Here is a 230,686-nt window from a genome sequence, read left to right on the forward strand (position 1 = left end):
GGAGATCTCTCCCCATAGCACGCCATGTCAAGGGATGGTAAGGTTCTGCGCGTTGCTTCGAATTAAACCACATGCTCCACCGCTTGTGCGGGCCCCCGTCAATTCCTTTGAGTTTTAATCTTGCGACCGTACTCCCCAGGCGGAATGCTTAATGCGTTAGCGGCGCCACTGAGGTGCATGCACCCCAACGGCTAGCATTCATCGTTTACAGCGTGGACTACCAGGGTATCTAATCCTGTTTGCTCCCCACGCTTTCGCGCCTCAGCGTCAGAACCGGACCAGACAGCCGCCTTCGCCACTGGTGTTCTTGCGAATATCTACGAATTTCACCTCTACACTCGCAGTTCCGCTGTCCTCTTCCGGTCTCAAGCCTGCCAGTATCGAAGGCCATTCCGTGGTTGAGCCACGGGCTTTCACCCCCGACTTGGCAAGCCGCCTACGCGCCCTTTACGCCCAGTGATTCCGAGCAACGCTAGCCCCCTTCGTATTACCGCGGCTGCTGGCACGAAGTTAGCCGGGGCTTATTCCTCCGGTACCGTCATTATCGTCCCGGATAAAAGAGCTTTACAACCCTAAGGCCGTCATCACTCACGCGGCATGGCTGGATCAGGCTTGCGCCCATTGTCCAATATTCCCCACTGCTGCCTCCCGTAGGAGTCTGGGCCGTGTCTCAGTCCCAGTGTGGCTGATCATCCTCTCAGACCAGCTACTGATCGTCGCCTTGGTGAGCCGTTACCTCACCAACAAGCTAATCAGACGCGGGCCGATCCTTCGGCAGATAAACCTTTCCCCAAAAGGGCGTATCCGGTATTAGCTCAAGTTTCCCTGAGTTATTCCGAACCAAAGGGTACGTTCCCACGTGTTACTCACCCGTCTGCCGCTGACCCCGAAGGGCCCGCTCGACTTGCATGTGTTAAGCCTGCCGCCAGCGTTCGCTCTGAGCCAGGATCAAACTCTCAAGTTGAAGAGCTGATCAGGCACTCGATCACAACATTGACAGGGCACACTCAGATCAGGTTTCCCCGACCCGGTGAGCTCCTGAGAAACGTCAGACCAAGCGCTATCCTTCTCCGCCAGGGCTCAAAGCCCCAGCCGCAAGGACTGCGCCGTCCACGCTTCTCTTTCTCCGATCAACTTGTCAAAGAGCAGATCCGGTCTTCACCGGAAGTTCCCGTCTTCAGAACTTGCCGTCTTCTATACCGAAGCACCGGAAGCTGGCAAGTTCATTTTTTCTAACCTTTTTTCGTCTTCGGCTTTAGGTCCGCATTGCTGTGGCCCCGCCGAAGGAGGCGCCCGTATAGGCGGCTCACCAAACCCTGTCAACCGCCCCGAACCGCACGACGCGCGATCGTCCCCGGCTGGGGCATGCGCTTCCGGTCGCGGCGGGGGAGGGGAGGGCCCGGCCATGGCCGCGGCGCCCGACCTCAGATGGGGGCGAGGGCGGGGGCTTTCAAGGCGTGCCGGCCGGCTCCGCGGCCTCAGCCGTGGAAGACGACCGTGCGCTCGCCGTTGATCAGCACCCGGTCCTGGAGGAACAGGCGCACCGCGCGCGACAGCACGCGCCGCTCGATGTCGCGGCCCTTGCGGACGAGGTCGTCGGGCGTGTCGCGGTGCGAGACGCGCTCCACGTCCTGTTCGATGATCGGGCCCTCGTCGAGATCCGCGGTCACGAAATGCGCGGTCGCGCCGATCAGCTTCACGCCCCGCGCATGCGCCTGATGGTAGGGCTTGGCGCCCTTGAACCCGGGCAGGAAGCTGTGGTGGATGTTGATGCACCGCCCGGACAGCGCCGCCGCGAGGGCGTTCGAGAGGATCTGCATGTAGCGCGCGAGCACCACGAGATCGGCCCCCGTCCCGGCGATGAGGCCGCGGATCCGCGCCTCCTGCTCGGCCTTCGTGTCCCGCGTGATCGGCAGATGATGGTAGGGGACGCCGTCCGGCAGCGTGATGCTGAGCGCCTCGCGCGGATGGTTGCCGATGATCCCGACCACCTCCATGTCGAGTTCGCCGATGCGCTGCTGATAGAGCAGGTCGGCGAGGCAGTGGTCGAACTTCGAGACGAGCAGCAGGACCTTCTTGCGCAGGGCGCGGTCGCGCAGGAGCCACGTCATCGAGAACCGCTCCGCCACCGGGGCGAAGGCCTCCCGCAGCGCCTCGACCGCGGCCGCTGCCGTGAACTCGACGCGCATGAAGAACCGGCCGCTCGCCTCGTCCTCGAATTGCCCGGCCTCGACGATGTTGCCACCCTTCTCGAAGATGAACGAGGAGACCTGCAGCACGATCCCCGCCACGTCCGGACAGGAGAGCAACAGGATGTAGCGGTGCGCGGTCGTGTCCGGTCGGCTCTGCAACGGGATCTCCTCTTGCCCATCGATGGGCGCATGGCGGCCGGGCCGGCTGCGCCGGGGGCCTCTGCGTCAGCGTCGTGGCTGCTCACTAGCCGCTGCCACGGTCCGTTGTACATCTGCGCGGGTGCCGCGGCGGGATGCCGGATCTGTCCGGAGCGCGAGGCGGTGCCCCTGACGCTCCCCCGGACCGCTGCGATCCGGCGATCCCGGTCAGGCGGCGTCCTGGGTTCCGTCCCCGCGCGGCGAAGGGGGACTCGTCTCGACGCGGTTGCGGCCGTTGCGCTTGCTCCGGTAGAGCGCCGTGTCGGCCCGCGTCACGAGCGCGTCGGCGCCCTCGCCCTCCTGCCACGCGGCGACGCCGAAGGAGCAGGTCCGCATGCCGACGATCGGCAGCGCCGTCGTCTCGATGCGCCGGCGCAGCCCCTCCGCCAGACCCGCCGCGGTGGCGAGATCGGTGCCCGGGCAGATCAGCATGAATTCCTCGCCGCCCCAGCGCCCCAGGGTGTCGCCGGGCCGCCCGCCCGCGCGCAGGACCTCCGCGAAGGCCACCAGCACGGCGTCGCCGGCCTTGTGGCCGTGGCGGTCGTTGATCGACTTGAAGTGGTCCACGTCGCCGACGATGACGGACACCGTGCTCCGCTCCCGGCAGGACCGCGCGATCTCCGCGTCGAGCGCCTCGTCGAGCTTGCGGCGGTTGAACAGGCCCGTCAGCAGATCGGTCTTGGCCAGCACCTCCAGCTCCCGCGTCCGCTCGCTCACCCGGCTCTGCAGCGTCGCGTTCATCTCGCGCAGGTCGTTGAGCAGGGCCGCGTTGTCCTCGAAGGCGCGGCGCAGGCGGTGGACCATGGTGTTGAGGGTGGTGGCGAGCGCGTGCAGCTCGTGACGGCCCTCCGCCTCGATCACCAGCGGCTGCGTGCCGAGATTCTCCGCATCGAGCTCGCGCATGAAGGTGCTGATCCGCGCCAGCGGCCGACCGATCATCCGGCCGATCACGAACGAGAAGATCAGCCACAGCATCAGCGACTTGATCGTGGAGTTGATCAGGATGATGATGAGGGTGTTCTTGACCTGATTGATGGCGATGCTGTCGTTCGAGTAGACCGTCCAGGAGCCGACCGGGTAGCGGACGCCGTTCTGGTCGACATGCACGAGATCGAAGGTGCGGCTGAAGGGCGTGCCGAAATCGTGCGTGGCCGCGGTGAGATCTCCCCTGGCGCCGACATGCCACGCCTGCCCGGCCGCGTCGCTGATGGTCCCGATCGCCTGCACGCGGGTCCCGCGTTCGTTGCGGATCTCGACGCCGACGACGACCGGGATCTCCTTCATGCCGGTCAGGATCCCGGTCAGCACCTCGGTGTTGAAGCGCCACATGGCGTCCTCGATGCCGGGGCTGAAGGTGCGCTGGAGCGCCGCCACGTCGTCGGTCAGGCGCTGGCTCGCGAAGCGGTACTCGACCGCCATCTGGACGGCGGTGAGCGCGACGGCGACCACCAGATAGCAGCCGAACATCACCCGCATCAGCCGCACGGCCAGCACACGGCCGCGCGCACGCTCGGACCCGCCGTGATCCTGGGCGTGGTCGGCCGTCGGGGATGAGCTGGGCCGCGGCGGCATCCGGGGTCACTCGCTCGTCAGGAAGACGCCGTCGTAGACCGCCTGGATCTTCGTCAGATCCTCCGGACCCGACCATGCGCCGACGATGCGCCGGTATTCGGGCGTGGACCGCTCGACGCGCAGGATGGCGTCGACCCGTTCCACCAGCGCCCGGCCCCAGGGGGTCCGGGCGCACATCACGCGGGAGAAGACGGGCTCCGGGCTCTCCGCGAAGGGCAGCCCGACGAACGCCTCCTCGCTGCCGAATTCCCGGGCGTAGTAGGCGCCGATATTGGCGTAATCCACCAGGTAGTCGAGGCGGTCGCTCTGCAGCATCAGGAAGGCTTCGCGGAAGTCCGAATGCACCTGCCGGGCCGGGTGCTGATGGAACAGGGCATCCAGCGCCGGGGTCAGGGCCCGGTTGCGCAGGGTGCTGGTGCGCAATTCGGGATGCTCTACCAGCAGGTCGCGCAGGGACAGCGGGCCGAGCGCGTCGAACCGCGCCCGCCGATCGGCCCGCACGATGATCCGCAGCGGGTAGAACATCGCCACCGGCAGCGAGAAATAGGCGAAGGATTCCCGCTCGAGCGTCCTGACGCCGCCGATGAAGCACCAGGGCGCCCCGTCCTTGAGCGCGCTCACGATGCGCGGGAACGGAGCCGAGACGGTGCGGTAGGTGATGCCCTTCAGCCGTGCGTCGAGGAAGTGGCGGATCTGGTCGAACACACCCTGCTCGCGGTCGGGTCCCGCCGTGATCATGAAGGGCGCCGCGTCGTAGACCGCCCAGGTCACGTCCTTGCTCGCCGCCGCGTCGACGTCCTGGCCGCCATCCCCCGCGGTCGCCTGGCCCTGCGCGCGGGCCACCGGGGCGGCGGCGAGCGCCGCGAGGACGAGGATGCGCAGCCCGCGCCCGCCGCGCCGCCGGACAGGTCGGATCCACCGCATGGCGCTACTCGGCCGCGCTCGACAGGTCCGAGAGCGGAATGCTCTGCGGGAAGCGGAACAGGTTGTCCGGATCGTACTTGCGCTTGACGGCGCAGAGGCGCGGCAGGTTCTCGCCGTAATAGGCGAGCTTCCAGTTCGGCAGGTCGCGGCTCGGGAAGTTCACGTAGGATTGCGGGATCACGAAGCGCTGCATGGCCTCGAAATATTCCGCCAGCCAAGCGAGCTGGCGGGCGACGACCTCCGGCGTGTCGATGGCGCCCCAGGCGGTCTCCATCTCGAAGATGAAATCCGCCTGCCGGTGGACGTAGGCGGTGTCGGTCGGCCGCTTCTCCTTCACCTTGCCGCCGATGGCGAACAGGATGCCCATGTTGTCCTGGCGCACCGATCCGCCCGGCCAGCGCGTCATCCAGGTCAGCATGGTCTCCAGGGCCTCGCCGCTGAGGCCCCGCTCCACGTAGCGCGAGCGGATGTCGTACATGCCCAGCGGATCGTCGGTGACGAGGTAGTCGCGGGCGGCCCAGTAGCTCATCCCGGTGATCTCGGCGACCCCCGGCGCGGCGAGGGTGAAGGCCGGCGCCATCACCTCCCGCAACGCGGCGGGCGATCCCCAGTAGAGGCCGTAGGTCTGCACCTTGAGGTCGCCCCGCGTCGGCACGCCCGCCCGGGCCGGCGCCACCTTGGTGCGGGTCGAGAGGGTGGTGGGGTTGCCGAGCTGGATCGCCTGCAGCGCGAGCATCAGCTCGACCTGCCGCTCCGCCGGCCAGACGATGTTGAAGGTGGTGACGTCGCTCACCTCGTGCAGCCGGAAGGTGAAGGCGGTGTGGACGCCGAAATTCCCGCCGCCGCCGCCCCGCGCCGCCCAGAACAGGTCGTCGGTGCCTCCCGGCCCGTCCTGCGCCACCCGCGTCCGGGCATCGGCGGTCACCACCGCGGTCGAGACGAGGCTGTCGCAGGTGAGGCCGGCCTTGGTCGCCGCGAAGCCCCAGCCGCCGCCGAGAACGAGGCCGCTCGTCCCCACCGTCGGGCAGCGCCCGCTCGGAACCGCGAAGCCGGTGCCCCGCAGGGCATCGGCCATGTCCTGGTTGCTGGTGCCGGCGGCGGCGGTGACGAGGCCGTTCTTCGCGTCGATGGTGACGCCGTTCATCGCCTTCACGTCGATGAGCAGCCCGTCCGTGGTCGAGAAGCCCGCGTAGTTGTGGCCGCCGGAGCGGATCGCGAAGGGAATCCCGGTCTCGCGCGCCAGCGTGATGCAGGCGCGCACGTCGCTCTCGCTGGCGCACATCACGATCGCCCGCGGATGGACATCCGCCCAGCGGGCGTTGTTGGGCCAGGCCGCATAGGCGTAGCCGGGATCGCCCGGGAGGACGATCCGGCCGCGCAGGTCGCTCGCCAGGGCCTTCAGGTCCCGGTCGAACGAGCCCGACCGGCCGGAGGCGGCCGCGAGGCCCGGGAGCGGATCGCCGGCTCCCACGGCTGCCGCTGCACCGACCTGCAAGAGGCGCCGTCGACTCAGACCCATCGTTCCGCTCCCAACCAACATGAGCGCGGACAAGTTGGGGCGGGGTGTTCAAGATTACGTTAAGCCATGCGCCCGAGGACGGCGACGACGAGCCACCTAAGCCGGGTTCGTCTCGTCGATCGGGAGGATGCCGCGCATGATTGCTGGAGAAAGGTGCGACGGCTGCCGAACCGGAGCGCGCTGATCCGAGAATATCGGCCGAGCGGCTCGGTTCAGGCCGCGACGCCCAGTCCAGCCCGATCGAGCGGCAAGGCATTCGGACCTCTTGCCCGGGTGGCGACGCACGGCGAACCGGCTTCTGAATTGCCGCGATCTCGTCATCGTCGGCAATGCTGGAAATTGTTCAGCCTGAAGTTCTGCTTGAATATTGTCGATCGCCGGCGCTCACGCGCTCGGGCCCGCGGTCCCGGTCTGCGGCCGGAACTCGGATGGTCTGCGGGCGGAGCCCTCCGACTTCGCCGTGCGCAGGCGGCTGTCGAGCAGGTCGCCGCTGCTGCGCAGGATCGGGTAGGCGGCGGCGGCCACGATGTGGTCGTTGATCCGCTTGCAGTCGCGCAGGAGATCGAGGTCGATCCCCCGCGAGGCGGCGTCGGCCGGTCCGCCGCGCAGGGAGGCGACGTGGGCGGCGATGCGCTCGTCCTCCAGGGCCCGGAAGCGGCGCTTCTCGCTGGCGAGAAGCCGGGCGGCGGGGCCGTCCTCGGTCACGAGGAGGGCGGCGGCCGTGCGCAGGTTGGCCGTCAGCCGGCCGAGGAGGTCGTGGAGATCGACCGTGCCCTCCCCCTCCGCCGCGAGCTTGCGCCGCCGGACGATCTGCGGGGCGAGGGTGCGGGCGAGCACGTCGCCCGCATGCCCGATCTGGATCGTGAAGCTCACCAGGGTGGCGTGGCGCCGCTCCTCGGCCTCGGCCAGGGCCCCGGGATCGAGCCCGGCGAGGAAGCGCTGCACCTGCCCGCCCGTCTGCTCCAGGCTGCGCTCCCCGAGGCGGATCCGCTCCTGGGTCTCCTCGCCGCGGAGCAGGCGCGCGGCGTCGCGCAGCATCGTCTCCAGGTCGTCGGCCATGCGCAGGGCGTGGCGGGAGGCGAGGCCCAGCGCGACGGCCGGCGCCGCGGCGAGGCCGGCCTCGAAGGTCAGGGCCGGGACGGCGCCGGGCTCCTCCCGGTCCGGCAGCAGCCGGTGCAGCAGCCGGGCCAGCGGGTGCAGCAGGGGCAGGCCGGCGAGGGCGAGGACGAGGTTGAACAGCACGTGGAGATCGGCCACGGCCTCGCGCGGGGTCTGCGCCACCAGGGACAGGCCGGAGGCGGCCGGGGCGAGCCAGGGCAGGGCGAGGGCGCAGCCCGCGAGCCGCAGCAGGAGGTTGCCGAGGGCGACGCGCCGGCCCGCCGTCTCCCGGCAGGCCACCAGCGGGTTGACCGCGCTGCCGAGATTGGCGCCGAGCACGAGGGCGAGCGCGGTGGCGAGCGGCACGATGCCCTGCTGGGCGAGCGCGGCGACCACGAGCACCACCGCGACGCTCGAATGCGCGGCCCAGGCGAAGAGCGCGGCGAGCAGCAGGGCGATCACCGGATCGGCGGAGAGCGCGCCGAGCAGGACCTGCATCCCCGGCGCGTCGCCGAGGGGCGCCAGCGTCTCCACGAGGTGGAACAGGGCGAGGAGGACGAGGCCGAGCCCGATGGCGATGCGCCCGAGGGCCCGGCCCTTGGCCCCCCCGGCCCGCCCGAAGGCGACGGCGCCCACCAGGATCAGCACCGGCGCGGCCTTGGCGACGTCGAAGGACAGGGCCTTGACGATGAGCGCCGTGCCGACATTGGCGCCGAGCATCACGGCCAGCGCCGGCACCAGGGCGATCAGCCCGCCCGACACGAAGGCGGTCGCCATCATGCCGGTGGCGGTGCTGCTCTGGAGGAGCAGGGTCACGCCGAGCCCGGCCAGGAAGGCCTTGAGCGGGTGGTGCAGGTTCTCCCCGAGCCAGCGGCGCAGATCCGCTCCCCAGGCGCGCTGGACGCCGGTGCGGATCATGTGGATGCCCCAGAGCAGCAGCGCGACGAAGCCGGCGAGGTCGAGAAGAACGATCGTCCCAGTCATGGATCCCGCGCCGCGCCCGCCTCCGCGATGGCCCCCGCGAGGACAACCAGCGCCGCGTCCATCTGCTCCCGGGTGACGATGAGCGGGGGCGTCAGGGTCAGCACGTTGCCCATGGTGGTCTTGAACGAGAGCCCCGCATCGAGGGCCCGGTAGAGCACCGCCTCGGCGAGGTCGGGATCGGGCTCGCGGGAGTCGCGGTCGCGCACGAGTTCGATGCCGAGCAGGCAGCCGCGCCCGCGCACGTCGCCGATGGCGGGCAGCCGCGCCTTCATGTCCTCCAGCCGCTCCAGGGCGTAGGCGCCGACCGCCGCCGCGTTCTCGACGAGGCCCTCCTCCTCGATGATCGCGATCGTCTCCAGGGCGGCGCGGGCGGTGACCGGGTTCTTCTCGTGCGTGTAGTGGCCGAAGGCCCAGTCGCCGCCGACGTCGAGGCGCGGATCCGCCACCACGGCGGCGATGGGCAGGATGCCCCCGCCGAGCCCCTTGCCGAGCACCAGGATGTCGGGCGCGACGCCGTCATGCTCGCAGGAGAACATCCGGCCGGTCTTGCCGAGCCCGGTCGGGATCTCGTCGAAGATCAGGAGCACGCCGTGGCGGTCGCAGATCGCCCGCACCTCGGCCCAGAAGCCCGGCGGCGGCAGGTAGGGCACCGCCCGGGTCGGCTCGGCCACGAGGGCGGCGACGTCCCGGTCGCGGGTCAGCACGTAGTCGATCATCCGGGCGCAGGCCCGGCCGCTCGCCGCCGCGCTGTCGGTGCCGTAGGGGCAGCGATAGCCGCCGAAGGGCGCCACGTGCAGGGCGCCGGCCACCAGCGGACCGGCGGGGCCGGAGCGGAACAGCATCTCGCCCGACAGCGCGGAGGCGCCGGTGCCCGCGCCGTGGAAGGCGTCCCAGAACGACAGGGTCTTGTGGCGGCCGGTGGCCGCGCGGGCGACCTTCACGGCGACCTCGATCGCGTCCGAGCCGCCGGTGGTGAACAGCACCTTGGCAAGGGGGCCCGGCGTGATCCGCCCCAGCGTCTCGGCGAGCGCCAGCGCCGTCTCGCAGGCGTAGCGGCGCGGCGCGAAGGGCAGGGCATCCATCTGCGCGGCGATGGCCCGCTTGAGGCGCGGATGCCCGTAGCCGACGTGGTGGACGTTGTTGCCGTGGAAATCCATGGTGCGTCGCCCGGCCGTGTCCTCGATCCAGATGCCCTCGGCGCGGACGATGCCGTTGAGGCAGGGGGTCGAGACCGACTGGTGCAGGAAGGCCGCCGCGTCGCGGGCGAGGAGGTCGCGGGTCGGGCCGTCGAGCCGGCGCGCCTGCCAGGCGGCGCGCCGGTCGGTGCGGTTGGTGTCGCCCTCGGATTCGGCGATGCCCGTCATGCGAGGGTCTCCCGGCGGCGCCAGCCCTGCAGGCGGGTGACGAGCAGGCGGTTGGCGAGGGCGAGGCACAGGCGGGCGCCGAGCGCGGTCGCCATGATCACGCTCGCCATGGCGGCGGCGGAGGCGGTGGTGCCGGCCTCGTCCATGTGCACGATGGCGACGGAGGCGAGCTTGGTGTCGGGGCCGTACAGGAAGATCACCGCCGAGACCGTCGTCATGGCGTTGACGAACAGGTAGACGGCGAGTTCGAGCACGGTCGGCAGGCAGATCGGCAGGGTGACCCGCCGCAGGGTCTGCCAGAACGGCACCTGGAGCGAGGCCGAGACCGCCTCGAATTCGGGGTCGATCTGCTTGATGGCGGTGGTCGCGGTGACGTGGGCGACCGTGTAGTAATGGGCGAGCGTGTTGACGGCGAGCAGCGCGAGGCTGCCGTAGAGGGCGTTCAGCGGGTTCCAGGGCGCGTTGAAGAAGAACACGTAGCCGAGGCCGAGCACGAGGCCCGGCACCGCCAGCGGCAGCATGGCGAGGAGCTGCGCCAGCCCCCGCCCGAGGCGAAACGCCTTCAGCCGCTCGATCAGGTAGGCGCCGGTGAACACCACGACCGTGCCGACGACCGCCACCGCGAGCGCCATCGCCAGGGAGTTCCGGTAGGGGGCCCAGCCATCCGCGTCGGTGGCGGCGAAATCGTAGTGGTCGAGGGTCAGGGCGAGGTTGTAGGGCCAGTAGCGGATGAAGGAGGCCCAGACCGCAACCCCGTAGGCCGCCACGATGAGGCCGGCGAGGAGGCCCGCATAGGCGAGCGCCAGCCGGTCGCGGGCGGGGCGCTCTGCCGGCGCGTACGGGACCGAGCGGGCCGAGAGCAGCGCGGATTGGCGCCGCTGCACCAGCCGGTCGACCCCGAAGGCGAGGATCGCCGGCACTAGCATCAGGAGGCCGACCACCGCGCCCATCGGGAAGTTCTGCTGGCCCACCACCTGCCGGTAGGCATCGGTGGCGAGCACGGAATATTGCCCGCCGATCACCTTCGGGATGCCGAAATCCGTGACGACGAGGGTGAAGACCACGAAGGCGGCGCTGACGATGCCGTAGCGGGCGCCCGGCAGGGTCACGGTGGCGAAGACGCGCCAGCGGGGGGTGCCCATGGCGGCGGCGGCCTCGTAGAGGCGCCCGTCCGCCAGGGACAGGGCCGTCACCAGGATGATGAGCGCGTGCGGGAAGGCGTAGAGGCATTCGGCAACGACGATGCCGATCGGCCCGTAGACCGAGTGGCCGAGGAGGAGCCCGCGCAGGAGGCCCTGGTTGCCCAGGATGTAGGTGAGCGCGATGCCCGACAGGAGCGAGGGGGCGAAGATCGGCAGCAGCGCCGCGGCGAGGAGCAGGCCCTTGCCCGCCACGCGGGTGCGGGTGAGCGCGTAAGCGTAGCCGAAGGCGAGGGGCACCACGACGAGCACCGTCAGCCCAGCGATGGTCAGGCTGTTGAGGAGCGCGCCGACGAGGGTCGGCGTGCCGAAATAGGTGCGGAAGTTGTCGAGGCCCGCGAAGCCGCCCGCGGGTGCCTCCAGGCTCTTGAGCAGCAGCGTGCCGAGGGGGAGCGCGATGATCAGGAGGAGGAGGCCGCAGAGGCCCGCGACCAGAGCCGCGGCGATGGCGGCCTCCGGCACGCGGCGGGCGGGACGGGCGGCGTCCCGCGGCAGGGGCAGGGGCAGGGTCGCGGTCTCGGTCATGGCCATCCTCCGGGCCCTCAGGCGGCGGGCGCGACCGGGAAGGCCTTCAGGGCCCCCGGCGGCAGGCTGACATGCAGGTATTGCCCCTCGGCGAGGCCGAGATCGCCGCGCAGGTTCGCCGAGACGTCGGCGACGAGCGGCCCGCCGAGGTCGCGGCTCGGCTCCAGCCGGGCCCGGTAGAAGGAGCCGAGGAATTCGAGGCTGCGCACCCTGACCTCGACGGCGTTGACGTCGGTGGGCGCGACGTTGCCGACGCGGATCTCCTCCGGCCGGAAGCCGAGGCGGACCGGGCTCCCGGGCACGAAGCCGCGCCCGCCCTCGCAGACGAGATCGACCGCGCCGACCCGCAGGGCGCCCTCCGCCGAGACGGTGGCGTCGAGGAAGGTCATCGCCCCGATGAAATCGGCGACGAAGGCGGTGGCGGGCGCCCGGTAGATCTCCTGGGGCGTGCCGACCTGCTCGATGCCGCCGCTCCTCATCACCACGACCCGGTCGGCCATGGCGAGGGCCTCCTCCTGGTCGTGGGTGACCATGATGGTGGTGATGCCGAGCCGCTTCTGGAGCTGGCGGATCTCCTCGCGCAGGCGGACGCGCACCTTGGCGTCGAGGGCCGAAAGGGGCTCGTCGAGGAGGAGGAGCGAGGGCGAGGTGGCGAGCGCGCGGGCGAGCGCCACCCGCTGCTGCTGGCCGCCCGAGAGCTGCACCGGATATTTGCGCGCCTGGTCGTCGAGGCCGACGAGGGCGAGGAGCTCGGCCGCCCGCGCCCGGATCCGGTCCCGCTTCATGCGCCGGTTGACGAGGCCGTAGGCCACGTTCTCGGCCACCGTGAGGTTCGGGAACAGGGCGTAGGACTGGAACACGATGCCGAAGTCGCGCTCGGCGGGCGGCGCGGTCGAGACGTCGACGCCGCCGAGCCGGATGCGGCCGGTATCCTGCCGGTCGAGCCCGGCGATCATCCGCAGCAGGGTGGTCTTGCCGCAGCCCGAGGGGCCGAGGAAGCAGACGAACTCGCCCCTGGCGATGGCGAGGTCGATTCCCGCCAGGGCCTGGAACGGGCCGAAGCGCTTCGACAGGCCTTCGATCGCCAGGAAGGTGTTGGGGGAATTCGCGCCCGTCATGGTGGCGTCCTCGTCAGTCCGGGGAAGCGGAAGCCAGTCCCGCGCCAGTTCTTTCGCGGCCTTCGTGCTGGACGGGCGCGTGGAGGTGGCGCGCGGGATCCCCTCGCCCGGGTGGGAGAAGGGAAATGCGCTCAAGTTCCAAGCCCGCCCTACTTCTTGGCGGCCTTGGCCTCGTAGCGGCGCGACCATTCGGCGAGGATGCGTTCGCGGTTCTCGGCCATCCAGGCGAGGTCGTTCTTGATCATCCCGGCCTCGGCATTGGCCGGATAGTTCGGCGGCGTGCTGGCGACGCCCGGATAGGCAACGATGGCGTAGCTCTTCGCGTAGATCTCGTTCGCGGCCCTGCTGGCGCCCCAGTCGGCGACCTTGCGGGCGAGGTCCTGGTGCTTGGAGGCGGCGACCACCGCGAAGGCCTCCTCCTCCCAGCCGGTGCCGTCCGCCGGCACGATCACCGCGATCGGCGCGCCCTTGGTCTTCTCGGAGGCGCCGCGCATGTCGAGGGCGAGCCCCGCCACCCGCTCGCCGCGGGCCGCCTGCACGCAGGGCGCCGAGCCCGAATGCAGATAGGCGGCGATGTTCTCGTGCAGCTTGTCCATGAAGGCCCAGCCCGCCTCCTCGCCCATGCTCTGGAGCCAGCCCGCCACCATCAGGTAGCCGGTGCCCGAGGAGGCCGGGTGGGGCATCACGACCTTGCCCTTGAGGGCCGGGTCGGTGAGGTCGGCCCAGCGCGCGGGCGTCCTGATCCCGTCGCGGCCGGCCTCGGCGGTGTTGAAGCAGACGACCCCGAGATAGGCGTCCATGCCGGTCCAGCTATAGGGCGCGGTCGGATCGCGGAAGGCGGGCTTCAGGGCCTCGATGCCCTTCGGCGTGTAGGCGGCGAGGAGGCCGGCCTTCTCGAACATCAGCAGGCTCGAGGCCGCGAGCCCGATCACGAGGTCGGCGCGCGGATTGTCCTTCTCGGCGAGGAAGCGGGCGGTGATGACGCCCGTCGAGTCGCGCACCCAGACCACCTCGGCCTCGGGCACCGCCTTCTCGATGCCGGCCTTGAAGGGGGCGAGCTGGTCGTTCTCCAGGGCGGTGTAGATGGTGAGCTTGGTGCGCTCCGCCGCCTCAGCCGCCGATCCCGCGAGCATCAGAGCAGCCGCAAGGATACCGAGAAACTTCATGTCCGGGACTCCGCATTCGTTCTGGAATGGATTCGTTAAAAGCTTGTATCAAGACAGTAGAATGACAATCCGATCGCGGGGCAAGAAACTTGTTTTCGCAGAGAGTGCTTATTTGTTGGGCGTAATATACTGATCAATACGCGCGCGTCCGCGACCGCCCGCCAGGTTCGATCTGTCGGGACGATCGCGGTGCGGGTCCCGGCCGGCCCGCGACGGCCGGCCGCGATCAGCAGGATTGCGGCATGCGGCCGGCGGCGAGCAGGCCCTCGATGTCCTCGATGACGGCGGGGAGGTCGGCGATGGTGTCGATGAGGAAGTGCGGGCGGCTGTCGGCGAAGAGCGCGCCGATGCGCGCCCGCTCCGCGGTGAGACGCTCGGGCGGCAGGGCCCGGAACGCCGCGTGGGTGAGGCCGAGCGCGTTGCCCGAGCAGGTCAGCGCCACGGTCCACATCCCGGCCCGGCGCCCTTCGAGGATGCCCGGCACGGTATCGTCCACCTTCACGCAGGCGGCGACGTCGTCGATGCCGAGCGCGATCACGTTGGCGAGCGCCTGGGCGGGCCAGGGCCGGCCGTTCGGCACCTCGTCGGTGGCGACGACGTGGTCGACCACGTAGCCGTTCCGGCGGGCGAGCGCCACCACCCGCTCCATCACCCGGGCCGGGTAGCCCGAGCAGGAGCCGATCTTCATCCCGCGCGCCCGCAGGGCCGCGATGGCGTCGAGCGCGCCGGGGATCAGGGCCGAGTGCGCGCCGATCTTCTCGATCTGGAGCGGCATGAAGCGCTCGTAGATCGCGGTGACGTCGGCATCCGTGGGCGCGCGCCCGAACCGCTCCGCGAAGCGCGCCGCGATGCCGGGATCGTTGCAGAGGGTGCGGATGTGGTCCCACTTGCCCATGCCCATCGGGCCGCGGGCTTCCGCGAGACTCACCGCCACGCCGAACTCGGCGAAGGCCTCGACGAAGATCTGGGTCGGGGCGAAGGAGCCGAAATCGACCACCGTCCCGGCCCAGTCCAGGATCGCCGCCTGGAGCTTGCGGGGTGTCTCGTAGGGCATGGGATTCGTCCTCGGCGGCGGGTCAGAGGGTCTCGATGCGCAATTCGCGGAACGTCTCGGCCACCGCCGCGACGGCGCGCTCCATGTCGGCGGGCGTCACCGCGCCGATGCAGCCGACCCGGAAGGTCTCGAGCTTGGTGAGCTTGCCCGGGTAGAGGATGAAGCCCTTGGCCCGCACCGCCCGGTAGAAGTCGGGGAAGCGGTAGCGGCCGTCGCGCGGGGCGTGGAAGGTGACGATGATCGGCGCCTGGATCTCGGGCGCCAGGAAGGAGCGCAGGCCGAGCCCGGTCATGCCGCCGATCAGGGCCTCGCAATTCGCCGCGTAGCGGGCGTGGCGGGCGGGCAGGCCGCCCTCCTCGTCGTACTGCGCCAACGCCGCGTCGAGGGCCGCCACCACGTGGGTCGGCGGGGTGAAGCGCCACTGCCCGGTGCGCTGCATGTAGAGGTGCTGGTCGCGCAGATCGAGGGCGAGCGAGGCGGTGTTGCCCTCGGCGGCGAGGAGCGCCTCGGTGCGGGCGATCACGAAGCCCATCCCCGGCACCCCCTCCAGGCACTTGCCGGAGGCCGCGATCAGCGCCTCGAAGGGCACCCGCGCCGCGTCGATCGGCAGCGCGCCGAAGGAACTCATCGCGTCCACGATCAGGCGCCGGCCGCGGGCGGCCACCACGGCGGCGATCGCCTCCAGCGGATTGAGGATGCCCGTCGAGGTCTCGCAGTGGATCAGCCCCACATGGGTGATGGCCGGATCCGCGGCGAGGAGCCCGTCCACCGCCTCCGGCGTCGTCGGGACGTCGTCGTCGGTCTCGTAGACCGTGAAGGCGCGCCCGAGCCGCTCGCAGATCGTCGCCAGGCGCTTGCCGTAGGCGCCGTTGACGAGGACCAGCACCTTGCCGGTGCGGGGCACGAAGCTGCCGACCGCCGCCTCGACCGCGAAGGTGCCGCTGCCCTGGAGCGGCACGCAGCTGTGGCTGCCGGTGCCCCCCGCGATGCCGACGAGCGCGTCGCAGACCCGGGCGGTGAGCGCGTTGAAGCTCCCGTCCCAGGAGCCCCAGTCGGTGAGCATCGCGGCGCGGGTGCGCGCGGAGGTGGTCAGCGGGCCGGGCGTCAGGAGGATCGGAGCGGATGCGGTCATGGTCGTCTCGGCCGGGGGCGGAGCGCCGGGGCGCTGCGGGATGGGCGGATCTTGCGTTCGGCCGAGCCATCAGATCAAATCGGTTGTCATGATGCTCGCCATCAGCCGGACCTATGGGACGCCATGAACCTGTTCCAGCTCCGCGCCTTCGACGCGGTCTCGCGGGAGGGCAGCTTCACCCGGGCGGCCAAGCGCCTGTGCATCACCCAGCCGGCGGTGACCGGGCACATCAAGGCGCTGGAGGAGCGCTACGACCTCGTGCTGTTCCGCCGCACGCCGCGCAGCGCCGAGCTGACGCCGGAGGGCGAGGCGCTGGCCGCCCTGACGCGCCCCCTGTTCGGCCTCGTGGAGCAGGCCGAGGACCTGCTGCTGGCCAACCGTGCCCTCCTCAGCGGCCGGATCGAGATCGCGGTGGATTCGCCCCACATCGTGATGCCGCTCCTGGCGCGCCTGCGCGCGCGCTACCCGGGCATCACCGTGAGCCTGAGCCTCGGCAACGCCGCCGAGACCCGGGAGGCGCTGCTCGCCGAGCGGGCGAGCATCGGCGTCATCACCGAGGCCGAGCCGCATCCCGACCTGTTCGTGACCGACATCGCCACCTCGCGCCTCTGCGCGGTGATGGCCCGCGACCACGCCCTCGCGGCCGGGCCGGCGATCGCGCTTCCCGCTCTGGAGGGCGCCGCGATGGTGCTGCGCGAGCCGACCTCGGTGACCCGCAGGACCTTCGACGCCGCCTGTCGCCGGGGCGGGGTGAGGCCCTCGGTGCTGATGGAACTCGACAGCCGCGAGGCGGTGATCGAGGCCGCCGCGGCGGGCCTCGGCATCGGCATCGTCTCCTCGCTCGAATGCGGGGCGGACGCGCGCATCCGCGCGCTGCCGATCGAGGGGCCGGACCTCGTCAACCGGCATTCCATCGCCTGCCTCGCCCGGCGGCGCCAGCTGCGGCTGATCCGGGCGGTGTTCGATCTCGCGGCGGCTGACGCGGTGGCGGCCGACGCCGTCATGGCCGACGCGGCGCCGGGCCGGCCATGACGGCCCGCGAGCCCCGCGCGCTGGCGGCGCGCCGCCACGACGAGATCCTGCGCCAGCTCGCCGCCGACGGCACGGTGAGCGTCGAGGCGATGGCCCGGCACTTCGCCGTCTCGCGCGAGACGATCCGGCGCGACCTCAAGCTCCTCGCCGAGCGCGGCCATCTCGCCATCGTGCATGGCGGCGCCACGCGCCGGGCCGACGAGCCGGCGCTCGCCGTGCGCCGGGGCGACAACCCGCGGGGCAAGGCGGCGATCGGCCGGGCGGCCGCCCGCCTCGTCGAGGACGGGATGGTGGTGCTGCTCGATTCGGGCGCCACCACGCTCGCCATCGCGACGGCGCTCGCGGGCGCCGACCCGCTCGCCCCGGAGCGCCGCGCCTTCACCGGGCTCACGGTCTGCACCAACAGCCTGCCGGTGGCGGTGGCGCTCTGCCGGGTGCCCGGCATCCGCCTCCACCTGCTCGGCGGCGAGGTGAACGCGGCCGACGAGGCCGCCTTCGGGACCGAGGCCGTCGAGGCCTTGGCGCGCTTCCGGGCCGACCTCGCCTTCGTGGGGGCCGGGGGGCTCTCGCCCACGGGCGACGTCACCGATTTCGCGCTGCTGCCCACCGCCCTGCGCGTGCGCATGCTGGCCCTGGCCTCGCGGGCCTACATCGTGGCCGATCGCAGCAAGTTCGGCCGCCTCACCCCGATCCGCCTGCAGCCGATCCCGCCCGGGACCGGCCTGATCGTCGACGCGGCCCCGCCCGCGCCGATGGCGGAGGCGCTGGCCCGCCGCGGGCTTGAGGTGATCGTCGCCGGGTGATGTGGCTTTTTGTGGTTTTTTGTTGCGACTTCCGGCGATTCTCCGCTAAGGCCCTGAGGGTCGCGGGAGACCCCATCCGATGGCCGGTTCAGACTTTCCCACCCAGGCGCGCATCGTGATCATCGGCGGCGGGATCGTCGGCACGTCGATCGCCTATCACCTCGCCGGCCTGGGCGAGCGGGACGTGGTGCTCGTGGAGCAGGACCGCCTGTCGAGCGGCACCACATGGCACGCCGCCGGCCTCGTCGGGCAGCTGCGCCAGCAGGCGGGCCTGACGCGGATGATCCGCTACTCGACGGAACTCTACGCCCGGCTCGAAGCCGAGACCGGGCAGGCCACCGGCTGGAAACGCTGCGGCTCGCTCACCGTGGCGCGCACGCCCGAGCGGATGACGGTGCTCGCCCGCAACATCGCCCTCGCGCGCGGGCAGGGGGTCGAGATCGAGCCCCTGTCCCCGGAGGAGGCCGGGCGGCTCTGGGCGCCGATGCGTCGCGACGACCTCCTCGGCGCGGTCTGGCTGCCGGGGGACGGCAAGGCCAACCCCTCCGACGTCACCGCGGCGCTCGCCCGCGGGGCGCGGGCCGGCGGGGCGCGCCTGTTCGAGCGGACCCGGCTGCGCGCCATCGAGACCGTGTCCGGCCGGGCCGCCGCGGTGGTGACGGATCGCGGCCGGATCGCCTGCGAGACCGTGGTGATCGCCGCCGGGCAATGGTCGCGGCAGGTGGGCGCCCTGTGCGGCGTGACCGTGCCGCTGCATTCCGCCGAGCACATGTACGTCGTCACCGAGGCGATCCCCGGCGTCACCCCGGACCTGCCGGTGATGCGCGACCCGGACGGCTACATCTACTTCAAGGAGGAGGTGGGCGGCCTCGTCATGGGCGGGTTCGAGCCGCAGGCCAAGCCCTGGGGCATGGACGGCATCCCGGAGGATTTCGCCTTCCAACTCCTGCCCGACGACTGGGAGCAGTTCGAGATCCTGATGGAGAACGCGATCCGGCGGGTGCCGGCCCTGGAGCGCGCGCCGGTCAAGCTGTTCCTCAACGGCCCGGAGAGCTTCACGCCGGACAACAACTGCCTGCTCGGGCCGGCGCCCGACTGCGCGGGCGTCTACGTGGCGGCGGGCTTCAACTCGGCGGGCATCGCGCTCGGCGGCGGCGCGGGCCGGGCGCTGGCGGAATGGATCGTCGCGGGCGAGCCCACCGACGACCTCTGGGCGGTGGACATCCGCCGCTTCGGCCGCTTCCACGCCAATCCGGCCTTCCTGCACGACCGGGTGAAGGAGGTGCTGGGCCTGCACTACGCCATGCCCTGGCCGAACCGGGAGCTCGAATCCGCCCGCTTCCTGCGCCGCTCGCCCCTGCACGACCGCCTCGCCGCCAAGGGCGCGGTGTTCGGCGCCAAGATGGGCTGGGAGCGCCCGAACCTGTTCGACGCGCGGCTCGCCCGGGAGGGGCTGAGCCCCGGCTTCGGCCGCGGCGCGTGGTCCGAGGCGGTCGCGGCCGAGCAGCGGGCCCTGCGCGAGGGGGTCGGGCTCGTCGACATGACGAGCCTCGGCAAGCTCCTCGTCCAGGGGCGCGACGCCCTCGCGGTGCTGCAGGCGGCCTGCGCGGCCGACCTCGCGCTGCCCGTCGGCCAGACCCGCTACAGCCCGATCCTCAACGCCCGCGGCGGGATCGCGAGCGAGGTGACGGTGGCGCGCCTCGCCGCGGACGCCTTCCTGATCGTCACCGGCTCGGGCCAGACCGTCCGCGACCTGCATCTCCTGCGCGGGCGCATCCCGGCCGAGGCCCATGCGGTGATCACCGACGTGACCTCGGCCTTCGCGGTGCTGGCGCTGGCGGGGCCGCGGGCGCCGGATCTGCTCGCCCGGGTGAGCCGCGCCCCGGTCGCGGACCTCGCTCTGGAGGCGATGCGCGAGATCGATGTCGGTCCCGCGACGCTCCAGGCGGTGCGGCGGGCCTATGCGGGCACGGACGGCTACGAACTCCTCGTGCCCACCGAATTCGCGGCGGGGGTCTACGACACGCTCCAGGCGGCGGGCGCGCCGTTCGGCCTGCGCGATGTCGGGCTCTACGCGGTCGAAGCGGCCCGCATCGCCCTCGGGCATCCGGCCTGGGGGCGCGACACCGGTCCCGACCTGACCCCGGCGGAGGCCGGGCTCGGGCACGCGGTCGCTCTCTCCAAGCCCGCCTTCGTCGGCCGCGAGGCGCTGTGCGATGCAGCGCCCGGGCGCCGGCTGGTGACCCTCCTCGCCGACCTGCCGGACGACCTGATGGCCTGGGGCGGCGAGCTGATCCTGGCGGAGGGGCGCCCGGTCGGCACCGTCACCTCGGCGGCCCTCGCCGAGCCCTACGGCGACCTCGTGGCCATCGGCCGGCTCTCCGAGCCCGCGACCCCGGCCCTCCTCGCCGGACGCATCGCCATCGAGGTGGCGGGGCGCCGCGTGCCGGCCCGGCTCGGCCTCGCGCCCTTCGGCGCCGCGGATCGCCCGGGACGCGCCGCATGAGCCTGCCGGTCTTCGCGGCGGTGCTCGCCGCCGCCTTCATGCACGCGGCCTGGAACGCGCTGGTGAAGCTGCGCCTCGAACCGATCCTGACCATGGCGCTGATCACCGCCTCGGCGGGCGTGATCGCCCTGCCGGCCCTGGCGCTCACCGGGCTGCCGCCCGTCGCGGCCTGGCCCTGGCTCCTCGGCTCGATCCTGCTGCATCTCGGCTATTACATCGCCCTGACCGATGCCTACCGGCACGCCGATATGGGGCAGGTCTATCCGATCGCTCGCGGCAGCGCCCCGCTCCTCACCACGATCGTCACGGTCGCGGTGCTGCGCGAGCCGGTGGCGCCGCAGGCCATCGCCGGAATCGGAATCCTGTGCGGCGGCATCGCGCTCATGGCCTTCAGCCGCGGGCGGGCGGGCGGGCCGCAGCCGCGGGCGCTGGCCTCGGCGGCGGTCACGGCAGCGCTGATCAGCGGCTACACCCTGGTCGACGGCATCGGCGCCCGCGTGGCGGGGAGCGCCCACGCCTATTCGGCGGCCCTGTTCGTGGTGGATGGCGTCCCGCTCCTCGCCTTCGTGCTCTGGCGCCGCGGCCGTGCCGCGCTGGCGCCCATGCGCGCGGCGGCGGGGCCGGGCCTCCTCGGCGGCCTGTTCTCCCTCGGCTCCTACTGGATCGCGATCTGGGCGATGACCGTGGCGCCGATCCCGCTCGTGGCCGCGACGCGCGAGAGCAGCGTCCTCTTCGCCACGCTGATCGCCGTCACGGTGCTGAAGGAGCCGCTGCTCCCCGCCCGCGCCGCCGCCGCGCTGGTGATCATCGCCGGCATCGCGGCCATGCGGCTGACCTGACCGAAAGAATGCGGTAGCCCGGCCGCCTAGCCTTTTCGGATGAGGCCGGGCCCCGATCCCGCGCCGCCCGGACGACCGGCCGGTCGCGCTGAACGCACGAGGATCCGGGTCGGCAAGCCCGGCCGTCATGGATATGCGCCGGCTCATCGCCCGTTCAGTCCCGGCCACGGGTCACGGCGAGCCCTGTCGACGCCCCTTGCGGGGCGCGTCCGCGCGCAGGTCAGGCTTCGTTTCGGTTGTGTGACCCGACGTGTGGCGATCCGGAAATCAGCTCAAATCCCCACGTGGCTGACGAACGCCGTCTTACTGCGCTCTTTTATGATTTTTCGCGACAATCAGCTTGTGAATAATCTTTGCAATATGGTCCCGGATCTTTTCATTCTGCTCGGGAGGCTCTTCTCGATCGCGATCAATCTGAATTCTTGAAAACACAAGCATGGCTCCGGCCTCCAAGATCGAGTGCGGTTGCTCTCGTCAGATCATCGGACTACGCCATATCGGTGATGCGTGTCGGTGCGGTTTCGCATATCGCGACCTACCTACTAGTAGGCTACCACCCATCCAAAAGAACAACAACTGGGCGCCAACCGCTGTGCTAGGGCTGATTGCGCACAAAGAAAGTAAGTCGCGTTTGACGTAAGTCAGGGAGGGCCTGTGGTTGACTACGTAGGGAGACCGCTCCAGGCTAGCCCCGTGATCCGTACCGTGAGGGGCTACGTGGCACAACGCTTCTACTTCGACCTCACTGATGGATTCACCACCATCCGCGACGAGGAAGGCGTTGAGGCCGAGGATCTGGCCGACGCGTTGGAGCAAGCCGAAGCCGCGTTGGACGAGATGGGCGTTGCCGGCGAACTCGCCGGGCTCGAAGAGGGGTGGCGGCTCGTCATCCGCATGGATACCGAGACGGTGCTGGCGACCATTCCGGTCGGCTGATCGGGCGGGCGCGGCCTGCGCCCGCTCAAGGCAGGGTTCGGACCGGTGCCGCCCGGTCCTCCGCCAAGACGCAGGGATTCATCGACGAGCGAGACGGGTGCGGCGTTGGCCTGCCACCGCGACCCGGCTCAGCGTGTTCCGTGCCGAGATGGAGGCTGGTTCGGCGTCAGAGCGCGCGGGATCGGACCTGAGAGCCGCCCCCGTTTCGACCGAGGCGGGCGCGGCGCCGGGCTGGATTCGTCGTGGCACGCCAAAGCCTCACCGGCCGAGATCCCGATCGACGCAGGCTCGGCCGGACCGGCAGGGCGCTCGTTCGAAGCCTGCTCGCGCGCGGGGAGGGACCGCGATGATCGTCCTCTTGCTGCGATGGTTGCGGGCCGGCTCGCGCGTCCACTGATCGCGGCGCGGGGCTGACGCCCGGCCCGATGTCCACGCATCGCGGCGTGCGCATCTCCAAGCGGGGCGAGGACGACGCCGCGCCTCGTCCGGCGGCGCGTTCATGTCGGAGCCCGTCGAGGCAGGGCCCGCATCCGCCTCGGGCGGCGTCGTTCCGGATCACCGACATCAGAGGGGAGGGAGTCCGCCGCCGGCGGAGCGCATGCCGGGCGTCGGGCGCGCGAATCCGCGCCCCGCTGTCGCGCGCGGAGGTTCAGGAGATCCGGGTCAGCAGGCTTCGGGACGCGCAGGCGGCTTCGCCATGGAAGCCTGCGACGGAAGCGAGGAGCCGAGCGCGCGCGGCCGCGGGCGCGGCCTTGGTCGCGGTCCTGGCCCGCCGCGCAGAACCGCTCACGGCTGGCGGGCGTAGGCGGCGAGCCAGGCGGGGGTCAGAATGAGCCCGTCCGAGGTCGTGATCCAGGGCGCCAAGCCCGGCATCGTGAGGACTTTTTGCGCCTCGCTGAGCGCTGCTCTCAATGTTGTGAATGCGACGGGCTCAACAGCTTTGGATGATCGCGGCCCGACGCACCACACGGTCAAGTCAGCAGGCGCATCAAGATTGGCAATCTGCACACTCTCCCTCCCTATCGGGTCGCCTGAGATTGGTCATTCTCCCGACAAAAAGGACTCTGCTGGGGATCGCCTTCAATCGTCATTAACTTTTGTCGAGGCCGGGCGGTCCACTCCACGGATTCGCCGGCCCGATCGCGCCACATCCCGCACCGAGGGCGCAGTGCGGGGGGCCGGCCCTCAGAGGGCGAGGCCGAGAACCATCATGGTGACGCGCAGCAGGGCCTCGCCGGCCGCTCTCAGGCCCGGGAGGCCGGTGGCCGGCAGGCGGTTATCGTTGGCCGGCACCGGCAGGCGCTGCGGCCAGCGGCGCCACTTCCACACCGCGGACGGGACCGAGAGGATCTGGGCGTCGGAGACGGCGGCGGAATGGTGGCGGCACGACATCAGCGGCCTCGCGGGCAGGGCACCCAAGGGAAGATAGGGCGCGCCCGCGGCCGGCGGCAACATGGTTGCGGCACGCGCCGCGTGGCTCCGACGGAGTATCGGGCAAGATGCCGTCCGCGCTTCTCCGGCGGGCGGCGGCGCGATGCCTGGCCGGATTGTCTCGCCAACCGGATCGGCCATGCCGGAAGATCGTGCGGATCTCGCAGGCACCGCCCCAGGGCCGGTCGACAAGCTTGGCCGCAACGAGCCCGCGGCGGGGGATGAGGACCCGATGCCGCACAGAAAAAAGGCCGCCCTTGCGGAGCGGCCCGAAGTCTAGGGAGGAAACGCCCATAGAGGGCAGGCACTGCCGCGACGCCATCGCGGCGGTGCACGGCGGTGTCTTCCCACGCTGCAGCGCACAATTCAACAGACTTGAGCGTAGGGCAGCTATGCGCCCGAAGCTTGTCTGGCGTGCCACCGGATCCGTGCGGCCCGTCCGCTCTGCGGCCCTGGCGGGCGTTTCCGCCTGCGGGCCCGCCTGGATCAGCGGATCAGCTTGGTCAGGGCGCGGCCGACCGGCGTCGACAGCTCCTTGGCGTCGATCGTCCCGTCCTTGTCCGGGTTGGCCGCATTGAAATACGCCTCCACCAGGGCGAGGTACTCGTCCTCGTCGAGGGTGCCGTCGTTGTCCGGATCGGCCGCCTTGAGCTGCTCGAGCGAGACGCGGCCCTTGAGTTCCTTGGCGTCGAGGGTGCCGTCCTTGTCGGGATCGAGCGAGTTGAACACCGCCTTCGCGGCAGCCTTCACTTCGGCGAGATCGAGGGTGCCGTCGTTGTCCGGATCCAGCGCCTTGATCACGGCGGCCGGCTTGGCCGCGAGGGCCGGACCGGCGGACAGGGTGCCCATCAGGGCGGCGAGAACGGCGGCTTTCCGCAGAACGGGGGTCATCGACATCTCCAATCGCTGGGGCGCGCAGTGCGTCCCGGAGGAAAAACGACCGGCGAGCCCGGGTCCGCCGGCCTCGGCCCGAAGGGCCTCGCGCGACGGCGAAAGTACTGGCGCGGTCTGACCCTGATGACGTCACGGCCTCGCTTGAGCAAGCGCATTGATGCGTCCGGCGCATACGATGCGGGGATGACCGACATGCTGCGCTGCGGTGGCATCCGCCGGCAGAGAGGCGCGGCGCGGGCGCATCGGCGTTCCGGAAAGCCCGGTGGCCGGCCTGCGTCCGCGCCTGCACGCCCTGGTCTCGTGCCCCGCATGCGCTAAGACGGCCTGCGTGACCATGCACCCCACCACGTCCGGCCGTCCCGGCTTCGACCCGCACGATCCGCACCGCCTCGCGGCCCTCCGGTCCTACGGGATTCTCGGGACGCCGCCGGAGCGCGCCTTCGACGACATTGCGGAGATGGCCGCGCAGGCCTGCGGCACGCCGATGGCGCAGATCGCCTTCGCGGATGCCGGGCGGCAATGGATCAAGGCCGCCTTCGGGCACGAGATCCGGGAGATGCCCCTGCGCAGGGAGATCTGCGCCAGGGCCGCCGCCGGGGACGGCCTCGTCGTCCTGCCCGACCTCGCGGCCGAGCCGGAACTGGCCGACAGTCCCCTCGTGACCGGGGCGCCGCATCTGCGCTTCTTCGCCGGCGTCCCGCTGGTGACGCCGGAGGGGCACATCATCGGCGCCCTTGGCGTTCTCGACCGCGCGCCGCGCACGCTGACCGAGCCGCAGGCCTGCATCCTGAAGGCGCTCGCGCGCACCGTGATGGCGCAGCTCGAGAGCCGCCGGTCGGCGGCGGCGCTGCGGGCGCGCGAGGCCGAGCTGCGCCTGGTGGCGGACGCGATGCCGGTGCTGATCGGCTTCATCGATCGCAGCCTGATCTACCGCTTCGCCAACGCGGCCTACCGGAGCTGGATGGGGCTGACGCCCGAGGAGGTCGTCGGCCGGAGCGTGCTCGCCGTCACCGGCCCCGAGGCCTTCGCGGCGCCATCGAGCGGGCGCTCGCCGGGGAGGAGGTCCATTTCGAGCAGGACTGGACCTGTCCGGATGGTCAGCAGCGCATCGCCGACACCCGCTACCTGCCGCGCCTGACGCTCGGCGGGGCTCCCGACGGCTTCTACGTCTTCGTGCACGACGTGACCGACCGCAAACGCGTCGAGGAGCTGCTGCAGTCGCGGGCCGAGCGCCTGGAGGCGCAGGTCGCCCTGCAGGCGCGCGACCGCGACCGCGTCTGGGCCCTGTCCCCGGTGCTCAAGATCGTCGTCACGCCTGCGGGTGCGATCCAGGCGGTGAATCCATCCTGGGAGCGGCTGCTGGGCTGGCCGCAGGAGCGCATGGTGGGCGGCCTCCTCCTCGATTTCATCGTCCCGGAGGAGCACGGGATCGCCGCGGCGACGCTGGAGCGGCTCGGCGCGGGCGCCGTGGTGGACGCTGTGGAGATGACTTGCAGGACCCCGGAGGACGGCCGGCGCCGCATCCTGTGGACCATCGTGCCGGAGAACGGGCTGTTCTACGGCTTCGGCCGCGACGTCACCGAGCAGCGTCAGGCCGAGGAGGCTCTGCGCCAGTCGCAGAAGCTGGAGGCCATCGGCCAGCTCACCGGGGGCGTGGCGCACGATTTCAACAACCTGCTCACCATCATCCGCTCCTCGGTGGAGTTCCTGCGCCGGCCCGATCTCGCGGAGGAGCGGCGGCGGCGCTACCTCGACGCGGTGTCGGACACCGTGGACCGCGCGGCCAAGCTCACCGGCCAGCTCCTCGCCTTCGCGCGGCGCCAGGCGCTCAACCCGGAGGTCTTCGATGTCGGCCTCCGCCTGCGCGCGATCGCGGACATGCTCGATTCGGTCACCGGCGCGCGCATCAGCGTCGTCACCGAGCTGCCGGAGGCTCCCTGCCACGTGCGGGCGGATGCGAGCCAGTTCGAGACGGCGCTCGTGAACATGGCGGTCAACGCCCGCGACGCGATGCAGGGGGAGGGCACGCTGACGCTCCGCCTCGCGGGGGGCTGCCCGATGCCGCCGATCCGCGGGCATGCCGGCGCGCAGGGGCCCTTCATTGCGGTCTCCGTCCGGGATACCGGCTCGGGCATCGCGCCGGACGCGATCGGGCGCATCTTCGAGCCGTTCTTCACCACCAAGGAGGTGGGCAAGGGGACCGGCCTCGGCCTCAGCCAGGTCATCGGCTTCGCCAAGCAGTCGGGCGGCGACGTCGCCGTGCGCAGCCTGCCGGGCGAGGGCACCACCTTCACCCTCTACCTGCCGCAGGTGGAGGCGCCCGCCGCGGGCGCGGACGATGACGGGGAGGCCGCGCCCGCGGAGCCCGAGGGCGGTCTCTGCATCCTCGTCGTCGAGGACAACCTCGAGGTCGGCCGGTTCTGCACGCAGATCCTGGAGGATCTCGGCCACGGGGCGGTCTGGGCGGAGAACGCGGAACTCGCCCTCGCCGAGATCGAGCGCGGGCCGATGCGCTTCGACGCGGTGTTCTCGGACGTGGTCATGCCCGGCATGGGCGGCATCGCCCTGGCCCAGCACCTGCGCGAGGCCCATCCCGGCTTGCCGGTCGTCCTCACCTCCGGCTACAGCCACGTCCTCGCTCAGGACGACGCCCACGGCTTCGAGGTGCTGCGCAAGCCCTACTCGACCGAAGAGCTGGCCCGCGTGCTCCGCGATGCGGTGCGGCGGGGGCGTCACGGGATGCCGCTGCGCTGACCGCCGCGGCGGCGTCACGGGCTGTATCAGATAGGACTGACCGAAGCGCTGGTGTATGATCCGGCCCAACGATTATATCCCGACCCTCGTCATGGACGCCCTCGGTCTATCCTTCTCCTCCAGCGAATTCCTGCGGATGATCGAGAGCCATGGTCTGACCGGCTCTTGGGCATGGGCGTTCAGGGCAGACGAGCATTACTGGTCGCCGGGATTCTTCCGGCTGCTCGGGCTGGAAGCGCTCGGCGTCGCACCGAGCTACGCGCTGTTCTACAGCCTGGTCCACCCGGAGGATCAGGGCCGGATGGCCACCACCGCGCAGATGATGCAGGGCGGCATCCTGGCCGACTACACCTTCCGGGTGATTCGCCCCGACCGGACGATCCGCATCCTGCTCAGCCGCAACGAGATGCATCTCGCGCCGGACGGCCGGCCCCGCGGCGCCTCCGGCGTCGTGCTCGACGTGACCGATCGCGAGCGGCTGGTCCAGGCGCGCAAGGAGGAGCAGCGGCAGCGGCGGCTGGTGTTCGAGGAGACCCTGTCCTTCACCTGGGCGATCCCGCGGATCCCGGTCACCAACCATCCGGTCGAGCTGTCGCACCTCACCGGCCTGCCCCTCGAGGAACTCAACGCCGGCGACTACTCGTTCAAGCCGCCCGAGGAGCGGGCGGGCTGGACCGAGCTGTTCCAGGCCCGGGCCCTGGAGCGCAAGCCCTTCGACATCCGGCCCACGCTCATCCTGGCGGACCGCTCGCGCCTGCGGTTCCGGGTGAACTTCGTGCCGCTCTTCGACGACGCGGCCCTGGTCGGCTGGGCCGGGATGACGACGCCCGCGGAGGCGGGGCTTCAGCCCGCCTCCCTCCTGATGCGCCAGGGCCTGCGTCAGGCGGTCCTCGGCCATCACCTGCGCGCCGCCCGCGGTCTCCTCGACTGGTCGATGACCGACCTCGCTCAGGCGAGCGGCCTGTCCCTCTCGACGATCCGGCGGCTGGAGCAGGAAGCCGAATCGCCCGCAGCCCCCTCCCGCCAGCGGGTGATCGAGGCCCTGCGCCGGGCCGGCATCCGCTTCTGCCTGCTCGACGACGGCGTCATCGCGGTGGCGCGGGCCTGAGAGCCGGGTGCGCGGCCCCGGATCCGGCCGGGGCCGAGGTCAGGCCTCTTGCGCACGCATCTTGCCTTCGGCGATCCTTGTGCACCGCAACAGGGACCGCCGGGCCACCATGACAGCCTCACGCCTCACCGGACCGATCCGCCGCCATGTCCGAGCGCTCCTCTTGGGGGCGCTCGCCGCCGGCCTCCTCGGGACCGGCCCGGCCGCCGCCGCCGAGAAGGAGCTGACCTTCGCGCATCAGGACATGGTGGTGCCCCTGCGCCTGCTGATGGCGGACGGCGAGATCGAGAAGGCGACCGGCTACAAGATCAACTGGCGCAAGTTCGGCGGCGGTGGCGACGTCGTGCGCGCCATGGCCTCGGGCAACGTCCAGATGGGCGAGGCCGGATCGAGCGCGATCGCCACCGCGGCCTCGCAAGGGCTCGACATCCAGCTCGTCTGGATCCTCGACGACATCGCCGATGCCGAGCAACTCGTCGCCCGCACCGGCAGCGGCGTGAAGACCATCGCCGACCTGAAGGGCAGGACCGTCGCAGTCCCCTTCGTCTCGACCTCGCACTACCAGCTCATCGCGGCCCTCGCCGAGGCGGGCCTGACCCAGAAGGACGTCAAGATCCTCAACATGCGCCCGCCCGAGATCGCGGCGGCCTGGGAGCGTGGCGACATCGACGCCACCTTCGTCTGGGACCCGGTTCTCGCCCGGATCAAGCCGACCGGCACCGTGATCACGTCGGCGGGCGAGATCTCGAAGAAGGGGCACGCCACCTTCGACGGCATCGTGGTCTCGCGCGAATGGGCGGCGGCCAACAAGCCCTTCCTCGTGCAGTTCGTGAAGATGCTCGCCGCCAAGGATGCCGAGTACAAGGCCAAGGCCGCCGCCTGGGGCCCGGCCTCGCCCGAGGCCAAGGCGATCGGCAAGATCAGCGGCTCGGCGCCCGAGGACGTCCCGGCGAGCCTCGCCGCCTACCGCTTCCTGACCCTGGAGGAGCAGGCCTCCGCCGCGTGGCTCGGCGGGACCGCCGCCAAGGCGCTCGCCGCCACGGCGGCCTTCCTGAAGGAGCAGGGCCGGGTCCAGGCCGTGGCGCCGGATTACGCCCCCTTCGTCACCAAGGACTACGTCGAGGCCGCGACGAGATAGGCCCGGACCGGAGATCCCGTCCATGCTCGCGATCAACGACCTCAGCGTGCATTACGGCGAGGGGGAGGCGGGCGTGATCGCCCTCTCCCACGTCGACCTGACGATCCGGCCCGGCGAGTTCGTGGTGGCGCTCGGCGCCTCGGGCTGCGGCAAGACCACCCTGCTCTCGGCGATCGCGGGCTTCCTGCGGCCGACCACGGGCGAGATCCTGCTCGACGGGGAGCCGGTGACCGGCCCGGGGGCCGACCGGGGCGTGGTCTTCCAGCGCCACGCGCTGATGCCCTGGCTCGATGTCGCCGAGAACGTCGCCTTCGGCCTCAAGATGCGCGGGGTGCCCCGCGCCGAGCGCCGCCGCCTCGCCCTCGAGACCCTGCGCCTCGTCGGCCTCGCGGATTTCGCCGGCCGCAAGACCTACGAGCTCTCGGGCGGGATGCAGCAGCGGGTCGGCCTCGCCCGGGCGCTCGCCAGCGACCCGCGCGCCCTCCTGATGGACGAGCCCCTCGGGGCGCTGGACGCCTTCACGCGCGAGCAGGTGCAGGAGCTGATCCTCGACGTCTGGGACCGCACCGGCAAGATGGCCTTCTTCATCACCCACGACGTCGAGGAGGCGGTCTTCCTCGCCACCAAGCTCGTGATCATGAGCCCGCGCCCGGGCCGGATCGTCGAGACGATCGACCTGCCCTTCGCGCGCGCCTTCCTGGCGGGCCGCGATGCCCGGGCGGTGAAGTCGCATCCGGATTTCATCGCCATGCGCGAGCGGGTGCTCGCGACGATCCATCACCGCACCGCGCCGGCCGGAGACTGACCGCCATGGACGCCGCTTCCCCGCTCGCCGCCGCTCCGGTCCGCCGCGCGCTCCGTGCCCTGCCGAGGGCGGGCGCGGCGCGCCCGATGCTGATTCCCGTGGTGAGCGCCGCCACCGTGCTCGGGCTGCTCATCCTGTGGGCGCTCGCCACCCATCTCGGCCTGATCAAGCCGCTGTTCCTGCCGCCACCCGAGGCGATCCTCGCCGCCCTCGGCCAAGCCTGGAACGGCGATCTCGACGGGGCCACGCTCGGCACCCACGTGCGCGACAGCCTCGGGCGGGTGATGAGCGCCTTCGGGCTCGCGGCGCTGCTCGGCATCCCGGCGGGCCTCGCCATGGGCACGAACCGGATCGCGCGGGGCATGCTCGATCCGGTGATCGAGTTCTACCGGCCCCTGCCGCCGCTCGCCTACCTGCCGCTGATGATCATCTGGTTCGGCATCGGCGAACTCTCGAAGGTGCTGCTGATCTTCCTCGCCTGCTTCGCGCCGGTGGCGCTCGCCACGCGCTCGGGCGTGCTCTCGGCCTCGCAGGACCAGATCAACGCGGCCCGCTCGCTCGGGGCGAGCCGCTGGCAGGTGATCCGCCACGTGATCCTGCCGGCCTCCCTGCCGGAGATCCTGATCGGGCTGCGCATCGGCATGGGGGTGGGCTGGACCACCCTCGTGGCCGCCGAGATGGTGGCGGCGACCGCGGGGCTGGGCCAGCTCGTCCTCAACGCCTCGAACTTCCTGCGCACCGACGTGGTGATCATGGGCATCCTCCTGATCGGGCTGTTCGCGAGCCTGTTCGAGATCGCCATGCGCTGGATCGAGCGGACGCTGGTGCCCTGGAAGGGGAAGGCCTGAGCCCGCGAGGTTCTCATACGGCTTCCGGATGATCGCTTCGCGATGCGGAAACCGGCCTCGCTCAGGCGCCTCGCGGGCTCGTGATACGGTTTCCGAAAGTGATCTTCCGGAAACCGTATCAGCGGATGCCGGCGCGCATGAAGGATTGCACGAACTGCCGTTGGAACAGCAGGAAGGCGAGGAGCAGGGGGGCGGCGGTGAGGAGCGTCGCGGCGCTGATGATCGCCCAGTCGATGCCCTGATCGGCGGAGGAGAACACCGCGAGGCCGACGGTCAGGGGCCGGGTCTCGACGGAGTTGGTGACCACCAGCGGCCACAGGAAGTTGTTCCAGTGGTAGGAGACCGAGGTGAGGCCGTAGGCGAGGTAGGTCGGCCGCGCCAGCGGCACGTAGACCCGCCACAGGATCCCGAGGGTGCCGCAGCCCTCGACCCGCGCCGCCTCCTCCAGCTCCCGCGGGACCTGCATGAAGGTCTGGCGCAGGAGGAAGATGCCGAAGCCGGAGGCCACGTAGGGCAGGCCGATGCCGAGGATCGTGTCCACCAGCCCGAGCTGGCGCATGCTGCGGTAGTTCTCGACGATCAGCATGTCCGGCATGATCATCAACTGCACCAGCACCAGGGCGAAGAGCAGCCCCATCCCGCGCGCGGTGCTGCGGGCGAACACGAAGGCGGCGAGCGTGCACAGCACGAATTGCGCGCCGGTGACGAAGGTCACCAGCAGGACGGTGTTGAGGAGGTAGCGCGGGAAGGGCGCGGCCCGCCACGCCGTGACGAAGTTGTCGAGGGTCAGCGGCGCGAGCGGATCGAAGCGCGTGGCGTAGCCGGTGGGGTGGAAGGCCGCCCAGAGCGCGTAGAGCACCGGGGCGGCCCAGATCACGGCGAGGAGCCACGCCGCCGCCCGTTCCAGCGACAGGGCGAGGCGGCCGGGCAGGCCGGTGGGGTCGCTCGGGCTCACCGGTAGTGGGTCCTGCGGCCCATCAGGAGGAATTGCACGGCCGCGATCAGGCTGAGGATCCCGAGCAGCACGGCGGTGAGGGCGCTCGCCTGTCCGGTGTCCCAGAACTTGAAGCCGAGGTCGTAGATGGCGGTGAGGAGCAGCGCGGTGGCGTTGTCCGGCCCGCCCTGCGTCATCACGATGATGTGGTCCACCAGCCGGAAGCTGTTGATGACCGCGTTCACGGCGATGAACAGCGTGGTCGGCCCGAGGAGCGGCAGCGTCACGCGCCGGAAGGTGGTGGCGCGGGAAGCGCCCTCCACGGCGGCGGCCTCGTAGAGCACCGGCGGGATCGCCTGGAGCGCGGCGAGGTAGAAGATCATGAAGAAGCCCGCCTCCTTCCAGACCGCGATCGCCATCATGGCGCCGAGCGCGGTCTCGCGCGAGCCGATCCAGTTGGTCGGCCCCCAGCCGAGGAGCGCGTGGGTGATGCGGTCGAGGAGGCCGTAATCCGGCGTGTAGAAGAACAGCCAGAGATTGGCGACGGCGATCATCGGCAGCACGGTCGGGGTGAAGTAGGCCACCCGCAGGGCGGCGGTGCCGCGCAGGCGCCCGTTCACCCACAGGGCCATGAGGAGCGCGAGGCCGATCGAGAGCGGCACCGTGCCGAGCGCGTAGATCAGGTTGTTGGCGAGCGCCCGCAGCACGATCGGGTCGGCGGCGAGCGCGGCGTAGTTGTCGAGGCCCACGAAGCGCGCGGGGCGCGCGCCCCGCGGCGTCGAGAACAGGGACGACCACAGGGTCGCCAGCGCCGGATAATGGGTGAAGGCGGCGAGCAGGATCACCGCCGGGCCCAGCATCAGCGCGGCCGTGAGGGCCGCGCGGGTGCGGCCGGACCCGGCGGGCGTCATCAGCCGCGGTAGCCGCGCAGGATGCGCTCGGCATCCGCCTGCGCGGCCGCGAGGGCGGGGGCCGGCTGGCTGCGGCCGGTGAGCACCGCCTGCAGGGCGTCGTTCAGGGCCTTGGTGACGCGCTGGTTCTCGTGCGTCGACAGCTCGGCCACCGAATCCGGCAGCTGGTCGCGGGCGATCGCGGCCGCCGGGAAGCCCGCCACGTAGGCCTTCATCTTCGCCGTGTCCCAGGCGGCGGGGCCGGTGGCCACGTAGCCGGTGTCGATGCCCCACTGCGCGGCGCGCTCCGGCTCGGTGAGGAAGCGGGCGAATTTCACCGCCGCCTCCTGCTGCGCCGGGCTCGCGGACTTGAAGACGTAGAGGTTGCCGCCCCCGGTCGGGCTGCCGCGGCGGCGGCCGGCCGGCAGCTTCGCGACGCCGAAGGGGAAGCGGGCATTGTCCTTCACGTTGGTGAGGTTGCCGGTGGTGGTCCAGATCATCGCCACCTTGCGCTCGAAGAAGTCGCGCGGGGTGGTCCCCCACTCGACCACGCCGGCCGGGTGGACCTTGTGCGTCCGCGACAGGTCCAGCCAGTATTGCAGCGCCTCGGCCACCTTGGGGTCGTCGAAGGCGGTGCGGTCGCCGGCCTCGTTCATCAGGCGCACGTCGTTCTGCGTCGTGAGCGCCTGGAACAGCCAGTAGGGGAAGCCCGAGGAGGGGATCTGGATGCCCCACTGGCTCACGGCGTCGCCCTGGCGCCTCGTCAGTTTCTCGGCGAAGGCGGCCTGCTCGGCCCAGCTCCGCGGCGGGGTCTCGGGATCGAGGCCCGCCTCCTTGAAGGCGTCCTTGTTGTAGTAGAGCACGATGGTCGAGCGCTGGAACGGGATGCCCCAGGTCCTGCCCCCCGTACGGCTGTTCTCCATGAAGGCCGGGTAGAAGCCGTCCGTCCAGCTCGGCTCGACGCCGGGCAGCCCGTCCCAGGGTAGGATCACGCCCTCGTCGATCAGCGTGAACATGTCGGTGGAGAGCAGGCAGGCCACCTGCGGAGCGTCGCCGCCGCGCGCCGCGGTGAGCGCCTTGGTGATCGAGTCCTGATAGGTGCCCGTATAGACGGGGCGGACGCGGATGCCCGGATGGGCGCGCTCGAAATCGGCGCAGTAGCCGTCGATCACCGTGGTGATCGGACCGCCGACCGCGACCGGGTAGTTGAAGGTGAGCTGCACGGGCGCTTGCGCCCGCACCGCGGGAGCGGCGAGGAGCGGCGCGGCGGCGAACGCCCCGAGGGCGCCGCGGCGGGTGATCGACGGGGTGATCGGCATGGGCTGGTCCTCGGTGTTCAGGCCGGACGCGGCAGGCGCCGGCCGGTCGCGGGATCGAAGAGATGGACGGGGGGCGGCAGGCGCAGCCGGATCGGGCTGCCGGCCGCGAGCGCGTGGTGGCCGGGCACGCGGGCCTGGAGCGTCTCGCCGCCCGTGCCGACCGCGCAGGCCAGCACGGTCTCGGCTCCCAGGAACTCCACTCCGGTGATGCGGGCGGGCAAGCCCTCGCCCTCGGTGGGCGCCACCTGCTCCGGGCGCAGCCCGAGCAGGGCGCCCGCCGCGGCGGGGGCGGCGACCGGGTGCTCGGGCGCCCCGGCGATCACGGCCCCGCCGGGCCCGGCCTCCAGCCGCAGCAGCGCCATCGGCGGCGTGCCGATGAAGCCCGCCGCGAAGGTGCTGGCGGGCTCCGCGTAGAGGGCGGCGGGCGTCGCGTCCTGCTCGATGCGCCCCTCGCGCATCAGCACCACCTGATCGGCCATGCTCATGGCCTCGACCTGATCGTGCGTGACGTAGACCATGGTCAGGCCGAGCCGCTGCTGCAGGGCGCGGATCTCGCGGCGCATCTCGGCGCGCAGCTTGGCATCGAGGTTGGAGAGCGGCTCGTCCATCAGGCAGATCGGGGCCTCGGCCACCACCGCGCGGGCGAGGGCCACGCGCTGCTGCTGCCCGCCGGAGAGCTGGGCCGGGCGCCGGTCGAGGAGCTTGGCGAGACCGAGCATCCCGGCGGCCCGCTCCAGCCGCGCCGCCCGCTCGGCCCGCTCCACCCGGCGGGCGCGCAGGCCGAACAGGATGTTCTCGGCCACCGTGAGATGGGGGAACAGGGCGTAGGACTGGAACACCATCGAGAGGCCGCGCGCACCCGGCGGCAGTCCCGTGACGTCGCGCCCGTTCAGGCGGACGTGGCCGCCGCTTGCCGGCTCCAGCCCGGCGAGCACGCGCAGCAGCGTGGACTTGCCGCAGCCGGAGGGGCCGAGCAGCACCACGAGCGATCCGGGCGCGGCCGTGAGGCTGATGTCGTCGAGGGCCCGCGTCTCGCCGAACTGCTTGCGCACGGCGTCGAGCTGGATGGCGGCCTGCGGTCCGGAGGCAGAGGGCATGAGCGGGGCTGTTAGGAGCCCTCTGCTGCCGCCGAATGACGACGGGATGACGGTTCGATGACGGACTGACAGGGGGGAAGCGGGCTGCCCCTTGGTCCTCCGTCACGCGATCATCGCTTATTTTCTTGGGATGGTGCCGAGGCCGGGATGGTGCCGAGGCCGCGCATGATCGTCCCCGTGTTCGCCGAGGGTGGGACCGTGCCGGTCTGGGCTTTGAGGCAGGCGAAGCCCCCGCTCAGCCCGTGCCGCAGCCGGAGCCCGCGTGGGGATGATGCTCCGGCAGCGTCAGCCCGAAATGCGTGACCAGATCCGCCACCTGGGCCGGCGTCAGCTGGCGCGGGTTGAGGTTGCGCAGGAGCAGGTACAGCTTGGCGGTCTCCTCCAGCTCCTCCGTCGCGAACACCGCCGCCTCCAGGGTGTCGCCGGCCACCACCGGGCCGTGATTGGCGAGCAGCACCGAGGAATAGGCTCCCGCGAGGCCCCGGATCGCGTCCGCGACGGCCGGGTCGCCGGGGCGGTAATAGGGCACCAGCGCCACCGCCCCTGCCCGCATCACGCCGTAGGCGGTGAGCGGCGGCAGCACCGCGCGGGGGTCGATCTCCGGCAGCATCGAGACCGCGACCGCGTGCGTCGAGTGCAGGTGCACGATGGCGCGGGCGGTATTCCGCGAATCGTAGAGCGCCCCATGCAACGGGATCTCCTTGGTCGGCGGATCGCCCGAGAGGAGGCGGCCGTCCCGGTCGAGGCGGGAGATCCGGGCCGGGTCGAGGAAGCCGAGGGAGGCGTTCGTCGGCGTCACCAGCCAGCCGCCGTCGTCGAGCCGCACCGAGATGTTGCCCGAGGAGCCGGGCGTCAGCCCGCGCTCGAACAGCGAGCGCCCGAACCGGCAGATCGCCTCGCGCAGGTCGCTCTCGCTCATCGGCCGTCCTCCCTCACGCCGTCGCGCCGGTGATCAGCTCGAAGCCGAGATCCACCACCGTGGCGGGGGCGTCGTTGCACAGGAGCCTTGCTGCCGTCGCCCCCGCCTCCACCCGCGGCGTGCGGATGGTGGTGAGCGGCTGCGGCGTCAGCCGGCCCACGTCGAGGCCGTTATAGCCGAACAGGGCCAGCCGGTCCGGCACCGTGAGGCCGCGCGACAGGCAGTGGAAATAGCCGCCGAGCGCCATGTCGTCGTTGGAGAAGTAGACCGCGTCGCAATCCGGCGAGCGGGCGAGCAGGGCCGCGAGCCCGTCGCGGCCCGCCTCCACCGAGGACGGGGTCGCGATGCGCTCCTCGTCGTGGAGGGGCCGGCCGGCCTCGGCGAGGGCCGCCCGGAACCCCGCGTAGCGCTTGCCCGCGCGCCGGTCCCGCGTGAGGTCGTGGCCCAGATAGGCGATGCGCCGGTAGCCCCGGCCGATCAGGTAGCGGGCGCTCGTCTCGCCGGCCGACCGGTTGGAATAGCCGACCACGATGTCGAGGCCCGGCCCGTCCACGTCGAGGAGTTCGGCCACGCGCACCCCGCTCGCGGTGAGCCGCCGCACGGCGCCCGGCGTGTGTTCGAGGCCGGTGACGAGGAGCCCGGCCGGCCGCCAGCTCAGGAGCGAGGCGACGAGCGCCTCCTCCCGCTCCTCGTCGTAATCCGTCACCGCGATGACCGACTGGAACCCCTCCGCGTCGAGCGCCCCCGTGGCCCCGCGCAGCAGGTCCGGGAACACGATGTTCGAGAGGGACGGGATGACGATGCCGATCAGCCGCGACCCCGTGGAGGCGAGGGTTCCGGCGATGCGGTTGGGCACGTAGCCGAGCCGCGCCACCGCCGCCTCGACCTGCGCCCGGGTCCGTTCCGAGAAGGAGCCGTGGCTGCGCAGCACCCGCGAGACCGTGCTCTCGCCGACGCGCGCCTCCCGCGCCACGTCCGCGAGCGTCACGGGACGGCGCGCCGCGCTCTCGCGGCCCAGCGGCGACCCCTCCGCGGAGCCGCTCCGCCCCTCGTGGTCCTCCATGCATCCTCCCGTCCGGATCGGCCCCGCCAGGGCGCCATTCTCCGGCCGCCCACGATGTCACGTCTACCGGCCCCGCTCAACGCACCCGAGAGGCGAAGATCCTGGAGATTGGCAGCGCTGCCAAAGCTTGTTAGACCAGGGATACGGCCGGACGTCGCCGTCTTGAGACTGGTCAGGCGCCGGAGCCGTGTCACAGTGCAGGGACGCGCCGCAGCCCGGACGGGCCAAGACGACGCGCCAGGGAGGAGAAGCATCGCCATGACCGCAGGGTCCGCGCGTGCGGCCGTGATCGGCCTCGGCTCCATGGGCTACGGGATGGCGCAGTCGCTGCGCCGCGCCGGGCTCGACGTGGTGGGATTCGACCTCGACCCGGCGGTGATGGCACGCCTCGCGGGCGAGGGGGCCGGGCAGGCCGAGAGCCCGGCCGCCGCGGCGGCGGGGGCCGACATCGTCGTCTGCGTCGTCGTGAACGCGGCCCAGACCGAGGGCGTGCTGTTCGGCCGCGACGGCGCGGCCGGCGTCGCGGAGGCCATGCCGGAGGGTGCGGTGTTCGTGTCCTGCGCCACCATGGATCCGGACATCGCCCGCAGGCTCGCCGCCCGGCTCGAAGGGCAGGGCCGGCACTACCTCGACGCGCCGATCAGCGGCGGGGCGCAGCGCGCCGCCGAGGGGGCGCTGACCATCCTGGCCTCCGGCAGCGCGGAGGCCTTCGCGCGGGCCAAGCCCGCCCTCGACGCCATGGCGGCGACGGTCTACGCGCTCGGCGACGCGCCCGGCCAGGGCGCCGCCTTCAAGATGATCAACCAGCTGCTCGCGGGCGTGCACATCGCGGCGGCGAGCGAGGCGATGGCCTTCGCGGCCCGCCAGGGCCTCGACCTCGCCAAGGTCTACGAGGTCATCACCGCCTCGGCGGGCAATTCGTGGATGTTCGAGAACCGCATGCCGCGGGTTCTGACCGGCGACTACGCTGCCCGCAGCGCCGTCGACATCTTCGTCAAGGATCTCGGCATCGTGCAGGACATGGCCCGCGCCCAGCGCTTCCCGGTGCCCGTGGCGGCCGCCGCCCTGCAGATGTTCCTGATGGCCTCCGCCGCCGGCATGGGACGCGACGACGATTCCTCCGTCGCCCGGCTCTACGCGCAGGTCACCGGCACGACGCTGCCCTGAGATCGCACGACAGGAGGGAAGGAGCCATGCCGCGCTTCGCCGCCAACCTCACGCTGATGTTCACCGAGCGCCCGTTCCTCGACCGCTTCGCGGCGGCAGCAGGGGCCGGCTTCACCGCGGTGGAGTTCCTGTTTCCCTACGAGCATCCGCCCGCTGCCATCGGCGAGCGCCTGCGCCGCCACGGCCTGACCCAGGCCCTGTTCAACCTGCCGCCGGGCGACTGGGCGGCGGGGGAGCGGGGCCTCGCGGCGCTGCCCGAGCGCTTCGACGAGCTGACGGCGGGGGTCGAGACCGCGCTCGCCTACGCGGCCGAGACCGGCGTGCGGCGCCTCCACCTGATGGCCGGCATGGCCGACCGGGCGGACCCGCGGGCGCGGGACGCCTATCGCCGCGCGGTCGCCTGGACCGCCGAACGCCTCGGCCGCGAGGGACTCGACCTCGTGCTGGAGCCGATCAACGCCCGCAACATGCCGGGCTACTTCCTCAACGATTTCGGCGCCGCCGCCGATCTCATCCGCGACCTCGCCCTGCCGAACCTGAAGCTGCAGTTCGACCTCTACCATTGCCAGATCCTGCACGGCGACGTGACCATGCGGCTGCGGGCGCTGATGCCGATGATCGGCCACGTCCAGACCGCGAGCGTGCCCGACCGCCACGAGCCCGGCACCGGCGAGATGAACGACGCCTTCCTGTTCGCGGAACTCGACCGGCTCGGCTACGACGGCTTCGTCGGCTGCGAGTACAACCCGAAGGCCGGGACCGAGGCCGGCCTCGGCTGGTTCGCACCCTACCGGGGAGCGCGCGCATGACCCTCGCCCTTGGCTGCATCGCCGACGACTACACGGGCGCCTCCGACCTCGCCAACACCCTGACCCGGGCGGGCCTGCGCACGGTCCAGACCATCGGGGTGCCGGGGCCCGACCTCGCCCTGCCGGACATCGACGCCGTGGTGGTGTCGCTGAAGAGCCGCTCGATCCCCGCCGCCGACGCGGTGACCCGGTCCCGCGAGGCGGAGGCGTGGCTGCGCGCCCGGGGCGCCGGCCACGTGATGTTCAAGGTCTGCTCGACCTTCGATTCCACCGATGCGGGCAATATCGGCCCGGTCACGGACGCCCTGCGACGGGATGCGGGAGCCGGGATCGCCCTCGTGACCCCGGCCTTCCCGGAGACCGGGCGCACCGTCTATCAGGGCCATCTCTTCGTCGGCTCCGTCCCGCTGAACGAGAGCCCGCTCAAGGACCATCCCCTCAACCCGATGCGGGATTCGAACCTCGTGCGGGTGCTGGGCCGCCAGAGCCGGCACCCCGTCGGGCTGATCGACCTCGCTACGGTGGCGAAGGGCCCGCAGGCCGTCCGCGCCCGCCTCGACGCGCTCGCGGCCGAGGGCAAGGGCGCGGCCATCGCCGATGCGGTCTTCGATGCCGATCTCGCCGTGCTCGGGGCGGCCTGCCTGACCGATCCGGTCTCGACGGGGGCCTCGGGCCTCGGCCTCGGCCTCGCCCAGGCGCTGGTGGCGAGCGGTCGCGTGCGGGCGGCCTCCGCGGCGGAGGGGCTCGGCGGCCCGGTGGGCGGGCCGGCGGCCTGCCTCGCGGGCAGCTGCTCGCAGGCGACTCTCGGGCAGGTCGCGGCCGCCGAGGCGGTGATGCCAGTGTGCCGCCTCGACCCCGAGCGGCTGCTCGCCGGCCCGGAGGAAGCGGAGGCCGCCCTCGCCTGGGCGGCGGAGCGCATCGGGGCGGGGCCGGTGCTGATCGCGTCGAGCGCGAGCCCGGATTCCGTCGCCGCCCTCCAGGCCCGCCACGGCCGCGAGGCGGCGGGCCACGCCATCGAGGCGGCTCTCGCCGCGATCGCCGCGGGTCTGGTCGCCCGTGGGGTGCGCCGGCTCGTCGTCGCGGGGGGCGAGACCTCGGGGGCCGTGGTCGATGCGCTTCGGCTGCGGGCCTTCCGGGTCGGACCCGAGATCGCGCCCGGCGTGCCCGTGCTCGGCACGGTCGACGGCGCCATGCGGCTCGCGCTCAAGTCCGGGAATTTCGGCGGGCGGGACTTCTTCGCCGACGCGCTCGCCTTGATGCCCTGAGCGGGCCCGCGCCGGCCCGCAGCGGGCCGACGCCGAGGGGGCGGGCTGCGGCGTGGCCGACGGGGCGGCTCTCACCCCGGGGCCGCGACCGGCCTCTCCCATCCCGCAGGACTGCGAGCCTCCCGAGGACCTGCGTCGAGGCTTGGGAACCGGGAGCTCGGTGCCTGTCGCTGACGAAGCGACGAACGCCGGACAGGCACAATCGCTGCCATTCTCGAGTATCAACATTTGTTTATTTCAGATAAATTTCCGTAAAACGATAGGAATATTTTGTTATCTGTCACGTTTCCTGATCGAAGTTTCGAGACAATCGCGATGCATGGTTTGAATATTTCCAGTTGATTGCATGGTGCAAAATCGCCACGCTGCGGTTCTTTGTCAATTTCAGCCGGCCGTTGGAGCCGGCATTTCTTGAGTTCAGCTTGCCGTCTCGCGTTGCGTCAGGCCAGACAGAGGGCTGCCGCGCGCGAGAGACGAAGTGATTCGCCCGCGCGCCGATGGTCGGGGGCTGGTGCTGATGCTGAACGGGCGAGTGGGTGCAGGGCACGGCGTGTCCCCGCGCGGCGAGGCGACGCGTCAGCGCTCCGGCTGGACCCTCGCGCTCCTCGCCTCCACGGCGCTCGTGGCCGTGCCGCTGCCGCTCATCGGCTCGCGCGCCTCCGCGCAGGCCCCGACGCCGATCGACAGCCTGGCAGGCGGCCAGGGCGGCTACGGCAACTCGAGCATCAACTACAATGCCTCGGGCGGCGGCGGTGGCGGCGGGGCCGGCGGCGGCGGCGGCGCCGCGGGCGGCAACAAGTACCAGGAAATCGGCACCGGCGGCAGCGCCGGGTACGGCGGCACGTCGGTCAGGGGGCAGCCCGGCACCCGCTTCAATGGCCAGGGCGGCATGGGTGGCGGCACCAGTGCCACCGGCGGCGTCGGCTCCGGCGGCAACGGGAGCGGCGGGGCCGGCGGCATCACGCCGGGCGGGGCCGGCGCGGCCGGCGGGGATGGAGCGTCCGTCACCATGGGCGGCGGCGGCGGCGGCGGCGGCGGTCACGGCTACATGGGAACCGTCCTCCCGACCGGCCCGGCGACGGGCGGCGCGGGCGGCGCCGGTGGCGCGGGCATCGGCATCGCGGACCAAGCCGGATCGGGCGGCGGCGGCGGCGGCGGCGGCTTCGGTGCCGTCGTCAGGGCCGACGGAACGCTCGGGACGCTCTCGGCGACGCTCCAGGGCGGCAAGGGCGGCAACGGCGGAGCCAGCAGCCAGAAGTCGGGGCGGGGCGGCAGCGGCGGCGGCGGGCTGTATCTCGGGAGTTCGGCCACGACCGACCTGATCATCGCCGGGGCCGTGTCCGGCGGCGATGGCGGCCGGGGACCCGTCGCGAGCGGCAGCGGCGGCAGCGGCGTCTTCGCCGTCAACACCGGGGGCACCACCACCCTGACCCTGGCCAATACGGCCGTCGTGAAGGGCGGCGTGGGCGGGGCCATCTCCGGCGGGTCCGGCTGGGGGGAGGGCGGCATCGGGATCGGCGGGTCGAACCTCTCCGTCATCCTTCAGCCCGGCGCCTCGGTGACCGGCAACACGTCGAGCAACGGCTATCGCTCGTTCGGGATCCAGTTCACCGGCGGCACCAACGTGCTGGAGCTGGTCGGCAATGGCGGCAGCTCGGGGCAGACCTACGCCACCATCCTCGGCAGCGTGGTGGGGGCGACCGGGGCGGGGACCTCCAACACGCTGAAGCTCAGCGGCGCGGGCGGCGTCTTCGACGCGTCCATGCTCATCAACACGACTCAGTCCAGCACGGCGCAGCAATACAGGAACATCACCGCCCTCGACGTGAACACCTCGGGCACGTGGATCGTGAGCGGCACGGCGTCCGCGACCAACGCCGCGACGACGGTGAGGGCCGGCACGCTCCAGCTCGGCCTCACGAACGGCCCGGGCAAGCTGCCCGGAGGGGCGACGGTGAAGGCCGGCGCCGTCCTGACCAGCGGGACGTTCAGCGCAGCGAGCGGCGGTGCCGTCACGGTGGAGAGCGGGGGTGTGCTCCGGCTGACGCCGCGGACGGGGATGGCGATCTTCAGCGCCGGCGGCGACCTGAACGTGCAGACGGGCGCGACGCTCGATCTCACCTTGCGCGCGCCGACGACCACCGGGGTCATCAGCGTCGCGGGCAACGCGTCCCTCGCCGGCACGCTGCGCATCACCGATGGCGGCATGGCGGAGGGGACCTACCGGCTCGTCGACGTGACCGGCAGCGCCACCTCCAGCCTCACCATCGGCCCGGCCCCATCGGCCTACGAATACGCGATCGACACCAGCACGGCGCGGCAGGTGAACCTCCTCGTCACCGAGGTCGGCCTCTCGTGGAACGGTGCGACGACGGCCAGCCCGGGTCCGGCGACGGGCGGCAGCGGCACGTGGACCGCGGCGGCCGGCGGCGTGAGGAACTGGATCGATTCGGACGGGATCACCAACGTGGTCTCGGATGGCGGCCGGATCGCCCTCTTCGGGGGGACGGCCGGCACCGTCACGGTCGATAACGGCAGCGGCGCCGTCCAGGCCAAGGGATTGCGGTTCCTGACCTCCGACTACGCGATCACCGGCGGCACGCTGACCCTGGCGACGCCCTCGGGGGCGCCGAAGGTCAGCGTGGACGGGGCCGCGACGGTCGCGACGATCGCGTCCGTGGTGGCCGGCACGCAGGGCCTGACCAAGACCGGCGCCGGCACGCTGGTGCTCGCGGGCGAGAACAGCTACGCGGGCGCCACGGTGGTCTCGGCCGGCACGCTGCAGATCGGCGGCGGCGGCTCCTCGGGGTCGGTCGCGGGGGTGATCGCCAACAGCGGCGCGCTGGTCTTCGACCGCTCCGACACCGTGACCTACGGGGGCATCGTCTCCGGCTCCGGCACGCTGGAGAAGCGGGGAGCGGGCACGCTCATCCTCACCGGCGCCAATACCTACACGGGCACCACCACGATCTCGGCCGGCACGCTGCAGATCGGGGCCGGCGGGACGACCGGCGTGCTGCCCGGTGCCGTGACCAACAACGCGGCGCTGGTCTTCAACCGCTCCGACGTCACGGCCTACAACCGCGTGATCGCGGGCACGGGCACGCTGGAGCAGGCGGGCGGCAGCGCCAGCCGGCTGACCTTGACCGGCGCCAACACCTACACGGGTGCCACGACGGTCTCCTCGGGCATCCTGGAGATCACGAACATCGCGGCGCTCGGCGCCGATTCCGCCGGCACGACCGTCGCGTCCGGGGCGGCGCTGAGGATCGGTGCGGCCGGGACCCTGACCGAGCCGCTCACGCTGTCGGGGAGCGGAACGGGCAGTGGGTTCGGGGCCGGCGCGCTCGTCACGGGCGCCGTCACGCTGGCGGGACCGATCACCCTGGCCTCCGACGCGACGGTCGCCGGCGGCTCGATCACGATCACGGGCCCGGTCACCGGCGCGGGCGGGACGCTGACGCTCCTCAGCGGGAGCGGCACGATCTCGGGCGCCATCGCCACCGGCGCGGGCGGGCTCGTCAAGGCAGGGACCGGCATCTGGACGCTGAGCGGCGCCAACACCTATGACGGCCCGACCACCGTCTCGGCCGGCACCCTCGTGGCGAGATCCGCCTTTGCCCTCGGCAGCATCGCGGCGGGCACGACCGTCGCCGCGGGCGCGAGCCTTCAGCTGGCGAACGGCGTCCAGATCGGCGCCGAGGCCCTGACGCTGTCCGGGACGGGGGCCGGCGGCGCCGGCGCCCTGCGCGACGACGGCACGCCGACCGCCTTCGCCGGCCCGATCACCCTGGCGGCGGACAGCCTCGTCACGCTCAGCGGCTCCGCCATCCTGTCCGGCGGGATCACCGGATCGGACCGGAGCCTGACGCTCAATGCCACGGGCGTCACGATGATCCCGGGCGTGATCGCCCTCGGCGCGGGCGGGCTGACCAAGACCGGGACCGGCACGCTGATCCTGAGCGGCGCGAACACCTACCAGGGTGCGACGACGGTCTCCGGCGGCACCCTCGTCGCCGCCCACGACGCCGCGCTCGGCGGCGCGGCCGGCGCCACCACGGTGGCGGCGGGGGCGGCCCTCCAGCTCGCGGGGAACGTCGCGATCGGTCCCGAGGCGCTCACGCTCTCGGGCGCCGGGCCCTCGAATCTCGGCGCGCTGCAGACCGCCTCCGGCACCGGCAGCCTCGCGGGGGCCGTCACGCTCGCGGCCGACAGCGTCATCGCCTCCGACGGGACCCTCTACCTGCTCGGCGGCATCGGCGGCACCAACACCAACCTGACGCTGAAGGGCGGCGGGAGCGGCATCGTCGTCGGCGCGATCAATCTCGGCTCGGGCGGGATCACCAAGAGCGGCGCCGGCGAGTGGTCGCTGGGCGCCGCCAACGCCTATGACGGGGCGACGACGATCGCGGGCGGCACGCTCGCGATCAGCAACGCCGCTTCCCTCGGCAGCACGGCCGGCGGCACCACGGTCTCCCCGGGGGGGAGCCTCCGGCTCTCCGGCGGCATCGCGGTCGGGGCCGAGGCCCTGACGCTCGCCGGCACCGGCGCGGGCGGCCGGGGCGCGCTGGACAACGACGGCGTGACCAGCTTCGCCGGCCCGATCACCCTGTCGGCCGACGCCGTGATCGGCTCGACGGCCGGTACGCTCACCCTGTCGGGCGACATCGGGGGCGCCTACAACCTGACGCTCGGCGGCGCGGGCAACGGCACGATCCGGGGCGCGATCACCGCCAATTCCCTGACCAAGGCCGACGCCGGCACCTGGACCCTGGCGGGTGCGGGCGCCTATGCGGGCAGCGCCACGATCTCGGCGGGCACGCTCCAGATCGGCGACGGCGGCACCGCCGGGGCGGTGACCGGCCCCATCGTCAACGACGGCACCCTCGCCTTCAACCGCTCCGACAGCGTGACCCATGCCGGCGTCATCTCCGGCCTCGGCGCGCTGGAACAGCGGGGCGCGGGCACCCTCATCCTCACCGGGACCAACACCTACGCGGGCGCCACCACGGTCTCGGCCGGCACGCTCCAGATCGGCGATGCGAGCACCGCCGGCGTGATTTCCGGCTCCGCCACGGTCCAGCCGGGCGCCGTCCTCGGCAGCGGGGCGGCCGGCGGCACGATCAACGGCACCCTGACGGTGAACGGCGGCACCCTGCAACTCGCCGCCCGCCCGAACAATCCGGCCCTCGCCGCCGGCGCCCTGGTCCTGCAGGGCGGCGCCACCCTCGCCGTCACGCTGGGCGCGCCCACCGCCACGCCGCTCATCGCGGTGACGACCAGCGCCACCCTCGCCGGCACGCTGACCATCGCCAATGGCGGCGGCCTGGCGGAGGGCACCTACCGGCTGGTCGACCTGAACGGCACGGCCAGCGCGGCCGGCCTCGTCGTCGGCGCAGGACCGTCGGACTACGAATACACCCTCGATGTGAGCACCGCGAACCAAGTGAACCTCTCGGTTCTCTCGGGCGCACTCTACTGGAACGGCACCACGACGACGGGCAATACCGGTCCGATCGTCGGCGGCGGCGGCACCTGGACGGCTTCGGCCAGCGCGCTCAACTGGACCAACTCGGCCGGAACCAGCCGTGTGGCCTCCTCCGGCAGCAAGGCGGTGGCCTTCGCCGGCGCGGCCGGCACCGTCACGGTGGATGCCGTCACCGCGGGCGCGGTCGAGGCCAAGAGCCTGAAATTCGTCACCTCCGGCTACACGATCGCCGGCGATCCGCTGGTCCTCGCGGCGACGTCCGGCGCGCCCCGGATCGACGTGGTCGGGGCCGCGACGCAGGCCACCATCGCCGCCCCGCTCGCCGGCACGCAGGGCCTGGAGAAGGTGGGCGCCGGCACCCTGGTCCTCTCCGCCGACAACACCTACACGGGCGGCACCACGATCGCGGCCGGCACGCTCCAGATCGGCAGCGGCGGCGCCGCCGGCTCGGTCCCGGGCGACATCGTCAACGGCGGCGCGCTGGTGATCGACCGGGCGGGCGCGCTGACCTACGCGGGGGTGATCTCCGGCGCGGGCACCCTGGAAAAGCGGGGGGCGGGCACCCTCACCCTGACCGGTGCCAGCACCCTCACGGGCGGCACCACGGTCACCGCCGGCACGCTCGCGATCGGCGATGGCGGCACCGGCGGCGCGCTCGCGGGCGCCATCGTCAACGACGCGGCGCTGGTCTTCGACCGTGCGGATTCCGTGACGGTCTCCGGCGTCGTGTCCGGTTCCGGCACGGTCGAGCAGAGGGGCGGCGGCACGCTGACGCTCGCGGGCGCGAACACCCACACGGGCGCGACGACGGTGACCTCGGGCATCCTCGAGGTGACGAACCAGTCGGCGCTCGGCGCGGCTGCCGCGGGCACCACGGTCGCGTCCGGGGCGACCCTGCGGCTGCTCGCGGGCGGGGTCCTGGCCGAGCCGCTGACCCTGTCGGGGGCGGGGGCCGGCGGCGCTTCCGGAACGGGCGCCCTGGTTGCCGGGATCGCGGCGACCACCCTGTCGGGACCGCTCACCCTCGCGGCCGACGCGACGATCGACGGCGGCAACGTGCTGATCGTCGCGGGCGAGATCGGCGGCGCCGGCCGGACGCTGACCCTGACGGGAGCGGGCGGCAGCATCGCGGGGCGCGTCGCCACCGGGAGCGGCGGGCTCGTCGTGGCGGGCGGCGATTGGGAGATCGCGGGGAGCAACACCTACACGGGCGGGACGCTGATCCAGGGGGGCCGCCTGCTCGCCAGGAGCGCGGGCGCGCTCGGCGGCACGGCCGGCGGCACCACGGTCGCCTCCGGCGCGGCGCTCCACCTGGTCGGCAGCCCCGCCGGGGTGGCGATCGGGGCGGAGCCCCTGACCCTGTCCGGCGCCGGGGTGGGCTCCTCCGGCGCCCTCGCCAGCTCGCTGGGCGCCAACAGCTACGCGGGCGCCATCACCCTGGCGGCGGACAGCACGATCGGCGTCGCGGACGGCTCCCTGGACCTGACGGGCAATGTCTCGGGATCGGGCCGGACCCTGACCCTGCGGGGCGGCGGCGCGGGCACGCTCTCCGGCGTGATCGCCACCGGGAGCGGCGGCCTCGTCAAGGACGATGTCGGTTTGTGGACGCTGAGCGGCGCCAACACCTATGACGGCCCGACCTCGGTGTTCGGCACGCTCGTGATCACCGACGCCGCGGCGCTCGGCTCCGCGGCCGGGGGCACCACGATCCTCTCGGGCGGCACCCTCCAGCTCTCGGGTGGGATCGCAGTCGGCGCCGAGGCGCTGACGCTCTCCGGCAGCGGCTGGCTCGGCGCGGGAGCACTGCGCGGCACCGGCGGCGCGAACAGCCTCGCCGGGCCGGTCACGCTGGCGGACCGCAGCAGCATCGTCTCCGCGAGCGGCACGCTCACGCTCACCGGCCGCGTCGATGGAAGGGACGTCTTCCTCGATCTCCAGGGCGCGGGCGACGGCGCGGTCACGGGCCCGATCGCCCTGCAGGCGGGGGGCATCACCAAGACCGGCAGCGGCACCTGGACGCTCGGCGGCGCCAACACCTATGCGGGCATCACCACCATCTCGGCCGGCACCCTCGCGATCACCAACGCGGCGGCGCTCGGCACGACGGCGGGCGGCACCCGGGTCGCCGCGGGGGCGGCCCTCCAGCTCTCCGGCGGGATCGCGGTCGGCGCCGAGGCGCTGACGCTCTCCGGCAGCGGTGCGAACGGCACCGGCGCGCTGCGCAGCCTCGGCGCGAACAGCCTCGCCGGCCCGGTCACGCTGACCGGCGACACGAGGATCACGGCGGAGGCCGGGTCGCTCACGCTGTCGGGGGGCATCGGCGGCACCAATACGGCGCTCGTCCTGGGGGGCGCCGCCGGCGGCACGATCGCGGGCGCGATCGCCACCGGGACCGGGTCGCTGGTCAAGGACGATGCCGGCACCTGGACCCTGACGGGGGCGAACACCTACACGGGCGGCACCACGGTCGCGGCCGGCACCCTGCGGATCGGCGACGGCGGCACGGCGGGCGCGATCCAGGGCGCCGTGTCGGCGCAGGCAGGGGGGACGCTCGCCTTCGACCGCGCCGACGATCTCGCCTTCGGCGGCACGATCACCGGCGCCGGCACGCTGGTGAAGCAGGGTGCCGGCACGCTCACCCTGTCGGCGGGGAGCAGCACGGTCTCGACCGTCTCGGTCCTCGGCGGGACGCTGGCGCTCGCCGGCAATGCCAGCCTCGCCTCGACGGTCACGGTCGCCCCGGGCGCCACGCTGCGGGGGCCGACCGACGGCGTGGGCATCGCCGTGGCCGGCGGGGCGAATACCAGCCTGACGGTGCAGGGCGGCGGCCGGATCGTCGCCGCGCCGAGCAACCTCACCGACGGCCTCTCCGCCGACACGCTGGTGATGCAGCCGGGCGCCGCGATGACGGTGGTGCTCGACGGCCTCAAGGCGAATGCCGCGCTCTCCGCCAACAATGCGACGCTCAACGGCGTCCTCGACGTGACCGATGCCGGCGGCCTGGCGAGCGGCACCTACCGGATCATCCAGTACCGCGGCACCGCGTCGGGCAGCGGCCTGACCCTGGGGAGCGTGCCGGTCGGCTCCGAGTTCACCCTCGGCACGACGGCCGTATCGCCGGCCTCGAACGCGCTGGTTCTGTCCGTCACGGCCGGCCAGTGGTGGAACGGCGCCACGAGCACGGGCAGCGCCGGCCCCGTCCAGGGCGGGGGCGGCACCTGGGCTCTCGGCGCCACCAACTGGACCAACACGGCGGGAACCGCGCGCCGCGGCTGGAGCAACGGCGGCCTCGCGGTGTTCGGCGGCAGCGGCGGCACGGTCGCGGTCGATGCGACGGGCGGCGCTCCCTCCGTGAGCGGGATGCAGTTCCTCGTCGACGGCTATCAGCTGGACGGGGGCTCGCTCGTCCTGGCGGCCTCCTCCGGTCGGGCCCGGATCCGGGTCGGGGACGACGGCCCGGGCGCGAGCGCGACGGTCACGACCATCGGTTCGGGCCTCGTCGGCGTCCGCGGCCTGGAGAAGACCGGCACCGGCACGCTGATCCTGACGGGGGCGAACACCTATACGGGCGGCACCGCGATCACGGCCGGCACGCTGCGGATCGGCAGCGGCGGCAGCATCGCCGGCGCCATCGTCAACAACGCCGCCCTCGTCTTCGCGCCCGGGCCGGCCGCCGCCTTCAACGGCGCCATCTCGGGCACCGGCACCCTGGAGAAGGCGGGTCCCGGCCAGCTCACCCTGGCCGGCACCAACACCTATACGGGGGCCACCACCGTCTCGGGCGGGCGGCTCACCGTCTCGGGCGAGCTTGCCAGCAGCACGATCGCCGTCGCGGCGGGTGCCGAGTTCGAACTCGCCCGCTCCAGCAGCGCGACCTTCGCGGGCACGATCGCCGGCGCCGGCACGCTGATCAAGTCCGGCCCCGATACGCTGACCCTGACGGGCAGCGCGGCGCCCGGCGGCACCAGCATCACCCGCGGCACGCTGGCGGTCGGCAACGGCGGCAGCGCCGGCGCGCTCACCGGCAATGTGGTGATCGGCCCGGACGGCACCCTGTCCTTCAACCGCTCGGCCGCCACGACCTTTGCCGGCACCATCACCGGCAGCGGCGCCCTGGCGCAGCGCGGCACCGGCACGCTGATCCTCACCGGCACCAACACCCGCACCGGCTCCACCTCCATCGCGGCGGGCGCGGTGCTCCAGATCGGCGATGGCGGCGCCACCGGCTCCTTCGGCAGCGGCGATGTCGCCAATGGCGGCACGCTGGTCTTCAACCGCACCGGCACGACGAACTATGCCGGCTTCATCTCGGGCGGCAAGCTGCGGGTCGAGGGCGGCGGCACGCTCGAACTCTCCGGCACCAGCACCCTCCGGGGCGCTCCCGACACCGTCACCGTCGCGGCGGGCAGCACCCTCGCGCTGGTCGGCTGGGGCGCGATCAACGGCAGCGAGATCGGCGTCGTCAACGACGGCACCGTCACCTTCGCCATCGGCGGCTCGCCCAGCTTCGGCTACACCGATGCCAGCTCCTATTCCGGCGCGGGCAAGCTCGTGAACGCCGGCACCGGCAACTTCGTGGTGCTGACCGGCGACGTGAACCTCGCCGGCGGCATCGTGGTCGATGCCGGCTCGCTGATCATCGCCAACGGGCCGAGCGGCTCGCTGACCGGCAACGTGCTGATCAACGGCGGCAGCTTCTCGATCGCGCGCAGCAACGCCTACACCTATGCCGGCGACGTGAGCCATACGGGCGCGGGCGGCCTCATGGGCGTCGGCACGACGGGCGGCTCCATCGCCACCGTCACCACCGTGCTGGGCCACCTCGATCCCGGCCAGGGGACGGTGATCTCGGGCGGCACGCTGCAACTCGGCGACGGCACCTCCATGGCCGGCAGCCTCGCCGGGCCGGTGATCACCTCGCTCGCCGGGAACGGCGCGGGCCAGCTCGCCTTCCGCCACGCGACCGACGAGACCTTCGCGGGCGTCATCTCGGGCAGCGGCTTCGTCCGCCAGATGGGCGGCACGGGGCAGCACCCGGTGACGGTGACGCTGACGGGCGCCAACACGTGGTCGGGCGGGACGCTGATCGACGCGGGCGCGGTGCTGCGAATCGGCGACGGGACGGTCAACGGCGCGGTGGACGGCGTCGGCGCGCTCGGGGCGGTGACGAACGAGGGAGCGCTGGTCTTCGACCAGCCGGGCGCCTTCACGCTGGACGGGGCGGTGAGCGGCGCGGGCCGCCTGACGAAGCAGGGAGCCGGCACGCTGACGCTGACCGGGGCCAGCACCTATACGGGCGGCACCACGATCGCGGCGGGCACGCTGCGGATCGGCGACGGCGTCTCGACGGTGGCCGGGATCACCGGCGACATCGTGGACGATGCGGCGCTGGTCTACGACCTCGTCGGCGCCTCGACGCTGGCGGGCAGCATCTCCGGCAGCGGCACGGTGACCAAGCGCGGCGCCGGGACGCTGACCGTGACCGGCGATGTCGGCACGCTGGGCACCAAGATCGTGCAGGCGGGCACGCTCCAGGTCGGCGACGGCGTGACGGCGGGCAGGGGCTCGGTGACGGGCAACATCGCCGTCGCCGCCGACGCCACCCTGGCCTTCGACCGGCCGGACGCGGTCTACCGATACGGCGACGTGATCTCCGGCGCCGGCGGCGTGGCGCTGCTCGGCGGCGGTACGGTGACCTTCACCAACGCCAACACCTATACGGGCGCGACCACGCTCGCGGAGGGCGGCACGCTGGTGATCGGCGGCGCCGCGGGATCCCTGGCGAGCGACGTCGCGACCGGCGGCGGCGCCACCGCCGGCACGCTGGTCTTCGACCGCGCGGGTTCCGCGACCTACGCGGGCGCGCTCTCGGGCGGCGGCCGCCTGGAGCAGCGGGGTGCGGGCACCCTCGTCCTCGCCGGCGCCAACAGCTGGACCGGCGGCACCGCGATCGCGGCCGGGAGCACGCTCCAGGTCGGCACCGGCACGGCGAACGGCGCCGCGCCGTCCGCCCCCGGCGTGATGGGCGACATCGCCGATGCCGGCGCGCTGATCGTCAACCAGCCGGGCGACCTCGCCCTGGCGGGCGTGATCTCCGGCGCGGGCACGCTGACCAAGGCCGGCACGGGCACGCTGACCCTGTCGGGCACCAACACCTTCACGGGCCCGACACTCGTGAGCGGCGGCACCCTGTCCCTGGTCGGCGGCCGGGCGATCGGCGACCTGAACGCGGTGACGGTGGCGGCCGGGGCGGCCCTGGCCGTGGCGAATCCGGCCGGGGGCGAGGCGATCGGCTCCCTCTCGGGCGCCGGCACGGTGACGCTCGCCCTGTCCGGCGGCAGCCTGTCGGTCGGCGGCAACAACGCGTCGACGACCTATGCGGGCGCCATCGGCGGGACCGGCGGCCTCACCAAGGCCGGCACGGGCGACCTGACGCTGAGCGGCGCCAACACCTATGCGGGGACGACCACGGTCGAGGCCGGGCGACTGCGCCTCGCCGGCGGGGCCGCCCTGCCGGATGCCTCGAGCCTGATCCTGTCCGGCACCCTGGTGCTGACGAATGCGGATGAGACCATCGGGGGCCTCACCAGCAGCGGCGCCGGCGCGCGGGTCGAACTCGGCAGCCACGTCCTCACGGTCGGCGGCGCCTCGTCCGCGGGGAGCTTCCGCGGCGAGATCACCGGCACCGGCGGCCTGACCAAGATCGGCACCGGGACGCAGCAGCTGACGGATACGGGCGGCTTCACCGGCCCGGTGCGGGTGGTGGGCGGCACCCTCGATCTCGCCGGAGGCCGCGCCCTGGCGGACGGCGTCGCGGTGACGGTGGAGGCTGCCGGCACCCTGCGTCTGTCCAGCTCGGAGACGATCGGCTCCCTGGCCGGCAGCGGCGGCGTGACCACGGCCGGCTCGGGGAGGGTGACGCTGACCACCGGCGGCAGCAATGCCAGCACGGCGATGGCGGGCACGCTCGGCGAGGGGGCGGGCACGCAGCTCGCCCTCGTGAAGGCGGGGACGGGCACGCTGACCCTGTCGGGGGCGAACACCTATACGGGCGGCACCACGATCGCGGCGGGCACCCTCCAGATCGGCAATGGCGGCACCGCCGGGTCGATCGCCGGATCGGTCGCCAATGCCGGCATCCTCGCCTTCAACCGCTCGAACGCCGCGAGCTTCGGGGGCGCGATCTCGGGCAACGGCGCGCTCATGCAGCGCGGCAGCGGCACGCTGACCCTGACCGGGGCGAACACCTATACGGGCGGCACCACGATCGCGGCGGGCACCCTCCAGATCGGCAGCGGCGGCACCGCCGGGTCGATCACCGGCGACGTGGTGAATGCCGGCACCCTCGCCTTCAACCGTTCGAACGCGGTGAGCTTCGCGGGCGCGATCGCGGGCACGGGTGCGCTTGCGCAGCGCGGCACCGGCACGCTGACCCTGACGGGGGCCAGTACCTTCACGGGCGGCACCACGATCTCCGCGGGCACGCTTCAGATCGGCAGCGGCGGCATCGCCGGGTCGATCACCGGACCGGTCGCCAACAGCGGCACGCTCGCCTTCAACCGCAGCGACGCGATCACCGCCCCGGGCGCCATCACCGGCACCGGCGCCCTCGTCCAGCGCGGCACCGGCACCCTGACCCTGGTCGGCGCCAACAGCGCCGCGGCGGGCACCACCGTCGAGACCGGCACGCTCGCGATCCTCAGCGGCGTCCAGCTCGCCAGCGACGTCACCGTGCGCGCGGGCGCCACCCTCAGGGGCGAGACCAGCGGCACCGCCGCGGCCGTGCTGGACGGTGGGGTCACGGTGCAGAACGGCGGCACGCTCCTCGCCGCGCCCACCGCCACCGCCGGCAGCTACGGCCTGTCGATGACCCGGCTCACGCTGGCCAACGACGCCAATCTCTCGGTCGTGCTCGGCTCCAACACCGGCAACGCCGCGGTCTCGGCCGGCACCCTGGCGCTCGGCGGCGTGCTGAACGTCACCGATGCGGGCGGCATGGCGCTCGGCGTCTACCGCATCCTCGACTACACCACCCTCGCCGCCGATGGCGGGCTGCGGCTCGGCACGACGCCGCTGGCCCATGCGTACGAGATCCAGCGGCAGCCGGGGCAGGTGAACCTCGCCGTGATCGACGGCGACATCCTGTTCTGGAACGGCACGCGCACCGCGCCGGACGGCCGGGTGCATGGCGGCTCCGGCACCTGGAGCAGCGATCCGGCCCGGATGAACTGGACCACGACGCCCGCCAACCAGTCGCGGGCCTGGAACGGCAGCTTCGCGGTGTTCGGCGGCAGCGCGGGCACGGTGACGATCGACGGCCCGGTCGCGGCGACCGGCCTGCAATTCATGGTCGACGGCTACACCCTGGGTGGCGATTCCCTCGCACTCGCCGCATCCGGCGGGCGCACGCCCGTGCGCGTGGGCGACGGCACGCCGTCCGGCGCCGCCTTCCGGGCGACCATCGCCTCGGCCCTGACCGGCGGCACCGGCCTGGAGAAGACCGATCTCGGCACGCTGGTCCTGACCGGGGCCAACACCTATGCGGGCGGGACCGTCATCCGCCAGGGCACGCTGCAACTGGGCGATGGCGGGCGCTCGGGGGCGATCCCGGGGGATGTCCTCAACGAGGGCACGCTGGCCTTCGACCGCGGCGACGACATCCGGTTCGACGGCGTGATCGCGGGCACGGGCGCGCTGATCAAGGCGGGCGCGGGCACGCTGACCCTGACCGGGCGCAACGGCTTCAGCGGCATCACGACGGTGAGCCAGGGGCGCCTGCTGATCGCGGGCGGGGCCTCGCTCTCGGACACGGCCGCCACGATCGTGGCCGGCGGGGCGAGCCTCGCCCTGACGGATGCCGACGAGCTGATCGGCGGCATCGACGGGGCGGGCGCGGTGGCGCTGAACGGCCACTGCCTGACGGTGGCGGGCGGCGGGTCCTTCGCCGGCAGCCTCGGCGGCGGCTGCCTGGTGAAGACCGGCGCGGGCACGCTGACGCTCACCGGCAGCAACACCCACACGGCCACCACCGTGGCGGAGGGCACGATCCAGGTCGCGGCGGCCGCGGCGCTCGGCAGCGGCCCGCTCGCGCTCCAGGGCGCCGGTACGCTCCAGGCGAGCGCCAGCTTCACGGATGGCCGCGCGGTCTCGCTGACGCCGGTGGCCGGCAGCGGCGGCGGCATCGTCTCGGTCGACGACGCGCAGACCCTCACCCTGACGGGCGCGATCACGGGCGCGGGCGGCCTTGCCAAGGCGGGCAGCGGCACCCTGGTGCTCGGCGGCGCCAACAGCTTCGACGGGCCCACCATGGTGACGGCCGGGACGCTGGTGGCGGCGGGCGGCCAGGCGCTCAGTGACGCGAGCGCGGTGAACGTGGCGGGCGGGGCGCAGCTCGTGCTCCGCGCCAGCGAGACCGTGGGCTCCATCGCCGGGGCGGGCGGTGTGGTTCTGGACGGGGCGAGCCTGACCGCGGGCGGGGACGATGCCAGCACCACCCTCGCGGGGGCGGTCAGCGGCACGGGCGGCCTGATCAAGGCCGGCCGCGGCACCCTGACCCTCACCGGCGCCAACACCTATACGGGGGACACGCGGGTGACGGGCGGCGGCCTCGTCGTGGCCGGCCGCGTCGGCGGTGCCATCTCCGTCGAGAGCCGCGCCGCGCTCTCGGGCGGCGGCAGCGTCGCCGGGATCGTGCGCGTGCGCGACGGCGGCACGCTCGCCGGAAGCCAGGCCACCGGCCTGACCATGGGCGGGCTCGACCTCGCGCCCGCCGCCACACTGGCGGTGACGCTGGGCGCGCCGAGCAGCGCGGCGGTCTTCCAGGTCAACGGCAACGTGACGCTCGGCGGCACGCTCGCCGTCGCGCCGACGCCCGGCTTCGGCCTCGGAATCTACCGGGTCCTGTCCTACACCGGCACGCTGACCGATCCGGGCATGGGCGTCAGCGGCCTGCCGGGCGGGCTCGTGGGCGGGGTGCAGTCCTCGATCCCGAACCAAGTCAACCTGTTCGTGGAAGATCCCAACAGCCCGGTCGCCTTCTGGAACGGGTCGCACACGGCACCGACGCAGGCGGTGCTCGGCGGCAGCGGGGCGTGGTCGGCGGATGGGCGCAGCAACTGGATCAACGCCAACGGCACCATCGTCCGGCCCTGGAGCGGCGGCTTCGCGGTGTTCCAGAGCGCGCCGGGCACGGTGACGCTGGACGGTCCGGTGGCGGCCGCGGGCCTGCAATTCGCGGTGAGCGGCTACGTGGTGAACGGCGGAGAGCTCACCCTGACGGGGAGCGCGCCGACGATCCGGGTGGGCGACGGCACGGCGGCGGGCGCCGGCACGGTGGCGACGATCGGGGCGGTGCTGGCGGGCGGCGCCGGGCTGGCGAAGGGCGATCTCGGCACGCTGGTCCTGACGGGGGCCAACACATACGCGGGCGGCACCACCATCGCGGCAGGGACGCTGCAACTCGGCAATGGCGGCACTTCCGGCGCGGTCGCGGGCGACATCGTCAACGACGGCACGCTGGTGGTGAACCGCTCCGACAGCCTGACGCTGTCAGGCGCGATCGCGGGTCGCGGCAGGCTCGTTCAGGCCGGCTCCGGCACGACCGTGCTCACCGGGGCCAACACCCACGCGGGCGGCACCACGATCGCGGCGGGCACGCTCCAGATCGGCGACGGCGGCACTGCGGGCTCGCTCGGGGGCGACATCGTCAACGACGCCACCCTGGCGTTCAACCGCAGCGATGTGCTGACCGTGGCGGGCACGATCTCGGGCAGCGGCAGGCTCATCCAGGCCGGCCGCGGCACGACCGTGCTCACCGGCACCAACACCTATGGCGGCGGCACGACGATCGCGGCGGGTACGCTTCAGCTCGGCACCGGCGGCACCTCCGGCGCAATCATGGGCGACGTCGCCACCAACGGCACATTGGTGGTGAACCGCTCCGACAGCGTGACGCTGTCGGGGGCGATCGCGGGCAGCGGCACGCTGGTGCAGGCCGGTTCCGGCACCACGATGCTCACCGGGGCCAACACCTACACCGGGGGCACGACCATCGCGGCGGGCACGCTGCAACTCGGCAATGGCGGCACTTCCGGCGCGATCACGGGCGACGTCGCCAACGGCGGCACCCTGGTGGTGAACCGCTCCGACAGCCTGACGCTGTCGGGGGCGATCGCGGGCCGCGGCAAGCTGGTGCAGGCCGGCTCCGGCACCACGGTGCTGACCGGAGCCAACACCCACACGGGCGGCACCACGATCGCGGCGGGCACCCTCCAGATCGGCACCGGTGGCACCTCCGGCGCGATCTCGGGCGATATCGTCAACGACGCCACCCTGGCGCTCAATCGCAGCGACGCGCTGACCGTGGCAGGCGCGATCTCGGGTCGCGGCAGGCTCGTCCAGGCCGGGACCGGCACCACCATCCTGACCGGGACCAACAGCTACGCGGGCGGCACCACGATCGCGGCGGGCACGCTCCAAGTTGGCAGCGGCGGCACCTCCGGCGCGATCGCCGGCGACGTGATCAACAACGGCACGCTGGCCTTCAACCGCAGCGATGCGGTGACCTTCGGGGGCGTGGTCTCGGGCCGCGGCAAGCTGGTGCAGGCCGGCTCCGGCACCACGGTCCTGACTGGCGCGAACACCTATACGGGCGGCACCACGATCGCGGCGGGCACCCTCCAGATCGGCAACGGCGGCACCTCCGGCGCGATCTCGGGCGAGGTCGTCAACGACGCCACCCTGGCGTTCAACCGGAGCGACGCGCTGACCGTAGCGGGGGCGATCTCGGGCCGCGGCAAGCTGGTCCAGGCCGGCTCCGGCACCACGGTGCTGACCGGGGCGAACACCTACACGGGCGGCACCACCATCGCGGCGGGCGCGCTCCAGATCGGCAATGGCGGCACCTCCGGAGCGATCGCCGGACCCGTCCTGAACAACGCGGCGCTGGTGATCGACCGCCTCGACGATCTCACCCTCGCGGGAGCGATCGCGGGCAACGGCGCCCTGCGCCAGCAAGGGGCGGGCACGCTCGCCCTGCGCGGCGCCAACACCTATGCGGGCGGCACCACCGTCGCGGCCGGCACCCTCGATGTCGCCGCCCGCGCCCATCTCGGCACCGGCGGCCTGACTTTGGCCGGCGGCACTCTGCGCAGCAGCGGCGCTTTCACCTATGACGGCCCGGTGAGCCTCGCGGCCACCGCCGCCATCGATACCCGCCAGGACCTCACCCTGTCGGGCGTCGTCTCGGGGCCGGGCGGGCTGCTCAAGCAGGGCGCGGGCCTGTTGAGCCTGACCGGGGACAACACCTACGCGGGCGGCACCCGCATCCAGGGCGGCCTGCTGCGGGTGGGCGGCGATCAGACCCTCGGCGCCGCCGCCTCGGGCGTGACCCTCGACGGCGGCGGCCTGTCCGCCGCGGCGAGCTTCACCACCGGCCGCGCCATGGCGCTGGGCGCCGCCGGCGGCACGTTCGACGTCACCGCGGCCGCCGACACGCTCACCCTCGCGGGCGCGGTCACGGGCGCGGGCGGCCTCACCAAGACCGGGGCCGGCACCCTCCTGATGCTCGCCGACAACACCTATGCGGGCCTCACCACCGTCGATGCCGGGACGCTCCAGATCGGCAACGGCGGCACCGCGGGCTCGATCACCGGCAACGTGATCAACAACGCCAAGCTGGTCTTCAACCGCTCCGACACTTACGCCTTCCAGGGCAACATCACCGGCCCGGGCGACGTGACCTTCGTGGGCGGCGGCCGGGTGCTGTTCACCGGCACCGACGCCTATACGGGGCGCGTCACCGTGGACGAGACGGTGGTGCGGCTCGATCCGGGCTCGGCCACCTCCTCGCCCTTCACGGTCAACGCGGGCGGCACCATCGGCGGCACCGCCAGCATCGGCGGGCTCACCGTGAACGGCGGCGGCACGGCGGCGCCCGGCTACTCGCCCGGCACGCTGACGGTGACCGGCCCGGTGGCCTTCAACGCCGGCTCGCTCTACGCGGTCGACGTGACACCCACCGGCGAGCACGACCTGATCGTGGCGAGCGGCCCGGTGACGCTCTCGCCCGATGCGCGCGTGCAGGTGGCGGCGGTGCCCGGCCGCTACAGCCCGACCGCGAAATACGCGATCCTGACCACGTCGGACGCGATCAGCGGCCGCTTCGGCACGGTCTCGTCGAACTTCGCCTTCCTGAACCCGGAGCTGAGCTACGACGCGCAGAACGTCTATCTGGGCCTGACCTATACGGGGAAGGAATTCGCGGACTTCGCGCGGACCCGCAACCAGATCGCGGTGGCGGGCGCCGCGCAGCGGCTCCAGGCGGGCAGCCCGGTCTACGATGCGCTGGTGGTGCTGTCCGACAATCAGGTCGCGCCGGCCTTCGACCAGCTCGGCGGCGAGGCCTACGCCTCGACGCGGACCGTGATCCAGCAGCAGGCGGGCTACCTGCGCGACGCGGTCGGGGCGCGGCTGCGGCAGGCCACCGGCGCGGCGGGCGATCCGCTCGCCGTCGCCGCCCAGGCGGCCGGCCCCGCCACGCTGAACTTCGCGGCGGACGTGATGCCGACCGTGTGGATGCAGGCCTTCGGCGGCTTCGGCCACACGCTGGGCAACGGCAACGCGGCCTCCATCTCCAACACGGATGCGGGCCTGTTCGCCGGCCTCGACGTGAAGCCCCTCGACACGCTGCGGGTCGGCGTGGTGGCGGGCTTCAGCCGCTCCACCTTCGACGTGAACGCCCGCTCCTCGACCGGGGTGATGAGCAACTACGACATCGGGCTCTATGCCGGGTGGTCGCTCGGAGGCTTCAGCCTGCGGGGCGGGGTGGCGCAGAGCTGGCACGAGATCACGGCCTCGCGCCGGGTGGCGTTCGCGGGCTTCTCCGGCTCGAACAGCGAGCGGTTGACCACGGGCGTGACGCAGGTGTTCGGCGAGGCGGGCTACGACCTGACCCTCGGGGACACCACGGTCCAGCCCTTCGCGGGGCTGGCCTACGTGGCGGCGGGCGGCAACACGATCCGCGAACTCGGGAGCGCCTCGGCGCTGACGGGCCGGATCCGCGGCCAGGAGGTGACCTACGCGACGCTGGGCGTGCGGGCGGCGACGAGCATCATGCTGGGCGACCGGCTGGTGACGCCGAGCCTGACGCTGGGCTGGCAGCACGCCTTCGGGGATCTGACGCCGACCGCGCGCCTGCTGTTCCCGGGCGGGACGCTGCCCTTCCTGAGCGCCGGGGTGCCGGTGGTGAAGGACATGGCGGTGGTGGGCCTGGGCCTCGCCTACGAGGTGTCGGAGCGGGAGCGGATCCAGGTCACCTATACGGGCCAGGTGGGCGTGCGGGCGATGCAGAACGCCTTCACGGCCCAGTACTCGCTGCGGTTCTGACCGCGGCCCGGGCTCGTCCCGGCGGCGATACCGCGCGGACCGGCCCCGGCCCGCGCGCTCCGGATGCTCCGGCCGGCTCCCGGGCCGCCGGACTCCTTCCTTTCGGTTCAGGTGGTTGAGAGACATGACGACAGACGGCTCGAAGCGCGGCGTCACCCGGATCGGCGCGGCTTGGTGCGGCACGCTGATCGCGGCGCTCGTCGCGGGCGGGGCTGCCGGTGCGGCGCGGGCCGAGGCGCAGAAGGCCGTGGCGCAGGCCACCCCCGCGCCGGGCAAGGCCGCTCCGGCGGCGGCCGCCCCGCAGGGCGGGGCCGGCTCCGCCGCGGCGGAGCCCGAGGTGACCACGGCGACCTATCAGGATTGGCTGGTGCGCTGCGTGACGCCGCCCTCGGCGGCGAAGCTCTGCGAGGCGACGCAGACGATCCAGGTGCAGGGGCAGGCCGGCCCGATCGCCATGATCGCGGTGGGCAGGCTCGCCGCGGACGGCCCGCTGCGGGTGGCGGTGCAACTGCCGGCCGGGATCTGGCTGCCGGCGGGGGCGAAGCTCCAGGCGGGCGAGAAGGCGGCGCCGGTGGCCTTGGAGTTCAAGCGCTGCCTGCAGGGCTGCTTCGCCGAGGCGGAGGTGGACAAGGCCCTGGAGCAGACGCTGCGGACGGCGTCGGGCTCCGGCAGCCTGGCCTTCGAGGACGGCGCGCGCCGGCCCGTGACGGTGCCGTTCTCCTTCCGCGGCTTCGTCCCCGCCCTCGACGCCGCGGTGAAGGCGCGCTGACGCGCGCCGCACCCCGGCGCGCGCCTCCGTCATCGGCCCGCGCCAGCGCCCGGGCGAGAAGATGGACCGCGATATAGGCGGCCTCCGTATCGGCGGAGGGTGTCGGCCCCTCGGGGAAGCGCGTCGCATAGGCCGCCGTGAAGGCCCGGTTGCGGGGGCTGTCGATGGACGAGAAGTAGACGCTGGAGCTGATGTGTCCGTCGACCGCCTCCGGCCCGATCGCCTCCAGCTCGGGCTCGGCCAGGCTGCAGCTCGCCACTGGGATCTCTCGCGGTTGATCGATGCCGCGCTCCCGGCAGGCGCGGCGGAACGCCCGGAAGAACGCGTAGGCCGAGACGCCGATCAGTGTATTGAAGACGAAATCCGGCCGCACGGCCAGGATCGCTGCGATCACTTGGCCGAACTCGGTCTCGCCGACCGCGAAGTAGCGCTCCGCCGCGACGCGCCCGCCCGCGAGCGCGAGGGCTTCACGGAGGATGCGGTTGTTCTCCCAGGCCCAGATGTAGTTGGCCCCGACGCAGAACGCCGTCCGGCCGCCGCGGGCGAGCAGGTGCTGCACCAGGGGCACGATGTGCTGGTTCGGGGAGGCGCCGGTATAGACGACGTTCTCGGATGTCTCGAAGACCTCATAATGCGACGGATACCAGAGAAGGCCATCCATCTTCTCGAAGATCGGGATGATCTCCTTGCGGCTCGACGATGTGTAGCAGCCGACGACGTGGCGGTGGCCGGTGCGCAGCAGCCGGTCCGCACCTGCGGCATAGCCGGCGATCTCCCCTTCAGGATCGACGATCGTGGGGACGAGCGCGACGCCGGCGGCCGTCTCGTTCACCTCCTCCACGGCAAGACGGGCGCCGTTCTGCATGGCGCGCCCGACGAGCCCGTAGGGGCCGGCGGTGGAGAACAGGAAGCCGATACAGTGGCGCTGCTGGGTCATGAGCCTTTGAACGCAAATAGCCCGCCAGCGCGGTAAGCGCTGCGGGCTGCATTGCCGAAAGAGGTTTGACCGGATTGGCGCGAGCCTGGGCATCTTTGCCCCGCGCCTGAAAATCAGGCTCCTCGGTTACGGCAGCAATGTCAAGCCCGATCTGCTGCGCTGTCGCGAGCAGGCCGGCCCCCAGCCGAGCCGAGCCGTCCCAAGCGGGCCGGCATCCGGACAGCAGGGCGTTCGGCAGCCCGCAAATCTCATCTCCAGCCTTCCTCTCCTTGGCGGACGGGCAAAGTGCTGATCGAGACTGGCTCCTTCGGCAGGATCGGGTGGGTAACGCGAGTGGAACAACAGAGATCGTGCCAATAAAATTGACAGTCTGCATTTCATGATACTAGGATTGCGGCTCGGGCGCCCTATCGCCTGCCGCGATGACCGGGGCATTGCGGAGACTGGCGCCGTCAAAACAGCTCCGGCGCCGATGGCTGAGAGGTCGTTGAATCCACTCCAAGTTAATGCGGGACCCGATCCTGGGGGATAGGAGGGATGATCGGTCGGGGAGATGGGCCGGATCTGGCCGAGGCTGGATCAAGGCGGAAGAGCCGTGAGTTCCGCCCGCGAGCGTCGTCCCCCCTCGACAACCTCGTGCATGGCGGAGGAACCGCCTGCATGCCGATCCAACGCAGGAGCAACGGGCCCGTCTCAGCATCCTTCGCCGAAGCGGCCGTCGGTTCGGTGGCGGAAACGATGCGACAGCAAGGACTTCAACGGAATGGCGTCGGGCAGTTCCGTTGAGGCCGAATCGACGCGAGGGAGACTCCGGATGGCGATGGACCAGGTTCAAGGGCCGCTCCCCTCCTCGACGCCGATCGAGCGCGACGCCCGCCTGGTGTCCACGGATCACAGGGTCGCCCCGAGCGAGATCGCCATCGGCGTCATCATCGGCCGCGCCGCCGAATACTTCGACTTCTTCGTCTTCGCCATCGCCTCGGTGGTGGTGTTCCCGAAGGTGTTCTTCCCCTTCGCGGAGCCGGTGACGGCGACGCTCTACGCCTTCGCCATGTTCTCGCTGGCCTTCATCGCTCGGCCGATCGGCTCGGTGGTGTTCACCGCGATCGACCGCCGGCACGGCCGCGGCGTCAAGCTGTCGATCGCGATGTTCCTGCTCGGCTTCTCCACCATGGCGATCTCGTTCCTGCCGAGCTACGCGCAGATCGGTGCCTGGTCGCTCTCCCTTCTGGGTGTTCTGCGGATCGGACAGGGCCTGGCCCTGGGCGGCGCCTGGGATGGGCTCGCCTCGCTCCTCGCGCTCAACGCGCCGATCGAGCGCCGGGGCTTCTACGCGGCCCTTCCGCAACTCGGAGCGCCGTTCGGCTTCATCGTGGCCGGCACCCTGTTCTCGTTCTTCCTCCTCAACCTGTCCGAGGCCGACTTCCTGGACTGGGGCTGGCGCTTTCCGTTCTTCTGTGCCTTCGCCATCAACGTCGTGGCCACGTTCGCGCGCCTGCGCCTCGTCGCAACCGAGGAATTCGCCAACCTGCTCGAACGGCGGCGGCTCGAGCCCTCACCGATCATCCCGCTGATCCGGGATCATGCGCGCGAACTCATCATCGGCGCGCTGATCCCGCTTGCGAGCTTCGCGCTGTTCCACCTCGTGACCGTGTTTCCCATCAGCTGGATCACGCTGTTCACCCACCGCTCGGCGGGTGAGTTCCTGATGGTGCAGTGTTCCGGCGCCTTCATCTGTGCGGGCGCGATCCTGGCATCGGGCCTGATCGCCGACCAGATCGGCCGCCGCATGCTCCTCCTGATCGCGGCGGGCCTGATCGCGGTCTTCGCGGTCGGCAGCATCATCGCCCCCCTCCTCTTCGAGGAGAACGCGATCGGCCAGACCATCTACGTCAATGCTGGCTTTGCGCTGCTCGGCCTCTCCTACGGGCAATCATCCGGCGCCGTGACGTCCCGGCTCGAACAGCGCTACCGCTACACCGGCGCGGCACTCACCAACGATCTTGCCTGGCTGCTCGGCGCGGGCTTCGCACCGCTGATCGTCCTGTTCCTCTCGGCCCGCTACGGACTGGCCTGCGTCGGTCTCTACCTGCTGTCGGGGGCGGTCACGACCTTGGTGGTGCTCGGCATGTCCCGCTCGGAGATCCGCCAGGTTTGAGCCGCGCGGACATCGCCGTGTCCGCTCCACCCATTCGCACCTCGCTGCCCGCGGCGGTGCGGGATCACGGAGTGACTGCCCTGGCCATGGTCCTCACCCGCCCGCCCGCCCACCGCCCGCGCGGATCCTGGCCCCGCCGAGCCCTGCGCGGCGGCGCGCCGCTCGCCGCCACGGGGCTGCTCGCCGGCTGCAACCTGGTGGTGCTCAATCCCGCGGGCGACGTCGCGGTTCAGCAGCGCAATCTCCTCGTCGCCTCGACCGCGCTGATGCTGCTCGTCATCGTGCCGGTGATCGCGCTCACGTTCCTGTTCGCATGGCGCTACCGGGCAACGAACCGGGAGGCGACCTACGATCCCGACTGGCACCACTCGACACAGCTCGAAGTGGTGATCTGGACGGTGCCGCTGCTCATCATCATCGCGCTCGGCGCCATGACCTGGATCAGCACGCATACGCTCGACCCCTACCGGCCCCTCACCCGGATCGGCCCCAACAAGCCCGTGCCCGCGGACACGAAACCCCTGACCGTCCAGGTCGTCGCACTCGACTGGAAGTGGCTGTTCATCTACCCCGAGCACGGCGTCGCGAGCCTGAACGAGATGGCCGCGCCGATCGACGTGCCGATCTCCTTCAAGATCACGTCCTCCTCGGTTTGGAACACGTTCTACGTGCCAGCACTCGCCGGCATGGTCTACGCCATGCCGGGCATGCAGACTCAGCTTCACGCCGTGATGAACAAGGAAGGAACATTCACCGGCCAGTCGGCGCATTACAGCGGCTCGGGGTTCTCGCGAATGATCTTCGACTTCCGCGGCCTGTCCCGGCAGGGCTTCGACGAATGGGTGGCTCAGGCCAAGGGGTCGGGAACGCGTCTCGACCGCGAGGGCTATCTGAAACTCGAGAAGCCGAGTGAAGCCCTGCCGGTCGCGTATTACGGCACGGTCGAGAGCGGCCTCTTCGACGCGATTCTCGGCCTGTGCGTCGAGCCGGGCCAGATGTGCGTCGCGCAGATGCATCACATCGACAAGGCGGGTGGCGCGGGCAAGGAGGCCGAGGCGAACCGGGAGCGGCTCGAATATGACAGCCGCCGTGCCAGGAGCGGCGACGAATCGCCGGCCGCCACCTTCCCGGCATCGGGCCGCCCACCCCAGGGCTCCGTCCAGCCCGAGGGCATGATGCCCCGCGACCAGTCCCTGAGCCGCGGCGGCGTCAACGAGCGCGAGTCCGAGCCGGATCGGGGTCAGGGCAACGCGCTGCCCGGCGCCGGCCGGGGGACCGCGCCGGCTCAGTTGAACAACCGTCCCGTCGACCGCCACCAGCACTGACCCAAGCGAGTTTCGCATGTTCTCGAATCTCGAACTCAGGCAACTCGTCTTCGGAAGACTGACACTCGAAGCCATTCCCTACCACGAGCCCATCCTCGTCGGGACGTTCATCGTCGTGGCGATCGGCGGGGCGGCGCTTCTGGGCGCCGTCACATGGTACCGGCAGTGGGGTTATCTCTGGCGGGAGTGGTTCACCAGCGTCGATCACAAGAAGATCGGCATCATGTACGTCGTGCTGGCGATCGTGATGTTGCTGCGGGGCTTCGCCGACGCGGTCATGATGATCACGCAGAAGGCGCTCTCGGTCGGCGCGTCCGAGGGCTACCTGCCCCCGCATCATTACGATCAGGTCTTCACCGCCCACGGCATGATCATGATCTTCTTCATGGCGATGCCGTTCGTGACCGGCCTGATGAACTACGTCATGCCGTTGCAGATCGGCGCTCGCGACGTGGCCTTCCCCTTCCTGAACAACTTCAGCTTCTGGATGACGGCGGGCGGCGCCGCGCTCACCATGCTGTCCTTGTTCGTCGGCGAGTTCTCGCGGGCGACCTGGCTGGCCTACGCGCCGTTGTCGGGGGCGGCCTACAGTCCGGGCGTTGGCGTCGACTACTACATCTGGGGGCTCCAGATCGCGGGTGTCGGCACGACGCTGTCGGGCATCAATCTGATCGCCACGATCGCCAAGATGCGTGCCCCGGGCATGACGCTGATGAAGATGCCCGTCTTCTGCTGGACGACGCTCGCCAGCAACGCCCTCATCGTCACGATCTTCCCGGTTCTGACGGCGACCTTGGCGCTCCTGTCGCTCGACCGGTACGTGGGAACGCATTTCTTCACGAACGACTTCGGCGGCAATTCGATGCTGTACATGAACCTGATCTGGATCTGGGGGCATCCGGAGGTTTATGTCCTGATCCTGCCCGCCTTCGGCATCTATTCGGAGGTGACCTCGACCTTTTGCGGCAAGCGGCTGTTTGGCTACACGTCGATGGTCTATGCCACGATGGTGATCGCCGTGATCTCCTGGCTGGTTTGGCTGCACCACTTCTTCACCATGGGGGCCGGGCCCACCGTCAACGCCTTCTTCGGCATCGCGAGCATGATCATCTCGATTCCGACCGGCGCAAAGGTGTTCAACTGGCTGTTCACCATGTACCGGGGGCACATCCGCTTCGACGTGCCCTTCATCTGGGTGATGGGCTTCATCCCGACCTTCGTGATCGGAGGGCTGACGGGCGTTCTGCTCGCGGTGCCGCCTGCCGACTTCGTGGTGCACAACAGCCTGTTCCTGGTCGCCCACTTCCACAACGTCATCATCGGAGGCGTCGTATTCGGAGTGCTGGCCGGGCTTCAATACTGGTTTCCCAAGGCGTTCGGCTATAAACTCGACCCGTTCTGGGGCAAGGCCTCGTTCTGGTGCTGGCTGATCGGCTTCTGGACCGTATTCACGCCGCTTTACATCCTCGGCCTGATGGGCGTGACGCGCCGCACGCAGCACTTCAACGACCCGGACGTGCAGCCCTACCTGACGGTCGCGGCGATCGGCGTGCTCATCATCATGGCCGGTATCCTGGCGTTGCTGGTCCAGCTCGTGGTCAGCTACTTCCGGCGCGAGCGGTTGCGCGACCTGACGGGCGACCCTTGGGGCGGGCGGACGCTGGAATGGTCCACCTCCTCGCCTCCTCCGCCGTACAACTTCGCCTTCACGCCCGTCATCCATGATCTCGACGCGTGGTGGGACATGAAGAAGCGCGGCTACGATCGCCCGCTGGAGGATTTCGAACCCATCCACATGCCGAAGAACACCGGCGCGGGCGTGATCCTGGCCGGCCTCAGCACGGCCCTCGGCTTCGCCATGGTCTGGTACATCTGGTGGCTGGCTGCCGTGTCTTTCGCCGGCCTGATCGCGGCGGCCATCATCCACACCTTCAACTACAACCGCGACTATTATGTCCCGGCCGAATCCGTCTTGCGACTCGAAACGCAGAGAACGGCGCAGCTGGCGGGAGGGGTCTGAGCCGATGCACGAGGTGACTGCTCCGCCCGGCGCCACGGCCCCGGTCTTCTACGAACGTGAAGCGCACGCCCACGGCGACGGCGGCACTCTGATCGGCTTCTGGATCTACCTGATGGGGGACAGCCTCATCTTCGCGATCCTGTTCGCCACCTATGGCGTGCTCGGCCGCAACTATGCGGCGGGCCCGTCCGGGGCGGAGCTGTTCGATCTGCGGCTGGTCGCGGTCAACACGAGCCTCCTGCTCCTGTCGTCCATCACCTACGGCTTCGCCATGCTGGCGATGGACCGGGAGCGGCAGGCGACGACGCTCGGCTGGCTCGCCGTGACCGGCCTGTTCGGTGCGGCCTTTCTCGGGATCGAACTCTACGAGTTCACGCATCTGATCCGCGAGGGTGCCACGCCCCAGCGCAGCGCCTTCCTCTCCGCCTTCTTCACCCTGGTCGGCACGCACGGCCTGCACGTCACGGTCGGCATCATCTGGCTCGTCGTGCTGATGGTGCAGGTGCGTCAGCGCGGGTTGATCGCCGCGAACCAGAGGCGGCTGACGTGCCTGTCGATGTTCTGGCACTTCCTCGATGTGGTCTGGATCGGCGTCTTCACCTTCGTCTACCTGATGGGAGCCATGCGATGAGTGCGCTGACCGGGGCCGGCTTCGTGCGGAAGTCGCAGGACGATGGCGCCGGGCACGGGGCGCACGGCACGTTCCGAGGCTATATGACCGGCTTCGTGCTGTCGGCCATCCTCACCGCCGTGCCGTTCTGGCTGGTGATGGGAGACGTCCTGCAGGACACCTTCAAGACAAGCATCATCATCATGGCGTTCGCGGCCGTGCAGATCGTCGTTCACATGATCTACTTCCTGCACATGAATACAAAATCCGAAGGGGGCTGGACGTTCATGGCCCTGGCCTTCACTCTGACGCTGGTCGTCATTACGCTGGTCGGATCGATCTGGGTGATGTACCATCTGGATCAGAACATGATGCCGATGTCGCCTCATGAAGCGCTTCAGAAGCCCTGAGGCGGCCTTCCGGTTCCGCCGCACGCGCGGACGGCCGGGATAGCCCTGCAAGCGGAGATGCGCATCGGCCCATCATCGGAAGCGCGACGATCATCGGCCCTGCGACCGTCGGAGAGGCTGGCAGTCGATGAACTGGGTGAACTGCTTCACCTTCGCCTTTCTCGCCCCCGTCCCGCCGGACTGGTCGGGGCAGGACCGGCCTGATCCGCCAAGGGTGAACTGGTGGATCATCGCCCTGACGGGCTGGTTCCTGCTGGCGGTCTCGCTCACGCCGCTGAGCCTCGCCCTGGCCGAGCATTGGGCCGTCCAGCGCTTCGCATCGCGTTGCAAGATGTCCGGAGGCCACTTCACCCACATCGTCGGCGGTGGCAGGCACCCCTATCGCTGCGATCCCGTCCCTGTCGCGGCGAGGACCTCTCCCTGAGCGATGCGCGAGAGGGCGCGCAGGAGGCGTCGAGGGGTGGCGTGTCGGGACTGAGGGCCGAGCCTGCCAGAATCCCTCCAGCCAGGAGCGGGACACGGCATGATACGGTTTCCGGAAGATCACTTTCGGAAGCCGTATCACGAGCCCGCGCGGCGCCTGAGCGAGGCCGGTTTCCGCATCGCGAAGCGATCATCCGGAAACCGTATGACGCCGCCGATGCCCTGACGGATGGCGGCCTTGCCCACGGGCTGATGATCAAACCACGTCGATCGTCGCTGGATATGGGTGCCGTTTCGAAGGACGTGCCGATGATGTTGCCTGGATGGCGACCCGACTTGGAGCATTCTCCGGCGGAGTGGATCCCGGTTCGTCGCAGACAAGGCCGTACAATCGAAACCCTAGAGCGGCGCCCGATGGCCGCGTGATCGGGCGCCGCTCTTAGTTGCGGGTTTCCGCCGACGTCTCGGCAGCGTTCGTCTGCGCGATCGCCGTGCGCCCGGCTTGCCGCTCCGCCTTCAGCTCCCGCTCCGCCAGCAGCCACAACTCGATCTCGTGACCTTCCGGGCGGTGCAAGCGCTCCCACAGATCGTAGGCGCGTGCCCTGATGTCCTCGGGGGTGATTTCGATCTCGGCCTTCACCTGTCTGCTCCTGCCTCGCTGTTGCGGTGAGCCCTCGGACAATCTGGCCGCCCGGCCTGCTGGCCGCCGGGCGGGTTTGCAGGCGAGATGGTGGTCGGCGTCGACCGGGGCGCGTGCTCGTCGCCTCCTACCGGCCGCCCACCGCATGTTCAAGAACGATGAGCGCGGCAGCGCTGACGGCGCTGCAATCTATAATTCATGTTATAGACCTCCGGTTTCATCGATATTTTGCTGACGCCATGAGCAAAATCATCGCCTTACATCCGACCTTTGTCGGTCAGGCCGGCACGTTTGATCGTGACGGCTGCCTGGTTCTCGTGAATGAATCTCTTGTGTGCGTCCTGCTGCGGATGACGCGCAAGCGCAGCGAGCCCGAGCTGTGGCACAAGTGGTTCCTGGAGACCGGCTATGGTCCCTGCCGGCACTTGCCTCAGGAGCGGGTGTTCGAGAGCATCGACGCGGCCGCCGGCTGGGTCGCGACCCGGGTCGGCGGGAATCCTCGCGTGCAGGTCGATCCGCAGCTCTTGCGATGACGGCGACTTGCCGCGCCGTCTCGGCGGGCCGCGATCATGGCTCTTTGCGCACGATGGTGATGCCGCCCGTGTGCTCGATGATCGCCGATTGGACCTCGCTGAGATGCCGGATGCCGTTCTGGCGCATCTCGGCGACCACGTCGCGCTCATCGACCCGCAGGCGCCGCATCTGCTTCCGGTCCCATATGCCGTTCGCGTAGATCACCACGGGCGTGCCCTCGGCCACCATCCCGACCGCCGGCCACCATAGCTTCAGGCGCGACACCGCGAGGTGCATGCCGGCCACCGTGCAGATGGCGAGCAGCGCGCCCGTCACGGAACGGTCCTGACCAAGGATCGGCTGCACCGCCAATCCGCCGAACAGGAACACCACCGCCATGTCGAGCGGGGTGGCCGACCGCATGATGCGGCGCGTGGTCACCCGCAGCAGGACGAGCACGAGGCCGTACATCAGGGCTGCGGTCAGGACGGTGCTCATGGCCGGGCGCGGATCATGGATAGATCAGGAGGTGGAGCGTCGCACGGCCACCAAGGCTCGACACCACGGCGTCGACGGAGCCGTACCCGCGGGGCGAGAGCATGAAAGCGATACCGCCCTGGCGTTCGGGACCGAGCCGGAAGCGATAGGTGACGCCGGCGGGCGTGGCATCCACCGCCTCGGCGCGGGGCTGGGTCGCATCGACGGAGACGTGCTCCAGGAAGTCGGCATCGAGCCCGACCTCGACCTGATCCTGTGCCAGCGGCTGGGTCAGCACGACGGTCAGCCTTGCCGGTGCACCGGCCCGCATGAAACGCTCGTAGCGCAGCACGAGCGGCGTGCCCGGGACCGGCTGTCGGGCATGGGCGAGCGGGCCATCGCCGAACATCCCAGCCAAGCCGGCGGCGATCGCGAGGCCGATCAGGCCCTGGATGATGGCTTGCAGCCAGTTCCACTTCTCCTCGAAGCCGCGATGCGTCGTGATCTCGGTCGCGGCATCGTTCGCCCCGCTCATCATGGGCCGGCGCTCCTCACTGCGTGGTGATCGGCGGAGCAGGAGCCCGGGCTCGCCGTCCGGAATTGCGTCATCCTTCGCCCGCCCCCGGCGCGCACGCCCTCGTGCGAGAGGCGTGGCGCCGCTCCGACCCGGGCGCCGCGACCGGATGTTGCAGACGCCGGCCGCGGCGATCCATGGGTCCTCCCGATCCGGCTGCGTGAGCCGGCCTCGCGAACCACACCCCGACGCCATACTCAGTATGGGTATATGGCTTCCCGGCTCCAACGTTCGGGCCGCGATCTGGTTCGGATCGCGATCTGGTTCGGATCGACGGTGCGCCTGTGCGACCGAGGCCGGCCCAGACGCGCCGGCGGCCAAGCAAGGCGGAGTTCGCCGCTCGCATCCGGCCCGGCGGCGGCCCGGCCCGTGCGAGGGCTGCGCCGCGCGGCAGGGATCTCCTCGCGGATTGGCCGGTTGAGAGCGACGCGCCGGTGGCACCGATCCGCGGGACCTCGGCCGTGGAACGGGACTGCCTGAACCGATGGGGCCGCGCGTGGTCGCCTCTCACAAACCCGCCACCTGGTTCCGCGCCCGGCCTGATCCGACCCGCGGGCGAGTGGCCGCCTGCATCGCGGCCGTTGCTCTCGTCCTGGCGGCGGCCCGAACGCGGCGGATGGCCCGCGAGGCGGAGGAGGAGAATCCGCCGCTCGGGCGCTTCATCGAGGTCGACGGCGTGCGGCTGCACGTCATCGAACGCGGGCAGGGAACCCCTCTGGTCGTGCTGCATGGGAACGGCAGCCTCGCGCAGGAATTCCTGCTCGGAGGCTTCGTCGCTCTGGCGAGCCGGACGTACCGGGTCATCATCTTCGATCGCCCCGGCTACGGCTACAGCGCTCGTCCGCGCGGAAGGATCTTCTCACCCGGCGACCAGGCCCGTCTCTTCGCCCAGGCGCTCGAAACGCTCGGCGTGACGCGGCCCATCCTGCTCGGCCATTCCTGGGGCGCGTCCGTCGCAACCGCATGGGCCTTGCAGCGGCCGGGGGACGTGCGCGGGCTCGTGCTGGAAAGCGGCTACTACCATCCATCCCCGCGGCTCGATGTCTGGATGGCGGCCGCTCTCGGGCTTCCGGTCCTTGGCGACATCGTCCGGCAGACGGTTGCGGCATCGGTCGCCCGGTTGATGTGGCCGCGCATGCGGCGGAAGCTGTTCTGGCCCGCCCGCGTCCCGGACGCGTTCCTGAGCTTCCCGCTGTCGATGGCCCTGCGCCCCTCGCAGATCCGCGCGAGCGCAGCCGAGTCGGCCCTCATGATCCCGAGCGCGTTCGTCCTGAATCGGCGCTATGCCCGGCTGAGGGTTCCGGTCGCGCTGGTTGCGGGGGCCGGAGATCAGATGGTCGAGCCTCAGGCGCAATCGGTCATGCTCCACCGCCGCATCCCGCACAGCCTCCTCTGCGTGGTGCCCGGATGCGGTCACATGGTTCACCAGACCGCGCCATCGACCCTGCTTCGGGTGGTGGCCGAGCTTCATCGCCGCTCGGATTCCTGATCAGAATTGATCGTTCCCACGCCGTTCGGGCGGGACCGAGCGGGGAGAGGAGCGGCCGTGGCGCGCGCAACCGGCCGGCCCCCATCCACAGACGTCTGTCGGAAGCCGGCGCACTCCGGCCCTTGCCCGCGAACCCGGGCCCTGCTCAGGCGTTAGCGAGCCGCAAGGTACTGGCGCAGAGTATCAAAAGATACCGGTGCAGAGCATCAAAGAGACGGGAGATGTCCGGATCGCACCCAGGCGATCCCACCGGCCCACATCCGCCGTGCGACGAAGTCTCCCGGTGGGCCGTCCACGAACTCCGCACCGCCGTCGCGCATCGCGCGGCACCCGAAGAGAGGCCGCCCCATCGATGACGACGCCCCCAAGTCCAACCCTCGGGCTGAGCCCTGACAGGGATGCAGCGCTGCTCGACTTGATCGAGGCTGTTCGGGACACCGGCTATTCCTTCACCACCGTGACGCCGGCCACGCATGAGCGGGTCAACCGGCGGCCGGGCAATGCCGTCGCGCGCGATCTGCGCGACATATTCGGCTGGAGCCGGCCCTTCCCGGCCGAGATCCTGTCGCCGAGGCTGCTCGATTTGGTGCAGGCCGCCGGAGCCGCCGTCCCGGATGGCGGGCGATGGCGCCCGACGATCCGCCTGTCCAGTCTCGACGGCGAGGTGTTCGTGCATTCCGCATTCCCGCCGCTCGCGGCCGATGCGGTCTTCTTCGGCCCGGACACCGTCCGGTTCGTCCGCGCCGTCATGGCCCATCTCGCAACCCGCACCGCGCCGGTGCAGCGGGTCGTCGACATCGGATGCGGCACGGGGGCCGCCGGCATCCTTGTGGCCAAGCGCATCCCCGGCGCGGAAGTCGCGCTGGTCGACATCAACGAGGCCGCGCTCCGTGCGGCCTCCCTCAACGCCCGCTCGGCCGGCGTGGACACGGTCACCCCCCTCAAGAGCAACCTGCTCACCGCGGTGGATGGCAGCTTCGATCTGATCATCTCGAACCCCCCGTTCATGATCGATGCCGCCGGACGCGCCTACCGGGATGGCGGCGGCGTGCGCGGTTCGGGGCTGCCCCTCGCCGTCGTCGAGACGGCGACGCGTCGGCTCGCCCCTGGCGGCTCGCTGGTGCTCTTCACCGGGAGCGTGATCGTGGAGGGCGAGGACGAATTCCGCTCCGCAGCGGGGGAACTGTGCGCCGCCGCCGGGCTTCACTGGACCTATGACGAGGTGGATCCCGATGCCTACGGCGAGGAACTCGACGGTTGCGCCTATGCTGAGGCCGATCGCATCGCGCTCTCGGTCCTGACCGCAACGAGACCCGGGCGTTCCGCCAGATGAGCAGCACGACAGCCCCACCGCGCGAGCCGAGCGAAGCCGCCGCGTTCCTGCGCGACGCGCTGGCCTCCCTGTCGGCCGAGCCGAGAGCCCTGCCGGGCAAGTACCTGTGGGACGTGAAGGGCTCGACGCTCTTCGACCGGATCTGCGGCAGTCGTGACTATTATCCCACCGGCCGCGAGATGGCCCTGCTGCCCGCCGTCGCCACCGCCGTCGCCGCGCGCATCGGCGCGAACGCGACCGTGGTCGAGTACGGCAGCGGCGCGAGCCGCAAGATCCGGGTGCTTCTCGACGCGCTTCGCCAGCCCAAACGCTACATCGCGCTCGACATCTCCTGGGAGTTCCTCCTCGGCGCGATCAACCATCTGGCGCAGGATTATCCGAGCGTCGAGATGATCCCGGTTCATGCCGATTACTCGCAGCCGATCACGCTGCCGGTCGATCTCGCAGGCGATCGGGTGCTCGGCTTCTTTCCCGGCACCAGTATCAGCAACTTCTCGCCCGATCAGGCGATCGGCTTCATGGAGCGCGTGCGCGCGACCCTCGGGCCGAGCTGGTTCCTGATCGGCGTCGACCCGACCCGCGACGAGGACAGGCTCCTGCGCGCCTATGGCGGCAGCGACGGATTGATGGCCGCCCTCCACCTGAATCTGCTCGCGCGGGCCAACCGCGAGATCGGGGCCACCTTCGACCTCGATGCCTTCCGGCACGAGGCCCGCGTGCGCTCCGATCCGTTCCGGGTCGAAGCCCATCTGGTTGCGACGCGCGCGACCGAGTGCCGCCTGGGAGGCCGGATCTTCCGGTTCGAACCCGGCGGCAGCATTCATACCGACAATTCCTACAAGTACAAACCTGAGGAATTTCAGGAGATCGCCCGCCGAAGCGGATGGATTCCCCATGACGTCTGGCTCGATGAACACGGCGTGTTCAGCCTGCATCTCCTGCGCAGCGCATGAGCGCGATGAGGTCCGTCCAGGACGAGGTCCGCGGGTGCCGTTTGCCGTTACGGCTCGGCACCTGCTGCGAAGGCCGCCCGTAGTTTCCGCTGACTTGGTGCCGAGTGGTGATGCAACTGCCCAGAGACGACCGAGACCACCCGCGAGCCGCGGCCTTGCGCGCCTTCATCCGGGAGAGGGGATTTCCCTGCGTGGGGGCCAAATCGGCTCTGTCCAAGGGGCAGATGCGGATCGTGGTGGCGCGCGACATCACCTCGGCCTGGGACGACATGCGGATCTACCCCGCCCTGCTCGCCGTCGCGGCGCGCTATCGATGGCGGCCGGATCTGTTTCAGAGCTTCGCCGTCGTCTTCGAGGGGCCGGATCACCTGAGCGAGCTGGATTTCGAGCGCCATCTCTGGGACCGGATGCAGTCCTTGGCCGACAAGGATGCCTGGCTCGGGCACCCCTGGGACGCACGCGTCGCCGATGACCCCGACAACCCGCACTTCTCGCTGAGCTTCGCCGGCGAAGCCTTCTTCGTCGTCGGCTTGCATCCCGGTGCCAGCCGGCCGGCCCGGCGGTTCTCGTCGCCGGCTCTGGTGTTCAACCTCCATGCACAGTTCGAGCAGCTGCGCGAGGCGGGCCGCTACGAGACGCTGCGCTCGTCGATCCTGCGGCGCGACGAGGCGCTCGCCGGCTCGATCAACCCGATGCTGGCGCGGCACGGCGAGATCTCGGAGGCCCGTCAGTACAGCGGCCGGATCGTCGACGAGGGCTGGCGCTGTCCGTTCCAGGCCCGGCATTCGAGGGGCAGGCTCACCGATGTGCGCTGACGGTCCTCCCCACGAGATCGCGCCACGCTCCGGCGTCGCCTTCACGCTCGACAAGGGCGATCGCCTGATCGTCATCGATCCCTGCGGCGAGCAGGTGGCCGATCTCCTCGCCTTCAACCGCCACGACGTCGACGAGGTGATCTCGTCGGGGCGCACGCTCGATTACGCGAGCCGGATCTACCTGACGACGGGCGACCCGCTCTACTCGAACCGCTCCAACGTGCTGCTGCGCATCGTGGGGGACACGGTCGGGCGCCACGACTTCCTCCTGACGCCCTGCTCGTCCGACACCTTCCGCATCATCTATGGGGACGAGCACCCGCATCACGGCTGCTTCGGCAACCTGGCGGCGGCGCTCGCCCCGTACGGGATCGCGCCGGATCGCATCCCGGTGGCCTTCAACTGCTTCATGAACGTGACCGTCGATGGGGAGACGGGGATCCTCAGCGTGGAGCCGCCGCGCAGCCGAGCCGGTGACACGATCACCTTCGAGGCCGAGACGGACTTGATCATCGGCCTGACCGCCTGCTCGGCGCTGCAGTCGAACAACGGCAGCTTCAAGCCGATCCGCTACCGCATCGCGCGGGCGGAGTGACCGGTGATCGGGGGTTCCGGGTGGACGCCGCCCGTCATGGTCTTCATCGCGGTCCGGTGGTGCCGAACGGAGACCGGGCGTCGGCGGCCCGCCGATCGACGGCCGGGCGGGAGATCGCTGGCCCGGATCGAGCATCCGCACCGGACGCCATGGGCTCCCTGGGTATCGTTCACGTGTTGACATCGGACGGATCAGCAGCATCTCACCCGCGCATGCGTCAGACCATCCCCACGACCGCGTCGCTTGGCCCCGAGCTGCGCCCCTTCGTTGCCGAGCGGATCGCTTCAGGCCGGTTTGGCAGCGCCGGCGAGGTCGTGCGAGCCTCCCTTCGCCTTCTCCAGGAGGGGAGCGGACGAGACATGGCCGGGCTGCACGCTCACCCATGAGGATCGGACGGTGCCTCTCTCCTTCTTCTCGGGAGGTGGCGAGACTGGGGATCTGGTCCGCTCCTACGACTGGACCTCGACCTCGCTCGGCGCCGCCGAAAGCTGGCCTCAGAGCCTGAGGACCACCGTCAGCACCCTGCTGCTCTCGCCCGTGCCGATCGTGCTGCTCTGGGGCGAGGACGGCATCATGATCTACAACGACGCCTACTCGGTCTTCGCCGGCGGCAGGCACCCACGGCTTCTGGGCTCCAAGGTGCGCGAGGGCTGGCCCGAGGTCGCCGACTTCAACGACAACGTCATGCGGGTCGGGCTCGCCGGCGGGACGTTGGCCTACAAGGACCAGGAGCTCACCCTCTACCGGCACGGCAGGCCCGAGCAGGTCTGGATGAACCTCGACTACTCGCCCGTGCTCGACGAGGAGGGCGAACCCGCGGGCGTGCTGTGCATCCTGGCCGAGACGACGGAACGGGTGGCTGCCGAGCGCCGGCGGGCCGAAGCCGAGGCGGCGGTGCGCGAAAGCGAAGGCCGCTTCCGCGCTCTGGTCAACGCCAGCTCCGATGTCGTCTACCGGATGAGCCCGGACTGGACCGAGATGCGCCGGCTCGACGGCCGCGGTTTCCTCGCCGATACCGAGGAGCCGTCCGTCCTCTGGATCGAGCGATACATCTTCCCCGAGGATCGGCCGCGCGTCAGGGCGGCCATCGACGAGGCGGTCGGGACTCGTCGCGCGTTCGAACTCGAGCATCGGGTCCGGCGGATGGACGGCTCGGCCGGGTGGACGTTCTCGCGCGCCATCCCGGTGCTGGATGGCGGCGGACGCGTCGTCGAATGGTTCGGCGCGGCCAGCGACATCACCGAGCGGCGCAACGCCGAGGCGGCCCTGGCGGAGTTGAACGCCACTCTGGAAGTGCGCGTCGCCGAGCGCACCGCCGAGTTGCAGCGGGCCGAAGAGGCGCTGCGCCAATCGCAGAAGCTGGAGGCGATCGGGCAGCTCACCGGCGGCGTGGCGCACGACTTCAACAACCTGCTGACCGTCATCAAGTCCTCCACCGACCTGCTCAAGCGGCCCGATCTCGCGCCTGAGCGGCGGGAGCGCTACGTCGCGGCGATTTCCGACACGGTGGACCGCGCCGCCCGGCTCACGGGCCAACTGCTCGCCTTCGCGCGGCGGCAGGCCCTCAAGCCGGAGGTGTTCGCCGTCTGCGACAGCGTGCGGGCGCTGTTCGACATGATCGGCACGCTGACCGGCTCGCGGATCAGGATCATGACGCGACTGCCGCCGGCACCCTGCTTCGTGAGCGCCGATCCGAGCCAGTTCGACACCGCCCTCGTCAACATGGCGGTCAACGCGCGCGATGCCATGGACGGCGAGGGCGAGCTGACGATCAGCGTGGGGGCCGTCGATCAGATCCCCGCGCTGCGGGCTCATCCCGCCGTGCCGGGAGCCTTCGTGGCGGTGTCGATCGCGGATACCGGCAGCGGCATCCCGCGGGACCGGCTGGAGCAGATCTTCGAGCCGTTCTTCACCACCAAGGGCGTGGGCCAGGGGACCGGGCTCGGCTTGAGCCAGGTAATCGGCTTTGCCAAGCAGTCGGGGGGTGAGGTGATGGTGGAGAGCGAGGTCGGGCGCGGAACCACCTTCACGCTCTATCTTCCGCGCGTGGTCGACGGCGTGCGCCCCTCGGACGACAGCGCGCATGAGCCGTTGATGGATGGCCACGGCATGTGCGTGCTGGTGGTCGAGGACAACCCCGATGTGGGTACCTTCGCGGTTCAGACGTTGTCCGACCTCGGATATCGGACGGTGCTGGCGGCGACCGCGGAGGAGGCGCTCACCGAACTGGCGACAGATGCAGCCCGGTTCGACGTGGTGTTCTCGGACGTGGTGATGCCGGGCATGAACGGCATCGATCTCGCGCGGGAGATCCGCCGCCAGCACCACGACCTGCCGGTGCTGCTGGCATCCGGCTACAGTCACGTGCTGGCCCAGAACGGCACTTGCGGGTTCGAGCTGTTGCAGAAGCCGTACTCGGTCGAGCAGCTTTCGCGTCTGTTGCGCAAGGTGGCCACGTGGCAGCGGCGGGCACGCATCATGAGCCAATAAGCGCTCGATCGCGGCAGTGCCGGCGCCCGCCGGACACGACGTCGGCGCCAGAGCGGCTTGCGGCCCGAGGTTCCCCGCCACGCACGCATATTCACGCCTTCCACACCAGTTTCGAACAGATCTTTTTATGGACCCGCGGCATGGCTGGCACGTTCTCATGGACGAGCCGGCGCGCCTTCGCGATCGGCGAGCGGATTATGTGCAATCCAGGGGATTCCGTACATGGCGACGAAGCCGAAAACCTTGCAGGATGCATTTTACGAGACTCTCAAGGACGTGTATTACGCCGAAAGGCAGTCCGTGCGCGCGTTGAAGAAGTCGGCCAAGGCTGCCGAGCACGAGGAGCTGCGCCAAGCCTTCGAGACCCATGCCGAGGAGAGCGCCAACCAAGTCGAGCGCCTTCAGCAGGTGTTCGAGATCATCGGCAAGCCGGCGCGGGGGAAGACCTGCGAGGCGATGCAGGGTCTGACCGCCGAGATGGAGGAGGACCTGGAGGACTTCGGTGACAGTCCGGCGGCCGACGCCGTGCTGGCCGCCTGCGCCCAGGCTGTCGAGCATTACGAGATCGCGCGCTACGGCACGCTGAAGACCTGGGCGACCCAGCTCGGCTACACGGATGCCGCCAAGCTGCTCGACGAAACGCTGCAGGAGGAGAAGAAGACCGACGCGCTTCTCACCCGGCTCGCCGAGCAGATCAACGTCGAGGGCTCGGAAGAGGACGCCGAGGACGGCTCCGCCAAGGGCAAGGGCCCTCGCAAGGCGGCCTGAACTGCCAGCCGACGAGGGGCGCCACCCGGTGCCCCTTGTATCCTGCACCCGACGCCGGAGCGATGTCAGAGTCTGTTCGACGGCTCTCAACGAAGCTGTCGTCCCACCCTCGCTCTTCCGAACTGGACGGCCCGTCGAACAGGCCTCCGTCAGCCATGCTTGGACCGGAGCGGCAGAGCCTGACCGGACGGCTGCAGGGTCAGCGCCAGCGCACGGGCGAGATCCGCCTGTTCGAAGGGCTTGCCGAGGCGCACGAGGCCGGCGAGCCTGTCCTCGGGCAGCTCGGCATAGCCGCTGACCAGAATGACCGGTTGCTCGGCCTGCATCGTCCGGAGCGCTTCGATCAGCTGAAGACCGGTCATGCCCGGCATGATCTGGTCCGTGATCACCAGCTCGATGCTGCCCGCCGAGCGCCGCAGAACGCGCAGGGCCTGCTCGCCCGAGATTGCCTCCAGCACCGTGTGGCCGAGGTCCTCCAGCATCGCTGCCGTGTTCATCAGCACCAGCGGGTCATCATCCACCACCAGCACCGTCATGGGCTTCAGCGCCGGGAGGTCCGGTGCCGACGCCTCGGGCTGCGCACCGAGGAGACCCGTCTCCGCCACCGGCAGCCACAGCTCCGCGGTCGTCCCTTGGCCGAGGGTGCTCTTGAGCACCAGCCGTCCACCGGATTGCGCGGCGAAGCCGTGGATCATCGACAGGCCGAGACCCGTGCCCTTGCCGACGCCCTTGGTCGTGAAGAACGGCTCGGTCGCCCTGGCGAGCGTCTCTTCGTCCATGCCCACGCCCGTATCGCTCACCGAGAGGCAGACGTAATGGCCCGCAGCCAGCCCGGGGAACTCGTCGGCTCCGATTCGCGCCTCTCGGGCCACGATCGCGATCGTGCCGCCGTCGGGCATCGCGTCGCGGGCGTTGACGGTCAGGTTGAGCAGCGCCAGTTCCAGCTGTGTGGCATCGGCGAAAGCCGGGGGCAGCTGCAGCGGAAACTGCGTGCTGACCGGGATGTTCGAGCTGATCGAGCGTTGCAGCAGGTCGGCCATGCCTCGGACGAGTTCGGGCACGTCCACGGGACCGGTGGTCAGCTCCTGGCGGCGCGCGAAGGCGAGCATGCGCTTGGTCAGCGTTGCGCCGCGCTCGGCGGCCTGGATCGAGTTCTCGATCAGCTGCTGTAGTTTGCGATCGTTCGGCAGGCGCTTGCGGGCGAGTCCGAGGTTGCCGAGTACGACTGCCAGCAGGTTGTTGAAATCGTGGGCGACTCCGCCGGTGAGCTGGCCGATGGCCTCCATCTTCTGGGACTGGATGAAGCGGGCGCGGGTGGCCTCGAGTTCCTGCTGGGCGTTGCGGCGCTCGGTGATGTCGCGGGTGATCTTGGCAAAGCCCACCAGCTCGTCATGGTCGCCGCGGATCGGGTCGATGATGACGTGCGCCCAGAACCGCGTGCCGTCCTTGCGCACGCGCCAGCCTTCGGCCTCGAAGCGGCTTTCCGTGGCCGCGGTCCGCAAGGCCCGGGCCGGGAGCCCTGACGCGCGGTCCTCGTCGGTGTAGAACCGCGAGAAGTGCTGGCCGATGATCTCCTCGTCGGTGTAGCCCTTGAAGCGTTGCGCGCCCTTGTTCCAGCTCGTCACGTGGCCCTGCGGGTCGAGCATGTAGATGGCGTAGTCCTGAACGCCCTGGACGAGCAGGCGGAAGCGCTGCTCGCTCTGCCGGAGAGCGTCCTGAACGGCCTTTCGTTCACTCAGGTCACGGGTGATCTTGGCGTATCCGACCAGCGTTCCGTCGTCATTCCGGATCGGATCGATCAGCACATGCGCCCACATCAGGGAGCCGTCCTTGCGCACGCGCCAGCCCTCCTGCTCGAAGCGCCCCTCGGTCGCGGCGATGTGCAGCGCTCGGGCCGGGAGCCCTGACGCGCGGTCCTCGTCGGTGTAGAACCGCGAGAAGTGCTGGCCGATGATCTCCGCGTCGGTGTAGCCCTTGAAGCGTTGCGCGCCCTTGTTCCAGCTGATCACATTGCCGTGCAAGTCGATCATGTAGATCGCGTAATCAACAATCGAATCGACAAGTATCCGATAGCGATCGTCGACAATCGGCGTTGCCTCGATGTTTTTGGTTGCCGCCATGAGTTTGTCTTGTTGGTTTCTGGATCTGGATTGTTGAAGAAGCCTGCGAGGCAGCTTACCACGCATGATGCAGCGCGTCGGCCAGTTTGCAACTTGGCGCTGTGCCCCGGGGCTCCGGCTGCGCCATGCCGGCACACCGATGGAGGCCGCGCGGCGCGCAAGGCTCCCGCGGACGCGCCCTGCGCGTAGCGGCGGATGTCAGGCGATCGTGTCCGGGAATCGAAGGGCCGGCCTCTCACGCGCGGATCGTTCCCGCGCGTTGCGCGATGGGCCGCTTGGGGCCACCCGCTTCCCCGCGGCGCAACAGGTCGCGGGCCCGCGACGGCTGGCATTCCCCGTGGCGGCGGTCTCCGGAGAGCCGGCTCCCCCGATCGTGTCTGCGCCCGGACTGCCGGGCAGACCGGCCTCACCCTGGAAGGGACCTGAGATATGGGAAGGGCTCTGGGAGCGGTCCGCGCTCGACGGCCAGGCGCCGCGCGGATGCGCAGGGGGGCGAGGCTCGTCGATGCGCGTCGCGTGCTCCGGCGGTGTCCGGCGTCACGCCGCCGCATGCCGCTGATCCCGCATCAGCGAGGCGTTCCGCCGGAGCCCGCACGCGGCCGTGATGCGGGCGAAGGCGCCGGACACCGCCGGCGCTCGCAGGTCGATGCAAGCCGCCCCGGCGCTGAACGCGGTGCTTCCGGCGAAGTGGCTGTTCCGGGGCGCGCGATCCCGCCCCGGGACTTTGCCGATGCACGGGGCGGCAGCGAGCACGCCACCTTTCGGCCTACGGCATCACCGGTGGGACGTAGGTGAAGGTGGACATCAGATAGGACGCCAGGATCAGCACGATCGGAAAGTGGATGAAGAACTGCATCGATGTGTAGCCGATCAGATCTTTCGACTTGAGGCCGAGCACGCCGAGGAGCGGCAGCATCCAGAATGGATTGATGAAGTTCGGCAGCGTCTCGGCGATGTTGTAGACCATCACGGTCCAGCCGAGATGGGCGCCGATCTCGTTGGCAGCCTTCATGACATAGGGAGCCTCGATCACCCATTTGCCGCCGGCCGAGGGAATGAAGAAGCCGAGCGTCGCCGAGTACAGGCCGACGATCAGCGAGAAGGCGCCGGAATCGTGCGCGAGGCTCACGAACCAATGCGCGATCGTGTCCGACAGGGTGGCGCCGGCGCCGTTCTTCACCCGCGTCAGCATGTAGGCGATCCCGCCGTAGAACGGGAATTGCAGCAGGACGCCGGCAACGCTCGGCATCGCGTGCGAGAAGCTCGTCAGGAAGCTCCGCGGCCGCCAGTGCAGCAGCGCCCCAAGCAGCAGGAACACGAAGTTGTAGGTGTTGAGCCCCGACAGGGTGATGAGCGGGTTGCCCGCCTTGAAGGTCTCGAACAGCCATCCGGCAGCCAGCACCACCGTTAGGATCGTCAGGATGGGGCTGAACTCGAGATAGTCGCCGGGGCGCGTCGGACGCTGGTTCTCGGTCTTGGCGTCCACGAGGCTCACGCCCAGCTCGGCGGCGGTGACAGCGTTGGGGTCGGAGGGCGTGGTCGCGTAGCAGATGGCGGCCGACAGCAGCGTCCCGGTGACGAGCACCACCAGGTTCTGCCAGGTCAGGATCGTCTCGTAGAAGCTGATCACGCCGGTGATCGGCATGAGCGAGGCCGGGATGCTGGCGGGGGTGGCCTGGAGCTGGGCGGCGGACGAACTGATGCCGAGCGTGAACCCGAAGCCGAGGCCGAGATAGCCGGCCGCACCGGCCGCGCGGTAGTCGAGCCGGATGTCGCTGCGGCGCGCGATCTCGCGGACCAGCAGCCCTGAGAAGATCAGGCTCACGCCCCAGTTCACGAGCGACAGCAGGATGCTGACCACGCCCACGAAGACGACGGCCCCGCGGCCCGTCCGGGGGACGGCCGCCGCCCGTCGCATGAGCCGCGCCACCGGGGGCGATACCGCAACGACGTAACCGCCGACCGCCACGAGCGCCATCTGCATCGTGAACGGGATCAGGCTCCAGAAGCCGTCCCCGAAGGCCCGGCTGACGCCCGTGGCATCGCCCCCGTGCAGCAGGACCCCGACGGCGACCAGTGTCGCGGCGAGCAGCACGAAGATGTAGGCGTCGGGGAACCACCGCTCGGCGAAGGCCACCATCACCTGGGAGAGACGCACGAGAACGTTCTCCCGCGGCGGGGCCGTGGCGGAGGCGGGGGCGAGGGTCTGGCTCATAGAAGGCTCCTTCTCAAGCATCGAGCACGCAGTCGGCGAGCGGGACGGCGCGGCAGGTCAGGCAGTGGTCGGGGGGGCCGTCATAGGCGGCGAGATGCGCCACCGCCCCGGTGGCGAGCCTCACTTGGCAGCTCTCGCACTGGCCGGTGCGGCAGCCGCTCGGCAGAGGCAGGCCGGCCTTCTCGGCGGCGTCGAGCAGGGTTCCCGCGCCGGGCGACCAGAGAAAGCTCGCTCCGCTGCGGGCGAGGGAGACGGTCCGCGGGGCCAGGTCCGCCGGAACCTCCGCCTGTGCGGTGAACAGCTCGCTCGCGATGTCGAAGCGCGGCAGCCCCCAGGCGAGCAGACGTGAGGTCGCGTCCGCCACGAAAGCGCCCGGGCCGCAGATATAGGCGAGGGGGCGCTCGCCCGGAAACGGCGACGGCAGATCGGACAGGGCGGACCGTCCGCTCCGGTCGTAATCCCGGCCGGGATCATCATCCGGTGCCGGTCGTGTGAAGACATGCGTGGCGGCGAGTTCCGGCAGGCGGGTTGCAAGCGCCCGCAGCGTTGCGCCGAAGGGATGGGCCTGCCCGTCTCGGCAGACGTAGATGAGCCGGATCCCGGGCGGCCGAGGCGCTTCGCCGGCATCGGCGAGCGCTTCGAGGTAGCTCACGAAGGGCGTGATGCCGATGCCCGCGGCGAGCAGGATGACGGGACGGTCCCCGCTCAAGGGGGGCGTGAAGGTGCCCTGCGGCGCCTCCAGCAACACGGTCGCGCCGACCCCGATTCCGTGGAGACGGGACGACATCCGTCCGGGCGACGCCGTTCCGGTGCCGACCAGCTTCACGGCGATGTCGTAGCGGTCCGGGCAGCGATGCGGTCCGGTGAGCGAGTAGGCCCGCGCCAAGCCCGCATCCGTGGCCACGCGGACATGCTGCCCGGGACGGAAGCCGGCGAGGGGCCCGCCATCCGTGGGAGCCAGTGAGAGCGCCACGACATCCGCGGCTTCGCGTCGGACGGCCGCCACCGTGAAGGCGCGCTCGCCGCTCCACCAGCCTCGGCTGCGCACCTCGTCCAGGGTGATCTCGCAGGGGACCGCGCGAAGCGGGACCGAGCCGCTGACCGGATCCCGGCTCTCGTCCGAGAGCGCGGCGTTGACGTTCAGGGTGTCCGCGCCGGCACTTGGGGTGCGCGGCTGGCCGAGGGGCGGGCAATCCTCCCACCAGCCGAATTCCGCGATGACCGTGTCGTCCGCCAGGGCCGGATCGAGCCGGGCGCGCAGCCGCGCCGTCCCGTGCGCCGTGCGCAGCACGACCCAGTCGCCGGCCTGGATGTGACGGGCCGCCGCGGAAGCGGGGCTGATCTCGATCGATGGATCCGGTGCCTTCCGGCGCAGCGAGGCGACGTGCCGGTGCGAACTGTGAACGTACCAACCGGACTTCGCGGTCGAGAGCCACAGCGGCAGCGCCGGGTCCTCCCCGCCGGCGGGCGCGATGAAGGAGGGCAGGGGAGGATAGCCGTGGTCCAGCAGGCGCTCGGAGTAGAGCTCGGCCCGGCGCGTCGGCGTGGCGAAGCCCACCGGCGTCCCGTCCGCGCCGGGTGCGGTGTACTTGCGCTCCGGACAGGGTTGCGGGACGCGGATGCCGTCCGGGCGGGCGCGCAGGTCCGCCACGGTCAATCCGAGCGGCGCAAGCTGGTCGTTCCAGCCGGCCTCGACCGAACCACCGAAGAACGCATCCGCGTGGCCGAGCCGGCAGGCGAGATCGAACACGATCTCGTAATCCGCCCGCGTTTCGCCGAGGGGCGGGAGCATCGCCTGGCGCAGCTGCACCAGCTCGGCGGCCGCCTGAGTGATCTCGAAGCCGACCTTCAGCGCCTCGCGCTCCCAGGGCATGCTGGCCGGGAGCACGATGTCGGCGTTCTCCGCCGTCGGATTCATGAACATGTCGACGTGGACGTGGAAATCGAGCGCCTGCAGCGCGTCCCGGTTGCGTGCCGATGCCCCCTGCGACACGACGAGGTTGGAGCCGAAGCTCATCAGGGCCTCGACCCGGTAGGGCTCCCCCTCCAGCACCGCGCGGGCGAAGTCGCGGGCGGTGATCCAGCCCCTGGAGGGCGGGCCGAGCGGCAGCGCGTCGAGGCCGAGAGCCTTCTCGCGCTGGTCGGGCGCCAGCAATCCGTAATCGTTCACGCTCCGGGATGGGGGCGCCACGGTCCAGAGATTGCCGCCGGCCCGGTCGTTCGCTCCCGTCAGCGCGTAGAGGGTCGCGATCGCCCGCTCGGTCTGGGTCGCGTTGGTGTGCTGCCCGACCCCGGTCCAGGAATGATAGGCGAGGCGGGGCGCGTTCTCGAACAGCGCGTAGAACCGGGCGAGATCATCGGGATGAAGCCCGGTGATCCCTGCGACGGAGTCCGGTGTGTACGGAGCGGCTTCGCGTTCCAGCAACGTCAGCGCGGTTGCGCAGCGCAGACGGCGCCCATCCCCCGCCTGAAGATCGGCCTCGCCCTGCAGCAGGATCGCGGGATCATCGGGAGCGGAATCCGCCGGGAGCGGCCCTTCGGGGCCGAGAACCACCCACCGCGAGTCGGGGCTGCCGGGCCAGAGGTCGCCGGCCCGAACGAAGCGTCCCGTGTCGCGGTCGATCAGGAGCGGCGCGTTCGTCCAGCGCCGCACGAAGGGCGTGTCGTATCGGCGCGTCGCGATCAGGTGCCGGATGGCTCCCATGGCGAGGGCCGCGTCGGTGCCGGGACGAATGCGCAGCCACAGATCGGCATCCTCGCCCGAGCCGCCGCGCTTGGGATCGACCACGGCCACCGTCGCCCCGCGGCGGCGCGCCGCCGCGACGCGGGTCGCCTGGGCGAGCCAGGTCCGGGCCGGATTGTGCCCCCACAGCACGATCGCATCCGCCCGGTCGTAGTCGGCGGCGCCGATGCCGCGCCCGAACGTCAGGGCCTGCGCGTAATCCTTGTGCCAGCCGCAGACCTCGACGGCGTAGATCAGGTTCGGGCTGCCGAAGACCCGGATGAAGCGCTCCACCCACTCGAAGCTGTCCACCATCGGCGTGCCGCTCGGGGTGGTGACGGCGAAGGCGACCGCCTCGGCGCCCCGTCGCGCACGGGTCTCGCCGAGGCGGGACGCGATCTCGGCCAGCGCCTCGTCCCAGGAGATCGGCACGAAGCCGGGATCCGGGTGGTGGCGCGGCCGTGTGCGCTTGAGCGGGACGGTCAGCCGCCGCGGGCTGCCGACCATCTCGGGAGCGGCGCGCCCTTTGGCGCAGAGCGCGCTGCCGGTCGGATGGTCCGGGTTGGGCCGCACGGCCACGAGCCGGCCGCCCTCGACCTCGTTGAGGGAGCCGCACCGCGAGCGGCAGAGGGTGCAGTAGCCCGCCTTGACCTCACCCACCTCAGCCTCCCTCGGTTAGGTAGCGCGTGACGCGCTATATTGAAACGCGTGACGCGCTCCTGCAAGTCGGGATGAAGCTCGTATACTGGGCAGCGGGAGAGCGAAGAATGGTCAGCAATCAGAACGCCGCTCCGGTGCCGGTGGCGACGGAAGCCAATCTGCGCGAGCAGGTGCAGCAGCGACTGCGCCTCGGCATCGTGTCAGGGGAGATCGGGCCGGGCACCATCCTGTCCGTCCCGGCCCTGGCCCGGACGCTCGGCATTTCGACCACGCCCGTGCGGGAGGCGCTCCTGCAACTCTCCGCCGATGGCCTGCTGCAGCCGCTGCGCAACCGCGGTTTCTGCGTGGTCGAGCCGACGCTGGAGGAACTGCGCAACCTGTTCGAGGTCCGGCTGCAACTCGAAACGTCCGCTTTCGTGAAGCTGGTGCGATCCGGACTGAACGATGTCTCGCAGCTCACGGCGCACGCGGACGACATCGCCCGGGCGGTGCGCGCGGGCGACATCCAGCTCTACCTCGCCGCCGACCGCGCATTCCACAGGGAGTTGCTGTCCCGGGCCGGCAACGCCGTCCTGACCGGAATCGTGATGCGGTTACGGGATACGATGAGGCTCTACGGGATCAGCTCTGCCGCCGGGTTGGCGCGCCAAGAGGAGTCGGTCCCCGAGCACTACCGCATCATCGACATGCTGCGGCAGGGGGGCGAGCCCGAAGCCGCAGCGGCACTCATGCACAAGCACATCATGGATTGGGAGCCGATCTTCTCCGAAGTGCTCAGGGACGCCGATGGCGGCCAGCTCAGATGACGGGACGTCGGCCTTCCCTTTCCGCCAAGCTGCACGGCTGATACGGTTTCCGGAAGATCACTTTCGGAAACCGTATCACGAGCCCGCGCGGCGCCTGAGCGAGGCCGGTTTCCGCATCGCGAAGCGATCATCCGGAAACCGTATGACGCGGCCCGATCCCGCCTGGCCGATGACGGGCACCCGGCAGGTTTGCGCGTCCCCGCTCCGGCCGGGCAGGCGACGCGCCCGCTCCGGCCCTGTTGCGATGCTTCGGCTCTGGGATTACTCCGCCGCCGCGGCGTAGGACTCCACCGGGGGGCAGTTGCACACGAGGTTTCGGTCGCCATAGGCGTTGTCGACGCGGTTCACCGGGGGCCAGTACTTGTCCATCCCACGGGAGCCGGTCGGGAAGCAGGCCGCCTCCCGCGAGTAGGGGCGCTCCCAGGCGCCGATGAGATCCTGCACCGTGTGCGGGGCCTGCTTCAGCGGATTGTCGGCCCGGTCCGCCCGACCCTCCTCGATCGCCCGGATCTCCTCCCGGATCGACAGCATCGCGTCGCAGAACCGGTCGATCTCCGCCTTGGTCTCGGATTCGGTCGGCTCGATCATCAGGGTCCCGGCGACCGGCCAGCTCATCGTCGGCGGGTGGAAGCCGCAATCGATCAAGCGCTTGGCGATGTCATCGACGGTGATCCCGGCGCTCTTCTGGAAGGGGCGCACGTCCACGATGCATTCGTGTGCCACGCGCCCGTTGAGGCCCGTATAGACGATCGGATAGGCGCCCTTCAGCCGCTCGGCGATGTAGTTCGCGTTGAGGATCGCCACGCGGGTCGCCTGCGTGAGCCCGCGCCCGCCCATCATCAGGCAGTAGCTCCACGAGATCGGCAGGATCGAGGCCGACCCGAACGGCGCCGCCGAGACCGCGCCCGCCTCGCCCGTCCGCGGATCGGTCGGCAGGTAGGGGATCAGATGCGCCTTGACGCCGATCGGGCCCATGCCGGGACCGCCGCCGCCATGCGGGATGCAGAACGTCTTGTGCAGGTTGAGGTGGCTGACATCCGCGCCGATGTCACCCGGCCGGGCGAGGCCGACGAGGGCGTTGAGGTTCGCGCCGTCGAGATAGACCTGGCCGCCATGGGCGTGGACGATCTCGCAGATCTCGCGCACCCGCGTCTCGAACACGCCGTGGGTCGAGGGGTAGGTGAGCATGCAGGCCGCGAGCTTGTCGGCGTGCCGCTCCGCCTTCCGGCGGAAGTCGTCCACGTCGATGTTGCCCTGCGGGTCGGCCGCCACCACCACGACGGTCATGCCGCACATCTGCGCGGAAGCGGGGTTGGTTCCGTGGGCCGAGGACGGGATCAGGCAGACGTCGCGGTGCCCCTCGCCGCGGGCGTGATGGTAGCCGCGGATCGCGAGGAGCCCGGCATATTCCCCCTGCGCCCCCGAGTTCGGCTGCATCGAGATCGCGTCGTAGCCGGTGATGGCGCAGAGCTTCTTCGAGAGATCCTCGATCAGCTCGGCATAGCCCCGGGCCTGATCTTCCGGAACGAAGGGATGGATCTCCGAGAATTCCGGCCAGGAGATCGGCAGCATCTCGGCCGTGGCGTTGAGCTTCATGGTGCAGGAGCCGAGCGGGATCATGGTGCGGTCGAGCGCGAGATCCCGGTCGGCGAGCCGGCGCATGTAGCGCGTCATCTCGCTCTCGGCCCGGTTCATCTGGAAGATCGGGTGGGTGAGATAGGCGGAGGTGCGCGCAAGCCCGGCGGGCAGCCGCGCCGCGGGCCACGCCTCGTCGTAGGCGAGGTCCGTGCCCCCGAAGGCGCGCCACACGGCCTGGATGATGTCCGGCCGGGTGCGCTCGTCCACCGTGATGCCGATGCGGTCGTCGCCGATCTTGCGCAGGTTCACGCCGTTCTCGACGGCGCTCCTCAGGATCATGCCCTGGAACGGGCCGACCGCGACCGTCACCGTGTCGAAGAACGCCTCCGGTTCGACCGCGAAGCCCAGCCGCGTCAGGCCGTCGGCGAGGCGCACGGCGTCGCGGTGCACGCGCTGCGCGATGGCCTTCAGGCCCTCCGGCCCGTGATAGACCGCGTACATGGACGCCACGACGGCGAGCAGCACCTGGCTCGTGCAGATGTTCGAGGTCGCCTTCTCGCGGCGGATGTGCTGCTCGCGGGTCTGGAGCGCGAGGCGATAGGCGCGGTGTCCGCGGCTGTCGACGGAGACGCCGACGATGCGGCCGGGCATCGCCCGCTTGTAGGCGTCGCGGGCCGCCATGTAGGCGGCGTGCGGGCCGCCGTAGCCGACCGGCACGCCGTAGCGCTGCATGGAGCCGATCGCGATGTCGGCTCCCATCTCGCCGGGCGCCTTGAGGAGGGTGAGGGCCAGGGGATCGGCCGCCACCACGGCGATGGCCCCGGCCGCGTGCAGGCGCGCGATCGGGCTGCCGAAATCGTGAATGGCCCCGTTCACGCCCGGATACTGGAAGAGCGCGCCGAAGACCTGCTCCGGATCGAGGTCCCGGAAGGGATCGCCGACGATCACGCGCCAGCCGAACGGGGCGGCCCGCGTGCGCAGCACGGCGATCGTCTGCGGCAGGCAATCCTTGTCGACGAAGAAGGCGTCGGCCTTCGACGTCGCGACCCGCTGCGCCATGCCCATCGCCTCGGCCGCCGCCGTCGCCTCGTCGAGGAGCGAGGCGTTGGCGATGTCGAGGGCGGTCAGGTCGCAGACCAGCGTCTGGAAGTTCAGGAGCGCCTCGAGGCGGCCCTGGCTGATCTCCGGCTGATAGGGCGAGTAGGCCGTGTACCAGGCCGGGTTCTCGAAGATGTTGCGCTGGATCGCGGGCGGCATGGTGGTGCCGTGATAGCCCTGGCCGATCAGCGACACGAGGAGACGGTTCTTGTTGGCGACCGCGCGCATCCGCTCGATCACCCGGCGCTCGGTCAGCGGGCGGCCGAACTCGATCGGCTCGTGCTGCCGGATGTCGGGGGGCAGCGTCTCGTCGATCAGGGCGTCGAGGCTCGCAGCGCCGACCCGCTGCAGCATCTCGGACATCTCGCCGACGGTCGGGCCGATGTGCCGGCGGTTCGCAAAGTCGTACGGATCGTAGGCGGCCATGCGTCTCTCCGGGGCGGTCACTTCGGCAGAGCCGCGTAGGCGGCCTCGTCCATCAGGGCCTCCATGGCGGAGGGGTCCTTGAGCCGCATCCGGTAGAGCCAGCCCGCGCCTTGCGGATCGGCGTTCACGGTCTCCGGGGAGGTGACGACCGCGTCGTTGACCTCCGTCACCTCGCCGTCGAGCGGCGCGTAGACTTCGGAGGCCGCCTTGACCGATTCGACGACCGCCGCGGCCGATCCCTTCGTCAACGCGGCCCCGACCTTCGGCAGCTCGATGAAGACGAGGTCGCCGAGCTGCTCGGCGGCATGCTGGGTGATGCCGATCGTGGCGACCTCGCCCTCGAGCGTCAGCCACTCGTGTTCTTCCGTGAAACGCCGCATGGGACTTAACTCCGGCCTGTCAGGCGCGCTTGAAGGTGGCGGGAAGGAAAGGGAGAGGGGTCACGACGAGGGGCAGGGGCAGGCCGCGGACCTCCGCGAGGAGGCGCTGGCCCGCCTGCGCGTGGGCGGCCGCGACGTAGCCCATCGCCACGGGGGCACCGAGGCTCGGGCCGAAGCTCCCCGAGGTGACGCTGCCGAGGGATGTGCCATCCGCCTCGGAGCGGAGGGGGGCGCCGGCCCGCACCGGCGCGCGTCCCTCCGGCCTCAATCCGACGCGCCGCCGCGCGGTGCCCGTCTCCAGTTCATGCAGGATGCGGGTCTCGCCCGGGAAGCCTCCGGCGCGAGCTCCCCCCCGCCGCCGGACCTTGGGGATCGCGAAGGTCAGGCTCGCCTCGACGGGACTCGTGGTCAGGTCGATGTCGGCGCCGTGCAGGCAGAGGCCCGCTTCGAGCCGCAGCGTGTCGCGGGCGCCGAGGCCGACCGGCAGCACGCCCGGCTGCGCCAGCAGCGCCTCCGCCAGCGCCGCGGCGGCCTCCGCCGGGACCGAAATCTCGAAGCCGTCCTCGCCCGTGTAGCCGGAGCGGGCGACGAAGCCCCGCGCGCCGAGGAGGGTCACCTCCCGGACGTCGAGAAACCGCATCGTCGTCACCTCGGGTGCGAGCGCCGCCAGGGCCGGTTCCGCGGCCGGTCCCTGCAGGGCGATCAGCGCGGCGGGCTGCTCTTCGACCGATACCGCGGCGGGCAGAAACCGCCTCAGATGGGCGATGACCGCCCGCTTGTTCGCGGCGTTCACCACGACGACGAGGTGATCGTCGAAGCGCAGGACCATGAGGTCGTCCAGGATGCCGCCGGATTCGTGGGTGAGCAGCCCGTAGCGCTGGCGGCCGGGCCGGAGCCCGGCGAGATCGGCCGGGATCAGGCGCTCCAGTGCGAGCGCGATCCGGTCCGGATCGTCGCCGCGCAGCACCACCTGACCCATGTGGGAGACATCGAACAGCCCGGCGGCGGCGCGGGTATGCAGGTGCTCCTTGAGCTGGCCCGCCGGGTATTGCAGCGGCATGGCGTAGCCCGCGAAGGGCACCATGCGGGCATCCAGGCGCAGGTGGAGATCGTGCAGGGGCGTGGCTTCGAGAGCAACCGACTCGGCGGGCTGCACGGACATATCAGGGTCCTCCGCGACATACGGAACCGACGGCGCTCACGCACCACGGCTACCCCCATCTGTCACGGGTACCTGAGAGCTTCCCCCGCACGGGCGTGCGAGGTTTCTCCTTCGGTGGACGCCGGACGGCGCCTCTCTCCAGATCGTCCAACGATACGGTGATTGTGCCTGAGAGTTTCCGGGGGTGGTTGCTCCGTCGGCGCCATGCCAGGCTCATCGAGCCGGGCTGGGCTCTCCCGTATCGCCCTGTTCGGACGGTTGGACCAAAGCACAAGACCGCATGCCGCGCAACGTCGGGAGTGCCACTGCGCCGTGCGAGGTCCTGCCTGACCGCGGATCACGGCCTGGAGAGATGATCCGGACGTGTCGCGAGCCAGAGGACGTGACGACGCCCGCTTCGCCCGTTGGCATGCACCCGCACCTGGTCGACCTCGAAACCGGTGTTCCATAGGCGCGCTCTGAACTTGCGGTCGGGCTTATCCGACCACACGCTCAGGATGCCGCGCGGGCGCAGCGCCCGTTGGGCCTGCTTCAAGCCCTCGACGTCGTAGAGCCGGTCGTTCTCGAGCCGCGTCAGCCCCTCGGGCCCGTTGTCGACGTCGAGCAGGATGGCATCGTAGCAGGACGGCACCTGCTGAATGACACGCAGAACGTCGTCTTCCCGCAGATCGACGCGCGGATCATCGAGGATCCCGGCGAACAGATGGGCCAGAGGACCACGCGCCCAGGCCACAACCGCGGGCATCAGTTCCGCGACGACGATCCGCGCATCCGGGCCGAGGGCGTCGAGGGCTGCACGCAAGGTGAATCCCATGCCGAGCCCACCGATCAGCACCTTCGCCCGCGGACGGTCCCGCAAGCGGGCACAGGTGAGGGCGGCGAGCTCCGCCTCCGACTTGGAGGCGCGGTTGCTCATCAGCTCGATCGTGCCGACACAAATGGTGAAATCACCGCCGCGTTGCATCAGGCGCATCGGCTCGCGCTCGCCGGGAATGACGGCGGTGTCAAGTTGAACCCATGGAATCAAAGGACGGTACCTCCGGTCGTAGAACGGCAATAATCCGGCGCCCGGCTCCGCCGCCGCCGCGTGATGTTCACCAAGGAATCCAACCCTGCGCGGCCGGTTCGTGTCGCGCCCTCATCGATCGCCCGGATCGAACACGCATCTCCCGTAGCACCGTCTCGGGGCGTGGGAACCGGCCATGACGGCCCGATCGTGCGGTGGCCCGCGCGATACGGCCGATACCAGCCTGTACCCTTCCATCATCAAAAGATCACCGCTCGCCCCGGCCGAAGGCCAGTTCGGCTGGTCCAACCGCGAGAACGGCAAGCTCGTGGAGCGGTCGGACCGGCCGCATCGGAGCGAGGCCAACGCGCATCAGCGCGCATGCGGCCGTCGAGTGATTTTTCCGGATGCCAGCAGCCGCGCGGCGGTGTTGATCACAGAGGTGAATAGGCGCTCTGGAGCAGCGCCCGATCACGCGGCCATCGGGCGCCGCTCTAGCGCTACTCTGCCAGGTTACGGCATCTTATCTCTCGTTCGCTGAGGTGCACGGGAGGAGCGCGATGGATGAGGTCGGGTCGAAATCTTGGCTAGAACTATTGGAGGCATGGCTGGCTCCCATTCTGGCCGCCTTGTCCCGCGCCGAGCAGCGACGTTGGGCGCCGCTCTACCTGCGAGGTCTGCTCCTGCCCGGCGAGCGCAAGAGCGTCGAACCGATGGCAGCGCGCGTTGCGCCCGGCAACGTGCAGCAACTGCACCACTTCGTGTCCGCCTCGCCCTGGCCGCATGCACGGCTCGAGTGCGTGCTGGCCGAGCAGGCCGAGCAGCTCGTGGGCGGGCCGGAGGCCGTGCTGGTGGTCGACGACACTGCGCTGGTCAAGCAGGGGCGCCACTCCGTGGGCGTGCCGCGCCAGTACTGCGGTCAGCTCGGCAAAAAGGCGAACTGCCAGGCGCTGGTGTCGCTGACGCTGGCCCGAGGCGAGGTTCCGGTCCCGGTGTCGCTGCGGCTGTTCCTGCCTGACGGTTGGGCCTCCGATCCGGCGCGGCGACATACGGCGGGGGTGCCCGACGACATCTCCGGTCGGCCGAAGTGGCAGATCGCCTTGGACGAGATCGACCGGCTGGGCGACCAGGGCGTGCGCTTCGGGTGCGTGCTGGGCGATGCCGAGTACGGCAAGGTGGCTGCGTTAAGGTCGAGCGGCTGATCAATAGTCCGTGAGGCTACGCCATGAGGCGGGCTACCACGCAGTCCCCCATCGCCTCCGTTCCAATTCGTTGGGTGCCCGGCGTTACAATGTCGGCGGTCCGGTATCCATCCGCCAGGGTCCGAGCAACGGCGTCCTCGACCCGGACCGCGAGGTCCGGCCGCCGGAAGCTGTGGCGCAGCATCAGCGCCACCGAGAGGATGGAGGCGAGCGGGTTTGCCACATCTTGGCCGGCGATATCGGGGGCGCAGCCGTGGACGGGCTCGAAGAGCCCGCGCCGCCCCGCGCCGATCGAGGCCGATGGCAGCATGCCGATCGAACCTACCAGCATCGACGCCTCGTCCGAGAGAATGTCGCCGAAGAGGTTCGCGGTCACGATTACATCAAACTGCTTGGGGTAGCGCACGAGGGACATCGCAGCCGCATCAACGTAAAGGTGGGTCAGCTCGACGTCGGGATAATCGCGGCCTACGTCGGTCATGACCTCGCGCCACAGCTCCATGGTCTCAAGCACGTTGGCCTTGTCTACCGAGCAGACTTTGTGACGGCGGCCTCGCGCAGTGGCGAATGCGACGTGCGCGATGCGGCGGATCTCGCTCTCCGTGTAGCGCATCGTGTTGACGCCGACACGCTCGCCCCTTCCGTCGCGCTCGATGCCGCGCGGGCTCGCGAAGTAGATGTCGCTCGTCAGCTCGCGCAGGATCATCAAGTCGAGGCCCTCGACCACCTCTCGTTTGAGGGTCGAGGCCTCGATGAGTGCGGGGACGGAGACGATTGGCCGGAAGTTGGCGAAAAGGTCAAGTTCCTGGCGCAGGGTCAGGAGCGCGTCGCCGGGTCGGAGGCCACGCGGAAGGGTCTCGTACTCGAACCCGCCCTCGGCCCCGAACAGGATGGCGTCGGCCGCGCGCGCCAGCGCCAGCGTCGCCTCCGGCAGCGGGTGGCCACCTGCGTCGTAGGCGCAGCCCCCGATCAGAGCCGTCTCCATTTCGATAGCCAAGCCCTCACGGGCAAGGGCTTCGAGCACTTTGACGCCCTGACGGGTGACCTCTGGCCCAATCCCATCTCCGGACAGCACGGCAACCTTCATCTCAATTCCTCGGCTTCAGGATGTCGGAACGTCCCGGAAATCTCGCCCTCCCGGCGCGAGGCCGCCTCATAGGTGCGCACGTGCTCGATGAGCGTGAGTGTATAGTCGATCTCATCGAGCCCCTTGAGCAGGCATTCGCGCGCGAAGGGGTCCGTCACGAAGGCGTGGCGGCAGCCGGAGGGGTCGGTAAGCACTTCCGCCACGAGGTCCACGACGAGGCGCGGCGCTGAGGCATCCTCCAACAGCGCGCGGATCGCCGCCGTCTCCGCCTCGGGCAAAACCACGGGCAGCACGCCGTTCTTGAGGCAGTTCGTCTGGAAGATATCGCCGAAGCTCGGGGCGACGATGCAGCGGATGCCGAAGTCGGCGAGCGTGTAGACGGCCTGCTCTCGGGACGAGCCGCACCCGAAGTTTCGGTCTGCGACGATGATCCGGGGCGCTGGGTGGTCCAGCCGGTTGAGCACGAAGCCCGGGCGCGGGGTGCCGTCGGGCGCGAAGCGCACGTCGTGAAAGCAGTAGCGGCCGTAATCAACCCGCGGCTTGTGCATGAAGCGCGCCGGCAGGATCTGATCGGTGTCGATGTCGGCGCCGGTCATAGGGACTGCGACGGCGTCGAGGCGCGTGAACGGCTCCATGGGCTAGTGCCTTCCCAGCTGGCGGACGTCGGTGAGCCGGCCGGTCACGGCGGCGGCTGCGGCCATCGCCGGGCTCATGAGGTGGGTGCGGGCGCCAAGCCCTTGGCGGCCGACGAAGTTGCGGTTCGTGGTCGAGGCACAGCGCTCGCCCTCATTCACCGCGTCGCCATTGATTGCGAGACACATGGAGCAGCCAGCGTAGCGCCACTCACAGCCGGCCTCTCGGAAGATGCGGTCGAGCCCCTCGGCTTCGGCCTGCGCTTTCACGAGTCCGGAGCCCGGTACCACCACCGTCGGCACCACTGCCTTGCGCCCGCGCATCACGCGCGAGGCTTCACGCAGATCCTCGATGCGGCCGTTGGTGCAGGAGCCTATGAACACCCGCCCGATCGGTAAGCCTTCGAGCGTCGCGCCGGGGGCGAGTGCCATGTAGTCGAGCCCCTTGGCGATGCGGGCGCGCTTCTGCGGGTCCGGGATTGCGGCGAGGTCGGGCACCGCCCCGGTGATCGGGCTCGCGTCCTCCGGGCTCGTACCCCAGGACACCATGGGAGCGACCTCGGCGGCGTCGAACACGATCTCACGGTCGAAGACGGCGTCAGCATCGGAGGCGAGCCGCGACCATGCGCTCACCGCTGCATCCCAGGCGGTGCCTGCTGGAGCGTAGGGCCGACCCTTCAGGTAAGCGATGGTGGTAGCATCCGGCGCCACCATCCCGGCGCGAGCCCCGGCCTCGATCGACATGTTGCACAGGGTCATGCGGGCTTCGATCGAGAGGGCGCGGACAGCTGCCCCCGCGTATTCGATTACGTGGCGGGCAGCCCCCGCGACGCCGATGTGGGCGATCACCGCGAGGATCAGGTCCTTGGCCGTGACGCCGAGCCCAACCTCGCCCTCCATATGCACTCGCATGGTGCGCGGGCGGCGCTGCCAGAGGGTCTGAGTTGCGAAGACGTGGCTTACCTCGGAGGCACCGATGCCGAAGCCGAGCGCCCCGAGCGCTCCGTGGGTGGAGGTGTGGCTATCGCCGCACACGATCGTCATGCCCGGCAGGCTCAGACCCTGCTCGGGTCCAACCACGTGGACGATCCCCTGGCGCGCGTCTTCGAGCGGGAAGAGGGTGATGCCGTTCTCGTCGGTAAATCGCACCAAGCCCTCAATGAGCGACCGACGCTCAGCGTCCACCGTGTCGGCGAGGCTGCGCCCACGCGTAGAGACGTAGTGGTCTGGCACCGCGAAGCTGAGATCGGGCCGGCGGACCTTCAGGCCCTTGCGGCGCAGCGCCTCGAACGTGTCGAGCGGCAGGTCGTCGCCGATGTAGTGGCGGTCTATGAAGAGCAGGGTCTGCCCGTCAGAGCGCTCGTAGACCTTGTGTCGATCCCAGATCTTGTCGAACAGCGTGCCGGGCAAGGGACGGTCTCCTTGGCGCGGCGCGGGACGGCCGCGACCACCTGATCGCCGAGTTGGTGTCTAAGAAGGCCTGCGGGATGTCGGAAGCCGTGCTTCCTCGCCCCACCAACGCCAATCACGATGGGCGACGTGCCGGCGCGAGCGCAGCACTGATTGACGGAACTTTCGTCCCCTCGGGCTCGGGAGCGGCGGAGGGACGCCGCCAGGCCTGCGTGCGCGACACCGCGACCGTCGTCAGGGCAAATTGCACCAGCTTCACGCCGGCGGCCGTGACGAGCACCATGATCGCCATAGCCGCCGCCGCCGCGGTGTCTCCGGTATCGTCCATTTCGACGACAGCCACGGAGGCGAGCTTGGTCGCGGGCGCGTACAGGAACACGACCGCTCCGATTGTCGTCATCGCGTTAAGGAAGAAGTAGGTGGCGATGTCGATGACAGTCGGTACGCAGATCGGCAGCGTTACACGGAAGAAGGTCGTCCAGAACGGCACCCCCAGGGAGGCACCGGCCTCCTCGATCTCGCCGTCGAGCTGCTTGAGCGCCGTCACGGCCATGAGATGCGGAACCGTGTAGTAGTGCGCGACCGTCGCCATGACGAGGATCGAGAGGCCGCCGTAGACACCGTTGAGCGGATTCCCCGGTGCGTTGAAGAAGAAGATGTAGCCGAGCCCGAGGGCAAGGCCGGGCACGGCGAGCGGTAGCACTGCGACCGCGCGATAGAGGCTGCCGAGCCAAGCGTGCCCGCGCCCCTTCTCGACGAGGTACGCCCCTGAGAATGCGAGCAGCGTGCCTGCGAGCGCCGTGAGCGCTGCCATTTTCAGGCTGTTGGCGTAGGAAGACCATCCCGCAGCGTCATAGGCCGCGAAGTCGTAGTTTCCAAATGTCAGGGAGAGATCGTACGGCCAGAACTTGACGAATGATGCGAAGAGCGCCGTGGCGACGAGCGCGAGGATCAGCCCGCCGATGATGGCGACCACCGTCAGCATCGCTAGATCGAAGGCCCGGCTCGGCGTTGGCTTCAGCACCACCGAGCGGGCGCTGAGCAGGGATCGTTGGCGGCGTCGGACATAGAGGTCGACAGCGAAGGATAGGAGTGAGGGGACGAGTAGGATCACCCCGACGACGGCACCCATCTGGAAGTTCTGCTGCCCTATCACCTGCTTGTAGATGTCGATCGAGAGTACGTTGAACTGACCGCCGATGACCTTGGCGACGCCGAAATCCGTGACGGCGATGGTGAAGACGACGAAGGTCGCCCCCACGATGCCGAAACGGGCGGCCGGCACCGTGATGGTGCGGAACATGCGCGCCCGTGACGCACCGAGTGTCTCGGCCGCCTCGTAGAGCCGCGCGTCCGCGAGCGCCAGCGCGGTGCTCAGGATCAGGAAGGCGTGAGGAAAGCAGTAGAAGACTTGGCCTGCCACGATGCCTGGCAGGCCGTAGATCGACCCACCGCTGAGCCAGCTCTTCAGGAAGCCCTGATTGCCGAACAGGTAAGTCAACGCGATCGCGGGCAGGAGCGAGGGCGCGAGAATCGGCAGGAGCGCGATGCCCCCGAAGACGAACTTCCCCGGCAAGCAACTGCGGGTTAGCGCGTAGGCATAGGGAAAGGCGAGGAGCATTGTGATCGTAGTCGTCAGCCCTCCAAGGAGAAGGCTGTTGCCGATCGAGCGGGCCAGCGCCGGGTTGCTCGCGTAGGCGCGGAAGTTCGCGAGCCCGACGAGTTCACCGGTGGCGTTTTGGAGACTCTTCAGGAGAATCGCGCCGATCGGGCCAAGGATCAGCACGAGCGCGACCAGTGTTACGAAGCCGATGAGCGCAAGGCGCACGCCCGCCTCCGGCAGGCGTGGCGCGGCAATGAACCGGGCGGGAAGGCGCACGGGCGCCGAAGTGAGGCCGACCTCAGGCATCAACGGCACCCGCGAAGATGTGCAGCCGCTCCGGCCTCAGGGTGACGTCGAGGGGCGCGCCGGGCGTGAGGTCGAGCCCACTCGCGGGCCCCGCCGGCACGTCCGCGGTGATGCCGAGGTCGCCCCACTCAGGCGCGACCACCTGCACGCGGCAGAAGGCGCCCAGGAACTCCACCGCTGCGAGGCGCGCGCGGCTCGTGTTCGGGCCCTGGCCGGCCGCGAGTGGCGCGAGCGTCACGTCCTCTGGCCGAATGCAGACGGTCGCTGGCCCTCCGGCCGCGCCACCCGCGGGCAGCACGAGAATGCCCGCGGCGGCCTGCGGGGTGAAGACGTCGGCCGCGCTCACCCGGCCGGGTAGGAAGTTCATCCGGCCGACGAAATCGGCGACGAAGAGCGAGGCCGGCCGGCCGTAGACCTCCGACGGCGTCCCGATCTGCTCAATCGTGCCATGGTTCATGACAACGATCCGATCGGCCATCGCGAGGGCCTCCTCCTGATCGTGCGTCACCATCACCGTCGTCAGGCCGAGCCGGCGCTGGAGGTCGCGGATCTGCTGACGCAGGTGTACTCGCACCTTGGCGTCGAGCGCGCTCAGGGGTTCGTCGAGGAGAAGGAGTTTTGGCGCGGGTGCCAGGGCCCGCGCGAGCGCCACCCGCTGCTGCTGCCCACCGGACAGCTCGCCGGGATACTTGGCGGCGGCATTCGGCAAGCCGACAAGGTCGAGGAGTTCCGCCACGCGCGCCTTCGCCGTGCGACGGTCCGTCAAGCCGTACGCGACGTTGTCGGCCACCGTGAGGTTCGGGAACAGCGCATAGGACTGGAACAAGATCCCGAAGCCGCGCCGCGCTGCCGACAGCGCCGTAATGTCACGCCCTAGATGCAGGATCGAGCCGCTGCTCGGCCGCTCCAGCCCCGTGATGATGCGCAGGAGCGTCGACTTCCCGCACCCTGAAGGACCGAGGAAGGTCAGGAGTTCGCCCGCGCGGATGTCGAGGCTGACGTCTTCGAGGGCACGAAAACCGCCGAAGCGCTTGCCGACGTTGCGGACGTTGAGGAAGGGCACTGGATCGTCAAGGCGGGGGATCATCGGGGCCCTGCAAATCGCGAGCGGTGCCGGGCCGCTGAGTAAGAATGGCCCGGCGCTGGACGGTAGGATCGGAGGTCAGTTCGATTTCGGTTCGGACTTGCTGTCATAGCGCTTGACCCAGTCCTGCGTCAGCGCCTCGCGGTTGTCGGCGCTCGCGGTGAGGTTCTGGTCGGCCATTGCGGCCTCAGCGCCGGCGGGATAACCTCTTGGCGTCTCGAAAATCCCGGGATAGGCAACGATCGCCATGAACTTGTTGTACTGTTCGGCGGCCGCCTTTGTCACCGAGAAGTCCGCGAGCGCTTGGGCTGCCTTGAGGTGCTTCGTGCCCTTCATGATGGCGGTCGCCTCGATGTCCCATCCCGTCTTATCCTTGGGCAGGATGATCTCGATCGGCGCACCCTTCACCTTTAGCTGCGGCGCCGTAATATCGGTAGAAATTCCAATCACGTACTCGCCCGTTGCAGCCATCTTGCACGGCTTCGAGCCTGAGTGGGTGTAGAGCGCCATGTTGTCGTGCAGCGAATCCATGAAGGACTGCGCCTTGTCCCCCATCGACTGGCTCCAATGATTGATGGCCATGTAGCCGGTGTGGCTAGAGGCCGGATTCGGCATGGTGATCTGCCCCTTGTAGACGGGCTTGGCGAGGTCGGCCCAGCTCTCGGGAGCGGGGATGTTGCGTTTCTTCGCCTCCACGGTGTTGAAGCAGATCAGCGTCATCCAAGTGTCCATGCCGGTCCACGCCGGGGGGATCTTGTCATCGCGGAACCGGGCCTTCAGCGTCGCGTAGTCCTTGGGCGCGTACGGCTCGATCATGCCGAGCTTCTCGAGGCTGAGGAGGTGCATCAGCGGCACCCCCCAGAGCACGTCGGCCTTCGGGTTGTCCTTCTCGGCGAGGAGGCGGGCAAGAACGATGCCCGGGCTATCGCGCAACCATGCGATCTCGACGTTCGGATGGGCCTTCTCGAAGGCGGCCTTGTAGGGGCCGAGCTGCTCCTTCTCCAGCGTCGTGTAGACCGTGATGGTCTCACGGCCGGTCTGCGCTGCGGCGGGAAACGGGCTGAGGCCGGCGCACAAGAGGGCCGCCAGGCCGATGCGCCGCATCAAGCGCGTGGGGCGGGAGGAAGCCTTCGGTTGCATACGCGTCGTGCCTCTCGTCTCAGCCTGCAGGCCAGCAGACGAGGGAGCCTAGAACCGGTCCATTGAGGCTTGAAGGCGAAATCTGGCAGGGGGCCATCGTCAAAAGCGACGGCCGCGGTTCTCTGTCGGTGGCCGGGACTCTCTCTATCCGGCTGGGCGGACCGCAGTAGGATTGGCGCGATCTTCTCGCATGGGCGCGAAACCGTTAAGTCTCCGGTAACGCGAGCATTGGGCCCGCGCCTTTTGGTCCCAAGCCCCCGGGTAGTCGGACGCATGTCTCAAGTTCCACGGCGAAGCCTCGTCGGCCGCGTCGACCTGTTCACGCTGAAGCTCTTCGTCGCGGTAGTCGACGAGCACAGCATCGCGGCAGCTGCGGCTCGGGAGAACATCGCGACCTCCGCGGCGAGCAAGAGGCTGTCAGACCTCGAGCACGCGGTCGGCCTTCAGCTCGTGGTGCGGCACCACAAGGGCATCGAGGCGACGCCCGCTGGGAGAGCGGTACGCCAGCACGCCCTGACGATCCTGCGCAACCTATCCCTGCTTGAGGATGAGATGCAGGAATACGGGTCGGGCTTGCGCGGCCACGTCCGCGTCTTCGCCAACGAGTCCACAATCATCGGCTACCTTCCCGAGGAGCTGCGGCAGTTCCTCGAGGCCTACCCTCACGTTGAGGTCGAGCTTGAGGCGAAAGTAAGCACGAGCATCGTGCAGGCCGTGCGCGATGGCGAGGCGGATCTCGGGCTGTTCTCGGGGGACATCGTGACCGAGGGGCTCGCTGTGCACCCATATCATGGCGACTGCCTCGTGGTACTGGCGCCAGCGGGGCATGCCCTCGCCCACTGTCAGTCCGTCAGCGCGCTCGAGCTCCTCGACAGTCAGTTGATCGAGCAGGAGCGCGGCAGCTCAATCGACCTGATCCTCACGCGCATGGCAGCGGAGCATGGCCGCTCGGCCCGGGGTCGGATCCGGGTCAGCAGCTTCCACGCGATGGGCCGCATGGTGGAGGCCGGTCTCGGCCTGGGTGTCGTCCCTGAGCGTGTCGCGCGTCACATCGCGGTGCTGACCGACGTGCGGATCCTCTCGCTCGATGCCCCCTGGGCACGGCGTCAGCACCGGATCTGCGCGCGCGACGACGGCAGCCTCTCCAAGGCCGCGCAGCTTCTCCGGCGGCATCTCGCCGGTACTGGACGCTAGAGCCACGCCCGAGCGGGTTTGGACGGCTCGGGAGTTAGGACGTTGAGGGGTGAAGGAGGATGCCGATGCCTTCACCCTTGTCCGTGGATCTACGCCAGCGTGTCGTCTCTGCCGTTTCGGAGGGGGCGTCCTGTCATCAGGCGGCAGCTCGGTTCGGCGTCAGCGTGTCCAGTGCCAGCCGCTGGTCGGAACAGTTCCGCCAGGAGGGGCAGCTTGTGCCTAAGCCGTCGGGTCGTGATCACGCCTCGCACCGGATCGAGGCGCAGGCCGAGCTGATCCTGACAACCTACGAAGTGCGGCCCCCGATCTTCCTGCACGAGTTGCGCGACGCCCTGGCCCAGCACGGTTTACAGACCAGCACGAGCAGTCTGTCCCGCTTCTTCGCCCGGCACGACATCACCCGTAAAAAGGGGCGATCCACGCCGCCGAGCAGGCGCGCGAGGACGTAAGGGCCGCCCGCGAGGCTTGGTTCGAGAACCAGGACAGCCTCGATCCCGACAGACTGGTCTTCCTCGACGAGACCGCCGCGGCCACAGTTGACCCTGACCCCGCAAACTGGTCCGCACCCAGCGCAAGTTTTTCGGGCATCCTGATCCCTGAAGGAGGGTGGATGCCATGCCTTGCAAACGCTTCACGAACGAACAGATCGCCTTCGCCCTCCGTCAGGCGGAGAACGGCAGCACGGTGGACGAAGTCTGCCGGAAGATGGGCGTGTCCGAGCCGACCTTCTACCGCTGGAAGAAGCAGTTCGGCGCCATGGGCGTGCCGGAGATCCGGCGGTTGAAGCAGCTGGAGGAGGAGAACGGCAAGCTCAAGCGGCTGGTCGCCGATCTGACGCTGGATCGCTCGATGCTGCAGGACGTGCTCAAGCGAAAGTGGTGAGGCCCGCCGTTCGCCGCGAGGTCGCCGGTCACCTGCAGGCGGCCTACGGCATCAGCGAACGGCGGGCCTGCCAGGCGACCGGCTTCGGTCGCTCGTCCCAGCGCTACCGCCGGCGGTCGGATCCGCAGGTGGCGCTACGCATGCGGCTGAAGGAACTCGCCGCCGCTCGGGTGCGCTACGGCTACCGGCGGCTGCACATCCTGTTGCGACGGGAGGGCTGGGCCGTGAACCACAAGCGCACGTACCAGCTCTACCGGGACGAGGGCCTGTCGATCCGGCCCAAGCTGCCCAGGCGCAAACGGGCTTGGCGCTACCGGCAAGGACGTCCCGCCATCGGTGCTCCCAACGAGATCTGGGCGATGGACTTCATGGCCGACCGTCTCTTCGACGGACGTCCGTTCCGGATCCTGACGGTCGTGGACTGCCACACGCGAGAGGCGCTCTCGCTGGCGCCGAGAGCCAACTTCCGGGCCTACCAAGTGGTCGAGGCCCTCAACGCTCTGGTGAGGCTCCGCGGCCGGCCCAAGAGCCTGCCCCAAGAGCCTGCGGGTGGACAATGGGCCGGAATTTGCCGGTCGTATGCTGGATCAATGGGCCGACCTGAACGGGGTAGAGCTCGACTTCTCTCGGCCCGGAAAACCGACCGACAATGCCTACATCGAGGCCTTCAACGGCCGCCTGCGGGCGGAATGCCTGAATGCCTCATGGTTCCTGTCGCTGGCCGATGCCCGCGAGCGCATCGAAGAATGGAGGTCCACTACAACGAAGACCGGCCTCATACGGCCCTCGGCGGCTTGACGCCGCGAGCCTTCGCCAACCAAGCTGTCATACCGCCGCGCTTATGAACTGATCTGTTTCAGGTAGGGGTAGGCGCAGAGGGACTTGATGCGGCCGGTCTCTGCCGCGAGCGCATTCCAGGCCCGGCAGCACGCCTCGACGACGGCCTCGTAGTCGGCCAGAAGCCGGTGGGAGAGGTAGCGCTCGCGCAGGTAGAGCCAGACACGCTCGACCGGGTTCAGCTCGGGACTGTAGGGCGGCAGCGGCACGAGGGTGAGGTTGGGCGGGAGCGTCACCGCGCGCGGATCGTGCCAGCCCGCACCGTCCAGCACCATCACAGCGTGGGTGTCGGCTGGGATGCTGGCCGCAAAGTCGGCCAGGAAGCGATCCATGGCCTGAGTGCAGACCCGCGGCAGCACGAGGGCGAACTCCTCGCCTGTGGCGGGCCGCACGGCTGCGAAGATGTAGGCTGAGGCGAAGCGCTTGTCGCACAGCCCTGGTGGGCGTTGGCCGCGCACCCACCAGCGATGGCCGGTCCGGCCCTTCTGGCCCACGCGCGCCTCGTCCATGAACCAGAGCGCGATCGTCTTGCCCGGATGGGCTTGGGCCGCCGCCGCTACGGCGGTGCGAAGCCCCCTTTGGCGAAAGCGGCCGCCGCACGGGCGTTCCGCTTCGGGTGAACGGGCCTGGCCTTCTGCTTCGACAGCCCGAGCCGACGCACGACCCGCGACATGGATTGCGGGCACATCGTCTTGTCGAACCGCTCCTCGATGAAACGGCAGAGGTCCGGCAGCGTCCAACTCGACGGCTCCCCTTGCTCGGGATCTGGCCCAACCAGGATCCGATGCACCAGAACTGCTTGCTCACCCTCGCTGAGGATCTCTCGCCTGTGGCCGTGCGGACGATCCACCAGCCCGGCCAACCCCTCGGCATTGAACCGGATCACCGCATCGCGCAGAGCTTGGCGCTCCATCCCGGCCGCCCGTGCCGCCTCGGCGCGGCTCATGCCTTCCAGCGCATTGGCGATCGCCAGCATCCGCTGCGCTGTCGAACGGCGAGGCTCTTTCCTGGCCCGCCGCCTCAACTCAGTCGGCGTCGCGACATCCTCCCGGATTGGCAAACCGCGTCCCATTCCGACCTCCCGCTCAGGCAGGAGCCAATTGAATCAGCTGCTTCCTTCCCGGGGAACACCCATCCGAGTCACCTCAATCGCGCGCCGGTATCACAGCCCGAGAACTTGCATAGGCCTTGGACCACAAACCGGGGCAGGACCACATCGGCTCAAAGCCATACTTCAGGCCGGACCACTCCGATGGGGGCTGACCATCGACCGGGTTCCTGTGATTCGAGGCCAGCTGCAAACTTTCGTTCCCCGGCCCAATCTTCGAGCCACAATGTACGTCAAATGACTGATGCGGAGCGCTCTGGAGCGCTGCATCGTGGCGCCGGCTTTTATACCGCCGCACTTATGAACTGATCTGTTTCAGGTAGGGGTAGGCGCAGAGGGTCTTGATGCGGCCGGTCTCTGCCGCGAGCGCAGTCCAGGCCCGGCAGCACGCCTCGACGACGGCCTCGTCGTCGGCGAGGAGCCGATGGGAGAGGTAGCGCTCGCGCAGGTAGAGCCAGACACGCTCGACCGGGTTCAGCTCGGGACTGTAGGGCGGCAGCGGCACGAGGGTGAGGTTGGGCGGGAGCGTCACCGCGCGCGGATCGTGCCAGCCCGCACCGTCCAGCACCATCACAGCGTGGGTGTCGGCTGGGATGCTGGCCGCAAAGTCGGCCAGGAAGCGATCCATGGCCTGAGTGCAGACCCGCGGCAGCACGAGGGCGAACTCCTCGCCTGTGGCGGGCCGCACGGCTGCGAAGATGTAGGCTGAGGCGAAGCGCTTGTCGCACAGCCCTGGTGGGCGTTGGCCGCGCACCCACCAGCGATGGCCGGTCCGGCCCTTCTGGCCCACGCGCGCCTCGTCCATGAACCAGAGCGCGATCGTCTTGCCCGGATGGGCTTGGGCCGCCGCCGCTACGGCGGTGCGAAGCCCCCTTTGGCGAAAGCGGCCGCCGCACGGGCGTTCCGCTTCGGGTGAACGGGCCTGGCCTTCTGCTTCGACAGCCCGAGCCGACGCACGACCCGCGACATGGATTGCGGGCACATCGTCTTGTCGAACCGCTCCTCGATGAAACGGCAGAGGTCCGGCAGCGTCCAACTCGACGGCTCCCCTTGCTCGGGATCTGGCCCAACCAGGATCCGATGCACCAGAACTGCTTGCTCACCCTCGCTGAGGATCTCTCGCCTGTGGCCGTGCGGACGATCCACCAGCCCGGCCAGCCCCTCGGCATTGAACCGGATCACCGCATCGCGCAGAGCTTGGCGCTCCATCCCGGCCGCCCGCGCCGCCTCGGCGCGGCTCATGCCTTCCAGCGCATTGGCGATCGCCAGCATCCGCTGCGCTGTCGAACGGCGAGGCTCTTTCCTGGCCCGCCGCCTCAACTCAGTCGGCGTCGCGACATCCTCCCGGATTGGCAAACCGCGTCCCATTCCGACCTCCCGCTCAGGCAGGAGCCAATTGAATCAGCTGCTTCCTTCCCGGGGAACACCCAGCCGAGTCACCTCAATCGCGCGCCGGTATTAGACGCGACTTCCACCCCGCCCGGCACTGTCCTGGCGGGGCTTTTCGTTCAGGCCTCACTCCGAGGCTGATCCGATTGCGAACTCCATGCCTTGGCCGGGGCCCTGATCGGCGTAATCGATCAGTGTATAGCCGCGCTCCGACAGAGCCGCCTCCAGGCTGTCGCGGTGCTTGCGGAACATCTGACCGATCGCGAGGGGAGTAAGACAGCGATTGCCTTGCCGGAGCTGATCCACGCCGACCTGAAGCGGGACGCCTTCCCGGTCTGCGATCCGCACAAGCGCCGACGCCAACTCCGCAGCCTTGGTTTCGGAGGCTGACTTCGCCTTGAGCGCCATGGTGTAATCCTTGACCTGAATTCCGTTCGCCTCAGCCGCCCGCGATCTGCTCGGCGAAATCCTCCGGGATCTCCCCGAACCGCCCCAGGATCGAGACCCCGTCCAGCTCGCCGGTCTCGTCGTCGGCCACGATCTTGAGCGCCGCTGCGCCCGGCATCCGCGCGGCGATGGCCTCCGCCCGCTTCAGCGCTCCACTTTCGGTCGGCGCCACGTCGCGCGTGCCAGGGCGCAGCTTCTTACGGTGGATCTCAAACGTCTGAACCACGAACGTCGTCCGCATCGCCATTGCCGGCCTCCCGCGTGTTCTTTTTCCGTTCTAACAGCGGGACGGGCGGGAGTCTCGGGGGAGCGCGCGGAATCAGTGGGCGACGCCGTAGAAGACGATCCGCTCCATCGCTTCCTCGAAGGTCGGATGCGTGCCCTCGACCCGCACGTACAGGGCATTCTTCCAGCGTTCAGCGGTGAACCACTCGCGGGTCAACTCACCCGGCCTGGTCTCCTCCCACCGCCGCACGCGGCCGATGGAGTCGCCGTTGCGGTAGACCTGCCTCACGTGCGTTCGGCGATCGGCAGCCACGTGGCGTCGAAAGCGATCGGTATTCCTCCGCCTCCCGATTGCTTGAGACACCCCGTTAGCGGAGGGTCTCCGCGACAGGGGTGAGGACGATGAGCACGGACATCCGGGCGGATGCGGGTTCGGTCGGTCCGGGTCGCGGCGGGCGCATGTCCCGGCAACGCAAGCGGGATGCGGTGCTGCTGGAGGCCAAGATCGCCGCCCAGGAGGCGCGCCGCCCTGGCCCTTTGGTCCGCAGGAGGTTGCGGCCATGAGCCGGGCCGTCTCGCCGTCCAGCGGCGCAGGTTATGGGCTGGCCCGGCTGTGCCGGATCTGGGGCGTGTCGCGCGCCACCGTTCACCGCCACCTCTCTCCTGCCCGATCCGAACCGGCGCGGCGTCCCGGCCCAGTCGGGCCGATGCCGGATGCGGCGCTGCTCGACGAGATCCGCGCCACCCTCACCGGCAGTCCCTTCCACGGCGAGGGCCACCGCAAGGTCTGGGCGTGGCTGCGCCACACGGGCGTGCGCACCCCCAAGCGCCGCGTGCTGCGCCTGATGCGCGCCCATGATCCGCTCGCCCCCTCTCGCGTCGGTGCGCCGCGCGGTCCGCGCACGCACGACGGCACCATCGTCCCGGAGGCGGTGGCCACCATGTGGGGCACGGACCTGACCACCACCTGGACCGGCGAGGGTCAGGTCGCGGTGTTCGTCGCCCTCGACCACTGCTCGGCCGCGTGTGTCGGCATCCATGCGGCGCGACGGGCCACGCGCTTCGAGGCGCTGGAGCCGATCCGCCAGGGCGTGAGGCAGCGCTTCGAGGGCTTCGAGGCACGGGTGGCCCGTGGCCCGAGTGTCCGGCACGACCATGGCAGTCAGTCCATGTCGGATGATTTTCAGGCGGAACTGGGGTTTCTCGGCATCGCGAGTTCGCCCGCCTTCGTGCGTGCGCCGGAGGGGAATGGCTGCGCCGAGCGCTTCCTCCGCACGCTCAAGGAAAACCTGCTCTAGGTGGAGCACTTCGACACGGTCGAGGACCTGCGCCGCGCCCTGCTGGCGTTCCGGGAGATCTACAATGCGACGTGGCTGATCGAGCGGCACGGCTTCCGCCCACCGGTGGCTGTTCGGGCCGCGCGGCTTCCACCCGAGGCTCTGGCCGCGTAGGCTTCAGATCGGTGTCTCACAAACCGCGGGCGGTACACACCAGCGTGCGCCGGTTCTCGTAGCGGATCCGCATGGCATGGCCGCAGGCCGGGCAGGTCTGGCAAACCGGCGTGAGGATCTGTTCGCGATCGGGAACACGGACCTGAGTGCGGCACATGGCGCACCTCCCGACACGAAGCCTCAACCCGCGCCCGGTCACGCAGCACACTTCGCCATCCTAGAAAATTTCGGACGCAGCGCGTGAACCGTGTCATGATATCCACGGAAAAGACAGGCAGCGCCTATGACGGACCGCTCGATCGAACTGGACGAGCGGCGTGGGATGGCCGCTCAAAAAGCAACTAACCTTCGCCGCAAGCGTGCTGAAGTCGCGTCTCAGCACGCCGCGCTGGCCGAACGCCAGCACGACCTTGAGGAGCATCTTTTCGCAGCCGAGGCTGTGACCTGGCCCGAGGCCGCAGCCAAGGCGCGTTACCTGCTCGAACGGTTCGCAGCCTCCTTCGCCTGCGAGGACCCTCGCTTGCGGATGATGGTCGCCGCTGTGCTTGCCGATTTCACGCATCTTTCAAGGCCGACCAGGCCGGACGGGGAAGACGTGAAAACCACCGACATCTCACCGGAGAGGTCCTCATGAGCGATGATCGCAAACGCGGCAACCGCGAGGCCAAGAAGCCGAAGAAGGAGAAGCCGAAGACCATCGCGGCTGCCCCGAGCACCAAGGGCTTGCTCACGCCAGCGGCCAAGTCCGGCGCGAAACACTAATTCAATCAGGTCAGTACCGGTGTGGCGCGCAACCGTGCGCCTCGCCGGGGCTGGCTGCTGAACAAGGGCGTCCGAACCCCCGTTCGGCCGCGGCCAGGGCAGGGCGATGAGGTCTTTTCACCTCGGCGCCTTGCTATCGGGGCTGAAGCGGCCCATATCAGAGGTATCGAACTTTGGCCGGACCTCCGGGCCTCGGCGTCCTGCTCGGCGGGGCGCATGCTCTGGCACTCTCTCCAAATTCTATCGATAGGTTGGGCTTTGCGCTGCTGATCGCACGTTAAGCTCGCGTGTATATTTGCAAAACAAGGATACAGCCATGAGCACCGGCACCGTAAAGTGGTTCAACGTCCAGAAGGGCTTCGGTTTCATCCAGCCGGATGACGGCAGCAAGGACGTGTTCGTCCATATCTCCGCCGTTGAGCGGGCGGGTCTTCACTCCCTCTCCGAAGGCCAGAAGGTCTCGTACGAACTGGAGACCGATCGGCGTAGCGGCAAGCAGTCGGCCGGCAATCTCCGGGCGGCTTAGCGCGAACACAACGAGATGCGGGCATCCCGCCCGCATCTCGTTTCCTGCCCGCCTCGGGCAGGTATGAACTCGAACAGGTTATAATAGGTGATATTTACCTTTATCTCTAATAAAAACGCCAATTGCGCCCGCAATGAACGCCCGGTCTTTCATGTTCAGCAGATTTGGCGGCAGGTTGACGGCGAGCGTATCGACGTCAGCCATTTGATCGACCGGACATACGAATATCAGTCGGTGCGAGAGTTGCACTGGCATCTTGCCGACCGGTTCTTAAGTCCGGTGCGCTCCATCAGCCTGAGTCGGATGTAGCCATGGGCAGGTTCAAGGAAGCCCCGTTTGGCGACAGACTGAAATCGGCCGCCGAAGCAAGACGCACGACGCTGAGCCGCTTTCAGAGGCGGCCTACGGAAGCCGATCCGGCTCTCGCATCGCGTCGCGCAGAGCGACAGGCGATCATCCATGCACGCAACATTCGTCTGGCCGAGCGGGAGGCCGCTCGCCAGATGGAAACGGCTCGCGGAGAGGCCGAGCGGGCCCGCGCGCGCGCGCAGGAAGCGGCAGACCAAGCGCATGCCGAGGCTGAAACGGCCGCGCGTGCACTGGCGCGTCAGGCTGAACAGAAAGCCGCACGTGATGCACGGTATGCGGCGCGCAAGGCTCGTGCGCGCGCTTGAACGGGCGCTGCCGCGGTCGCAACCCGCCTGAAATCTCGGCCGCTTCGCTTGCGGCACAGGAGGACGTTTTATGTCTCACAAGTTCAAGCTTCGTCAGCAGGTGCGAATGCTTCAAAATGGGTTCTCCGACAAGCTGACGAGCAGCGGCGACATCTTTGAAATTGTGCAGCTGATGCCGGAGGACCGCAACGGAGAGGCGTCTTACCGCATTCGCTCTCGCATGGGAGAGCGGGCGGTGCGTGAGAGCGAGATCGCCTCGGTCGGTTGAGCGTCCGCACCAAGTCGGTGCGGCCCCGGCCGCAAGCCTAAATCTTCTCCCACGCTCAGCGGCGCCGTTCGTCTTGAATCTCGAATTCGGCTCGCCGGATGATATTGTCAGAACGTCCGTGTGATCGTCGACGAAATGTTTCTGGCTCGATGCCGGCCCGCTTGCTCCGCCGCGGGTCTCGGATCGAGCCGCCGAAAAGAGGCTGTCATGGCTAAGAGTTTCGTCACCGGAGCGGCCCGCGGTCCCTCCGACGAGGAGTTCAAGCAGCGCGTCGCGCGTCTTGCGCCCGTGCCCAGCGTCAAGCCGGCAGGCGCTTCCCGGGCTCCTCGGAACAAGCCGTTCCAGAAGGCCCCTCCCACCGAAGCGTCCAAGACGGACCCTTCCGAGACCTGACCTCTCGTCTCTTGCGGCTCAGGACGGTCGAACTCGACTGACAAGGATATAGGCTATGACGAATGTTATTCGGCCTAACTTCCGCTCGAATCGACCCGTCTCGGCTACTCTCATCTTCGATATTTTGCATGTATATGGTGAAGTCAACGACTGTCGCGTGTTGTTGATAAAAGATTGCGACGAGCCCGAAGGCGAAACGTATAAGATTGCCGTTGACGATAGTCGATACCGAGAAGTGGACATCGTCTCGATGATGCCATTCACGGACAACGGCAGGCTTGTTTCCGATCTCATCGGCGAAGCGATCGTTCGTACCCTCCACGCGAAGGAGCGGAACCGCTCGGGATCGACGTCCCCTGAGGAGTGACATCGCCGGAGTGGCGCGAGGCAGCCTGCAAGTCGTGCGGCAAGTATGACGCCGTCAAGCTGGCCGGAGGGCTCATCCCGATTTCCGGGCCGGTGATCCCGAGCGTTCGTCCTGCGATGGGGGCATGAACGAACCGGCCTCGGTCCGGAGGCTTCGTCTGGACGCGGGCCAGACGCACCTCGCCGGAATACCTCGGGATGCCCCCGACTCTCCCTCTCCACCCGTGCCGCGAGCGTCGCCGGCCGCACGGCCCGATCCGCATCGCAGAGGATGTCCGGAGTCGCGGCATCGCGCGCCCTCGTGAGCACTGGCCGGATCCCCCGCCGGACAAGCGGGCGTGAGTGCCGTCAGGTTTGCTTGTCTCGCCGGATCAAGTTGAGCGGAGTGCAGCAGGCTAAGCTGTCCGAGACATGCGCGGCTCAGGTCGCACGATGAACGTGGGCCGGACTGAGCGAGACACACCTCATCGGCGGGCGAGGGTGGGCCTCCGGTCATCGTGCCGGCCGACCCGGGCCTTCGGCGCGACCCGCATGAGGGGCAACGGAGGCAGCTATGGGTGTCACCAGACGGATCTTCGCCGCAGGCGCCGCCACGGTCCCGCTCATCGGGACCGGCCTTCCGCCTGCCTCGGCCCAGGATGCGGCTCAGGACGCGCTCCTCATCGGCAACAACGCCGTGTCGGATCCGCTGGAGCTGGCCACGGATGCCTACATCTACGGCTACCCGCTCGTCACCGTGGAGATGACCCGGCGCATCCTCACCAACGTGGTTGCGCCCGAAGGTAAAAATGCTCCTATGGGCCAGTTCGCCAATTTGCGGGAATACCCGGACGCCAAGTTCCGGGCCGTCACGGCCCCCAACGCGGACACGCTCTATTCCAGTGCCTTCCTCGACCTCGGCCGGGAGCCTTACATCCTCAGCATCCCGAACGAGGACGGGCGCTACTTCCTCATGCCGATGCTCAGTGCCTGGACGAACGTCTTCGCCGTGCCGGGTAAGCGCACGACCGGCACCGGCCCGCAGACCTACTTCATTGCAGGGCCCGGTTGGAGCGGCAGCGTCCCATCCGGCGCCAAGCTGATCCAGGCCCCAACCAACCTGATCTGGATCATCGGCCGAACGTACTGCACGGGCACGCCCGAGGATTACAAGGCGGTCCACGCCCTGCAGGACCAGTACCGCCTCGTCCCCGCCAGCGCGGCCGCGAACGCGTACACGCCTCCGGCGGGACGGGTCGATCCAGGCATCGACGGCAAGACGGCCGTGCGCGAGCAAGTCAACAATCTGGACGCGGCCACCTACTTCAACTTGCTCGCCGCGCTGATGAAGGATAACCCGCCCGCTCTCGCGGACGGGGTCGCGGTCGCCAAGATGGCCTCGCTCGGCATCGTGCCCGGGCGCCCCTTCGATCCGAGAGCCCTGACCCCATCGGTTCGGGATGCGGTCGAGCGGGCCCCGAAGCAGGCCATCGCCCGCATCATGGGACACATGAAGACGACGGGCCGGCACATCAACGGCTGGACCTTCACGACCGATGGCGGTGATTACGGCAAGGACTATCTGCAGCGCGCGTTGGTCACTGCGGTCGGACTCGGCTGCAATCTGCCCCAGGACGCGGTCTACCCCCTGACCACCGTCGATGCTGCGGGCCGGCGGCTGACCGGCACCGCGAAATACGTGATGCGCTTCCCCGCCGGCGAATTGCCGCCCGTCGACGGCTTCTGGTCGCTGACCATGTATGACGCGGACTTCTTCTTCGTCGACAACCCGCTCAACCGCTACACGGTCAGCCCGCGCAACAACCTGCAGGCCAATCCGGACGGCTCGGTCGATCTCTTCATCCAGACCGAGAGCCCCGGTGCTCAGCGCGAGTCGAACTGGCTGCCTGCCCCTCGCGGACCATTCGTCCTGATGCTGCGCACCTACTGGCCGAAGGACGCCTTGCTGAACGGCTCGTGGGCGCCGCCGCCCGTGACCCGCGCCTCCACTGCTGCGCTCTAGAGCAGCACGCGATCACGGTGCCATCGGGCGCTGCTCCAGGTCTTCGATCTTGCCGCATCGTCCGCGACGAACCGGGATCCACTTCGTCGGACGATGCCCGGGATGGTGGGGTGTGGAACGGTGCTGGCACTCGTCGGCGCGCGAAGGAGACCGTCACCGGCCGGGCCTGGACGTCGCCGGTGACGGCGCTCGGGAAGATCCGAGCCGGACGTCGCCGCGCCAGTGTGGCTCGATCGGTCTGCGTCGGCGGCGAGACATCACGATTGCTCCTGACGGGGCCGAATGCCGGTACGCCGATATTCCCGTGGCAAATCAGGGAAAGACGAACGGCGCCGCGAAAGGGCCGGGTCCTGATTGCATAAGGCTGCGCCTGGGAGCTGCCGTCGCAGGCGACGCGGGGCCGGCCTGACCGCGCCGTTACCACCTGGATCCGCCAGACGCTGGCTGAAGCTGCCCTGAGAGACCGTCATTGCGCAGAGGCGGCGAACGCCGCTGCGGGGACGAGCTTCGACAAGCCGAGCCATGACGCCATCAGGCGCAGCTCGTCCATCAGCCGTTCGAGCGTGCATCGCGGCGCACTCGGCTCAACGTGCATCCGCTGCACGATCAGCGTGCGGGCCTTGCGGTCCGCCTTCAGGTCCACGCGCGCCACGAGTGCGCCGTCCAGCAGAAACGGCAGAACGTAGTAACCGTGTTCGCGCTTATGCGCGGGCGTGTAGATCTCCAGCCGATAGCGGAACCCGAACACTCTCTCGGTCCGCGGGCGGTGCCAGATGAGCGGATCGAACGGCGACAGCAACGCCGCGCCTTCGATTTTGCGGCCCGCACGAGCGTCCTTGTGCAAGTAGGCCTGCTGCTGCCAGCCACGCACGCGCACGGGGATGATGGTCCCTTCCTCGGTCAACTGCTCGATTGGCAGTCGAACATCCGCCGCGGGGACGCGGTAGTAATCGCGCAGGTCGTCCGCCGTCGCAATTCCAAGCGCCCGCGCCGCCCGCGCGAGGAGCGCCCGCCGGGCATCGACGCCGTGAGGGGTGGGTCGCTCCAGAACCGCTTGAGGCAGAACACGTTCGGGCAGGTCGTACACCCGCTCGAAGCTGCCCCGACGGTGGGTCGCGGCGACCAGACCTGCCCAGAACAGCCATTCGAGCGCGTGCTTGGCGTCACTCCATACCCACATCCCTTTGGGAGCGCGGCGGCCTGCAACGTCGGACGCGGCCAGCGGCCCCTCGGCTCTGATGCGGTCGAGCAAGGCATCGGCCTCGGCGCGCTTCTCGCCCGCAAAGGGTTCGAGCTGACGCCAAACGCCCTTGCCGCGAAGCGCGCGGGCCATCCGCCACCGCAGCAGAGGCTGGCAGTCGACGGGCAGCAGCGATGCTTCATGCCCCCAATATTCGAAATAGTCCTTGGGCTTCGTCGCCACGAGCGCGTCCAGGAGCGCAGGATCGTACGAACCCAGACGCGAGAAAACCGGCAGGTAATGCGCGCGAACAAGAACGTTCACGCTGTCGATCTGAAGCAGGCCAAGCCGGCCGATCGATTGTCGCAGCTGTGCCGGGCCGACGATGCCGCCACGGATGCGGGCGTTGAAGCCCTGCGCCGTCAGGGCGATGCGACGGGCCTCGGAAGCGGAGAGTTCCGACCTCAGGACCGCTCTCCCGATATCGGGGCGATGAAGATCATACGATCAACCGGCATCAGATCCGGCTGATCCGAAGCAGAGAAATGACCGTCCGAAGTCATGGGGCTCCCATGCACGATGTCGCGGATCTTGCGGGTAAATGGGCGCGGCGCCGGCTCCGGCAAGCGAGGCGGGACCGGCCTGCCCCCGGCGAGCGGGCATTCGCCATTCTCCTCCTTCGCGGAGCCGGTTGTGCCGCATGCCGATGCAGCAACGGAGCCAGCACGGCCCGGTCGATTTCTGGCGTGCGTTCGGGCAGGGATTTGCGAAGAATGCTTGGCTGGAGAAGCCCGCTTGCCTCTCAGGGGCTCGCTCGGGAGGTGGCCCGCCATGTCGATCATCAATCCACGCCGAGGGGATATCGAGGCTGACCGGTCCAGCACGAAGCGGCGTTCGATCCTGTCACTGGCGGGCAACCTGCTCGCGGAAGTCAGCCTTCCGAAGCTCGCGGTCGCGTGGAGCCTGTTGATCGGCGTTCCGGGACTCGTGCTCGGCGCGGCGCCCCTGATCGTCTCCGCCTGGGTCGCCGGCGTCTCGTCCAAAGTGTCGGCCGTCCCGAGCGGCGCCTGGCCGGCCCTCCTGCTTCCGGTGCTCGCCGTCGTCGCGTGGTTGGGCGGCCGGCCATTGTTCCGCCTCGCGGAGTCCAGCTTCTGGTCGCTCAACGGGCTCGTGGTTCAGCCCGGCTATGCGCTCTGCCGCGAAACCTTGCGCCACCTCGCCGAAGGCCTGCTCCCGCCGGATGCGAGCCGGGCGACGATCGTCGCGCTGCGGGCCTCGCTGGCTGCCGTTTCCGGGCTGGCGATCGGCGCGATCGGGCTCGCGATCGTGGTGCTGGCTTGGCCGGAGACCCGCTGGACGGCCGGCCTGGCCGATCTCAACGCGCCGCATCACCTCGTGCGCCCGGCTCTGGCCAACGCCGTCGTGATGGTTGCCGGCTATTTCGGAGCGGCAGGCATCGTCTGGGGTGCGATCGATGCGGTGATGCCGCAACCCTGGGACCTCCGCTCCTTCCACGCTCCCCCCGCGGATGCGCGACGATGGCGCGTCGCCCACCTGTCCGACCTGCACGTCGTCGGGGAGCGGTACGGGTTCAGGATCGAGAGCGGCCGGTCGGGGCCTCAGGGGAACCAGAGAGTGCACGGCGTGCTCGCGCGGCTGGAGGCGATCCATGCGGCGGACCCGCTCGACGCCGTGCTCATCACGGGCGATCTCACCGATGCCGGCCTCGCAACCGAATGGGCGGAATTCTTCGATGCGCTGGCGCTCTACCCGACGCTGTCCGGTCTGATCGTCGCGCTCCCCGGCAACCATGACGTCAACGTCATCGACCGGACGAATCCGGCGCGGCTCGACCTGCCGACAAGCCCGAGAAAGCGGTTGCGCCAGTTGCGCACCCTCTCGGCCCTGGAGGCCCTGCAAGGAACGACGGTGCGGGTCGTCGACCGGGACGCGAACCGGCTCGGCGATCGTCTCTCGGATGCCCTCGCGCCGCATCATGGCGCGATCCGCCTGTTCTCGGACCGGGGGCGGCCCCGCCGGGCCGGAACCCTCGCCACGCTCTGGACCGACCTCTTCCCGCTGGTTCGGCCGCCCGCCTCCGCCGATGGTCTCGGCATCATCCTCCTGAACTCGAACGCCGATACGCATTTCTCCTTCACCAATGCGCTCGGGATCGTGTCGGCCGACCAAGCCCGCGCCGTCGAGATCGCCGTCCGCCAGTATCCCGCAGCCAGCTGGATCGTGGCGCTTCATCATCACCCGATGGAGTACCCGAAGCCCGCCAAGGTCCTGTCCGAGCGGATCGGAACCGCGCTCATCAACGGCAGCTGGTTCATCCGGAGATTGCAGCGCTTCGCCAACCACGCCGTGGTGATGCACGGCCATCGCCATGTGGACTGGATCGGCGAGTGCGGCGGATTGCTCATCGTGTCGGCTCCGTCGCCCGTCATGGGGACGGCGGACGGCGATGATCCCTACTTCTACGTCCACACCTTGGCGTCCGACGCGGATCACCGCCTGCGGTTGCTGGAACCGGAGCGCGTCGACATGCGCGCCCCCGGAGTCTCCGCCGGAGCCATCGCGGGCTGAGTCCGGTCCAGGCCTTGCCTCGGGCGTCGCGGCCTCACGCGCGATCCTCCATCCGATCGTCGCGGGACCCCACCAGCTCCGCCAGCCAGCGACCGGACGGATGCTCGTCGCACAGCGTCAGGACCGCGATCGCGATCGGCACGCCGATGAAGGCGCCCGTTATTCCCCACAGAAACGTCCAGAAGAAGACGGTGAACAGGATCACGAACGGCGAGATCGACAGAGCATTGCCTGCCACGCGCGGCTCGAGGTAACTCCCGACCAGGAACTGGATGAGGTTGAGGCCTGCGAAGATGATCAGGCCCGTCTGCCAGGAGGAGAATTGGGCGGTCGCATAGAGGGTGGGGAAGGTCGTCGCGATGAGCGGCCCGATCACCGGGATGTAGTTCAGGACGAAGGCGATGACGCCCCATTCCACGGCGAGCTCGACGCCCGCGAGGGCGGCGAACGCCCATACGAGAAATCCCGTCAGCGCGCTCATCAGGGTCCTGACGAGCATGAAGCGGCGAAGCTTGACAGCCGTCCTGGCGCCCCCGGCCAGCAGCACCGGCCCGATGTCTTGCCGGCGCGCGAGGCGGAGCTTTCGCGCCACGTCATCGACTTCGAGAAGCCCCAGGATGACGTAGATCAGGACGACGAACAGGAACGTGGCCGTTCCGCTCATCCGGTTGGTGACCTCCGGCAGCACCCGGATCAGCCAGCGCATGTTGAAGTGCTCAGCCCAGAGGCCAGCGAGCACGATGCCGTGGGTCTCCAGCCAATCCACCATCTGAGCGTAGATCGCCTGGATGCGTGCGGCGTCATTGATCACCGACCGGACCACCCTGCCGAAGCCCCACGCGATCAACGAGGCGAAAACCGTGATGATCACCGTCGTGACGGCGACGGTGATCAGGATGGCCACGATCTTCGGAAGGACCGTCTGAAGCCACCGCTGGAACGGCCACACGATGGCGATGACGAAGAGCGCGAAAGCGACCGGCGCAAACACCGCCCGGGCAAGCGACAACGCTGCACCGATGAGAACCGCGGCGCAGATGCCGATCAGGACGAGGCCGGCTGTCGGTTCGCGCATGCTGCTGTCTCCCCGTCACCGCGCTTGCCTCGTCACCGCACCTGCCGGCAGGGCCGCGATCCGCCTGTTGCGCGAGAGCAGGCTGTTCGGCCCCCCGGGGGCGGAATGCGCCGTGATCATGGTGCCGATGGCGTCAGGACGACGCCATGCATCGCCTCAGAAACCGGTTCCGGGCCGCGAACCGACGGCCGAAGCGTTGAAGCTTCGCCTTCTTGAGGCACTCCGCCTGTCGGGCGGAGCGCTCGGCCATCGGCTGCTCGGGCGTTCGAGCGCCTGCGCCGACCGGGCCGAGGACCCATGCGAGGATGAGCGCTCCGAGAAAAGCTTTCATCATCGTCTCCCGGCGCGCCGCGCGTCCGGCCTCCATCGCGAGACGGGGCCGAAGGATCGTCGTGGAATCAGATCTTGCTTGATGCTGATCATCATCAGCAATGCGACCGGCATACACTAACATGTGCGCTGGGATGGCGGTATCCCGTTTCCGGTTTCACGATCGGTGGGAAGGCCCCGCGCCGGCCCCGCGCCGGCAGTCGGACCGTGCACGATCTCATCGTTCCACGGTGCGCCGCCAAGCTTCAGGACATGACATGTCTGATGCCAGATAGGATTTTCTACCATTGATTGGTGTTCTTTCCGGATGAGCAACCTTTGTTATTGGTCACGTAATGCCGAGCTGTTATCACGTGCGCGCCCGCCATCCCGACATGCGCGAAGGTTGCACGATGCGCGTGCTCATTGCAGACGAGAACGATATCGTCAGGCGGGGCATCCGCTCTGTATTGGAAAAATCCACCTGTCATGAGATCTGCGCCGAAGCAGCTGATGCGGCTTCCACCATAGAGATCACGAAGACAATAAACCCCGACGTAGTCATACTGGATTATTTGCCGAACTATCTCGGCGGGGCGGCGATCGTATCCGATATCAGGTGCGCGCATCCGTACACTCAGATCATGATCCTCACGCAGTACGTCGAGAGGGATTTGATGCGCGAGACCTTGGAGGCCGGCGCGCGCGCCTACCTTCTGAAGAGTGAAGCCGTGGACCACATGCTCCTGGCCTTGGATGCCTTGGCAAGCGGCAGGACCTATTTCAGCACGACGGTTTCGACGTCGCTCATCGAGGAATGGGCGAGCGCCCCCTGAGGCGCTCGGTGCTGACACAGAGGGAGAGGCAGGTGATCCGCCTGATCGCGGAGGCGTGCAGCATCAAGGACATCGCCGAGAAGCTCGGCCTGAGTCCCAAGACCGTCGAGGCGCACAAGGCTTCGGCGATGCACAAGCTCAAGATCAGAACCATCGCGGAACTGGTCAGATACGCGATCCGGTGCAAGCTGGTCACCCCCTGAAGTTGCTCCTCCGACATGTCGCGGCCGCTGCGGCATCCGTCGCCGGGATGAGTTGGCGCGCCGGTCCGGTGGCGCGGCGTGAGATCGACGCAATCCGAGCGGCCGGGGGGATCCGGGATGAGCCAGAGCGTGGAGCCGCGTCCCCGGCAGCTGGTCGACCTCGCATTGCAGGGCGGCGGGTCGCACGGGGCGTTCACCTGGGGGGTTCTCGATCGTCTTCTCGAGGAGCCCTGGATCGAGATCGAGGGCATCTCGGGCACCTCGGCCGGTGCCATGAATGCCGCCGTGATGGTGGACGGCTACGCGCGCGCCGGGCGCGCCGGCGCGCGCGAGGCGCTGGCCCGGTTCTGGCAGCGGGTCGCGGAGGCCGCCGCGCTCAGCCCCCTGCAGCGAAGTCCGCTCGACGTTCTCCTGGGCCGCTGGACCCTCGACCACTCCCCGGTCTACCTCGCCCTCGACCTGATGGCGCGCGTGTTCTCGCCCTACGACCTCGGTGCGGCGAACCCGCTGGCGGAGATCCTCGCGGCGACGGTGGATTTCGACCGCTTGGCCCATGCGCCGATCAAGCTGTTCATCACCGCCACCAATGTGCGGACCGGCCGGCCGCGCGTGTTTCGCAACGCGGAACTCTCCCCGGAGGTCCTGATCGCCTCGGCCTGCCTTCCCACCCTGTTCCAGGCCGCGATGATCGCGGGCGAGGCGTATTGGGACGGCGGCTACGCGGGCAACCCGACCATCACGCCCCTGGTCAGGGAATGTGTGGCGGATGACATCATCCTCGTGGCCATCAACCCGGTCGAGCGGCCGGAACTGCCCCGCACGGCGCGCGACATCCTCAACCGCGTGAACGAGGTCTCGTTCAATGCGGTGCTGCTGAAGGAGCTGCGCATGATCGCGCTGCTTCGCCAAGTGGCTGATCCGGGCGGGGAGGAGACGGCGCATTGGGCTCGGATGCGCATCCATCTCGTCCGCAGCGATCGGCTGACGGAGTTCGGCGCCTCGTCGAAGCTCAACGCCGAGGCTGCCTTCCTGGCCCTGCTGCACCGGGAGGGGCGCCGCGCCGCCGACGCCTTCCTCGCCGAACGCGGCAGCGATCTCGGGCAGCGCTCGACCCTCGACATCGACCGCCTGCTGGACGGGGCGTGAGGGATGGGATTGCTCGGCATCATCCTCGCCCTCGCGCTGCTGGTCTGGCTGGCGTTCCGGGGCTGGAGCGTCCTGCTGCTCGCACCGCTGGCGGCCCTGCTGGCGGCGGCCTTCGCGGGCGAGCCGCTCCTGGCCCACTGGACGCAGACCTTCATGGGCAGCGCCGCCGGCTTCCTGGCGCAGTTCTTCCCCCTGTTCCTCCTCGGCGCCCTGTTCGGCAAGCTGATGGAGGACAGCGGCTCGGTGTCGGCCATCGCGCAGTGGCTGACCGGGCGGCTCGGCCCGCAACGGGCCGTGCTGGCGGTCGTGCTGGCGGGGGCCGTCGTCACCTATGGCGGCGTCAGCCTGTTCGTCGCCTTCTTCGTGCTCGCGCCGATGGCCGAAGCCCTGTTCCGCTCCGCCTCCATCCCGCGCCGGTTGATGCCGGCCGCGATCGCCCTGGGCACCTCGACATTCACCATGTCGGCGATGCCGGGCACGCCGGCGATCCAGAACGCGATTCCGATGCCGTTCTTCGGCACGACGCCCTTCGCCGCCCCAGGCCTCGGCATCCTGGCCTCGGCGATCATGCTGGGCTTCGGCTTGTGGTGGCTCGCACGCGCTGCCGCCGCGGCGCGCCGGCGCGACGAGGGCTTCGGCGAGGAGGCGCCGCCGATCCGGCCCGGAGAGGCGTCCCTCCTGCGGGAGCGGGCGGCCACGGCCTGCGCGTTCGATCCGCCCGAGGCCCTGAACGCGGCGCCGGCGCCGGTGCCCCTGCCGGTCCGGCTCGCGCTGCTCCCGCTCGCCGTCGTGATCGCCGTGAACCTGCTGATGTCGTTCGTGGTCCTGCCGCGGATGGACACCGGGTTCCTCGCGCAGCCGCGCTGGGGCGAGACGTCGCTCGCGGCGGTCGCGGGGGTCTGGTCGGTCGCGGTGGCGCTGACGGCGGCGATCCTCGTGCTCATCGGGGTGAGCGGGCGGCGCCTGCCGGCCCTGCGCGAGAGCGTGGATGCGGGTGCGAACGCGGCCGTGCTCCCGGCCTTCAGCGTCGCCAGCCTCGTCGGGTTCGGAGCGGTGATCGCGGCCCTGCCGGCCTTCGCGCTCGTCCGCGATTGGGTGGTCGGGATCGAGGGCGGCCCCCTGGTCTCCCTCGCGGTCGCCACCAACATCCTGTCCGCGCTCACGGGCTCGGCCTCCGGCGGCCTGACGATCGCGCTCGATGCCCTGGGACCGACCTACCTGCGGCTTGCCGCCGAGCACGGGATCGATCCGGGCCTCCTGCACCGCGTGGCGGTGATCGGCGCGGGCACGCTCGACAGCCTGCCGCACAACGGCGCCGTGGTCACGCTCCTGGCGGTGTGCGGCTCGACGCATGCGCGCAGCTACGTCGACATCGTGATGGTCAGCGTGGCGAGCGCGCTCGCCGCCCTCGTCGTGGTGATCGCGCTCGGCGGGGCCGTCGGCTCGTTCTGAGGACCGCGCAGGCCGATCGGTGCGGGCTCCCGCCGTGATCAAGCGGAGGATCGTCTCATACGGTTTCCGGATGATCGCTTCGCGATGCGGAAACCGGCCTCGCTCAGGCGCCGCGCGGGCTCGTGATACGGTTTCCGAAAGTGATCGTCCGGAAACCGTATCAATCGGGCGTCCGCCACGCTCGCGCCGCCACGGCCACGCAGATCGTCACGAGGCACGCGAGCGCCAGGAAGTCCCCCAGCAACCCGATGGCGCTGCCGAGCCGGCCCGCGACCGCGGACCCGATGGCGAGGCAGAGGTTGAAGAGCGCGAATTGCGCCGCGTAGAGGGCCGGCTTCTCCCCGGGCGATCCGGACCGGCGCAGCAGGTTTCCGGCCGGCGTGTGGGCGAGGCCGCAGGACAGGCCGAGCGCGAACCAGAGCGGCAGCAGCGTCGCGTAGCCGAGGATCAGCGGGGCGATGCCGAGCGCCGCGCCGGCGGCGCCCGCGCCCGCGAGCATCACGGTCCGGTCGGCGATCCGCCGCAGCAGGTGCGGCATGAGCAGCGCCCCGACCATCGAGCCCGTCCCGAAGCAGGTCAGGGCGATGGCCGTCTCGCGCTCGCCGAGCCCGAGCCGGTCCTGCACCAACACCACGGTGTTCACCGCCACCATGGCCGATGCGAGGGCGACCGCGAGGTTGAGGACGATCAGGGCGCGCAGCCGCGGCGTCCCGAGGAAGATGTGCCATCCCCGCGTCACGCGCTGTCGGAGGTCGGCAGCCGCGCGGCGGTCGGGCGAGGGCAGGGGGGCCGCCACGGTGACCGCCGCGGCCAGGACGAAGCCGAGGGCCGCTCCTCCGAACAATCCCCGCGCATCGACGATCAGCAGGAGGCTTGCCGCGAGCATCGGGCTCGCCACGGCCTCCAGCTCGCTGATCGTGCGGGACAGCGAGAGCGCGCGCAGATACGCGCCCTCGTCCGGGAGGAGGTCCGGGAGCGTCGCCTGATAGGCCGGGGTGAAGGCCGCGGAGGCGAGCTGAAACAGCACCACGATGAGATAGAGGTCCATCACCCGGGTCACGAAGGGCAGCATCAGGATGGCGGCGGCCCGCACGAGGTTGAGTGTCACGAACAGGCTCCGGCGCGGGAAGCGGCCGACGAAGGCCGCCATCAGCGGCGCGGCGAGCGCGTAGGTCAGCATCTTGATCGCGAGGGCGTTGCCGAGAACGACGCCCGCGTCGGCGCCCGCGAGGCTGAAGGCGAGGAGGGAGAGCGCGACGGTTGCGAGCCCCGTGCTGAGCAGTGCGAGCGCGTGCGCCGCGAGGAGGAGCGGATAGGCGCGTCGTCCCCGTGCGGCCGGCGGCGCGACGCAGCTCTCGGCCTCTCCCATCACGGCGCCTCCTCCATCACGGCGTGTCCTGCGCCGGCACGGCCCGACCGGCCTGCGGGACGGCCAGGGGCGGCTTGGGCTCCCGGGCGCGGAACCACGTCACGTAGAGCGTCGGCAGGAGGACCAGGGTGAGCAGGGACGCGACGAGCAGCCCGCCCATCACGGCGATCGCCATCGGCCCCCAGAACACCGTGGGGGCGATCGGGAGCATGCCCAGCACGGTGGAGCCGGCCGTGAGGAGGATGGGCCGGGCCCGCGACAGGCTCGCATTGACGACCGCGGTCCAGACGGCGTCGCCCTCCGCCCGGCAGGCCTCGATCTGGGTGAGCAGGATCACCGCGTTGCGGGCGACCATGCCGATCAGCGACAGGATTCCCAGGATGGCGACGAAGCCGAGCGGCTGGCGGAACACCAGCAGGGCCAGCACCACGCCGATCACGCTGAGGGGGACGACCGCGAGGACCAGGACGGTGCGCGCGAAGCTGCCGAGCTGGAACATCAGGATGGTCAGCGTCATGAGCAGCATGACGGGCACCACGGCCAGGACCGAGGCCCGCGACCGCGCGCTCTCCTCGGCGATCCCGCCGGTCTCCAGGCGATAGGGCGCGCGGAGACCGGCGCTCACCCCCTGCATGACCGGCGCGAGGTCGGACACCGCCGCCTCCGCCAGGACGCCCGGAGCGACGTCGGCCCGCACCGTCAGGGTCGGCAGCCGGTTGCGGCGCCAGACGAGCGGCATCTCCTGCGCGTAGCCGAACCGCGCGAACTGACTGAGCGCCACGGTCCGGCCGCCGGGCAGGGGCACCTGCAGACCCTGCAGCGATGCCACGGAGGCACGCTCCTCCCCCGTCGCGCGCGCCACCACGTCCACGAGGTAGATGTCGTCCCGGACCTGCGTGATCACCGCGCCGGCCACCGCCGCGTTCAGCGTCGCCGCGAGGCTCTCCGAACTCAGCCCGAGCAGGCGGGCCTGATCCTGATCGACCTCGATCCGGAACTGGCGGCGCGGCTCCATCCAGTCGAAATTGACGTTTCGCACCCCCGGATGGCCCGCGACCGCCTGCGCGACCCGCACGGCGATGGAGCGGACCGTCGTGATGTCCGGGCCGGTGACGCGGTACTGGATCGGCCAGCCGACCGGCGGGCCGAGTTCGAGCGGGTAGACCCGTGCGACCACCTCGGGCAGCTCCTCCGCCAGGAAGGCTTGGAGCCGCTCCCGCAAGCGGTCCCGCGCCGGCACGTCGCGCGCGACGATGACGGCCTGCGCGAAGAAGTCGTTCGGGAGCTGGACGTTGAGCGGCAGGTAGAAGCGGATCGCGCCGCGGCCCACATAGGTGCTCCAGCGCGCCACGTCCTCCGGGCGATCCTTGAGGAACCGGTCGAGGCGCTTGGCGGCATCGTCGCTCGCGTGGATGGACGCTCCCTGGGGCAGCGTGAGATCGACGACGAGTTCGGTCCGGTCGGAGGCCGGGAAGAACTGCTGGGGCACGAAGCGGACCGCCACGACCGCCGCCGCGAAGGCCGCGAGCGTGACGGCGATCGTCAGCCAGCGCCGCCGCATGGCGGCCCGCAGGAACGCGACGTAGAGGCGCGCGAGCCGCCCGGGCTCCGCATCCGCCGGCTGCCGCGGCGCCCGCACGATCGCGACCCCGATCAGCGGCGCGAAGATCACCGCCACGAACCACGACACGACCTGGGCGATCGCCACGACGGCGAAGATGGAGAAGGTGTACTCGCCCGCCGTGCTCCTCGCGAACCCGATCGGAACGAAGCCCGCGATGGTGACGAGCGTCCCGGCGAGCATCGGCGTGGCGAGCGTGCGGTAGGCGTAGGTCGCGGCGTCGTGGGAGGAATCCCCCGCCGCGAGGCGCCGCAGCATGGAATCCACCGTGGTCATCGCATCGTCGACGAGCAGCGTCAGCGCGATGATGAGGGCTCCCAGGGAGACGCGGTGCAGGTCGATCCCGGCCCACGCCATCAGGGGGAACACGATCGCGAGGGTGAGCGGGATCGAGCAGGCGACGACGGCGCCCGGCCCGAGGCCGAGGCTGATGAAGCTGACCACGATGATGATCAGGATCGATTGCCACAGCGAGGTCGTGAATTCGCCGATCGCCGTGCTGACCGTCCGGGCCTGATCGGCGACCAGGACCGGCTCGATCCCGACCGGCAGCCCGGCGGAGATCTCCCGCATCTCGCGCCCGAGCCCGCGCTTGAGGGCGAGGATGTCTCCGGCATCCCGCATCGCGATCGCGAGGCCGATCGCGGGCTGTCCGTTGACCCGGAAGAGCGGCTGCGGGGGATCGGCGTAGCTGCGCCGCACCTGCGCGACATCGGTGAGGCGGATCATCCGCCCGCCGGCCACGAGGTTGACGGCCTCGACATCCCCGACCGTCTCGAACGCCCCCGAAACCCGGACGGAGAGCTGCTCCTTGCCCGTCTCGATGGTTCCGGCCGGGCGCACGACGTTCTGGGCCCGCAGCATGGCGATGAGCGACGGGTAGTCGAGCCCGAGGGCGGCGAGGCGCTCGGTCGAGAACTCCAGGAAGATCCGCTCGTCCTGCGCGCCGAGCACCTCGATCTTCGAGACGTCCTCGACCAGGAGGAGACGCGAGCGGATGTCCTCGACGGTGTCGCGCAGCTCGCGATGGGTGAAACCGTCGGCCGTGAACCCGTAGATGATGCCGTAGGTATCGCCGAAATCGTCGTTGAAGCCCGGCCCGACGAGGCCGGCCGGCAGGGTGTGGCGGATGTCGCCGACGCGCTTGCGGACCTGATACCAGAGGTCCGGAACCCGCCCGGGCGGGGTGGAGCCCTTCAGGTCGACGAAGATCGTCGCCACGCCGGGCCGGGTGAAGCTGCGCACGGTATCGAGATGCGGGGTCTCCTGGACGGCGCGCTCGATCCGCTCGGTGACCTGCCGCAGCGTGTCCTCGATCGTGGCGCCCGGCCAGGCGGCCTGGACGATCATCGTGCGGAAGGTGAAGGCCGGGTCCTCGGACCGGCCGAGGCGCGCATAGGTGACGACGCCGGCGAGGATCGAGGCGAGCATCAGGTAGATCACGATCGAGGGGCGCCGGACCGACCACTCCGCGAGGTTGGGGCCGATCATGACGCCGCTCCGAGGAGGCGCACCTTCTGGCCGGGCCGCAGCGCGTGGACCCCGGCGGTCACGACGACATCGCCCGGTGCAAGGCCGCGGGCGACGAGGGCGCGGGACTGGTCGAAGCGGGCGAGCTCGACGGTGCGCAGGCCGACCGTCATGGTGGCCGGATCCACGATCCAGACGGCCGGGTGCTCCCCCTCCGACAGGAGCGCCGATGCGGGGATCTCCAGCCCGCCGTCGCGGCCGATCCGCATCCGGCCGGTCACGGCCGCGCCGAGCCGCATCTGCGGCGGCGGATCGGTCAGCCCGACCCGCACCTGGAATGTTCCCGTGACCGGATCCGCCCGCGGCGCGATCTCCCGCACACGGCCGCGGGCCGTGACCGCCGCGTCCATCGTCAGGGCCACCGTGATCGCGGGATCGGCCGGCGCCCGGTCCTTGATCGAGGCCGGCACGTCGAACACGGCGTCCTTCCCGTCCTGCCGGGCGATCTGCACGATCATCTGGCCCGCGCGGACGATCTCGCCCTGCTCGGCCCCGCGCTGCGTCACCGTCCCCGGCGCGTCGGCCCTGAGTTCGGTGTCGCCGGCGCGCTCCTCCGCGATGCGGAGCTGTGCCTCGGCGGCGTCGAGCTGGGCGCGCGTGGTGTTCTGAAGCTGAAGCGCCTGATCGTAGCGGACGCGCGTCGTCCAGCCGCCCGCGAGCAACTCGCGCTGCCGCTCATAGTTGTTCCGGGCCTCGTCGGACTGGCCCGTGGCCGCCACGACGGCAGCCTGGGCGGCCCGGACCGCGTTCCGCTCGTTCTCGGGATCGAGGCGGGCCACGATCTGGCCGGCCGTGACCCCGTCGCCCACCGAGACGCGGCGTTCGATCATCCGCCCGTCGATGCGGAAGGCGAGGTTGACCTCCACCTGCGGCTGGACGGTGCCGGTCAGGGACACGTCCTCGCCGTCGTTCCGCTGGTCCACCGTCACGACCCGGACCGGCCTGATCTCGCCGGTCGCCGGGGGGGCGGGGTCGTTGCACCCGCTGAGCAGCAGCAGCGCCGCGGCGGCCGGCGCCGGGAGCCGGTGGCGTTGCACGAGCATGGCCCTTCCCAACCCCATTCAGAACAGGTTCGTCGTCCCGGCTCCCCATCCCGCCCGGGATGGGGAGCGCCGGTGGCGCGGACGGGTGCAGGCTCGCGCCGACGTCAGGCCGGGTTGGCGATCGCGCCGGTCGGGGATTCCGCCGGGGCGGGCTCCGTCCCGGCCGCGCGCTCGGGCTCGCTGCCGGGGATCTCGCCGGGCCTGTAGGGAGGCAGGCGGCCAGCCGGAATGATCGACAGGAGCGACAGCGCCGCCATGATCAGGAAGCCGATCTTCAGCGCCCGCAGGCGCGCCTCCGTGTTGACCCGGACCGCCTCGTCGACCTGTTCCGGGGTCGCGGTCGTGGCGGCCATGACGCCGCGCAGCCGGTCGTTGCTCACGAAGGTGATGTTGTCGAGATCGACCTGCGACTGGAGCGCGGGCGGGAGCGTCGGGTGCTCCGCGAGGCTGCGCAGGACGGCGGTGCTGAGAAGCCCGACGAGCAGCGCCCCCGCCACGGCGGTGCCCACCGCTGCGGCGAGATTGTTGGTCGTTCCCCGCAGGGATCCGACGTCGCCGGCCAGTTCCTTGGGCGAAGCCGTCACGAGCACGTTGAAGACGAGCGTGACGAGCGACCCTTGCCCGATGCCGAACAGGACGAGGCCGATCAGCACCGGAAGCTCGCTCCAGTCGTTGAACACCACGAAGGCGAGCCACAGCAGCGCGACGCTGCACAGAATGAAGCCGGCGCGGCCGATCTGGCGCGGCGTGAACCGGTCGTACAGGCGGGTGATCAGCAGGGCCGCGAAGAACACCGACAAGTTGAACGGCAGCATCGCGATGGCCGTGGCGAGCGGCGTGCGGCCCTGCACGATCTGGATGTAGAGCGGGACCGAGAAATTGAGGGCCGCTTCGAGGGCCACGACCGAGAACATGGCGTAGACCGCGGCGCGCTCCTGCGGTGAATCGATCACTTGAAGCGCCAGCAGGGGCGTCCGCCCCGCCTCCTGGCGCCGATGCGTCCACGACAGGAAGATCTGGCCGAAGGCCAGCCCCAGCACGATCATGACCGGCGCCGGCGACAGGCCGAGAAGGGTGAAGGGCGCGCCTGGAAGGGCGAGGCCCAGACCCCAGCGGTTGAGATTGTTGAACCCGAAGCTGAGGAGGAGAACGGCCACCGCGGCGAGCACCACCCCGACCGTGTCGATGGCCACGTCCGGCCGGCCCCGCTCCGGATTGAGACGGAAGCTGAGGAGGACGACGATGGCGGACAGGACGATCAGGATCCCGAAGACCGGGCGCCAGCCGATATAGGTGCCGAGGATGCCGCCGATCAGGAAGGCCGCCACACCGGCCGCGGCCCGGGCGGAGCCGAGCGCGCCGAGGGCCGTCGCCTGCTGCCTGCCGCGGTACTCGTTGGCGATGAGCGCGACCAGGGACGGAACCAGCGCCGCCCCCGCCATGCCGCTGATCCCCTGCGCGGTGATCATCAGGGTGGCGGTGGGGCTGAACGTCATGAGAACCTGGGCGAGGCCGAACACGACCACCACGGCGCGAAAGACCCGCGGCGCCCCGTAGCGCTGGTTCAGCTTGGCGCCCAGCATCACGAGGCCGGCGACCGCCATCGAGTACATGACGATGGCGGTGGCGACCGTCGTCGGCGGGACGTTGAAGCTCTTCACCATGCCGCCCAGCGCCACCGGCAGGGATGCGACGTTGAACGACATCAGCATCTGGCCGAACGCGATGGTGATCATCGGCACCCACGACGCGTGTGGCTCCGCGCCAGAGGCGGACACGGAGCCCGGAGCCGCTTGTCGGAGCATGATCCCAGCCCTCCTGATTCGGCAGCCTCCCGGGCGGCGATCACGCCTCGGGCTTCGAGACGAACAGATCCATGCCGAGCCGCCGGGACAGGTGCCGGGCGACGAGCTGGCCCTTCACGCTGTTGCCGGCGCGGTCGAGGCGCGGCGCGAAGGTCCCGAGGCCGCCCTTTCCCGGGGATACGGTGACGATGCCGCCGCCGATGCCGCTCTTCCCGGGCAGCCCGATCTCGTAGAGCCAGTCCCCGGACGTCTCGTAGAGGCCAGCCGTGGCCATCACGACGAGGACGAAGTGGCAGGTCTCCGCATCGACGACCCGCTGGCGGGTGACCGGATTCACGCCGCCATCGGCGAGCGTCGCCCCCATCACCGCGAGATCCTGCGCGGTGACGTTCAGGGAGCATTGGCGCGTGTAGAGATCGGTCACCTCGGTCGGATCGCCCGCGATCCTGCCGAGGCTGCGCAGGAGGTGGGCGATGCCGCGGTTGCGGAAGTTCGTCTCGCAGGCGGAGGCGTAGACCTCCTCGTCGAGGTGAAGACGCCGGCCCGCGAACCGCGACAGGCCGTCCTGGATGGCGGCCCATTTCTCGGCGGCGTCGGCTCCCGGCACGAGCGCGGTGGTCGCGATGGCGCCCGCATTCACCATGGGATTGGTGCGGCCGTCCCCCCTCGACCGCACCGAGCGAGTTGAACGGCAGGCCGGTGGCATTCACGCCGAGCTGCCGCCGCGCAGCGATCGCCCCCAACGCGTCGCAGACCAGCGCGAACACGAATGGCTTCGAGACGCTCATGATCGAGAATTCGTGGGCCGTGTCGCCGACGGCGTACAATTCACCGTCCGTCCCGGCCACGCAGATGCCGAAGAGATCACCCCGAACCCGGGACAGGGCCGGGTATACCTGGGAGATTTCCCCATCCTCGTTCGACCTGTAGCGGTCATGGGCTTCCAGGATGAGCGCACGCATCGCATCGGAGGGCGGCAGATGCCCCGTCGAGACGTAGAGGGGAGCGTTCGACGCGGAGACCACATCGAGCGTGCTCATGAGCGCCTCCGTCATGCGAGTCCGGCGGGAGGCAGCCGATCTGACACGGACATGCCGTGCCGCGCCCGATCGCGATCGGCTCCTGCGCTGCCCGTTCGTCCCGATCGACCGGGCATCTTCGACGGCATCGGCTGACTTGCCGCCTGCGTCGATTCCCATACGAGGGCCGCTAGAGTGTCTCCCCTGAGCCGAGCGTCAAGCAGGGAATTTCCTCACGGTGCGATAGGGATTTTCCCGATCTGACGATCGGGAAAATCCCGAGCATGATCGATGCAGGCGAGGCAGATGACACGGTATATCCCGAGGCTTGACGCCGCCATTCTTTCGCGAATACGCTGCGCCACCATCATGAGGAGCAAGAAGAATCCTCATTGAGGCCGGCGGCTTCGTGCGATGTTCGCGCGTCGTCGCCGAACCCCGGATACGTCACCTGACTGCGCGGATCTTTGGTGCGCGGATCTTGGCGCGGATCTTGGGACGGCGGCACCTCGGTTGCCGTCCCACGGTCGTGTTCCGGGGCCATCGGCAAGCTCGTCCGGTCCCGGCCAACGGGGAGAGAGACGATGAGTGATCTCGTCTTCATCGCGTTTCCGTCCGAAGACAAGGCGGAACAGGTCCGGCGTCAGATCCTGGCGCTTCAGCGGGAATATCTCATCGAATTGGGCGATGCCGTGGTCGCCGTCAAAACGGCGGACGGTCAGATCAAGCTCAATCAGATGATGAACATGACCGCGGCCGGGGCGGCATCCGGCGGCCTGTGGGGCACACTCATCGGGTTCATCTTCCTTATGCCGCTGCTGGGCACGGCAGTCGGAGCCGCCTCCGGCGCGCTCGCGGGTCGATTGACGGATGTCGGCATCAACGATCAGTTCATGAAGGACGCGGCGGGCGCCCTGCAGCCCGGCACGGCCGGTCTGTTCCTCCTCGTGCGGCGGATGACCACCGACAAAGTGCTCGCCGACCTGCGTGGCGTCGGTGGTACGGTCATGCGCACGTCCTTCGACGAGACCAAGGAGGCCGCTCTTCGCGAGGCGCTCGCCGCATGCGCCACGGCCGCCACGCCCGTGGCGGCCCCGGCCGCCCCCGCGCCGGCATAGGTCGCGAGACGCAGGATCGCGTCCTGCCCGTGCCGTTCCGCCATCGCCAGACAGGAGCGTCGAGATGCCAGCGATGAACCGTCGCGCTCTGTTTCGAGGATCGGCCTGCTACGCAGCGGCAGGGGTGCTGGGCTGTGTCGTCCTCCCCGATGCCGCACGGGCCCTGCCGCCACCGGCTGCCGGCGCATGGCCTTCGCAACCCGACGACGGCTTGATTGAGCAGGCGCAGGTCGTGGTCGTGCCGCCCCGTCGCCGCCGCCGTCGCCGCCGGGTGTGCTGGTGGCGCAGGGGGCGCCGCGTGTGTACGTGGCGCTGAGCTTGCTGGCTGCCGGGCGCCGGGCCGGCTCACGGTCGAGGAAGCCGGGGGCGAGCCGCGCCGCGCCTCGTCCTACGGGATGCAGTTCCGGATGGCGGCCAAGGTCGCGGCCGGGACAGCCGTGTTCGTCGGGCTGCCCCAGGGCGTCGGGATCACGGCGTGTTGCGGCGGCAGGAACGGCAGGGAGGGGCTTGTCAGGAGGCCGTTGAGCACCGCGACCACCGCCCCTTTGGCGCAGTCGAGCACCGGTGCCCCGGAGGCGCCTCCGTTGAGAAGGAGGCGGTTGGACCCCTGGACCTCAATGAGAGCCAAGCCGGCATAGCGACCCGCGGCCTCGCCGGCCCGGCGCACGACGCCGCGCGCAGCCTGCATCCGTCCGTCCGCGTAGCCCAAGATCAGGACGGATGCGTTCTGTGCCGGGATCGTCAATTGCACGTCGAGCACGGCCGCATTCGGGAAGGGGTCGTCCAGTTCCATGATGGCCACGTCGTTCGCCAAGCCGGTGGGGCCCGGCCCGCGCCTGGGACCTTCGGAGATCTTGCCCTTGACGGCCACCCGGAGCCGGACCCGCGTCGCAGTCTCCGGCTCCCCCTCGCGGCCGGCCTGACGCAACTCGACCTCCTGCCAAGCCCCATCGGGGAGATCGTTCGCGAAGTGCGCGGCGGTCACCAGCAGCCGGGGCGAGGTGTAGAACCATGCCGTCGCCTGCTCCCCGACGACATCCCCGCCTGCCTCGTGCAGAGGCTCGGTGAAGTACCGGGAGACGCTGACGACGGCCCGGGTGGCCAGCGAAGGATCGACGCAGGAGCCAGTCTGCTCCTGGGTATCGGCACGAGCGGCGGCAGGTGGGCCGAGGCCGGCGATGGGCGGGATCAGCGCCAGGCCGAGGACGCACAGCCTTCTCCGGACCTGCCATGGTACGACCATGCACATCCCCATCTTCCGCAGCTGGAGCTGCGGAACATCGGAACGACGTAGACGGGCAGGTCCAGGTTTGCGCTCTCAACCCCGGGAAGCCGCCGGATGTTCCTGGCGGCTGGGCGCGCCGATTCGCGCGAGATCCCGGCTCGCCCCGTCGCCGGCGGAGCAAGGCGCCCCGCATCCGGCATCAAAACTTCGCCGCAACCGGCTTGGCTTCGGCCACCGGCTTCGGCGGCGCGACCCAGAGCGGCGCCGAGATCGTCAGGTAAGTGGCCGTCCCGGCGAAGCGATTCTTGACGTCGAACTCGCGGAAGAACCGGACGTTGGTGGAAACCGGGATCTCGCCCAGCTTGAACGTGTAGCCGATCTGTCCGCCAAGAGACGTCGTGCGCCCCTTGAACGGGCCGATCCGGTCGCCGGAGCCGCTGTCGCCGGTGAGCTGGTTGTAATAATAGCCGACGAGACCGACCGACAATTCCTTGGTCAGATACTTCGAGGCCGACCATTCCAGATGGAACTCGGTGCCGGTGAGGTATTGGGTCGCCGGGTTGATCCAGTTGAAGGTGACGCCCGGCACAACCGAGAGCTCGTAGCCCAGGACGGGATCGAGGTAGGTGAGCGCGCCGCTGAAATCGAGCGCCGGGCGATTGAGCGAGATGTTGGACAGCTGGCCGGTCTCGTAGGAGCCGGACGGCACGACGCCGAGGAGCGTGAAGCTCCAGTGGAAGTTGCCGGAGTGCCAGCCGACGAACGAGGAGAGATAGATGTCGCCGACGTTGAAGTTGGCGTCCCGCTCGTGCCCGGCGATGATGCGGTCGATGCGCGGGGAGAACAGGACCGTGCCGGCGCTCACGTTGGGCGTGCCGAACGGGATGGTTACGGAGAAGCCAAGGTTTCCGCCCAAAACCTCGACCGGCGTGACCCAGATCGGCGTCGCGAAGTTCGCGCTCATGTCGAGCTTGACGTTCGCGGCGACGACGCCGCCGCTCTGGAAGGCGCGCCCTCCGCCGAGATTGCCCGAATAGTAGTAGGTTTCGCTCTCGAAGTAGAAGCCGGGCGGCGGCGTCACGCCTGCGAGCGGACCACGATTGCCGAGCACGTAAACGCCCTGGGCCGACTCGGCGGCCTGAGCGCCCGGCGTGGCCAGTAGTCCCGTGGCGCAGGCAGCTGCGAAGCCAATCGTCCGCCAAGTTCCAGGCACGGCTGCGCCTCCAAAACCTATGAGGATGCTTCAGGATTCCACAACCTGGTTTAATTTGCAATGGCCAAGCTGGTCCAGTTGCGCGCCCGTTGCCTATCATTCTTTAATTTTCTTCGCCGATGCGGCCATGACCGCCTCCATCAGCTTGGGAATTGGCACGGAAAATTCCGCTGGTGTGTCACATGGGGTCAAGCATGGTGTCGGGGCGCTGATACCGTGACGCCGGCCGATCCGCAGCACTTCCGCGCGCCGAACGACGGCCGGCGCGACTGGCCCGTCACCCTCACCCCACCGACACGTCCATGAGCCACGGGGGCTTCCGGGCCCTCATCAGGGAGAGGATTCAGCCATGAGTAGCGACACGCACGAGGTGAACCAGGGGGCCTCCGGCGAGGGGCACGCTCTCAGCCGCCGCAACATTCTTCTCACCGGGTCGTCGGCCCTCGCGGCGGCCGCGTTGGTCTCGGCCGCCAGCACCACGGACACGCAGGCCCAGCCACAACCCCAGCAGCAACCGGCCGCCGGGCAACCGAACATCCTCGTCATCATGGGCGACGACATCGGCATCTGGAACATCGGCGCCTACCATCGCGGCATGATGGCCGGACGGACGCCCCATCTCGACCGGCTCGCCGCCGAGGGCATGCTGTTCACCGACTACTACGCGGAGGCGAGCTGCACGGCGGGGCGGGCGGCCTTCATCACCGGCGAGCTGCCGATCCGGACCGGCATGACGACGGTCGGCCAAGCCGGCGCCCCGATCGGCATTCCGGCGGAGGCCGTGACCATCGCCACCGCGCTGAAGGGCATGGGCTACGCCACGGGCCAGTTCGGCAAGAACCACCTGGGCGACAAGAACGAGTTCCTGCCGACGGTACACGGCTTCGACGAGTTCTTCGGCTATCTCTACCACCTCGACGCGATGGAGGACCCGGCCCATCCCGCCTATCCGCAGGAGCTGCTGAGCCGGGTCGGCCCGCGCAACATGGTTCATTCGTGGGCGACGAGCGTCGACGATCCCACCGAAGACCCGCGCTGGGGCAGGGTCGGCAAGCAGCGGATCGAGGATGCCGGCACCCTCTACCCGAAGCGGATGGAAACCGTGGACGAGGAGATCCGCGACCTGGCGCTCGGGTTCATCGACAAGGCCAAGGCCGACGGCAAGCCGTTCTTCGTCTGGCTCAACCCGACCCGCATGCACGTCACCACGCACCTGTCGCCGAAGTACCAGGGCATGCGCAACTCTCAGAACGGCTGGAGCATCCAGGAAGCCGGCATGGCGCAGCTCGACGACGTCGTCGGCGCGATGATGAAGAAATTGACGGATTTGGGGATCGACAACAACACCATCGTCGTCTTCACGACGGACAACGGTACGGAGGTCTTCACTTGGCCGGACGGCGGGCAGACACCGTTCGCGCAGTCCAAGGGCACGGTCATGGAGGGTGGCTTCCGCGCGCCGGCGATGATCCGCTGGCCGGGCAAGGTGCCGGCCGGAAAGGTCGAGAACGGCGTCATCTCCGGCCTCGACTGGTTCGCGACGCTCGTGGCGGCCGCAGGCAACCCGAACATCGCCGAGGAGCTGAAGAAGGGCAAGCAGATCGGCGATCGGACCTACAAGGTCCACTTGGACGGCTATAATCAACTGGACCTGATCACCGGCAAGGGTCCGTCGAAGCGCAACGAAGTCTGGTACTTCGGCGAGAGCGAACTGGGAGCCGTGCGGATCGGCGACTACAAGTACCGCTTCATCGATCAGCCCGACGGATGGTTGGGCGACAAGACGAAGCCTGACGTGCCCTACATCACCAATCTGCGGCTCGACCCCTTCGAGCGGACCGGCTGGCCCGACAACGGGACCAAGGCCGGAGCGCAGAACTACATGAGCTGGTTCCTGTACGAGTTCTGGCGCTTCGTCTTCGTCCAGCAGGAGGTGGAGAAGCTCGCCATGACCGCCGTCGAGTTCCCGCCGATGCAGAAGGGCGCGAGCTTCAACCTTGAAGCGGTCAAGGCGAAGATTCAGGCCGCCAGGTCTGCGATAGCGAAGTGACGGTCGGACGCGAGCGCGGAGGACGGGCGGCAAGCCCTCGACGTCCTCCGCGAGCGCCATCCGAGGCTGTCGGTCGATCCGCGCCCGAGCGACCGCTACGCCGACCTGAGTCACGGATTTCGGCGACGCGGTCGCGGCGGTGCCGGTTCGTTGCAGACAATGCGGCAAAATCAGTGACCGAGAGCAGCGCCCGATCGCACCGTGATCGGGCGCTGCTCCAAGGACGCGGGTTTCGGGCGAGGAGGGTCACGTCCTTGCCGTGCCCATGCGCGTGTTGTCGACGAAGCGCTCACCGGCCTCGTCGAGGGACGCCCGCCCCCTGCGGCCCTGCGGCGGGTGGACGTAGAGGGCCCTCGGGTCGACCTTCTCCGCCCGCTGCGCCGGGGGCGGCGCCATGAGGTAGCGCGCCTCCCGGCTGTGGTCGGCGAGTTGCAGGCGCGGGTCGTACACGCTGTCGAAGTTCCACAGCATGCGCACGTAGTTCGTCTGGCCACGCATCAGGTTGCGCATCCCGATCCCCGCATGCGTGACGAGTGCCCGCCAGCCGACATGCCTGCGATAGAGCGCTCTCTGTGTCTTGACGAGTTCGGCGTAGAACTCCGGCAGCGGCAGCTTGGTCGGCAGCACCGCGTGCTGGATGTCGTAGAGCCGGTAGTCGAGGCTCTGCAACGGGCGGGTCTCGGTGCGCCAAATCTCGGTCCCCGGATAGGGCGTGTTGACGCTGATGTTGACGATCTCGGGGATCTCCAGGCACCACTGCCGGATCGTCGCGAACCGCTCGCGGTCCCAGTCCGGGTCGGCGATCAGGTTGATCGCCACCATGATCCCGAGCGAGCGGGCGAATTCCAGCGCCTCGAAGTTCCTGTCCATCGCGATGCGCTTGCGGAACTTCTTCAGGCCCTCCTCGTCCACCGCCTCCAGGCCGATGAACATGTACTTGAGGCCGTTGCGGCTCCAGAACCGGAAGACGTCCCTGTTGCGCAGGAGCACGTCGCCGCGGGTCTCCAGGTAGTATTCCTTCTTGATGCCGCGCCGGGCCAAGCCCTCGCCGATGGCGAGCCCGTGCGCCTCGTGCACGAAGGCGACGTCGTCGACCAGGAAGATGCCGGGCTCCCGGATGCCGGCGACCTCCTCGACGGCGCGCTCCACCGACATGGCCCGGTAGGAGCGGCCGTAGAAGGTCCAGGCGGAGCAGAAGGTGCAATCCCAGGGGCAGCCACGGGCGAACTCGACCGAGGCGCAGGGGTCGAGGACCCCGATGAAGTACTTGCGCCGATGCCGCAGCAGATCGCGCGCCGGGCGGGACTCGTCGAGCGACGTGACGAAGCGGGGCGGCGGCCCCTCGCCATCGAGGGTCACGGCGCCCGGCACGCTGGTGACCGCCTCGCGGTCGGACGCGACGGCCTCCAGGAAGGCTGGCAGCACGGCCTCGCCCTCGCCCCTGAGCACGCAGTCGATCGCGCCCTCGCCGTGCTCCAGGAATTCCTGCGCGGTGAAGGAGGCGCTGTGGCCGCCGACGAAGACGTAGGACCGCGGCAGCGCCGCCTTGGCGGCCTTGGCGAGATCGATCACCTCGGGAACATTGGCGAGGTAGTTGCACGAGAAGGCGAGAACGTCGGGTTGGAAGGACCGCACGAGACGGTGGAAATCAGCGTGGCTCTCGACCTGAAGGTCGATGAGCCTGACCTCGTGCCCGGCCTCGCGCGCCTTCCCGGCAACGATCTCGAGACCCAGGGGCTCGAGCCGCAGGAAGACCTTGGTGAACATCAGGCCGCTCGGATGGATCGCAAGAACCTTCATGCCAGGTCCTCCTTCTCCGGTGCTGCAGGCCCGGTTCGAGCGACATCCCGGCTCGGTCTCTCTCAGCGGAACCGCATGGCGCAATTCTGCCGAGATCATCGGTTTCGCATCGTTCTTCGCCGAACCCGTGATCACTTCGGCGAAGGATGCTGAGAGCCGGGTGGTGACGCACCGCTCCTGCTGGACGCACCTGCCTCTCGACCGACATCTTGGCGGACAAGGCCGAGACGATGATGCCATCCTACGCCGGATCGCGACATTTCAAGACATCATGCGATGTGTTCCAGGGTCAGAACTGGCGCGTACCACTTCATCGCGGCGCGCTCGGCCGGCCCGCGATGTCGGTGGCCGGGCGGAGGCCGGAGATGCGCAGAGCGGCCCAGACCAGCGCGCCGCCCGCGACCAGGACGGGCAGGAACGAGATCCAGAGGACCACGTCCCAGCCGTAGCGCGACAGGAGACCGCCCGACGAGAACGAGCCCACCGCCATCGTGCCGAACACCACGAAGTCGTTGAGCGATTGCACGCGGGCCCTCTCCTCGGGACGGTGGCACTCCAACACCAGCGCGGAGGCGCCCACGAAACCGAAGTTCCAGCCCACGCCGAGCAGGATCAGCGTGATCCAGAAATGCGCGACGTCCACGCCGGCCAAGCCGACGGCGGCCGCGGCCGCGGTCAGCGCCAAGCCGGCCGCGACCACGCGCGGCGCGCCGAAGCGCGTGATCAGGCGCCCCGTGAAGAAGCTCGGCCCGTACATGGCGATCACGTGCCATTGCAGGCCGAGATTGGCGTCCTCCTGCGACAGGCCGCACAGGTGCATCGCCAACGGCGCCGACGTCATGAGGAAGTTCATCAGCAGGTAGGACACCACTCCGCAGATCACCGCCGTGATGAACCGGGGTTGGCCCGCGATGACGCCGAGCGGACGGCCGCCGGCCAGCTCCTGCGCCGTCGGCATCGGCAGCCGCACGCCGAGCAGGACGAGGGCCGAGACGGCGGCGACGGCGGCTTGCGCCAGGTACGTGGCCGCGAACAGGTGAGGCGGCCACAGGTTCATGGTGTGGGTGACGAGCTGCGGGCCGATGACCCCGGCGAAGACCCCGCCGGCCATGACGGCCGACAGCGCCCGCGGGCGTCGCTCCGGCGCGACGCAGTCGGCGGCGGCGAACCGGAACGAGAGGACCACCGCGGCGTAGGCGCCGCCGAAGAAGGTGCCGACGCTGAACAGCCAGAACGAGCCCAGCACGATGGCGAAGGCGGACAGCAGGCCGACGAGCACGCCGCAGGCCGTCCCGGCCAGGAACACGGCGCGACGGCCATGGCGGCGGGCGATGGCGCCGGCCGGCAAGGTGAAGGCGGCCATGCCGACCACGAAGATCGAGATCGGCAGCGTCGCCAGAACGGGGCTCGGCGCCAGCATGCTGCCGACGATCGCACCGGTTGCGTAGACGACCGTCGCATTCGCGCCGGCAAGCGCCTGGGCGACGGCCAGCCGGAGGACGTTGCCCGTCCCGGACCGCGCAGGGAGAGCGGGCGCGAGCCCGGGTGCCGGGCCGGCTGCGGCGTGGGACATGGGATCTCTCAGGCCGTGAGGAGGGTGTGCCAGCGCCTGTCGCGCGGGGACGGGCGGCGGTGCAGGCGGCGGTCGAGCAGGGCACGGGCCTTGGCGGCCTCGCCGCTGCGCATCAGCGCGACGAGCAGCGTGTCCTCGATGATCTCGCGCTGGGCGCCGCTGCCGCCGATCCGCGGCACCTCTGCCGTGACCGGCTCCAGGATGCGCACGCACCCTGAGTAATCCTCGTCCGCGAACGCCAGCACGGCCCGACAGATCGCGGGCACGACCGGCCCGGCCGCGAGGGTGCCGGCCGCCACGAGGTCGGTCAGGGCGTCGATGCGCGCCGCCGCCGCGGGCCTGTCGCCGGTCGCGGCCGCCAGCAGGCCCATATGCGCGTCGGCGAACGCGAAGCCGGCCTTGGTGAAGTACGGGCTCGCATAGGCCTTGGCCTCGTCCCAGAGCCTGGCCGGCACCGCGTAGCCGTAGGCCTGCATGCGCCAGAGCAGCGAGACCGTGTCCGAGACGACGTTGATGGGCAACCCTGCCGTCACCGAGGGCTGGACGTGCTCGGCGTAGATCCTCAAGGCGTGTTCGGGGTCGTCGCGCTCCAGGGCGGACAGCGCGGCGTGCCAGGCGATATGGCCGTGCAGGATGCCGGAGCGGTCATAGTCCGGCAGCCAGTGTGCGATCAGCGCCTCGGCCTCCTCGCCCGCGCCGTCCTCGAACAGGGTGTGCGACAGGGCGTGGGCCCCGTTGGCGTTGTTGCGCCGCAGCTCGAACCCCCGCTGCGCGAGGTCGCGCCCGACCTTCACCGCGCCGTTCTCGGCGTGGCACCAGCCCCGATAGGTCGCGAACCACCAGTCGTCGGGGGCGAAATGGGCCGCATGGCGCTCGCAGAGGTCGACGCGGGCCTGGTCGTGATCGGCGATGCCGGAGAACGCCAGCAGCCCGAACGCGCCCAAGGGCAGCGACAGGATCAGCACGTCACGCGGCCACGTGTCGGCATGGGCCAGCGCGCTGTCGAGCGCCTTGGCGGACTGCCCGGTGACGGCCAGGGCCAAGGCCGCCACGTGGCTCCGCTCGCGCGGGGTGCCGTTGCGGGTGACGATCCCGTGCGCCGTCTCGATGCGGGCGCGCGCCGCGGCGGCCTCGCCGCGGATCGCGTGCAGGCGGGCCCGCGCCGCATGCGCGAGGGCGAAATCCGGATCGGCCGCCACCGCCTCGTCCAGGGCCTCCGCCGCGCCCGGCCAAGCCGAGAGGAGGAGATCGACCCCCTCCCGGTAGCGCTCGGCGGCCCAGTCGGATGTGGTCGAGAGGGGCAGGCCGCGGCGGTCGAGGTGGGCCATGACGGGTTCCGGGGCTCAGTCGTGCATCGGCCACGGGTGGAAACCCACCCCGCCGTCAGGTGGGTCGGACCCGGCCGTGCATACCGGAGCGCCGGCTGTCTGTATTTCGATGAGATGCCATATTGTGTAGAAATCCAGCCAAACTGGAGGCCGGCATGCCGTGGGGAACGATCGAGGCGCCGCCCGGCCTCGCACCACCGCACCCGATGACGGTCCGTGTGCAGTCCATCCCGGCGCGCCACGCCTTCGCGGAGCACGCGCACCGCTGGAACCAAGTCGTCTACGCGATCTCCGGGGTGCTGACGGTGGCCGTGACGGGGCGCTCCTTCGTGATCTCGCCGGAGCAGGCCGTGTGGCTGCCGACCGGGCAGCGGCACCGGGTCGGATCTCTGCTCGGGGCCGAGTTCCGCAGCCTCTGGATCGCGGACGAAGCCGGTCGCGGCCTGCCGGAGCGCCCGACCGTGTTCGGCGTCTCGGCCCTGCTGCAGGCTCTCATCGTCGAGGCCGCCGCGATCGAGGGCGGGGAGGATCCTGACGGCTATGCCGACCGCATCACCGCCCTGATCCTCGACCAGCTCCGGCGCGCCCAGCCGCTCCCGGGAGCGCTTCCCTGGCCGCGCGAGGGCGCCCTGGTCGGCCTCTGCGAAGCCCTCTACGCGGAGCCGGCCGATCGCCGCGGACCCGAGGCCTGGGGCCGGGAACTCGGCCTGTCGGGGCGGAGCTTGGCCCGGCACTTCGAGGCGGAGCTGGGCATGAGCCTGCGCTCCTGGCGGCGACGCCTGCGGCTGTTCAAGGCGATCGAGCTGATGGGCGGGGGCTTGGGGGTCACGCAGACGGCGATGGAACTCGGCTACGGCTCGACCTCCGCCTTCGTGTACGCGTTCCGCACCGAGATGGGGTGCAGTCCGCAGGCCTATATGCGCGGACGGAAGGCGGATCCGTCCGTGCCACCCGATGCCGGGAATTTGGGGCAGGTCGGAGTGGCCGGCCGGTCCGGATCTCTCCGATCAGGTGGGCCCTGACGCCGCGGCGTCGAAGGCCCCGTGGCGCGGGTCCGGTGCGTCGCCGAGGAGGCGCCGGGCGGAGGAGATGACCTGCAGGGTCTGGGAGCTGAGCCGCTCCGTGCGGGCCCGGTGCTCGAACCGCCTCAGGCGGGCAATCAACTCCCCGTCGGTCCTGATCTTGCGGGCCACGCAGCCGATCACCGCATCCGTGATGCGCTCCCTCAGCAGAAATTCGAACAGATCATCCGTGTGCGGCCGGCTTTCAGCCATGGGGCATCTCCTTGTGCGAGGCGTGGCTCTTCTTGGAGGGTCCGCATTACGGGCCGATTTCAGGTGCGTTAAGGAATGACGTCACGAGCGCGGGACCTGGAGCGCGGGACTTGGAGCGCGGGACTTGGAGCGCGGGACTTGGAGCGCGGGACCTGGCGCCTGCGGCGCGGCCGAGCCGGGATCGGCCGCGCCGGACATCATCCGGTCGCGCCGGCCCCCGAGCTTCCGCGCGAGACGCGGCAGCGAGGAGACCCTCCGGGCGGGCATCACCGTCCCGACCCTGTCATACGGTTTCCGGATGATCGCTTCGCGATGCGGAAACCGGCCTCGCTCAGGCGCCGCGCGGGCTCGTGATACGGTTTCCGAAAGTGATCTTCCGGAAACCGTATCAGAGGCGGAATTGGAGGCCGACCCGCATGGCGTGTTCCGCGCCTGGCCGGCGCGATGCCGGTGCTGCGGGGACACAGCGGCATCCGGCGGATCGATGCCTTGCGTGGCGTGGTAGCGCCGCGGGCCCGCATTCCTCCCGGCGGCGACCGGGCGCCTGCCGGATTCCGACGCCTCGACCGGCGTGCCGCCCGCCACCCGGCGGTCCTCCCCGGCCGCAGCAGGCGGCATTGCAGCCGTAACCCTCACCGTCGCGATCCGCAGCCGCCCCGTAACGGGCGCCCTCCAGCCTCGCTCCTGGGACCGCCGCAGGCAGCGGCGCCCGCTCCCGACCATCACAAGGACGAGCGCATGAAGGTCCTCCTCTGTTCGACGCCCGCGACGGGCCACCTCAATCCCCTGCTCGCCATCGCGCGCATGCTGGCCGACCAGGGCCACGAGGTCGCGGTGCTGTCCGGCACCGGTTTTCGCGACCGCATCGAGGCGGCCGGCGCACGGTTCCTGGCCCTCACGGGGAAGGCGGATTTCGACGGGCGCGACCTCCTCACCGTCGCTCCCGAACTGACGACCACCCCGCCCGGACCGGATTGGCTGCGCATCGCCATGGAACGCGTCTTCGTCGACCGTGTCCCCGATCAGCATCGCAGCCTGCGGGACGCCCTCCGGGCCTTTCCGGCCGGGGTGGTGATCGGCGACGACATGTTCTTCGGGGTCCTGCCGGCGCTGCTCGGCCCGCGCGCGGAACGGCCCGCGATCGTCTTGTGCGGCACCTCCATCCTGCACTGCTCGCGCGAGGACAAGGCGCCCCCCTTCATCGGCCTCCATCCGGCGGGGACCCCCGGACAGCGGGCGGAGTACCAGCGGATCGCGCAGGAGCATGCCGCCGCCGTCGACGGGCCCGTCTCGCGCCGGCTCAACGGCGTCCTGGCGGAACTCGGGCTGCCGCCCCTGTCGACGACTCTGTTCGATTCGGTGGTGCGGCTCGCCGACGCCTATCTGCAGCTCTCCGTGCCGGGCTTCGAGTTCCCCTTCGTGCTGCCGCCCACCGTGAGGTTCGTCGGCGCGCTCCCGATCGTCCCGGATCAAGCGCCGCTGCCGCCCTGGGCGGACGACCTCGACGGCGGGCGGAAGGTGGTGCTCGTCACGCAGGGCACCGTGGCCAACCACGATTTCGGCCTCCTCGTCGGCCCGACCCTCGCGGCCCTCGCCGACGAGCCCGACATCCTGACCGTGGTGACGGCGGGCGGACGCGGGCTCGACGCCGTTCCGGGGCCGATCCCCGCCAATGCGCGGCTCGCCGCCTACCTGCCCTTCGAATGGGTGCTGCCCCGGATCGACGCCATGGTGACGAATGGCGGCTACGGCAGCGTCAACCAGGCGCTGAGCCACGGGGTACCCCTGGTCGCCGCGGGCTTGACCGAGGACAAGGCGGACGTGAACGCCCGCATCGCGTGGTCGGGCGCGGGCATCGACCTTCGGACGAACAACCCGGCGCCGGAGGCGATCCGGCGCGCCGTGCGCACCGTGCTCGACGCGCCCCGGCACCGGCTTCACGCGCGGCGCCTCGCCGCCGAGTTCGCGGCCCACGACGCGACAGCGGAGATCCTGCGGCTGCTGTCGCAGCAGGCCGGGTCCGCCCGCGGCCGGGTGCCGGACGCCGCCTGATCGCCCTCCAGAGTTCGGCACGTTCGATCGAGTTGAGCGGCACCCGGTCCCCTCGGACCGGGTGCCGTTCTCGCTCCTGCGGCTGTCGCGCGAGGATGGATCGCAGTGCGCGTGCGATCGGGCGGCAATGAAGATCCTCGTTAGTTTGCGGTTTTCCGCCGAATGTCCGCTGCAATCCGTTCGCCGCCGGCTCGAAATCGCTCCGACATGCCGTCCGCCCATCCCTGAGGCTGCATCAAACGGGGATATGCGACCATGACCCTCGATCGGAAGACGGCCGTCACGGCCGGTGCGCGCGCCATGCTCGGGACCCTTCTCCTGACCATGTCGGGGACGGGCGCGGCGCGGGCCGAGCCCGTTCAGCGGCTCGCCCACCGCGACGTCGCCACCGTCGGCTCGCTCGCCCGCTCCATCCCGTCGCCGGACGAGCGGGACCCGCGCCCGGCCAACGTGGTGCGCGAGCACCTCAAGGCTCAGCGGATCATCGACCGCGTATGCACGGGCTGCTGATGCGGGCGGTGTTCCTGACCGAGGCCGGGACGCAGAAGGCGGCCTCGCGCCGGCGGGTGGAAGGCTCAAGGCCGGCGAGCGCCGCTTCACCGCCGCGCGAGGCAGCGCGCGAGCGTCGCCGCCACCTCGGTCGCGACGAGGGGCCACTGCACGATCTCGGCGATACCCGCGCGCGCCAGCGCTGTGGCATCGATGGAGGCGGCCGAGCCGGCCGCGAGCACGACCGGCAGGGCACGCCCGCGGCCCGGCCCGTTGCGGAGGCGCAGCACGGGTTCGGCCCGCGCCGACGGTCCGACCAGCGCGGCGGCGAACCGCTCGGGCGCCTGCGCGTGCGCGGCGATGGCCCGCTCGACGCTGCTGAACCCGACCGGCTCGTAGCCGAGGGCCGCCAGCACCTCCTCGTCCCGCAGCAGCGCGACGGGATCCGGGTTGATCACCATGAGCGTCTCGCCCTGCCCGAGGGGCAGCCCGGGCTCGGCCGCGCCGTCGTCCGCGTCCGGTCCGACCATCGCGGGAAGCCAGACCTCGAAGCGGCTCCCCGCGCCGGGTTCGGTCGAGACGGCGAGCGCGCCGGCGTGCTCGCGCACGATCTCGCGCACGGTCGCGAGTCCGAGGCCGTTGCCCGCCGGGCGGGTGGTGAAGAAGGGCTCGAAGACTCGGGCGCGCGTCGCCTCGTCCATGCCGCGGCCGCGATCCTCGACGGCGATGCGGATATAGCGCCCCGGAGGCAGCCGGTCGGTGGTCTCGGGTGGCAGGCGGCCGACCTCGCGCAGATCGACGGCGACCGTGATCGGGCCCGCGTTGTCCATGGCCTGCGCGGCATTGTTGCAGAGGTTGAGCACCACCTGCTGCAACTGCGTCACCTCGCCCGAGACGGTGGCGCCCGGGGGCACGTCCTGCACGATGAGGTCGACGTCCGCGGTCAGGGACGCCCGCAGCAGCGAGGCGCATTCGGCGAGCAGCACCGCCACCCGGACCGGCCGGCGGCGCGCGTCGCGGCGGCGGCCGAAGGTGAGGATCTGATCGACGAGGTCGCGTGCCCGCTCGCCCGCGCGCCGGATTTCCCCGATCGCCCAGGCCGCCCGGCCCCCCGTCGCCACCTGAGCCTCGGCCATCTCCGCGTAGCCGAGGATCGCCCCGACGATGTTGTTGAAGTTGTGCGCGATCCCGCTCGTCAGCGCGCCCACCGTCTCCATCCGGCGGGCCTGCTGCAACCGGCCGGCGAGTTCCGCCCGGTCGCGCTCCAGCCGCTCGCGCCCGACCGCGTTGGCGAAGACGTCGAAGGCCATGCGCAACAGGCTGCGCTCGCCGTGCGGCAGCGTGAGGCGCGCCCGTACGGCATCGAAGCCCAGCAGGCCCGCCTCGCCCGTCCTGCGCACCACGCAGGCCCAGTCCCGCAGACCCGCCGCCGCGAGCGCGGCCCGGTCCGCCGCGTCCGGCAGGCTCCGCTCTGGCACGAGGTCGAGGAGTTCGCCCCCGCCGAGGACCGGGTTCCCGGCGAGCGCCAGCGCGCGCTCCGGCCAGCCCGCCGCCAGCGCCGTGCCGGCGCGGCACCATGAGACCTGGAGCGGGTCGCGGCCGGCGAGCAGGAAGTAGGCGCGGTCCGCGCCGATCTCGTCCGCGAGCGCGCCCAGGGCCGTCTCGATACGGACCGAGACCTCCTGGGGCGGCGCGTCGATGAAGCCGAGCGAGAGACTGGCGATGAGGTGTTCGAGCGCCGCGCGCCGCTGCAGCGCCCGCGCGCGGGCGCGCAGTTGCAGCCCGAGATGGACCAGGGCCGCGAGGAGCGCGAGGGAGATCACGTAGAGCAGGGTTCGGTAGCGCCGGGCGCTCTCGCGCGAGGTGCCCTGATGCGCGAGCACCATCGCGCGCAGGGACGACAGCTCCTCGCCGACGGGAAGCCCGAAGAGCGCGCTCAGCAGCCCGTCGAGCCTCGGCAGCAGGCGGTGCAGCATCCGCCCGTGCGCCAGCAGGGCCCTGATGTCCGGATGGTCGCGGTCCCCCGCCGCGGCGGCGAGCTGGCCGAGGCTCTCCTCCACCTCGCGCGCGGCCGGGGCGGAGGTGTCGAGCGTCAGGCGCAGCATCGCGGCGGCGAGGTCGCTCACCCCGGCCAGGATCGCGCCATCCCCGCCATGGGCCGTCATGCGCGCGCTGAACAGCCCGAAATAGGCGAGCGAGTTCTGCAGGAGCGCGTTCTCGCTCTTGAACTGCTCGACCAGGGCCTCCTGTCGGGCAAGGGCGTCCTCGAGCGCGTCGATCGTCGCGGCCGTGCGCGCTCCCTCGGACGCGATCTCCCGCAACCGCGCGTGGCCGTCGCCGAGCGCCGCGACCGCCTGCACGAGAGGATCGTAGTTGCGCAGCACGCCCGAGCGCGCCAGCAGGAGGTCGCGCTGCAGGGCGTTCTCGGTGACGGTGACGCCGTCGAGGGTCTGCAGAGCGCGATCGTACACCTCTGCATCGGCGTTCACCGCGTGGAACGACAGCCAGGTCAGCATCAGCAGGAGGAGCGGCACGGCGGGCGCCGCGAGGGCCGAGGTCCTCATCCCGGCGGCGGCGCGACGGGCCGGCCGCGATAGCGCCCGGTCAGGGTCTTCAGGAAGGCGGCGATCCGGTCGATCTCGTCGTCCGCGAGCCGCTGGTTGAGCTGGGCGAGCGCCATCCGGCGCACCGCCTCCCGCAGGGTCGGGGCGCTGCCGTCGTGGAAGTAGGGCGGGGTCTCGGCGACGTTGCGCAGGCTCGGCACGCGCAGGACCACTGGCTCGGGGGAGGCGAGGGGATGGAAGATCCCGTGCCGCTGCAACAAGTTGGCGCCGACGTTGACGCCCTGGTGGCAGGAGACGCAGCCGAGCGACCGGAACAGGTCGTAGCCCGCCCGCTCCTCGGGCGAGAGCGCCGTAGGATCGCCGCGCAGCCAGAGGTCGAAGCGGCTGTCGGGGGTGAGCAGCGAGCGCTCGTAGGTCGCGAGCGCGCGCAGGAGGCCGTCGCGGTCGGGCGCCCGCGCGAAGACCGCGTGGAAGTCCGCCACGGTCCCGGCATCGTCGCGCAGCCGGGCGAGCACGTCGTCGAGCCGGGCTCCCATCGAGGCGGGGCTCTCGATCGCCTCCCTGGCCTGCGCCTCCAATGTGCGGGTCTTGCCCTCCCATCCGAGCCGGTAGCTCAGCGCCGCGTTGAACACGGTGCTGACGTTGAGGGGCGGTTTCGCGGCGTCGTGGGACGGATTGCGCGTCTGCCGGTCCGCGCCGTTGCTGTGCACGTCGTGGCAGGAGGTGCAGGCGCGCGCGCCGTCGCCCGACAGGCGCGGATCGGCGAAGAGGCGCTCGCCCAGGGCCACTTCCCGCGGGTCCGCGGCGGGCGGCGGCGGGATCGGCGTGATCGGCTCGCGCGCTCCGGCCGGATCGGCGACCGGCACCGGGAGGTCGGGGGCACGGACGGGCGCGGTGCCCGCGAGGAGGAGCGCCGTGCCGAGCGCGCAGAGGCAGGCGGCCGCGGCGAGGGGCGCCCGCCTCACGTCCGGTCGATCCGCCGGGGCGCACCCGATCCGCCGTCCCCGGTCCGGGACACCGGCCAGCCGGGATGGAAGCCGCTCGCGCCCGCGAGGGCGAGGCCGGTGACGAAGTCCCGGCCGATCGCCCTCAACACCAGGCTGGCGCCCGCGCAGCCGCGGTTCCAGCCGCGCCCGGCGGCGCTCAGGCCACCGCGCAGGCGGGCGGATGCGCGGGCGTGAGGGGGATGATTGCGCCCATTCATGGCCGACCTCGTCCGTGACTCGAGGCCCGACCCTCGGCGGACGCGCCTACGGGGCGATGTCAGGGCAGGGGGAGTCGCGTTGCAGCCGCAACACGGGCGGCCGGCGCGGCTCACGCCACCTCCACCGGCAGGGCGAAGACGTAGCCGATCCCGCGCTCGGTCAGAATGATGCGCGGCTGGCTCGGATCGGCCTCCAGCTTGCGCCGCAGCCGCAGGATCTGGACGTCGATGCTGCGATCGAACACGTCCTCATGCACGCGGGTGGCCTGCAACAGGTGCTCGCGGCTCAGGGGCCGCTGCGGCGCCGACACGAAGGCCACGAGCAGCGCGTACTCGCCCTTGGTCAGCATCACCGCCTCGCCCGCGGGGTTGGTGAGCCGGCGCGACCGGGTGGAGAGCTGCCAGCCCTCGAAGCCGTAGACGGCCGCGCCGTCGCGCTGTGCGCTGCGCCATGCCTCCTGGCGGCGCAGCACCGTGCGGATGCGCGCGAGCAGCTCGCGGGGGCTGAAGGGCTTGGTCAGATAGTCGTCCGCCCCGAGTTCGAGCCCGATCACGCGGTCGATCTCGTCGCGGCGGTGGCCCGTGGTGATGATGACGGGCAGTTCCGAGCGGGCGCGGATCTCGCGCAGCAGCGCGAGGCCGTCATCCTGGCCGAGCCGCAGGTCGAGGATCACGAGATGCGGCTCGGCCGATCGCAGCCGCGCCGCCATCTCCTGCCGGCCCGCGGCCGTGGCGACCTCGACGTCGTGCTCGCCCAGGTAGTTCGCGAGCAGCTGCCGCATGGCCGGATCGTCGTCCACGACCAGGACGCGGATCGGCAATCCCGCCGCGCGCAGGCCGTGCTCCTGGACGAGGGGCGTTTCGTTCATGCGCATGCCTCGCGTCGTCTCGTGCCTCGCGCCGGGCCGCGGCGGGGCCACGTGGTTGCCGTGCGGCCTGTCGCGGCCGCATGATGCGGACCCGATCCTCCCTCCAGCGGCTCGCGGCCCAAGCTGCCGCACCGGTGGCTGCCGCCTGGACATGGCTCGCCGGCCCTCTTCTTTCAGACCAGACTGGCCGGGCATGTGCGGTCGCGCACGTTAGTCCCGCGTGAATGCAATTTTTTGGCTGGAAATATTGCAAATGTAGCTTCGTTGAGCAGCCCTGCCTGCGGACATGATCTCGATTTGCCTGGCGAGGTCGCACAGGAGGCTGATTGCGGCGGACTCGAAGACCACGACCGTGAAGGAACGCGGCCACCGCCAGCGGGCCGGGGCGGGAAGCGCATCACGGCTGGCCGCAGCCGCACCCCGGAGCATGCGCGCCGCCCGGCCACCGGGAGTTCCGGATCACGTTGCAGAAGTTGCCCCGCCGGAAGCCGGGCTCCTTGTCGGCGATGACGTCCGCCTTGACGTTTCCGAAGGTGGTCTCCGGCTTGTGCTTGATGCCGTCGTAGAAGGCCTGGATGATGTCGTCCTTGAAGTCCGGCGTGCGCGGGAAAGCGGACACGACGGCCGCTCGCTCCTCCTCCGAGTACTGGTCGTAGGTCAGGCCCAGCACGTCCATCTCGACGCCGGCGGTGACGAGCGCGACGACCGGGTGCATGTGGACCGGGATGCCGGGCGTCGTGTGCAGCGCGATGGCGGTCCAGACGGTGGACAGGTCAGCTTCGGATACCCCGTAGGACCTCAGGAAGTCCCGTGCGGCGTTCGCGCCGTCGACCTCGAAGCGCTCGTCGGCACTGCCGTAGTCCGGCATCAAGCCGAGGTCGTGGAACATGGCTCCGGCATAGAGCAGCTCGCGGTCGAAGGTCAGTCCTCGATGGACGCCGGCCAAGGCGCCGAAGTGGTAGACCCGGCTCGAATGGTTGAAGAGCAGGTCGGTCTCGTTGTCCCGGATGAATTCGGTGACCGCACGGGCGAGTCGACTGTCGGGAACGGCAGCCTCCGGACGGATGCTCATGGTCGTATCTCCTTGGCGTCAGGGCCGGGAATGAGGTACGAGCATCCGGGCTTGTCAGCAATCGTCTGAAACAGGCGTTTCCTGCCATCCGGCAGGCGAGGACGGACACGGGAGCCGGAACCATGGCCTACAGCGTTGCGGTGCTCGCCCTTCCCGGCGTGCAGCTTCTCGACGTCGCGGGTCCGTTGGATGTCTTCGCCGAGGCGAACAGCCAGGCCGGAACCACGATCTACGACCTCCACGTCGTCGGCATGGCCCCCGGGCCGATCGAGACCTCCTCGGGGCGACGCCTCCTGGCCGATCTCGCGGCGGCGGACGCCGAGGCTCGCGCCTTCGACACGCTTCTGGTCGCGGGGGCACCCCGCATGCACGAAGCCCCGGGGGATCGCGCGCTGCGTGCCTGGCTCGCCGCGATCGCATCCCGCACCCGGCGCTACGGCTCGGTCTGCAGCGGAGCGTTCCTGCTCGGGCAGGCCGGCCTCCTGGACGGGCGGCGGGTCGCGACGCACTGGGCCGTCGCCGAGGCCCTGGCTCGGCGCTATCCCGAAGCGCGGGTCGATGCCGACGCGATCTGCATCTTCGACGGCCCGCTGCGGACGGCGGCGGGTGTGACCGCCGGCCTCGACCTCGCGCTGGCGCTGGTGGAGGAGGATCTGGGGCCCGACCTCGCCCGCAAGGTCGCGGCGCAGCTGGTGATGTACTTCAAGCGCGGCGGCGGCCAGCTCCAGTTCAGCCGGCGCGGCCTCGGAGCCCCGGCCGGCCGCGCCGCCCTGCAGGAGGTGCAGCGCTGGGTGGCGGCTCATCCGGCGGAGGACCATGGCGTGGCGCAGCTCGCGCGGCGCGCCGGCATGAGCCCGCGCCATTTCGCGCGCCTGTTCCGAGCCGAGACGGGGCAGACGCCCGCCGCTTTCGTCGAGACCGTCCGCATCGAGGCGGCGCGCCGGCTGCTGGAGGACGGCCGCGTGGCCACCAAGCAGGTTGCAGGAGATTGCGGGTTCCGCGACGCCGACACCCTGCGGCGCGCCTTCTTGCGTCGCATCGGACTCACGCCCGGCGCGTACCGGCAGCGGCACTCATCCGGCGCGAGCCGCTGAGGTGCCGGCCGCGAAGAGCAGCCGGCGCGCCTGATGCCGAGAGCCCCGACGACCAGCGGCGCCGGAGCAGCGCCCGATCACCGTGCCATCGGGCGCTGCTCTCGGTCTTTGATTTTGCCGCATTGTCTGCGGCGAACCGGGATCCGCTGCGTCGGACGATGCTCCAACACGAGGCCCGTGCCCGGTTCAGGCGAAGGCCGGCTCGCGCACGTCGAGCACGGTCAGACGTTTGGCCACGCCGAGGCGCGTGGCCCAGTCGATCGACTGTCCCTTGCTCAGGCCGAGCAGGGCCGCGCCGACCGGCGTGAGCACCGAGATCCTGCCCTGGCCGATGTCGGCCTCGCCCGGGTAGACGAGGGTCACCGCCTGGACCTTGCCCGTCGTGTCGTCCCGGAAATCGACGTTGGAGCCCATCCGGACGAATCCGCTGGCGGCCTTCCCGGAGCGCACGACCTGCGCCCTGTCGAGTTCGTCCGCCAGGTAAGCCGCGACCTCCGGCATGCGGTCCATGGCGGCGGCGGCGAGTCCGGCCAGGCGCTCGTGGTCGAACGCCGTCACCTTGATAGCCGGCAGTCTCGTGCCGCCGGCGCTCTTCCCGGGTGTCGTGTCCATCTCGTGGATCCTCGCTCAGGCCGCCCGGGGGCCAGGGTCGTCGTCATCGCTCCCTGGTGCGGGAGGCTGGCTCTGCTGCGGCCTCCGCAGCGGGACGACCTTCCGATCGCGTGCGTCGTCGGCCGACGGTTCGGGGGTGGGGGACGGTTCGGAGATGTCGTCGGTCAAGGGTGCCTCCTGGGCGCCAAGGATGCCTCCTGGGCGCATTCAGGCCGCGACGCCGGGCGTCGCGGTAGCGCGGATGCGGGGCCCGGCGGCATCGGCTGCCGCTGGCGTGCATCTCATGGGTCGTCTGGGTTGGGTGCCGTCGAGCCTGTCGGCCGACCTTCGGGCGCTTCGCGGAAGCTCTCCCGATGACCCCGAGCGGGACGGGCGCAGGCGCGCCGTCGGCTCGGGGCTACTGGCCCGCGATCAGGTTACCTGCCCGGAGCAGGCCACGGTTGAGTGTCGTGCGATACGGCATAACGCGCTCAGGATCGGCCAAGCGGCAGCGGTTGTCAAACGCGCCCTGCCGAGCCTCGAACCAGCGACGACCCGACGCGACGCGAGGCGCCCGAGCGCGGCTCGACACCCTCGAGGGCAGTCCCGACCTTGGGCACGTCATGTCGAACCGCCTCAAGAGCCTCCGCCTTCTAACGTGATCGGGCAGCCTGCCAGCAGGCTCGTAGCCCTGGCGCTCGGCCGGCCGTTCGCAGGCCGCGGCCGAGGCTCGAGCGGCGCCCGATCACGGTTCTGCGACAACCGCCTCGGCACCCGGTCCGGCGCGGGTTGCGGGGGCTCGTCTGAGCATCCTTCGTCGGCGGGTTCGCCGGACAGCCGGGCAGCGGCTCGCATCCAGGCAGGGCCGATGGATGCGATCAAAACAGCGGTGCCTGTCCCGGGCGATCAAGCAGGATCTCAACTCGATCATAGCGTGACATTGTCGAGCGCACACGGAACCGCCGGGCGAAACCGTCGATCACATCGCAGGCGTGTTGCGGTCTGCCGGCTGTTCCCCTGCGCCGAGCCAGCGAGCGGCGCCGGTCGTCCCTTGCATGCGCCGCCAATCTGACGAGTCCGACTGCATCAGGAGGCATCCGATGTTTCGCTTCGCCGGCCTCGCGCTCATCCTGCTCACTCATTCGGCGGCCTGGGGCAGCGAACTGCCGCGCTACGACGTCGAGGCGACCTGCCGGGCGGCCCCGACCCTGCAAGGCAGCACCGGGAATACGGACCGGAACTGCGTCAGGGACGAAATGCAAGCCCGCATGCAACTGGGACAGCAATGGGCCGGATTCAGCGCCAGACGCCGGGACGAATGCCTCCAGGAGGCAAGCCTGGAAGGACCGCCGAGCTACGTCGCCCTGCTGACCTGCCTGCAGATGTGAGGGGGGAGGAACGGTCGGAGGCGACGGACAGTGATGCTCGGTCGCGGCCGGCAGGCCGCGTGGCGGCAGCCCCTGCTTCGAGGTCGGATGGGACTGCGCCGGCGCTGGGTCAAACCTGCCGATGGCGGGCGGCGGTGGGAGGACAGCACCCTGTGAAAGGCTTGAAGCTCCTCGGCCGACGAATGCTGGTTGTGGCCCTCGGCCTCGTGACGGTGTGGCTGATCCTGGTGCTGTTCTATGACGTTGCCGATCGCCGCCTTCCGCTCGTCCTGGCGCTGGCATCCACCTACGCCGCAGCGGCCTACCTGATCCTGCCGCGCGCGATCAGGCTCGGTGCGCGGATCCTCGACCGGGGCCGAGTCCCCTCCTACACGCTGACCGGCGATGGCCTGCCCGGCGATCCCGTGAATATCGTCCTGATCGGCACCTTCGACGAGTTGTGCCGCGCCTTCGGCCGGGCCGGTTGGGCGCAGGCGGATCCACTCGGCATCGGCAGCGCCTGGAGGATGGCCTGCGCCTTCGTCCTGAACCGGCCCTATCCGAGCGCCCCGTTCAGCACGCTCTAGAGCGGCATCCGATCAGGTTGCGTCGTAGCCAGCAGCGGCGAAGTAGGCTCGACACTCAGCCCGGGCGAAGCGCTGCAGGCTGCGCCGAATGGCGTCCCAGAGGTCTGGGATCGTTCGCGCCGCCGCGCTGCGCAGCAGAGCTTTCAGCTTCGCGAAGGCTAGCTCGATGGGGTTGAAGTCAGGCGAGTACGCCGGGAGGTAGAGGAGCTGGGCTCCTGCGGCCTCGATGCGCTCGCGGACACCGCTGACCTTGTGAGCCGGCAGGTTGTCCATGACGACCGTGTCACCGGGCTGGAGGGTGGGGGCGAGCACGTCCGCCACGTAGGTGCGGAAGGCTTGCCCGTTCATCGCGCCGTCGAGCAGCCAGGGTGCGGTGATGCCGCTGGTGCGCAAGCCCGCCGTGATGGTGGTGGTTTTCCAATGACCCCGCGGCACGCTCATCCGGCAGCGCTCGCCGCGCGGCGCGCGCCCGTAGCGGCGGGCCATGGCGGTACTGGCTGCGGTCTCGTCGATGAACACGAGGCGATCCGGATCGAGGTCGAGTTGGCCCTCGAACCACGCCTCGCGCGCGGCCCTCACATCCGGCCGCTCCTGCTCGGCGGCGTGGCCGGTGCTTTTTTTCGCGAGATGCCGTGGCGCTTGAAGAAGCGCGAGAGGCTGCTCTGGGCCACGCCAACGCCGTGCTCGGCCAGAGCCGCACGGAGCTCATGCAGGTAGATGCCGGGCTTCGCCTCGTAGAGCGACAGGATCAGGTCGGCCTGCGCCTCGATCCGGTGCGAGCGCTGATCTCCGCCCATCGGCTTAGGGGCGACGTGACCCTCACGGGCGAACTGCCCGCACCAACGGCTCGCGCTCGCCAGACTGACCCCGAAGCGTTCGGCTGCCTGGTGTCGGGACGCGCCGGCCTCGACGGCATGGACCACGCGCTGACGCAGATCGACGGACAGGGCTGAGGACATCGGCGCTCTCCTTCGCCGACCAACCCATCACCCCGCCAGCTGTTTCAGCCCGCTCGGATAGCGCTCTATCTCTTCGACCGGGGACAGGACGTCGGTTACCAGCGGTCGATCGACGACAGCCCGCGCAAGCGCCACCACGTTCGGTTCTGGGGCATCTCCATCGAGCGCGCGGAGAACACCCTCGACACCCTTGCCTTTTGGCTCGCGTCGCACCGCCCGGCCGATTCCGAGCGCGCCCTCTGGATCGGTGCCGCGACCAAAGATGTCGGGTTCTCCCTGACGCGCCTCAGCTTCCAGATCACCCACGCGACCGACGCCGATACCAACGCGGAGCGCGAGTTTCTCGTTCGAGAGCTGACGGAGCGCGGAGGAATCGGAATGGTGCATTACCATCGTCCTGGCGAGCGTCTGTCGATCGGTACGGTGAACCGCTATGTCAGCGACGGCTTGGTGGCCGTCGCCGAACTGCGCGAGCAATCCCGGTCACGCGCTTGGTCCTGATGGCTCGATTCCGAGACAACATCCGCGCGAAAAAACCTGCCGATCCGTGGCAGGGGGCAAGTTCTATCGGCAAAGCAAGTTCTATCAGCGAAGGGGGCGCGGCATGGCACTCATCCGGGCGCTTCTCGCGACGCAGCGCAGCTTATCCGCCGCGTCCCGGTATACGGCGATGAACGGCGTGATCTACCTCGCGGCCGGAGCGCTGCTCATGGCTTGTCCGGGCGCGACGCAGGCGGTGTTCCGGGAGCGGGCTTTCGTGGGAGACGAGCAGGGCCTGATCCGGGTGGTCGGGATGACGGTCGCCGTGATCGGTTGGCTCTACCTGTTCGGGGGGCGTTCGGGCGCACGGCAGATTGTTGCCGCGTCCGTGGTCGATCGGCTGGTGCTCGTTCCAGCCGTTCTCGTACCCTTGGCCGCTGCCGGCGTGTTCCCTCACCTGCTGGTGACGTTTGCTGTCCTCGACCCGGCACTGGCCCTCGGGGCGTGGATCCTCTTCGGTCGGAACACGGTCTCGGAGTGACCACGGGCGGCATCGGGGCAGGATCACGGCAGGCGCTACCATCCCCCGCCCTGCAGCCGGCAATACCCGCCGTTGTTCCGGTAGCCGGCCGGGCAGCGGCGCACGCAGGCGCCGGCCGCGAATTTGAGGGGCGGCGGACACGCGTTCCTGAAGCGCGGCTGCCTGTACTCGAAGGATTGCGCGGGGCTCTGCGCTGCAACCGGGCCGGCGGCGCCGACCGAGACCGAGACCGAGATCGCGACGAGGAGGCGGGCGAAACGCGGATGCATCGGACCCTCCGCTGTGCAAGCGGCCAAGTGATACGGTTTCCGGAAGATCACTTTCGGAAACCGTATCACGAGCCCGCGCGGCGCCTGAGCGAGGCCGGTTTCCGCATCGCGAAGCGATCATCCGGAAACCGTATGATACGCCTCGCTATCGCGGAGGCGGCCGTGAAGAACCTGGCCCATCGCGCATCCCTCGCAGCATGGTGGTCCAATGGACCACCACACCGCGGGATGAAACGCCCAGCCCTCACGGGCGAATGACGCGCACGATCCTGCGAGAGCCCAAGTCGACGATGACGGCCTTGTCGTCGGGAGAGATGAAGTAGCCGTAGTAGCCGGTCGGGTTCAGGCCTCCGACTGAGACGTTCTGAAATGAGCCGATCTGCACCCAGTCCGGGATCGGGCTGCCGACCCCGACTCTCGCGCCGCGCCCGTTCGCTTCGGTATAGCGGGGACCGGAATAGAACAGTGTTTCGACCGACCCGCTCTGGTTGCCCGACATGAGGAGGCCCTGGTCGGCGAGGTACGGATTGACCCGCACCACCAGAGGCTGGGCCAGCGCTGCGGCGGCCGTGAGAACACCTGCGATCGCGAGGCCCGCTCCACCGAACAGGCATGTCGTTGCTGTCTTGCGCGCCGAAGTGGGTGACATTTCTCCCTCCTAAGGATTTGCTCTACAGGCCGAGACGAGTGTGACCGCCGTTGCTGTAAACCATGTTGGCGAATTCGCTTGATCGCATGAGACGCTTCTCAATCCGGTCCTGAGGACGTGCGGAATTCGTGCGAATCTTCTCGGCCGATCGCGCTTCTCAGCCTCGCATTGCTGCGGGAAGCGAGACTGAGACTAGGAATTTAGTCCAATAGTTTGGGCGGGACGTGACATGCTCGCAGGCCGCCCGCGTTGCGCCGCCATGCGCTCCGCGGCGGCGCCGAGCCCACGCGCAAGCTTGCCGGCCTCGTCGTTGGCCCGGAAATGCATGAAGAACAGCCGCGGCTCGTCGTCGAGCATGTGGTTGTGCACGGCCGTGACCTCGATGCCGTTCTGGCGCCGGGCCTTGAGCACCGGATTCACAGTCGAGCTCTGGCCGCCGGACCCGAGCCAAGCGTGGTCCGATCAAGCTGAAGCGGGTTCAGGCCGATATGGCGGCGGCTTCAACTCTTGACGGCGCCGGCGGTCAGCCCCCCGACCATGTACCGCCTGAACACGTAGTAGATCGCTGCGGGCGGCAGGGCGTAGATCAGCCCCGTCGTCATCAGCAGTTCCCAAGGCGAGTCATCGGCCGCCAGGAAGCTTCCGAGCGCGACAGGCAGGGTCACGTCGGTGTCGCGGGACAGAAGCAGGAAGGCGAACAGGTACTCGTTCCAGGCGAGCAGGAGCGCGTAGACGCCGATCGCGACGAGCGACGGCGTCATCAGCGGCAGATAGACGAACCGGAAGAGCTGGGGCGGCGAGGCCCCGTCCATCACGGCCGCCTCGTCGAGTTCCAGCGGCAGCTTGTCGGACGCCTGCTTCAGGACCCAGATGGCGTAGGGGCTCGCGATCGTCACCATCGCGAGGATGAGCGCCCACTTGGTGTTGAGCAGCCCGTAGGCGCCCATCGTCTTGTACATCGGCACGGCAAGAAACGCCGCCGGGATGAAATAGGTGAAGAGCGCCAGGTTCATCACGGTTCGGCCGCCCTTGACCTTCAACCGGCTGATCGCGAAGGCGGCCATCGTTGCGATGAGGAGCGTCAGGACACCGGTCGAGAACGCGATGAAGGCGGAGTTCCAGAGCTGCTGCCAGAAGTGCGACAGGAAGTAATGCCGCTGCCCGAAGACGATCTCGAAGTTCCTGAGGGTCGGATGCTCGGGAAAGAGCGCTCCCGAGAGCGCGTCCTGCTTCGGCGAGATCGCAAACAGAACGAGGTGATAGATCGGGATCACGGTCCAGAGCAGGACCGGGATGCCGACGAGGAGAAGCTTCGCCTCGGTCCCGGCGGCTTTCAGCCAGTTCGAACGGGGGTGGGACACGACATGGGGGGCGCGCGCCGCATCGAGCGGCGCGCCGGCGATCCTGGCACTCATTTCGAGAGCCTCCGCATCAGCACGTAGACGAGGGGCAGAACGAAGGGCATCGCACACACGACCGCCGCCATCGAATGGTCGATCTGGTCGAGCCGCAGGTAACGGATGCCGAGCGTCGCGAGCACGTGGGTCAGGTCCGCGGGCCCACCGCCGGTGAGCAGATAGACGCTGTTGAAGTCGCCCAGTGTCCAGATCATCGAGAGGATCGTGCACGTCACGTAGAGCGTCCGCATGGATGGCCACGTGACATGCAGGAATTTCTGCCAGCGCGTCGCACCGTCGACGGACGCCGCCTCGTAGAGGTCGGCGGGGATGGAGAGGCGTCCGGCGAGGAGGATCAGCGTCCAGAACGGCAGCGATTTCCAGATGTGGACCGCGATGGCGAGCGTCAGCGCGAGTCGAGGATCGTTGAGCCAGTTGGGACCGTCGTCTCCGGTGAGCCGGAAGATGATCTGGTTCACGATCCCCCATTCGGGGTTGAGCATGAACCGAACGGAGAGGATCGTCGGGATCGACGGCACCGCCCAGGGCAGGATGAAGAGAACGGACAGCCAGCGGATCCAGCGCCGCTCATGGGTGAAGAAGCCCGACAGGAACAGCGCGATGGCCATCTTCACATTGATCCCGATGATCAGGAAGATCAGCGTGTTGACGACGGCGCGCGCGAAAATCGGATCGGCGGCGAGATGGGCGTAGCTCGCCGGGTTGCGCGCGAGCCAGAGCCCGTAGCCGACCGGGTAGATGACGAAGAGCAGGAACACCAGAAGGTAGGGCGCGATCAGGATCGCGCCCCAGGCCTGCCAGGCACTGAGGCGGAATGGCTGGGGCGCGGCCGGCGCGGCATCATCGACCGTCATAGCGCGCGTTCCCGACATCCTCGGTCTCCCTGATGAGGCACCGCCGCTCACCGGCGGCACCGGCCAGCCCCCTTACGGTGCAGCGATCTGTTTGATGCGGGTCAGCATCTCGTCGGCGGCCTTCTCGACCGGGACCTTCTCGCTCACGACCCGGTTCATCGCCTTGGCGAAGACGTTCTCGTTGTTGATCAACGTGAACTTGTAGTTCTTGACGTAATCGAACGGCTCGGTGCCCGACTTGAACTGATTGTAGACGGCCTTGCGGTGCTTGTCGGCCTGCCAGAACGGGCTCTCGATCGAGGCGTTCGTGACGGGGAACCAGCGGCCGATCGCACCCTCGACATAGGGGCGGAGGTTGTCCTCCTCCATGATGAACTTCACGAATTCCTTGGCGGCCGCCTTGTTCTTGGCGCCGGCGAAGACGACGCCGTGCTTGACGTCCGCGCGGTAGGTCATGGGCTTGCCGTCCGGCCTGTTCGGGAACGGCGCGGTGATGATCGTCTCCTCGTAGGCCTTCCTGGCGGCCTCGCGCTGCTCGGGAGTGGCACTCGGATTGACGCTGTCCTCGTACCATTTCGCGGCGATGGAGATCGTGAAGTTGTGCGTCATCACCGTGGTCCGATTGTGGAAAGCCACGTTGTTGTCGGGATCCTTCCAAGTCGTCGCGGACGGGGGGACGCATCCCTTCACATAGGGGTCGGTATAGTCCTTGAGCGCCTTGATCAGACCTTCGCGGTTCTTCGGATCGTCGACGAGGAGCTTGCCGTCGTTGTCGACGAGCTTGACGTCATAGGCGTCCATGAAGGCGTAGAAGGACTGGAAGCTGTCGGTCGATTCCACACCCATCGGCGCGCCGATCCCGTAGATGCGGGACCCCGACGCCTTGCGGTAGGCAGGCTGGACCTTGTCGCACCAGAAGGACCAGTATTCTGACCATTTCGTGGGGATATCGCTCTGCTTGAACCCCGCCTTCTCAAGCATGTCGCCCCAAATTTCCGTATGAAGCGTTTGCCGCTTTATCGGGAAACCGAAATACGCCTTCTTGTGCGTCTGGTCGTTGTAGAGCAGCACGTGCTCGATCGTCTGCGGCGCGAAGCGCGACATCATCGGTTGCAGGATGTCGGTGAGATCCTCGAGCTTGCCCTCGAAGGCCCACTTGCCGGCAGCCTGATTGTTGTAGGTGTCGGAATAGCCGACATCCGGCGGCGAACCGGAGTCGAGCGCCGCAACAGTCTTGGGGATCATGTCTTGAATCGCGTATTGCGACAGTTCGACCTTGATCCCAGTCTTCTGCTCGAACTTCTTGATGGTAGCCCAGAGGGACTCGTCTTCGGACCGGTAGAAGCCCTTGCTGAACCAGACAGTGAGCGTCTTCTCCTGCGCGATGGCTGGCATCGAGGCCATCACCCACGCGCCCAGCGACAACGCTCCCGCGATGCCTCGCCTCATCGGTTCCCTCCTGCCATCCGCCTCGTTCACCGGGCGGCTGACTGGTATTTCAGCACGGGACGAAGCCCGAGGCAATTCGGCGGGAGGCCGTGTCACCCGCGTAAGGATGCCAGGGCTATTCAGTCCAGCTGAATATCACCGTCTCCCGGTCGGACGTGGGAGCGGTGCCGCCGGAGATTTCGTCGATCGGGTCGAAATGATCCGGCCCGATGGCGTCCAGCCGGGCACCGATCTGTATTTTTGCAAACCGTCTCCGCTCCCCGCAATGTCCATCACTTCGCAAGCATAAAGGGTGGTTGTGTTGAGAACGCGACGCCGACCGCGCGCCCGGCGCCGACCGGGGCCCGCCCGACGGTGTTTCCTGTGGATCCAGCCCCGGTCAGCGCTGGTCTGCGTCGACGATCGAGGCGCCCGCCTTGCCGTCACGCGGCAGTGCTTCCCTCGGCGAAGGTGAAGGCCGGGCGGACATGCTGCCACGCGACGGCCGGCCGTGACGCGTCCAGCGCCGGCCCGGAACTGGACGCGTCACGACCGGCCGTTAGCTAAGGCGAGTCAATAGCAAGCCCTCGTTGGCGAGGTCGGCGATCGCTTCGCGCGATACGCCGCGTGAGAAGGGAGGAGCACCATGCCACGCATCGTTTCGCTGGAGCCCGGCTACTACCGCGTGCCTCTGGCGGTCACCCTCAGCGACAGCATGCACGGCGACATGCCGGCCTTCGAGCTCAACACGGTCCGGCTGCGCGATGCGGACGGCGCGGAGGGCGTCGGCTACACCTATACCTGCGGCCGCAACGGAGCGGCCATCGACGCCATCCTCCGGGTTGACGTCCTCGACCAGCTCATCGGGCAGGACGCCGACCTGATCGAGCGCCTGTGGCAGAGGATCTGGTGGGGTCAGCACTACGGCGGCCGCGGCGGCCCCACGATCCTCGCCCAATCGGCCGTGGACATGGCGCTGTGGGACCTGAAGGCCAAGCGCCTCGGGCAACCGCTCTGGACCCTGCTGGGCGGCAACGACCCTCGCGTCCCCTGCTATGCCGGCGGCATCGACCTCGACTTGCCGCTCGACAAGCTGCTCCGCCAGACCGACGACAACCTCAAGAAGGGCTTCCGCGCCATCAAGATGAAGGTGGGCCGCAAGCAGCTCTCCGAGGACGTCGAGCGCGTCAAGGCCATGCGCGCGCATCTCGGCGAGGGCTTCCCGCTCATGGTGGACGCCAACATGAAGTGGACAGCCGACGAGGCGATCCGCGCCGCGCGGGCGTTCCAGCCCTTCGACCTGATGTGGCTGGAAGAGCCCGTGATTCCCGATGACGTCGCGGGGCAGGCCCGCGTCGTGCGGGAGGGCGGCCTGCCGATCGCCGCCGGCGAGAACCTGCGCACGCTGTGGGACTTCAAGCAGCTGATCACCGCGGGCGGCGTCACCTACCCGGAGCCCGACGTCACGAATTGCGGCGGCGTGACGCCGTTCATGAAGATCGCGCACCTGGCCGAGGCCTTCAACCTGCCGGTCACTTCGCACGGCGCGCACGACGTCACGGTGCACCTGCTCGCCGCAGTGCCCAACCGCTCCTACCTGGAGGCGCACGGTTTCGGCCTCGACGGCTACATCGCCGAGCCGCTCACGATCGAGGACGGCTTCGCGGTCGCGCCGGCCCGGCCCGGCCACGGCATCGCGTTCGACTGGAAGAGCCTCGACTCCATCCGCGCCTGAGCCGTCGCCGCCACCCGCCGGGCCTTGTCATACGGTTTCCGGATGATCGCTTCGCGATGCGGAAACCGGCCTCGCTCAGGCGCCGCGCGGGCTCGTGATACGGTTTCCGAAAGTGATCGTCCGGAAACCGTATCAGAAGGCCATCCTGACCACCGCGGACGCGAGGTTTGACCCGCTTCGCGGGACGGTCCGATCCGTGTTCCGGACGATGGCTTCCGGAACACGGATCACGAGCCCGCCCGGCGATTGAGCGACGCCGATCTGCGCTTTGCGAAGCGATTGCCAAGGCAATCGCCGAGCAATCGATCCGAAATCGCGTGAATGCACGCCGTCCTCAGGCCGGCTCGTCGCGCAGGACGTGGTAGAGAAGGATGGCTGCGGCCGTCGCCGTGCCGATCCCGCCGAGCCGGAAATCCCCAACACTCATCGTGAAGTCCCCGGCCCCGAGCACGAGCGCCGTGCCGACCGTGAGCAGAGTTCGCGTTCGGGAGAAATCGACACCATTCTCGACGAAGATCCGTCCCGCCGTCGCCGTGATCAGCCCGAACACGACGATGGACAGGCCGCCGATCACCGGGCCCGGGATCACCAGGATCGCAGCGCCGAACTTCGGTGAGAGCCCGAAGAGGATTGCCACGACTCCCGCCGCCGCGAAGACGAGAGTCGAGTAGATGCGCGTGACCGCCATCACGCCCATGTTCTCGGCGTAGGTCGTCACGCCGGTGCCGCCCAGCGATCCTGACAGGATCGTGGCGAGTCCGTCACCCAGGAACGCGCGGCCGAGATAGGGGTCGAGGTTGCGGCCCGTCATCGCCCCGATCGCCTTCACGTGACCGAGATTCTCCGCGACGAGGACCACCGCGACCGGAGCGATCAGCCAGATCGCCTGCCACGCGAAGACCGGTGCAACGACGTGGGGCCACCCGAACCAGGGCGCTTCCGCCACCCGGGTGAAGTCGAGGGGCTTGGCGAGTCCGAGCCCGTTCGACAGCACGGCGTCGAGGATCGTGGCGGCGACGGCCCCGATCAGCAGCGGCAATCGCCGCGCCATCCCCGGCAGGAAGGAGGCCGCGAGAGCCACCGCCGCCACGGTGAACAGGCCCACACCCATGTCGAGGCTCGAGCCCGAGATGCCCTTGACGCCGATGGGCGCGAGATTGAGGCCGATCGCTCCGACGATGGCCCCCGTCACCGTGGGCGGCATCAGGCGGCCGATCCAGGCGTGGCCGGCCAGCATGACCCCTGCGCCGATCAGGGCATAGACCATCCCGGCGGCCACGATGCCGCCGAGGGCGACGGCCAGGTTCGGGTTCGGTCCGCTGCCATTGTAGCCGGTGGCTGCGATCACCACCGCGATGAAGGCGAAGCTGGATCCGAGATAGCTCGGCACCCGGCCGCCCACCACGACGAAGAACAGGAGCGTCGCGATCCCCGAGAACAGGACGGCAAGGTTGGGGTCGAAGCCCATCAACACGGGGGCGAGGGCGGTCGAGCCGAACATGGCGACGACGTGCTGAAGCGCGAGCACGAACACCTGCCCGAACGGCGGCCGTTCGTCGGGCTGGACCGGCGTTCCTCGCGTGAGCCGCCAGCGCGGGAAACGCGGCTCCGGACCCTGCCCCTGGTCGTTCGGCTCCATGCATCCCCTCCCGGCGCGCTGTTCTGCGGCATCGAGCCGGCCGCGATCCCGCCGTCCGCCCTCTCGTCCGAGCAGCGCCCGCTGTAGCACGCGCAGGCGCGAGCCGGGGATGCGGTGATGCGGGGTCGAGAGTAGAAATCGCGGCAGTCGGGCACGGCCCGAACGTGACAGAGGCGAACCGATGACGTCGATCGAGATCGAGGCCCTGACTAAGGCGCGTGAACAGCTCGCAAAAAACCGCCTCGCCCTGGCCAGAACCATCGCCGCGTCGGCCGATCTCGACCTGGGCACCATCGACGCTCTGACGACGGTGATCGCGGCCATCGAGAGCATCGACCGCGTGCTGTTGGATTCCGGGCATCCGTACATGCCGGGATCGCTGTTCCAGGAGACCGTGCGGTAGGATGCGGGCGGTCACCGAGCACCGGCGCGCGCCGGCGAGGGGGCGCTGCGGGGCCGGGCGACCCGGGGCGCGGCCCGCAGGTCGGCGGCGCGCCAGCCCGGACGGGGAGGGCGGTCATGGTGTTGCGGTGCGCTCCCGCGGTCGTCGCGCCATCCGCGACGACTACGGCCTATTCGGGAAGCACGCCGTGCTTCGTAAGTTCACGTCGCCGGACAAGGCCGTGATCACTGTTGGAAACAAGCTTTGAAACGCATAGTTGACGGAAACCTGGCTGAAACCTGCCAGATTCGCGCAGGAGGTCGAATTCAAGATCTCGATGGCGTCATCCGGCAGCGTGATCGACCATTTCTGTGCTTGAGCTTGGGCAAATCTCACCGATTTGGTGTGATCGTAGCTGCTATTGGTCGTGCAAGGGCCGGCCAGCAGCCCGACGCACCGGGCGCTGGCCGCGGTGACTTGCTCGAGAGCGTGGCGGGACCACGCCAGCCGCCCGACCTCGATGCAGCCGAACAGAAGCAGGCAGAAGGGGCCGATCACGATCGCAAACTCGACGGCGGTCGTGCCGGCCCGATCCTGCGACAGGCGGGGGACCTGCTTCCGGATCATTGGACCTGGACCACGGCCCGAGCGGCGATGCCGTCCCTCGGAACCAAGCCCCAGCTGGAGAACAGCGAGACGTAAGGCTTCGTGACGGTCAGGACGACGTACTTGCCCGCTGGCGTCCCGCCGGAGCAGCTCGCGCCGCAACTGACGCTCGCACCCCACGTGATTCCATCGGATCCTCGGCTCGGGCAATAGCAGCTATCCGCCTGCGCGTCGCTTCCGCTGCTCGACACGGTGCCGTTGCTTGAGGATACGATCGGACCGTTATTGACCGTGACGCGGGCCGTGAGGGCCGAAGCGTCGGTTCCGTTGGTCAGGATCTTGGACAATTTGTCCGCGAGATCTCTGCCGGATGTCGAATTGACCTTGTCGGGATTGACGATCGCGAACTGCGCCGCAGCCGATACCGTCGCGTCGAGGCGAAAACCGGTATACAGCATGCCCGACAGATCGGTCGCCGCGACCAGGACCAGCAGCATGAACGGCGCGACGATGCCGAACTCCACGGCCGCGCTACCCGATTCGCCCGATCCGGCGCCGCGGTGAGGGGGAACGCCCATGGTGTCCGACTTCCCTATTGGACGATCGAGACCGAGGCCCCGTTGCCCGACGTGCCACTGTCGGTGCAGGTCGAGCCGGCTGCCGTTCCGCCGGACAACGTGATCTGCGAGGCGACGATCTGCAGGCATTGCCCATTCGCATTGTTGATGCTGGAGCCACCGCTGAGAGAGAGCGGGCCGTTCGGGACGTAGAAGATGCCCGCCATGCTGAGCTTCGCCCCTCCGGAAAAGGCCGCGCCGGCCGTCGATCCGGTGGATTGCGGTCCGATGATCAGGAGGTGTGCGGTTGCGCCGGAACCCGGCGCGGTCAGGGCGGTGTTTCCGTAGCCACCGGAGGCGCAGAAGGCTTGTCCCGAACAGTTTCCGGAATTCGGGGTCGGATACCCGCCGACGACGAATGTGACATCCGTCGCCTTCAGGCCGACCTTGCTGCCGTTGCAGGTGGTGTCGCCCCCGCCATTCGCGCCCAGGCCGATGGCGCCGGTCACCGTATAGATCCCGGCGCCGAACACGTTGCCGCCGGCGGTCATCAGGCTGCCCTGGATGTCGTGCTGACCGGCCGCTCCGAGGATCAGGCACGATCCCCCTCCGCCGGTCACGTTGAGGTTTCCGATGAGCCGGAACAGGCTGTCGTAGCTCGTCGCCCCGCCCAGGGAGACGGTGCTGCCTCCTCGCAGAACCATCGCGTCGCCGCTGCTGCCCGCGCCGATTTCGAAGCTGTTGGCATCGCCCGTCCCCAGCGTCAGGGTGGCGCCGCCATTGACGAAGAGGCCGTTCGAGAGCTGAAACCGGCTCGGCCCGCCGAAGGTGAGGGTGTTGCCCTTGTGGCAGATGCTGTAGGTGGCCGAGCCATCGCAGCCTTGCGTGCCCTCTCCGATCTGGACCGTGCCGGATCCGAACTGGGTCGTGCTGCCGCCGCCCGTGTACAACCCTTTGGCGATCCTGAAAGTGCCCGGCCCGAAGGTCATGGAGCCGGTGTTCGTGATCGATCCGCTGAAGGTGTAGACCGTCCCCTCCGATCCATCGACGTTGAATTTCACGGATATGCCACCGCCCATGGTGACGGAGCCGAAATTCAGGGTTGCCCCGTGCGGACAGCTGAGGGTCCAGGTCGAACTTGAAAAGGCGGCGCTGCAACCGGCCTTCTGAGCTTGGCTCTGGGTCGCAGCGGTGTTGTAGCCGAAATCGATATCCGTCCCGGCCGGGACCGTCGGCGCCGCCGGGGCCTTCATCGCGCGGACGGTCGCCAGGCGGGCCGCGGCCTCCTGGATCCTCGGATGGGTTGCGAAAGGATCGGACGTGGCCGTCCGGCTGATCTTCGCCGCGCCCCCCGCTTGCGTCCGGATGCCGTTGCAGGGCTGGCTCGGCGGCGCGCCCGAATTGTAAGTGACGGCCGATGTCCTGATCTCGGTGCCGCACGGCACGGTGACGGTGGCGTTCGAGGCGACGGCACAGGATGGAGCCGACAGGCTCGTGCCGCCACTCAAGGTCAGACCGGATCCCGTCCCGCTGAGCGCCAGGATGCAGGCCGGTGCCCCGGCCTGCATCTCCGCATAGCTCATCGCCGTGACCGCCAACTGCCTGTCGATGCCGAGCACCGGCCCGAGAAAGACCTGCGCCGTCGTGGCGATGGCGACCGAGACGGCCTGGCTGCCGTTCCCCCGCGGAGACGGTTGAAGGGTCGCGGTCACCTTGTCCGCCGCGATCCCGTTGAGTTCGGCCACGGTCCCGGCGGCCGCCTTCATCGTGTCCGTCGAGCCGGTCGCGTTGTAGGCCAGCGCAGCGCTATAGGCGGCGAGATCGGAGACGCGCTGTCCCTGCTGGCGCACCAGCAGCGCATGCCCGAACTCGACCGCCAGGCAGCACACCCCGAGGATGAGCGGAAAGATCAGCGCCGCGAGGACGCTCACCGACCCCGCCCGGTCGTCGTGGAGCCATCGCGCTGACTGGTACCGCATATCCCAGCCTGCCCTTCCAAGACACTGCGTTCTCGAATCAGGTCGATCACGAATTCGCCATTCGCACCCGCTCATTTCGATCCAATTCACCAATCGAAAACCGGCAGAAATCGCCTGAAATCTCTACGATTTGCTGGGTGACTTGAGGAGATGTTGAGCATCACGCGAATCGAATAGAGTATCTTTATTGAAAAGTCATTAACAACTATTACTGGGCCATAGTATATCGGGAAGGCGAAGGTGCGTGACGGCGTTCGGTGCCGCCCTGCATCAGGTCCTGCGCCGCGTCGATGGTCGGGGTGAGGGCCGGCCTTGCGCCGATATCCTCGGGTTTCCGGAGCGGCGCACGGCCGAGGGCCGCCTCAGCAGGCACGATACCAAGGTATGATCCACCGGCACGAAGGCATCATTCGCGCATATCGACGTGCGATGACGAAGGATCTCCCGGATCGTCTAGAGATCGGCCGGAAGACCGCGGCCCCGGGCCGCATCGTCGACGGGAGATGTGCGATGGCAGCCCTCCGATACGGCGCCCTTGGCGTGATGCTGGCCATGGCCTCGACGGCGGCCCTGGCTCAGGCGGATGACGGTGCGCGGCGGGCCGGGCCCGCCGGCTCTTCCCTCAGGGCGCCCTACACCCGGACGAGCGGGCAGACCGTGCCCGTCGCCGGGGCGGCCGACCGCCGGCTCGACCGCGGCATTCGCCGGAGAACGCTGTCGGAACGACGCGACGACCGCATCGACATGAGCATCTGCTCGGGCTGCTGACGCGTCCGGGCGGTCCGGCCGCGATTGAGGGGATCGATATCGCGCCGCGATTGCACGAACCACCGTGACACTGATCCGCCGAGAGGGCGATCGTCGATGAAGCGCTTGTCCAGATTGGCCTTGGGCGGAGCGGTGCTGGCCGCCGTCGGTGCCGGCATCGCGCGCTACCGGGCCGAACCGGCGACGGACCCGCAGGCCATCCCCGCGGCGCCGGTTCCCGTCGTCACCGCCGCGGTCCAGCAGCACGACGTTCCGCTGATCCTCACCGGCATCGGCACGGTTCAGGCGCTCAACACGGCGTCCATTCGCAGCCAGGTCACGGGTATCCTCGAGAGCGTCGGCTTCACGGAAGGGCAGGCCGTCCGGCGCGGCGACGTGCTCGCGCGGATCGATCCGCGCCTCTACCAGGCCCAGCTCGATCAGGCCCGGGCCCAGCTCGCGCGCGATCAGGCCCTGCTCACCAACCAGCAGACCAACCTGCACCGCGACGAGCCGCTCCTGCAGCGCGGCTTCGCGACCGACGAGCAGGTGACGGGCGAGCGCGCCCGCATCGCCCAGACGCAGAGCACCATCGAGGCCGATCAGGCCCTGATCGCCCATGCGGCGACCCAGCTCGATTTCGCGACCCTGCGGGCGCCGTTCGACGGCATCACCGGCATCCGGCTGATCGACATCGGCAACGTGATCCACCCGACGGACCCGACCGGGGTCGTGATCCTCACCCAGTTGCAGCCCATCAGCGTGGTCTTCACCCTGCCGTCCGCGGACATCCCGGCCGTCCAGGCCGCGCTGGCGCGCGGGCCCGTTCAGACGATCGCGTACGACCAAGCCGGAACGCGCATCCTCGATACGGGCACCCTGCTCCTGATCAACAACCAGGCGGATGTGCGCTCGGGGACCGTGCAGCTCAAGGCGACGTTCCCCAACGCGCAGCGCCAGCTCTGGCCGGGCACCTTCGTGAACGTGCAGGTCACCACCGCGACCGTGCCGCAGGCGCTGACCGTGCCGACCGACGCGATCCAGCAGAACGACCGCGGCCCTTACGTCTTCGTCGTCGCCCGGGACCACACGGTCTCCCCGCGTCCGGTGCGCGTCGCGCAGCGCGTCCGCGGCACGGCTCTCGTCGCCGAGGGCCTGCAGGCGGGCGAGACCGTCGTGGTGCAGGGCCAGTACCGCCTGACGCCCGGCACGACGGTCGTCGCTGCCGAGCCCGGGCAGGTTCCCACCACCACCACGGCGAGCGCGGGAATGCTGCCATGACCCTCTCGGCCGGCTTCATCACCCGCCCGATCGCGACCTCGCTCCTGATGCTCGCCATCGTGGCGCTGGGCGCGATCAGCTACACGCTGCTGCCCGTGGCGGCGCTGCCCGCCATCGATACGCCGACCATCCAGGTCACGGCCCAGCTGCCGGGCGCCGATCCCGAGACGGTGGCCGCCTCGGTCGCCACGCAGCTCGAGCGGCAGTTCGGCCAGATTCCCGGGCTCACGCAGATGACGTCGAGCAGCGGCACCGGCTTCACCCAGATCACCCTGCAATTCGACCGCAGCCGCACCGTGGATTCCGCGGCCGGTGACGTTCAGGCCGCGATCAACGCCACGCAGGGGCAGCTTCCGGCCGCCCTTCTCAATCCGCCCACCTATCACAAGACCAATCCGGCCGACACGCCGATCCTGCTCATCGCGCTGACCTCGGACATCCTGCCGATCATGACGGTGAGCGACTACGCCAATTCCATCCTGGCGCAGAAAATCTCGCAGGTCCCCGGGGTCGGCCTGGTCGGGGTCGGCGGCCTGCAGAGTCCCGCTTTGCGCATCCAGGTCAATCCGGCGCAGCTCGCCGACGAGGATCTCGACTTCGAGACGGTGCGCGCCGCCCTGGCGAACCTGACGGTCCTGCAGCCCAAGGGGCAGCTCTACGGCCCGCAGCAGGCGGTGGCCCTGCAGACCAACGACCAGCTCACCACCGTCTCGGGCTTCGAGCAGGCGATCGTCGCCTACAGGAACGGCGCGCCGGTCCGCGTCCGCGACATCGGACGGGTGGTCAAGGCGCCCCAGGACACCACCCTGGCCGGCTGGCTGAACGAGAAGCCGGCGGTTCTCCTCGCCGTCCAGCGCCAGGCGGGCGCCAACGTCACCGCGACGGTGGCGGCGATCAAGGCCGCCCTGCCGCAGCTGCGCGCCTCGCTCCCGCCCGGCATCGACGTCCAGATCGTTTCCGACCGCACCCAGACCATCCAGGCCAGCCTCGACGACGTGCAGTTCACGCTGCTGCTCACGATCGCCCTGGTCGTGGCGGTGATCGCGCTGTTCCTGCGCCGGCTGTGGGCGACCGTGATCCCGGCGATCGCCGTGCCGATCTCGCTCGTGGGCACCTTCGCGGCGATGGGTGCGCTCGGCTACTCCCTCGACAACCTGTCGCTGATGGCGCTCACCATCGCGATCGGCTTCGTGGTCGACGACGCCATCGTCATGGTCGAGACCATCGTGCGCCACATCGAGGCGGGCGCGACCCCGCTCCGGGCCGCGCTCGACGGCGCGGGCGAGATCGGCTTCACCATCCTGTCGATCTCGCTCTCGCTCGTCGCGGTGTTCATGCCGCTGTTCCTGATGGGCGGCGTCGTGGGGCTGCTGTTCCGCGAGTTCGCCGTCACGGTGGCGGTGTCGATCCTCGTCTCGGTCCTGGTGTCGCTGACCTTCACGCCGATGCTGTGCGCGCGGCTGCTGCCGGCCGGTGACGACGCGCCCGGGTGGGTGTCGCGCCGGCTCGACGGGTTCTTCACGGCGCTGACCGAGGCCTACGGTCGCGGCCTGCGGGTCGCGATCCGCCATCGCGCCCTCACGCTCGCGGGCTTCCTCGCCACGGTGGCGCTCACCGGCTACCTGTTCGTGATCATCCCCAAGGGGTTCTTCCCCCAGCAGGATACCGGCCTGATCATCGGCATCAGCGAGGCGGCCCAGGACATCTCGCCGGAAGGCATGCGCCAGCGCCAGGAGGCGATCCTCGCCATCGCGGGCCGCGACCCGGCGGTCGCCTCCGCGGTCGGCTATATCGGGCCCGGCGGCCCGACCGTGACGGAGAACAACGGCCGCGTCTTCATCACCCTGAAGCCCAAGACCGAGCGGACCGCCACCGCGGACGAGATCATCGCGCGCCTCTCGGTGGCGCTCCGGCAGGTCCAGGGCATCACGCTCTACATGCAGGCGGCGCAGGACATCACCATCGGCAGCCGCCTCTCGAAGACGCAGTACCAGTTCACCCTCACCGACGTGAATCGCGATGAGCTGAACCGCTACGCGCCCCGGCTCCTCGCGGCCCTCACGGCGCTTCCGGAATTGACGGCGGTGGCGAGCGACCAGCAATCGGCCGCGCGCCGGCTCACCGTGGAGATCGACCGCACCACCGCCTCGCGGCTCGGGATCGATCCGGCGCTGGTGGACGCGACGCTCTACGACGCGTTCGGCCAGCGGCACGTGGCGCGGATCTATACGGCGCTCAACCAGTACTACGCGATCCTGGAGGTCGATCCCCGCTACCAGCTGGGGCCTGCCGCCCTGGACCGGATCTATGTCCGCTCGCAGAGCGGCACCGCCGTGCCGCTCGGCCAGATCGCGCGCGTCGTCCCGGGCGTCGCGCCGGCCTCGGTGAACCATCAGGGCCAGTTCCCGTCCGTGACGCTCAGCTTCAACCTCGCGCCGGGCGCGTCCATCGGTGCGGCGGTGGCCGCCGTGCAGAAGGCGACGGCCGACCTGCACCTGCCGCACGCGATCGCGACGAGTTTCCAGGGCAACGCGCAGGCCTTCCAGAGCTCGCTCGGCAGCACCCCGCCGCTGATCCTGGCGGCCCTGTTCGCGGTCTACATCATCCTCGGCATGCTCTACGAAAGCACGATCCATCCCCTGACCATCCTGTCGACGCTTCCCTCGGCGGGGCTCGGGGCGCTCGCGACGCTGATGCTGGTGGGCCGGCCGCTCGACCTGATCGGCATCATCGGGATCATCCTGCTCATCGGCATCGTCAAGAAGAACGGCATCATGCTGATCGATGTCGCCCTCGAGGGTCAGCGTGAGCGCCACCTCTCGGCCGAGGAGGCCGCTCACGAGGCCTGTCTGCTGCGCTTCCGGCCGATCCTCATGACGACGATGTGCGCGCTTCTCGGCGGCATTCCGCTGATGCTCGGAACGGGCACGGGGTCCGAGATCCGCCAGCCCCTCGGCTATGCCATCGTCGGCGGGCTGTTCGTGTCCCAGGTCCTGACGCTGTTCACCACGCCCGTCGTCTACATCTACATGGACAGGATCTCGGGCCTGGCAGGCTGGCGCCCTGCGCGGGTCGGCGCCTGAAAGATCCGTCGTGGTGGCTGTCGGGGAGAGGGCCTGTTTGACGGCTCCCGCCGATCGACAGGCCGTCTCGCGATCGGTCGCTTCAGCGGGTCCCGCCGACCGAACGCTCCGCGCGACCCGCGAACTCAGCCTGAGCCGACGCATCCGAGGCCATGACAGGTTCGGCGTCGGGACGTGCCACCGATCCGGGGAGACGGCAGGTGCCGCACTCCGCCCTGGAGCGCGGCTCTCCACGGCCTTGGCCATATCCCTGCGCGGCTCGTCCGCGGCGATCGAGCGGCGGCGCGCAGCATAGTATTTGTCCTACTCAGCCCCAGTACTCGCGCGCGACATGCGTAAGCTCAAGCTTCCCGGCCTCGACCGGCATCCTCATTTGTTAGAGCCAAGCTCGGCATCTTCATCGATTAATCCAAAGATCCGCAGGATCCTTCAAGAATGCCGAGGGAGCTCGGATTAGGTCGAGTGCGGCGCGTTCAGCAATCTCATCTTACCGCATGGAGGGACGATGGCGGCGAACGAAGCAGGCGGGACCCCGATCCTGCAGGACATCCCGATCGGCCTGTCGGAAACCGGCACGCGGGCGGAGTTCGACTCGATGGGCCAGGTCGATGTGCCGGCGGATCGCTACTGGGGTGCGCAGACGCAGCGCTCCCTCCATCATTTCGATATCGGCGGGGACCGGATGCCGAAGGCGGTCTACCACGCCTACGGCACGGTCAAGAAGGCCTGTGCCCTCGTCAACGCCGCGGCGGGCCGTCTGCCGGACTGGAAGCGCGACGCGATCGTCCGGGCGGCGGACGAGACCATCGCGGGCGACCTCGACGCGCATTACCCGCTATTCGTGTGGCAGACCGGGTCCGGCACCCAGTCCAACATGAACGTCAACGAGGTCATCGCCAACCGGGCGATCCAGCTCCTCGGCGGCACGCTCGGGACCCAGCAGCCGGTCGGCCCCAACGACGACGTCAACATGGGCCAGTCGTCGAACGACACCTTTCCGACTGCCATGCACATCGCCTCGGTCGCGGCGATCGACGCGCTCCTGCTGCCGCAGGTGACCCGGCTCGCGGAGACGATCGCGCGCAAGGCGGATGGCTGGATGGATGTCGTCAAGATCGGGCGCACCCATCTGGAGGATGCGGTTCCGCTGACCGTCGGCCAGGAATGGCACGGCTGGGCCGGCCAGATCCGCGCCGCGCTCGCCGAGATCGAGCGGAGCCGCGCGGGCCTCTACGAACTCGCGGTCGGCGGCACGGCCGTCGGCACCGGGCTGAACGCGCCCGAGGGCTTCGCCCGCGACGTGGCGGCGACGATCGCCGGCCTCACGGGCAAGCCCTTCGTGACGGCGCCGAACAAGTTCGCCGCACAGGGCTCCCTCGACCCGATGGTGCGGGCGCACGCGGCCCTGCGCGGCCTCGCCGTGGCGCTGATGAAGGTCGCCAACGACATGCGCTGGCTCGCCTCGGGCCCGCGCTGCGGCCTCGGCGAGCTGATCCTGCCCGCGAACGAGCCCGGCTCCTCGATCATGCCCGGCAAGGTCAACCCGACCCAGTGCGAGGCGATGGTGATGATCGCCATCCAGGTGATGGGGAACGACACCGCCGTGGCCTTCGCGGGCAGCCAGGGCAATTTCGAGCTGAACGCGATGCGTCCCGTCATCATCAACAATTTCCTCCACTCCGCGCGCATCCTGGCCGACGGCTGCGCCCGGTTCCGGGAATTCTCGGTCGAGGGCACGGAGCTCAACCGCGACAGGATCAAGGCCTATGTCGAGGGCAGCGTGATGCTGGTCACCGCGCTCTCGCCGGTGATCGGCTACCAGAACGCCGCCCACATCGCCGAGAAGGCGGTCGCCGAGGGCACTACGCTCAAGGCTGCGGCGCTCGCCTCCGGCAAGGTGGACGAAGCCCTCTTCGACAAGACCATCCGGCCGCTCGACATGGTCGGGCGCGGCCTCGCGGGCGCCTGACGGGGAGAGATGCGATGATCCGATGCGTCAGGATGTGGACCGGCCCGGACGGCGATTCGCTCTTCGAGGAGGGGACGATCACCCTCGGCGAGGGCGAGCGCGGCGATCTGATCGGCCAAGCCGTCGCCGCCCGGCAGATCTCCTTCCGGGAGACCGGCTCGGGCGGATCCTTCGCGTGGCACCAGGATCCGGTGCCGCGCTTCGTGATCACGCTGTCGGGCACGCTCGAATTCGAGACCAAGTCCGGCCGCACCTTCACCATCCGCCCCGGCGACGTTCTGCTCGCCCAGGACGACAGCGGCTCCGGCCATCGCTGGCGGCTGATCGGCGACGAGCCGTGGCGGCGCGCCTACGTCGTCTACGAGGCGGGGGCCGACCTCCCGTTCACGCCCGCGATCCGGCACGACTGAGCGCGAGGGGAACCGCACCATGGCACTTCGTCCGAACGACAGCCCCGACGTGGTCCTGATCGGGGCCGGGATCATGAGCGCGACCCTCGGCACCGTCCTCAAGGAACTCGACCCCTCCCTGACGGTCGCGCTGTTCGAGACGCTGGAGGATTGCGCCCAGGAGAGTTCCCAGGCCTGGAACAATGCCGGCACCGGCCACGCCGCCAATTGCGAGCTGAACTACACGCCGCAAGCGCCGGACGGCAGCGTCGACATCTCCAAGGCGCTGGAGGTCAACACCGAGTTCGACCTCTCGCGCCAGCTCTGGGCGCATCTCGTGCGCAAGGGCGCGATCCCCGACCCGCGCGCCTTCATCCATCCCTGCCCGCACATGAGCTTCGTGTGGGGCGAGGAGAACGTGGGCTTCCTGCGCGCCCGCTACCGGGAGATGTCCGCGCATCACTGCTACCACGGCATGGAGTACAGCGAGGACGGGGCGACGATCGCCGACTGGGCGCCCCTGATCATGGAGGGGCGCGATTCCGGCGAGCCGGTGGCGGCGACCCGGATCGTCACCGGCACCGACGTCGATTACGGCGCGCTCACGCATTGCCTCGTGGCGCAGCTCTCGGCACAGGCGGGATTCGCGGTCCACTACAACCGGCAGGTCGTCGGGCTCGACCGGGAGACGGACGGGCGCTGGCGGGTGACGGTGGCGGATACCTATGACGGCACCCGTGAAGCCGTCCGGGCGAAGTTCGTGTTCATCGGGGCGGGCGGCGCCTCCCTCGACCTGCTTCAGCGATCCGGCATCCCGGAGGGGCGGGGCTATGGCGGCTTCCCGGTCAGCGGAATCTGGCTGCGCTGCGATTCGGACACGGTTTCGCGGCGGCACCACGCCAAGGTCTACGGCAAGGCCGCGAGCGGCTCGCCGCCGATGTCGGTCCCGCACCTCGACACGCGGGTGATCGGGGGCAAGACCTCGCTCCTGTTCGGCCCCTATGCCGGGTTCTCGTCGAAGTTCCTGAAGCACGGCTCCCCGACCGACCTCTTCCGCTCGATCACGCCCGCCAACATCGTGCCCATGCTCGACGTGGCGAAGGACAACGTGGCGCTCACCGAGTACCTCATCGGTCAGGTGCTGCAGAGCGGGCACCACCAGTTCGCGACCCTGCAGCAGTTCTTCCCGACCGCCCGCCGGAGTGACTGGAAGGAGGCGGTGGCCGGCCAGCGGGTGCAGATCATCAAGCCCGACCCGGAGCGGGGCGGCGTGCTCGAATTCGGCACCGAGCTGGTCTCGGCCGCCGACCGCTCGCTCGTCGCGCTGCTCGGCGCCTCGCCGGGCGCCTCCACCGCGGCCTTCATCGCCATCGAGGTGCTGGAGCGCTGCTTCTCCGACCGGCTCACCGAGGCCGCGTGGCTGCCGGCCCTGACGCGCATGATCCCGACCTACGGCATCGATCTCAAGGTCGACGCGGCGGCCTGCCGGCAGACCCGGGCGGAGACGGCCGCGCTGCTCAAGATCGAGAACGTCTGAGCCGGGCGGCCGGCATGCTCTCCGCCGTGCCGGCCCTCGCGCCGGCCCGCCTCGACGAGGTCTCCCATCTCGGCCTGCGCGTCGGACGGCTCCTGCTCGCCTACGGTGCCGATGCGGACCACGCCATCGCACGGATCGAGAGCGTCGCGGCGCGCCTCGGCGTCGCCGCGCAGGTTTTCGTGAGCAGCGAGCGCCTCCTCCTCACGGTCGATGCCGGCGGGACCTTCCGCACCCGGGTCGGGCATATGCTCCAGGGGCTCGGGGTCGATATGGGGCGTCTCGGCGGGCTGGAGCGCATCCTGGACGCGCTCGCGGCCGGCGAGATCGACCTCGCCGAGGCCGGACGGCGGGTCGATGCGGTCGAGGCCGCGGGCCCGCGCTATCCCGGCTGGCTCGTCGTGACCGCGGTGGCGACCACGACCGCCTGCCTCGCCCGGCTGTTCGAGGCCGCGTGGGCTGTCGTCGCCGCCGCCTTCGTCGCCGGGCTCATCAACACGCTGCTGCGCCGCGCCTTCGCGGCGCGGCGGCTCAACCCGATCGCCGCCGCCTTCCTGACGGCCGGCGCGAGCGGACTCGTGGGCGCGCTCCTCCTGAAGCTCGCACCCGGCGCCTCGCCGGCGCTCTGCCTCGCGGCGGCCGGGATGATCCTGGTGCCGGGGGTGCCGCTGATCAACGGGATCGACGACCTCGCGCACGGCCATGCGGGGATCGGGGCCGCCCGGCTGGCAACCGGGGCCGTGACGATCCTGGCGATCGGGTTCGGGCTGTTCGCCGCCGCCGCGCTGGCCGGGGAGGCGCTGCCGGTGTCGTCCGGCCAGGGACATCTCGGCGTGCCGGAGGACGCCCTGGTCTCCGGCCTCGCCGCGATCGGCTACGCGCTGCTCTTCGCCGTGCCGCGCCGTGCCATCCTCGCCTGCGTGCTCTGCGGCATCGCCGGCCATGGCGGCCGGACGGCGCTCGGCGCCGCCGGCCTGGACATCGCGACCGCCACTCTGGCGGCATCGGCCGGCGTCGGCCTCCTCGCCGTCGCGATGGAGCGGCGTCTCGGGCTGCCCTGGACCACCTTCGCGTTCCCCGGCGTGGTCGCCATGATCCCCGGTTCCTACGCGTTCCACGCCGCGACCGGCGCCCTCCACGTGATGGCGCAGGGCGGCGCCTCGCCCCCGCGCCTCGTCGCCGAGACGCTCTCGCTCGCGATCGCCGCCGCGGTCATGACGGCCGCCGTCGGCAGCGGCCTCCTCCTCGCCGCCTCGGCCCGGCGGATCCTCGGGCCGGACGGCCCGGCCGTCCGCTCCTGAGCGGCGCCGTGGCGGCTCGGCGCATTCGCCGGCAACGCGCCGGCGACCGAGGCCGCTGAGGGCCTTTGGCGGACGTCACATCAAAAACGGAAACGATGCGTTTAGATCGTTTCTGTTCTCAAGCCGGCGATCCTGCTTCAGGATCCGCATTGCTGCATCCCCCCGGGACGACGTGAGAGGCCCCGCCGAAAGCGCGTCCCGGGCGCCCATCGCGGTGCGGAGCAGCCAGAGACGAGGAGTGAGGCGATGAGCTGGCACAGTGCGGATGATCCGATCCCGGGCGACCACTTCAGCTGCGATGCAATCCAGGCCCTGGTCGTCCCCCGGTCGCGCGACCTGGGTTCCTTCGCCGTGCGTCGCGCGCTGCCCTCGACGCAGTGCCGGATGGTCGGCCCGTTCATCTTCTTCGACCAGATGGGACCGTCCGAATTCCTGCTCGGCCAGGGAATGGATGTCCGGCCCCACCCCCATATCGGCCTCTCGACCGTCACCTACCTGTTCGACGGCGAGATCATGCACCGCGACAGCCTCGGCACGGAGCTGCCGATCCGCCCGGGCGAGCTGAACTGGATGACCGCCGGCCGCGGCATCACCCACTCGGAGCGCACCGGGTCCCATCTCCGCCAGACCGGCTCGAAGCTGTTCGGCATCCAGAGCTGGGTCGCCCTGGCGGCGCAGGACGAGGAGAGCGCCCCGGCCTTCGAGCACTACGAAGCCTCGGCGCTGCCGGTCCTCACGGGCGAGGGCAAGACCGTGCGCCTGATCGCCGGCGAAGCCTTCGGCGCCCGCTCGCCCGTGCGGACCTCGAGTCCGATGGTCTATGCCGACGTGGTGCTGGAATCGGGCTCGGTCCTGCCCCTCGACCCGACTTACGACGAGCGGGCGATCTACACGGTTGCGGGCGCAATCGAGATCGCGGGGGACGGCTTCGGACCCGGCCAGCTTCTGGTGTTCCGGCCCGGCGACCGCATCAGCGTGCGCGCGACGCAGGATGCCCGCTTCATGGTTCTGGGTGGTGAGCCGATGGACGGCCCGCGCCACCTGTGGTGGAACTTCGTGTCCTCGCGGCCGGAGCGCATCGCGCAGGCGAAGGAGGACTGGCGCCAGGGCCGGTTCGATACCGTCCCGAACGACGCCGAGTTCATCCCGCTGCCCGAGGATCCCCCGCCCGTCCGCTACCCGTGAGCGGCCCCACGACCCCGCCCTCCCGGCGCCCGATCGACGGCGCGCCCTCCCCATTCTCCAAAGGTGAGATCACACCATGGCTGTCGAAGCATCCGGGGCCGCGAGCGAACTCGTCCAGGTCGTATCCCTGCTGGCCGCGGGTGTCGTGGCGGTTCCGCTCTTCAAGCGGCTCGGACTCGGCTCGGTTCTCGGCTACCTCTCGGCCGGCCTGGCGATCGGGCCGTTCGGCCTCGGCCTGTTCACGGACGCGCATGCGATCCTTCACGTGGCCGAACTCGGCGTGGTGATGTTTCTCTTCATCATCGGGTTGGAGATGGAGCCGTCCCGCCTCTGGGGCATGCGGCGCGAGATCTTCGGCCTCGGTCTCGCGCAGGTCGGCGCCTGCATCGCCGCCCTCCTGCTCGTGGGCGTCGCCGTGGGGTTCCCGGTCACCGTGGCCTTCGTCGCCGGCACCGGCTTCGTGCTGACCTCGACCGCGATCGTCATGCAGCTCCTGGAGGAGCGCGGCTCGCTCTCGACCCCGAAAGGCCGGCGGATCGTCGCGATCCTGCTTCTGGAGGATCTCGCGATCGTGCCGCTGCTGGCCGCCGTCGCGCTTCTGGCACCCGGAGGGAGCGAGGCGAGCGGGATCGAGCGCGCCTCCGCGATCGGGATCGCGCTCGGATCGGTGGCGGCACTGGTGGTTGCGGGCCGCTGGCTGCTCAATCCGCTGTTTCGTCTGCTCGCCGCCGCCAAGGCCCGGGAGGTCATGACGGGGGCCGCACTCCTGGTCGTTCTCGGCTCGGCGCTCGCCATGCAGTTCGGCGGCCTCTCCATGGCCATGGGCGCCTTCCTGGCCGGCGTGCTGCTCTCGGAATCGAGCTTCCGTCATCAGCTCGAGGCCGATGTCGAGCCGTTCCGCGGCATCCTGCTCGGGCTGTTCTTCCTCGGCGTCGGCATGTCCCTCGACCTGGCGGTGATCGCCGCGAACGGGGGGCTGATCCTCCTCAGCGTGGCGGCCTACATGGTGGTGAAGAGCCTCGTCATCTACGGGGTGGCCCGCAGCTTGCGGGCTTCGCATTCCGAGGCGCTGGAGCGCGCGGCGCTGATGGCGCAGGGCGGCGAGTTCGCCTTCGTGCTCTACGCGGCCGCGACGGGCGTGGGCATCATCGATGGAACAACCAACGCGATCCTCACGGCGACCGTCATCCTGTCGATGGTCGTCACTCCCCTGACCGTCATCGCCTTCGACCGCTTCGGCCCCAAGGCCTCCGTGTCGAGGGACGGGGTCGAGGTTCCGGAGAACCTCGTCGGGAGCGCGTTGATCATCGGCTTCGGCCGCTTCGGGCAGATCGTCAGCCAGCCCCTGATCTCGCGCGGCTGCTCCGTCTCGATCATCGACACGAACGCCGACAACATCCGCCTCGCCGAGGGGTTCGGCTTCAAGGTCTATTACGGCGACGGAGCCCGGCTCGACATCCTGCGCGCGGCCGGGGCCGCCACGGCGCGGGCGATCCTGATCTGCGTCGACGACCGTGAGATGGCCAAGCGCATCGCCGAGATCGCGAAGGCGGAGTTCCCGCTGATCCCCGTTCTCGCCCGGGCGAGGGACCGGGAACACGCGGTCGCGCTGATCCACGCAGGCGTCGCCTATCAGATCCGCGAGACGGTCGAGTCGGCGTTGTCCCTGGGCGAGCAGGCGCTGCTGACGATCGGGGACGATCCGGAGGCGGCCAGGGAGGTCATGGCCGAGGTTCGCCGCCGTGACGCCGAGCGCCTCGAACTGGAGACCGTCGGCGGCATCTACGCGGGGCTCGAGCTGATCCGGGGGAACGCGGCAGCCCCGGCGCACAGGGCCGGCTGAGCGCCACGTCCGGACCGGCCGATCAGGCCATCCGGACGGCATCCTGCATCCCCGATGCCGTCCGGATCCTGACACAAGCCGAATTGCATGGACTTCGACGCCGCTCGGGCGGGCACGATTTTGCCTCAATGCCTTGACTGCATTGACGAATGGATGCGATCGCGGCTTTCGAGGTCGGGATCACGACAGTGGAGACGTGCAGCATCCTGCGCGCCGACACGGAACGTGGAGCGGCCGTGAAGGCCGAGGCCCTGCTTCGGAGAGTTCATGCGCGAGGCGAGCTGACCGGCCTCCGTGCCACGGGTCCGGACAGCCCTGCCGCCCTCGGGATCAAGCATGACCTGAACGACGTCATGGCCGAGGTCGAGCGGTCGGACGGCATCTGACGTCGGCGCACCCGGAGCGGCGGGCCGGATCAAGCCGCCGGTCCAAAGATCCTCGGTACGGCGCATCGCGACCCGAAACCCTCATGCCTTCCAGCCCGTTGTAGTCGGCACGATGACCGTCGATGCTCCGGTTCCCGTCTTCCGCTCGTCTGCCGTCCTCAACTGGTGGGGTGGTGAGCCGATGCCGTTCTCCGGGTCCGCCCACGCGCTCACCCAGGCAGCGTTGACGACCCATCTCGGGGCCTCCCGGACGCGCCGGCCGGCGCGGTGCGCAGGGGGGCCGGTCCGGGGGGCCGGGCATGCCTGATGCTCCGACGATCGGCGAGCTGTACAAGCTCGATCGCGTGACCGACGAGCAGATCGACGCGGCCGTGATGGACTACCTGAACGACCCGATGCCCGGCGAAAGCCTGCTCGCGGAGGGTATCGCGATCGACGTCTGTGCGATCATGGCGGCCAACCCTCACGCCCGCGAGGTGCTGGCCATGAGAGGATCCTCCGAGGATCAGATGCGCATGGCGGTGAGAACGGCGATCCTGCTGGCACGACCCACGTGGTATGCGCAGGCAGACGCGATGCCGGAGACGGGGCGGGCGTCTCCCGCCTCGAGGCGCCGCGGGTCGCTCCGCTGAGAGCGGCTGCGTGTCGCTCGCCGCCCGTTGCCGGCGGCCTCAACAGCCTGGGCCCCTGCTTGCGGCTTCCACAGCGAAGCGGGGAGAGGCTGCCTTCGGAAGGCTTCAGATCGCTATCCCGAGCAGAACGCTTCGTGCCGAGTTGAATCGGCCACAATCCGATAGGAACGATATCTTTTTTAATCGAAGCCGTTCTCATGGATCTATATTGCGTAGATTGCATATTCGTGGTGTGCTCAACCACACTGACGAAACGAGGGGAGGAACGACTATGCCCTCCGGTGTCTCGGCAGGTCACACCCAGAGTGGCGAGTCGCGCTCCTATCAATCGAAGAAGAGGTTCGATAGGAAATCCGCCCGATCGCAATCCATTCCCGTCGATTTCGTTCACATCCATGCAATTCAGTCGGTTTGCGACGTTCTGATCGAATTGAAGGCGTCTCCCGAGAGGATCCTCGAACAGGCCGGGATCGACGCGCAGATCTTCGACGCCGCCGGAGCGATCTCGTTCACGTCATTGGGCCGGTTGACCGCGCTGGCCGCCGACCAGACGCAGTGCCCCCATTTCGGTCTCCTTGTCGGTCAGCGCGTCACCCTGGCGTCTCTCGGCCTGCTCGGGACATTGATGCGCCACTCGGAGACGATCGGCGATGCGTTCAGGGCCGTGCAGGCCCACCACGATCTCCTGAACCGGGGCGCCGTGATCGAGATCGCGATCGATGGCGCCGTCGCGACCGTGAGCTACGCCCCGTACGAGCCCGATGTCGACGGGGTGGCTCTCCACTGCGAGAGGGCCATCGCCGCGCTGACCGCCGTGCTGCGGTCGCTGTGCGGCTCTCACTGGAACCCGGAAGAGGTGCTGCTGCCGCGTTCGGAGCCGCCGAACACCGCGCCCTATGCGAGCTTCTTTCGCGCTCCGATCCGGTTCGAGCAGGAGATCGCCGCCCTGGTGTTCCCGGCCCGGCTCATGAAGCGGTCGATCGAGGGCGCCGATCCGCTGGTTCGCGCGAGCGTGGAGCAGCGCATCCGGCAGCTCGAGGCCGTGATCCCGTCCGACGTCACCGACGAGGTCCGGCGGCTCGTGCGGTCGGTGGTGACCCGGAAGCGGATCCACAAGGGACAGGTCGCGCAATCGATGGCGATGCATCAGCGCACGCTGTGCCGCCGCCTGAAGGCCGAGGGGACGAGTTTCCGGTCCGTCGTGAACCAGACGCGGCTCGGGATCGCCAAGCAGTTGCTGGCCGACACCACCATGAGCCTGGCGCAGATCGCTGCGACCCTGGAATTCTCGGAGCCGGCCGCATTCACGCACGCCTTCCGGCGCTGGACCGGCACCACGCCGAGCGCGTGGCGGAAGGAGCGGTGGGCCAGCTGACGGCGACGGACCGATCCACGCCAACGACGCAGGCTCCGGGAGAAGACCGCGATGAGACTTGCAGGTTACATCGGTGCCGCCGGCCTGGCTCTCGGCCTCGTCGCGTCGGCCGGGGTGTCCGGCGCCCAGGCGGCGGAGGCTGGCCTGTCGGGCTACCAAGGCGCTTGGGTGCTGGGGGGGCGCGACTGTGCCGATGTGTATGCGTCCGCGGGAAAAGGACCATCGTTCAAGAAGCCGCTCGACATCTTTGCCCCCGCCTTCGTCGTCTCCGGCAATCGCCTGAGGACGCCGGCGGCGTCGTGTCGGATCAAGGCGGTCCGATCCATGAGCGATCGTCAGGTTCTCACCCTCGACTGCGCGAACCTGGTCGCAGCCAACGAGGTCAGGGTCATCATGGCAACGTCTCCGAACGGGGGACTGAAGCGTTACTACAGCGACCAGGATCCGACCGGGGTCGAGTATCAGCGCTGCTCGCGATGACGACCGGCGCGAGAACGCGCCCCGACGGTGTGCACCCTGTCGCTTCCGCGGTGAGTGACGACACGCGGGGCGAGGGCCGCCGACGGGCCGATCTCGGCGCTCCTCCGGCAAGCCGGACGGCGGCTTACTCCGGCGGGCGGAACCGGGCGGATGCGGGACCGTCGTAGAGCCGGCCATCGGGATCGATCGCTCCGGCGAAGGCGCGGCCGTCCGCCGCCTCCGCACAGACGAGGGCACCGCCGGCCGTCTCCGTCACCGCGCAGGCCGCGGTGGCCGCAAGCGCGCCGGGGACGAGCCGGAAGTCTCCCCGTTCGGGGGCCGCAAAGCCCGGGCTCCCGGTCCGTCCATGGATCTCGATCCCGCGCCGCTTGAGCGTGAGGGGAAAGCCGTTGCTGCTGACGTCGTGGTCGAAGGCGCTCGCGAGCGCGGGAAGGTCGTGCCCGCGCTCGTCGGCCGGCAGCCACCGGAAGCAGTCGAAGAACGGCAGCGTCCCGGTCTCGCCGAGATAGCGCGCCAAGTCGTCCCCCCGGACGAGACCGCGCCCGCAGGTGCCCGCGTTGAAGGTCTCGGGCCGGGCCCGGCACAGCTCTGCCTCGTAACCGGGCGTGCCGGGCTCGCAGAACATGAGGGCGTTGTTCCAATGCCTGAGATTCGCGGCGGCGCCGATCCCGGTCACCGGCGAGCGGAGATACCAGCTGTTGTTGAACACGTAGATCGGGCCGCGCTCCGCGTAGCGGTAGGTCCCGGGCTCCGCGTCCCGCGGCGGCAGGGCGAGCTTGATGACCCGGCCCTGGAGGCTCGCCTCGCAGGTCAGATCGAGGGGATCCATCCAGGCGATGTCGCCGGACGGGCCGACGCTCTCGACGCCGACGGCCAGCCAGCGGGCCCGGGCGAAATCGTAGCGGCGGTCGAGCTTCGGATCGAACGCCGCTGCCGCAGCCGGCTTCTCGACGGGGTGGCGCGTGCAGGGCGGAACGGAGGAGGGGCGGCCGGCACGCTCGATCGCCGGCATATCGTCGAACCAGCCGCGATTGCCGTAGATGTAGACCGGTCCACCCCCCATGTCATCGAACGAGAACCACGCGTGGGAATTGACGATCCGGTTGCGGAAGATGCGCACGTCCGAAGCCCAGGTCTCCAGTTCGACCGGGTTGTCGCGCACGTAAGCGAACAGGTTGTCGTAGATCCAGACATCGCGGTTGAACGGGCAGGTCGCCGGGGACAGATCCGAAGCCTTGAGATCCTCGCAGGTGGCCTTCAGCCGAATGCCGTTATAGGCCGAGAGGATGGTGTTGCGGCGGAAGACGATCGGGCCCTGCACGTCGGTGCCGCCCAGGAGCGCGCCGTTGAAATGGTCGTAGGCACCGTGGTGGGTCACGCCCCAGGGAACGCTCCGCCAGAGCAGGCCCGCGCAGCCATGCGCGCTGACCCGGCCATCGCCGCAGGGGAACGGCCCCTCGCGCGTCAGGGCGGCCGCGTCGAAGCCGCTCGCGTCCTGCACCCAGGTGACGTCCTCGACGGTGAGCGCCTCGGCGGGACGGCCCGGGCTGCCGCGCGCCGCGAGGCCGTAGCTGCTCCCGATCACCAGCGAGCGGCGCAGCGTGACGCGCCGGCTGTCGATCGCGCGGACCGCCGCGAGCCAGCAGCCCTGAAACGTCAGATCCTCGATCGTCACCCCGTCCAGACGGTCGAGGTCGAGGCAGGCCGCTTCGGCGAGCCGCCCGGCCCGTCCGATCGGCACGGCGAGCCGCGAGCGGCGGCTGCGGCCCGGCTTCTCCTCCGACGCCGCGACCCAGTTCGTCAGGGCGCCGAGAAGATCCGGCGCCTGCGGGGCGGCGAGCGCCGTCGCCAGATCGCCGCAGGGCTGCTCGACATCCTCCTCCGGCATCGGGCAGCCCCGGATCTCGTCGATCGACCGTCCGACGAGCCGCGTTCGTGGCCCGAGCCCCCGGATGAGGATCGCAGGCCCGTCCCGCGCATCCGGTCCGGACAGCACGACCCTGTGGCGGTAGAGGGTCACCGCGTCCGGGCCGTCGGCGAGAAGTTGCACCACATCCCCGGGTTTCAGCCCCCGCATCGCCTCCGTCGAGAAGGCCTGCGTGTGCGGGGCGACCATCCGGCCGTCGGCGCCGTATCCGGGGCCGCTCCCCGCGGGCGTGACGTAGATCATGCGCGCCGCGGCGGCCTGCGCCGTCAGGAGCAGCAGCCCCGCCGCAAGGATGCGCCAGCCGCCGCCCAACAGGGTTCGCACCAGTGCCGTCCGGTTCCGCGTTGCGCCCCGGGACAGCCGTGGATCCGCCGCGGTGTTCGCGCTCATCGATGGAACCCGCCTCCGGCGCCTCGATCGTCCCGGAACGGCCGGGGCCGCGCTCGGCCGGGTGCGGAGCCGGGCGGCCCCGCACCACGACGGCCGAGCCTCACTCGGCCGGGACGGGTTCGACCGTCTTGTCCGCCTCCGCCTTGGTCGCGCGCTTCGCCGCCTCGTAGGCATCCCGGTAGCCGCGGGCCACGGCCCGCACGCCCCGCCCGATATCGGCGTAGACCTCGTCGGGGAGATTGGCGAGGGAGACCCGCAGCGACCAGTCCGGCGCGTCGAAGCCCCCGCCGTTGAGCAGCACGATCCCGTGCACCTCGGCCAGCCGGAACGCGAGGTCGAGCGGGTGGACGTTGCGCTTCAGATACTCGACCGCCTCCTCGCCGAGGTTCTTGCGCGCCCAGAACTCGAAGTCGATCAGCCCATAATAGGCGTCGAAGTTCGGATTGGGCGTGAGGTGGAGGCCGAGGCCCTCGATCATCGACCAGGCGCGCCTGTTGACGATCTCCATGCAGGCATCCTGGTAGGCCTTCTTCTCGTCCATCAGCTCGGCGAGCGAGAACAGGCTCATCATCACCTGCTGCGGCAGGGAGAGACCGGCGGTGTGGTTGAGCGCGACGTCGCGGCTATCCGCCACGATGCGGTCGATGAACTTGAGCTTGCGCGGCTCCAGCGTCAGGGGGCCGTACCGCTTGTCGAGATCCGCGGTCACCTCGGCCGGGAGCTTCGCGATCATCGCGTCGAAGATGTTGTCCTCGTGGATCGCGATCGCGCCGAGCCGCCAGCCGGTGCAGCCGAAATACTTCGAGAAGGAGTAGACGCCGATGGTGTTGCGCGGCAGCTCGGCCATCAGCGAGCGGAAATCGTGCACGAACGTACCATAGACGTCGTCGGTCAGGATCATCAGGTCCGGGCGCTTGCTCTTGATCAGATCGGTGATCTTGGCGACCGTCTCCGGGCTCATGGCCATCCCGGTCGGGTTCCCGGGATTGACGACGAAGAACGCCTTGACCTTCGGGTCGAGAAGCTTGTTGATTTCCTCATCCGTGTATTGGAATTTGTTCTCCTGCGGGGCTTTGATGTGCACGACGTTGAGAGCGTAATCCTCGAGATGGGTCATCTCGAGATAGGGCGTGAAGATCGGCGTGCCGAGGGCGATCGTGTCGCCCGGCATCAGGAGCCGGTTGGCTTTGAGAGACTTGAACAGGTAGCACATCGCCGCCGTCCCGCCCTCGACGGCGTAGAGATCGAACCGGCCGGCCGGCTTGCGCTGACCGCACATCGCCCACATCAGGTATTCGTGCACGATGCGCTCGTTGTGGACGAGCATGCGGTCGGGCACCGGGTAATTGTCCCCGACGATCGAGTCGACGAGTTCATGCACGAAGGCATCCGGCTCGAAGGCGAACGTCTTCACGGCGTAGGGGACCATGGCGGTCAGGAAGGCGGCGCCGGGCTGACCGGAATGCTGCTCCAGCCACGCTCCGAGCCGGCCGGCGATCCCCGCGGCCTGCGGCATCCCGCCGAGCCCCGCGGGATGGTTCATCACGCGCCGGCTCTCGCTCATCGCGAACTGGCCGAGCAGGAAGAAGGCCTCGCGCGGCGTCGTCGCGACCCAGTTCGGATTGCCGCGTCCCGCATTGAGGAACGCCGACTGCGTCCGTCGGGACGTCGCCTTGGCGAGCTTGATCAACTCGTCCTTGATCTCGAACGGGCTGAGCGACTCGAAATTCTTCAGGTTCAAGACCTCGGTCATGATCGTCCTCCCAGATTTTCGAGTTGTTCACGAGAAGAGCAGCACGATCACCATGCCGTAGATGGTGAGAACGGTGTTGCCGATGGCGTAGGGCATGCCGTAGCCGAGAGCCGGGATCTTGCTCTTGGCCGCCTCCTGGATCATGCCGAGAGCCGCGGTGGTGGTCCGCACGCCCGCGCAGGCGCCGAACAGGATCGCGGGGTGAAACTTGAACACGTACCAGCCGATATAGACCGACAGCACCATCGGGATCGCCGTCGCCAGGGCACCCCAGAGGAAGAGGCTTAAGCCCACCGCCTTCACGCCCGCCACGAAGCCCGGCCCGGCGCTGATGCCGACGACGGCGATGAAGACGTTGAGGCCCAGCGTGTTCAGCAGCCACAGGGCAGGGCCCGGAATGCGTCCGAAGACCGGCCGGACCGTCCGCAGCCAGCCGAGGACCAGCCCGGCGAGGAGGGCGCCCCCGGTCGTCGACAGGCTGAGGGGGATGCCACCGACCTTGTAGCTCACCGCACCGACGAGGCCGCCGAGCACGATGCCCATGGCCAGGAAGGCGATGTCGGTGGTCTCCACCGTCCGGTCCGGGTAGCCGAGCTGCTTGATCGCCTGCTCGACGTGCCGCTGGCCGCCGGCGAGCGTCAGGATGTCGCCGCGCAGAATCTCCGTCCGGGGAAGCACCGGAATCTCGATCATGTGGCGCGTGATCTTGCGAAGGTACACGCCGCGCGCCCATTCGTTCGTCGCGATCTCCTCCAGCGTCTTTCCGGCGACGGCCCGGCTCGTGACGAAGACGTCGACCACCTCGGCCGGCACGTCGAGGAGTTCGCGGTCCTGCACCTCCTCCAGCATCGGGCTCAGGGCATCGACGAGGCGCTCGCGGCGGCCGGAGATCGCCGCGACGTCTCCCGGCTGCAAGACGGTCGTGCCGTCGGCCTCGAGAATCCGGTCGCCGCGCCGCACGCGCTCCACGAAGACCCGCAATCCCGGCCAGATCTCGCGAACCGGACGGCCGACGACGCCGGGATCGTCGGGGATCCGGTAGGCCCGCATTTCGATGGTCCGGTAGGCGGAGATCAGCCCGGCCTCGCTCGTCTGGCCGGCGCCCATCTTCTGCTCGTAGTCCTTGCAGGCCTTGACCAGATCGATGCCGATCAACTTCGGACCGATCTGCGCCAGGATGATCGCCGACCCGATCGTCCCGAAGATGTAGGTGACGGCGTAGCCGATCGGGATCTGATCGAGATAGGTCTTGGCCTGCTCGGCCGGCAGCCCGAGCCGCGCGATCTGATCGGAGGCGACGCCGATCGAGGCCGAGATCGTCTGTGAGCCGGCGTACAGCCCGGCCGCATAGCCGAGATCGAGGCCGGCGAGCTTGGCGCAGAGGAGGGGCGAGACCAGGCAGAGGATGAGGACGACGAGCGAGAAGCCGATCTGCCGCGGGCCCTCGGCCGTCAGGCCGGCGACGAATTGAGGACCGACACCGTAGCCGACCGCGAAGATGAACAGGATGAAGAAGGTCGATTTGACATTGGGCGAGATGGCGATCCCGAGCTGTCCGATCAAAACGGCTGCCAGCAGCGTTGCCGTCACGTTCCCGAGACTGAATCCTGCAACTTTACGTGGCCCGACCGCGAAGCCGATGGCCAACGACAAGAAGATTGCGAGCTCGGGATAGGCGCGAAGCGTGCTGACGATCCAGTCGGCCATGGGCGTCCTCCCTGAGTGGCTGCCGGACCGGAGCTCCGGTTCCCGAGGGCGCGCGGCTGAGCGCTGCGAGCCGCATGCCGGCTTTCAGCCGACTGCATTGCGGCCGGATGGCCCAGATGAGGCAGCGTTAACACAGGTGTTTAAGGTGCGCGGGCCGATGCGCTTGATCAAACGGGACATTCACCGACGCAGATGGGGTAAGATTCCCACCTGTTCTCCGGCTTAAAATCTTGTGCAGCGCGAGGATCGGCGGGGCGGCGGCGGGAAGGGCGATGCATCGCCACGTTGTCTTGGCCAGATATCTTTGATGTTGCGCTCACGCCGGGGCGGCGTGCGGGTCGGTCGTTCGCGGGAGAGGACGGCACCGCAGTCTCTGTCCGGTCCCGGCTTGCCCGGCCGTTTCCCGAAGCCTTATCATTCGCTCGTCGCTCGACCGGTCGGACAAGGCTCCCGGTGCCGATCCCGCGTCTCCCCCAGCGCGATGGGACGCGCCGCGTCGGGGATCGGGCGTGGCGGAGGTGGTGGCGACGAGGTCGGGCTCGCACGGGCCGGCTCACGAGCAGGAGCGCGGGCATGGCGTTGCGCATCCATAGCCGGACCATCCCTGCCGTCGTGCTGATGGTGATGGCTCTGGTGCCGGGCGCTCCCGTCCATGCGCGGTCCGATCCGCGGGACCGGGCGCGCGTCGCCGTGGTCTATGTGCCGCCGAGCGATCCCGCACATGGCGAGATCTACCGGGCCATGCGGCGTCAACGCGTGCTGGAGCGATTGGGCGACGTGGTCCGCCTCGTTCGGCTTCCGCGCCGCCTCACGTTCCGGCTGAAGGGATGCGGCGGCGAACCGAACGCGTGGTACGACCCGGCCAGCCGCTCCGTCACGATGTGTTACGAGATGGCCGCGGCCGTCGTGCGCCTCGCCCCGCGCACCACGTCTCCGGCCGGCGTCACGCGGGAGCAGGCGATCCGCGGGCCCATCGCGCAGATCCTCGTGCATGAGACCAGCCACGCCCTGTTCCATCTCCTGCGCGTCCCGATCTTCGGGCGCGAGGAGGACGCGGCCGACCAGCTGGCCTCCCTCCTCCTGCTGCACCTCGCGCCCCTCCACGCGCGGGACGTCGTGAGCGGGAGCGGGTACTTCTTCGCGACGCTCGGCCGCCAGGAGCCGGTCGACAAGGGCAGCTTTGCGGATGTGCACGGCCTGTCGTGGCAACGGTTCTACAACCTCGTCTGTCTGGCCTACGGCTCGAACCCGGCCCGCTACGCCCACATCGTCGCCAAGGGTTATCTGCCGAAGGAGCGGGCCGATACCTGCGTCGAGGAGTACGGGCAGGTCTCCTATGCCTTCGAAAGGCTCATCGTTCCGCACCTGTCCGCCCGTCCGCGGCGCGGCCAGCGCCTTCAGCGTGCATGGCGGGTGTATCGGCCTTGAGCAGGGATGGCGCGGAGAGTTGCGCGCCTGATCTTGAAAGAAGCCGAGTGTCCGGAGCCTGCTTGGCCGGGTTTACACGCGATCCCATCCGAGCCTCACGACGAGGTCGGGGTGGGATGAACGATGCAACCACCCGACCATACCGTGGCCCGGCGGGCCAGAGCAGCGCCCGATCGCGCGGCAACCGGGTGCTGCTCTCGGTGTTTGATCCTACTTCATCGTCTGCGACGAACCGGGATCCACTTCGCCGGAAACCGCTCTAATACGCGTATCCGGCGCGCACGCGCCGAGAGGCGTCGGGATCCGGCCACACCGGAACACCGACATACACGGCCGGAGGCGCGGGATTGTACGGCAGCACCGAGGCGCCGAAGGCGATGAAGCCGGCTGCGGTCCTGACGTCGTCGGGTTGGAACGGATCGCGGGAGATCCGATCCGCCTCCCGGACGAGGCGGACATTGCACCCGCGGGACGGGAGGCCGCCCACGGGGGTGCAGGCGTCGTGGCGTGCGCAGGCCGCATCAAGCGCGTCGACGGGTGGAAGCGGTGCCCGGCTTCCCAGGCCGCAATAGTTCCCGTGCACGAGCAGCTGCGGCGCCCGCGCATATCCGTCCGACTGCGCCTGCGCCGGCGAGATCAGCCACGCGGTGAGCAGGAGGGCAGTCGTTCTGGCGGACATGACGATTCCTCCACGGAGCCTTTGCACGGAGCCTTCGGCGTCGCGCCCGATCACGCCGGCATCGGGTCGTGTCTCTCCGGTTTCGACGGCGCGCACTCAGTACGGGCGGCACAGGCCCGCATAGGAGTCCCAGTAGCGATAGGGACCGCATCCGCCGGACGTGGCCCCGTAGTAGCCCGCTGCCGCCGCCGCCCCGACTGCGCCGGCCGCCAGCCCGTACCCGTAGGGACGATAGCGATAGCCGTAAGCACCGTAGCCGCGTCCGTACCGGCCATAGCCGTAGCGGCCGACCGCCCCGCCCCGGTAGGCGTAGCCGCCGCGATACCCGCCCCGCACGCCCGCCACCTGTCGCCCGTGGAACCCGCCACCGCGGACACCTGCGGCGCGGAAGCCGCCCCCATGAAAGCCGCCGCCCCGGAACCCTCCACCGCCGCGGAAGCCGCGTGCCTCGGCGGCGACGCTGGTCAGCATCAGGGCGGCCATGGCGGAGGCTGCGATGATGAAGCGCTTCATGATCATCTCCATCGCCCACGAACCGGCCAGTCCTGGCCATCCGCAAGCGAGTGCGGATGACATGGCCGTCGTCGCATCCACTCTTCAGGCCAGAACGATAATGTTCGGCTTCCCGGATGCTTGATTGAACAGGACAGATGGGATCGGGGCGCCGGCGCCGCCGTGCCGGGCCGTGCTGCACGCGTCGTCGACGGCCCTCAGCGCCTGTTTGCCTACCCGTGGATGGTCGAATGTTCTGCCCGGAACACGTTGGCCTGGAGGCCGGCGATCCATTGCCGTCCGCTCACGGTCACCTCCAGGTACTTGAGCGCGCCCTTCAGATGCGAGGACACGCTCTGCCAGAAGAATTCCGGGTAGCGCTCCACCAGATCGGCGGGCGACGTGTAGCCCAGGGCGGCGTTGGTGCCGGCCTCCTCGAATTCGTGGAAGAGCGCATTCGCCTTGCGGAGATACAGAGGGTCACCCATCTGCCCGATCAGATCCGCGGCCCGGACCAGGCAGACCTCATCCTCCGGATGGCTGCCGGGATTGCCGGGCTTGGCCGGGAAGCGGGTTTGCTCGATGGCGCGGATGATGCGGTCCGCGTCCAGCTGATCCGATTGGCCAATCCGGGCCGATACGAACAGCTTGGATCGGTCGACGTGATAGGCCGTCAATGCCGCGTCGGACGCGCCGCGTGGCAGCACGACACGATGGCCGGCGTCGTCGACGATGTATCCCTCCGCGGCGCTGTCGCCGCTCAGAATGCCCCGCACGTAGCCGATGTCGTGCATGAGGCAGGCAACCAGCAGGTGGGCCCAGTCCGCGGGGGTGACGGGTTCGAGCAAGGTCTTGCCACGCAGGATGTCGAGGCCGACCTGCGTGACGAGGAGCGTGTGCTCCATGTCGTGGTAGAGCGCGTCGGAATTCGCCAAGCATTCGAGAGCGAGCCGCGCCGCTGCGCCGACCTTCTCGGCGAGCGGCGCCTGACTGGAGCCGAACGTGCTCTGGAGTTCGGCGGTGAGATGATCGCCGAGCGCCCGCGAGGTGAGATGAGCGATCGTGATCATGCGGGGCACTCTCGCTCTCGGACGAGCCTCTCCGCGCTGCCGCCAGCTCGCCTCGTCCGGCTCATTCGAACGCCGGCGGCCGGCGCAAGCGCCCTTGCTCCCGGCGATGTCGGAGCGAGCCGGACCGATCCGCGAGCAGGGCGCCCCATCACCGTGCCGGATGTCGGCAGGCGTCCAAACCGGGCCGGCGCGCCGCGCCTCACGGCGCGATCGCGTCCGGGGCAGCATTCAGTAGGGCGTGCAGCCCCCCGCATACGCATCGTAATAGGCGTAAGGCCCGCAATCACCGTAAGGCGCCGCGTTGGTCAGGGCATATCCGGCAGCGGCGCCGACCCCGGCCGCGGCCAGCCCGTAGCCATAGGGGCGATAGCCGTATCCGTACCGGCCGTAGCCGCCATAGCCCCAGCCGGGCCGCCCCGCGATCGGCCGCCCCGCCCCCCAACCGGGCCGTCCCGCGATCGGTCCGGCGGCTCCCCAGCCCGGGCGTCCGATGCCACCCCGGACCCCGCCGAGGGAGCCGCCGCCGCGGAAGCCCGCCCCCTGGAATCCACCCCCGCGGAACCCGCCGCCACCGCCACGGAAGCCCCGGGCCTCCGCCACGACGCTGGTTGAGATCAGAGCGGCGATCGCTGCCGCCGACAAGATTAGCCGCTTCATGGATCGGCCTCCCAAACGGTCAATTGCAGTCGAAGTGAACGACCCTCTCTCGATGCAATGAAGGCAACTGCTCTCAAAACGAGAGAGACGGCCGTCCCGCCATCGCCATGCTAGTCCGTATCATCGATGCGGCTTGATCCGACGGGACAGCATGGCGGATGCAAGCTTGTCCGGCAGGCAGCGACAGGGCGTAGTCCGTTGGACGGAACGACAAGGGCGAAGCCGATCATGTATCGTAGCCGGCACGGAATGCCACCCTCGGGCGAGTGTCCGCCCCCGATGTGGAGGCGCCCCAGATGGAAGACCATGACTTGACGAAGCGAGGTTCACGGCCTCGTGTGCCGCCGGGGTTTCGCTTCGACCTCGTCGCAGGGCTCACCGCCGCCGCCATCGTCCTGCCCAAGGCAATGGCCTATGCGACCGTGGCCGGATTGCCGGTGGTGGTCGGCCTTTACACGGCCTTCGTCCCCGTCATCGTCTACGGCCTGCTGGGTTCGTCCCGCGTGCTGAGCGTGAGCTCGACGACCACGCTCGCGATCCTGACGGGCGCCGAACTCGGGATCGCCGCGCCGGGCGCCGATCCTGCGAAGCTTCCCGTCGTGGTGGCGACGCTGACGGCTCTCGTCGGTGCGCTGCTCCTCGCAGCACGGCTGATCAAGCTCGGCTTCGTCGCCAACTTCATCTCGGTGCCGGTTCTGACCGGTTTCAAGGCCGGGATCGGTCTCGTGATCCTGCTGGACCAGGTTCCCAAACTTCTCGGCCTTCACATCGTCAAGGAATCGTTCTTCGCCGACGCGGCGAGTATCGCCCGGCATCTCTCCGACACATCGCTGCCGACCTTGGCCGTCGGCGGGTGTACGCTGGCCGCGCTCGTCGGCATGGAGCGCCTCAGGCCCCACTCGCCAGCCCCGCTCATCACGGTCGCGGCCGCGATCGCCGCCTCGTGGCTCATCGGCCTGAATGCCCGGGGCGTCGCGATCGTGGGGAGCATTCCCTCCGGTCTTCCTGCCCTGACCGTGCCCGATCCCGCGCTCATCCAGGGACTCCTGCCCGGCGCCGTGGGCATCGCGCTCATGAGCTTCGCGGAGAGCATCGCCGCGGCGCGGGCCTTCGTGACGCCGGGTGATCCGCCCATCAATGCCAATCGCGAACTCGTCGCCACGGGAGCGGCCAACCTGGGGGGTGCCTTCCTGGGAGCCATGCCGGCCGGCGGCGGGACCTCCCAGACCGGCGTCGTCCGGGCCGCCGGAGGCCGCACCCAGATGGCTTCGCTCGTCACGGCGGCGGCAGCCCTCGCCACGATGATGGTTCTGGCGCCGGTCCTGGGCCTGCTGCCGCACGCGACCCTGGCGGCGGTGGTCATCGCGTATTCCGTCGGCCTGATCCAGCCGGCGGAGTTCCGGGCCATCCTGAAAGTCCGGCGGATGGAGTTCTGGTGGGCGATCATCGCGGCCGTCGGGGTGCTCGTCTTCGGCACGCTCCAGGGGATCGTCGTCGCGATCGCGCTCTCGCTGGCCGGACTCGCCCTCCAGACGGCGCAGCCCAGGGTCTCGGCGATCGGCCGCAAGCGCGGAGCGGACTTCCTGCGTCCGCTCTCGCCGGAGCACCCGGATGACGAGACGTTCGAGGGTCTTCTGATCATACGCCCCGAGGGGCGCCTCTATTTTGCCAACGCACAGAATGTCGGCGATCAAATCAGGATGCTCATCGCCAAGCACAAGCCGCGCGTGGTCGCCCTCGATCTCAGCCGTGTTCCGGATATCGAGTACTCGGCTCTGCACATGCTCCAGGAGGGCTCACGGCGCTCCAGCGTGACCTTTTGGCTGGTGGGCTTGAATCCGAGCGTGCTCGCCATGGTGAGGCGCTCGGGGTTCGATCAAGAACTCGGACCGGACCGGTTGCTGTTCAATGCTCGAGCGGCAATCGATCGTTTCAATAAACTTGAAGGGAAGCACAAGACCGATGCGGGCGGAGAGACTGTTTGATTGAGGATCGTTCGACGCCTCAGGACGAGGTCGGGAATGGGGCGTTTGATGGAAACAAGCGCCGGGATCAGTCAAACACGTTCTGAGATGATTGCAATATGGGGCTACTCGAATCGTCTCTGATCTGCCCTTCCCGAGATCGTCGGCGCGGCAGCGCCGCGTGACGGGCCGCTCGATGCCACCCTGACGCCATCCGGCGGGTGTGATAGGGGCCGCCATGGCCCACGTGAAGTCCACCTCGACCGTATCCGGTCCGCTTGGCTCGGGATCCGTCGCAACCGCCTACGCGCTCCTGACGGTCACGGCCATGATCTGGGCCGGCAATGCCGTCGCCAGCAAATGGGCGGTCGGCCAAGTATCTCCGTTCGCGCTGACGAGCCTGCGCTGGCTGGTGGCCTGCATCGTGCTCGTGCCGCTCGCCGCGCGACAGGTCACGCGCGAATGGCGCCTCATCCTGCCGAGCTGGCGCCTCATCCTGCTCATGGGCGGCTGCGGCTACACCGTGTTCAACGCCCTGTTCTACGTCGCGGGACGCTACACCAGCGCAACCAACCTCACGCTGATCCAGGGTGCGATCCCGGTCATCGTTCTGCTCGGCAGCTTCCTCGTGTACCGCATCCCCGTCGGGTGGATGCAAGGGGCCGGCGTGCTGGTCACGCTCCTCGGTGTGGCCGTGGCCGCCACCCACGGCGACCTGGCGGTGCTGTCCACGCTGGCCTTCAACCAGGGCGACCTTTTCATGCTCGTCGCGTGCCTGCTCTATGCGGGCTACACCGTGGCTCTGCGGGCGCGGCCCGCCGTGTCGGGGCTCACCTTCTTCGCCGCGATGGCCATCGCGGCGTTTCTGACCTCCCTGCCGCTCCTGGTGGTCGAGTGGCGGAGCGGTGGGTTAATCTGGCCCACCCCGGCGGGCTGGATGATCGTTGCGTATGTGGGGCTGGGTCCGTCGCTGGTCTCCCAGCTCTGCTTCCTGCGCGGCGTGGAACTGATCGGCCCCAACCGGGCGGGTCTGTTCGTGAATCTGCTTCCGGTCTTCGGCGCGTTTCTGGCTGTGGCCCTGGTCGGTGAGCCTTTCCGCCCGGACAATGCCGCCGCGCTCGCGCTCGTCCTGAGCGGGATCTTCATCGCCGAACGGCTGGGAAGGCCCAGGCCAGCGCTCTGAACATGCCCGCGGCGATGCGCGCTCGTGGTCGGGGATCAGGGTTGGCCGCCGATCCGTCGATCGCGATCTGCGGGATCAGGCGGTCCGCCAGAATCGTCGGCAGGCGTCCGCCGAGCACGATGGCCTGCGGGTCGAGGATCGCGGGGGCGGCCGAGGCGACGCGGGACAAGGGGGTCTGATACGGTTTCCGGAAGATCACTTTCGGAAACCGTATCACGAGCCCGCGCGGCGCCTGAGCGAGGCCGGTTTCCGCATCGCGAAGCGATCATTCGGAAACCGTATGACGCGCGTGATCCACTCGTCGACGGCCGGCCATTCCGATCGAGCTGGCTCAGGAGTTCGGAGACGTTGCCCGCGTCGATGCCCCGCGCGACGGCGAGCGTGCGGAGCAGTTCCAGCGTCGGCCGCTCGTCGCCCGGCGGCAGCGGGCCGGCGAACGCGCCGGCCTTGCCGCAGGTTCCGCTCCTCGCCCGCCTGGATGATGCCGCCGAAACCCGCCGCGATGTCGAGATGGGCGAAGTTCTGCGCCCAGCGCCCGACGCCGAACAGGCTCTCGCCCACCGCGGCCGCGTTGCCGTCGTTCTCCAGCCACGCCGGCAGCGGCGGGATGCGGATCACCCCCGCTCGTCGACTTGGTCGAGATAGGCGCCGTAACCCTCAGCTTCCATGTCGTCGCGGTGAATGAACCTCAACGAGGCCGAGTTGATGCAATAACGCAGGCCGCCGCGATCGATCGGCCCATCGGGAAAGACGTGCCCGAGATGGCTGTCGCCGTGCTTGGAGCGGACCTCGGTCCGAACCATTCCGTGGGTGGTGTCGCGCAGCTCCGCAATGTGTGCGGGCTCGATCGGCTTCGTGAAGCTCGGCCAGCCACATCCCGATTCGTATTTGTCGGACGATGCAAAGAGAGGCTCGCCCGATACGACATCGACATAAATCCCCGGCTCCTTGTTGCCTAAATACTCTCCGGTTCCGGGCCGCTCCGTGCCATTCTGCTGTGTGACGCGATACTGTTCCGGGGATAGCCTGGCGATGGCTGCGGCATTCCTCTCATAGGTCGGCATGTCTGGACCTTCGCGCTGTCGTTCGGGATGCGAATATAAGGTCTCCCCTCCGCGCCGGCGAGCGGGCCCGGTGAGGCCGAACCGCTCACGACGCACCGACTTGCCGTCCCCGATCCGGTGCGCCGGCATCCCTCCTGCGCGATCGCGTCCCCGCAAGCACCTCAACCGCAGCGCACCCATCTGTTGCCGCTGCGAGGTCAGGATAGCTCGCGCTCCTGGGCGGCCGGGTCCCGCGGCGGGAACCTCGCCAGCAGACGATCCCGCTCCCACAGCTCCAGCCCGTGCGGATTGCTCAGACGGGCCGCCATCGCCCTGGCCGTCTCGTCATCCTCCGCCTCCAAGATCAGGGCTGGCTGGACGCCGCCGCCCGGGGTGAGCCGATACGCCCGATAGACGGGCATCTCGAACGGCGGGGCGGCCCGCTGGATCATCCAGACCTCATCGCTGATGGTTGCGCCGGCTGCTGCGCCACCGTGGCCCCGCCGGTCAGAGCCTGCGTCGGCATGCAGGCCGGTCCTCCGCCCCCGAGGGGGCCGTGCGCCACCTGCGGAATTCCTGGGACCGCAGGGCGGATCGCGTCCCGGCTCACGGACGCGCCAACAACCGCAGGAGGACCGGCCGTCGGGCCGACGACATCGTCGTCCCCGGTCATCGGATCCTCCTGCTCGGGCTCGGAGGACGCATCAGGGCGCCGATGAGCGGATTGGCCAGGAGGCCGTGGTTCCGAGCGCCTGAACCAGGGTGGCGCGGGCACGGCTGACCCGGCTCTTCACGGTGCCGGGCTGGCAGCCCAGCAGGGCGGCCGCGGCGTCGTAGGTCAGGCCGTGGGTGGCGATCAGCAGCAGCGCCTCACGTTGCGCAGCCGGCAGCTTGCCCAGCTGTGCCCATACTTCGCGCAGCTCGACGCCGTGCTCCTGACTGGCCGGCGCGCTCAGCTGGGCGGCAGCGCTGCCGTCGACGTCCTCGACTTCACGGCGTCGGCGGCGGCTATGCGTGTAGAATTGATTGCGCAAGATCGTGAACAACCACGCCTTGAGATTGGTGCCGGCCGCGAACTGATGCTGGTTCTGCCAAGCGCGCAGCATGGTCTCCTGCACGAGATCGTCGGCCTGCGGGAGGTTCGTCGTGAGGGACACGGCAAAGCCGCGCAGGGCAGGCAGGGCGGCCAGCAGATCGTCACGGAAGCGCGACGATGCCTCGGTTTGCCCCGCCAACGCCGCCTCCAGGCGAGCCGTGAGGTCGAGCAGGGTCTGCGGCTGGGTGTCGGCAATGACCGCCGCGTAGGCCGCTTGCAGATGGCGGCCGAGATGGTCATGCACGAAGCGGGGTAGACGAGGGCGCGGATCACGGAGTGGCCCGGCGGCGGGTTCCGGGCCCGATGATGCCAGCAACTCGTTCTCAAGTGCCATGATGCCTCTTGCGCGCGTTCGCAGGCGATCGGATGCCGGATTCCGGCATGGGATCGTGCATGGGTCTGTCAAAACCATCCTGAACGCAGATTAAACAGGCGCCAGCGTCAAATCAGAAAATGTGCTTCCAGAGTGTTATGCTTCGGCGCAATTGATCGCTGACGCGTTTGATGAAGCAAGATACTTTATAGTAGATATTAAATTACGTCAGGAATTTTAGGAATATCTATAATCTGTGCAGGCCCAGGTGACGGAGCAGCAGCAAGAGCACTTCTTAATCGCTCTAATTTTGGGGCCTGTGGCAATATACATCCAGCATTTTTCCTCATGACGAATTCGTGATGTCGATCATTTTGGCGTAAATACAAGATATGCAATTCTATATGCCTTGCAGGATGTTGTATGATCCCAATCATCGAGATCGGTCCCGCCGGGGGTATTTTTGTGCCATGCTCAAATCCGTAGCCGTTACGGGAAAGGCGTTGGTATGTCAGATCGTCCTGCCGGCCGTTACACGATCGGTGCGCTCGCCGCTCATACAGGTGTGCACCTGGAGACCATTCGCTACTACGAGCGGATCGGGCTGGTGCCCCCGCCGGCACGCACGCCGGCCGGTCACCGACGCTATGATGGCGAGGCGGTGCGTCGGCTGACCTTCGTGCGCCGCTGCCGCGACCTCGGCTTTCCGATCGAGAGCATCGGCGCCATGCTGAGCTTGGTGGACCGCCATGCGGTCACCTGTTGCGAGGTGCAGGCCATCGTGGAGCACCATCTCGCGGAGGTGCGCACGAAGCTCGCCGACCTTCAGCGGCTCGACCGGGCGCTCAGTGGCATGCTGAGCACCTGTCCGGGCGACGCCCGGCCGGACTGCCCGATCCTCGACACCCTCATGGAGGACGCGCCGGAGGGCCGGCCCTGACCGGCCGCGTCGGAGAATGCGGAACGCTTCTCCCGTCGCCGTCGTTTCGAGGCCGTCAGCCCGCCTCCGCGCGGCCGATCCCGCTCCCGGGGCGTGCCGCCCGGGATTTCACGCCGCGCTCGAACGCTCCTGACAGGAATCCCGCATGACGGCTGAGCAGATCCGCCTGATGACCTTCCTCGATCTGGTCGGCGGCTGGGTGACGCTGTTCGAGCTGTCCGGCACGCGCGCGCTCGCCAAGGATGACGACCTGTTCGTGCCCAGCCTGGTGGCACGGGGCTGGGCCGACCACGATCCGGACGGGGCCGCGATTCGGATCTCGACCACGGGCCGTGAGGTGCTGGACAATCGGCTCGACGATCCGGAAGGCCATTGAGGCCTCACCGGCACAGGGGACGCCGGCCGAGAGCTGACCCGAACAGGAACGGCCGAGGGGCTGCCGCGACGGTGACCCGCGGCACACGTCGGTTCCGCGCCGGTGCGCCGAGCTCGATCCCCGCAGATGCGGCCGGCAGCGGGCAGGCGGCGAGGCCGCGCGGGCATCCCGTCATCGGATCTGCGCCGCCCGGCTCACCGGGCATCGTCCTTCGCCGCCGTGATCATCAGGGAGGCCCAGGTGGGCACCCCGGACAGCGTGGCGGGCCAGCTCCGGAAATGCGCGCTCGGATCGTCCGTGCCGTCCGGTGACGCCTCCCTTCGACCCCGGTCCTGATCCGCGGTCGTGCGTTCGGCATCCACGATGGCTTGAGCGATGCGAACCACGAGATCGTGGCACGCGTCCGAGACGGCCTGCGCGTCGCCGTCGCGAACGGTCTGCACCAGCCTTGTCCCGGCCTCCTCGACGATCCGGCGCGCGGTGCGGATCGCATCCGCATGAGGTTCGTGCGGTCGCGGCATCAGCAAGCCTCCTGGAGGAGTGATGGGAGAGCACGGCGCGGCGATGCGGCACTCTCCTCCGGCTGCGGTGAGTCGATCGGGCGAGCAACGTAGGCGCGCCCGACCGCCTTCCAAAAAGCATCGCGCTCGATCCAGCTCAGTCGTGCCAGCCGCCGGTTGAGATCCGTCAGCCCTCGCGCTGCGTAGATGGTTCGTTGCGCGGCTGAGAGCGCCTCTGCAGCTTGGGTCATTCGCCCTCCCGGTTTCGGGGAAGTGCGGCTTGCACCGACTGATTTCACGCCTCCGAGCGCGTCGTCGCGTCCGGATGTGGGCCTAGGAAGCTCCGAGGCGGCCAAATCGTTCCAAACGAAGATGGGCTGCCCCAGAGGCGGGTGGCGGCCGTCGCGCAACCAGACAGAAAAGCCCGGCGAGGAAGGATCCCTCGCCGGGCGTGGCACGCAGGACATGCGGGGCCTTGAAGAAGCCGGTGCTTCCCAGGATCTTGCGGTGCGATCGGCCGGCTAAACGGACTGGCGTCGGCAAGCCAGCGCTTCGTCCGCTTCGATTGCCGGCGTGCCGCAGGTCTTCGTCGTGAAATCTTCTCTTCGTCGTGAAATCCGCGGCCACTTTTGCGGAATCGGCTTAGTTGATGACCCCGACGATCCGCCGGCTATGCGGGTCCACCAGGACCGGCTCGTCGTTGACGATCGTGTAGCGATAGCCGGGACGCACATGGTACTCGGCCGGCACGTCGTAATAGGTCACGCCCGATGAGGGCAGCACGGCCCCGACCCGGACATCCTCGCCGTAGCGGTACGAGGGGTGATGCCGCTCGCGCACGTAGGACCGGAAGCGCGGACGCTCGTCCACGCCCAGGATGCCGCCGACCGTGCCGGTCGCCGCGCCCACGGCTCCGCCGACGATGCCGCCCACCGGACCGGCCGCGGCTGCGCCCGCCGCGGCGCCTTCCTGCGCCCCGCGGATCGTGCCCTGGGCCTGCGCGGCCATCGGCAGGCCGAGACAGGCGACCGTCGCGGCCGCGAGAACGAACGTGTGGGTCATGGGATCCTCCTTCCTGTCAGGTCGGCGATGAGGCTCGAACCGCCTCAGTTGCAGCCTTCCTTGTGGACGGTCTTGGAATTGCCCATGCCGTCCTCCTTGTGGATGGTCTTGGAGCCGCAATCGACGCTGCCGGTGGTGATGTCGCGGTGCTCGACCACGCCCCCGCGATGTTCGACGGTCACGCCCGGGGCGCGATCGCGATGAACCACCGTGGTCTCCTCGGCCATCGAGACCCCCGACAGGCTGGTCAGGACGGCGACGGTGAGGCTGACGGCGAGAATGGTGCGCATATGTCGATCTCCTGGTGAGGTTGTCTGCAATCCAAACTGGAACCATAATCCGCTTTCAGGCATCCGGTTCCAGATCATCCTCATATTTCTTTGAGCACGCGGCGCTCATATGGCGGATTAATTTCTGGAAATGCTCTATCCGGAAGGCGCAGAGAGCGATTCTTGCGAAAGCAAGCTCGATGATATTCTGATAAGTCTCTTCCCGGGTCATGGGATAGTCGCATAAACGACGAACCCCGCGAAACGGTTGCAGCCTGATTCACGCCTCAGGGCCTCTCGCACCGCATGGCGTCGGCCGCCTCCGCGACCGAGAGCGCTCGCCGCCGGATCTCCAGCGGAACGTCCGGCTGGTCCGAGACCAGTGCCGCCTCGCGCTTGAGCGTGCGGTTGCACGCACAGGATGGATGACCGGCTGCATCGTAGCAGGCGTCGTGGCGCTGGCAGGCGGCGTCGAGCACGTCGGTGGGTTCCAGGCCCTCGCCCCGTTGGCCGGCGCCGCAGTAATTGCCGTGGAAGAGGTCTTTGCCCTGCAGCACCGTCGCGAGATCGCCCCTGGGAGGGGCCGGGCCTTCGTCACGCCCGCTCGGGTTGAGGTCGTTCGCGGGGCCGCCCGCCTGGGAGCCGGACCTGCGCAGAACCTGCGGGATGGCCGTCCGGGCATCGAGTTCGTCCGCGCGTCCGGCCGTCCGGGCGTTTGGGTCGGACAGCTCCGGCATGGGGGGAGGCGGCCCGGGCCGCGGCTCCTCGACCACGACCGCAGCGCCTTCCGCGGCCAGGACGGCGGTTGCCGACGAGGAGGCGGCAAGGACCAGCAGAAAAAGGCCAGCACGTCTGTTCACGATGAGCGTCCAGGTTGTGATCCGGCGGCCTCAACCCGAACAATGCAGCTTCGTTCCAAGGCCGAACCGGTCTCGGTGACCAAGCCGGTCTCGGTCCGGCTTCTCTCGCCGTTGCCGAGCCCTCGGCGGCGATGCCGGAGCGGAGAAGGGACCACGCTCGGCCGAGCCTCAACCATGGCCGAGACGGCAACAGCGCTCGTGGTTGAGGACGCAGGAATGACCTGGACCCAGCAAGCGAGAACAGCCCCGGCAACCCCGATGCTCGTGCCACCGCCCTGGGTCCCGACAGTGCAGGCTCGCCTCGCGCACTCCCGCAGCGAGGTCCAACACCGAGCAACGCAGGTTCGCATCTGAAACGACGCCGCGTGAACGCAGTTGCACGCCGTTTATCCAGGCCGGAATTCACGCGGAACCGTTTCCGGGGAGTGGTCGTTTGGAGGTTCAGCATCTGAAACGGAGGCATGATCTTGAAGAAGATTGCCCTTGCCATCACCGCGACCGCTGCACTCGTCGGTGCGGCGTCGTCCGCTCAGGCTCATGAGTGGGGCAGCGGTTACAGCTACGGCCCGGGCTACGGCCACCGCCACGTCGAGGTCCGTGAAGGCTATCGTCCCGCCCGCTTCTACCGCCACTTCGAGGAGCGGCCCGCGATGCGCGCCTACGAGCACCGCTCCTACGGCTTCCGGCGGCATCATCACTGGGACTCCGACGACTGAGCCGACCCGGCAGGTCATCGAAAGGGCGCCTTCGGGCGCCCTTTCTCGTCTGTGCTGCCGGGAGCGACGCCTGCGACGGTCGTCCCCTGCGCAGGGCCGAGAAGGAAAGCCTGCAGTCGGCAAGCCCCCAAGGACGGTCGCGGCGTGGTGCTTTCGGACGGCGCGCCGCTCGCCTCGGTAGGCTTCCGCGCCGGGTCATGCGCCGATGCGAAGGTAAAGTCGGCAGCGCAACCGGCCGCACCACAATCGCGGCACCGATGCAAGGCGACCCGGAGACCAGTTCGGCCTTGCGGATGTCATTCCTCGCCACGGGTCGGCTCCGGTTCACTATGGAATGACCGGCCAACAACTCTTGCACGCGATCCCGGCCAAGGTTATCGAAGGCCCGCCCGTGGGAGCCGCGACGCCGATGAGACTGTCCCTGACCGCAATGCCGAACCGCCTTGCCGCCAGGGATCCCTCACCGCATGTCAGCACAACTCTCGCTCCTGAACGTCACGTGGTCCGCGCCTGACGGGCGCATCGTCCTCTCCGACATCTGTGCCAGCTTCGCACAGGAGCGGACCGGCCTCGTCGGCCGCAACGGTGTCGGCAAAAGCACGCTCCTGAACCTCATGGCGGGACGGCTGCGGCCGGCGAGCGGCAGCGTCACCGTCCGCGGACGGATCGCGCTGCTGCGTCAGTTCGCGAGCCTTCCGCCCGATGAGAGGGTCGCCGACCTGTTCGGCGCGACGGCCGGCCTCGCACTGCTCCGCCGCGCCGAAGCGGGGGCGGCCACGGCCGATGAGCTCGCCGAGGCCGATTGGACGCTGGAGGAGCGCCTGATGGAGGCGCTGGACCGGATGGGCGTGGCGGTGAGTCCCGAGACGCCCCTGTGTCGCCTGTCCGGCGGGCAGTGCGCTCGCGCGGCACTCGCGGCGGCGATCTTCGCAAGGCCGGATTTCCTGCTCCTCGACGAGCCGACCAACGATCTCGATCGCGACGGGCGGCAGGCGGTGCGCGAGGTCCTGCACGACTGGCGCGCGGGCGCGATCGTGGTCAGCCACGACCGCTCGTTGCTGGACGCGATGGACGCCATCGTGGAACTCGGGCCCTCGGGCGCGCGCCGCCACCAGGGCAACTTCGACGCGTACCGCCAAGCCAAGGCGGCACAGGTCGCTGCCGCCGAGCACGACCTCGCCGTGGCCGAGAGAAGGACGGTCGAACTCGCGCGCAGGACCCAACTGGCCGTCGAACGCCAGCAGCGCCGCGATGCGGCCGGACATCGTCGGGGTGCGCGCGGCGACCTGCCCCGGATCCTGGTCGGCGCCCGCAGGGACAATGCGGAGAAGACGGCCGGAGGCAGCGCCCGTGCCGCAGGGCGTCAGCACGCCGAAGCTCACGAGGGCCTGGAGGAGGCCCGGAGCCGGATCGAGGCGGTCAAGCCGGTATCCGTCGCCGTCCCGACGAGCGGGCTCCATGCGGAGAGGCGCGTTCTCTCGCTCGCGCGCGTGACCATCGGCTATCAGCCGGGACGGCCCGTTCTGACGGACGTGTCGCTCGCGCTGACCGGACCGGAGCGCGTCGCGATCTCCGGGCGCAACGGATCGGGAAAGTCGACCCTGCTCGACGTCGTCGCGGGCCGCCTCACCCCCTGGTCGGGGCAGGTGTCGGTCGCCGTGCGCCCGGCCCTGCTCGACCAGCGCCTCAAGATCATCGACCACGACCGGACCGTGGTCGAGAACTTCGCCCGCCTCAACCCGGAGGAGGACGCGAACGGGTGCCGGGCGGCCCTGGCGCGGTTCCAGTTCCGGTCCGCCGCCGCGGACCGTCCCGTCTCGGCGCTGAGCGGCGGACAACAGGTTCGGGCAGCGCTGGCTTGCGTGCTCGGCAACGCGGCTCCCCCGCAGCTCGTGATCCTCGACGAGCCGACGAATCACCTCGACCTGGAAGCCGTCGAGGCCATCGAGGCCGGGCTTGCGGGATACGATGGCGCTCTCCTCGTCGTCAGCCACGACGAGGCATTTCTCCGGGCGCTGCGGATCACGCGGTGGCTCTCCCTCGACGATCTCGTCGACAGATCAGGCTGATCATGGCTTCCGCGGCCGAGGAGGCGTCCCGCCCGGACGACGAACCAGCCCGAGAGCCCCGCTCGGGATCGGCGACGCCGGCCGGTTCGCCCGGATTGAACGAGCCGAAGTTTCAATCGATGCCTCTCGATGAGCCGCATCGGTTCATCGATCGCGGAGAAACCCGTCTCGCCCGCAGCACAATGGCTGCCTTCCGAAGCATGCGTCGCGCCAATACTTATAAAAATCCGCCGATTTCATCTCAGGTAAAAGACTATATTTGACCGTATGACGCCAATAACCTTGAGTACGGGAGCAGATTTAACCGAGCTTGTCGGAAGCGTTAATTAATCGTTAGCTATATTCCGCGAAATGTACCCGTACACGAACGGGCCGTTTCATGTGCGCGAACACGACAACCATGTCTCCTGAAATGCGGCGGTCGACCGGGCTCCTGCTGCGGGCGATCGTCAGGACCGGCGTCAGCCTCGCCGCCCTGACGGCCTATGCCCGGGCAGAGGACGTCGGCGGCACGCGCACATCCGTCGTCAAGGTCGAAACCGGGGCGGCGGCCGGACGGTTCGGGGGACGGCGAAACAACGAAAGGGCGGGACCGGCCGGGACCGGGCCGGATCTGAATGTCAGCCTGTCCGGAACGCTTCTCGGCGAGGCGTCGGGCCGGGCCGGCCCGACCGTTCAGATCGGTTCGATCGGCGGCGCGGGTGGCTATGCCGGCGGGGTCGGCCTGCTGGCGACCCCGGGCGGCCGGGGCGGCGCCGTCACCTTCCTGCAGAGCGGGAGCGTGCGGGAGGGCATCGACACCGGAGCGGCCGGTGCGATGATCGACCTGTCCTCGACCGGGGGTGCCGGCGGCACCGGCTTTCTGGGCCTCCGACTGAACGCGGATGCCGCGGATGGGGGCGCGGGCGGCCGGGTGACCGCCACGATCGCGCGCGAGACCGCCACGACGGCCGCCAAGCGGGCCGTGATCCAGGCCGTGAGCCAGGGCGGCGCCGCGGGCGGGCGTCAGCCGAACCGGCCCGACGATGTGGGGCGGGCCAAGGGGGGCGAGGCCGGCTCCGTCTCGGTGACCGTTTCGCCGGGAGGCGAACTCGCGACGACCGGGAGCAACGCCGCCGGCGCGATTCTGGAAGCACGAGGCGGGCGCGGCAGCGACGGCAACCGCCGCTTCGTCACGGGGGGCGACGGGGGCAGCGCGTCGGATGATCCGGCCGCGCCCTCGGTGACCTTCCTGAATGCCGGGACCGTCCTGACGGTCGGCGACAGTTCGCCCGGCGCCGTCCTGCTCAGCCAGGGGGGCGACGGCGGCAAGGGGCTCGGCGCCGGGTCGCGGGGCGGGCGGGGCGGCGCGGGAGGGCGCATCGCCGCCGACCAGACCGGCGACATCGGCACGACGGGCGAGTACGCCTACGGCATCCTGGCGCAATCCGTCGGCGGCGCCGGCGGCCGCGGCGGCAGCGGGATCATCGGCGGGGATGGCGGGGCCGGCGGCGGCGGCGGCACGGTCTCCATCACCAATACCGGGACGATCGCGACCATCGGCGACAATGCCGACGCCATCGTCGCACAGAGCGTCGGCGGCGGCCGGGCGACGGACGCCTTCGAGGCCCGCAGCATCGTGCCGGGTGGCATCACCGGCGGTGGCGACGGGGGAACCGGCCGGTTCCTCTTCTTCTCGACCGGCGGCGACGGCGGCTATGGCGGCTCGGGTGGGAAGGTCACGGTCCGCCAGGGCGGACGGATCCTGACCATCGGCGATGATGCGATCGGGGTCGTCGCGCAATCCATCGGTGGCGGGGGCGGCTCGGGCAACGGCAGCAAGAGCTACGGCGCGTTCCTGTCCGTCTCGCTCGGCGGCACCGGCGGCGGCGGCGGCAATGGCGGCCAGGTCGAGGTTCTCGGCGCGCCGGGCGGACGGGGCGCCATCACGACTTACGGCGACCGCTCCTACGGCATCCTGGCGCAATCCGTCGGCGGAACGGGCGGGGTCGGCGGCACCGCGGCCTCGAACGCGGCCGGCCTGTTCGGCACCGTCTCGCTCGCGGTCGGCGGGGCGGGCGGCAAGGGGGGCGACGGCGGCACGGTCACCGTCGAGAACGTCTCCGACATCGCCACCGCCGGGTTCCAGTCCTTCGGCATTCTCGCGCAGTCGGCCGGCGGCGGCGGCGGTGTCGCGGCCGAGGCGCGGGCCTATGCGATCACGACCTCGCTTCCCCAATGGCCGTCCGTCACCATGACGCTCGCGGTCGGCGGGAGCGGCGGCGATGGCGGCCAAGGCAAGGCCGTCAGCGTCACCAACGACGCCACGGTCGCCACGAGCGGAGCGGGCGCCTTCGGCATCGCGGCCGTGAGCATCGGCGGCGGCGGCGGCATCGGCGGAACCGCGCGGGCGACGACCGACCTCATCGGGACCTCGCTCGATTTCGCCACCACGGCCGGCGTCGGCGGCACGGGCGGCGGGGGCGGCCGCGGCAGCGACGTCACCGTCCTCAACCGCGGAACGGTCGAGACGCTGGGTGATTACGCGACCGCCATCACGGCGATGAGCATCGGCGGCGGCGGTGGCATCGGCGCGACCGGCCTGACGAGCGCCGCCACGGGGATCTCCTGGAGCGGGCATCTCGATTCGATCGTCAAGTCGGTCGAACTCGGCAAGTCGTTCACCTACAATCTCGGGATCGGCGGGGCCGGCGGCGGCGGCGGAAGCGGGGGCAGCGTCACCGTCACCAACGAGGCCGCGGTGAGGACGCAGGGCTCCAACGCGATCGCCATCGTCGCCCAGAGCGTCGGCGGCGGCGGCGGAAACGGCGGCGGGTTCGATGGCGGCGGTTCGGGCAATCTGTCGCTGACGATCAATACGGGCGGCCAGGGCGGCGATGGCGGTGCCGGCGGCAAGGTCAAGGTCGAGAACGGGGGCAACGCCACCATCGAGACCAGCCAAGCCGGATCGCACGGCATCCTGGCCCAGAGCATCGGTGGCGGGGGCGGCGTCGGCGGGAGCTTCGCAGGCGAGAAGAAGTCCTATCCCGACCTGATCGAAACGACGAAGCTGCTCTACGCCAAGTTGACCGGCCGACCGTCCTCGGACCTCACCAAGCAGGCCCTGGCGGAGGGGGGCGACGCGACGCCGAGCACCGGGACCTTGCTCGGGCAGTTGTTCCGGGATGGCTACGGCGCCTACAAGACGTATGACGGCGTCAAGACGCTCACATCCGCCGCCAAGCAGGACCCCGACGCGCGGGCCGGCTTCAAACTCACGAAGGAAGGCCTCAAGCCCTCCGACCGAACCTTCCTCGGCGGATTCAAGGCCGCCGCCTTCAAGATCTTCAAGGAACGCTTCAAGCTCTCCAGCGGAACCGTCCTCAACGGATACAAGGCCGCGACCGACAAGAATGTATCGACGGGAGAGAAGGTCGTCAACACGGGCGGCTACGTCGTGATCGGCGCCCTCCAGCAGATATTCATCGACAGGTTGAAAGAATTCAACCAGGATATACTGAAATCCAAGAAACAGCCGAATCCGCTCAACCTCGGTGTCACCGTGGGGGTCGGCGGGACCGGGGGCAAGGGCGGCGCGGGCGCGGCGGTCGAGGTCTCCAATGCCGGAACGATTTCGACGGAGGGCGACTCGTCGTTCGGCATCCTGGCCCAATCGATCGGCGGCGGCGGCGGAATCGGCGGGGCGAGCTACACGGCCGGCGCCAACATCCTGAACCTCAACGGGAGCGTCGGCGGCAGCGGCGCGATCGGCGGCGCGGGCGGGGCGGTGACCGTCACGAATACCGGCGCGATCGAAACCCGAGGGGCGACCTCCTACGGGATCTTCGCGCAGAGCGTCGGCGGTGGCGGCGGGATCGGCGGCGGCTCGGAGAACTCGAACGGCGTGTCGATCTCGGCGAATCTCGCGATCGGTGGCGCGGGGGGCGAGAGTTCGAACGGCGGCGCGGTCACGATCAAGAATCACGGCACCGTGACGACTTCCGGCGGCTCCTCGCACGGCATCGTCGCGCAGAGCGTCGGCGGCGGCGGCGGAACCTTCACGCTGCGGCGGGCGGAGCCCGGTGCGGCCCTGGACTTCGCGGTTCCGCCCACGGACGCCGACCTTGCGAACGCGGATGCGCTCGACGCGCTGATGAAGGCGCTCGGAATCTCCGCCAGCGGCGGGACCGCGGGCTACGACAACACCACGACCATTCTCCCGAAGCCGAGCCTCAACCTGTCGGTCGGCGGGAGCGGCGGCAAGGGCGGCAACGGCGGTGAGGTCATCGTCGACCAGCGTGGGAGGATCACGACCTCCGGCGATGCGGCGTTCGGCATCTTCGGGCAGTCGATCGGCGCCGGTGGCGGGTTCGGGGCGAACGGATCGGGAGCCGGCATCCTGCAACTCGGTGCCGGCATCGGCGGCAAGGGAGGTGTCGCCGGACATGGCGGCACGGTGACGATCACCGTCACGGGCGACAGCGCCATCGCGACGAGCGGCTTCGCCTCCCACGGCATCTTCGCCCAATCGATCGGCGGCGGGGGCGGCTACGGTGGCACCGGGGCGATCTCGCACGGATTGGGCAGCGCTCCGCGCTTCGTCCGGGACGACGCCACCAGCGGCAACGGCAACACGATCACCATCGCGACGCGGAACGGATCGCGGCTCGACATCGCCACGAGCGGCAAGGCGGCCCACGGCATCTTCGCCCAGAGCCTCGGCGGCGGCGGGGGAGCCGTCACGAACGCCGATGGGGAGGCCGTGCCCGTCGTCTCCTCGATCCGCGGCCGGATCGCCGCCGGGGGCGTCGGCGGCGACATCGGCATCGACGTCAAGGGCAACATCTCGGCCACGGGCGAGAACGCCGACGCGGTCCTTGCGCAATCCGGCGTGCAGAAGGCGGACGGAACCATCGACCTTGCCCGCATCAGCGGCGCCATCGACGTCGCGCTGAGTGGCGCCGTCCAAGGCGGCAGCGGCTCCGGCGCCGCCATTCGCCTGGACGGCAGCAAGGCCAAGACCCTCACGATCGCCGCCGGATCGACCGTCTCCGCGGTCTCGGGTCTCGCCGTTCAGATGACCGGGTCGAGCATCGCGAACAAGGGCCGGACCGGCAACACGCTGACCAACAACGGCGCCATCTTCGGCAACGTCGACATGAATATCGGCGGGGGGATGGGCCAGAACATCGTCTACAATGGTGTTGAGAGCGCGGATGCACGGATCGTGCTGGCGGACCGGGGCGCGATCGGCCTCGGCTCCGGCGGCCGGTTCGAGAATAGCGGCATTCTCGATCTCGGCGGCGTCGGCAAGGTTGCCCGGGCGGAGCTGACGGGGAACTTCGTTCAGATGCAGGCGGGCCGCCTGCTCGTCGACGTCGACCCCTTGGCGCCGGACGCCGCGCTGCGCAGCGATCATCTGACCGTCACCGGGACGGCCGACCTGGCGGGGACCGTGAAGCCGACCGTCATCCGGGGCCTGCTGCCCGGCGACTACACCTTCCTCACCGCCGGGAGCGTCCGGTCGGCGACGGCGGCGGCCCCGAACACCGCGATCCAATCCGACTCCGTGCCGGTATCCTGGGCCATCGTCCAGTCGGGAAACAGCCTGGCCCTCAGGCCGACGGCGAACTTCGTCTCCCCCCTCGGCATGTCGTTGACCGACGATCAGCGCAGCGCAGCGGAAGCCTTGCAGGAACTCTGGAACACCGGATCCCGAAACCAGGCCAGCGTGTTCTCCGACTTCCTGGCGGTCCGGAGCCGGTCCAGCTACTCGGCCGCCCTCGACGAACTGAACCCGGAATCCATCCAGGACGTCCTGCACGGCCGCGCGGCCGATGCCCGCGCGGGGCTCACGCGCGCGAACAGCTGTCCGGCCTTCGTCGGAACGGGCACGCTTCAGCAGGAGGGCGACTGCGTGTGGGGCCGCGTGGCCGCCGGCCACTCCGCCATGTTCGCGACGCCGGACGACGGCGCCTTCAAACAGAGCTCGTTGAGCTACCAGGGCGGCATGCAGACCGAGTTCGTCCCGAACTGGTTCCTCGGTCTGAGCGGAGCCTATACCCGCGCCGATCTGCGTGATGCGGACAAGGTGACGGGCTCGAAGACCGATGCCGCCGACGTCTCGCTCGCGCTCAAGCATCAAGCCGGACCGTGGCTGTTCGCCGTCTCGACGAACCTCGGCTACGCATGGTCGGACAACCTTCGCTCGATCGATATCGGCGGCAGCAACTGGCGAGCCCTCAGCAAATCCGAAGTGTTCACCGCGGCCGGCCGCCTGAGGGCCAGCTACCAGTTTCTCTTCGACGGCTGGTACATCAGGCCCTCCGCCGAACTGGACGTGCTGTACACGCATAGTCCGGCCTATTCGGAGACCGGAGCGCAGGCGCTCAACCTCGATATCCGCGAGCTGAACAAGACGATGTTCGCCTTCAGCCCGAATGTGGAGATCGGTGGCCGGATCGACCTCGATGATGGGCGGTGGATCCGCCCCTACGGCAAGTTCGGCCTGACGAAGTTCTCGGACGACCACTTCATGTCGCGGGCCAGCTTCCAAGGCAGCGGCGGCCTCGGCGTGTTCTCGACGGTGTCACGGATCCCGGATCTCGTCGGCGATGCGGGTCTTGGATTGCAGGCCCGCTTCGGGAACGGCCTTGAACTGGTGGGCGAGTATCAGGCGCAGATCGGCGACCGCTATCTCTCGCACATCGGCAGCGTTCGACTGCAAGCCAGGTTCTGAGCATCATTCTCGAACCGGCCGCTGCTCGGCTGCGCAGTGCGGCGCAAGCAAGACGCCAAGCGGATTTGCATGAGGCAAGCCTGCTCCGGGTCAGCGCCGCGTTGTGGGCGACGTCTGTGAGCGAAGGGCGTGCGGCTCGCGGCAGCGACCGCGGTGGCCAAGTCCTCCGGGAACCCCCGGGCGTTGGAGCGCGGGGCGCGAGTCCGGTCGTGGGCGATCGGCATCCGCGGAGGATCCCGCGGCGTCACGACGGTGAAGGCTGCGATGGCCGAGCGGCCATCACATGGCCTTCGGCAGCGTCCGTTCCGGGAGTTGGGGGGCCGTGTCGATCGGGGCGGCCGGGTCGAGACTGTGGCGCAAGCCGGCGAGGCCGAGCAGAGCCTCCTGACGGCCCGCACCCGAGAGGTCCCCGGCGACCGCCTCCAGCCCGGCATCGATCCGCGCCAGGAGGGCGGGCGACGGCTCCTCCTCCTGTCCCCGGAAGTGCTGCGCGACGCCATCCAGGACGCGATCGACGGCTGCGACCGCGCGCGCGTCGAGCCCGTGCCGCGCCCGCCGCAGGGCCATGAGGTTCATGCCCGTGCGCAGCTGGGCGAGGCCGTCCACCGACCGGATCGGACTGTCCGGCGCGGCCGCCGCAAGCCGCGGCACCAGCAGCGCGAGACGGTCCAGCATCAGGCCCGCGAAGGCGGCCCGGTCGCCGCGGCCGCGGTGCTGGGCCACCTGCACGAGCGTGGCGCGGCCGGCCCGCAACAGCCGCAGGGCGCTCTGCTCGGAGCCGATCGAGCGCACGAGGCGCATGATCAGGGCCGCGACCCACAGCCCGCCCACCAGCGCCGCGGCGGTGTTGGCGAAGGCGGCGAGGTCGCCCGTGTAGCGGTCCTGAAACGCGAGCAGGATCGCCCCGTTCATGGCCACGGCCACCCCGGCGCCGGCCGTGCGCGGCCGCGCCATCATCAGGCCGCATGCCAGGAGCGGCCCGGCGAGGACCAGCGCGAGCATCTCGAAGTCCTGAACCCGCGGCAGAACCCCGAATTGCAGCACCCCCGCCCCGAGCGCGGCGAGGCTCGACCAATGGGCGAAGGAGAGGATGGCGGGCGCGGGATCGTCCTGCTGGGCGAACAGGCAGCAGACCATCGCGGCCATCATCGTGGCCGTGGCCCCGTCCGGCCACGCGGTGACCACCCAGAAGGCCGCGCAGACCACGACCGTGAGCACCACGCCCGCAGCCGAGCGCAGGGCCATGGCGTGATCCCGGTGGCGGACCAGGACGTCGAACTCGCTTTTCCAGGCCAGCGGCCGCGTCAGGGCGCCTCCCCGTTCCAGCTGGGCCCTCAGGGTCCGGCAATCCGCCGCGATGTCCACGAAGGCGCGCAACCGCTCCAACAGGCTCGCGCGCATCACCTCGGTCCATGTCGGGAACCGTCCGAGCGGGCGCTCCGCCTGCCGGATGCGGGCGCGCAGCAGCTCGGCTCCCTCGGCCTGCGACGTCGCGGTGCCGGCCCACGCCTCGACGCTGCGCAGGAGGGCCTTCAGGTCGGGGGTCAGGCCCCCGCGCTCCTGCAGCAGCGCGATGCGGTCGGCCAGCGAGGAGAGGACCGGCAGCAGCATCAGCATGCGGGCCTGGAGCCGCCGCAACAGGGCCGCCGCCGCGCCGCCCGCGTCGAAGGCGAGGTGGGTCGCCAGGGCGTCGATCTCGGCGGCGTCGGCGGCCAGCCGCAGCCGCTGCGCCCGGACGGCCGGATCGGCGCCCGCGCCGGACAGGACCTCGCTGGCCCAGGCCGCGGCCTCCCGCAGCCACGCATCGGTCCGCGCTGCCGCGGCCTTGCCCACCGGCTGCGGCAGGACGAGGCTCGACACCAGGGTCGCGCAGGCGATGCCCAGGCAGATCTCCTCGGCGCGGGCGACCGCGGTGTCGAAGATGGAGGCCGGGTCGCTCACGGCCGGAAAACCGATCAGGGCGGTGGTGTAGCCCGCCAGCATGAAGAGGTAGGCCCGCGGCGTGCGGTCGAGGAGGGACAGGTAGAGGCAGAGCGCCGTCCATAGCGCGATGGCGAGCGTCAGCAGTTCCGGCGCGTCCACGAGCGCGGGCACGAGCGCCACCGCCACCACGACGCCGACAAGGGTGCCGCCGATCCGGTAGAAGGCCTTCGACCGCGTGGCCCCGGCGAGGGGCTGGGCGACGATCGTGACGGTCGCCACCGCCCAGTAGGGACGCGGCAGGTCGATCCAGAACGCGAGCAGGAGGGCGAGCAGGCACGCCGCACAGGTCTTCGCCGCGAAGACCCATTCTCGCCAGCCGAATATCGGCACGATCGGTCTCTCTCAGGATGCCCGGGGGTCGAGGCCGTGCGGAGGAGTCGCGCAGCCTCGGCCGGGATCTACGCCCGGAACGGCCATCCCGACGTGCGTTGTCGCACACGGTATGCAACACGATGGCGTAACCGCACGTTTTGCGTAAAATGCATGCTCAGGGCGCATATGCGCCACCAAGCCTGAGCAGTACTCGGCGGCCTGCGCGAGTGGCACAAGCCAGCCATGGAGGCCGCGCCGCCTGGGCAGAGCACCGGCATGTCCGGCCCTGGGAGGGGACGGCGTGGAGCGGCCGGCGCATGAACGGTCCGGCATGCGGCTACGAACATGAATAGGTTTCGCGTTTCGTCGAGAGACCCAGGCGCGTCCGCCGGAGGTGCCGGGCCTTGACCATGCGGGGAACGCCTCAACCGCCCGGGCCGGAGACCGCGGCGACGAGCGGCGCCTCCGCCGCCTCGCCGCGCCATCGGGCTCCGGCACAGGACCGCAGTGCCCGGACGGTGCGGCGGATCGAGGAGGCCGCATCCCGTTTGCTCGCGAGCGGCACGCTCCCGTCCGACCTCACGACGACGCGGATCGCGGCGGAGGCCGAACTGTCGGTGGGCGCGCTCTACCGCTTCTTTCCCGACCGGAGCGCCGTCTGCGCGGCGGTTGCGGCACGGCGGCTCCGGGAGTTCGAGGCGGCCCTGGTCGAGGAACTGGCGCCGCGCGTGGCCACCGCCAACGGGCCGGCGTTCCTGGCGCGCCTCATCCAAGCTTTCGTGGCCTTCCTCGACGCGCATCCGGACCTTCGCACCCTGGCGTATGGCGGCTGCGGGACCGGCCGCACCGTGCTGGCGGCGGATGTGCTGGCGGGCGCCACGGTCGGCCTCCTCAAGCGCTACATGGTCGAGGTGTTCGGACTTCCGGACACGCCGGATCTCGACCGGCGGCTGCGCATCGTGGCGGAAGCCGGAGACCGGCTCATCGGCGTGGCCTTCGCGCAGGCGAGGGAGGAGCGCGGCGCGATCATCGACGAGATGACGCGCCTCCTCTGCGCCTACCTCTTCGGATGATGGGGGCAGTCCCCGGGAGCGGAACATGGGACAGAACGGCCGTATCAGGAACGCAGCCCTCCTCGCCAAGGTGACGAGCGCGGAGCATGCCGCCAGCCTGATCGCTTCGGGCAGCACGGTGGGCATGAGCGGGTTCACGGGATCGGGATACCCGAAGGCCGTGCCGCTCGCACTCGCCCGGCGGATCGAGGCCGCCCGGGAACGGGGGACCCCGTTCCGCGTCTGCGTCTGGACGGGGGCCTCGACCGGTCCGGAACTCGACGGAGCGCTGGCCCGGGCCGACGGCATCTCCCTGCGCCTGCCCTACAACTCGGACCCGGTGGCCCGCGAGAGGATCAACCGCGGCGAGATGGACTATGCGGACCTCCATCTGAGCCAAGTGGCGCCGATGGCGTGGCAGGGCTTCCTGGGCGAGCTGGATACGGCCGTGATCGAGATCTCGGGCATTCGGCCCGACGGCTCCCTGGTTCCGTCCTCATCGGTCGGGAACAACAAGACGTGGCTCGACCGGGCACGTCAGGTGATCCTGGAGGTGAACCGCTGGCAGAGCGCGGCGCTGGAGGGCATGCACGACATCTATTACGGCACGGCACTGCCCCCCCACCGGGTGCCGATCCCGCTGCTGCGGCCGGAGGACCGCATCGGCGAGCCGACCTTCCGGTGCGACCCCGACAAGATCGTCGCCATCGTCGAGACCGACTCGCCCGACCGCAATCTTCCCTTCGCGGCCCCCGACGACGTCGCACGGAGCATCGCCGGCCATCTCTTGGAATTCCTCCGGCACGAGGTCGCTCGGGGCCGCCTGCCCGACTCGCTGCTGCCGATCCAGTCGGGCGTCGGCAACGTCGCGAACGCGGTGCTCTCGGGGCTCCTGCACGGCCCCTTCGAGGGGCTGACAGCCTACACGGAGGTGATCCAGGACGGCATGCTGGATCTGCTCGCGGCCGGCAAGCTGCGCGTCGCCTCCGCGACCGCCTTCTCGCTCAGTCCAGCGGCCGCGACGCGGCTGAACGCCGAGATGGCCCTTTTCCGCGACCGGATGATCCTGCGCCCGCAGGAGATCAGCAATCACCCGGAGGTGGTCCGGCGCCTCGGCTGCATCGCCATGAACGGGCTCATCGAGGCCGACATCTACGGCAACGTGAACTCCACGCACGTCATGGGGTCGCGCATCCAGAACGGCATCGGCGGCTCCGGCGATTTCGCCCGCAACGCCTTCCTGTCGATCTTCCTGACACCGTCCACGGCCAAGGGCGGCACCATCTCGGCCATCGTGCCGCAGGTCTCCCACGTCGATCACATCGCGCAGGACGTCCACGTCCTCGTGACCGAGCAGGGCTTGGCGGATCTGCGGGGGCTGTCCCCGAAGCAGCGGGCGGATCTGATCCTGGCGCGCTGCGCGCATCCCGACTACCGGCCGCTCTTGGAGGATTATTACGCCCGGGCACGGCGCGGCGCCTACGGCCTGCACGCGCCGTCTCTGCCCGGGGAGGCTTTGTCGTGGCACCAGCGCTTCATGGAGCAGGGGTCGATGCGACCCGCCGGCAACCGCAGCTGACATCTCCCCGAAGCCTCGGCTCGCGGCGGGGAGCACGGTGCCCACCCGCGCGATCGCTCCTCGGCCGCGCCGCCTTCGCTCCGCGTTTTCCGTCGGATGAGGACCGCCCGATGGCCGGCGGCTGACGAAACGACCATTGGGTTGCCCGCTTCGTCGTCCCCGCGCCGGGTCCGCCCCGGGCGGATTCGCGCGGCCCGCTCAGTCTCTCCTGGCGGCGTCGGGCATGGCCAGCGGCGCGTTCGCGCCGTCGAGGAACTCGACCGTCGTGAAGATCAGCTCGGTCTCGCCGATGTTCTCCAGATCGTGGATCATGAACTCACCGGCCGGGAAGCTATGATGCTTGGTATCGCCGGGCTCATACGAGACCTCGACGATCCGGCCATCGGCATAATGCGAGCGTGCTCTCCCTCCGGTGACGGCCGTCCAGAAGTAGTCGAGGACATGGCTGTGGAAGCCGATCCGCTCGCCGGGCTTCAAGCTCAGCGCCCAGACCCGGACACGCTCGGTCTCCGACACCAGGCGGCTGCCGACCTGTCCGCGGCCCGCGCCGTCGACGAAATCCCGGCGCAGATGCTCCGGCCAGTCGGCCGGCGGCGCCGGCCAGTGCGCGATGATCCGCTTTGCCATGATGCGTGTTCTCCTCGGTTCAATGCAGGGCGGTTCAATGCAGGGCGGCGGCTGCCGGCCGATCGAAGCCGGTCTGGGCTGTCACGTGCTGCGCCTCGAAAGCCGCGCGGACGGCCGCCGCGGCGTTGCTCCGGTCGAGCCGCGACACGGTCCAGGAGGTCAGGAAGGCGAGCGGGACCGAGAACAGGGCCGGATTGTCGTACGGGAAGGGAGCAGGCCCGAGCTTCAGGGTCACGCTCCACACGCTGGGGCTCAGCGCGACCAGAACGAGGGCCGAGGCCAAGCCCGCGAGGGAGCCGGAGACGGCGCCGCGGGTCGTGAGGCCGCGCCAGGACACGGACAGCAGGATCACGGGGAAGTTCGCGCTCGCCGCGATGGCGAAGACGAGGCCGACCATGAAGGCGATGTTCTGGTTCTCGAACAGGATGCCGAGTCCCATCGCCGCCAGGCTGATCACGACCGCGGCGGCCTTGGAGACGCGGATCTCCGCCTGCTCGCTCGTGCGGCCCCGGCGAAGGACGCGGGCATAGAGATCGTGGCTCGCCGCCGAGGCACCCGCGATGGTCAATCCCGAGACGACGGCCAGGATCGTCGCGAAGGCGACCGCCGAGATGAAGCCGAGCAGGACGGGGCCGCCGAGCTTGTCGGCGAGATGCAGCGCGACCATGTTGGGGCCGCCGATCACCCCGCCCGCCGCCGTCGCGTAGGTCGGGTCTCCGAGCACCAGCGCGACCGCGCCGAAGCCGAGCACGAACAGCAGCGTGTAGAACACGGTGATGAACCCGGTCGCGACCAGCACCGAGAACCGCGCCTGGCGAGCGTCGGCCACGGTGAAGAAGCGCATCAGGATGTGCGGCAGCCCGGCCGTGCCGAAGATCAGGGCCAGCCCCAGCGAGACCGCGGAAACCGGATCCTTGACCAGCCCGCCGGGCGCCATGATGGCCTGCCCCTTGGGATGGGCCGCGACCGCACGGGCGAAGAGGGCCTCCGGGCTGAAGCCGAAGCGGGCGAGGATCAGAGCCGACATCAGGGCGGATCCCGTCAGCAGCAGCACCGCCTTGATGATCTGCACCCAGGTGGTCGCGCGCATGCCGCCGAAAGCGACGTACGCCATCATCAGCATGCCGACGAGCGCGACCGCCGCCGCGTAGGGCAGCCCGAACAGCAGTTCGATCAGCTTGCCGGCCCCGACCATCTGGGCGATCAGGTAGAACAGCACGATCACGAGCGTGTTGAGACCGGCAACCAGCCGCACGGGGACTTCCGACAGCCGGTAGGCGGCCACGTCCGCGAAGGTGAAGCGGCCGAGATTGCGCAACGGCTCGGCGATGAGGAACAGGATCATCGGGAAGCCGACGAGGAAGCCGATCGCGTAGATCATGCCATCGTAGCCCGAGGTGTAGATCAACGCGGTGACGCCCAGGAAGGTCGCCGCCGACGTGTAGTCGCCCGCGATGGCGAGCCCGTTCTGGAAGCCGCTCAGGCCGCCACCGGCGGCGTAGTAGTCGCTGGCGGTCTTCGTGCCGCGGCGCGCCGCCCGGACCGTGATGACCAGGGTGACCGCGACGAAACCCAGGAACATGGCGATCGCCATCGGGTTCAGGGCTTGGCGCGCCACCGGCCCCGTCAGCGCGTCGGCCGAGGCCGCTCCCGTGACGAGGCTCGCCGCCGCGGCGGCGGCGAGGAGACGCAGGCGGCTCATCGCAGATCCTCCTGCAGGCGCCGGCTGAGGCCGTCGAGGCGGGTGTTGGCGACGAGCACGTAGATCGCGGTCAGCACGAAGCCGAAGCCGAGGAGCGCGGCGCCGACGAGAATGCCCCAGGTCGCCACCGATCCATTCCGGATCGGCGTTCCGAGAAGATCCGGCCGGAAGGCGACCGTCAGGATGTAGGCGAAGTAGGCCGCCGCCATCACGACGGCGAGGGATCCCCCGAGACAGCTGCGTTCGAAGCAGAGGCGTCGGTAGGCCGGATGGCTCGATATGCGCGCGTGGTTCACGGCGTCCTCCCTGGTATCGAAGTCGCAGGATCAGGCGGCGATGCCGGTCGCGACGGCGGTCTCCGCCATCACGGCTTCGGGATGGCGGTGCCGTTCGGCCAGCGCCCGCTCCTCGTCGGTCAGGATCTGCGCCTGCATGTACGCGCCGAGTTCGCGGGCGCGCCGGATCACGGCGGCGCCGTAGCGCAGGCGTTCGGTCTCGAAGGCCGGCAGGGCCTGATCGGGATCGCCCGGATGCCGGCGGAGCGCGGTCACGAGAGCCTGGGCGTCGCCGGCCGCCTTGGTCACGCCCATCCCGACATGGGGCCGCGCCACGAAGGCGGCGTCTCCGAGGATGACGACGCGGCGCCCGAGCACCATCCGGGGCGTCTCGAGGTCCTGGATGGCCTGGATGAAGGGCTGCGCCGTCTTCTCGACCACCTCGGCGAATTGAGGCGCGAGCAGGCGACGGGCATCCTCGCGCAGGGCGGCGGTCACCTCGGGCCGAATGCGGTTCGGCGGGATCGAGAGCGCGTGCGTGATGCCGTCGATATCGGTCAGCAGGCCGCGCAAGGCCCCGTCGGAAGCGGCCGGACGATACCAGACGAAGTTGAAGCGCCGCCGCCCCGGCTCCATCGCCTCGCCGGCCCCGGCGACCGGATAGCCCAGCATCTGTTCTCCGGGCGGGAGGGCGAAGGCGAAATGGTCAAGGAGGGCCGCGCGCGTCCCCGGCGACAGGTCCGCCTCGTCGACGAGACCGCGCCAGGCGATGTAACCGACGTAGCGCGGCGCGACCTCCGGCGCGAGCTGCGCCCGCACGGCCGACGAGATGCCGTCCGCTCCGATCAGCAGATCGCCGGCCGAGGACGAGCCGTTCTCGAAATGAGCGACGACCGTGTCGGCGCGCTCCTCGATCCGGTTCAGGCTACGACCGTGATGATAGCTCTCGGCCGGCAGGGCCGCGCGCAGCAGGCCGTAGAGGTGGCCCCACGACGTCAGGATCTGGGGCAGCGGCAGCGCACCGACGATCGAGCCGTCGGGGCCGAACACCCGTCGGCCGGCGACGGAGACGCCCACCGTCGCCGCCTCGCGGGCGATGCCGGCGCGCTGCAGGATCGCGAACAATTCCGCATGGGTGACGATGCCGGCCCCGCGGCCGGACAGCTCCGACCCGACGCGCTCGAACACGTCGACGTCCCAGCCGTCCCTCCTGAGGAGCAGCGCACAGAAGAGGCCGGCCATCGAGCCGCCGACGATGATCGCCTTCGGGCGCGCCGAGCGGCCCGATCTCCCATCCGATGTCATGATCGTTCCTCCTCGGCGGGAGCGCATCACCGCGCCGCGCCGTCGCGAGCGGCCGAGCCGACCCGTTTTTATCAGCTGATAAAATCTCGCGTCGCCCCGCGAGGATGTCAAGCGCTATTTATCGAACGATAACCTACTGACGGGGCGCATCAGCGTCGAGTGGCGGCTCGCGGGGTTCGGCACTGGATCGGGATTGGATCGGCGCGGCGAATTTGGTTATCGTTCGATCACACGAAAGCTCCCGCACCCGGCCGCGCATGCCCCGTATCTCGGACCAACCGACCGACCTCGAAGGGCCGCTCACGAGCGGGCGAACGCGAACGAAGGCTCGGGACGGCTTGCCTCGCCGGCTCTCATCCGCAGACCGGGAGCGGAGCATCGTCACGGCCGCCGTGACGTTCTTCGCCGAGCACGGGTTCGAAGGCCAGACGCGCGAGCTGGCAGCGATCCTCGGCATCACCCAGCCGCTGCTCTACCGGTACTTCCCCAGCAAGGACGCGTTGATCGAACGCGTCTACCAAGAGGTCTTCGTCGGGCGCTGGGATCCGTTCTGGGAGCAACTGATTGCGGACCGTGGAATCCCGCTCGAGGAACGGCTGATCCGCTTCTACCAGAGCTACGCCAAGATCATCCTCACGCCGGAATGGGTGCGCCTGTTCATGTTTGCCGGCCTGAAGGGACTCGACTTCAACGGCCGGTACTTACGGCTTCTGCGCGAGCGCGTCTTCGAGCGCATCGCCGAGGAACTCAGGATCGCCCTGCGTCGGCCATCGATCGCGGACGTGCCGGTCTCGAACCTCGAGATCGAGATGATCTGGGCCCTGCACGCATCGATCTTCTATCTCGGCGTGCGGCAGTTCATCTACCGCCTGCCGATCGACGGCAATGTGCACGACGTCATCGCGGCGCAGGTCCGGACCCTGTTGGGCGGCATCGCCGCGGTGCTTCCGGAGACGCCGTGACCGGCTTTCGGCCCGAGCCTCAGGCTGCTTCACGTCGGTGTCGGGACATCAAGGGGACTGTCGCGGGCGGGCAGGCATCGGGCCCCGGGCCGAGCCCCGTCCGAACCGCGCTCGCGGATTCCGGGGAGGACGGTCCGCTTCCCGTCGTTATGGCTCCGCGAGAGTTGGGGCCTCCGGGAGGCGCGGGGCGGTTCACCCATCCCTCTTCCCGACGGGAGGCGGCACGAGGTTGATCCACGGCGAACTCCAAGAAGCCGAGAGTCGTTGGACGACGTGGGCGGTGATGGTTCCAGACTCCGACAAGCACTGCCGTGCCGACACGCGGTGGCGGCCGACATGGCGACGGTCGGAATCACGGTTCGGCAACGACAGATCAGCCGAGAAACCTGTGATGACGGTCATCGGCCCGGCCCATCGAGATTCCATAGAGACAACCTGAAGTTGTATTTTGATGTTAAAGCAGGCAAGCACGTTCGCTGCGCCTCTGCAACTAAATCAATATTAAAAGCTTATTCAGACCTCATGACGACGCACAAGCGCCCAAAACAAGAACATTCGACTTTTATATGGAAATAAATCATAGCCAAATCCTGATTTCTTACATGAAAATGCTGCAAGACATTGAAACGAATCGGTCCCTCGTTTGTTATCAACGGCGTCGTGAGATGCGGACGGGGGAAGGCATGTTCTGGAATAGCCGGGCGGTGCGCATTCTCGTCGGAGTGCTGCTGCTGGGAGCGGCCGTTCTGGCGGTCCTGCCGAACGTCACCGGCTATACCAGCCTCGATGGGACGGTGAACGCCCGCTTCACCATCATCGCGGCGCCGATCGAGGGAGTCGTCTCGGCAACGCCTCCGAAAGTCGGCACTCCGGTTCCGGAGGGCGAGCCGCTTTACCGGATCAGAAACGAGCGGATCGCCCGAACGGCTGAAGCACAATTGGAGGCGGATCTCGGCGCCACCCGGGAGCGGTTGCGAGCTCTCGAAGGCCAGATTGCCTCTCTGACCGCCATCAGGAATGACCTCGCCGGACGGCTCAAGGAGTATCAGCAGGCCAGCATCACGGGCGTTCAGCAGGAGATCGTCATCCGTCAGCAGCGGATCAACGCCGCTCAGGCGCAGCAGATCTCCGCTCAGGCGGACCTCGCCCGCAAGACGACGCTCGGAGCAACCGGCGTCGTCGCCGGAAGCTCCGTCGAGCAGGCCCGCGCGGCCTTGGTCGCGGCAACGAGCGAGCAGGCGATTGCCAGGGCCGACTTGGAGCGCCTGACCCGGCAGCTCGAAGCCCTTCGGAAGGGCACCTTCGTGGGGGAGGGGCGCAATGACGTCCCGTATTCCCAGCAGCGCCAGGACGAGGTCGCGATCCAGCTTGCCAACGTGCAGATGCAGGCCCGCGCCGAGCGCGCCCGCATCCAGCAACTGGAGCGGCAGATCGCGTTGGAGAGCGAGCGCAATGACAAGCTCTCGACGGCCGTGGTGCGCGTGCCCTTCGAGGGCGTGATCTGGCGCAACAACGTGGTGGCCGGATCCAACGTGGTCGTGGGTAACGAACTCACACGCCTCCTCGATTGCCGGGACCTGTTCGTCGACATTCTCGTCAACGAAGCGGATTACGACAGCATCCGGCCGAACTCGCCTGCCGAGGTGCGCCTCCTCGGAGGCAGCCAGACCATCCGCGGCACCGTTCTCTCCGTCCGTGGGTCGAGTGCGGCCGTCGAGGAGGTGGTGCTCGCGGCGGTGCCACCGGAAAGTCGCGGCAAGACTGCGCGCATCCGCGTCGCGCTCGAACCGAACGACATGCAGCGCGACTTCGCGAATTTCTGTCAGGTCGGGCGCTCCGTGCAGGTCCGGATCGCACGCTCGACCAAGAAATACCCTCTCGTGAATTGGGTGAGGAGCCTGTGGTTCAGTATCTCATAGCCCTCGCCCCGACTCTCCTCGTTGCGGCCTTCTTCTTCATCTTCGCACTGAACTGGCCCCGCAAGGCGACGTGGTCGCGCGCCTTGACCTGCGCCTTCGTTCTTGCGGTAGCCGTGCGTTATATGATCTGGCGCTTCGTCTTTACCGTGCTTCCGTATCCGATGGATTGGAGCTTCGGACTTTTCTGGACTTGGTTCGTGTTTCTTGTCGAGGTCGGTGCTTTTGCGGACATTCTGCTGTTCTTGATCGCCATGAGCCGGTACGTGGACCGAAGCGCGGAGGCCGATCGGCTGGGGCAAAAATTCTTCGCCAAAGATCCCGAACGGCTGCCCAGTGTCGACATCTTCATCCCGACCTACAACGAGCCGCTCGACGTTCTGGAGCGCACCATCATCGGCGCGCTCGCGCTCGACTATCCGAAGGACAAGCTCAAAGTCTATGTTCTTGACGATAAACGGCGCGATTGGCTGAAAGATTATTGCAATCAAAAGGGTGCGGTGCACCTCACCAGGCCCGACAATTCGCACGCCAAAGCCGGAAACATGAACAATGGCTTGAAGTTCTCATCGGGGGAATTCATCGCCATTTTCGACGCCGATTTCGTGCCGTACCGCAACTTCCTTCGTCGCACGCTCCCGTTCTTCGAGGACACCACGATCGGCATCGTCCAGACGCCGCAGCACTTCTTCAACAAGGATCCGGTTCAATCCAATCTCAGCCTGGAGAAGGTCTGGCCGGACGAGCAGCGGCTGTTCTTCGACGAAATGGCCGCGAGCCGCGACGCCTGGGATGTCAGCTTCTGCTGCGGGTCCTGCTCGATTGCCCGGCGGTCGGCGATCGAGACGATCGGCGGCTTCCCGCACGACTCGATCACCGAGGACCTGCTCACCACGCTGGCGCTCCTCAACAAGGGTTACAAGACGCGCTACCTCAACGAGCGCCTCTCCATGGGCCTCGCGGCCGAGAACCTGAAAGGTTATTTCGTGCAGCGCGGCCGTTGGTGCCGGGGGGGCATCCAGACGATCTACCTTCACAACGGACCGCTGCGCGGCCCGGGCCTGAACCTGTTCCAGCGCTTCATGTTCCTGCCGCTATCCTGGCTCGTCCAGTACACGGTGCGCTTCGTGATCCTCGTGGTCCCGGCCGTCTATCTGTGGACCGGCGCCGCTCCGCTCTACTTCACAGGCACCGACGACATCGTCTGGTATCAGCTGCCCGTGCTGCTGGCCTATTTCCTGTTGATGGGCTGGCTGACGCCGACGCGCTACCTCCCTCTCGTGTCGTCGGCGGTGGGGGCCTTCGGCACCTTCCGCATGCTGCCGGTCGTCGTCTCCAGCCTGATCAAGCCGTTCGGCGTGCCGTTCAGAGTGACACCCAAGGGCTCGGGCAACGAAGAATCGGAATTCGACGCCTACACCTTCTTCTCGATCGCCTTCTGGATCGCCGTCACCGCGCTCGGGCTCATCGTCAACATCGTTCCCGAGTGGTCCCGGATCGGTGAAGGAGAGTTCTCGGTGGTTTCGGCGTATTGGGCCGCCATCAACATCCTGGTCTTGATGGTGGCGGCCCTGATCTGCTTCGAGAAGCCGCGGCCTCTCCTCGACAGCTTCGCGACCAACGAGAAGGCGAGGATCGCGTTCGAGGCGACGGCGCTCGCAGGCACGATCACCAGCCTGTCGCTCGAAGACGGAATCGCGGAGTTCGATGTCGAGCCGCGGGTCAAGCCGGGAGATCCGGTGATCGTCGAGATCGAGGGCTTCCCGCATCTGCGCTGCACGGTCGAGAAGGTCTCTCGCCTCAAGAAGCGCTGCTTTGCATTGAAGTTCAGTTATCGGCTGGATGGCGAGTGCCGCGACCGCATGATCGTGAAACTCTATACAGGAGAATACTCTCAGGACATTCACGAACTCGATAAATCGGCGATCGTGGGCGGCCTGTGGTCCCGGATGTTCGGCCGCACCACGCGTGCGCCCGCCTGAGGTCGGATTTGGCCAATCATGGCTGCCTGATCACCCTCGGCCGCGGCCGAGGGCGGCGCTCCTCCGCCCCGTCCGGGGACCCGCGCGTGGCGACCGGCATCATCCCAGCTTGCCACCGACCGTTCGAGCCAGGCGAGGCTGGATCGGGGCGAGCGAGTCATGAGCCCAACCCGCTCGCGCAGTTCTACCAGCGGAAGATCAGGCTGCCGATCACGGTTGCCGGCGCCCCGCGATAGCAGAAACCTGCCTGACAGGTCTTGTAGTCGCGGTCGAAGACATTGTAGCCGTTCACTTGAAACCGGACACCTTTGTAGCTCGGGTTGATTGCTCCGAAATCGTAGGCCACCAGCGCATCGACCAGCGTCACGGCCGGATTGCGTACCGTGTTCGCGTCGTCGGCAAAGCTGTTCGCGAAGAAGCGAACGCCACCGCCCAGGGTCAGGCCACGCAACACGGAATCCGTCGGAAACAGATAGCTCAGGAAGCTCGTGAAGGTGTCGCCGGGAATGCCGGACAAGTAATTGCCCTCGAGAGTTTGCCCGGCAAAGGCATTCTGTTTCAAATACTGCGCATTCAGATGGGTATAGGCCAGTGTCAGATTTGTGCCGGGCGCCAGATTCGCGATGGCTTCCATCTCGAACCCGCGCGACCGGACTGCGCCCGTGGCCACTTGGAAAGCCAGATTGTTGGGATCGGTCTGCAGCACGCTGCTCTGGACGATGTCGAAGCCCGCGATCCCCGCCTGGATGTTCGTTCCAGGAATGAGATACTTGACGCCGGCCTCGATCTGATCGCCCGTTGCCGGCCGGAACGCGCGGCCGTTGGCATCGGTGCCCGGCTGCGGGGTGAAGTTGGTGGCGTAGCTCGCATAGGGAGCGAGGCCGGGGGCCAGCAGGTAACTCAGCCCGACACGACCCGTGAACGCCTGATCGTTCTGCTGTGAGGCCGCACCGGACACCTCCGTGTTGTTCTGGAACACCCAATCGTAGCGGCCGGTCAGCGTGAGCACGAAACGATCCAGCTTGGCCTGCTCCTGAAGGTAGAGGCCGAGCTGGTCCTGCTTCTGGTAGCTGCGGGCGCCGAGCGCCGGCGTCGGGATGAATTGCTGCCCGTAATTCAGGGTGATGAGGTTGAGGTCCGGAGCGCCGCCGAAACCACTGCGTGTGCTGAAATCGTAATGCGCATAATCGAGGCCGCCCAGCACGGTGTGAGCGACGGGACCGGTCACGAACCGGCCTTCGAGCTGGTTGTCCAGCGTCACTTGGCTCAAGCGCTGCTTGAGAAAGGCCGCCGACCGGCGGGCGGTGGCGGCGTCTGGGTTGATCGCGTCGATCTGTGTGAACTGGTAGGATGTATCCAGATCGTAAAAGCGGAAATTCTGACGGAAGATCAGATCGTTGTCGAACCTATGCTCGAAGGCGTATCCAATCCGGCCTTGTTGCTGCTTGTAGTCGCCGAATGCAGGGTCTCCGGAGTAAAGTCTGGTTATGACGAAGCCGGGCGCGTTGTAGAAGGATGAATTCCCCGGAACCCTCTGATCCTGATACTCGCTCAGGAATGTGAACGTGGTATCGGCGGACGGTTTCCAGGTGAAGGCTGGCGCGATGTAAGTACGATCGTCCGTTCCACCCGGCAGGAAGCTGTTGGCCTGCCGGTGGATCCCGGTCAGGCGATAGGCCACCGTGCCGTCCGTGCCCTCGACGGGACCGCCGATGTCGAAATTGCCCTGGTAGCGGTCGTAATTGCCGATCTGCAACTGCACCTCGCCGAACGGCGTGAAGACCGGGCGCTTCGTGGTGACATCCAGAATGCCGCCCGGGGAGCCCAGGCCGTAAAGGCCGGATGCGGGGCCGCGCAGGATGGTTGCGGCCTCGATGCCGTAGGGCTCGATGCGGGGGACCGTCAGGCCGGAGGCGAGCTGGCGCAGGCCATCCCGGAAAATGCCATTGTAGGTCAGGCTGAAGCCACGCACGTAGAACGAGTCGTAGCGGGCATCGTAGCCGAACACGTTGGACGACACGCCAGCAACGTATCCAATCGCCTCGTTGACGGTCTGCACGTTGCGATCGTTCAGTTGCTCGCGCGTGACCACCGTCACCGATTGTGGCGTTTCGAGCAGAGGGGTATTGGTCTTGGTCGCGGTCGGACTGATTCGCGCGACATAGCCGGTCACGCCGCTTGGTCCGCCCCCGCCGCCACTGGTCGCTGCACTGTTCTGGCTCGTCGCAACGTTGGTGCCATTGAGGGACGCGCCGGTTCGGGCACCCTCCACCACCAGCTCATCCAGTTGGATCGTGGTGTCCTGCGCCCACACGGGTGCGGTCAGAGCGCTGGACGCGAGGAGAAGACCGGCGAGCCGGGTGCAGCGGGATCGAAGCATGAGACGCACGGGGTGATAACCTTGACCGTAATGGCCTGCACATGCCGTCTCCAAAAATCAAGACACATTGTCAGAAAAACCGCGCACTTCGGAATTAATAAAAAGAGAAAATATGG

The 230,686-nt window shown here is 69.5% G+C and carries 178 protein-coding genes, 1 rRNA gene, 10 pseudogenes and 1 riboswitch (1 of these 190 running past the window's edge); of the genes and pseudogenes, 90 read left to right on the forward strand and 99 right to left on the reverse strand.

The window, feature by feature from the left end:
• From ACE101_RS12345 to ACE101_RS12400, 12 genes are all read right to left on the reverse strand, one after another.
• Positions 1-964, reverse strand: a 16S ribosomal RNA gene (locus tag ACE101_RS12345) (it extends 520 nt beyond the left edge of the window).
• Between the two features lie 514 nt (positions 965-1,478).
• Positions 1,479-2,351, reverse strand: a complete 873-nt coding sequence (gene purU, locus ACE101_RS12350; protein ID WP_379129653.1) for a formyltetrahydrofolate deformylase — start codon at positions 2,349-2,351, stop codon at positions 1,479-1,481.
• Between the two features lie 207 nt (positions 2,352-2,558).
• Complete coding sequence (locus ACE101_RS12355; protein ID WP_379129656.1) at positions 2,559-3,962, reverse strand: diguanylate cyclase; 1,404 nt, start codon at positions 3,960-3,962, stop codon at positions 2,559-2,561.
• 6 nt (positions 3,963-3,968) lie between these two features.
• On the reverse strand, positions 3,969-4,886 hold the full coding sequence (locus ACE101_RS12360; RefSeq protein WP_379129659.1) for a hypothetical protein: 918 nt from the start codon (positions 4,884-4,886) through the stop codon (positions 3,969-3,971).
• Between the two features lie 4 nt (positions 4,887-4,890).
• Positions 4,891-6,405 (reverse strand): FAD-binding oxidoreductase, encoded by a 1,515-nt coding sequence (locus ACE101_RS12365; protein WP_379129662.1) that lies wholly within the window; start codon positions 6,403-6,405, stop codon positions 4,891-4,893.
• Positions 6,406-6,789: 384 nt separating this feature from the next.
• Positions 6,790-8,487 (reverse strand): Na/Pi cotransporter family protein, encoded by a 1,698-nt coding sequence (locus ACE101_RS12370; RefSeq protein WP_379129665.1) that lies wholly within the window; start codon positions 8,485-8,487, stop codon positions 6,790-6,792.
• Entirely contained in the window at positions 8,484-9,851 is a 1,368-nt protein-coding gene (gene pbfA, locus ACE101_RS12375; protein WP_379129668.1) for a (R)-1-hydroxy-2-aminoethylphosphonate ammonia-lyase, read from the reverse strand. Before pbfA ends, ACE101_RS12370 begins: the two co-directional genes overlap by 4 nt.
• On the reverse strand, positions 9,848-11,575 hold the full coding sequence (locus ACE101_RS12380; RefSeq protein ID WP_379129671.1) for a putative 2-aminoethylphosphonate ABC transporter permease subunit: 1,728 nt from the start codon (positions 11,573-11,575) through the stop codon (positions 9,848-9,850). The genes pbfA and ACE101_RS12380 overlap by 4 nt, the downstream gene beginning before the upstream one ends.
• Before the next feature lie 17 nt (positions 11,576-11,592).
• Complete coding sequence (locus ACE101_RS12385; RefSeq protein WP_379129674.1) at positions 11,593-12,693, reverse strand: putative 2-aminoethylphosphonate ABC transporter ATP-binding protein; 1,101 nt, start codon at positions 12,691-12,693, stop codon at positions 11,593-11,595.
• Between the two features lie 149 nt (positions 12,694-12,842).
• Complete coding sequence (locus ACE101_RS12390) at positions 12,843-13,859, reverse strand: putative 2-aminoethylphosphonate ABC transporter substrate-binding protein (protein WP_379129676.1); 1,017 nt, start codon at positions 13,857-13,859, stop codon at positions 12,843-12,845.
• 226 nt (positions 13,860-14,085) lie between these two features.
• On the reverse strand, positions 14,086-14,913 hold the full coding sequence (gene phnX, locus ACE101_RS12395) for a phosphonoacetaldehyde hydrolase (protein ID WP_379129679.1): 828 nt from the start codon (positions 14,911-14,913) through the stop codon (positions 14,086-14,088).
• Positions 14,914-14,935: 22 nt separating this feature from the next.
• Positions 14,936-16,045 carry a 2-aminoethylphosphonate--pyruvate transaminase gene (locus tag ACE101_RS12400; protein WP_379129681.1) on the reverse strand — a complete coding sequence of 370 codons (1,110 nt, stop codon included), beginning with the start codon at positions 16,043-16,045 and terminating at the stop codon, positions 14,936-14,938.
• A gap of 123 nt (positions 16,046-16,168) precedes the next feature.
• On the opposite strand from ACE101_RS12400, the gene ACE101_RS12405 reads away from it, so the two are divergent.
• The 5 genes from ACE101_RS12405 (at position 16,169) to ACE101_RS12425 (ending at position 22,161) form a co-directional block, all read left to right on the forward strand.
• Complete coding sequence (locus ACE101_RS12405) at positions 16,169-17,077, forward strand: LysR substrate-binding domain-containing protein (protein WP_379129683.1); 909 nt, start codon at positions 16,169-16,171, stop codon at positions 17,075-17,077.
• Positions 17,074-17,880 (forward strand): DeoR/GlpR family DNA-binding transcription regulator, encoded by an 807-nt coding sequence (locus tag ACE101_RS12410; RefSeq protein WP_379129685.1) that lies wholly within the window; start codon positions 17,074-17,076, stop codon positions 17,878-17,880. Before ACE101_RS12405 ends, ACE101_RS12410 begins: the two co-directional genes overlap by 4 nt.
• A 79-nt stretch (positions 17,881-17,959) precedes the next feature.
• Entirely contained in the window at positions 17,960-20,386 is a 2,427-nt protein-coding gene (locus ACE101_RS12415; RefSeq protein WP_379129686.1) for a GcvT family protein, read from the forward strand.
• Positions 20,383-21,225, forward strand: coding sequence for an EamA family transporter (locus ACE101_RS12420; protein WP_379129689.1), 843 nt, complete (start codon positions 20,383-20,385; stop codon positions 21,223-21,225). The genes ACE101_RS12415 and ACE101_RS12420 overlap by 4 nt, the downstream gene beginning before the upstream one ends.
• A gap of 693 nt (positions 21,226-21,918) precedes the next feature.
• The gene (locus tag ACE101_RS12425) at positions 21,919-22,161 is read left to right on the forward strand and encodes a DUF6894 family protein (RefSeq protein WP_379129692.1); all 243 of its coding nucleotides are present in this window, start codon (positions 21,919-21,921) and stop codon (positions 22,159-22,161) included.
• Between the two features lie 786 nt (positions 22,162-22,947).
• Here ACE101_RS12425 and ACE101_RS12430 read toward each other — a convergent pair.
• The 3 genes from ACE101_RS12430 to lanM all read right to left on the reverse strand — a co-directional run bounded on the left by ACE101_RS12430 (position 22,948) and on the right by lanM (position 24,483).
• A complete protein-coding gene (locus ACE101_RS12430; RefSeq protein ID WP_379129694.1) occupies positions 22,948-23,169 on the reverse strand; it encodes a hypothetical protein in 222 nt (73 codons plus the stop codon).
• 177 nt (positions 23,170-23,346) lie between these two features.
• The gene (locus ACE101_RS12435) at positions 23,347-23,553 is read right to left on the reverse strand and encodes a hypothetical protein (RefSeq protein ID WP_379129696.1); all 207 of its coding nucleotides are present in this window, start codon (positions 23,551-23,553) and stop codon (positions 23,347-23,349) included.
• 525 nt (positions 23,554-24,078) lie between these two features.
• Positions 24,079-24,483: a lanmodulin LanM gene (gene lanM / locus ACE101_RS12440; RefSeq protein ID WP_379129698.1), complete on the reverse strand. Its 405-nt coding sequence runs from the start codon at positions 24,481-24,483 to the stop codon at positions 24,079-24,081.
• A gap of 487 nt (positions 24,484-24,970) precedes the next feature.
• Between lanM and ACE101_RS12445 the strand changes: the two are divergent.
• From ACE101_RS12445 to ACE101_RS12470, 6 genes and pseudogenes are all read left to right on the forward strand, one after another.
• A pseudogene (locus tag ACE101_RS12445) lies at positions 24,971-25,626 on the forward strand (GAF domain-containing protein); the annotation flags it as partial.
• A gap of 42 nt (positions 25,627-25,668) precedes the next feature.
• The gene (locus tag ACE101_RS12450; protein ID WP_379138617.1) at positions 25,669-27,240 is read left to right on the forward strand and encodes a hybrid sensor histidine kinase/response regulator; all 1,572 of its coding nucleotides are present in this window, start codon (positions 25,669-25,671) and stop codon (positions 27,238-27,240) included.
• A gap of 55 nt (positions 27,241-27,295) precedes the next feature.
• A complete protein-coding gene (locus tag ACE101_RS12455) occupies positions 27,296-28,348 on the forward strand; it encodes a PAS domain-containing protein (protein ID WP_379129700.1) in 1,053 nt (350 codons plus the stop codon).
• Between the two features lie 109 nt (positions 28,349-28,457).
• A complete protein-coding gene (gene tauA, locus ACE101_RS12460; RefSeq protein WP_379129702.1) occupies positions 28,458-29,486 on the forward strand; it encodes a taurine ABC transporter substrate-binding protein in 1,029 nt (342 codons plus the stop codon).
• A 22-nt stretch (positions 29,487-29,508) separates the two neighbouring features.
• Entirely contained in the window at positions 29,509-30,291 is a 783-nt protein-coding gene (locus ACE101_RS12465) for a taurine ABC transporter ATP-binding protein (RefSeq protein ID WP_379129705.1), read from the forward strand.
• A 5-nt stretch (positions 30,292-30,296) separates the two neighbouring features.
• Positions 30,297-31,139, forward strand: a complete 843-nt coding sequence (locus ACE101_RS12470; protein WP_379129707.1) for an ABC transporter permease subunit — start codon at positions 30,297-30,299, stop codon at positions 31,137-31,139.
• Positions 31,140-31,257: 118 nt separating this feature from the next.
• Here the strand turns inward: ACE101_RS12470 and ACE101_RS12475 are convergent, their stop codons facing one another.
• The 6 genes from ACE101_RS12475 to ACE101_RS12500 form a co-directional block, all read right to left on the reverse strand.
• Entirely contained in the window at positions 31,258-32,094 is an 837-nt protein-coding gene (locus tag ACE101_RS12475; RefSeq protein ID WP_379129708.1) for a carbohydrate ABC transporter permease, read from the reverse strand.
• Positions 32,091-32,984 (reverse strand): carbohydrate ABC transporter permease, encoded by an 894-nt coding sequence (locus tag ACE101_RS12480; protein WP_379129710.1) that lies wholly within the window; start codon positions 32,982-32,984, stop codon positions 32,091-32,093. Before ACE101_RS12480 ends, ACE101_RS12475 begins: the two co-directional genes overlap by 4 nt.
• Complete coding sequence (locus tag ACE101_RS12485) at positions 32,984-34,282, reverse strand: ABC transporter substrate-binding protein (RefSeq protein ID WP_379129713.1); 1,299 nt, start codon at positions 34,280-34,282, stop codon at positions 32,984-32,986. Before ACE101_RS12485 ends, ACE101_RS12480 begins: the two co-directional genes overlap by 1 nt.
• 17 nt (positions 34,283-34,299) lie before the next feature.
• Entirely contained in the window at positions 34,300-35,379 is a 1,080-nt protein-coding gene (locus tag ACE101_RS12490) for an ABC transporter ATP-binding protein (RefSeq protein WP_379129715.1), read from the reverse strand.
• A 235-nt stretch (positions 35,380-35,614) separates the two neighbouring features.
• Positions 35,615-36,298, reverse strand: coding sequence for a 3-oxo-tetronate 4-phosphate decarboxylase (gene otnC / locus ACE101_RS12495; protein ID WP_379129718.1), 684 nt, complete (start codon positions 36,296-36,298; stop codon positions 35,615-35,617).
• A gap of 13 nt (positions 36,299-36,311) precedes the next feature.
• The gene (locus tag ACE101_RS12500) at positions 36,312-37,361 is read right to left on the reverse strand and encodes a LacI family DNA-binding transcriptional regulator (RefSeq protein ID WP_379129721.1); all 1,050 of its coding nucleotides are present in this window, start codon (positions 37,359-37,361) and stop codon (positions 36,312-36,314) included.
• 54 nt (positions 37,362-37,415) lie between these two features.
• Between ACE101_RS12500 and ltnD the strand changes: the two genes are divergently transcribed.
• The 5 genes and pseudogenes from ltnD to ACE101_RS12525 all read left to right on the forward strand — a co-directional run.
• Positions 37,416-38,528, forward strand: a complete 1,113-nt coding sequence (gene ltnD, locus ACE101_RS12505; protein WP_379129724.1) for an L-threonate dehydrogenase — start codon at positions 37,416-37,418, stop codon at positions 38,526-38,528.
• Positions 38,529-38,554: 26 nt separating this feature from the next.
• On the forward strand, positions 38,555-39,337 hold the full coding sequence (otnI, locus tag ACE101_RS12510) for a 2-oxo-tetronate isomerase (RefSeq protein ID WP_379129727.1): 783 nt from the start codon (positions 38,555-38,557) through the stop codon (positions 39,335-39,337).
• Positions 39,334-40,602 carry a 3-oxo-tetronate kinase gene (gene otnK, locus ACE101_RS12515; protein WP_379129730.1) on the forward strand — a complete coding sequence of 423 codons (1,269 nt, stop codon included), beginning with the start codon at positions 39,334-39,336 and terminating at the stop codon, positions 40,600-40,602. The genes otnI and otnK overlap by 4 nt, the downstream gene beginning before the upstream one ends.
• A 478-nt stretch (positions 40,603-41,080) precedes the next feature.
• Positions 41,081-60,475, forward strand: coding sequence for an autotransporter-associated beta strand repeat-containing protein (locus tag ACE101_RS12520; protein ID WP_379129733.1), 19,395 nt, complete (start codon positions 41,081-41,083; stop codon positions 60,473-60,475).
• A gap of 124 nt (positions 60,476-60,599) precedes the next feature.
• Positions 60,600-61,166, forward strand: a pseudogene (locus ACE101_RS12525) (invasion associated locus B family protein); the annotation flags it as partial.
• On the opposite strand, the gene ACE101_RS12530 reads toward ACE101_RS12525, so the two are convergent.
• Positions 61,060-62,181 carry a transporter substrate-binding protein gene (locus ACE101_RS12530; RefSeq protein ID WP_379138621.1) on the reverse strand — a complete coding sequence of 374 codons (1,122 nt, stop codon included), beginning with the start codon at positions 62,179-62,181 and terminating at the stop codon, positions 61,060-61,062. The pseudogene ACE101_RS12525 and the gene ACE101_RS12530 overlap by 107 nt on opposite strands.
• Positions 62,182-62,995: 814 nt before the next feature.
• Here ACE101_RS12530 and ACE101_RS12535 point away from each other — a divergent pair.
• The 6 genes from ACE101_RS12535 (at position 62,996) to ACE101_RS12560 (ending at position 69,128) form a co-directional block, all read left to right on the forward strand.
• The gene (locus ACE101_RS12535; protein WP_379129735.1) at positions 62,996-64,339 is read left to right on the forward strand and encodes an MFS transporter; all 1,344 of its coding nucleotides are present in this window, start codon (positions 62,996-62,998) and stop codon (positions 64,337-64,339) included.
• Between the two features lie 86 nt (positions 64,340-64,425).
• Positions 64,426-65,664, forward strand: a complete 1,239-nt coding sequence (gene cyoA / locus ACE101_RS12540; protein WP_379138622.1) for a ubiquinol oxidase subunit II — start codon at positions 64,426-64,428, stop codon at positions 65,662-65,664.
• A 16-nt stretch (positions 65,665-65,680) separates the two neighbouring features.
• Positions 65,681-67,684 (forward strand): cytochrome o ubiquinol oxidase subunit I, encoded by a 2,004-nt coding sequence (gene cyoB / locus ACE101_RS12545; protein ID WP_379129738.1) that lies wholly within the window; start codon positions 65,681-65,683, stop codon positions 67,682-67,684.
• Between the two features lie 4 nt (positions 67,685-67,688).
• Positions 67,689-68,315: a cytochrome o ubiquinol oxidase subunit III gene (gene cyoC, locus ACE101_RS12550; RefSeq protein ID WP_379129740.1), complete on the forward strand. Its 627-nt coding sequence runs from the start codon at positions 67,689-67,691 to the stop codon at positions 68,313-68,315.
• Entirely contained in the window at positions 68,312-68,704 is a 393-nt protein-coding gene (gene cyoD / locus ACE101_RS12555; RefSeq protein WP_379129743.1) for a cytochrome o ubiquinol oxidase subunit IV, read from the forward strand. The genes cyoC and cyoD overlap by 4 nt, the downstream gene beginning before the upstream one ends.
• Positions 68,705-68,831: 127 nt before the next feature.
• Entirely contained in the window at positions 68,832-69,128 is a 297-nt protein-coding gene (locus ACE101_RS12560; RefSeq protein ID WP_379129745.1) for a hypothetical protein, read from the forward strand.
• Positions 69,129-69,566: 438 nt separating this feature from the next.
• Here the strand turns inward: ACE101_RS12560 and ACE101_RS12565 are convergent, their stop codons facing one another.
• A complete protein-coding gene (locus ACE101_RS12565) occupies positions 69,567-69,767 on the reverse strand; it encodes a DUF2934 domain-containing protein (protein WP_379129747.1) in 201 nt (66 codons plus the stop codon).
• Positions 69,768-69,925: 158 nt separating this feature from the next.
• On the opposite strand from ACE101_RS12565, the gene ACE101_RS12570 reads away from it, so the two are divergent.
• Entirely contained in the window at positions 69,926-70,300 is a 375-nt protein-coding gene (locus ACE101_RS12570; protein WP_379129749.1) for a hypothetical protein, read from the forward strand.
• A gap of 34 nt (positions 70,301-70,334) precedes the next feature.
• Here ACE101_RS12570 and ACE101_RS12575 read toward each other — a convergent pair whose 3' ends face one another.
• Positions 70,335-70,778, reverse strand: coding sequence for a DUF421 domain-containing protein (locus ACE101_RS12575; protein ID WP_379129751.1), 444 nt, complete (start codon positions 70,776-70,778; stop codon positions 70,335-70,337).
• A gap of 13 nt (positions 70,779-70,791) precedes the next feature.
• Positions 70,792-71,292 carry a hypothetical protein gene (locus ACE101_RS12580; protein ID WP_379129753.1) on the reverse strand — a complete coding sequence of 167 codons (501 nt, stop codon included), beginning with the start codon at positions 71,290-71,292 and terminating at the stop codon, positions 70,792-70,794.
• A 655-nt stretch (positions 71,293-71,947) separates the two neighbouring features.
• On the opposite strand from ACE101_RS12580, the gene ACE101_RS12585 reads away from it, so the two are divergent.
• The 8 genes from ACE101_RS12585 (at position 71,948) to ACE101_RS12620 (ending at position 79,774) form a co-directional block, all read left to right on the forward strand.
• Entirely contained in the window at positions 71,948-72,820 is an 873-nt protein-coding gene (locus ACE101_RS12585) for an alpha/beta fold hydrolase (RefSeq protein ID WP_379129756.1), read from the forward strand.
• A 352-nt stretch (positions 72,821-73,172) separates the two neighbouring features.
• Positions 73,173-74,153 carry a methyltransferase gene (locus tag ACE101_RS12590; RefSeq protein WP_379138625.1) on the forward strand — a complete coding sequence of 327 codons (981 nt, stop codon included), beginning with the start codon at positions 73,173-73,175 and terminating at the stop codon, positions 74,151-74,153.
• On the forward strand, positions 74,150-75,106 hold the full coding sequence (gene egtD, locus ACE101_RS12595) for an L-histidine N(alpha)-methyltransferase (protein ID WP_379129759.1): 957 nt from the start codon (positions 74,150-74,152) through the stop codon (positions 75,104-75,106). The genes ACE101_RS12590 and egtD overlap by 4 nt, the downstream gene beginning before the upstream one ends.
• Before the next feature lie 110 nt (positions 75,107-75,216).
• The gene (gene gntA, locus ACE101_RS12600) at positions 75,217-75,921 is read left to right on the forward strand and encodes a guanitoxin biosynthesis heme-dependent pre-guanitoxin N-hydroxylase GntA (RefSeq protein ID WP_379129762.1); all 705 of its coding nucleotides are present in this window, start codon (positions 75,217-75,219) and stop codon (positions 75,919-75,921) included.
• Positions 75,911-76,516, forward strand: a complete 606-nt coding sequence (locus ACE101_RS12605; RefSeq protein WP_379129764.1) for a DUF1989 domain-containing protein — start codon at positions 75,911-75,913, stop codon at positions 76,514-76,516. Before gntA ends, ACE101_RS12605 begins: the two co-directional genes overlap by 11 nt.
• A 212-nt stretch (positions 76,517-76,728) precedes the next feature.
• Complete coding sequence (locus ACE101_RS12610; protein WP_379129767.1) at positions 76,729-76,902, forward strand: type II toxin-antitoxin system ParD family antitoxin; 174 nt, start codon at positions 76,729-76,731, stop codon at positions 76,900-76,902.
• 10 nt (positions 76,903-76,912) lie between these two features.
• Positions 76,913-79,006, forward strand: a complete 2,094-nt coding sequence (locus ACE101_RS12615) for a hybrid sensor histidine kinase/response regulator (RefSeq protein WP_379129769.1) — start codon at positions 76,913-76,915, stop codon at positions 79,004-79,006.
• A 222-nt stretch (positions 79,007-79,228) separates the two neighbouring features.
• Positions 79,229-79,774, forward strand: a complete 546-nt coding sequence (locus tag ACE101_RS12620) for a YciE/YciF ferroxidase family protein (protein ID WP_379129772.1) — start codon at positions 79,229-79,231, stop codon at positions 79,772-79,774.
• Positions 79,775-79,923: 149 nt separating this feature from the next.
• Here ACE101_RS12620 and ACE101_RS12625 read toward each other — a convergent pair whose 3' ends face one another.
• The 3 genes from ACE101_RS12625 to ACE101_RS12635 form a co-directional block, all read right to left on the reverse strand.
• On the reverse strand, positions 79,924-81,894 hold the full coding sequence (locus ACE101_RS12625) for a hybrid sensor histidine kinase/response regulator (protein WP_379129775.1): 1,971 nt from the start codon (positions 81,892-81,894) through the stop codon (positions 79,924-79,926).
• 766 nt (positions 81,895-82,660) lie between these two features.
• On the reverse strand, positions 82,661-84,109 hold the full coding sequence (locus tag ACE101_RS12630) for a short-chain fatty acid transporter (protein ID WP_379129778.1): 1,449 nt from the start codon (positions 84,107-84,109) through the stop codon (positions 82,661-82,663).
• 13 nt (positions 84,110-84,122) lie between these two features.
• A complete protein-coding gene (locus ACE101_RS12635) occupies positions 84,123-87,491 on the reverse strand; it encodes a molybdopterin-dependent oxidoreductase (protein WP_379129781.1) in 3,369 nt (1,122 codons plus the stop codon).
• A gap of 107 nt (positions 87,492-87,598) precedes the next feature.
• On the opposite strand from ACE101_RS12635, the gene ACE101_RS12640 reads away from it, so the two are divergent.
• Positions 87,599-88,297, forward strand: a complete 699-nt coding sequence (locus ACE101_RS12640) for a GntR family transcriptional regulator (protein WP_379129783.1) — start codon at positions 87,599-87,601, stop codon at positions 88,295-88,297.
• A 261-nt stretch (positions 88,298-88,558) separates the two neighbouring features.
• On the opposite strand, the gene gcvP is transcribed toward ACE101_RS12640, so the two are convergent.
• The 4 genes from gcvP to ACE101_RS12660 form a co-directional block, all read right to left on the reverse strand.
• Positions 88,559-91,399: an aminomethyl-transferring glycine dehydrogenase gene (gene gcvP / locus ACE101_RS12645; protein ID WP_379129785.1), complete on the reverse strand. Its 2,841-nt coding sequence runs from the start codon at positions 91,397-91,399 to the stop codon at positions 88,559-88,561.
• 17 nt (positions 91,400-91,416) lie between these two features.
• Positions 91,417-91,779 carry a glycine cleavage system protein GcvH gene (gcvH, locus tag ACE101_RS12650; protein WP_379129788.1) on the reverse strand — a complete coding sequence of 121 codons (363 nt, stop codon included), beginning with the start codon at positions 91,777-91,779 and terminating at the stop codon, positions 91,417-91,419.
• A gap of 19 nt (positions 91,780-91,798) precedes the next feature.
• A complete protein-coding gene (gene gcvT, locus ACE101_RS12655; RefSeq protein WP_379129791.1) occupies positions 91,799-92,941 on the reverse strand; it encodes a glycine cleavage system aminomethyltransferase GcvT in 1,143 nt (380 codons plus the stop codon).
• Positions 92,942-93,087: 146 nt separating this feature from the next.
• Positions 93,088-93,190: riboswitch (glycine riboswitch) on the reverse strand.
• An 88-nt stretch (positions 93,191-93,278) separates the two neighbouring features.
• Positions 93,279-93,968 (reverse strand): spermidine synthase, encoded by a 690-nt coding sequence (locus ACE101_RS12660; protein WP_379138628.1) that lies wholly within the window; start codon positions 93,966-93,968, stop codon positions 93,279-93,281.
• 539 nt (positions 93,969-94,507) lie between these two features.
• Between ACE101_RS12660 and ACE101_RS12665 the strand changes: the two are divergent.
• Positions 94,508-95,137, forward strand: a pseudogene (locus ACE101_RS12665) (IS701 family transposase); the annotation flags it as partial.
• Between the two features lie 28 nt (positions 95,138-95,165).
• On the opposite strand, the gene leuB reads toward ACE101_RS12665, so the two are convergent.
• The 6 genes from leuB to ACE101_RS12695 form a co-directional block, all read right to left on the reverse strand.
• Positions 95,166-96,236 carry a 3-isopropylmalate dehydrogenase gene (leuB, locus tag ACE101_RS12670; RefSeq protein ID WP_441005379.1) on the reverse strand — a complete coding sequence of 357 codons (1,071 nt, stop codon included), beginning with the start codon at positions 96,234-96,236 and terminating at the stop codon, positions 95,166-95,168.
• A complete protein-coding gene (gene leuD, locus ACE101_RS12675; protein ID WP_379129793.1) occupies positions 96,233-96,871 on the reverse strand; it encodes a 3-isopropylmalate dehydratase small subunit in 639 nt (212 codons plus the stop codon). Before leuD ends, leuB begins: the two co-directional genes overlap by 4 nt.
• A gap of 3 nt (positions 96,872-96,874) precedes the next feature.
• Positions 96,875-98,278 (reverse strand): 3-isopropylmalate dehydratase large subunit, encoded by a 1,404-nt coding sequence (leuC, locus tag ACE101_RS12680; protein ID WP_379129796.1) that lies wholly within the window; start codon positions 98,276-98,278, stop codon positions 96,875-96,877.
• 115 nt (positions 98,279-98,393) lie between these two features.
• Entirely contained in the window at positions 98,394-100,187 is a 1,794-nt protein-coding gene (locus ACE101_RS12685) for a putative 2-aminoethylphosphonate ABC transporter permease subunit (protein WP_379129799.1), read from the reverse strand.
• Positions 100,180-101,250 carry a putative 2-aminoethylphosphonate ABC transporter ATP-binding protein gene (locus ACE101_RS12690; protein WP_379129802.1) on the reverse strand — a complete coding sequence of 357 codons (1,071 nt, stop codon included), beginning with the start codon at positions 101,248-101,250 and terminating at the stop codon, positions 100,180-100,182. Before ACE101_RS12690 ends, ACE101_RS12685 begins: the two co-directional genes overlap by 8 nt.
• Positions 101,251-101,349: 99 nt before the next feature.
• Positions 101,350-102,411: a putative 2-aminoethylphosphonate ABC transporter substrate-binding protein gene (locus tag ACE101_RS12695; protein ID WP_379129805.1), complete on the reverse strand. Its 1,062-nt coding sequence runs from the start codon at positions 102,409-102,411 to the stop codon at positions 101,350-101,352.
• Positions 102,412-102,684: 273 nt separating this feature from the next.
• Between ACE101_RS12695 and ACE101_RS12700 the strand changes: the two genes are divergently transcribed.
• The 3 genes and pseudogenes from ACE101_RS12700 (at position 102,685) to ACE101_RS12710 (ending at position 105,332) form a co-directional block, all read left to right on the forward strand.
• A complete protein-coding gene (locus ACE101_RS12700) occupies positions 102,685-103,605 on the forward strand; it encodes a LysR substrate-binding domain-containing protein (protein ID WP_379129807.1) in 921 nt (306 codons plus the stop codon).
• A 65-nt stretch (positions 103,606-103,670) separates the two neighbouring features.
• A pseudogene (locus ACE101_RS12705) lies at positions 103,671-104,209 on the forward strand (helix-turn-helix domain-containing protein); the annotation flags it as partial.
• 11 nt (positions 104,210-104,220) lie between these two features.
• Positions 104,221-105,332 (forward strand): annotated as a pseudogene (locus tag ACE101_RS12710) (IS3 family transposase).
• Here the strand turns inward: ACE101_RS12710 and ACE101_RS12715 are convergent.
• From ACE101_RS12715 to ACE101_RS12745, 7 genes and pseudogenes are all read right to left on the reverse strand, one after another.
• Positions 105,327-105,863 (reverse strand): annotated as a pseudogene (locus tag ACE101_RS12715) (IS630 family transposase); the annotation flags it as partial. The pseudogenes ACE101_RS12710 and ACE101_RS12715 overlap by 6 nt on opposite strands.
• A gap of 17 nt (positions 105,864-105,880) precedes the next feature.
• Positions 105,881-106,300, reverse strand: a complete 420-nt coding sequence (locus ACE101_RS12720) for a winged helix-turn-helix domain-containing protein (RefSeq protein WP_379126108.1) — start codon at positions 106,298-106,300, stop codon at positions 105,881-105,883.
• Between the two features lie 430 nt (positions 106,301-106,730).
• Positions 106,731-107,267: pseudogene (locus ACE101_RS12725) on the reverse strand (IS630 family transposase); the annotation flags it as partial.
• A gap of 17 nt (positions 107,268-107,284) precedes the next feature.
• Positions 107,285-107,704 (reverse strand): winged helix-turn-helix domain-containing protein, encoded by a 420-nt coding sequence (locus tag ACE101_RS12730; RefSeq protein WP_379126108.1) that lies wholly within the window; start codon positions 107,702-107,704, stop codon positions 107,285-107,287.
• Positions 107,705-107,947: 243 nt separating this feature from the next.
• The gene (locus ACE101_RS12735) at positions 107,948-108,229 is read right to left on the reverse strand and encodes an adenylosuccinate synthase (RefSeq protein WP_379129809.1); all 282 of its coding nucleotides are present in this window, start codon (positions 108,227-108,229) and stop codon (positions 107,948-107,950) included.
• Between the two features lie 31 nt (positions 108,230-108,260).
• Positions 108,261-108,515, reverse strand: a complete 255-nt coding sequence (locus ACE101_RS12740; protein WP_379129811.1) for a hypothetical protein — start codon at positions 108,513-108,515, stop codon at positions 108,261-108,263.
• Between the two features lie 72 nt (positions 108,516-108,587).
• Positions 108,588-108,782, reverse strand: coding sequence for a hypothetical protein (locus ACE101_RS12745; protein ID WP_379129814.1), 195 nt, complete (start codon positions 108,780-108,782; stop codon positions 108,588-108,590).
• A 113-nt stretch (positions 108,783-108,895) separates the two neighbouring features.
• On the opposite strand from ACE101_RS12745, the pseudogene ACE101_RS12750 reads away from it, so the two are divergent.
• Positions 108,896-109,944, forward strand: a pseudogene (locus tag ACE101_RS12750) (transposase).
• Positions 109,945-109,960: 16 nt separating this feature from the next.
• Here ACE101_RS12750 and ACE101_RS12755 read toward each other — a convergent pair.
• Entirely contained in the window at positions 109,961-110,101 is a 141-nt protein-coding gene (locus ACE101_RS12755) for a hypothetical protein (RefSeq protein ID WP_379129817.1), read from the reverse strand.
• A gap of 126 nt (positions 110,102-110,227) precedes the next feature.
• On the opposite strand from ACE101_RS12755, the gene ACE101_RS12760 reads away from it, so the two are divergent.
• The 8 genes from ACE101_RS12760 to ACE101_RS12795 all read left to right on the forward strand — a co-directional run bounded on the left by ACE101_RS12760 (position 110,228) and on the right by ACE101_RS12795 (position 114,935).
• On the forward strand, positions 110,228-110,578 hold the full coding sequence (locus ACE101_RS12760; RefSeq protein WP_379129819.1) for a hypothetical protein: 351 nt from the start codon (positions 110,228-110,230) through the stop codon (positions 110,576-110,578).
• Entirely contained in the window at positions 110,575-110,706 is a 132-nt protein-coding gene (locus ACE101_RS12765) for a hypothetical protein (RefSeq protein WP_379129821.1), read from the forward strand. The genes ACE101_RS12760 and ACE101_RS12765 overlap by 4 nt, the downstream gene beginning before the upstream one ends.
• Before the next feature lie 316 nt (positions 110,707-111,022).
• Positions 111,023-111,232 (forward strand): cold-shock protein, encoded by a 210-nt coding sequence (locus tag ACE101_RS12770; RefSeq protein ID WP_379129824.1) that lies wholly within the window; start codon positions 111,023-111,025, stop codon positions 111,230-111,232.
• 87 nt (positions 111,233-111,319) lie between these two features.
• Positions 111,320-111,541, forward strand: a complete 222-nt coding sequence (locus ACE101_RS12775) for a hypothetical protein (RefSeq protein ID WP_379129827.1) — start codon at positions 111,320-111,322, stop codon at positions 111,539-111,541.
• Positions 111,542-111,543: 2 nt separating this feature from the next.
• Positions 111,544-111,906: a DUF6481 family protein gene (locus tag ACE101_RS12780; protein ID WP_379129830.1), complete on the forward strand. Its 363-nt coding sequence runs from the start codon at positions 111,544-111,546 to the stop codon at positions 111,904-111,906.
• 70 nt (positions 111,907-111,976) lie between these two features.
• Positions 111,977-112,174, forward strand: coding sequence for a hypothetical protein (locus tag ACE101_RS12785; protein WP_379129832.1), 198 nt, complete (start codon positions 111,977-111,979; stop codon positions 112,172-112,174).
• 448 nt (positions 112,175-112,622) lie between these two features.
• Positions 112,623-112,934, forward strand: a complete 312-nt coding sequence (locus tag ACE101_RS12790) for a hypothetical protein (protein WP_379129834.1) — start codon at positions 112,623-112,625, stop codon at positions 112,932-112,934.
• A 552-nt stretch (positions 112,935-113,486) separates the two neighbouring features.
• Positions 113,487-114,935 (forward strand): DUF1254 domain-containing protein, encoded by a 1,449-nt coding sequence (locus ACE101_RS12795; RefSeq protein ID WP_379129835.1) that lies wholly within the window; start codon positions 113,487-113,489, stop codon positions 114,933-114,935.
• 466 nt (positions 114,936-115,401) lie between these two features.
• Here ACE101_RS12795 and ACE101_RS12800 read toward each other — a convergent pair whose 3' ends face one another.
• Positions 115,402-116,439 (reverse strand): winged helix-turn-helix domain-containing protein, encoded by a 1,038-nt coding sequence (locus ACE101_RS12800; RefSeq protein WP_379129838.1) that lies wholly within the window; start codon positions 116,437-116,439, stop codon positions 115,402-115,404.
• Between ACE101_RS12800 and ACE101_RS12805 the strand changes: the two genes are divergently transcribed.
• Positions 116,416-116,646 (forward strand): hypothetical protein, encoded by a 231-nt coding sequence (locus tag ACE101_RS12805; protein WP_379129841.1) that lies wholly within the window; start codon positions 116,416-116,418, stop codon positions 116,644-116,646. The two genes, ACE101_RS12800 and ACE101_RS12805, sit on opposite strands and share 24 nt — an antisense overlap.
• Positions 116,647-116,808: 162 nt before the next feature.
• Positions 116,809-118,704, forward strand: coding sequence for a metallophosphoesterase family protein (locus ACE101_RS12810; RefSeq protein ID WP_379129844.1), 1,896 nt, complete (start codon positions 116,809-116,811; stop codon positions 118,702-118,704).
• Positions 118,705-118,738: 34 nt separating this feature from the next.
• Here ACE101_RS12810 and ACE101_RS12815 read toward each other — a convergent pair whose 3' ends face one another.
• Positions 118,739-119,779, reverse strand: a complete 1,041-nt coding sequence (locus ACE101_RS12815) for an AI-2E family transporter (RefSeq protein ID WP_379129847.1) — start codon at positions 119,777-119,779, stop codon at positions 118,739-118,741.
• On the opposite strand from ACE101_RS12815, the gene ACE101_RS12820 reads away from it, so the two are divergent.
• From ACE101_RS12820 to ACE101_RS12840, 5 genes are all read left to right on the forward strand, one after another.
• On the forward strand, positions 119,778-120,230 hold the full coding sequence (locus ACE101_RS12820; RefSeq protein WP_379129849.1) for a hypothetical protein: 453 nt from the start codon (positions 119,778-119,780) through the stop codon (positions 120,228-120,230). The two genes, ACE101_RS12815 and ACE101_RS12820, sit on opposite strands and share 2 nt — an antisense overlap.
• Positions 120,231-120,462: 232 nt before the next feature.
• Entirely contained in the window at positions 120,463-120,924 is a 462-nt protein-coding gene (locus ACE101_RS12825) for a response regulator (RefSeq protein ID WP_379129851.1), read from the forward strand.
• Positions 120,906-121,127, forward strand: a complete 222-nt coding sequence (locus tag ACE101_RS12830) for a response regulator transcription factor (RefSeq protein ID WP_379129852.1) — start codon at positions 120,906-120,908, stop codon at positions 121,125-121,127. Before ACE101_RS12825 ends, ACE101_RS12830 begins: the two co-directional genes overlap by 19 nt.
• A 117-nt stretch (positions 121,128-121,244) precedes the next feature.
• Positions 121,245-122,273, forward strand: coding sequence for a patatin-like phospholipase family protein (locus ACE101_RS12835; protein ID WP_379129854.1), 1,029 nt, complete (start codon positions 121,245-121,247; stop codon positions 122,271-122,273).
• A 3-nt stretch (positions 122,274-122,276) separates the two neighbouring features.
• Positions 122,277-123,725 (forward strand): GntP family permease, encoded by a 1,449-nt coding sequence (locus ACE101_RS12840; RefSeq protein WP_379129856.1) that lies wholly within the window; start codon positions 122,277-122,279, stop codon positions 123,723-123,725.
• Between the two features lie 160 nt (positions 123,726-123,885).
• Here ACE101_RS12840 and ACE101_RS12845 read toward each other — a convergent pair whose 3' ends face one another.
• The 6 genes and pseudogenes from ACE101_RS12845 to ACE101_RS12870 form a co-directional block, all read right to left on the reverse strand.
• Positions 123,886-125,094 (reverse strand): MFS transporter, encoded by a 1,209-nt coding sequence (locus ACE101_RS12845; RefSeq protein WP_379129857.1) that lies wholly within the window; start codon positions 125,092-125,094, stop codon positions 123,886-123,888.
• Between the two features lie 16 nt (positions 125,095-125,110).
• A complete protein-coding gene (locus ACE101_RS12850; RefSeq protein ID WP_379129859.1) occupies positions 125,111-128,206 on the reverse strand; it encodes an efflux RND transporter permease subunit in 3,096 nt (1,031 codons plus the stop codon).
• On the reverse strand, positions 128,203-129,288 hold the full coding sequence (locus ACE101_RS12855; RefSeq protein ID WP_379129860.1) for an efflux RND transporter periplasmic adaptor subunit: 1,086 nt from the start codon (positions 129,286-129,288) through the stop codon (positions 128,203-128,205). Before ACE101_RS12855 ends, ACE101_RS12850 begins: the two co-directional genes overlap by 4 nt.
• Positions 129,289-129,392: 104 nt before the next feature.
• Entirely contained in the window at positions 129,393-131,024 is a 1,632-nt protein-coding gene (locus ACE101_RS12860) for an MFS transporter (RefSeq protein ID WP_379129861.1), read from the reverse strand.
• Positions 131,025-131,133: 109 nt separating this feature from the next.
• On the reverse strand, positions 131,134-131,736 hold the full coding sequence (locus ACE101_RS12865) for a glutaminase (protein WP_379129862.1): 603 nt from the start codon (positions 131,734-131,736) through the stop codon (positions 131,134-131,136).
• 73 nt (positions 131,737-131,809) lie between these two features.
• Positions 131,810-132,292 (reverse strand): annotated as a pseudogene (locus ACE101_RS12870) (glutaminase); the annotation flags it as partial.
• A 404-nt stretch (positions 132,293-132,696) separates the two neighbouring features.
• On the opposite strand from ACE101_RS12870, the gene ACE101_RS12875 reads away from it, so the two are divergent.
• Positions 132,697-133,230: a DUF1269 domain-containing protein gene (locus ACE101_RS12875; protein ID WP_379129863.1), complete on the forward strand. Its 534-nt coding sequence runs from the start codon at positions 132,697-132,699 to the stop codon at positions 133,228-133,230.
• 388 nt (positions 133,231-133,618) lie between these two features.
• On the opposite strand, the gene ACE101_RS12880 is transcribed toward ACE101_RS12875, so the two are convergent.
• Together ACE101_RS12880 and ACE101_RS12885 are read right to left on the reverse strand one after the other, a co-directional pair.
• Positions 133,619-134,479: a S1 family peptidase gene (locus ACE101_RS12880; RefSeq protein ID WP_379129864.1), complete on the reverse strand. Its 861-nt coding sequence runs from the start codon at positions 134,477-134,479 to the stop codon at positions 133,619-133,621.
• A gap of 175 nt (positions 134,480-134,654) precedes the next feature.
• Positions 134,655-135,647 (reverse strand): SphA family protein, encoded by a 993-nt coding sequence (locus tag ACE101_RS12885; RefSeq protein WP_379138633.1) that lies wholly within the window; start codon positions 135,645-135,647, stop codon positions 134,655-134,657.
• A 370-nt stretch (positions 135,648-136,017) separates the two neighbouring features.
• On the opposite strand from ACE101_RS12885, the gene ACE101_RS12890 reads away from it, so the two are divergent.
• Complete coding sequence (locus ACE101_RS12890) at positions 136,018-137,718, forward strand: arylsulfatase (RefSeq protein WP_379129867.1); 1,701 nt, start codon at positions 136,018-136,020, stop codon at positions 137,716-137,718.
• A gap of 246 nt (positions 137,719-137,964) precedes the next feature.
• Here the strand turns inward: ACE101_RS12890 and hpnR are convergent, their stop codons facing one another.
• The 3 genes from hpnR to ACE101_RS12905 form a co-directional block, all read right to left on the reverse strand.
• On the reverse strand, positions 137,965-139,518 hold the full coding sequence (gene hpnR, locus ACE101_RS12895) for a hopanoid C-3 methylase HpnR (protein WP_379129870.1): 1,554 nt from the start codon (positions 139,516-139,518) through the stop codon (positions 137,965-137,967).
• 310 nt (positions 139,519-139,828) lie between these two features.
• Positions 139,829-141,091, reverse strand: coding sequence for an MFS transporter (locus ACE101_RS12900; protein WP_379129873.1), 1,263 nt, complete (start codon positions 141,089-141,091; stop codon positions 139,829-139,831).
• 8 nt (positions 141,092-141,099) lie between these two features.
• Entirely contained in the window at positions 141,100-142,419 is a 1,320-nt protein-coding gene (locus ACE101_RS12905; protein WP_379129876.1) for a tetratricopeptide repeat protein, read from the reverse strand.
• A gap of 155 nt (positions 142,420-142,574) precedes the next feature.
• Here ACE101_RS12905 and ACE101_RS12910 point away from each other — a divergent pair, with 155 nt between their 5' ends.
• Positions 142,575-143,441, forward strand: coding sequence for an AraC family transcriptional regulator (locus ACE101_RS12910; RefSeq protein ID WP_379129879.1), 867 nt, complete (start codon positions 142,575-142,577; stop codon positions 143,439-143,441).
• On the opposite strand, the gene ACE101_RS12915 is transcribed toward ACE101_RS12910, so the two are convergent.
• A complete protein-coding gene (locus tag ACE101_RS12915; RefSeq protein ID WP_379129884.1) occupies positions 143,427-143,693 on the reverse strand; it encodes a hypothetical protein in 267 nt (88 codons plus the stop codon). The genes ACE101_RS12910 and ACE101_RS12915 overlap by 15 nt on opposite strands.
• Positions 143,694-144,431: 738 nt before the next feature.
• Between ACE101_RS12915 and ACE101_RS12920 the strand changes: the two genes are divergently transcribed.
• Both ACE101_RS12920 and ACE101_RS12925 read left to right on the forward strand, forming a co-directional pair.
• Positions 144,432-145,745 (forward strand): glycosyltransferase, encoded by a 1,314-nt coding sequence (locus ACE101_RS12920; RefSeq protein ID WP_379129887.1) that lies wholly within the window; start codon positions 144,432-144,434, stop codon positions 145,743-145,745.
• A 255-nt stretch (positions 145,746-146,000) separates the two neighbouring features.
• A complete protein-coding gene (locus ACE101_RS12925; RefSeq protein ID WP_379129890.1) occupies positions 146,001-146,255 on the forward strand; it encodes a hypothetical protein in 255 nt (84 codons plus the stop codon).
• 86 nt (positions 146,256-146,341) lie between these two features.
• Here the strand turns inward: ACE101_RS12925 and ACE101_RS12930 are convergent, their stop codons facing one another.
• The 5 genes from ACE101_RS12930 to ACE101_RS12950 all read right to left on the reverse strand — a co-directional run bounded on the left by ACE101_RS12930 (position 146,342) and on the right by ACE101_RS12950 (position 151,943).
• On the reverse strand, positions 146,342-148,798 hold the full coding sequence (locus ACE101_RS12930) for a two-component system VirA-like sensor kinase (protein ID WP_379129893.1): 2,457 nt from the start codon (positions 148,796-148,798) through the stop codon (positions 146,342-146,344).
• On the reverse strand, positions 148,795-149,763 hold the full coding sequence (locus tag ACE101_RS12935) for a cytochrome-c peroxidase (protein ID WP_379129896.1): 969 nt from the start codon (positions 149,761-149,763) through the stop codon (positions 148,795-148,797). Before ACE101_RS12935 ends, ACE101_RS12930 begins: the two co-directional genes overlap by 4 nt.
• Complete coding sequence (locus tag ACE101_RS12940; RefSeq protein ID WP_379129899.1) at positions 149,760-150,002, reverse strand: hypothetical protein; 243 nt, start codon at positions 150,000-150,002, stop codon at positions 149,760-149,762. Before ACE101_RS12940 ends, ACE101_RS12935 begins: the two co-directional genes overlap by 4 nt.
• 110 nt (positions 150,003-150,112) lie before the next feature.
• Positions 150,113-150,871 (reverse strand): response regulator, encoded by a 759-nt coding sequence (locus ACE101_RS12945; protein ID WP_379129902.1) that lies wholly within the window; start codon positions 150,869-150,871, stop codon positions 150,113-150,115.
• A gap of 397 nt (positions 150,872-151,268) precedes the next feature.
• Positions 151,269-151,943, reverse strand: a complete 675-nt coding sequence (locus tag ACE101_RS12950; RefSeq protein ID WP_379129905.1) for an HD domain-containing protein — start codon at positions 151,941-151,943, stop codon at positions 151,269-151,271.
• A 122-nt stretch (positions 151,944-152,065) separates the two neighbouring features.
• Here ACE101_RS12950 and ACE101_RS12955 point away from each other — a divergent pair, with 122 nt between their 5' ends.
• Positions 152,066-153,037 (forward strand): GlxA family transcriptional regulator, encoded by a 972-nt coding sequence (locus ACE101_RS12955; RefSeq protein WP_379129908.1) that lies wholly within the window; start codon positions 152,066-152,068, stop codon positions 153,035-153,037.
• 186 nt (positions 153,038-153,223) lie between these two features.
• Here the strand turns inward: ACE101_RS12955 and rnk are convergent, their stop codons facing one another.
• Entirely contained in the window at positions 153,224-153,649 is a 426-nt protein-coding gene (gene rnk / locus ACE101_RS12960; RefSeq protein ID WP_379129911.1) for a nucleoside diphosphate kinase regulator, read from the reverse strand.
• A gap of 1,079 nt (positions 153,650-154,728) precedes the next feature.
• On the opposite strand from rnk, the gene ACE101_RS12965 reads away from it, so the two are divergent.
• Entirely contained in the window at positions 154,729-155,016 is a 288-nt protein-coding gene (locus ACE101_RS12965) for a hypothetical protein (RefSeq protein ID WP_379129914.1), read from the forward strand.
• A 152-nt stretch (positions 155,017-155,168) separates the two neighbouring features.
• On the forward strand, positions 155,169-155,582 hold the full coding sequence (locus tag ACE101_RS12970) for an LssY C-terminal domain-containing protein (RefSeq protein ID WP_379129917.1): 414 nt from the start codon (positions 155,169-155,171) through the stop codon (positions 155,580-155,582).
• Between the two features lie 12 nt (positions 155,583-155,594).
• On the opposite strand, the gene ACE101_RS12975 is transcribed toward ACE101_RS12970, so the two are convergent.
• Positions 155,595-156,541 (reverse strand): IS630 family transposase gene (locus ACE101_RS12975; RefSeq protein ID WP_379129020.1). Its coding sequence is split into 2 segments (ribosomal slippage): positions 155,595-156,205 and positions 156,205-156,541, totalling 948 coding nucleotides; the frame shifts between segments, so codons are not numbered across the junction.
• 108 nt (positions 156,542-156,649) lie between these two features.
• Here ACE101_RS12975 and ACE101_RS12980 point away from each other — a divergent pair.
• Together ACE101_RS12980 and ACE101_RS12985 are read left to right on the forward strand one after the other, a co-directional pair.
• A complete protein-coding gene (locus tag ACE101_RS12980) occupies positions 156,650-157,042 on the forward strand; it encodes an LssY C-terminal domain-containing protein (protein ID WP_379138636.1) in 393 nt (130 codons plus the stop codon).
• Between the two features lie 103 nt (positions 157,043-157,145).
• On the forward strand, positions 157,146-157,562 hold the full coding sequence (locus tag ACE101_RS12985; protein ID WP_379129919.1) for a hypothetical protein: 417 nt from the start codon (positions 157,146-157,148) through the stop codon (positions 157,560-157,562).
• A 35-nt stretch (positions 157,563-157,597) separates the two neighbouring features.
• Here the strand turns inward: ACE101_RS12985 and ACE101_RS12990 are convergent, their stop codons facing one another.
• From ACE101_RS12990 to ACE101_RS13015, 6 genes and pseudogenes are all read right to left on the reverse strand, one after another.
• Positions 157,598-157,831 carry a hypothetical protein gene (locus ACE101_RS12990; RefSeq protein WP_379129922.1) on the reverse strand — a complete coding sequence of 78 codons (234 nt, stop codon included), beginning with the start codon at positions 157,829-157,831 and terminating at the stop codon, positions 157,598-157,600.
• Between the two features lie 244 nt (positions 157,832-158,075).
• Complete coding sequence (locus ACE101_RS12995) at positions 158,076-158,480, reverse strand: hypothetical protein (RefSeq protein ID WP_379129924.1); 405 nt, start codon at positions 158,478-158,480, stop codon at positions 158,076-158,078.
• 192 nt (positions 158,481-158,672) lie between these two features.
• Positions 158,673-158,900 (reverse strand): annotated as a pseudogene (locus ACE101_RS13000) (DUF1259 domain-containing protein); the annotation flags it as partial.
• Between the two features lie 80 nt (positions 158,901-158,980).
• On the reverse strand, positions 158,981-159,895 hold the full coding sequence (locus tag ACE101_RS13005) for a carbohydrate ABC transporter permease (protein WP_379129927.1): 915 nt from the start codon (positions 159,893-159,895) through the stop codon (positions 158,981-158,983).
• Complete coding sequence (locus ACE101_RS13010) at positions 159,892-160,770, reverse strand: carbohydrate ABC transporter permease (protein ID WP_379138639.1); 879 nt, start codon at positions 160,768-160,770, stop codon at positions 159,892-159,894. The genes ACE101_RS13005 and ACE101_RS13010 overlap by 4 nt, the downstream gene beginning before the upstream one ends.
• Positions 160,771-160,824: 54 nt before the next feature.
• Positions 160,825-162,201, reverse strand: a complete 1,377-nt coding sequence (locus ACE101_RS13015; RefSeq protein WP_379129930.1) for an ABC transporter substrate-binding protein — start codon at positions 162,199-162,201, stop codon at positions 160,825-160,827.
• Positions 162,202-162,826: 625 nt separating this feature from the next.
• On the opposite strand from ACE101_RS13015, the gene ACE101_RS13020 reads away from it, so the two are divergent.
• Positions 162,827-163,915: a mandelate racemase/muconate lactonizing enzyme family protein gene (locus ACE101_RS13020; protein ID WP_379129933.1), complete on the forward strand. Its 1,089-nt coding sequence runs from the start codon at positions 162,827-162,829 to the stop codon at positions 163,913-163,915.
• 334 nt (positions 163,916-164,249) lie between these two features.
• Here the strand turns inward: ACE101_RS13020 and ACE101_RS13025 are convergent, their stop codons facing one another.
• The gene (locus tag ACE101_RS13025; RefSeq protein WP_379129935.1) at positions 164,250-165,554 is read right to left on the reverse strand and encodes a solute carrier family 23 protein; all 1,305 of its coding nucleotides are present in this window, start codon (positions 165,552-165,554) and stop codon (positions 164,250-164,252) included.
• Positions 165,555-165,735: 181 nt separating this feature from the next.
• Between ACE101_RS13025 and ACE101_RS13030 the strand changes: the two genes are divergently transcribed.
• The gene (locus ACE101_RS13030) at positions 165,736-165,957 is read left to right on the forward strand and encodes a hypothetical protein (RefSeq protein WP_379129938.1); all 222 of its coding nucleotides are present in this window, start codon (positions 165,736-165,738) and stop codon (positions 165,955-165,957) included.
• 162 nt (positions 165,958-166,119) lie between these two features.
• Here the strand turns inward: ACE101_RS13030 and ACE101_RS13035 are convergent, their stop codons facing one another.
• The 3 genes from ACE101_RS13035 to ACE101_RS13045 are packed head-to-tail and all read right to left on the reverse strand — an operon-like array spanning position 166,120 to position 169,030.
• Positions 166,120-166,563, reverse strand: a complete 444-nt coding sequence (locus tag ACE101_RS13035; RefSeq protein WP_379129941.1) for a TadE/TadG family type IV pilus assembly protein — start codon at positions 166,561-166,563, stop codon at positions 166,120-166,122.
• Positions 166,560-167,120, reverse strand: coding sequence for a TadE/TadG family type IV pilus assembly protein (locus ACE101_RS13040; RefSeq protein WP_379129943.1), 561 nt, complete (start codon positions 167,118-167,120; stop codon positions 166,560-166,562). The genes ACE101_RS13035 and ACE101_RS13040 overlap by 4 nt, the downstream gene beginning before the upstream one ends.
• 14 nt (positions 167,121-167,134) lie before the next feature.
• Positions 167,135-169,030: a hypothetical protein gene (locus tag ACE101_RS13045; protein WP_379129946.1), complete on the reverse strand. Its 1,896-nt coding sequence runs from the start codon at positions 169,028-169,030 to the stop codon at positions 167,135-167,137.
• 432 nt (positions 169,031-169,462) lie between these two features.
• Here ACE101_RS13045 and ACE101_RS13050 point away from each other — a divergent pair, with 432 nt between their 5' ends.
• The 13 genes from ACE101_RS13050 to ACE101_RS13110 all read left to right on the forward strand — a co-directional run bounded on the left by ACE101_RS13050 (position 169,463) and on the right by ACE101_RS13110 (position 185,283).
• Positions 169,463-169,846, forward strand: a complete 384-nt coding sequence (locus ACE101_RS13050; RefSeq protein ID WP_379129949.1) for a hypothetical protein — start codon at positions 169,463-169,465, stop codon at positions 169,844-169,846.
• A gap of 96 nt (positions 169,847-169,942) precedes the next feature.
• Entirely contained in the window at positions 169,943-171,106 is a 1,164-nt protein-coding gene (locus ACE101_RS13055; RefSeq protein ID WP_379129952.1) for an efflux RND transporter periplasmic adaptor subunit, read from the forward strand.
• Positions 171,103-174,189 (forward strand): efflux RND transporter permease subunit, encoded by a 3,087-nt coding sequence (locus ACE101_RS13060; RefSeq protein WP_379129954.1) that lies wholly within the window; start codon positions 171,103-171,105, stop codon positions 174,187-174,189. Before ACE101_RS13055 ends, ACE101_RS13060 begins: the two co-directional genes overlap by 4 nt.
• A gap of 505 nt (positions 174,190-174,694) precedes the next feature.
• Positions 174,695-176,158: a class II fumarate hydratase gene (gene fumC, locus ACE101_RS13065; RefSeq protein WP_379129957.1), complete on the forward strand. Its 1,464-nt coding sequence runs from the start codon at positions 174,695-174,697 to the stop codon at positions 176,156-176,158.
• Between the two features lie 14 nt (positions 176,159-176,172).
• Positions 176,173-176,568 (forward strand): cupin domain-containing protein, encoded by a 396-nt coding sequence (locus ACE101_RS13070; protein WP_379129960.1) that lies wholly within the window; start codon positions 176,173-176,175, stop codon positions 176,566-176,568.
• Between the two features lie 19 nt (positions 176,569-176,587).
• Entirely contained in the window at positions 176,588-178,084 is a 1,497-nt protein-coding gene (gene mqo, locus ACE101_RS13075) for a malate dehydrogenase (quinone) (RefSeq protein WP_379129962.1), read from the forward strand.
• Between the two features lie 14 nt (positions 178,085-178,098).
• On the forward strand, positions 178,099-179,382 hold the full coding sequence (locus ACE101_RS13080; protein WP_379129964.1) for a threonine/serine exporter family protein: 1,284 nt from the start codon (positions 178,099-178,101) through the stop codon (positions 179,380-179,382).
• 246 nt (positions 179,383-179,628) lie between these two features.
• Positions 179,629-180,567, forward strand: coding sequence for a pirin family protein (locus ACE101_RS13085; RefSeq protein WP_379129967.1), 939 nt, complete (start codon positions 179,629-179,631; stop codon positions 180,565-180,567).
• A gap of 76 nt (positions 180,568-180,643) precedes the next feature.
• Positions 180,644-182,410 carry a monovalent cation:proton antiporter-2 (CPA2) family protein gene (locus tag ACE101_RS13090; RefSeq protein ID WP_379129970.1) on the forward strand — a complete coding sequence of 589 codons (1,767 nt, stop codon included), beginning with the start codon at positions 180,644-180,646 and terminating at the stop codon, positions 182,408-182,410.
• Between the two features lie 149 nt (positions 182,411-182,559).
• The gene (locus ACE101_RS13095) at positions 182,560-182,796 is read left to right on the forward strand and encodes a hypothetical protein (protein WP_379129972.1); all 237 of its coding nucleotides are present in this window, start codon (positions 182,560-182,562) and stop codon (positions 182,794-182,796) included.
• A 299-nt stretch (positions 182,797-183,095) separates the two neighbouring features.
• On the forward strand, positions 183,096-183,428 hold the full coding sequence (locus ACE101_RS13100) for a hypothetical protein (RefSeq protein WP_379129975.1): 333 nt from the start codon (positions 183,096-183,098) through the stop codon (positions 183,426-183,428).
• Positions 183,429-183,699: 271 nt separating this feature from the next.
• Positions 183,700-184,803 carry an AraC family transcriptional regulator gene (locus ACE101_RS13105; RefSeq protein WP_379129978.1) on the forward strand — a complete coding sequence of 368 codons (1,104 nt, stop codon included), beginning with the start codon at positions 183,700-183,702 and terminating at the stop codon, positions 184,801-184,803.
• Positions 184,804-184,854: 51 nt separating this feature from the next.
• Complete coding sequence (locus ACE101_RS13110; RefSeq protein WP_379129980.1) at positions 184,855-185,283, forward strand: hypothetical protein; 429 nt, start codon at positions 184,855-184,857, stop codon at positions 185,281-185,283.
• A gap of 124 nt (positions 185,284-185,407) precedes the next feature.
• Here the strand turns inward: ACE101_RS13110 and ACE101_RS13115 are convergent, their stop codons facing one another.
• The 3 genes from ACE101_RS13115 to aspT all read right to left on the reverse strand — a co-directional run bounded on the left by ACE101_RS13115 (position 185,408) and on the right by aspT (position 191,060).
• Positions 185,408-187,534, reverse strand: a complete 2,127-nt coding sequence (locus ACE101_RS13115) for a hypothetical protein (RefSeq protein WP_379129982.1) — start codon at positions 187,532-187,534, stop codon at positions 185,408-185,410.
• Positions 187,535-187,700: 166 nt separating this feature from the next.
• Positions 187,701-189,353: a bifunctional aspartate transaminase/aspartate 4-decarboxylase gene (locus ACE101_RS13120; RefSeq protein WP_379129985.1), complete on the reverse strand. Its 1,653-nt coding sequence runs from the start codon at positions 189,351-189,353 to the stop codon at positions 187,701-187,703.
• A gap of 27 nt (positions 189,354-189,380) precedes the next feature.
• Positions 189,381-191,060 carry an aspartate-alanine antiporter gene (aspT, locus tag ACE101_RS13125; RefSeq protein WP_379129987.1) on the reverse strand — a complete coding sequence of 560 codons (1,680 nt, stop codon included), beginning with the start codon at positions 191,058-191,060 and terminating at the stop codon, positions 189,381-189,383.
• A 573-nt stretch (positions 191,061-191,633) separates the two neighbouring features.
• Between aspT and ACE101_RS13130 the strand changes: the two genes are divergently transcribed.
• Complete coding sequence (locus ACE101_RS13130; RefSeq protein ID WP_379129989.1) at positions 191,634-192,488, forward strand: DUF4344 domain-containing metallopeptidase; 855 nt, start codon at positions 191,634-191,636, stop codon at positions 192,486-192,488.
• 259 nt (positions 192,489-192,747) lie between these two features.
• On the opposite strand, the gene ACE101_RS13135 is transcribed toward ACE101_RS13130, so the two are convergent.
• From ACE101_RS13135 to ACE101_RS13150, 4 genes are all read right to left on the reverse strand, one after another.
• The gene (locus tag ACE101_RS13135; RefSeq protein WP_379138642.1) at positions 192,748-193,167 is read right to left on the reverse strand and encodes a phospholipase A2 family protein; all 420 of its coding nucleotides are present in this window, start codon (positions 193,165-193,167) and stop codon (positions 192,748-192,750) included.
• Between the two features lie 96 nt (positions 193,168-193,263).
• The gene (locus ACE101_RS13140; RefSeq protein ID WP_379138645.1) at positions 193,264-193,680 is read right to left on the reverse strand and encodes a hypothetical protein; all 417 of its coding nucleotides are present in this window, start codon (positions 193,678-193,680) and stop codon (positions 193,264-193,266) included.
• A gap of 212 nt (positions 193,681-193,892) precedes the next feature.
• Positions 193,893-194,729 carry a metal-dependent phosphohydrolase gene (locus ACE101_RS13145; protein WP_379138648.1) on the reverse strand — a complete coding sequence of 279 codons (837 nt, stop codon included), beginning with the start codon at positions 194,727-194,729 and terminating at the stop codon, positions 193,893-193,895.
• 228 nt (positions 194,730-194,957) lie between these two features.
• A complete protein-coding gene (locus ACE101_RS13150; RefSeq protein WP_379129991.1) occupies positions 194,958-195,386 on the reverse strand; it encodes a hypothetical protein in 429 nt (142 codons plus the stop codon).
• Between the two features lie 296 nt (positions 195,387-195,682).
• Between ACE101_RS13150 and ACE101_RS13155 the strand changes: the two genes are divergently transcribed.
• Entirely contained in the window at positions 195,683-197,371 is a 1,689-nt protein-coding gene (locus ACE101_RS13155; protein ID WP_379129993.1) for a SulP family inorganic anion transporter, read from the forward strand.
• Positions 197,372-197,588: 217 nt separating this feature from the next.
• The gene (locus ACE101_RS13160) at positions 197,589-198,533 is read left to right on the forward strand and encodes a DMT family transporter (protein WP_379129996.1); all 945 of its coding nucleotides are present in this window, start codon (positions 197,589-197,591) and stop codon (positions 198,531-198,533) included.
• On the opposite strand, the gene ACE101_RS13165 is transcribed toward ACE101_RS13160, so the two are convergent.
• From ACE101_RS13165 to ACE101_RS13185, 5 genes are all read right to left on the reverse strand, one after another.
• Complete coding sequence (locus tag ACE101_RS13165) at positions 198,493-198,702, reverse strand: hypothetical protein (protein ID WP_379129998.1); 210 nt, start codon at positions 198,700-198,702, stop codon at positions 198,493-198,495. The genes ACE101_RS13160 and ACE101_RS13165 overlap by 41 nt on opposite strands.
• Positions 198,703-198,746: 44 nt before the next feature.
• Positions 198,747-199,151: a hypothetical protein gene (locus tag ACE101_RS13170; RefSeq protein WP_379130000.1), complete on the reverse strand. Its 405-nt coding sequence runs from the start codon at positions 199,149-199,151 to the stop codon at positions 198,747-198,749.
• On the reverse strand, positions 199,148-199,597 hold the full coding sequence (gene msrB, locus ACE101_RS13175) for a peptide-methionine (R)-S-oxide reductase MsrB (protein ID WP_379130003.1): 450 nt from the start codon (positions 199,595-199,597) through the stop codon (positions 199,148-199,150). Before msrB ends, ACE101_RS13170 begins: the two co-directional genes overlap by 4 nt.
• Positions 199,598-199,794: 197 nt before the next feature.
• Positions 199,795-200,028 (reverse strand): hypothetical protein, encoded by a 234-nt coding sequence (locus tag ACE101_RS13180; protein WP_379130006.1) that lies wholly within the window; start codon positions 200,026-200,028, stop codon positions 199,795-199,797.
• Between the two features lie 252 nt (positions 200,029-200,280).
• A complete protein-coding gene (locus ACE101_RS13185) occupies positions 200,281-201,006 on the reverse strand; it encodes a sigma-70 family RNA polymerase sigma factor (RefSeq protein ID WP_379130008.1) in 726 nt (241 codons plus the stop codon).
• Positions 201,007-201,493: 487 nt separating this feature from the next.
• On the opposite strand from ACE101_RS13185, the gene ACE101_RS13190 reads away from it, so the two are divergent.
• Positions 201,494-201,925: a MerR family transcriptional regulator gene (locus ACE101_RS13190; RefSeq protein ID WP_379130010.1), complete on the forward strand. Its 432-nt coding sequence runs from the start codon at positions 201,494-201,496 to the stop codon at positions 201,923-201,925.
• 145 nt (positions 201,926-202,070) lie between these two features.
• Complete coding sequence (locus tag ACE101_RS13195; protein ID WP_379130014.1) at positions 202,071-202,301, forward strand: hypothetical protein; 231 nt, start codon at positions 202,071-202,073, stop codon at positions 202,299-202,301.
• 194 nt (positions 202,302-202,495) lie between these two features.
• Here ACE101_RS13195 and ACE101_RS13200 read toward each other — a convergent pair whose 3' ends face one another.
• The 4 genes from ACE101_RS13200 to ACE101_RS13215 all read right to left on the reverse strand — a co-directional run bounded on the left by ACE101_RS13200 (position 202,496) and on the right by ACE101_RS13215 (position 204,869).
• A complete protein-coding gene (locus ACE101_RS13200; protein ID WP_379130016.1) occupies positions 202,496-202,822 on the reverse strand; it encodes a hypothetical protein in 327 nt (108 codons plus the stop codon).
• A gap of 621 nt (positions 202,823-203,443) precedes the next feature.
• A complete protein-coding gene (locus ACE101_RS13205; RefSeq protein WP_379130019.1) occupies positions 203,444-203,863 on the reverse strand; it encodes a DUF1236 domain-containing protein in 420 nt (139 codons plus the stop codon).
• Between the two features lie 44 nt (positions 203,864-203,907).
• Positions 203,908-204,153 (reverse strand): hypothetical protein, encoded by a 246-nt coding sequence (locus tag ACE101_RS13210; protein ID WP_379130022.1) that lies wholly within the window; start codon positions 204,151-204,153, stop codon positions 203,908-203,910.
• A 266-nt stretch (positions 204,154-204,419) separates the two neighbouring features.
• The gene (locus ACE101_RS13215; RefSeq protein ID WP_379130026.1) at positions 204,420-204,869 is read right to left on the reverse strand and encodes a phospholipase A2 family protein; all 450 of its coding nucleotides are present in this window, start codon (positions 204,867-204,869) and stop codon (positions 204,420-204,422) included.
• Positions 204,870-205,453: 584 nt separating this feature from the next.
• Between ACE101_RS13215 and ACE101_RS13220 the strand changes: the two genes are divergently transcribed.
• From ACE101_RS13220 to ACE101_RS13230, 3 genes are all read left to right on the forward strand, one after another.
• Positions 205,454-205,708, forward strand: a complete 255-nt coding sequence (locus ACE101_RS13220; RefSeq protein ID WP_379130028.1) for a hypothetical protein — start codon at positions 205,454-205,456, stop codon at positions 205,706-205,708.
• 467 nt (positions 205,709-206,175) lie between these two features.
• Positions 206,176-207,777, forward strand: a complete 1,602-nt coding sequence (locus ACE101_RS13225) for an ABC-F family ATP-binding cassette domain-containing protein (RefSeq protein ID WP_379130029.1) — start codon at positions 206,176-206,178, stop codon at positions 207,775-207,777.
• 412 nt (positions 207,778-208,189) lie between these two features.
• A complete protein-coding gene (locus tag ACE101_RS13230; RefSeq protein ID WP_379130031.1) occupies positions 208,190-214,495 on the forward strand; it encodes an autotransporter outer membrane beta-barrel domain-containing protein in 6,306 nt (2,101 codons plus the stop codon).
• Between the two features lie 279 nt (positions 214,496-214,774).
• Here ACE101_RS13230 and ACE101_RS13235 read toward each other — a convergent pair whose 3' ends face one another.
• Positions 214,775-216,808 (reverse strand): FUSC family protein, encoded by a 2,034-nt coding sequence (locus tag ACE101_RS13235; protein WP_379130033.1) that lies wholly within the window; start codon positions 216,806-216,808, stop codon positions 214,775-214,777.
• Between the two features lie 392 nt (positions 216,809-217,200).
• Here ACE101_RS13235 and ACE101_RS13240 point away from each other — a divergent pair, with 392 nt between their 5' ends.
• Both ACE101_RS13240 and scpC read left to right on the forward strand, forming a co-directional pair.
• Positions 217,201-217,863 (forward strand): TetR/AcrR family transcriptional regulator, encoded by a 663-nt coding sequence (locus tag ACE101_RS13240; RefSeq protein WP_379138650.1) that lies wholly within the window; start codon positions 217,201-217,203, stop codon positions 217,861-217,863.
• 25 nt (positions 217,864-217,888) lie between these two features.
• Positions 217,889-219,421, forward strand: coding sequence for a succinyl-CoA:acetate CoA-transferase ScpC (scpC, locus tag ACE101_RS13245; RefSeq protein WP_379130036.1), 1,533 nt, complete (start codon positions 217,889-217,891; stop codon positions 219,419-219,421).
• Positions 219,422-219,619: 198 nt separating this feature from the next.
• Here scpC and ACE101_RS13250 read toward each other — a convergent pair whose 3' ends face one another.
• From ACE101_RS13250 to ACE101_RS13265, 4 genes are read right to left on the reverse strand one after another with little or no spacing between them, the layout of a single operon-like run.
• A complete protein-coding gene (locus ACE101_RS13250) occupies positions 219,620-220,048 on the reverse strand; it encodes a cupin domain-containing protein (RefSeq protein WP_379130039.1) in 429 nt (142 codons plus the stop codon).
• Positions 220,049-220,082: 34 nt separating this feature from the next.
• Positions 220,083-221,750: a cation/acetate symporter ActP gene (gene actP, locus ACE101_RS13255; RefSeq protein ID WP_379130041.1), complete on the reverse strand. Its 1,668-nt coding sequence runs from the start codon at positions 221,748-221,750 to the stop codon at positions 220,083-220,085.
• Entirely contained in the window at positions 221,747-222,046 is a 300-nt protein-coding gene (locus ACE101_RS13260; RefSeq protein WP_379130044.1) for a DUF485 domain-containing protein, read from the reverse strand. Before ACE101_RS13260 ends, actP begins: the two co-directional genes overlap by 4 nt.
• 30 nt (positions 222,047-222,076) lie before the next feature.
• Positions 222,077-223,330, reverse strand: coding sequence for an FAD binding domain-containing protein (locus ACE101_RS13265; protein ID WP_379130047.1), 1,254 nt, complete (start codon positions 223,328-223,330; stop codon positions 222,077-222,079).
• 257 nt (positions 223,331-223,587) lie between these two features.
• Between ACE101_RS13265 and ACE101_RS13270 the strand changes: the two genes are divergently transcribed.
• The 3 genes from ACE101_RS13270 (at position 223,588) to ACE101_RS13280 (ending at position 228,190) form a co-directional block, all read left to right on the forward strand.
• Entirely contained in the window at positions 223,588-224,292 is a 705-nt protein-coding gene (locus ACE101_RS13270) for a TetR/AcrR family transcriptional regulator (protein ID WP_379130049.1), read from the forward strand.
• Positions 224,293-224,975: 683 nt separating this feature from the next.
• Entirely contained in the window at positions 224,976-226,211 is a 1,236-nt protein-coding gene (locus ACE101_RS13275; protein WP_379130052.1) for an HlyD family secretion protein, read from the forward strand.
• A complete protein-coding gene (locus ACE101_RS13280) occupies positions 226,193-228,190 on the forward strand; it encodes a glycosyltransferase family 2 protein (RefSeq protein ID WP_379130055.1) in 1,998 nt (665 codons plus the stop codon). Before ACE101_RS13275 ends, ACE101_RS13280 begins: the two co-directional genes overlap by 19 nt.
• Positions 228,191-228,374: 184 nt before the next feature.
• On the opposite strand, the gene ACE101_RS13285 is transcribed toward ACE101_RS13280, so the two are convergent.
• Positions 228,375-230,570: a TonB-dependent siderophore receptor gene (locus ACE101_RS13285; RefSeq protein WP_379138653.1), complete on the reverse strand. Its 2,196-nt coding sequence runs from the start codon at positions 230,568-230,570 to the stop codon at positions 228,375-228,377.
• Positions 230,571-230,686: the final 116 nt, after the last annotated feature.

Source organism: Methylobacterium carpenticola, assembly GCF_042748905.1.
Taxonomy (GTDB): domain Bacteria; phylum Pseudomonadota; class Alphaproteobacteria; order Rhizobiales; family Beijerinckiaceae; genus Methylobacterium; species Methylobacterium carpenticola.

Coding starts and splice junctions, on each gene's coding strand:
- ACE101_RS12995 (WP_379129924.1), bottom strand. CDS start 158,480: ATGTCACCCACTTCGGCGCGCAAGACAGCAACGACATGCCTGTTCGGT.
- cyoD (WP_379129743.1), top strand. CDS start 68,312: ATGAGTGCGCTGACCGGGGCCGGCTTCGTGCGGAAGTCGCAGGACGAT.
- ACE101_RS12755 (WP_379129817.1), bottom strand. CDS start 110,101: ATGTGCCGCACTCAGGTCCGTGTTCCCGATCGCGAACAGATCCTCACG.
- cyoA (WP_379138622.1), top strand. CDS start 64,426: ATGGTCCTCACCCGCCCGCCCGCCCACCGCCCGCGCGGATCCTGGCCC.
- ACE101_RS12735 (WP_379129809.1), bottom strand. CDS start 108,229: ATGGCGCTCAAGGCGAAGTCAGCCTCCGAAACCAAGGCTGCGGAGTTG.
- ACE101_RS12740 (WP_379129811.1), bottom strand. CDS start 108,515: ATGGCGATGCGGACGACGTTCGTGGTTCAGACGTTTGAGATCCACCGT.
- ACE101_RS13160 (WP_379129996.1), top strand. CDS start 197,589: ATGGCCCACGTGAAGTCCACCTCGACCGTATCCGGTCCGCTTGGCTCG.
- ACE101_RS12880 (WP_379129864.1), bottom strand. CDS start 134,479: ATGTGCATGGTCGTACCATGGCAGGTCCGGAGAAGGCTGTGCGTCCTC.
- ACE101_RS13265 (WP_379130047.1), bottom strand. CDS start 223,330: ATGACATCGGATGGGAGATCGGGCCGCTCGGCGCGCCCGAAGGCGATC.
- otnK (WP_379129730.1), top strand. CDS start 39,334: ATGACCCTCGCCCTTGGCTGCATCGCCGACGACTACACGGGCGCCTCC.
- egtD (WP_379129759.1), top strand. CDS start 74,150: ATGAGCAGCACGACAGCCCCACCGCGCGAGCCGAGCGAAGCCGCCGCG.
- ACE101_RS12805 (WP_379129841.1), top strand. CDS start 116,416: ATGCGCGCGAACAAGAACGTTCACGCTGTCGATCTGAAGCAGGCCAAG.
- ACE101_RS12900 (WP_379129873.1), bottom strand. CDS start 141,091: ATGTCCCACGCCGCAGCCGGCCCGGCACCCGGGCTCGCGCCCGCTCTC.
- ACE101_RS13195 (WP_379130014.1), top strand. CDS start 202,071: ATGACGGCTGAGCAGATCCGCCTGATGACCTTCCTCGATCTGGTCGGC.
- ACE101_RS13190 (WP_379130010.1), top strand. CDS start 201,494: ATGTCAGATCGTCCTGCCGGCCGTTACACGATCGGTGCGCTCGCCGCT.
- ACE101_RS12985 (WP_379129919.1), top strand. CDS start 157,146: ATGGCACTCATCCGGGCGCTTCTCGCGACGCAGCGCAGCTTATCCGCC.
- ACE101_RS12785 (WP_379129832.1), top strand. CDS start 111,977: ATGTCTCACAAGTTCAAGCTTCGTCAGCAGGTGCGAATGCTTCAAAAT.
- ACE101_RS12390 (WP_379129676.1), bottom strand. CDS start 13,859: ATGAAGTTTCTCGGTATCCTTGCGGCTGCTCTGATGCTCGCGGGATCG.
- scpC (WP_379130036.1), top strand. CDS start 217,889: ATGGGACAGAACGGCCGTATCAGGAACGCAGCCCTCCTCGCCAAGGTG.
- ACE101_RS12465 (WP_379129705.1), top strand. CDS start 29,509: ATGCTCGCGATCAACGACCTCAGCGTGCATTACGGCGAGGGGGAGGCG.
- ACE101_RS13025 (WP_379129935.1), bottom strand. CDS start 165,554: ATGGAGCCGAACGACCAGGGGCAGGGTCCGGAGCCGCGTTTCCCGCGC.
- ACE101_RS12945 (WP_379129902.1), bottom strand. CDS start 150,871: ATGAACGAAACGCCCCTCGTCCAGGAGCACGGCCTGCGCGCGGCGGGA.
- ACE101_RS13180 (WP_379130006.1), bottom strand. CDS start 200,028: ATGATCCAGCGGGCCGCCCCGCCGTTCGAGATGCCCGTCTATCGGGCG.
- ACE101_RS12770 (WP_379129824.1), top strand. CDS start 111,023: ATGAGCACCGGCACCGTAAAGTGGTTCAACGTCCAGAAGGGCTTCGGT.
- ACE101_RS13155 (WP_379129993.1), top strand. CDS start 195,683: ATGGAAGACCATGACTTGACGAAGCGAGGTTCACGGCCTCGTGTGCCG.
- ACE101_RS12905 (WP_379129876.1), bottom strand. CDS start 142,419: ATGGCCCACCTCGACCGCCGCGGCCTGCCCCTCTCGACCACATCCGAC.
- leuB (WP_441005379.1), bottom strand. CDS start 96,236: ATGAAGGTTGCCGTGCTGTCCGGAGATGGGATTGGGCCAGAGGTCACC.
- ACE101_RS13205 (WP_379130019.1), bottom strand. CDS start 203,863: ATGACCCACACGTTCGTTCTCGCGGCCGCGACGGTCGCCTGTCTCGGC.
- ACE101_RS12795 (WP_379129835.1), top strand. CDS start 113,487: ATGGGTGTCACCAGACGGATCTTCGCCGCAGGCGCCGCCACGGTCCCG.
- ACE101_RS13200 (WP_379130016.1), bottom strand. CDS start 202,822: ATGCCGCGACCGCACGAACCTCATGCGGATGCGATCCGCACCGCGCGC.
- gcvT (WP_379129791.1), bottom strand. CDS start 92,941: ATGTCCGTGCAGCCCGCCGAGTCGGTTGCTCTCGAAGCCACGCCCCTG.
- ACE101_RS12840 (WP_379129856.1), top strand. CDS start 122,277: ATGGGATTGCTCGGCATCATCCTCGCCCTCGCGCTGCTGGTCTGGCTG.
- ACE101_RS12955 (WP_379129908.1), top strand. CDS start 152,066: ATGGCCTACAGCGTTGCGGTGCTCGCCCTTCCCGGCGTGCAGCTTCTC.
- ACE101_RS12965 (WP_379129914.1), top strand. CDS start 154,729: ATGTTTCGCTTCGCCGGCCTCGCGCTCATCCTGCTCACTCATTCGGCG.
- pbfA (WP_379129668.1), bottom strand. CDS start 9,851: ATGACGGGCATCGCCGAATCCGAGGGCGACACCAACCGCACCGACCGG.
- gcvH (WP_379129788.1), bottom strand. CDS start 91,779: ATGCGGCGTTTCACGGAAGAACACGAGTGGCTGACGCTCGAGGGCGAG.
- ACE101_RS13285 (WP_379138653.1), bottom strand. CDS start 230,570: ATGCTTCGATCCCGCTGCACCCGGCTCGCCGGTCTTCTCCTCGCGTCC.
- ACE101_RS13225 (WP_379130029.1), top strand. CDS start 206,176: ATGTCAGCACAACTCTCGCTCCTGAACGTCACGTGGTCCGCGCCTGAC.
- cyoB (WP_379129738.1), top strand. CDS start 65,681: ATGTTCTCGAATCTCGAACTCAGGCAACTCGTCTTCGGAAGACTGACA.
- ACE101_RS12485 (WP_379129713.1), bottom strand. CDS start 34,282: ATGCCGATCACCCCGTCGATCACCCGCCGCGGCGCCCTCGGGGCGTTC.
- ACE101_RS12605 (WP_379129764.1), top strand. CDS start 75,911: ATGTGCGCTGACGGTCCTCCCCACGAGATCGCGCCACGCTCCGGCGTC.
- ACE101_RS13015 (WP_379129930.1), bottom strand. CDS start 162,201: ATGAGGCGAGGCATCGCGGGAGCGTTGTCGCTGGGCGCGTGGGTGATG.
- tauA (WP_379129702.1), top strand. CDS start 28,458: ATGACAGCCTCACGCCTCACCGGACCGATCCGCCGCCATGTCCGAGCG.
- ACE101_RS13085 (WP_379129967.1), top strand. CDS start 179,629: ATGAGCTGGCACAGTGCGGATGATCCGATCCCGGGCGACCACTTCAGC.
- ACE101_RS12850 (WP_379129859.1), bottom strand. CDS start 128,206: ATGATCGGCCCCAACCTCGCGGAGTGGTCGGTCCGGCGCCCCTCGATC.
- ACE101_RS12925 (WP_379129890.1), top strand. CDS start 146,001: ATGACCCTCGATCGGAAGACGGCCGTCACGGCCGGTGCGCGCGCCATG.
- ACE101_RS13135 (WP_379138642.1), bottom strand. CDS start 193,167: ATGTCCGCCAGAACGACTGCCCTCCTGCTCACCGCGTGGCTGATCTCG.
- ACE101_RS12530 (WP_379138621.1), bottom strand. CDS start 62,181: ATGACCCAGCAGCGCCACTGTATCGGCTTCCTGTTCTCCACCGCCGGC.
- ACE101_RS12355 (WP_379129656.1), bottom strand. CDS start 3,962: ATGCCGCCGCGGCCCAGCTCATCCCCGACGGCCGACCACGCCCAGGAT.
- mqo (WP_379129962.1), top strand. CDS start 176,588: ATGGCACTTCGTCCGAACGACAGCCCCGACGTGGTCCTGATCGGGGCC.
- ACE101_RS13140 (WP_379138645.1), bottom strand. CDS start 193,680: ATGAAGCGCTTCATCATCGCAGCCTCCGCCATGGCCGCCCTGATGCTG.
- ACE101_RS13035 (WP_379129941.1), bottom strand. CDS start 166,563: ATGATCCGGAAGCAGGTCCCCCGCCTGTCGCAGGATCGGGCCGGCACG.
- ACE101_RS13120 (WP_379129985.1), bottom strand. CDS start 189,353: ATGACCGAGGTCTTGAACCTGAAGAATTTCGAGTCGCTCAGCCCGTTC.
- ACE101_RS13105 (WP_379129978.1), top strand. CDS start 183,700: ATGCCCTCCGGTGTCTCGGCAGGTCACACCCAGAGTGGCGAGTCGCGC.
- ACE101_RS12630 (WP_379129778.1), bottom strand. CDS start 84,109: ATGAGCCAGACCCTCGCCCCCGCCTCCGCCACGGCCCCGCCGCGGGAG.
- ACE101_RS12405 (WP_379129683.1), top strand. CDS start 16,169: ATGAACCTGTTCCAGCTCCGCGCCTTCGACGCGGTCTCGCGGGAGGGC.
- ACE101_RS13055 (WP_379129952.1), top strand. CDS start 169,943: ATGAAGCGCTTGTCCAGATTGGCCTTGGGCGGAGCGGTGCTGGCCGCC.
- ACE101_RS13250 (WP_379130039.1), bottom strand. CDS start 220,048: ATGGCAAAGCGGATCATCGCGCACTGGCCGGCGCCGCCGGCCGACTGG.
- ACE101_RS13070 (WP_379129960.1), top strand. CDS start 176,173: ATGATCCGATGCGTCAGGATGTGGACCGGCCCGGACGGCGATTCGCTC.
- ACE101_RS12860 (WP_379129861.1), bottom strand. CDS start 131,024: ATGATCACCATCGCGTTCGGCCAGATGCTGATGTCGTTCAACGTCGCA.
- ACE101_RS12365 (WP_379129662.1), bottom strand. CDS start 6,405: ATGGGTCTGAGTCGACGGCGCCTCTTGCAGGTCGGTGCAGCGGCAGCC.
- ACE101_RS12560 (WP_379129745.1), top strand. CDS start 68,832: ATGAACTGGGTGAACTGCTTCACCTTCGCCTTTCTCGCCCCCGTCCCG.
- ACE101_RS12720 (WP_379126108.1), bottom strand. CDS start 106,300: ATGCTGGCGATCGCCAATGCGCTGGAAGGCATGAGCCGCGCCGAGGCG.
- ACE101_RS13270 (WP_379130049.1), top strand. CDS start 223,588: ATGCCCCGTATCTCGGACCAACCGACCGACCTCGAAGGGCCGCTCACG.
- otnC (WP_379129718.1), bottom strand. CDS start 36,298: ATGAGCGAGAGCGACCTGCGCGAGGCGATCTGCCGGTTCGGGCGCTCG.
- ACE101_RS12420 (WP_379129689.1), top strand. CDS start 20,383: ATGAGCCTGCCGGTCTTCGCGGCGGTGCTCGCCGCCGCCTTCATGCAC.
- ACE101_RS13040 (WP_379129943.1), bottom strand. CDS start 167,120: ATGGGCGTTCCCCCTCACCGCGGCGCCGGATCGGGCGAATCGGGTAGC.
- ltnD (WP_379129724.1), top strand. CDS start 37,416: ATGTCACGTCTACCGGCCCCGCTCAACGCACCCGAGAGGCGAAGATCC.
- ACE101_RS12855 (WP_379129860.1), bottom strand. CDS start 129,288: ATGCTCGTGCAACGCCACCGGCTCCCGGCGCCGGCCGCCGCGGCGCTG.
- ACE101_RS13240 (WP_379138650.1), top strand. CDS start 217,201: ATGCGGGGAACGCCTCAACCGCCCGGGCCGGAGACCGCGGCGACGAGC.
- ACE101_RS13110 (WP_379129980.1), top strand. CDS start 184,855: ATGAGACTTGCAGGTTACATCGGTGCCGCCGGCCTGGCTCTCGGCCTC.
- ACE101_RS12940 (WP_379129899.1), bottom strand. CDS start 150,002: ATGAATGGGCGCAATCATCCCCCTCACGCCCGCGCATCCGCCCGCCTG.
- ACE101_RS13030 (WP_379129938.1), top strand. CDS start 165,736: ATGACGTCGATCGAGATCGAGGCCCTGACTAAGGCGCGTGAACAGCTC.
- ACE101_RS13095 (WP_379129972.1), top strand. CDS start 182,560: ATGGATGCGATCGCGGCTTTCGAGGTCGGGATCACGACAGTGGAGACG.
- ACE101_RS12625 (WP_379129775.1), bottom strand. CDS start 81,894: ATGGCGGCAACCAAAAACATCGAGGCAACGCCGATTGTCGACGATCGC.
- ACE101_RS12830 (WP_379129852.1), top strand. CDS start 120,906: ATGGGCGAGCGCCCCCTGAGGCGCTCGGTGCTGACACAGAGGGAGAGG.
- ACE101_RS12815 (WP_379129847.1), bottom strand. CDS start 119,779: ATGCGCGAACCGACAGCCGGCCTCGTCCTGATCGGCATCTGCGCCGCG.
- ACE101_RS12765 (WP_379129821.1), top strand. CDS start 110,575: ATGAGCGATGATCGCAAACGCGGCAACCGCGAGGCCAAGAAGCCGAAG.
- phnX (WP_379129679.1), bottom strand. CDS start 14,913: ATGCCCTACGAGACACCCCGCAAGCTCCAGGCGGCGATCCTGGACTGG.
- ACE101_RS12950 (WP_379129905.1), bottom strand. CDS start 151,943: ATGAGCATCCGTCCGGAGGCTGCCGTTCCCGACAGTCGACTCGCCCGT.
- ACE101_RS12640 (WP_379129783.1), top strand. CDS start 87,599: ATGGTCAGCAATCAGAACGCCGCTCCGGTGCCGGTGGCGACGGAAGCC.
- ACE101_RS12620 (WP_379129772.1), top strand. CDS start 79,229: ATGGCGACGAAGCCGAAAACCTTGCAGGATGCATTTTACGAGACTCTC.
- ACE101_RS12575 (WP_379129751.1), bottom strand. CDS start 70,778: ATGAGCACCGTCCTGACCGCAGCCCTGATGTACGGCCTCGTGCTCGTC.
- ACE101_RS12875 (WP_379129863.1), top strand. CDS start 132,697: ATGAGTGATCTCGTCTTCATCGCGTTTCCGTCCGAAGACAAGGCGGAA.
- ACE101_RS12435 (WP_379129696.1), bottom strand. CDS start 23,553: ATGTCGTGCCGCCACCATTCCGCCGCCGTCTCCGACGCCCAGATCCTC.
- ACE101_RS13275 (WP_379130052.1), top strand. CDS start 224,976: ATGTTCTGGAATAGCCGGGCGGTGCGCATTCTCGTCGGAGTGCTGCTG.
- ACE101_RS12500 (WP_379129721.1), bottom strand. CDS start 37,361: ATGGAGGACCACGAGGGGCGGAGCGGCTCCGCGGAGGGGTCGCCGCTG.
- gntA (WP_379129762.1), top strand. CDS start 75,217: ATGCAACTGCCCAGAGACGACCGAGACCACCCGCGAGCCGCGGCCTTG.
- hpnR (WP_379129870.1), bottom strand. CDS start 139,518: ATGAAGGTTCTTGCGATCCATCCGAGCGGCCTGATGTTCACCAAGGTC.
- ACE101_RS13230 (WP_379130031.1), top strand. CDS start 208,190: ATGCGGCGGTCGACCGGGCTCCTGCTGCGGGCGATCGTCAGGACCGGC.
- ACE101_RS12990 (WP_379129922.1), bottom strand. CDS start 157,831: ATGCATCCGCGTTTCGCCCGCCTCCTCGTCGCGATCTCGGTCTCGGTC.
- ACE101_RS12835 (WP_379129854.1), top strand. CDS start 121,245: ATGAGCCAGAGCGTGGAGCCGCGTCCCCGGCAGCTGGTCGACCTCGCA.
- ACE101_RS13215 (WP_379130026.1), bottom strand. CDS start 204,869: ATGCCGGAGCTGTCCGACCCAAACGCCCGGACGGCCGGACGCGCGGAC.
- ACE101_RS13185 (WP_379130008.1), bottom strand. CDS start 201,006: ATGGCACTTGAGAACGAGTTGCTGGCATCATCGGGCCCGGAACCCGCC.
- ACE101_RS12385 (WP_379129674.1), bottom strand. CDS start 12,693: ATGACGGGCGCGAATTCCCCCAACACCTTCCTGGCGATCGAAGGCCTG.
- ACE101_RS12790 (WP_379129834.1), top strand. CDS start 112,623: ATGACGAATGTTATTCGGCCTAACTTCCGCTCGAATCGACCCGTCTCG.
- ACE101_RS12590 (WP_379138625.1), top strand. CDS start 73,173: ATGACGACGCCCCCAAGTCCAACCCTCGGGCTGAGCCCTGACAGGGAT.
- ACE101_RS12910 (WP_379129879.1), top strand. CDS start 142,575: ATGCCGTGGGGAACGATCGAGGCGCCGCCCGGCCTCGCACCACCGCAC.
- cyoC (WP_379129740.1), top strand. CDS start 67,689: ATGCACGAGGTGACTGCTCCGCCCGGCGCCACGGCCCCGGTCTTCTAC.
- ACE101_RS13020 (WP_379129933.1), top strand. CDS start 162,827: ATGCCACGCATCGTTTCGCTGGAGCCCGGCTACTACCGCGTGCCTCTG.
- rnk (WP_379129911.1), bottom strand. CDS start 153,649: ATGGACACGACACCCGGGAAGAGCGCCGGCGGCACGAGACTGCCGGCT.
- fumC (WP_379129957.1), top strand. CDS start 174,695: ATGGCGGCGAACGAAGCAGGCGGGACCCCGATCCTGCAGGACATCCCG.
- ACE101_RS12455 (WP_379129700.1), top strand. CDS start 27,296: ATGATCCGGCCCAACGATTATATCCCGACCCTCGTCATGGACGCCCTC.
- ACE101_RS12930 (WP_379129893.1), bottom strand. CDS start 148,798: ATGAGGACCTCGGCCCTCGCGGCGCCCGCCGTGCCGCTCCTCCTGCTG.
- ACE101_RS13145 (WP_379138648.1), bottom strand. CDS start 194,729: ATGATCACGATCGCTCATCTCACCTCGCGGGCGCTCGGCGATCATCTC.
- ACE101_RS12890 (WP_379129867.1), top strand. CDS start 136,018: ATGAGTAGCGACACGCACGAGGTGAACCAGGGGGCCTCCGGCGAGGGG.
- ACE101_RS12580 (WP_379129753.1), bottom strand. CDS start 71,292: ATGAGCGGGGCGAACGATGCCGCGACCGAGATCACGACGCATCGCGGC.
- ACE101_RS12865 (WP_379129862.1), bottom strand. CDS start 131,736: ATGGTGAATGCGGGCGCCATCGCGACCACCGCGCTCGTGCCGGGAGCC.
- otnI (WP_379129727.1), top strand. CDS start 38,555: ATGCCGCGCTTCGCCGCCAACCTCACGCTGATGTTCACCGAGCGCCCG.
- ACE101_RS12570 (WP_379129749.1), top strand. CDS start 69,926: ATGAGCGCGGCAGCGCTGACGGCGCTGCAATCTATAATTCATGTTATA.
- ACE101_RS12730 (WP_379126108.1), bottom strand. CDS start 107,704: ATGCTGGCGATCGCCAATGCGCTGGAAGGCATGAGCCGCGCCGAGGCG.
- leuD (WP_379129793.1), bottom strand. CDS start 96,871: ATGGAGCCGTTCACGCGCCTCGACGCCGTCGCAGTCCCTATGACCGGC.
- ACE101_RS13010 (WP_379138639.1), bottom strand. CDS start 160,770: ATGTCGGGAACGCGCGCTATGACGGTCGATGATGCCGCGCCGGCCGCG.
- ACE101_RS12480 (WP_379129710.1), bottom strand. CDS start 32,984: ATGACGCCCGCCGGGTCCGGCCGCACCCGCGCGGCCCTCACGGCCGCG.
- actP (WP_379130041.1), bottom strand. CDS start 221,750: ATGAGCCGCCTGCGTCTCCTCGCCGCCGCCGCGGCGGCGAGCCTCGTC.
- ACE101_RS12370 (WP_379129665.1), bottom strand. CDS start 8,487: ATGACTGGGACGATCGTTCTTCTCGACCTCGCCGGCTTCGTCGCGCTG.
- ACE101_RS12410 (WP_379129685.1), top strand. CDS start 17,074: ATGACGGCCCGCGAGCCCCGCGCGCTGGCGGCGCGCCGCCACGACGAG.
- ACE101_RS12845 (WP_379129857.1), bottom strand. CDS start 125,094: ATGGGAGAGGCCGAGAGCTGCGTCGCGCCGCCGGCCGCACGGGGACGA.
- ACE101_RS13090 (WP_379129970.1), top strand. CDS start 180,644: ATGGCTGTCGAAGCATCCGGGGCCGCGAGCGAACTCGTCCAGGTCGTA.
- ACE101_RS12400 (WP_379129681.1), bottom strand. CDS start 16,045: ATGACCGCATCCGCTCCGATCCTCCTGACGCCCGGCCCGCTGACCACC.
- ACE101_RS13080 (WP_379129964.1), top strand. CDS start 178,099: ATGCTCTCCGCCGTGCCGGCCCTCGCGCCGGCCCGCCTCGACGAGGTC.
- aspT (WP_379129987.1), bottom strand. CDS start 191,060: ATGGCCGACTGGATCGTCAGCACGCTTCGCGCCTATCCCGAGCTCGCA.
- ACE101_RS12490 (WP_379129715.1), bottom strand. CDS start 35,379: ATGCCCTCTGCCTCCGGACCGCAGGCCGCCATCCAGCTCGACGCCGTG.
- ACE101_RS12820 (WP_379129849.1), top strand. CDS start 119,778: ATGCTGCTGTCTCCCCGTCACCGCGCTTGCCTCGTCACCGCACCTGCC.
- ACE101_RS12695 (WP_379129805.1), bottom strand. CDS start 102,411: ATGCAACCGAAGGCTTCCTCCCGCCCCACGCGCTTGATGCGGCGCATC.
- ACE101_RS12915 (WP_379129884.1), bottom strand. CDS start 143,693: ATGGCTGAAAGCCGGCCGCACACGGATGATCTGTTCGAATTTCTGCTG.
- ACE101_RS13130 (WP_379129989.1), top strand. CDS start 191,634: ATGGCGTTGCGCATCCATAGCCGGACCATCCCTGCCGTCGTGCTGATG.
- ACE101_RS12415 (WP_379129686.1), top strand. CDS start 17,960: ATGGCCGGTTCAGACTTTCCCACCCAGGCGCGCATCGTGATCATCGGC.
- msrB (WP_379130003.1), bottom strand. CDS start 199,597: ATGCCGACCTATGAGAGGAATGCCGCAGCCATCGCCAGGCTATCCCCG.
- ACE101_RS13100 (WP_379129975.1), top strand. CDS start 183,096: ATGCCTGATGCTCCGACGATCGGCGAGCTGTACAAGCTCGATCGCGTG.
- ACE101_RS12585 (WP_379129756.1), top strand. CDS start 71,948: ATGGCCCGCGAGGCGGAGGAGGAGAATCCGCCGCTCGGGCGCTTCATC.
- ACE101_RS12920 (WP_379129887.1), top strand. CDS start 144,432: ATGAAGGTCCTCCTCTGTTCGACGCCCGCGACGGGCCACCTCAATCCC.
- ACE101_RS13150 (WP_379129991.1), bottom strand. CDS start 195,386: ATGAAGCGGCTAATCTTGTCGGCGGCAGCGATCGCCGCTCTGATCTCA.
- ACE101_RS12780 (WP_379129830.1), top strand. CDS start 111,544: ATGGGCAGGTTCAAGGAAGCCCCGTTTGGCGACAGACTGAAATCGGCC.
- ACE101_RS12360 (WP_379129659.1), bottom strand. CDS start 4,886: ATGCGGTGGATCCGACCTGTCCGGCGGCGCGGCGGGCGCGGGCTGCGC.
- ACE101_RS13220 (WP_379130028.1), top strand. CDS start 205,454: ATGATCTTGAAGAAGATTGCCCTTGCCATCACCGCGACCGCTGCACTC.
- gcvP (WP_379129785.1), bottom strand. CDS start 91,399: ATGGCCGCCTACGATCCGTACGACTTTGCGAACCGCCGGCACATCGGC.
- ACE101_RS13060 (WP_379129954.1), top strand. CDS start 171,103: ATGACCCTCTCGGCCGGCTTCATCACCCGCCCGATCGCGACCTCGCTC.
- ACE101_RS12380 (WP_379129671.1), bottom strand. CDS start 11,575: ATGACCGAGACCGCGACCCTGCCCCTGCCCCTGCCGCGGGACGCCGCC.
- lanM (WP_379129698.1), bottom strand. CDS start 24,483: ATGACCCCCGTTCTGCGGAAAGCCGCCGTTCTCGCCGCCCTGATGGGC.
- ACE101_RS13050 (WP_379129949.1), top strand. CDS start 169,463: ATGATCCACCGGCACGAAGGCATCATTCGCGCATATCGACGTGCGATG.
- ACE101_RS12685 (WP_379129799.1), bottom strand. CDS start 100,187: ATGCCTGAGGTCGGCCTCACTTCGGCGCCCGTGCGCCTTCCCGCCCGG.
- ACE101_RS12700 (WP_379129807.1), top strand. CDS start 102,685: ATGTCTCAAGTTCCACGGCGAAGCCTCGTCGGCCGCGTCGACCTGTTC.
- ACE101_RS13210 (WP_379130022.1), bottom strand. CDS start 204,153: ATGCGCACCATTCTCGCCGTCAGCCTCACCGTCGCCGTCCTGACCAGC.
- ACE101_RS12470 (WP_379129707.1), top strand. CDS start 30,297: ATGGACGCCGCTTCCCCGCTCGCCGCCGCTCCGGTCCGCCGCGCGCTC.
- ACE101_RS12535 (WP_379129735.1), top strand. CDS start 62,996: ATGGCGATGGACCAGGTTCAAGGGCCGCTCCCCTCCTCGACGCCGATC.
- ACE101_RS12610 (WP_379129767.1), top strand. CDS start 76,729: ATGCGTCAGACCATCCCCACGACCGCGTCGCTTGGCCCCGAGCTGCGC.
- ACE101_RS12760 (WP_379129819.1), top strand. CDS start 110,228: ATGACGGACCGCTCGATCGAACTGGACGAGCGGCGTGGGATGGCCGCT.
- ACE101_RS13005 (WP_379129927.1), bottom strand. CDS start 159,895: ATGAGTGCCAGGATCGCCGGCGCGCCGCTCGATGCGGCGCGCGCCCCC.